This is a genomic window from Streptomyces sp. NBC_00057 (genome assembly GCF_045041165.1).
In the GTDB taxonomy this organism is placed as follows: Bacteria; Actinomycetota; Actinomycetes; order Streptomycetales; family Streptomycetaceae; genus Streptomyces.
This window is the reverse complement of the sequence record NZ_CP108256.1, coordinates 8,649,761-8,875,968: the sequence shown is the minus strand read 5'-3', so window position 1 is coordinate 8,875,968 and position 226,208 is coordinate 8,649,761. Positions and strand designations below refer to the sequence as shown.

At 68.4% G+C, this 226,208-nt stretch carries 207 protein-coding genes, 45 pseudogenes and 1 riboswitch (1 of these 253 cut by a window edge); of the genes and pseudogenes, 125 read left to right on the top strand and 127 right to left on the bottom strand.

What is annotated here, in order from left to right:
- Positions 1 to 18: 18 nt before the first annotated feature.
- Positions 19 to 147, bottom strand: coding sequence for a TIGR02391 family protein (locus tag OG953_RS41965; protein WP_405691248.1), 129 nt, complete (start codon positions 145 to 147; stop codon positions 19 to 21).
- A gap of 182 nt (positions 148 to 329) precedes the next feature.
- Here OG953_RS41965 and OG953_RS41960 point away from each other — a divergent pair, with 182 nt between their 5' ends.
- Positions 330 to 770, top strand: coding sequence for a DUF6083 domain-containing protein (locus OG953_RS41960; protein ID WP_405691246.1), 441 nt, complete (start codon positions 330 to 332; stop codon positions 768 to 770).
- A 36-nt stretch (positions 771 to 806) separates the two neighbouring features.
- Here the strand turns inward: OG953_RS41960 and OG953_RS41955 are convergent, their stop codons facing one another.
- Positions 807 to 1,379, bottom strand: coding sequence for a GNAT family N-acetyltransferase (locus OG953_RS41955; protein WP_405692399.1), 573 nt, complete (start codon positions 1,377 to 1,379; stop codon positions 807 to 809).
- A 118-nt stretch (positions 1,380 to 1,497) separates the two neighbouring features.
- Between OG953_RS41955 and OG953_RS41950 the strand changes: the two genes are divergently transcribed.
- From OG953_RS41950 to OG953_RS41940, 3 genes and pseudogenes are all read left to right on the top strand, one after another.
- On the top strand, positions 1,498 to 1,650 hold the full coding sequence (locus tag OG953_RS41950) for a hypothetical protein (protein WP_399338308.1): 153 nt from the start codon (positions 1,498 to 1,500) through the stop codon (positions 1,648 to 1,650).
- Positions 1,651 to 1,896: 246 nt separating this feature from the next.
- A pseudogene (locus OG953_RS41945) lies at positions 1,897 to 2,727 on the top strand (IS5 family transposase).
- 367 nt (positions 2,728 to 3,094) lie between these two features.
- The gene (locus OG953_RS41940) at positions 3,095 to 3,385 is read left to right on the top strand and encodes a hypothetical protein (protein WP_405691244.1); all 291 of its coding nucleotides are present in this window, start codon (positions 3,095 to 3,097) and stop codon (positions 3,383 to 3,385) included.
- Between the two features lie 141 nt (positions 3,386 to 3,526).
- Here the strand turns inward: OG953_RS41940 and OG953_RS41935 are convergent, their stop codons facing one another.
- A complete protein-coding gene (locus tag OG953_RS41935; protein ID WP_405691242.1) occupies positions 3,527 to 3,997 on the bottom strand; it encodes a GNAT family N-acetyltransferase in 471 nt (156 codons plus the stop codon).
- Between the two features lie 310 nt (positions 3,998 to 4,307).
- Between OG953_RS41935 and OG953_RS41930 the strand changes: the two are divergent.
- The 9 genes and pseudogenes from OG953_RS41930 to OG953_RS41890 all read left to right on the top strand — a co-directional run.
- Positions 4,308 to 4,481 (top strand): annotated as a pseudogene (locus OG953_RS41930) (helix-turn-helix domain-containing protein); the annotation flags it as partial.
- 261 nt (positions 4,482 to 4,742) lie between these two features.
- A complete protein-coding gene (locus OG953_RS41925) occupies positions 4,743 to 4,907 on the top strand; it encodes a hypothetical protein (RefSeq protein ID WP_405691240.1) in 165 nt (54 codons plus the stop codon).
- Between the two features lie 190 nt (positions 4,908 to 5,097).
- Positions 5,098 to 5,805 (top strand): hypothetical protein, encoded by a 708-nt coding sequence (locus tag OG953_RS41920; protein WP_405692516.1) that lies wholly within the window; start codon positions 5,098 to 5,100, stop codon positions 5,803 to 5,805.
- A complete protein-coding gene (locus OG953_RS41915) occupies positions 5,703 to 6,212 on the top strand; it encodes a helix-turn-helix domain-containing protein (RefSeq protein WP_405692397.1) in 510 nt (169 codons plus the stop codon). The genes OG953_RS41920 and OG953_RS41915 overlap by 103 nt, the downstream gene beginning before the upstream one ends.
- Before the next feature lie 44 nt (positions 6,213 to 6,256).
- On the top strand, positions 6,257 to 6,679 hold the full coding sequence (locus tag OG953_RS41910; RefSeq protein WP_405691239.1) for a hypothetical protein: 423 nt from the start codon (positions 6,257 to 6,259) through the stop codon (positions 6,677 to 6,679).
- Positions 6,658 to 7,038, top strand: a pseudogene (locus OG953_RS41905) (DDE-type integrase/transposase/recombinase); the annotation flags it as partial. The gene OG953_RS41910 and the pseudogene OG953_RS41905, both read left to right, overlap by 22 nt.
- Before the next feature lie 16 nt (positions 7,039 to 7,054).
- A pseudogene (locus tag OG953_RS41900) lies at positions 7,055 to 7,303 on the top strand (ISAzo13 family transposase); the annotation flags it as partial.
- Positions 7,304 to 7,654: 351 nt separating this feature from the next.
- Positions 7,655 to 8,671, top strand: a complete 1,017-nt coding sequence (locus OG953_RS41895; RefSeq protein WP_405691237.1) for a proline racemase family protein — start codon at positions 7,655 to 7,657, stop codon at positions 8,669 to 8,671.
- Between the two features lie 494 nt (positions 8,672 to 9,165).
- The gene (locus OG953_RS41890) at positions 9,166 to 9,636 is read left to right on the top strand and encodes a hypothetical protein (protein ID WP_405691235.1); all 471 of its coding nucleotides are present in this window, start codon (positions 9,166 to 9,168) and stop codon (positions 9,634 to 9,636) included.
- 207 nt (positions 9,637 to 9,843) lie between these two features.
- On the opposite strand, the pseudogene OG953_RS41885 reads toward OG953_RS41890, so the two are convergent.
- Positions 9,844 to 9,963: pseudogene (locus OG953_RS41885) on the bottom strand (IS3 family transposase); the annotation flags it as partial.
- Between the two features lie 236 nt (positions 9,964 to 10,199).
- On the opposite strand from OG953_RS41885, the gene OG953_RS41880 reads away from it, so the two are divergent.
- Together OG953_RS41880 and OG953_RS41875 are read left to right on the top strand one after the other, a co-directional pair.
- Positions 10,200 to 11,078: an alkylmercury lyase family protein gene (locus tag OG953_RS41880; protein WP_405691233.1), complete on the top strand. Its 879-nt coding sequence runs from the start codon at positions 10,200 to 10,202 to the stop codon at positions 11,076 to 11,078.
- 206 nt (positions 11,079 to 11,284) lie between these two features.
- Complete coding sequence (locus OG953_RS41875) at positions 11,285 to 12,886, top strand: ISL3 family transposase (RefSeq protein ID WP_405691231.1); 1,602 nt, start codon at positions 11,285 to 11,287, stop codon at positions 12,884 to 12,886.
- A 42-nt stretch (positions 12,887 to 12,928) separates the two neighbouring features.
- On the opposite strand, the gene OG953_RS41870 is transcribed toward OG953_RS41875, so the two are convergent.
- Positions 12,929 to 13,342, bottom strand: a complete 414-nt coding sequence (locus OG953_RS41870) for a DUF6086 family protein (RefSeq protein WP_405691229.1) — start codon at positions 13,340 to 13,342, stop codon at positions 12,929 to 12,931.
- Positions 13,343 to 13,494: 152 nt separating this feature from the next.
- On the opposite strand from OG953_RS41870, the gene OG953_RS41865 reads away from it, so the two are divergent.
- Positions 13,495 to 13,755 (top strand): helix-turn-helix domain-containing protein, encoded by a 261-nt coding sequence (locus tag OG953_RS41865; RefSeq protein WP_405691227.1) that lies wholly within the window; start codon positions 13,495 to 13,497, stop codon positions 13,753 to 13,755.
- Between the two features lie 25 nt (positions 13,756 to 13,780).
- Here the strand turns inward: OG953_RS41865 and OG953_RS41860 are convergent, their stop codons facing one another.
- The gene (locus OG953_RS41860) at positions 13,781 to 14,323 is read right to left on the bottom strand and encodes an alpha-ketoglutarate-dependent dioxygenase AlkB family protein (protein WP_405691225.1); all 543 of its coding nucleotides are present in this window, start codon (positions 14,321 to 14,323) and stop codon (positions 13,781 to 13,783) included.
- Between the two features lie 541 nt (positions 14,324 to 14,864).
- On the opposite strand from OG953_RS41860, the gene OG953_RS41855 reads away from it, so the two are divergent.
- Entirely contained in the window at positions 14,865 to 15,257 is a 393-nt protein-coding gene (locus tag OG953_RS41855) for a hypothetical protein (protein WP_405691223.1), read from the top strand.
- Positions 15,258 to 15,552: 295 nt separating this feature from the next.
- Positions 15,553 to 16,050 (top strand): annotated as a pseudogene (locus tag OG953_RS41850) (transposase); the annotation flags it as partial.
- A gap of 593 nt (positions 16,051 to 16,643) precedes the next feature.
- On the opposite strand, the gene OG953_RS41845 reads toward OG953_RS41850, so the two are convergent.
- Positions 16,644 to 17,501: an SAM-dependent methyltransferase gene (locus tag OG953_RS41845; RefSeq protein WP_405691221.1), complete on the bottom strand. Its 858-nt coding sequence runs from the start codon at positions 17,499 to 17,501 to the stop codon at positions 16,644 to 16,646.
- A gap of 281 nt (positions 17,502 to 17,782) precedes the next feature.
- Here OG953_RS41845 and OG953_RS41840 point away from each other — a divergent pair, with 281 nt between their 5' ends.
- On the top strand, positions 17,783 to 18,568 hold the full coding sequence (locus tag OG953_RS41840; RefSeq protein WP_405691219.1) for a hypothetical protein: 786 nt from the start codon (positions 17,783 to 17,785) through the stop codon (positions 18,566 to 18,568).
- 413 nt (positions 18,569 to 18,981) lie between these two features.
- Here OG953_RS41840 and OG953_RS41835 read toward each other — a convergent pair whose 3' ends face one another.
- Positions 18,982 to 19,740, bottom strand: a complete 759-nt coding sequence (locus OG953_RS41835) for a PDZ domain-containing protein (RefSeq protein WP_405691217.1) — start codon at positions 19,738 to 19,740, stop codon at positions 18,982 to 18,984.
- Positions 19,741 to 19,952: 212 nt separating this feature from the next.
- Here OG953_RS41835 and OG953_RS41830 point away from each other — a divergent pair, with 212 nt between their 5' ends.
- Entirely contained in the window at positions 19,953 to 20,930 is a 978-nt protein-coding gene (locus OG953_RS41830; protein ID WP_405691215.1) for a transposase family protein, read from the top strand.
- A 126-nt stretch (positions 20,931 to 21,056) separates the two neighbouring features.
- Here OG953_RS41830 and OG953_RS41825 read toward each other — a convergent pair whose 3' ends face one another.
- From OG953_RS41825 to OG953_RS41815, 3 genes and pseudogenes are all read right to left on the bottom strand, one after another.
- The gene (locus OG953_RS41825; RefSeq protein ID WP_405691213.1) at positions 21,057 to 21,251 is read right to left on the bottom strand and encodes a hypothetical protein; all 195 of its coding nucleotides are present in this window, start codon (positions 21,249 to 21,251) and stop codon (positions 21,057 to 21,059) included.
- A gap of 142 nt (positions 21,252 to 21,393) precedes the next feature.
- Positions 21,394 to 21,549 (bottom strand): hypothetical protein, encoded by a 156-nt coding sequence (locus tag OG953_RS41820; protein WP_405691211.1) that lies wholly within the window; start codon positions 21,547 to 21,549, stop codon positions 21,394 to 21,396.
- Positions 21,550 to 21,777: 228 nt separating this feature from the next.
- Positions 21,778 to 21,933, bottom strand: a pseudogene (locus tag OG953_RS41815) (IS5/IS1182 family transposase); the annotation flags it as partial.
- Between the two features lie 942 nt (positions 21,934 to 22,875).
- On the opposite strand from OG953_RS41815, the gene OG953_RS41810 reads away from it, so the two are divergent.
- Positions 22,876 to 23,280, top strand: a complete 405-nt coding sequence (locus OG953_RS41810; protein ID WP_405691209.1) for a hypothetical protein — start codon at positions 22,876 to 22,878, stop codon at positions 23,278 to 23,280.
- A 60-nt stretch (positions 23,281 to 23,340) separates the two neighbouring features.
- Here the strand turns inward: OG953_RS41810 and OG953_RS41805 are convergent, their stop codons facing one another.
- A complete protein-coding gene (locus tag OG953_RS41805) occupies positions 23,341 to 23,526 on the bottom strand; it encodes a hypothetical protein (RefSeq protein WP_405692395.1) in 186 nt (61 codons plus the stop codon).
- Positions 23,527 to 23,717: 191 nt separating this feature from the next.
- On the bottom strand, positions 23,718 to 25,298 hold the full coding sequence (locus OG953_RS41800; protein ID WP_405691207.1) for an IS1182 family transposase: 1,581 nt from the start codon (positions 25,296 to 25,298) through the stop codon (positions 23,718 to 23,720).
- Positions 25,299 to 25,517: 219 nt separating this feature from the next.
- Here OG953_RS41800 and OG953_RS41795 point away from each other — a divergent pair, with 219 nt between their 5' ends.
- On the top strand, positions 25,518 to 27,116 hold the full coding sequence (locus OG953_RS41795) for an IS1634 family transposase (RefSeq protein WP_405691205.1): 1,599 nt from the start codon (positions 25,518 to 25,520) through the stop codon (positions 27,114 to 27,116).
- Positions 27,117 to 27,515: 399 nt separating this feature from the next.
- Here OG953_RS41795 and OG953_RS41790 read toward each other — a convergent pair whose 3' ends face one another.
- Positions 27,516 to 28,433 (bottom strand): transposase family protein, encoded by a 918-nt coding sequence (locus OG953_RS41790; protein WP_405691203.1) that lies wholly within the window; start codon positions 28,431 to 28,433, stop codon positions 27,516 to 27,518.
- Positions 28,434 to 28,699: 266 nt separating this feature from the next.
- On the opposite strand from OG953_RS41790, the gene OG953_RS41785 reads away from it, so the two are divergent.
- The 5 genes from OG953_RS41785 (at position 28,700) to OG953_RS41765 (ending at position 32,028) form a co-directional block, all read left to right on the top strand.
- Positions 28,700 to 29,608, top strand: a complete 909-nt coding sequence (locus tag OG953_RS41785; protein WP_405691201.1) for an aminoglycoside phosphotransferase family protein — start codon at positions 28,700 to 28,702, stop codon at positions 29,606 to 29,608.
- Between the two features lie 599 nt (positions 29,609 to 30,207).
- Positions 30,208 to 30,573 carry a DUF2089 domain-containing protein gene (locus OG953_RS41780; RefSeq protein ID WP_405691200.1) on the top strand — a complete coding sequence of 122 codons (366 nt, stop codon included), beginning with the start codon at positions 30,208 to 30,210 and terminating at the stop codon, positions 30,571 to 30,573.
- Complete coding sequence (locus OG953_RS41775; protein ID WP_405691198.1) at positions 30,570 to 30,830, top strand: hypothetical protein; 261 nt, start codon at positions 30,570 to 30,572, stop codon at positions 30,828 to 30,830. Before OG953_RS41780 ends, OG953_RS41775 begins: the two co-directional genes overlap by 4 nt.
- A 23-nt stretch (positions 30,831 to 30,853) precedes the next feature.
- Positions 30,854 to 31,285, top strand: a complete 432-nt coding sequence (locus tag OG953_RS41770) for an SHOCT-like domain-containing protein (RefSeq protein WP_405691196.1) — start codon at positions 30,854 to 30,856, stop codon at positions 31,283 to 31,285.
- A gap of 581 nt (positions 31,286 to 31,866) precedes the next feature.
- Entirely contained in the window at positions 31,867 to 32,028 is a 162-nt protein-coding gene (locus OG953_RS41765; protein WP_405691194.1) for a hypothetical protein, read from the top strand.
- Between the two features lie 53 nt (positions 32,029 to 32,081).
- Here OG953_RS41765 and OG953_RS41760 read toward each other — a convergent pair whose 3' ends face one another.
- Together OG953_RS41760 and OG953_RS41755 are read right to left on the bottom strand one after the other, a co-directional pair.
- Entirely contained in the window at positions 32,082 to 33,044 is a 963-nt protein-coding gene (locus OG953_RS41760; RefSeq protein ID WP_405691192.1) for a hypothetical protein, read from the bottom strand.
- A 492-nt stretch (positions 33,045 to 33,536) separates the two neighbouring features.
- Positions 33,537 to 33,689 (bottom strand): hypothetical protein, encoded by a 153-nt coding sequence (locus OG953_RS41755; RefSeq protein ID WP_399338308.1) that lies wholly within the window; start codon positions 33,687 to 33,689, stop codon positions 33,537 to 33,539.
- A gap of 93 nt (positions 33,690 to 33,782) precedes the next feature.
- Here OG953_RS41755 and OG953_RS41750 point away from each other — a divergent pair, with 93 nt between their 5' ends.
- On the top strand, positions 33,783 to 34,367 hold the full coding sequence (locus OG953_RS41750) for a GNAT family N-acetyltransferase (RefSeq protein WP_405692393.1): 585 nt from the start codon (positions 33,783 to 33,785) through the stop codon (positions 34,365 to 34,367).
- Here the strand turns inward: OG953_RS41750 and OG953_RS41745 are convergent.
- Both OG953_RS41745 and OG953_RS41740 read right to left on the bottom strand, forming a co-directional pair.
- On the bottom strand, positions 34,309 to 34,761 hold the full coding sequence (locus OG953_RS41745) for a type IV toxin-antitoxin system AbiEi family antitoxin domain-containing protein (RefSeq protein WP_405691190.1): 453 nt from the start codon (positions 34,759 to 34,761) through the stop codon (positions 34,309 to 34,311). The two genes, OG953_RS41750 and OG953_RS41745, sit on opposite strands and share 59 nt — an antisense overlap.
- On the bottom strand, positions 34,758 to 35,612 hold the full coding sequence (locus OG953_RS41740; protein ID WP_405691188.1) for an IS5 family transposase: 855 nt from the start codon (positions 35,610 to 35,612) through the stop codon (positions 34,758 to 34,760). The genes OG953_RS41745 and OG953_RS41740 overlap by 4 nt, the downstream gene beginning before the upstream one ends.
- 368 nt (positions 35,613 to 35,980) lie before the next feature.
- On the opposite strand from OG953_RS41740, the gene OG953_RS41735 reads away from it, so the two are divergent.
- The gene (locus tag OG953_RS41735) at positions 35,981 to 37,012 is read left to right on the top strand and encodes an endonuclease/exonuclease/phosphatase family protein (RefSeq protein WP_405691186.1); all 1,032 of its coding nucleotides are present in this window, start codon (positions 35,981 to 35,983) and stop codon (positions 37,010 to 37,012) included.
- A 665-nt stretch (positions 37,013 to 37,677) separates the two neighbouring features.
- A complete protein-coding gene (locus OG953_RS41730) occupies positions 37,678 to 37,899 on the top strand; it encodes a hypothetical protein (RefSeq protein WP_405691184.1) in 222 nt (73 codons plus the stop codon).
- Between the two features lie 280 nt (positions 37,900 to 38,179).
- On the opposite strand, the gene OG953_RS41725 is transcribed toward OG953_RS41730, so the two are convergent.
- Complete coding sequence (locus OG953_RS41725) at positions 38,180 to 38,632, bottom strand: hypothetical protein (RefSeq protein ID WP_405691182.1); 453 nt, start codon at positions 38,630 to 38,632, stop codon at positions 38,180 to 38,182.
- A gap of 232 nt (positions 38,633 to 38,864) precedes the next feature.
- On the opposite strand from OG953_RS41725, the gene OG953_RS41720 reads away from it, so the two are divergent.
- Positions 38,865 to 39,920 carry a carbon-nitrogen hydrolase family protein gene (locus OG953_RS41720; protein ID WP_405691181.1) on the top strand — a complete coding sequence of 352 codons (1,056 nt, stop codon included), beginning with the start codon at positions 38,865 to 38,867 and terminating at the stop codon, positions 39,918 to 39,920.
- Positions 39,921 to 40,039: 119 nt separating this feature from the next.
- Here OG953_RS41720 and OG953_RS41715 read toward each other — a convergent pair.
- Positions 40,040 to 40,212, bottom strand: a pseudogene (locus OG953_RS41715) (IS5/IS1182 family transposase); the annotation flags it as partial.
- On the opposite strand from OG953_RS41715, the pseudogene OG953_RS41710 reads away from it, so the two are divergent.
- Together OG953_RS41710 and OG953_RS41705 are read left to right on the top strand one after the other, a co-directional pair.
- Positions 40,193 to 40,747, top strand: a pseudogene (locus tag OG953_RS41710) (alpha/beta fold hydrolase); the annotation flags it as partial. The pseudogenes OG953_RS41715 and OG953_RS41710 sit on opposite strands and share 20 nt — an antisense overlap.
- A gap of 551 nt (positions 40,748 to 41,298) precedes the next feature.
- On the top strand, positions 41,299 to 41,601 hold the full coding sequence (locus OG953_RS41705; protein ID WP_405691179.1) for a hypothetical protein: 303 nt from the start codon (positions 41,299 to 41,301) through the stop codon (positions 41,599 to 41,601).
- A gap of 232 nt (positions 41,602 to 41,833) precedes the next feature.
- Here OG953_RS41705 and OG953_RS41700 read toward each other — a convergent pair.
- The 4 genes and pseudogenes from OG953_RS41700 to OG953_RS41685 form a co-directional block, all read right to left on the bottom strand.
- Positions 41,834 to 42,058: pseudogene (locus OG953_RS41700) on the bottom strand (transposase); the annotation flags it as partial.
- A 67-nt stretch (positions 42,059 to 42,125) separates the two neighbouring features.
- Positions 42,126 to 42,344: pseudogene (locus OG953_RS41695) on the bottom strand (group II intron reverse transcriptase/maturase); the annotation flags it as partial.
- A 147-nt stretch (positions 42,345 to 42,491) separates the two neighbouring features.
- Complete coding sequence (ltrA, locus tag OG953_RS41690) at positions 42,492 to 44,279, bottom strand: group II intron reverse transcriptase/maturase (RefSeq protein ID WP_405691177.1); 1,788 nt, start codon at positions 44,277 to 44,279, stop codon at positions 42,492 to 42,494.
- 632 nt (positions 44,280 to 44,911) lie between these two features.
- Positions 44,912 to 46,261, bottom strand: a complete 1,350-nt coding sequence (locus tag OG953_RS41685; protein WP_405691175.1) for an IS30 family transposase — start codon at positions 46,259 to 46,261, stop codon at positions 44,912 to 44,914.
- Positions 46,262 to 47,258: 997 nt separating this feature from the next.
- Here OG953_RS41685 and OG953_RS41680 point away from each other — a divergent pair.
- Positions 47,259 to 47,801: a DUF4232 domain-containing protein gene (locus OG953_RS41680; RefSeq protein WP_405691173.1), complete on the top strand. Its 543-nt coding sequence runs from the start codon at positions 47,259 to 47,261 to the stop codon at positions 47,799 to 47,801.
- Between the two features lie 176 nt (positions 47,802 to 47,977).
- On the opposite strand, the gene OG953_RS41675 is transcribed toward OG953_RS41680, so the two are convergent.
- Positions 47,978 to 48,718, bottom strand: a complete 741-nt coding sequence (locus OG953_RS41675) for a VOC family protein (RefSeq protein WP_405691171.1) — start codon at positions 48,716 to 48,718, stop codon at positions 47,978 to 47,980.
- Between the two features lie 183 nt (positions 48,719 to 48,901).
- Between OG953_RS41675 and OG953_RS41670 the strand changes: the two genes are divergently transcribed.
- Complete coding sequence (locus OG953_RS41670; RefSeq protein WP_405691169.1) at positions 48,902 to 49,114, top strand: CGNR zinc finger domain-containing protein; 213 nt, start codon at positions 48,902 to 48,904, stop codon at positions 49,112 to 49,114.
- 103 nt (positions 49,115 to 49,217) lie between these two features.
- Here the strand turns inward: OG953_RS41670 and OG953_RS41665 are convergent, their stop codons facing one another.
- Genes OG953_RS41665 through OG953_RS41650 form a run of 4 tightly spaced genes read right to left on the bottom strand, consistent with a single transcriptional unit; the run spans position 49,218 to position 52,741 of the window.
- Entirely contained in the window at positions 49,218 to 49,988 is a 771-nt protein-coding gene (locus OG953_RS41665) for a type 1 glutamine amidotransferase (RefSeq protein WP_405691167.1), read from the bottom strand.
- The gene (locus OG953_RS41660) at positions 49,985 to 50,728 is read right to left on the bottom strand and encodes an amino acid ABC transporter ATP-binding protein (protein ID WP_405691165.1); all 744 of its coding nucleotides are present in this window, start codon (positions 50,726 to 50,728) and stop codon (positions 49,985 to 49,987) included. The genes OG953_RS41665 and OG953_RS41660 overlap by 4 nt, the downstream gene beginning before the upstream one ends.
- Before the next feature lies 1 nt (position 50,729).
- Positions 50,730 to 51,842, bottom strand: a complete 1,113-nt coding sequence (locus OG953_RS41655; protein WP_405691163.1) for an amino acid ABC transporter permease — start codon at positions 51,840 to 51,842, stop codon at positions 50,730 to 50,732.
- Entirely contained in the window at positions 51,839 to 52,741 is a 903-nt protein-coding gene (locus OG953_RS41650) for an ABC transporter substrate-binding protein (RefSeq protein WP_405691161.1), read from the bottom strand. The genes OG953_RS41655 and OG953_RS41650 overlap by 4 nt, the downstream gene beginning before the upstream one ends.
- 191 nt (positions 52,742 to 52,932) lie before the next feature.
- Between OG953_RS41650 and OG953_RS41645 the strand changes: the two genes are divergently transcribed.
- Entirely contained in the window at positions 52,933 to 53,973 is a 1,041-nt protein-coding gene (locus OG953_RS41645) for a LacI family DNA-binding transcriptional regulator (RefSeq protein WP_405691159.1), read from the top strand.
- 284 nt (positions 53,974 to 54,257) lie between these two features.
- On the opposite strand, the pseudogene OG953_RS41640 reads toward OG953_RS41645, so the two are convergent.
- The 6 genes and pseudogenes from OG953_RS41640 to OG953_RS41615 all read right to left on the bottom strand — a co-directional run.
- Positions 54,258 to 55,055 (bottom strand): annotated as a pseudogene (locus OG953_RS41640) (integrase core domain-containing protein); the annotation flags it as partial.
- Between the two features lie 114 nt (positions 55,056 to 55,169).
- A complete protein-coding gene (locus OG953_RS41635; protein WP_405691156.1) occupies positions 55,170 to 55,613 on the bottom strand; it encodes a tail fiber domain-containing protein in 444 nt (147 codons plus the stop codon).
- The gene (locus tag OG953_RS41630; protein WP_405691154.1) at positions 55,601 to 55,849 is read right to left on the bottom strand and encodes a hypothetical protein; all 249 of its coding nucleotides are present in this window, start codon (positions 55,847 to 55,849) and stop codon (positions 55,601 to 55,603) included. Before OG953_RS41630 ends, OG953_RS41635 begins: the two co-directional genes overlap by 13 nt.
- 294 nt (positions 55,850 to 56,143) lie before the next feature.
- On the bottom strand, positions 56,144 to 56,416 hold the full coding sequence (locus OG953_RS41625) for a DUF6225 family protein (protein WP_405691153.1): 273 nt from the start codon (positions 56,414 to 56,416) through the stop codon (positions 56,144 to 56,146).
- Positions 56,417 to 56,573: 157 nt separating this feature from the next.
- Positions 56,574 to 57,005: a DUF6083 domain-containing protein gene (locus tag OG953_RS41620; RefSeq protein WP_405691151.1), complete on the bottom strand. Its 432-nt coding sequence runs from the start codon at positions 57,003 to 57,005 to the stop codon at positions 56,574 to 56,576.
- A 175-nt stretch (positions 57,006 to 57,180) separates the two neighbouring features.
- A pseudogene (locus OG953_RS41615) lies at positions 57,181 to 57,405 on the bottom strand (Uma2 family endonuclease); the annotation flags it as partial.
- 582 nt (positions 57,406 to 57,987) lie between these two features.
- Between OG953_RS41615 and OG953_RS41610 the strand changes: the two are divergent.
- Together OG953_RS41610 and OG953_RS41605 are read left to right on the top strand one after the other, a co-directional pair.
- Positions 57,988 to 58,911 (top strand): hypothetical protein, encoded by a 924-nt coding sequence (locus tag OG953_RS41610; RefSeq protein ID WP_405691149.1) that lies wholly within the window; start codon positions 57,988 to 57,990, stop codon positions 58,909 to 58,911.
- Positions 58,892 to 59,155: a hypothetical protein gene (locus OG953_RS41605; RefSeq protein WP_405691148.1), complete on the top strand. Its 264-nt coding sequence runs from the start codon at positions 58,892 to 58,894 to the stop codon at positions 59,153 to 59,155. Before OG953_RS41610 ends, OG953_RS41605 begins: the two co-directional genes overlap by 20 nt.
- An 824-nt stretch (positions 59,156 to 59,979) precedes the next feature.
- Here OG953_RS41605 and OG953_RS41600 read toward each other — a convergent pair.
- The 6 genes and pseudogenes from OG953_RS41600 to OG953_RS41575 all read right to left on the bottom strand — a co-directional run bounded on the left by OG953_RS41600 (position 59,980) and on the right by OG953_RS41575 (position 65,549).
- Complete coding sequence (locus tag OG953_RS41600; protein WP_405691147.1) at positions 59,980 to 60,138, bottom strand: hypothetical protein; 159 nt, start codon at positions 60,136 to 60,138, stop codon at positions 59,980 to 59,982.
- Positions 60,139 to 60,226: 88 nt separating this feature from the next.
- Positions 60,227 to 60,646: a hypothetical protein gene (locus tag OG953_RS41595; protein WP_405691145.1), complete on the bottom strand. Its 420-nt coding sequence runs from the start codon at positions 60,644 to 60,646 to the stop codon at positions 60,227 to 60,229.
- A 170-nt stretch (positions 60,647 to 60,816) separates the two neighbouring features.
- Positions 60,817 to 61,102, bottom strand: a pseudogene (locus tag OG953_RS41590) (phenylalanine--tRNA ligase beta subunit-related protein); the annotation flags it as partial.
- A gap of 20 nt (positions 61,103 to 61,122) precedes the next feature.
- Positions 61,123 to 61,911 carry a helix-turn-helix domain-containing protein gene (locus OG953_RS41585; RefSeq protein WP_405691143.1) on the bottom strand — a complete coding sequence of 263 codons (789 nt, stop codon included), beginning with the start codon at positions 61,909 to 61,911 and terminating at the stop codon, positions 61,123 to 61,125.
- 136 nt (positions 61,912 to 62,047) lie between these two features.
- On the bottom strand, positions 62,048 to 62,392 hold the full coding sequence (locus OG953_RS41580; protein ID WP_405691141.1) for a hypothetical protein: 345 nt from the start codon (positions 62,390 to 62,392) through the stop codon (positions 62,048 to 62,050).
- A gap of 370 nt (positions 62,393 to 62,762) precedes the next feature.
- Entirely contained in the window at positions 62,763 to 65,549 is a 2,787-nt protein-coding gene (locus tag OG953_RS41575; protein WP_405691140.1) for an alpha-L-fucosidase, read from the bottom strand.
- A 655-nt stretch (positions 65,550 to 66,204) separates the two neighbouring features.
- Here OG953_RS41575 and OG953_RS41570 point away from each other — a divergent pair.
- The 4 genes and pseudogenes from OG953_RS41570 (at position 66,205) to OG953_RS41555 (ending at position 69,813) form a co-directional block, all read left to right on the top strand.
- Positions 66,205 to 67,479: a sulfite oxidase gene (locus tag OG953_RS41570; RefSeq protein WP_405691138.1), complete on the top strand. Its 1,275-nt coding sequence runs from the start codon at positions 66,205 to 66,207 to the stop codon at positions 67,477 to 67,479.
- Between the two features lie 249 nt (positions 67,480 to 67,728).
- Positions 67,729 to 68,572, top strand: a pseudogene (locus OG953_RS41565) (IS5 family transposase).
- A gap of 128 nt (positions 68,573 to 68,700) precedes the next feature.
- Positions 68,701 to 69,132: a hypothetical protein gene (locus OG953_RS41560; RefSeq protein ID WP_405692514.1), complete on the top strand. Its 432-nt coding sequence runs from the start codon at positions 68,701 to 68,703 to the stop codon at positions 69,130 to 69,132.
- Positions 69,133 to 69,621: 489 nt separating this feature from the next.
- On the top strand, positions 69,622 to 69,813 hold the full coding sequence (locus tag OG953_RS41555; protein WP_405691136.1) for a hypothetical protein: 192 nt from the start codon (positions 69,622 to 69,624) through the stop codon (positions 69,811 to 69,813).
- Between the two features lie 90 nt (positions 69,814 to 69,903).
- On the opposite strand, the gene OG953_RS41550 is transcribed toward OG953_RS41555, so the two are convergent.
- Positions 69,904 to 71,253 carry a tetratricopeptide repeat protein gene (locus OG953_RS41550; RefSeq protein ID WP_405691135.1) on the bottom strand — a complete coding sequence of 450 codons (1,350 nt, stop codon included), beginning with the start codon at positions 71,251 to 71,253 and terminating at the stop codon, positions 69,904 to 69,906.
- 92 nt (positions 71,254 to 71,345) lie between these two features.
- On the opposite strand from OG953_RS41550, the pseudogene OG953_RS41545 reads away from it, so the two are divergent.
- Positions 71,346 to 71,630, top strand: a pseudogene (locus OG953_RS41545) (HNH endonuclease); the annotation flags it as partial.
- A gap of 38 nt (positions 71,631 to 71,668) precedes the next feature.
- Positions 71,669 to 71,930, top strand: a pseudogene (locus OG953_RS41540) (hypothetical protein).
- 9 nt (positions 71,931 to 71,939) lie between these two features.
- Here OG953_RS41540 and OG953_RS41535 read toward each other — a convergent pair.
- Entirely contained in the window at positions 71,940 to 72,818 is an 879-nt protein-coding gene (locus OG953_RS41535; protein WP_405691133.1) for a DNA ligase, read from the bottom strand.
- Positions 72,819 to 73,357: 539 nt separating this feature from the next.
- On the opposite strand from OG953_RS41535, the gene OG953_RS41530 reads away from it, so the two are divergent.
- Positions 73,358 to 73,912, top strand: coding sequence for a hypothetical protein (locus OG953_RS41530; RefSeq protein WP_405691131.1), 555 nt, complete (start codon positions 73,358 to 73,360; stop codon positions 73,910 to 73,912).
- 70 nt (positions 73,913 to 73,982) lie between these two features.
- On the opposite strand, the gene OG953_RS41525 is transcribed toward OG953_RS41530, so the two are convergent.
- From OG953_RS41525 to OG953_RS41500, 6 genes and pseudogenes are all read right to left on the bottom strand, one after another.
- On the bottom strand, positions 73,983 to 74,411 hold the full coding sequence (locus OG953_RS41525; protein WP_405692511.1) for a hypothetical protein: 429 nt from the start codon (positions 74,409 to 74,411) through the stop codon (positions 73,983 to 73,985).
- A 34-nt stretch (positions 74,412 to 74,445) separates the two neighbouring features.
- Positions 74,446 to 74,739, bottom strand: coding sequence for a hypothetical protein (locus OG953_RS41520; protein WP_405692509.1), 294 nt, complete (start codon positions 74,737 to 74,739; stop codon positions 74,446 to 74,448).
- A gap of 78 nt (positions 74,740 to 74,817) precedes the next feature.
- A pseudogene (locus tag OG953_RS41515) lies at positions 74,818 to 74,895 on the bottom strand (hypothetical protein); the annotation flags it as partial.
- Positions 74,896 to 75,154: 259 nt separating this feature from the next.
- Positions 75,155 to 76,021: a hypothetical protein gene (locus OG953_RS41510; protein ID WP_405691130.1), complete on the bottom strand. Its 867-nt coding sequence runs from the start codon at positions 76,019 to 76,021 to the stop codon at positions 75,155 to 75,157.
- Positions 76,022 to 76,126: 105 nt separating this feature from the next.
- The gene (locus OG953_RS41505) at positions 76,127 to 76,444 is read right to left on the bottom strand and encodes a hypothetical protein (protein ID WP_405691128.1); all 318 of its coding nucleotides are present in this window, start codon (positions 76,442 to 76,444) and stop codon (positions 76,127 to 76,129) included.
- Between the two features lie 156 nt (positions 76,445 to 76,600).
- On the bottom strand, positions 76,601 to 79,564 hold the full coding sequence (locus OG953_RS41500) for a glycoside hydrolase family 18 protein (protein WP_405691127.1): 2,964 nt from the start codon (positions 79,562 to 79,564) through the stop codon (positions 76,601 to 76,603).
- Between the two features lie 398 nt (positions 79,565 to 79,962).
- Between OG953_RS41500 and OG953_RS41495 the strand changes: the two are divergent.
- The 3 genes and pseudogenes from OG953_RS41495 to OG953_RS41485 form a co-directional block, all read left to right on the top strand.
- Positions 79,963 to 80,121, top strand: a pseudogene (locus tag OG953_RS41495) (IS5/IS1182 family transposase); the annotation flags it as partial.
- Between the two features lie 111 nt (positions 80,122 to 80,232).
- Positions 80,233 to 80,799, top strand: a complete 567-nt coding sequence (locus OG953_RS41490; RefSeq protein WP_405691125.1) for a hypothetical protein — start codon at positions 80,233 to 80,235, stop codon at positions 80,797 to 80,799.
- Positions 80,796 to 81,083: a hypothetical protein gene (locus OG953_RS41485; protein ID WP_405691123.1), complete on the top strand. Its 288-nt coding sequence runs from the start codon at positions 80,796 to 80,798 to the stop codon at positions 81,081 to 81,083. The genes OG953_RS41490 and OG953_RS41485 overlap by 4 nt, the downstream gene beginning before the upstream one ends.
- A gap of 42 nt (positions 81,084 to 81,125) precedes the next feature.
- Here the strand turns inward: OG953_RS41485 and OG953_RS41480 are convergent, their stop codons facing one another.
- A complete protein-coding gene (locus OG953_RS41480) occupies positions 81,126 to 81,938 on the bottom strand; it encodes a DUF1963 domain-containing protein (RefSeq protein ID WP_405691121.1) in 813 nt (270 codons plus the stop codon).
- A 210-nt stretch (positions 81,939 to 82,148) separates the two neighbouring features.
- Between OG953_RS41480 and OG953_RS41475 the strand changes: the two genes are divergently transcribed.
- From OG953_RS41475 to OG953_RS41460, 4 genes and pseudogenes are all read left to right on the top strand, one after another.
- Positions 82,149 to 82,319 (top strand): transposase, encoded by a 171-nt coding sequence (locus OG953_RS41475; RefSeq protein WP_405691119.1) that lies wholly within the window; start codon positions 82,149 to 82,151, stop codon positions 82,317 to 82,319.
- A 9-nt stretch (positions 82,320 to 82,328) separates the two neighbouring features.
- A pseudogene (locus tag OG953_RS41470) lies at positions 82,329 to 82,784 on the top strand (IS3 family transposase); the annotation flags it as partial.
- Between the two features lie 79 nt (positions 82,785 to 82,863).
- Positions 82,864 to 84,212, top strand: a pseudogene (locus OG953_RS41465) (IS30 family transposase).
- A gap of 43 nt (positions 84,213 to 84,255) precedes the next feature.
- Positions 84,256 to 84,573, top strand: coding sequence for an IS3 family transposase (locus OG953_RS41460; RefSeq protein ID WP_405691117.1), 318 nt, complete (start codon positions 84,256 to 84,258; stop codon positions 84,571 to 84,573).
- 28 nt (positions 84,574 to 84,601) lie between these two features.
- Here OG953_RS41460 and OG953_RS41455 read toward each other — a convergent pair whose 3' ends face one another.
- Both OG953_RS41455 and OG953_RS41450 read right to left on the bottom strand, forming a co-directional pair.
- Positions 84,602 to 85,324: a transposase domain-containing protein gene (locus OG953_RS41455; protein WP_405691116.1), complete on the bottom strand. Its 723-nt coding sequence runs from the start codon at positions 85,322 to 85,324 to the stop codon at positions 84,602 to 84,604.
- A 79-nt stretch (positions 85,325 to 85,403) separates the two neighbouring features.
- Positions 85,404 to 85,565: pseudogene (locus OG953_RS41450) on the bottom strand (transposase); the annotation flags it as partial.
- 374 nt (positions 85,566 to 85,939) lie between these two features.
- On the opposite strand from OG953_RS41450, the gene OG953_RS41445 reads away from it, so the two are divergent.
- Entirely contained in the window at positions 85,940 to 86,434 is a 495-nt protein-coding gene (locus OG953_RS41445) for a DUF4265 domain-containing protein (RefSeq protein WP_405692391.1), read from the top strand.
- Between the two features lie 459 nt (positions 86,435 to 86,893).
- Here OG953_RS41445 and OG953_RS41440 read toward each other — a convergent pair whose 3' ends face one another.
- Positions 86,894 to 87,121 (bottom strand): hypothetical protein, encoded by a 228-nt coding sequence (locus OG953_RS41440; RefSeq protein WP_405691114.1) that lies wholly within the window; start codon positions 87,119 to 87,121, stop codon positions 86,894 to 86,896.
- Positions 87,122 to 87,157: 36 nt separating this feature from the next.
- On the bottom strand, positions 87,158 to 87,376 hold the full coding sequence (locus OG953_RS41435; RefSeq protein WP_405691113.1) for a hypothetical protein: 219 nt from the start codon (positions 87,374 to 87,376) through the stop codon (positions 87,158 to 87,160).
- A 92-nt stretch (positions 87,377 to 87,468) separates the two neighbouring features.
- Between OG953_RS41435 and OG953_RS41430 the strand changes: the two genes are divergently transcribed.
- The 4 genes and pseudogenes from OG953_RS41430 to OG953_RS41415 all read left to right on the top strand — a co-directional run bounded on the left by OG953_RS41430 (position 87,469) and on the right by OG953_RS41415 (position 90,076).
- A complete protein-coding gene (locus OG953_RS41430) occupies positions 87,469 to 88,053 on the top strand; it encodes a hypothetical protein (RefSeq protein ID WP_405691111.1) in 585 nt (194 codons plus the stop codon).
- Between the two features lie 158 nt (positions 88,054 to 88,211).
- A pseudogene (locus tag OG953_RS41425) lies at positions 88,212 to 88,821 on the top strand (amidase family protein); the annotation flags it as partial.
- Positions 88,822 to 89,111: 290 nt separating this feature from the next.
- A complete protein-coding gene (locus OG953_RS41420; protein WP_405691109.1) occupies positions 89,112 to 89,594 on the top strand; it encodes a hypothetical protein in 483 nt (160 codons plus the stop codon).
- Entirely contained in the window at positions 89,591 to 90,076 is a 486-nt protein-coding gene (locus tag OG953_RS41415) for a hypothetical protein (RefSeq protein ID WP_405691107.1), read from the top strand. Before OG953_RS41420 ends, OG953_RS41415 begins: the two co-directional genes overlap by 4 nt.
- Before the next feature lie 149 nt (positions 90,077 to 90,225).
- Here OG953_RS41415 and OG953_RS41410 read toward each other — a convergent pair whose 3' ends face one another.
- The gene (locus OG953_RS41410; protein WP_405691105.1) at positions 90,226 to 90,522 is read right to left on the bottom strand and encodes a hypothetical protein; all 297 of its coding nucleotides are present in this window, start codon (positions 90,520 to 90,522) and stop codon (positions 90,226 to 90,228) included.
- 472 nt (positions 90,523 to 90,994) lie between these two features.
- Positions 90,995 to 92,062, bottom strand: a complete 1,068-nt coding sequence (locus tag OG953_RS41405; RefSeq protein WP_405691103.1) for a TetR family transcriptional regulator — start codon at positions 92,060 to 92,062, stop codon at positions 90,995 to 90,997.
- 76 nt (positions 92,063 to 92,138) lie between these two features.
- On the opposite strand from OG953_RS41405, the gene OG953_RS41400 reads away from it, so the two are divergent.
- The 5 genes from OG953_RS41400 to OG953_RS41380 all read left to right on the top strand — a co-directional run bounded on the left by OG953_RS41400 (position 92,139) and on the right by OG953_RS41380 (position 95,828).
- Positions 92,139 to 92,831: an NAD(P)-dependent oxidoreductase gene (locus OG953_RS41400; RefSeq protein ID WP_405691102.1), complete on the top strand. Its 693-nt coding sequence runs from the start codon at positions 92,139 to 92,141 to the stop codon at positions 92,829 to 92,831.
- On the top strand, positions 92,828 to 93,232 hold the full coding sequence (locus OG953_RS41395; protein ID WP_405691101.1) for a pyridoxamine 5'-phosphate oxidase family protein: 405 nt from the start codon (positions 92,828 to 92,830) through the stop codon (positions 93,230 to 93,232). The genes OG953_RS41400 and OG953_RS41395 overlap by 4 nt, the downstream gene beginning before the upstream one ends.
- Positions 93,229 to 94,137, top strand: coding sequence for a haloalkane dehalogenase (locus OG953_RS41390; RefSeq protein WP_405692390.1), 909 nt, complete (start codon positions 93,229 to 93,231; stop codon positions 94,135 to 94,137). The genes OG953_RS41395 and OG953_RS41390 overlap by 4 nt, the downstream gene beginning before the upstream one ends.
- A 325-nt stretch (positions 94,138 to 94,462) precedes the next feature.
- Positions 94,463 to 94,828 carry a hypothetical protein gene (locus OG953_RS41385; protein WP_405691100.1) on the top strand — a complete coding sequence of 122 codons (366 nt, stop codon included), beginning with the start codon at positions 94,463 to 94,465 and terminating at the stop codon, positions 94,826 to 94,828.
- A 646-nt stretch (positions 94,829 to 95,474) separates the two neighbouring features.
- Positions 95,475 to 95,828 (top strand): beta/gamma crystallin domain-containing protein, encoded by a 354-nt coding sequence (locus OG953_RS41380; RefSeq protein ID WP_405691098.1) that lies wholly within the window; start codon positions 95,475 to 95,477, stop codon positions 95,826 to 95,828.
- Positions 95,829 to 95,940: 112 nt separating this feature from the next.
- On the opposite strand, the gene OG953_RS41375 is transcribed toward OG953_RS41380, so the two are convergent.
- From OG953_RS41375 to OG953_RS41350, 6 genes are all read right to left on the bottom strand, one after another.
- Complete coding sequence (locus OG953_RS41375) at positions 95,941 to 96,483, bottom strand: HEAT repeat domain-containing protein (protein WP_405691097.1); 543 nt, start codon at positions 96,481 to 96,483, stop codon at positions 95,941 to 95,943.
- A 63-nt stretch (positions 96,484 to 96,546) separates the two neighbouring features.
- A complete protein-coding gene (locus OG953_RS41370) occupies positions 96,547 to 96,834 on the bottom strand; it encodes a hypothetical protein (protein ID WP_405691096.1) in 288 nt (95 codons plus the stop codon).
- 697 nt (positions 96,835 to 97,531) lie between these two features.
- Positions 97,532 to 98,032 (bottom strand): hypothetical protein, encoded by a 501-nt coding sequence (locus tag OG953_RS41365; RefSeq protein WP_405691094.1) that lies wholly within the window; start codon positions 98,030 to 98,032, stop codon positions 97,532 to 97,534.
- A 119-nt stretch (positions 98,033 to 98,151) separates the two neighbouring features.
- Positions 98,152 to 98,928, bottom strand: coding sequence for an ABC transporter permease (locus OG953_RS41360; RefSeq protein WP_405691092.1), 777 nt, complete (start codon positions 98,926 to 98,928; stop codon positions 98,152 to 98,154).
- The gene (locus OG953_RS41355; protein ID WP_405691090.1) at positions 98,925 to 99,878 is read right to left on the bottom strand and encodes an ATP-binding cassette domain-containing protein; all 954 of its coding nucleotides are present in this window, start codon (positions 99,876 to 99,878) and stop codon (positions 98,925 to 98,927) included. The genes OG953_RS41360 and OG953_RS41355 overlap by 4 nt, the downstream gene beginning before the upstream one ends.
- Before the next feature lie 29 nt (positions 99,879 to 99,907).
- On the bottom strand, positions 99,908 to 100,576 hold the full coding sequence (locus OG953_RS41350; RefSeq protein WP_405692388.1) for a DUF4097 family beta strand repeat-containing protein: 669 nt from the start codon (positions 100,574 to 100,576) through the stop codon (positions 99,908 to 99,910).
- Between the two features lie 263 nt (positions 100,577 to 100,839).
- Here OG953_RS41350 and OG953_RS41345 point away from each other — a divergent pair, with 263 nt between their 5' ends.
- On the top strand, positions 100,840 to 101,574 hold the full coding sequence (locus OG953_RS41345; RefSeq protein WP_405691088.1) for a helix-turn-helix domain-containing protein: 735 nt from the start codon (positions 100,840 to 100,842) through the stop codon (positions 101,572 to 101,574).
- A 63-nt stretch (positions 101,575 to 101,637) separates the two neighbouring features.
- A pseudogene (locus tag OG953_RS41340) lies at positions 101,638 to 102,117 on the top strand (ABC transporter permease); the annotation flags it as partial.
- Here the strand turns inward: OG953_RS41340 and OG953_RS41335 are convergent.
- Positions 102,098 to 102,547 (bottom strand): hypothetical protein, encoded by a 450-nt coding sequence (locus OG953_RS41335; protein ID WP_405691086.1) that lies wholly within the window; start codon positions 102,545 to 102,547, stop codon positions 102,098 to 102,100. The pseudogene OG953_RS41340 and the gene OG953_RS41335 overlap by 20 nt on opposite strands.
- Before the next feature lie 269 nt (positions 102,548 to 102,816).
- On the opposite strand from OG953_RS41335, the gene OG953_RS41330 reads away from it, so the two are divergent.
- Positions 102,817 to 103,272 (top strand): nuclear transport factor 2 family protein, encoded by a 456-nt coding sequence (locus OG953_RS41330; RefSeq protein WP_405691084.1) that lies wholly within the window; start codon positions 102,817 to 102,819, stop codon positions 103,270 to 103,272.
- A gap of 28 nt (positions 103,273 to 103,300) precedes the next feature.
- On the opposite strand, the pseudogene OG953_RS41325 reads toward OG953_RS41330, so the two are convergent.
- Positions 103,301 to 103,736: pseudogene (locus OG953_RS41325) on the bottom strand (transposase); the annotation flags it as partial.
- Positions 103,737 to 104,049: 313 nt separating this feature from the next.
- On the opposite strand from OG953_RS41325, the gene OG953_RS41320 reads away from it, so the two are divergent.
- The 4 genes from OG953_RS41320 (at position 104,050) to OG953_RS41305 (ending at position 105,680) form a co-directional block, all read left to right on the top strand.
- Entirely contained in the window at positions 104,050 to 104,472 is a 423-nt protein-coding gene (locus tag OG953_RS41320) for a hypothetical protein (RefSeq protein WP_405691083.1), read from the top strand.
- 4 nt (positions 104,473 to 104,476) lie between these two features.
- Positions 104,477 to 104,629 carry a hypothetical protein gene (locus tag OG953_RS41315; protein WP_405691081.1) on the top strand — a complete coding sequence of 51 codons (153 nt, stop codon included), beginning with the start codon at positions 104,477 to 104,479 and terminating at the stop codon, positions 104,627 to 104,629.
- A gap of 74 nt (positions 104,630 to 104,703) precedes the next feature.
- A complete protein-coding gene (locus OG953_RS41310; RefSeq protein WP_405691080.1) occupies positions 104,704 to 105,279 on the top strand; it encodes a hypothetical protein in 576 nt (191 codons plus the stop codon).
- Between the two features lie 35 nt (positions 105,280 to 105,314).
- Positions 105,315 to 105,680: a hypothetical protein gene (locus tag OG953_RS41305; protein WP_405691078.1), complete on the top strand. Its 366-nt coding sequence runs from the start codon at positions 105,315 to 105,317 to the stop codon at positions 105,678 to 105,680.
- A 351-nt stretch (positions 105,681 to 106,031) separates the two neighbouring features.
- Here the strand turns inward: OG953_RS41305 and OG953_RS41300 are convergent, their stop codons facing one another.
- Both OG953_RS41300 and OG953_RS41295 read right to left on the bottom strand, forming a co-directional pair.
- Positions 106,032 to 106,169 (bottom strand): hypothetical protein, encoded by a 138-nt coding sequence (locus OG953_RS41300; protein ID WP_405691077.1) that lies wholly within the window; start codon positions 106,167 to 106,169, stop codon positions 106,032 to 106,034.
- A 106-nt stretch (positions 106,170 to 106,275) separates the two neighbouring features.
- Positions 106,276 to 107,109 carry a ParB/RepB/Spo0J family partition protein gene (locus OG953_RS41295; RefSeq protein WP_405691075.1) on the bottom strand — a complete coding sequence of 278 codons (834 nt, stop codon included), beginning with the start codon at positions 107,107 to 107,109 and terminating at the stop codon, positions 106,276 to 106,278.
- 588 nt (positions 107,110 to 107,697) lie between these two features.
- On the opposite strand from OG953_RS41295, the gene OG953_RS41290 reads away from it, so the two are divergent.
- From OG953_RS41290 to OG953_RS41280, 3 genes are all read left to right on the top strand, one after another.
- Positions 107,698 to 108,123, top strand: a complete 426-nt coding sequence (locus OG953_RS41290; protein ID WP_405691074.1) for a hypothetical protein — start codon at positions 107,698 to 107,700, stop codon at positions 108,121 to 108,123.
- Positions 108,124 to 108,165: 42 nt separating this feature from the next.
- A complete protein-coding gene (locus tag OG953_RS41285) occupies positions 108,166 to 108,723 on the top strand; it encodes a YcxB family protein (protein ID WP_405691072.1) in 558 nt (185 codons plus the stop codon).
- Positions 108,724 to 109,372: 649 nt separating this feature from the next.
- The gene (locus tag OG953_RS41280) at positions 109,373 to 110,704 is read left to right on the top strand and encodes a hypothetical protein (RefSeq protein ID WP_405691070.1); all 1,332 of its coding nucleotides are present in this window, start codon (positions 109,373 to 109,375) and stop codon (positions 110,702 to 110,704) included.
- A 98-nt stretch (positions 110,705 to 110,802) separates the two neighbouring features.
- Here OG953_RS41280 and OG953_RS41275 read toward each other — a convergent pair.
- Positions 110,803 to 111,218, bottom strand: a pseudogene (locus OG953_RS41275) (site-specific integrase); the annotation flags it as partial.
- Positions 111,170 to 111,625 carry a hypothetical protein gene (locus tag OG953_RS41270; protein ID WP_405691069.1) on the bottom strand — a complete coding sequence of 152 codons (456 nt, stop codon included), beginning with the start codon at positions 111,623 to 111,625 and terminating at the stop codon, positions 111,170 to 111,172. The pseudogene OG953_RS41275 and the gene OG953_RS41270, both read right to left, overlap by 49 nt.
- A gap of 26 nt (positions 111,626 to 111,651) precedes the next feature.
- Between OG953_RS41270 and OG953_RS41265 the strand changes: the two genes are divergently transcribed.
- Positions 111,652 to 112,017 carry an integrase core domain-containing protein gene (locus tag OG953_RS41265; RefSeq protein WP_405692387.1) on the top strand — a complete coding sequence of 122 codons (366 nt, stop codon included), beginning with the start codon at positions 111,652 to 111,654 and terminating at the stop codon, positions 112,015 to 112,017.
- A 465-nt stretch (positions 112,018 to 112,482) separates the two neighbouring features.
- Here the strand turns inward: OG953_RS41265 and tpg are convergent, their stop codons facing one another.
- Complete coding sequence (gene tpg, locus OG953_RS41260) at positions 112,483 to 113,040, bottom strand: telomere-protecting terminal protein Tpg (RefSeq protein ID WP_405691067.1); 558 nt, start codon at positions 113,038 to 113,040, stop codon at positions 112,483 to 112,485.
- Positions 113,041 to 113,050: 10 nt separating this feature from the next.
- The gene (tap, locus tag OG953_RS41255) at positions 113,051 to 115,291 is read right to left on the bottom strand and encodes a telomere-associated protein Tap (RefSeq protein ID WP_405691065.1); all 2,241 of its coding nucleotides are present in this window, start codon (positions 115,289 to 115,291) and stop codon (positions 113,051 to 113,053) included.
- Positions 115,292 to 115,919: 628 nt separating this feature from the next.
- On the opposite strand from tap, the pseudogene OG953_RS41250 reads away from it, so the two are divergent.
- The 6 genes and pseudogenes from OG953_RS41250 to OG953_RS41225 form a co-directional block, all read left to right on the top strand.
- Positions 115,920 to 116,099 (top strand): annotated as a pseudogene (locus OG953_RS41250) (hypothetical protein); the annotation flags it as partial.
- Between the two features lie 70 nt (positions 116,100 to 116,169).
- Positions 116,170 to 117,468 carry a hypothetical protein gene (locus tag OG953_RS41245; protein ID WP_405691063.1) on the top strand — a complete coding sequence of 433 codons (1,299 nt, stop codon included), beginning with the start codon at positions 116,170 to 116,172 and terminating at the stop codon, positions 117,466 to 117,468.
- A 56-nt stretch (positions 117,469 to 117,524) separates the two neighbouring features.
- Positions 117,525 to 117,866 carry an SDR family oxidoreductase gene (locus OG953_RS41240; protein ID WP_405691061.1) on the top strand — a complete coding sequence of 114 codons (342 nt, stop codon included), beginning with the start codon at positions 117,525 to 117,527 and terminating at the stop codon, positions 117,864 to 117,866.
- Between the two features lie 30 nt (positions 117,867 to 117,896).
- The gene (locus OG953_RS41235) at positions 117,897 to 118,838 is read left to right on the top strand and encodes a GNAT family N-acetyltransferase (RefSeq protein ID WP_405691059.1); all 942 of its coding nucleotides are present in this window, start codon (positions 117,897 to 117,899) and stop codon (positions 118,836 to 118,838) included.
- Between the two features lie 128 nt (positions 118,839 to 118,966).
- Entirely contained in the window at positions 118,967 to 119,260 is a 294-nt protein-coding gene (locus tag OG953_RS41230; protein ID WP_405691057.1) for a sigma-70 family RNA polymerase sigma factor, read from the top strand.
- 59 nt (positions 119,261 to 119,319) lie between these two features.
- Positions 119,320 to 120,087 carry a hypothetical protein gene (locus OG953_RS41225; RefSeq protein ID WP_405691055.1) on the top strand — a complete coding sequence of 256 codons (768 nt, stop codon included), beginning with the start codon at positions 119,320 to 119,322 and terminating at the stop codon, positions 120,085 to 120,087.
- A 365-nt stretch (positions 120,088 to 120,452) separates the two neighbouring features.
- On the opposite strand, the gene OG953_RS41220 is transcribed toward OG953_RS41225, so the two are convergent.
- Positions 120,453 to 121,121, bottom strand: a complete 669-nt coding sequence (locus OG953_RS41220) for a DUF4232 domain-containing protein (protein WP_405691053.1) — start codon at positions 121,119 to 121,121, stop codon at positions 120,453 to 120,455.
- A 226-nt stretch (positions 121,122 to 121,347) separates the two neighbouring features.
- Between OG953_RS41220 and OG953_RS41215 the strand changes: the two genes are divergently transcribed.
- Positions 121,348 to 121,536 (top strand): DUF6225 family protein, encoded by a 189-nt coding sequence (locus OG953_RS41215; protein ID WP_405691051.1) that lies wholly within the window; start codon positions 121,348 to 121,350, stop codon positions 121,534 to 121,536.
- Between the two features lie 101 nt (positions 121,537 to 121,637).
- Here OG953_RS41215 and OG953_RS41210 read toward each other — a convergent pair whose 3' ends face one another.
- Positions 121,638 to 122,237 (bottom strand): GPP34 family phosphoprotein, encoded by a 600-nt coding sequence (locus tag OG953_RS41210; RefSeq protein WP_405691049.1) that lies wholly within the window; start codon positions 122,235 to 122,237, stop codon positions 121,638 to 121,640.
- 246 nt (positions 122,238 to 122,483) lie between these two features.
- Here OG953_RS41210 and OG953_RS41205 point away from each other — a divergent pair.
- Positions 122,484 to 122,800, top strand: a pseudogene (locus tag OG953_RS41205) (HNH endonuclease family protein); the annotation flags it as partial.
- Positions 122,801 to 123,316: 516 nt separating this feature from the next.
- On the opposite strand, the gene OG953_RS41200 reads toward OG953_RS41205, so the two are convergent.
- Both OG953_RS41200 and OG953_RS41195 read right to left on the bottom strand, forming a co-directional pair.
- Positions 123,317 to 124,075: a hypothetical protein gene (locus OG953_RS41200; protein WP_405691048.1), complete on the bottom strand. Its 759-nt coding sequence runs from the start codon at positions 124,073 to 124,075 to the stop codon at positions 123,317 to 123,319.
- Between the two features lie 267 nt (positions 124,076 to 124,342).
- Positions 124,343 to 124,702, bottom strand: a complete 360-nt coding sequence (locus tag OG953_RS41195) for a transposase (protein WP_405692385.1) — start codon at positions 124,700 to 124,702, stop codon at positions 124,343 to 124,345.
- Positions 124,703 to 125,220: 518 nt separating this feature from the next.
- Between OG953_RS41195 and OG953_RS41190 the strand changes: the two genes are divergently transcribed.
- Positions 125,221 to 125,748: a hypothetical protein gene (locus OG953_RS41190; protein ID WP_405691046.1), complete on the top strand. Its 528-nt coding sequence runs from the start codon at positions 125,221 to 125,223 to the stop codon at positions 125,746 to 125,748.
- 30 nt (positions 125,749 to 125,778) lie between these two features.
- Here the strand turns inward: OG953_RS41190 and OG953_RS41185 are convergent, their stop codons facing one another.
- Both OG953_RS41185 and OG953_RS41180 read right to left on the bottom strand, forming a co-directional pair.
- Complete coding sequence (locus tag OG953_RS41185) at positions 125,779 to 129,666, bottom strand: hypothetical protein (RefSeq protein ID WP_405691044.1); 3,888 nt, start codon at positions 129,664 to 129,666, stop codon at positions 125,779 to 125,781.
- A 106-nt stretch (positions 129,667 to 129,772) separates the two neighbouring features.
- The gene (locus tag OG953_RS41180; RefSeq protein WP_405692383.1) at positions 129,773 to 130,342 is read right to left on the bottom strand and encodes an Imm49 family immunity protein; all 570 of its coding nucleotides are present in this window, start codon (positions 130,340 to 130,342) and stop codon (positions 129,773 to 129,775) included.
- 86 nt (positions 130,343 to 130,428) lie between these two features.
- Between OG953_RS41180 and OG953_RS41175 the strand changes: the two genes are divergently transcribed.
- Positions 130,429 to 132,138 (top strand): ISAzo13 family transposase, encoded by a 1,710-nt coding sequence (locus OG953_RS41175; protein WP_405682394.1) that lies wholly within the window; start codon positions 130,429 to 130,431, stop codon positions 132,136 to 132,138.
- Between the two features lie 44 nt (positions 132,139 to 132,182).
- Here the strand turns inward: OG953_RS41175 and OG953_RS41170 are convergent, their stop codons facing one another.
- Both OG953_RS41170 and OG953_RS41165 read right to left on the bottom strand, forming a co-directional pair.
- Positions 132,183 to 132,938 (bottom strand): hypothetical protein, encoded by a 756-nt coding sequence (locus tag OG953_RS41170; protein WP_405691042.1) that lies wholly within the window; start codon positions 132,936 to 132,938, stop codon positions 132,183 to 132,185.
- 223 nt (positions 132,939 to 133,161) lie between these two features.
- Positions 133,162 to 133,653: a hypothetical protein gene (locus tag OG953_RS41165; RefSeq protein WP_405691040.1), complete on the bottom strand. Its 492-nt coding sequence runs from the start codon at positions 133,651 to 133,653 to the stop codon at positions 133,162 to 133,164.
- A gap of 10 nt (positions 133,654 to 133,663) precedes the next feature.
- Here OG953_RS41165 and OG953_RS41160 point away from each other — a divergent pair, with 10 nt between their 5' ends.
- From OG953_RS41160 to OG953_RS41130, 7 genes and pseudogenes are all read left to right on the top strand, one after another.
- Positions 133,664 to 133,924, top strand: coding sequence for a hypothetical protein (locus OG953_RS41160; RefSeq protein ID WP_405691038.1), 261 nt, complete (start codon positions 133,664 to 133,666; stop codon positions 133,922 to 133,924).
- 150 nt (positions 133,925 to 134,074) lie between these two features.
- Positions 134,075 to 135,301, top strand: coding sequence for a serine hydrolase domain-containing protein (locus tag OG953_RS41155; RefSeq protein ID WP_405691036.1), 1,227 nt, complete (start codon positions 134,075 to 134,077; stop codon positions 135,299 to 135,301).
- A 205-nt stretch (positions 135,302 to 135,506) separates the two neighbouring features.
- Positions 135,507 to 135,626, top strand: a pseudogene (locus OG953_RS41150) (IS3 family transposase); the annotation flags it as partial.
- Positions 135,627 to 135,630: 4 nt separating this feature from the next.
- Positions 135,631 to 136,395, top strand: a pseudogene (locus OG953_RS41145) (transposase); the annotation flags it as partial.
- A 143-nt stretch (positions 136,396 to 136,538) separates the two neighbouring features.
- A pseudogene (locus OG953_RS41140) lies at positions 136,539 to 137,213 on the top strand (IS256 family transposase); the annotation flags it as partial.
- 134 nt (positions 137,214 to 137,347) lie between these two features.
- Positions 137,348 to 137,944: pseudogene (locus tag OG953_RS41135) on the top strand (transposase domain-containing protein); the annotation flags it as partial.
- A gap of 117 nt (positions 137,945 to 138,061) precedes the next feature.
- A pseudogene (locus tag OG953_RS41130) lies at positions 138,062 to 138,916 on the top strand (replication-relaxation family protein); the annotation flags it as partial.
- A gap of 151 nt (positions 138,917 to 139,067) precedes the next feature.
- On the opposite strand, the gene OG953_RS41125 reads toward OG953_RS41130, so the two are convergent.
- The 4 genes from OG953_RS41125 to OG953_RS41110 form a co-directional block, all read right to left on the bottom strand.
- Positions 139,068 to 139,565 (bottom strand): DUF6207 family protein, encoded by a 498-nt coding sequence (locus OG953_RS41125; protein WP_405691035.1) that lies wholly within the window; start codon positions 139,563 to 139,565, stop codon positions 139,068 to 139,070.
- Positions 139,566 to 139,738: 173 nt separating this feature from the next.
- Positions 139,739 to 140,020 carry a hypothetical protein gene (locus OG953_RS41120; RefSeq protein WP_405691033.1) on the bottom strand — a complete coding sequence of 94 codons (282 nt, stop codon included), beginning with the start codon at positions 140,018 to 140,020 and terminating at the stop codon, positions 139,739 to 139,741.
- 15 nt (positions 140,021 to 140,035) lie between these two features.
- Positions 140,036 to 141,028, bottom strand: a complete 993-nt coding sequence (locus tag OG953_RS41115) for a hypothetical protein (protein ID WP_405691031.1) — start codon at positions 141,026 to 141,028, stop codon at positions 140,036 to 140,038.
- A gap of 176 nt (positions 141,029 to 141,204) precedes the next feature.
- Positions 141,205 to 141,405, bottom strand: a complete 201-nt coding sequence (locus OG953_RS41110; RefSeq protein ID WP_405691029.1) for a hypothetical protein — start codon at positions 141,403 to 141,405, stop codon at positions 141,205 to 141,207.
- A 260-nt stretch (positions 141,406 to 141,665) separates the two neighbouring features.
- Between OG953_RS41110 and OG953_RS41105 the strand changes: the two genes are divergently transcribed.
- Positions 141,666 to 143,075, top strand: a complete 1,410-nt coding sequence (locus tag OG953_RS41105; RefSeq protein ID WP_405691027.1) for a JmjC domain-containing protein — start codon at positions 141,666 to 141,668, stop codon at positions 143,073 to 143,075.
- 81 nt (positions 143,076 to 143,156) lie between these two features.
- Here OG953_RS41105 and OG953_RS41100 read toward each other — a convergent pair whose 3' ends face one another.
- Positions 143,157 to 145,643, bottom strand: a complete 2,487-nt coding sequence (locus OG953_RS41100) for a prenyltransferase/squalene oxidase repeat-containing protein (protein WP_405691025.1) — start codon at positions 145,641 to 145,643, stop codon at positions 143,157 to 143,159.
- A 1,307-nt stretch (positions 145,644 to 146,950) separates the two neighbouring features.
- On the opposite strand from OG953_RS41100, the gene OG953_RS41095 reads away from it, so the two are divergent.
- Entirely contained in the window at positions 146,951 to 149,002 is a 2,052-nt protein-coding gene (locus tag OG953_RS41095; protein ID WP_405691023.1) for an alkaline phosphatase family protein, read from the top strand.
- 636 nt (positions 149,003 to 149,638) lie between these two features.
- Here OG953_RS41095 and OG953_RS41090 read toward each other — a convergent pair.
- Complete coding sequence (locus tag OG953_RS41090) at positions 149,639 to 150,817, bottom strand: IS701 family transposase (RefSeq protein ID WP_405691021.1); 1,179 nt, start codon at positions 150,815 to 150,817, stop codon at positions 149,639 to 149,641.
- A gap of 141 nt (positions 150,818 to 150,958) precedes the next feature.
- Between OG953_RS41090 and OG953_RS41085 the strand changes: the two are divergent.
- Positions 150,959 to 151,974, top strand: a pseudogene (locus tag OG953_RS41085) (IS5 family transposase).
- A gap of 84 nt (positions 151,975 to 152,058) precedes the next feature.
- Here the strand turns inward: OG953_RS41085 and OG953_RS41080 are convergent.
- On the bottom strand, positions 152,059 to 152,892 hold the full coding sequence (locus tag OG953_RS41080; RefSeq protein ID WP_405691019.1) for an endonuclease/exonuclease/phosphatase family protein: 834 nt from the start codon (positions 152,890 to 152,892) through the stop codon (positions 152,059 to 152,061).
- Positions 152,893 to 153,270: 378 nt separating this feature from the next.
- Here OG953_RS41080 and OG953_RS41075 point away from each other — a divergent pair, with 378 nt between their 5' ends.
- A complete protein-coding gene (locus OG953_RS41075; RefSeq protein WP_405691018.1) occupies positions 153,271 to 154,335 on the top strand; it encodes an IS110 family transposase in 1,065 nt (354 codons plus the stop codon).
- Positions 154,336 to 154,339: 4 nt separating this feature from the next.
- Here the strand turns inward: OG953_RS41075 and OG953_RS41070 are convergent, their stop codons facing one another.
- From OG953_RS41070 to OG953_RS41060, 3 genes are all read right to left on the bottom strand, one after another.
- Positions 154,340 to 154,612, bottom strand: a complete 273-nt coding sequence (locus tag OG953_RS41070) for a hypothetical protein (RefSeq protein ID WP_405691016.1) — start codon at positions 154,610 to 154,612, stop codon at positions 154,340 to 154,342.
- A 67-nt stretch (positions 154,613 to 154,679) separates the two neighbouring features.
- Positions 154,680 to 155,126: a hypothetical protein gene (locus OG953_RS41065; RefSeq protein WP_405691014.1), complete on the bottom strand. Its 447-nt coding sequence runs from the start codon at positions 155,124 to 155,126 to the stop codon at positions 154,680 to 154,682.
- Between the two features lie 674 nt (positions 155,127 to 155,800).
- Positions 155,801 to 156,001, bottom strand: coding sequence for a hypothetical protein (locus tag OG953_RS41060; protein WP_405691012.1), 201 nt, complete (start codon positions 155,999 to 156,001; stop codon positions 155,801 to 155,803).
- Between the two features lie 340 nt (positions 156,002 to 156,341).
- On the opposite strand from OG953_RS41060, the gene OG953_RS41055 reads away from it, so the two are divergent.
- Positions 156,342 to 156,704 carry a peptidase inhibitor family I36 protein gene (locus tag OG953_RS41055; RefSeq protein WP_405691010.1) on the top strand — a complete coding sequence of 121 codons (363 nt, stop codon included), beginning with the start codon at positions 156,342 to 156,344 and terminating at the stop codon, positions 156,702 to 156,704.
- 231 nt (positions 156,705 to 156,935) lie between these two features.
- On the opposite strand, the gene ltrA (OG953_RS41050) is transcribed toward OG953_RS41055, so the two are convergent.
- Positions 156,936 to 158,300 (bottom strand): group II intron reverse transcriptase/maturase, encoded by a 1,365-nt coding sequence (gene ltrA / locus OG953_RS41050; protein WP_405691008.1) that lies wholly within the window; start codon positions 158,298 to 158,300, stop codon positions 156,936 to 156,938.
- 703 nt (positions 158,301 to 159,003) lie between these two features.
- Between ltrA (OG953_RS41050) and OG953_RS41045 the strand changes: the two are divergent.
- The 8 genes and pseudogenes from OG953_RS41045 (at position 159,004) to OG953_RS41010 (ending at position 169,059) form a co-directional block, all read left to right on the top strand.
- Positions 159,004 to 160,448: pseudogene (locus OG953_RS41045) on the top strand (NF041680 family putative transposase).
- A gap of 423 nt (positions 160,449 to 160,871) precedes the next feature.
- On the top strand, positions 160,872 to 161,597 hold the full coding sequence (locus OG953_RS41040; RefSeq protein WP_405691006.1) for an IS4 family transposase: 726 nt from the start codon (positions 160,872 to 160,874) through the stop codon (positions 161,595 to 161,597).
- A 92-nt stretch (positions 161,598 to 161,689) separates the two neighbouring features.
- The gene (istA, locus tag OG953_RS41035) at positions 161,690 to 163,105 is read left to right on the top strand and encodes an IS21 family transposase (protein WP_405691004.1); all 1,416 of its coding nucleotides are present in this window, start codon (positions 161,690 to 161,692) and stop codon (positions 163,103 to 163,105) included.
- A complete protein-coding gene (gene istB / locus OG953_RS41030) occupies positions 163,102 to 163,875 on the top strand; it encodes an IS21-like element helper ATPase IstB (RefSeq protein WP_405681793.1) in 774 nt (257 codons plus the stop codon). Before istA ends, istB begins: the two co-directional genes overlap by 4 nt.
- A complete protein-coding gene (locus tag OG953_RS41025) occupies positions 163,788 to 164,432 on the top strand; it encodes a transposase (RefSeq protein WP_405692381.1) in 645 nt (214 codons plus the stop codon). The genes istB and OG953_RS41025 overlap by 88 nt, the downstream gene beginning before the upstream one ends.
- A gap of 337 nt (positions 164,433 to 164,769) precedes the next feature.
- A complete protein-coding gene (locus OG953_RS41020) occupies positions 164,770 to 165,279 on the top strand; it encodes a DinB family protein (RefSeq protein WP_093531971.1) in 510 nt (169 codons plus the stop codon).
- 86 nt (positions 165,280 to 165,365) lie between these two features.
- Positions 165,366 to 166,280: an IS982 family transposase gene (locus OG953_RS41015; protein ID WP_405691002.1), complete on the top strand. Its 915-nt coding sequence runs from the start codon at positions 165,366 to 165,368 to the stop codon at positions 166,278 to 166,280.
- Positions 166,281 to 167,571: 1,291 nt separating this feature from the next.
- Complete coding sequence (locus OG953_RS41010) at positions 167,572 to 169,059, top strand: lipase family protein (protein WP_405691001.1); 1,488 nt, start codon at positions 167,572 to 167,574, stop codon at positions 169,057 to 169,059.
- Positions 169,060 to 169,151: 92 nt separating this feature from the next.
- Here OG953_RS41010 and OG953_RS41005 read toward each other — a convergent pair.
- The 5 genes and pseudogenes from OG953_RS41005 to OG953_RS40985 form a co-directional block, all read right to left on the bottom strand.
- Positions 169,152 to 169,271: pseudogene (locus tag OG953_RS41005) on the bottom strand (IS3 family transposase); the annotation flags it as partial.
- 28 nt (positions 169,272 to 169,299) lie between these two features.
- Positions 169,300 to 169,599, bottom strand: a pseudogene (locus OG953_RS41000) (integrase core domain-containing protein); the annotation flags it as partial.
- 31 nt (positions 169,600 to 169,630) lie between these two features.
- On the bottom strand, positions 169,631 to 170,794 hold the full coding sequence (locus tag OG953_RS40995; protein ID WP_405691598.1) for an IS30 family transposase: 1,164 nt from the start codon (positions 170,792 to 170,794) through the stop codon (positions 169,631 to 169,633).
- Entirely contained in the window at positions 170,679 to 171,587 is a 909-nt protein-coding gene (locus OG953_RS40990) for an IS3 family transposase (protein WP_405690999.1), read from the bottom strand. Before OG953_RS40990 ends, OG953_RS40995 begins: the two co-directional genes overlap by 116 nt.
- 94 nt (positions 171,588 to 171,681) lie before the next feature.
- On the bottom strand, positions 171,682 to 172,014 hold the full coding sequence (locus OG953_RS40985) for a transposase (protein ID WP_405692378.1): 333 nt from the start codon (positions 172,012 to 172,014) through the stop codon (positions 171,682 to 171,684).
- Positions 172,015 to 172,049: 35 nt separating this feature from the next.
- Between OG953_RS40985 and OG953_RS40980 the strand changes: the two are divergent.
- A pseudogene (locus tag OG953_RS40980) lies at positions 172,050 to 172,229 on the top strand (peptide deformylase); the annotation flags it as partial.
- A 13-nt stretch (positions 172,230 to 172,242) separates the two neighbouring features.
- Here OG953_RS40980 and OG953_RS40975 read toward each other — a convergent pair.
- From OG953_RS40975 to OG953_RS40965, 3 genes are all read right to left on the bottom strand, one after another.
- On the bottom strand, positions 172,243 to 172,746 hold the full coding sequence (locus OG953_RS40975; RefSeq protein ID WP_405690997.1) for a LysR family transcriptional regulator: 504 nt from the start codon (positions 172,744 to 172,746) through the stop codon (positions 172,243 to 172,245).
- Between the two features lie 81 nt (positions 172,747 to 172,827).
- The gene (locus OG953_RS40970) at positions 172,828 to 174,171 is read right to left on the bottom strand and encodes an endonuclease domain-containing protein (protein ID WP_405690995.1); all 1,344 of its coding nucleotides are present in this window, start codon (positions 174,169 to 174,171) and stop codon (positions 172,828 to 172,830) included.
- Positions 174,172 to 174,687: 516 nt separating this feature from the next.
- A complete protein-coding gene (locus OG953_RS40965; protein WP_405690993.1) occupies positions 174,688 to 174,984 on the bottom strand; it encodes a hypothetical protein in 297 nt (98 codons plus the stop codon).
- 342 nt (positions 174,985 to 175,326) lie between these two features.
- Between OG953_RS40965 and OG953_RS40960 the strand changes: the two genes are divergently transcribed.
- The 5 genes and pseudogenes from OG953_RS40960 to OG953_RS40940 all read left to right on the top strand — a co-directional run.
- The gene (locus tag OG953_RS40960) at positions 175,327 to 176,688 is read left to right on the top strand and encodes a HEAT repeat domain-containing protein (RefSeq protein WP_405690991.1); all 1,362 of its coding nucleotides are present in this window, start codon (positions 175,327 to 175,329) and stop codon (positions 176,686 to 176,688) included.
- 1,066 nt (positions 176,689 to 177,754) lie between these two features.
- Positions 177,755 to 179,386, top strand: a complete 1,632-nt coding sequence (locus OG953_RS40955) for an MFS transporter (RefSeq protein WP_405690989.1) — start codon at positions 177,755 to 177,757, stop codon at positions 179,384 to 179,386.
- A gap of 4 nt (positions 179,387 to 179,390) precedes the next feature.
- On the top strand, positions 179,391 to 181,190 hold the full coding sequence (locus OG953_RS40950; protein WP_405690987.1) for a DEAD/DEAH box helicase: 1,800 nt from the start codon (positions 179,391 to 179,393) through the stop codon (positions 181,188 to 181,190).
- Between the two features lie 2 nt (positions 181,191 to 181,192).
- Entirely contained in the window at positions 181,193 to 181,753 is a 561-nt protein-coding gene (locus tag OG953_RS40945; RefSeq protein ID WP_405690985.1) for a hypothetical protein, read from the top strand.
- A 256-nt stretch (positions 181,754 to 182,009) separates the two neighbouring features.
- Positions 182,010 to 182,336, top strand: a pseudogene (locus OG953_RS40940) (transposase family protein); the annotation flags it as partial.
- 175 nt (positions 182,337 to 182,511) lie between these two features.
- On the opposite strand, the pseudogene OG953_RS40935 reads toward OG953_RS40940, so the two are convergent.
- Both OG953_RS40935 and OG953_RS40930 read right to left on the bottom strand, forming a co-directional pair.
- Positions 182,512 to 182,599, bottom strand: a pseudogene (locus OG953_RS40935) (XRE family transcriptional regulator); the annotation flags it as partial.
- 10 nt (positions 182,600 to 182,609) lie between these two features.
- A pseudogene (locus tag OG953_RS40930) lies at positions 182,610 to 182,837 on the bottom strand (transcriptional regulator); the annotation flags it as partial.
- Between the two features lie 385 nt (positions 182,838 to 183,222).
- On the opposite strand from OG953_RS40930, the gene OG953_RS40925 reads away from it, so the two are divergent.
- Both OG953_RS40925 and OG953_RS40920 read left to right on the top strand, forming a co-directional pair.
- The gene (locus tag OG953_RS40925; protein WP_405690983.1) at positions 183,223 to 183,735 is read left to right on the top strand and encodes a hypothetical protein; all 513 of its coding nucleotides are present in this window, start codon (positions 183,223 to 183,225) and stop codon (positions 183,733 to 183,735) included.
- Between the two features lie 2 nt (positions 183,736 to 183,737).
- The gene (locus OG953_RS40920) at positions 183,738 to 188,237 is read left to right on the top strand and encodes a caspase family protein (RefSeq protein ID WP_405690981.1); all 4,500 of its coding nucleotides are present in this window, start codon (positions 183,738 to 183,740) and stop codon (positions 188,235 to 188,237) included.
- Positions 188,238 to 188,263: 26 nt separating this feature from the next.
- Here OG953_RS40920 and OG953_RS40915 read toward each other — a convergent pair whose 3' ends face one another.
- A complete protein-coding gene (locus OG953_RS40915; protein WP_405692376.1) occupies positions 188,264 to 188,719 on the bottom strand; it encodes a transposase in 456 nt (151 codons plus the stop codon).
- A 70-nt stretch (positions 188,720 to 188,789) separates the two neighbouring features.
- On the opposite strand from OG953_RS40915, the pseudogene OG953_RS40910 reads away from it, so the two are divergent.
- The 3 genes and pseudogenes from OG953_RS40910 to OG953_RS40900 all read left to right on the top strand — a co-directional run.
- Positions 188,790 to 189,158, top strand: a pseudogene (locus OG953_RS40910) (transposase); the annotation flags it as partial.
- A gap of 105 nt (positions 189,159 to 189,263) precedes the next feature.
- The gene (locus OG953_RS40905; protein ID WP_405690979.1) at positions 189,264 to 189,692 is read left to right on the top strand and encodes a hypothetical protein; all 429 of its coding nucleotides are present in this window, start codon (positions 189,264 to 189,266) and stop codon (positions 189,690 to 189,692) included.
- 203 nt (positions 189,693 to 189,895) lie between these two features.
- Positions 189,896 to 190,576, top strand: a complete 681-nt coding sequence (locus tag OG953_RS40900) for a class I SAM-dependent methyltransferase (protein ID WP_405690977.1) — start codon at positions 189,896 to 189,898, stop codon at positions 190,574 to 190,576.
- 162 nt (positions 190,577 to 190,738) lie between these two features.
- On the opposite strand, the gene OG953_RS40895 is transcribed toward OG953_RS40900, so the two are convergent.
- The 12 genes from OG953_RS40895 to OG953_RS40840 all read right to left on the bottom strand — a co-directional run bounded on the left by OG953_RS40895 (position 190,739) and on the right by OG953_RS40840 (position 203,045).
- A complete protein-coding gene (locus tag OG953_RS40895) occupies positions 190,739 to 191,491 on the bottom strand; it encodes a hypothetical protein (RefSeq protein WP_405690975.1) in 753 nt (250 codons plus the stop codon).
- 232 nt (positions 191,492 to 191,723) lie between these two features.
- Positions 191,724 to 193,010: a glucarate dehydratase family protein gene (locus tag OG953_RS40890; RefSeq protein ID WP_405690974.1), complete on the bottom strand. Its 1,287-nt coding sequence runs from the start codon at positions 193,008 to 193,010 to the stop codon at positions 191,724 to 191,726.
- A 29-nt stretch (positions 193,011 to 193,039) separates the two neighbouring features.
- Positions 193,040 to 193,357 (bottom strand): dihydrodipicolinate synthase family protein, encoded by a 318-nt coding sequence (locus tag OG953_RS40885; protein ID WP_405690972.1) that lies wholly within the window; start codon positions 193,355 to 193,357, stop codon positions 193,040 to 193,042.
- A gap of 263 nt (positions 193,358 to 193,620) precedes the next feature.
- Positions 193,621 to 194,652 (bottom strand): NAD-dependent epimerase/dehydratase family protein, encoded by a 1,032-nt coding sequence (locus OG953_RS40880; protein ID WP_405690970.1) that lies wholly within the window; start codon positions 194,650 to 194,652, stop codon positions 193,621 to 193,623.
- A 104-nt stretch (positions 194,653 to 194,756) separates the two neighbouring features.
- Complete coding sequence (locus OG953_RS40875; RefSeq protein ID WP_405690968.1) at positions 194,757 to 195,437, bottom strand: GntR family transcriptional regulator; 681 nt, start codon at positions 195,435 to 195,437, stop codon at positions 194,757 to 194,759.
- On the bottom strand, positions 195,437 to 196,318 hold the full coding sequence (locus OG953_RS40870) for an amidohydrolase family protein (RefSeq protein ID WP_405690966.1): 882 nt from the start codon (positions 196,316 to 196,318) through the stop codon (positions 195,437 to 195,439). The genes OG953_RS40875 and OG953_RS40870 overlap by 1 nt, the downstream gene beginning before the upstream one ends.
- Positions 196,315 to 197,253: an aldo/keto reductase gene (locus OG953_RS40865; protein WP_405690964.1), complete on the bottom strand. Its 939-nt coding sequence runs from the start codon at positions 197,251 to 197,253 to the stop codon at positions 196,315 to 196,317. Before OG953_RS40865 ends, OG953_RS40870 begins: the two co-directional genes overlap by 4 nt.
- Positions 197,250 to 198,038, bottom strand: a complete 789-nt coding sequence (locus OG953_RS40860) for a ribonuclease activity regulator RraA (RefSeq protein WP_405690962.1) — start codon at positions 198,036 to 198,038, stop codon at positions 197,250 to 197,252. Before OG953_RS40860 ends, OG953_RS40865 begins: the two co-directional genes overlap by 4 nt.
- On the bottom strand, positions 198,025 to 199,983 hold the full coding sequence (locus OG953_RS40855; protein ID WP_405690960.1) for a hypothetical protein: 1,959 nt from the start codon (positions 199,981 to 199,983) through the stop codon (positions 198,025 to 198,027). Before OG953_RS40855 ends, OG953_RS40860 begins: the two co-directional genes overlap by 14 nt.
- Positions 199,984 to 199,985: 2 nt before the next feature.
- On the bottom strand, positions 199,986 to 200,822 hold the full coding sequence (locus tag OG953_RS40850; RefSeq protein WP_405690957.1) for a carbohydrate ABC transporter permease: 837 nt from the start codon (positions 200,820 to 200,822) through the stop codon (positions 199,986 to 199,988).
- Positions 200,819 to 201,799 (bottom strand): carbohydrate ABC transporter permease, encoded by a 981-nt coding sequence (locus tag OG953_RS40845; RefSeq protein WP_405690954.1) that lies wholly within the window; start codon positions 201,797 to 201,799, stop codon positions 200,819 to 200,821. Before OG953_RS40845 ends, OG953_RS40850 begins: the two co-directional genes overlap by 4 nt.
- Positions 201,786 to 203,045: an ABC transporter substrate-binding protein gene (locus OG953_RS40840; RefSeq protein ID WP_405690951.1), complete on the bottom strand. Its 1,260-nt coding sequence runs from the start codon at positions 203,043 to 203,045 to the stop codon at positions 201,786 to 201,788. Before OG953_RS40840 ends, OG953_RS40845 begins: the two co-directional genes overlap by 14 nt.
- Before the next feature lie 307 nt (positions 203,046 to 203,352).
- On the opposite strand from OG953_RS40840, the gene OG953_RS40835 reads away from it, so the two are divergent.
- A complete protein-coding gene (locus OG953_RS40835; RefSeq protein WP_405690948.1) occupies positions 203,353 to 205,509 on the top strand; it encodes a right-handed parallel beta-helix repeat-containing protein in 2,157 nt (718 codons plus the stop codon).
- Between the two features lie 494 nt (positions 205,510 to 206,003).
- Here the strand turns inward: OG953_RS40835 and OG953_RS40830 are convergent, their stop codons facing one another.
- Positions 206,004 to 206,636 (bottom strand): TOPRIM nucleotidyl transferase/hydrolase domain-containing protein, encoded by a 633-nt coding sequence (locus tag OG953_RS40830; RefSeq protein ID WP_405690945.1) that lies wholly within the window; start codon positions 206,634 to 206,636, stop codon positions 206,004 to 206,006.
- A 265-nt stretch (positions 206,637 to 206,901) separates the two neighbouring features.
- Positions 206,902 to 207,183 (bottom strand): annotated as a pseudogene (locus OG953_RS40825) (DUF885 family protein); the annotation flags it as partial.
- Between the two features lie 316 nt (positions 207,184 to 207,499).
- On the opposite strand from OG953_RS40825, the gene OG953_RS40820 reads away from it, so the two are divergent.
- Positions 207,500 to 207,949: a hypothetical protein gene (locus OG953_RS40820; protein WP_405690943.1), complete on the top strand. Its 450-nt coding sequence runs from the start codon at positions 207,500 to 207,502 to the stop codon at positions 207,947 to 207,949.
- A gap of 428 nt (positions 207,950 to 208,377) precedes the next feature.
- Here OG953_RS40820 and OG953_RS40815 read toward each other — a convergent pair whose 3' ends face one another.
- On the bottom strand, positions 208,378 to 208,740 hold the full coding sequence (locus OG953_RS40815) for a hypothetical protein (protein ID WP_405690941.1): 363 nt from the start codon (positions 208,738 to 208,740) through the stop codon (positions 208,378 to 208,380).
- Positions 208,741 to 209,148: 408 nt separating this feature from the next.
- Here OG953_RS40815 and OG953_RS40810 point away from each other — a divergent pair, with 408 nt between their 5' ends.
- Positions 209,149 to 209,316, top strand: coding sequence for a hypothetical protein (locus OG953_RS40810; protein WP_405690939.1), 168 nt, complete (start codon positions 209,149 to 209,151; stop codon positions 209,314 to 209,316).
- A 70-nt stretch (positions 209,317 to 209,386) separates the two neighbouring features.
- Here OG953_RS40810 and OG953_RS40805 read toward each other — a convergent pair whose 3' ends face one another.
- Positions 209,387 to 209,701, bottom strand: coding sequence for a MazG nucleotide pyrophosphohydrolase domain-containing protein (locus OG953_RS40805; protein WP_405690937.1), 315 nt, complete (start codon positions 209,699 to 209,701; stop codon positions 209,387 to 209,389).
- A gap of 101 nt (positions 209,702 to 209,802) precedes the next feature.
- Here OG953_RS40805 and OG953_RS40800 point away from each other — a divergent pair, with 101 nt between their 5' ends.
- Positions 209,803 to 210,057 carry a hypothetical protein gene (locus OG953_RS40800; RefSeq protein ID WP_405692507.1) on the top strand — a complete coding sequence of 85 codons (255 nt, stop codon included), beginning with the start codon at positions 209,803 to 209,805 and terminating at the stop codon, positions 210,055 to 210,057.
- Positions 210,058 to 210,225: 168 nt separating this feature from the next.
- On the opposite strand, the pseudogene OG953_RS40795 reads toward OG953_RS40800, so the two are convergent.
- A pseudogene (locus OG953_RS40795) lies at positions 210,226 to 210,513 on the bottom strand (zinc-binding dehydrogenase); the annotation flags it as partial.
- A gap of 136 nt (positions 210,514 to 210,649) precedes the next feature.
- On the opposite strand from OG953_RS40795, the gene OG953_RS40790 reads away from it, so the two are divergent.
- The 3 genes from OG953_RS40790 to OG953_RS40780 all read left to right on the top strand — a co-directional run bounded on the left by OG953_RS40790 (position 210,650) and on the right by OG953_RS40780 (position 216,167).
- A complete protein-coding gene (locus OG953_RS40790) occupies positions 210,650 to 214,384 on the top strand; it encodes a S8 family serine peptidase (RefSeq protein ID WP_405690935.1) in 3,735 nt (1,244 codons plus the stop codon).
- Positions 214,385 to 214,568: 184 nt separating this feature from the next.
- Positions 214,569 to 215,690, top strand: coding sequence for a PP2C family protein-serine/threonine phosphatase (locus OG953_RS40785; protein ID WP_405690933.1), 1,122 nt, complete (start codon positions 214,569 to 214,571; stop codon positions 215,688 to 215,690).
- Positions 215,691 to 215,837: 147 nt separating this feature from the next.
- Positions 215,838 to 216,167, top strand: a complete 330-nt coding sequence (locus OG953_RS40780; RefSeq protein WP_405690931.1) for an antibiotic biosynthesis monooxygenase family protein — start codon at positions 215,838 to 215,840, stop codon at positions 216,165 to 216,167.
- A gap of 112 nt (positions 216,168 to 216,279) precedes the next feature.
- Here OG953_RS40780 and OG953_RS40775 read toward each other — a convergent pair whose 3' ends face one another.
- The 3 genes from OG953_RS40775 to OG953_RS40765 form a co-directional block, all read right to left on the bottom strand.
- Positions 216,280 to 216,450, bottom strand: a complete 171-nt coding sequence (locus OG953_RS40775) for a hypothetical protein (RefSeq protein ID WP_405690928.1) — start codon at positions 216,448 to 216,450, stop codon at positions 216,280 to 216,282.
- Between the two features lie 119 nt (positions 216,451 to 216,569).
- Positions 216,570 to 216,920 (bottom strand): VOC family protein, encoded by a 351-nt coding sequence (locus tag OG953_RS40770; RefSeq protein WP_405690926.1) that lies wholly within the window; start codon positions 216,918 to 216,920, stop codon positions 216,570 to 216,572.
- A 120-nt stretch (positions 216,921 to 217,040) separates the two neighbouring features.
- On the bottom strand, positions 217,041 to 217,550 hold the full coding sequence (locus OG953_RS40765) for a hypothetical protein (RefSeq protein WP_405690924.1): 510 nt from the start codon (positions 217,548 to 217,550) through the stop codon (positions 217,041 to 217,043).
- Between the two features lie 1,099 nt (positions 217,551 to 218,649).
- Between OG953_RS40765 and OG953_RS40760 the strand changes: the two genes are divergently transcribed.
- The 3 genes from OG953_RS40760 to OG953_RS40750 all read left to right on the top strand — a co-directional run bounded on the left by OG953_RS40760 (position 218,650) and on the right by OG953_RS40750 (position 221,361).
- Positions 218,650 to 220,464, top strand: a complete 1,815-nt coding sequence (locus tag OG953_RS40760) for an ABC transporter ATP-binding protein (RefSeq protein ID WP_405690922.1) — start codon at positions 218,650 to 218,652, stop codon at positions 220,462 to 220,464.
- 11 nt (positions 220,465 to 220,475) lie between these two features.
- Complete coding sequence (locus OG953_RS40755; protein ID WP_405690920.1) at positions 220,476 to 220,922, top strand: glycosyltransferase; 447 nt, start codon at positions 220,476 to 220,478, stop codon at positions 220,920 to 220,922.
- Positions 220,923 to 221,037: 115 nt separating this feature from the next.
- Positions 221,038 to 221,361, top strand: coding sequence for an SDR family NAD(P)-dependent oxidoreductase (locus OG953_RS40750; protein WP_405692373.1), 324 nt, complete (start codon positions 221,038 to 221,040; stop codon positions 221,359 to 221,361).
- Here OG953_RS40750 and thiD read toward each other — a convergent pair.
- The 4 genes and pseudogenes from thiD to OG953_RS40730 all read right to left on the bottom strand — a co-directional run.
- Complete coding sequence (thiD, locus tag OG953_RS40745) at positions 221,276 to 222,073, bottom strand: bifunctional hydroxymethylpyrimidine kinase/phosphomethylpyrimidine kinase (protein ID WP_405690918.1); 798 nt, start codon at positions 222,071 to 222,073, stop codon at positions 221,276 to 221,278. The two genes, OG953_RS40750 and thiD, sit on opposite strands and share 86 nt — an antisense overlap.
- Positions 222,070 to 222,747 (bottom strand): thiamine phosphate synthase, encoded by a 678-nt coding sequence (gene thiE / locus OG953_RS40740; RefSeq protein WP_405690916.1) that lies wholly within the window; start codon positions 222,745 to 222,747, stop codon positions 222,070 to 222,072. Before thiE ends, thiD begins: the two co-directional genes overlap by 4 nt.
- Positions 222,744 to 223,553: a hydroxyethylthiazole kinase gene (gene thiM, locus OG953_RS40735; RefSeq protein WP_405690913.1), complete on the bottom strand. Its 810-nt coding sequence runs from the start codon at positions 223,551 to 223,553 to the stop codon at positions 222,744 to 222,746. The genes thiE and thiM overlap by 4 nt, the downstream gene beginning before the upstream one ends.
- A 72-nt stretch (positions 223,554 to 223,625) precedes the next feature.
- A pseudogene (locus OG953_RS40730) lies at positions 223,626 to 224,147 on the bottom strand (cytosine permease); the annotation flags it as partial.
- 42 nt (positions 224,148 to 224,189) lie between these two features.
- Positions 224,190 to 224,284, bottom strand: a riboswitch (TPP riboswitch).
- 182 nt (positions 224,285 to 224,466) lie between these two features.
- Here OG953_RS40730 and OG953_RS40725 point away from each other — a divergent pair.
- Positions 224,467 to 224,616, top strand: a complete 150-nt coding sequence (locus OG953_RS40725) for a hypothetical protein (RefSeq protein WP_405692505.1) — start codon at positions 224,467 to 224,469, stop codon at positions 224,614 to 224,616.
- Here the strand turns inward: OG953_RS40725 and OG953_RS40720 are convergent.
- From OG953_RS40720 to OG953_RS40710, 3 genes are all read right to left on the bottom strand, one after another.
- Positions 224,584 to 224,991 (bottom strand): SpoIIE family protein phosphatase, encoded by a 408-nt coding sequence (locus OG953_RS40720; RefSeq protein ID WP_405690911.1) that lies wholly within the window; start codon positions 224,989 to 224,991, stop codon positions 224,584 to 224,586. The genes OG953_RS40725 and OG953_RS40720 overlap by 33 nt on opposite strands.
- Positions 224,992 to 225,034: 43 nt before the next feature.
- Complete coding sequence (locus OG953_RS40715; protein ID WP_405690909.1) at positions 225,035 to 225,295, bottom strand: hypothetical protein; 261 nt, start codon at positions 225,293 to 225,295, stop codon at positions 225,035 to 225,037.
- Positions 225,296 to 225,510: 215 nt separating this feature from the next.
- Positions 225,511 to 226,208, bottom strand: partial view of an alpha/beta hydrolase gene (locus tag OG953_RS40710; protein WP_405690908.1) — the 3' portion only. The gene runs 331 nt beyond the window's last position; only the last 698 of its 1,029 coding nucleotides appear in the window; the start codon falls outside the window, past its right edge; it ends in the stop codon at positions 225,511 to 225,513.

The window sequence follows — 226,208 nt, the reverse complement described above, 5'->3', positions numbered from 1 at the left end:
GGGCTGGCTCCGCGCGCTCTACGTGTTGTCAACAGTTGCGTCGTCGATCCACTTCGCGAGGAGACTGAACGCGGCCAGCTGCTCCAGCGCCTCGTTCTCCTCCAGCTCGTCACCCTGCTCGTGAGCGATCGGGTTGCGGATCGCCACGCCGCATGTCCCGTTTGGTGGTCCGGGTTTGGGTACACCGGTTCGGCCTGCCCTTGCGAAACCGCCGCGCCACTACAAGCCCCGTGTGGCGCCTGGGAGCACACCGGGCGGGTTTCTCCCCCACCCGGCACGGCTTGATCGCGCTCTACCCGCCCTGACGGCCCGTCCGGACCCTGGTGAGCATGGGGGACACCGGAACACCACAGACCGCCCAAGAGTGGGCCGACCTTCAGCAAGCCATCGACGACGACCAAGGCCGAGACGACGGCGCCATCCCCGGACCCGAACCCGCACCCGCCTGCCCCGGCTGCGGACTCGCCGGCGACATCCACCCCACCCACTACCGCTGGTGGATCCGCCTCGACCCCGAAGATCCCGAACCCCTTGCCGCGCACACCATCCCTCCCCGCCAACGCTGGCACATCGACCCCGACGGCACCGCCTTGAACTCCCGGGACGACGAACCCCGACCGGGGCAGACCTGCCGGATCAGTCACCATCTTGTCTGCCCCCGCGCCGGCCGCCCCGACCTTGCCGAGTGGCTGACCGCCTGGACCGCGGCGAACGAGGAGCGCGCCACACTGCTTCCGTCCCAGCTCCGAGTACGGGGCGACGCCGCCTGACCAGCCCCGGTACCGTGTCCCCCGGCCGGGTTCGGTTCACCACCCGGTGATCAGTTCTTCACCCCGGCCCCCTGTACCGCGGATCAGCGCTCTGGCCCGGGGTACAGTCGCATTTCCCTGCGGACTGCCAGTGGCCGCTGCCGGATCTGTCAGCCCGCTACCTTGCGATCGCGGCCGTGCCGCGCGAACAAACGCCGCCCGCGCCCCCGTTCCCCGGACTCGGGTCCGGGGCTGAACTCGATTCAGGTCCAGTGCGTCGAATGCCCACTGCAGCACGGCGTGCGCGGTCTCCGTCGCGAAGCCGTGGCCCCACATCGCATCGTCGAGGCAGTAGCCCAACGACGCGCTGCGGTAGTCCGGGTTCCATCCGGTCAGACCGCACCAGCCGACGAAGGCCCCGTCAGAAGCACGGTCGATGGCCACCCGCGCCCCGGTGCCTTCGTCCGCCATCTTCCGGCACATCGCGATGAAGCGCTTGGCGCGGGCCTGTTCGTTCCACGGCGGGGAATCCCAATAGCGCATCACGTAGGTGCTGTTGTGCAGCGCGAAGAGGGAGTCCGCGTCGGCGTCGGTGAAGGGGCGCAGTCGCAGGCGAGCGGTGTGCAGTATGCAGTATGGGGGTGGCCAAAGTCATGCGCACCATCTTGTGTCCTCATGGGCAGGCAGAACACCGAATATCCGATCCCGGTCCGGCCCTCACGACCAAGGCACCGCCTACCAGCAGATCGTGCACGCCTTCAACCAGCACCCCGACCAGCCATTCAGGGTCCGCGAACGGCACGACTTCGGCCTGCTCACCGACGGCCCAGACATGAACGTCACCCGCAGCCGCCTCGGACGCCAAGACTTCCTCACCCAACCCGGACCAGGCCACTACTAGAAACGGACTTAACGCCCTCTGAGAGGGCGTTTAAGTACCTCTGTTCCGAAAAACGGCTTCTATCGCTGCCTCAGTTCATAATGATTACAGCCGTTATGCGGGCTTCATCTCCCCTTGATGGGTGAACCTCGTAGTCCGTTTTGCGAACTTCTGCTACTGGAAGTCCGTCTGGTTTGAAAATGCGACAGAACCGCCCGATGGCCAGCGGAACAATCCATTCCGCGCCATCCGCGAAGACGGTACAGCGTGAGCCAGCGCAAGCCGTACCCCAGCGACCTGTCCGACGCCCGATGGGCCTTGATCGAGCCGACTCTGACGGCCTGGCGGAAAGCCCGGCTCGACCGCCGCCCAACCGGTCAGCCGGCGAAGGTCGAACTCCGCGATGTGTTCGACGCAATTCTCTACCTGAACCGCACCGGAATCCCCTGGAAATACCTCCCGCATGACTTTCCTGGCCACGGCACCGTCTACTTCTACTACGCCGCCTGGCTCGACGAGGGAATCTTCGCCCAGCTCAATTACGACCTCACCGCCCTGGCCCGCGTGAAGGAAGGCCGCAAGCCCGATCCGACGGCCTCCGTCATCGACACCCAGAGCATCAGAACCTCCACCAACGTGCCCGTGACCAGCCAGGGAACCGATGCCGCGAAGAAGATCGTGGGCCGGAAGCGAGGCATCCTCACCGACACGATCGGCCTGATCCTCGCCGTGACCGTCACCGCCGCCAGCCTCTCTGAAAACGCCCTGGAGATACGCCTCCTCGACCAGGCGAAAAACACCTACCCAACCATCGCCAAGAGCTGGGTCGACACCGGCTTCAAGAAGGCCGTCGTCGAACACGGCGCGAAGCTAGGAATCGATGTCGAAGTCGTCGACAAGAACCCCGGAACTCGCGGCTTTCACGTCCTGAAAAGGCGCTGAGTGGTGGAGCGGAGCATCGGTTGGATCATGATGCACCGACGCCTTGTCCGTGACTGCGAGACCCTCTCCGTCAACTCCGAAGCCATGATCCACCTCGCTTCGATCGACAACCTCGCCAAGCGCATAACGGACGAGAGCACGCCAACCTGGCGATGAACCTACTAGGGCATAAGAGGCAAGTCGCCCACTCTAAACGCCCTCTGAGAGCAGTGAGATGACGAACCCGCTCGCATGTCCACCGTTGGAGGCGGCGTCGGGAGCGGGTTCGACAACGAGACAAGCAATAGGGCTCTGATGCTGATCTTGTGACGGCCGCAATTGCCGGGCATCGCGGCTGCCCGGTGGTCGAGGATGATGCGGGAATGACTGATCAGATTCCCGCCATGATTCCGGCGCTGGTTTTCGATGGGGAGCGCGTGCCCGTGCTCGTGGGCGACTCAATGACAGCCGGGCGCTTCACGGTAGGGGGTGCCAGCGTCGTCATAGGGCGCTCTTCGTCGCCGAGTTCGTCTCCTGCGTCGGCGTGATGCTCATCGACATCGCGGCCGGTTCGCTCCAGATGGCACTCATACCCGACGCGCTGCGCTCTCGCGTGACGGGCGCCTACCGAACCCTGAACCATGGCTTCCGGCCCCTCGGAGCCCTGGCGGGCGGGGCGCTGGGGGAGGCGGCCGGGCTGCGGACCGCGCTGTGGGTGGGCACGGCCGGGGCGGTGCTGAGCGTGGTGTGGGTCCTGTGCTCCCCGGTGGCCGGGATCCGAAAGCTACCAACTCGTAGTGCCACGTCAGGCAACGATTGCCCTGTTGTGATGTGACGCGCCGCATGGGTCCTACAGGGGGCCGGTGCGGGGCGGACCTCTTCGGGGCGGGTGGGAAGAGAGCCCGGAGCCGTCGCGCCAGCTTCTTCGTCATGTGACCACCGGAGGTCAAAACCGTCCGCGGCTTCCCGTATGAGCTCACCGAGCGGGGAAGGTGAGCCGCAAAACGATCTCGCCGTCGTCGATCTCCCCGGTGGGCTCGAATCCGAACTTCTGGTAGAAGGGCCACGGTTCGCCGTCGCCGGGCTCGTAGCTGGTCAGCAGCTCGGTGGCGCCGTCCGCGCGAACCAGGGCGGCGATCTGCGTGAGTGCCTCTCGGCCGATCCCTCGCCTCTGGTACCGCTTGTCGACGAGGAGGCGCCAGAGGAAGTGCCGCCCTTTGAAAGTACCAGCCGACGGTTTCCACGACAGCATCACGAAGCCGACTGGCTCGTCGCCACGGTACACGGCGCGGTACCAGGGACTGGCCTCCGGCGTCTTTGCCGCCTCCTTGAGCGACTTGGGCACGGAGGCGACGAACTGCTTCTGGTCACGTCGGACGCGGAGGGCACGAACGGCATCCCGGTTGTCGTCGGTGATCTCCCGTAGGTGCACGCCTGGGGACCTCATGCCACACCCCTTCCTGCATCGGCAGCTGCGCCATCCAGGCCGACGTGAAGAGTCGGGGCGGTATTTCCTTGTGCGTACGCGTTATCAAGGACGCCAGGCTGGACGTCTTCGCAGCGTATGCGACACAGGCGATCTGGAGCGGGACTGGCACGCCGGACTGTGATCGCGTCCGAGGCAGCTCCTAGTGAAGAGCGACTCGGCCTGACGTGTGTCGCCGGTCCTTGAACCGTGACCCCCTATCGGTTGATGAAAAGTGACCCCTTCCGTGATCAAGTGATCAGTCCGGCTCCATGGGAGTCAGGTGGAAGAGGTGATCGGTGTGGAGGACTGGGCTGAGATCCCGCGGCTGCACCGTGCGGAGGGCATGTCGATCAAGGGGATCGCGCGGCATCTGGGGATCGCCCGGAACACCGTGCGGCGGGCTGTGGCCAGTGATGATCCACCAAAGTACCGGCGGGCGCCGAAGGGCTGCGCCCCCGAAGCGCCTGCCGCAGCGTGATCACCACGATGAGTGCGACAAGATGCTGTACGAGGGCGGCACGTGCACCTGCGACCTCATCGAGCGGGTGGGGCCACCCTCCGAACGGGAGGACCCCTACTGGGACAACCACCCTCCGACCGCTCTCGCGACACCGACCGGACCTCGGGCCTCTTGAGGTCCGGGCGGGGGGAACTTCAGCCGACACATCACCCATCAACTCACATACCGCCCTCTCAGGGCCGAGGGCCGCAGCGGATCGATGACATGGCAATCACGGCACGCGGTAGCGCGTTCGTAGCCATCGCCGTCACCGCGCTCGTGCTCATCAACGGCGTATCAGCCGACTGGGCGGCCGGTCTGCTCCTCACATCCGCCGCGGCCGCCTCACGCGGTACGTACATCGCCTACCGGCGGCTTCGTATCAGCTGAGCCTGCCCACACCCGTCCCGCCGGCCGTACGGCGTTCCGTCCCAGACTTCGGAGACCGGAGCGCCGTTCGGCCCCGGGCACGCCGGGGCCCAGCCTCGGCCAGCGACGGGTTTGCGGCAAAAGGGCTGTGAACGACCAGCCTGGGCGCGCAAACCCCGTCTTCGTACGTCCCCTGAAAGAGGCACGCTGCATGACCCCGTCACCCGCGCGCAAGTCGACCTGCCCGAACTGCATGAGGGAGTTTGTCCGCGAGACGAAGCCGGGCCGCCCCAGGAACTACTGCAGTGACGTCTGCCGTAACCAGGCAAGCCGCCGCAAGAAGACGTCGGGGGAGGAAGCCGTGCACGATCCGGCCCGCCACGACGCCCTGCTGGCAGAAGTCGCCCTTGACCTCCAGCAGGCGGTCAAGGACCTCGTTAACGCCACACGGAACCAACTGCCTTCGGCTGACCTGCTGAGGCACCGTGCGGTGATTATCCGGCTCTGCGAAGACTTGGAAGCCGTCTCCGTACGCCGCGGCCGCGACCGCGGCGAGTCCTGGGACACCATGTCCGGTGCCCTGGGCCTCAGCCGCGACCGGCTCCGTAAGGGGTGGACCCTCGACGCCTTCGACCGCCGCATGGACCGCCGCCCCACGCCCTCACAACGACCCCCCGCAACCGCCGGCCTCACCATGCTCATCCCGCAGCAGCGCCCGCCCGACACCCAAAGCAGCGACACCGCGGCCGAGGCCGACCCGGATGCCGGCACCAGCCCCCACCAGCGCCACCCCGCCCCCCTTCTCCCACCCAGCTACTGGCGAGCGCTCTTTCCCACCTCCAGCGCCGCGGCGGCTACACCCTGCGCCGCCTCGCCTCCGACATCGGGGTCCACCCCTCCTACATCTCCCGCATCCTGAACGGGGAACGAGACCCCTCCTGGTGCATCACCGCGGGACTGGCCGTCGCCTGCGCCGCCGACCCCGCTGATCTGCTACCGCTGTGGAACACCGTCCACAACGTAGCCACGCCCCTGCCCGCCACGCCCGCAGAAGCCGCCGACCGCTACCGAGCCTTCCTCCGCGGCCTGCGCCTGTCCGCCGCCGCGCCCACCCCGCACGCCATCTGCGAAGCCAGTGACAACACCCTCACCCCCACGGATGTCACCCGCGCCCTCGAAGGCCCCGGCATCCCGGACTGGCCGACCACGTGCCACCTCGTTCTCGTCCTGCGCGGGCGACCCGCCGACCTCCACCCAATCTGGCGGACCGCGAGCACCCCGCCCGCCGCCCGGGTCACCACCATCTCGGCCGGCGCATTCGGATAACCCCACCCCACCAGCCCATCAGCCCTCCAAGGGGGGAAGGAACCATGCAGCAACTCGCACACTCCCCCATTCCCATCCAGCCTCAACCCAGCACCGCCCCCGCGCTCCCCGCCTTCTGCGCTCTCTACTCACTGCTCCTCCACGTCGGCCCCATCACCGCCCACAGCCTCATTGCTGACACCTTCGGCCACCTCGCCACCCACTGGCCCACCATCGTCGCCCGCCCCAACCCCACCGCCCACGCCTGGCAGCTGCTCACCGCACGACTGGCCGTCCTCACTGGCCAACGTCCCTGCCCCGAAGCCATCGCCCTCCAAGACGACAGCGTCCTCCTCCACGACATACTCCACTACCCCACCGACACCATCACCACCCTGACTGGACAGGAACCCGCCACCATCACCACCCTGCTCGCCGCCGCCCACCGCCGCAGCACGGCCGACGTGTGCGCGACATCCGAGGCGTGACCCGCCGTCGGCGCCGCCACCTGACGCAGCAGGACTCCAAGGCCGCCCCGGCTCCGGACCTGGTCGGCCGCGACTTCACCGAGCGGCCTGGCACGAAGCTCGTCGGCGACATCACGTATCTTCCGACGATCGAGGGCTGGTGGTACCTGGCGACGGTCATCGACCTGGCGACCCGCGAGGTGATCGGGTACGCGATGGCCGACCACCACCGCGCCGAGCTGGTCACCGACGCCCTGCGCATGGCCGCCGGACGCGGTGGCCTACAGCCCGGCTGCATCATGCACACCGACCGCGGAAGCGAGTACACAAGTAGCGAATTCCGCAAGGAGATACGGAAGTTGAACCTGAGGCAGAGCATGGGACGACCCGGCATATGTCCTGGCCACCACCCTCTACCAGCGGTTCAAGATCCCCCAGGTCGTCATCGCGCCGCTCTTCACCATCACCCCCGTGACCCTCAACCGGGCCATCAGCCAAACCCGCCGACTCCTCCATGACATCGGGCACGCCATCGAACCCGCCGAAACACAGCTGGCCACCCTCGACGATCTCACCGACCTCGCCGCCCACCTCGGCATCACCCCGACATCAGAGATCAAGACGGCGAGGTCCGGCAAGCCCTAACTACCCGGCCTTGAGGGAACTTCCGGGGAGACTTCACTCCTGCGATCAGGGCGAGGTCCGTTCTGAACCAGGCGAGGAAGTCCGTTGGCGTCGGCCGTCACCCATTTGGGCTCTTGTTGGGCTCTTGGTAGTGGCTGTCGGCGTTCGCTGGGTAGCTTTGCGGAGAATCCCGGATGTGCCATTGCACTGTGCCATGTCACATGGTTCACTCACGGGCAATGAGGCTGGCTCGGAGGTGCCGGGTGTCCACACGGTCGATCAAGGGGACCTTTGCCGCGTCGGCCGACTACCCCTCTGTGCCCATGGCCTGACGGCCCGTCCCGCTGTCCCGTATCAGGATCGGACCCCACCATGACCATCACCGACATCCGCACCGTCGATTATCATGCCGGCGGTGAGCCGTTCCGGATCGTCACCGACGTGCCCGGGATCGCAGGCGACACCGTGGCTGACAAGCGTGTGAGCGCGATCTCCGATCCCGGGATCGACGGGCTGCGTGCTCTGCTGTGCTCCGAGCCCCGCGGCCACGCTGACATGTACGGCGGGTTCATTGTTCCGCCCGACGACGCGGGGGCCCATTTCGGTGTGCTCTTCTGGCACAAGGACGGTTTTTCGACCGCCTGCGGTCACGGCACCATCGCTCTTGGCGCGTGGGCGGTGCGTAGCGGCCGGGTTCCGATCGATCCCAGCGGGGTCACGGAGGTAGTGATCGACGTGCCCTCGGGGCGGGTCCGCGCCCATGTGGCCACCGACGGCGATCGGGTCGTCAGCGTCGATTTCGTCAGTGTTGCCAGCTACGTCCTGTACGACGAGGTGCCGGTCCCGACCTCGCGCGGGGAGGTCCGGTGTGGGATCAGCTTCGGCGGCGCGATTTATGCTCACGTCCCGGTCGCAGCGGTCGGCCTCGACGTGAGTGTGGCCTCGCTTACGGCGCTGATCGAGCTGAGCCGCGAGATCAAGGGCTTCCTCAACCCCACCGCCTTCGCCGAGCACCCACTCGACGCCAGGCTGAGCGGCATCTACGGCGTCATCTATATCGACGACCAGGGGATCGGTCCGGACGGCAGCCTGCGGCAGCGCAATGTCACCGTGTTCGCCGACGGTGAGGTCGACCGTTCGCCCTGCGGGTCGGGCACCTGCTCGCGGATTGCCGCGCTGCATTCCACCGGCCAGCTCAAGCCCGACCAAGTTCTCGCGCACAGCTCGATCACCGAGGCGACCTGGCTTGCGCGGGTGCGAAGGACCACGCACGAGGCAGGCCGGGAGGCGGTGGTGCCGGTGGTCACCGGCCGGGCCTACCAGACCGGCGAGCACCGGTTCATCGTCGACCCCGACGACGACATGGTGCCGGGTTTCGTGCTTCGCTGAGGGGGAGTCATCATCTCCACTGCGGACCTGGAGCTGGCTCAGGCCGCCTGGTCGAAGCCCTCTGCGTCAACTTTCTCGTCGTGGAGCTGGGTGAAGTCGACGTCCAGCTTCGGGTTGTACGCCTAGTGGTCGCAGCCCGCCCAACGACAGGCGTTGCACGGTCAACCACCCGTACGGGTAGCCGGTTTCACCTGCAGAAACGTCCTTGGCCTGTTGCCACTGACGGCTGGGCCCGACACCACCATGCATGGAAGCCCGCGCGTCATTTGCCGCCTGTGTCGGGTACACGGGACCAGTTGTGGGGCTGTCAGCTGAGTTCGAGGTTGGAGCTGTGGCTTTCCAGACGTTGCGAGTGGTGTGGGGTGCGGGCGGTCGTGCTCCGCAGCTTGCCCGCATGCAGGCAGTCGCGATCCTGCGTGAGGCAGAGCCAGCAGCGTGGCCGTCGCCACCGGATAGAGTTCCTGCGCCGGTAGCGGGAGATACGGGAGTTCTCTGTGGCCGAGTTGGTGACGCGCGAGGAAGTTCGGGTGTCCGTGGAGTTCCATGCGTTCGCCCTTCAGGAAGAGAACGACATGGAGGTCCCCGCTCCCTTCCCCGAGGAGCGGGCAGAGGATCCAGGGGCAGATTTCCTGACCGCCTACGACATGCGTCTCGACTTCGAGAGCGCCGGGCACACCCACGAGGCAGCTCTGACAGCCGAGGTGTGGAGCAGCGAGCCGTCCGTGACCGGCGACGAACCTTGGGAAGCCCAGGGCGAAGCAGAGATTTTTTCGACTACCGGGAACCTGTCGGTTGAGACGATGTCCGGGGTCGGCGAAGGCCGGGTGGAGCTCGGGCGACCCGACACGCTGTGGAAGGTCCGCGCCTACTGTTCAGGCCGGGCCGAGGCCGCCCGGCTTGCGGCGGTGGACGTGCCCGTCGGGGTGGAGCGGTACCTGGTGCAGTTCTGGCCAGCCAGCACCTGAGAACCCGTGGGCAGAGCGCCGGGCTCTGCCCACAGGGCGCGTCAGGAGATCGAGACGATGTAGGCGTCGACGTCGTGCCCGCTGCTGAACCCGTCCAGAATGCGGTTCCGGTCCATGAATATCTTCAGGATGCTCCCGTCGGCTCCGTTGTCAGCCTTGGGCAGGGGCCTGGCGGAGAAGTTGTCCTTCGGCTTCGTCCGGTCGTACGCGCATCAGGCGCTCGACCCGCTTGCGGCCAGTCGCATCGCCCTCGCGCCGGAGTACGGCCTGTACGCGCGGGGAGCCGTAAATGCCGCCGGAGTCCGCGTGGATCTGCTTGATCTTCTCGGTCGGCTCCGCGGGCGGCGAGGTCGCCGATGCGCATGCCTTCAGGCTAGCCCCTTGACCTTCTAGTGCACTGGAAGGTCTAGCGTCGGGGGTGCAGCAGGCGAACAGCGGTGTGGGAGGACAGTGCGGATGCGGATCACGGTGTTGACGGTGGCGGGCTGCCCGAACGCGCAGCCCGCGCTGGAGCGGGTCACCGCCGCGCTGGACGGACGAGAAGCTCAGGTGGAGCTGGTTGAGTGGCTGATGAGGCCGAGGCTGCCCGGCTGGGCATGTGCGGATCGCCGACGATCCTGATCGACGGCACCGACCCGTTCGCGCAGCCCGGGGCAGCACCGAGCCTGTCGTGCCGCCTGTACCGGGACGCCGACGGCACCGTGTCCGGCGTGCCCGGCGAGGCCGCCCTGCACAGGGCCCTTGCCGGGTCGGCCACGCCCGGACAGGAAGCCGGGAGCTCGGACTGCTGCACCCCGAAGCCGCCGGAGGCGCTGGACGTGGTCGGCAGGGACGGCCGCGGGCGCCGCGCCCCTGCCGAGCGCGGCCTGCGCGCGGTGCACCAGCAGATCCTGCGCCACTTCGCCGCCACCGGAACCGCCCCCGACGCGCGGACGCTCCAGCCGGTGACGGCCGAGGCCAGGCGGAGCGCCACTGACGTGCTCGCCGAGCTCGCGGCGGAGGATTTCCTCACCCTGGACAAGGCCGGGAACATCCGTGCCGCGTACCCCCTCTCCGCCGTTCCCACCCGCCACCGGGTCCGCCTCGAAGACGGAATCGAGGTGTGGTCGATGTGCGCCATCGATGCCCTGGGCATCCCCGCGATGCTCAGTCAGGACGCGGTGATCTCCTCCACCGACCCGGTGACCGGCGACCCCATCACCGTCACCTCCACCGACGGCACCATGCGGTGGGAACCGACGAGCGCGGTGGTCTTCGTCGGACAGCGTCCCGGAGGCGGGCCCGCAGCCTCCGCCTGCTGCGACGCTCTGAACTTCTTCACCAACGCCGACAACGCTCGCACCTGGACGAGCCGGCACCCGGACGTTCCCGGCCGCGTAGTCAATCAGCCGGAAGCCGAACGCATCGGCCGGCAGACCTTCGGCCCCCTCCTCGCCCCTTGAACACCACAGGGAGCCCCTGAGGGAGGGCCCCGTGGGACAGATCCCTTGGCGTCACCCATCCCCGGTACGGGGTGCCTCCCATTCTCGGGTTCTGGCTCACTTTCCGTGGAGCTTGCACGCTGAGTGACGGCGTTGGGTGAGCGGGCCGCGGGGAAGTTGCCCGGAATTGACCCGTACCGGGTGGGGTGGGGCTGACAGTTCGGCTCGTGGAAGAAGTAGTGCTCCGGCTGGAGGAGTTGCTGTTCCCGTCGATCGCGGACGTGGCGGTGCTGTCGGTCGATGTGAACGACGAGGCGGTACGGATCGAGGCTCGAAGCACGGTGGCTGGGGCCGCCTGTCCCGGATGCGGGATCTGGTCACGGCGGGTTCACAGCTCCTACCTGCGCTTTCCCGCTGATGTGCCCAGTGGTGGCAGACGGGTTGCTCTCTGTTTGCGCGTCCGCAGGTTCCTCTGCCCGGTCACCTCGTGCGGGCAGAGGACCTTCGCCGAACAGCTGCCAGGCTTGACTCGTCGGTACGGTCGGCGGACCGAGCGCCTGCGGTCGACGCTGGCCGCGGTCGGGCTCGCGCTCGCCGGTCGGGCCGGTGCCCGACTGGCGAGCATGATCGGTGTTTCCGTGAGCCGCAGCACGGTGCTGCGGCTGGTCAAAGCGTTGCCCGACCCCGAAGTTCCGGCCCCGCGGGTGGTCGGTGTCGATGAGTACGCGACCCGCAAGGGGCGTCACTACGGGACTGTCCTGGTCGACGTCGAAAGCCGGCGTCCAGTCGATCTGCTGCCTGACCGGGAGGCGTCCAGCCTGACCGCTTGGCTCGTGAAACGGCCCGGGGTGGAGGTGGTCTGCCGCGATCGGGCACCGTTCTTCGCCGAAGGGGCCACGGCCGGGGCACCACAAGCAGTGCAGGTCGCGGACCGGTGGCATCTTTGGCACAACCTGAGCGAGGCTGCGGAACGGTGCGTCGCAGACCACCGCGGATGCCTGAAGGCCCTGGCGCCGGATCCGGCCCAGCGTGCCCCCGAGCCGGAGAAGTTCGAAGATCCCTCCGGATCGCCCTGGCCGAGGGGACACCGCTTCGCTGACCGTACCCGTGTGAACCACGCGACGGTCCACGAACTGCTGGCAGCGGGGCTCAGCCGGAGGGCGATCGGCCGCCAACTCCGGATGACCTCTCGCACCGTCAAGCTCTTCGCCGACGCAGCCAACCCGGAGGACCTGTTCCAGGGGCAGTGGCAGGGCCGGCCATCCAAACTCGACGCGTTCAAGCCCTACCTGGATGACCGCTGGAACCAAGGCTGCACGAATGCCTGGAGGGTGTGGGAGGAGATCGTGCCGCTCGGCTATCAGGGCAGCTACCAGCGGGTTCGCGCCTATTTCCGGGAGAAGCGGCTCTCGCCAGGTCCCGTCACGGCTCGGCCACCGTCACCCCAGGTCGTCGCCGGATGGATCCTCCGCCGGCCGGAGACCTTCACCGAGACGGAACGCCTTCGGCTCAAAGCCGTTCTGGTCCACTGCCCTGAACTGGACGCCCTCACCGGCCACGTCCGCTCCTTCGGCCAGATGCGCACCGAGCGCCAGGGCGAACGGTTGCCGCAGTGGCTCGATGCCGTCCGGCGAGACGACCTCCCCGGCCTCCACACACTCGCCGCAGGCATCGACCGCGACCGGGACGCCGTCATCGCCGGCCTCACCCTGCCCTGGAGCTCCGGCGTGGTTGAAGGACACGTCAACCGGATCAAGATGCTCAAACGCCAGATGTTCGGCCGAGCAGGATTCGATCTCCTCCGCAAGCGTGTCCTGCTCTACACCTAGGGCAACGCTTGCGAGCCTGCCGCGGGTGCTGGCAGACGAGCCTCAGGTCGCTATGTGTCTGATGAGCTCGCGTGACTTCTGCTGCAGTGCGGCTGTCCACTCCCTTGCATGGGGATCCGAAGCCGTCTTGAGATAGCGGCTCTCGGCGCGCTCGGCCGCCTGCCAGTTCACCTCGATGTTCGCCTTCTCAGCCAAGGCCAGCACCGTGGCAACGAACCCTTCGGACAGTGTGGCCATGATGGCGTGCCTGGTTTTGCTATGCCAGGCGAGCAGGGCGTCGACGAACGCCGCGAATGCGATGGGGTCAATCTGACACTCGTCAGCTTCCATTGGGCCGATGCCGGATGGCAAACCCACTTCAGCTTGATAGACGGTGACATGGCTCATGAACAGCCGGGACGCCCCGTTGGACGGGTTCCACAGGGTTTGGTCGCTCAATTTGTAGTACTGGCTCACGTCAACCTCTCACTGCTGGTCATAGGGGGTCGACGCTACGGTCAGTCAGCCCTCCACGGAAAGTGAGCCAGAACCCATTCTCGTGAATACCGACGAGGCGACCCGCCGGCTGCGGTCGGCGGGCGGCGTGCCGCCGAAGGGCCGACGAGGGCATGGGCCGCATCGCCTTCCTGCTACTGGCCCTGTTCGCCGAGATGGAGCGCACCTTCACTGCCGAACGCGCCGCCCACGCCCACGCCCACGCCCGCGCCGTCGCCGAAGCCGCTGGCCGTCGCATCGGCCGCCCCGTTGCCCACCCCGCCGACAAGATCGAGAACGCGCGCCTGCTCAAGGACCAGGGCGCCGGCTACGGCGAGATCAGCGCCAAGACCGGCATCCCGAAGACCTCCCTACACCGCTACCTCCAGGGATAGCCGTGCTGGAATCGATGATCCGTCGTCAGCTTACCTGGGCAGCTTTCGGATCAAAGTGGCGGAAGGTGAGACTGACGCGGCAGCCGGCCGAGCGATCCCGGGGAACGGCGTGGGTCCAGCCGCGCTGGGTCACGGCGGTCATGAGCAGCAGCGAGCCATGCTCGAGGGTAAGTTCCTCGCGGTGGGTCCGGTCGAGGCTGCGGAAGGCCAGGCGGCGCGTCGCGCCGAGGGAGACAACCGCGATCGCGCTGCCGGAGACGAGACCGTCGTAGGAGTCCTGGTGGAAGCCCATGGTGTTGTCGCCGTTCTCGTACAGATTCGCCAGGCAGTTGTTGAAGGGATGGCCGGCGTGTGCACTGGCGCGGGCGCCGATCGCAGCGATCCGCGGGGGCATAGGAGTGGCGTCATAGTGCTGGCCGGAATAGTTGTACGGCAGGCCGAAGCTGGCGGTCCGCCGTGCCCGCATGCGTTCGTCCCAGGTGACCTCGGCCAAGACGAAGGCCAGGTCGGCATCGGGATCGGCCAGTGCGCCCGCGTGGTAGTGGATATCGAGAGGTGGCGGTGTCATCAGTTCTCCAGGGGACCAACCACATCGAGCCGCGGTGTGGTCATCATCGGCGCCGTTATCCAACAAGTATCTCGCTATATCGGATCACGGGTGCATCGGGTCGCCGGTCGTGCGATGCCATGCAGGGAAGCCCTCGTTCGTCAACACTTCAGGGACATCGCCCCGCCACGCGTGCCCATCAGAACGCGGACCAGTGGGGCACCCCTACCTTGCGACCGCGGGTCATAGATAGGAGTCCGTGGCCGTTGAAGGAAGCTTCGCGTCGCTCCCAACAGACTCGCCGTTCCAGGTCAAGGGGCTCCGTCGGTGACCCACCATCGGCGCGTACAGCCGACTCCGGTTATCCGTGCAGGTGACTTCAGAAGCTGACAGCTGGTTGCAGTTCCACCCGTACGAGCACTCCAGAGGCAGGTGGGGCGCAACCGACCGTTTCCGCCCCCAGGTTAAACGGATCGCCCAAAGTCAACGCGACGGTTGGCGGACCCCGGGCGGGGCAGGGTGCACGAGCCGCCGGACGCTCCGGCGAGAGGGAGGGAACACCGTGGTGACCGATTACGAGTCCGAGGCACACATCGACGCGCGGGCAGCCGCAGGACGGCAGGGAGAGGTCCCGGGCGAGGTCTACGAGACGATCCGGCTCGCACTCCAATGGAACTTGCGGGAGTACCACCGGAAGCACCCAGCACAACTCCCCTCTTGTGACTTGTATGTCTACGTCGTCTCCGCCGTGAAATGGGCGCGCGAGACGAACCCGGGCGTGGCTCTCTACCTCACGCAGTCGGCACTCACGGCCGTCGCAGACGACGACGGACCGACCCTGGACGACGCTGCGGCATGCCTGCGGCACTCCCTGACCCAGGAGAGCCCCGGGCACAACGCCTGGTCGTACGACGAGGCGAGCCGATTCGTCACCGCCGCCCTCCTCGCCCGGTAGACGCACCTGGCAGGCGTGGCACCGCGCTCCGCGCGGGTGGTTGCCGAACCTGAGAGGCCGAATGCGCCGCAGCCGGTCATGCTGCGGCGCTCTACTGCTCTCGGAACGGCGGAGAACGACCCGAGAGGCAACCAGGCTGCCCGCCGCTCGTACGGCGAAGCCAGAACCATCCCCCATCCGCGTACGGCACGTCTCCGGCGCACTCCGACTAGTGCTGTGACCGCATAGGTTCGCCGGGTTGGTGGTCGTGGCGGTTGGATGTGCGGTGACATCCGATCCGACCGCTGGAGGCGCGGTGGCTGGGCCTGTCCGTGTACGCAGACTGACCGACCAGGAGGGGCAACGGCTGCAGCAGATCGTGCGTCGGGGCAGCACGAGTTCGGTGCGCTACCGGCGGGCGATGATGTTACTGGCCTCGGCTGGCGGGAACCGGGTACCGGTGATCACCCAGCTGGTGCAGGCCGACGAGGACACCGTCCGCGACGTGATCCACCGGTTCAACGAGATCGGCCTGGCCTGTCTGGACCCTCAGTGGGCGGGAGGCCGTCCCCGCCTGCTCAGCTCTGACGACGAGAACTTCGTCATCCAGACGGCCACCACCCGACCGGTCAAGCTCGGCCAGCCCTTCACCCGCTGGTCACTGCGCAAATTGGTCGCGTACCTGCGGAAAGTCCACGGTCGGATCGTCCGCATCGGCCGCGAGGCATTACGCTGCCTCCTCGTCCGCCGCGGCATCACCTTCCAGCGCACCAAGACGTGGAAGGAATCTCCGGACCCCGAGCGCGACGCCCGCGACCCGGCCGCCCGCGAGGCCGCCGCCGGCCTCCTGCCGCCACCGCTGCTCGCCCACGCCGCGCTGCTCGCCGCACTCGCCCTCCTGGTCCCGGGCGCCGGCGTCGGCCGGCTGGCGTTCGCGGCCCGGCTCGCCGCCACCGAACCGGAGGCCGCAGGCGACCTCGCCGACTTCCTCGCCCAGGCCGTCACTGCCGACACTGGAACGGGTCGCGCGTGAGCCTGGGTGGCTCACTCTGTGCAACCTCCCACGCTCCCAGATCACCTGGGAGGCACCTGGGGGCCTGGGGGATGGAATGCCCTAAATATCTGGGATGCCTGGGAGGTTGACCTCCTGTTCTGCCTGGTGGCGGCACTTCTGGGAGTCGAGCTGGGAGGTGGGGAGAGCTGGGAGGCTGAGCCCTTGCTGTCCTCTGGCAAGTGATCTTGACCGTTTGCCAGGCTAGTTTGACCGGCCCGTTCCACGCTGAACCGCGCCTCCCTACAGGCGATGGCCCGGCCAGTCCGGGGTGGCAGCTGGCGATGGGGTGCTGTGCCGGGTGGTTTTGGCCTGGCGGCGACGGAATCGGGAGTCGGGGGCGGGACTGGCCGCAGTCAGGGGGACTTTACGGCGTTGACCATGGTGTATCCCATCTTGTCCCGGCATAGGGCGAGGATGCGCGGGTAGACGGTGTCGAGCTGCGCCATCGCGTCGGTGCCCACCAGCTCCGCGATCTGGGCGCGCCTTGCGGCGAACAGGCGCGGGATGAGCTCGTAGGTGGGCTTGAACGCCCGGGACATGTCGCGCGTGTCCTGGATGGCGAAGCCGGCCTCGCCGAGCATGCGGGAGTAGTCCTCGGGTCCGGCGGGGAGGCGGGAGAGGGCGAACGCGGCCTGGAAGAGCTGGACTTCCTCGGGTGTGAAGGGCACGGCTTCGTAGCAGTCCGCGAGGACGAAGCGGCCCCCGCCCCGCAGCACCCGCCGAACCTCGCGGATCGCGGCGGGGCGGTCGGAGAAGTGAGCGAAGGACTCGATGGCCCACGCGGCGTCGAAGGTCTCGGACTCCTGGGGCAGGGCCATGGCGTCCGCCTGTTCGAAGGTGACGCGGTCGGACAGTCCCGCCTTCAAGGCACGGTCGCGGCCGGCCCGGACCTGCGCGGCGCTGACCGTCACGCCGAGCACGCTCGCGCCCGACTCGGTGCCGATCCGCACGGTGGGCCGGCCGGTGCCGCAGCCGACGTCCAGCATCCGCTGTCCCGGCAGCAGCCCGACCACGTCGATGAGGGTGCCGGTCCAGGAGTCCTGGGCCCGGGTGAGTTCCTCCCACATCTCGTCGGCCGTCAGCTCCCCCGTCTCCGTCCGCACGCCGTCGGTCCACATGCCCAGGTGCATGCTGTCGCCCATGGTCAGGCCGTACAGGCCCCCGAAGCGATCGTACCATTCGCCGACCTCCCGGGCCGATGGATTGCTCATGTCCAACTCCTCGCTTCCGGGCGGCCCACGGGGTGGGCCGGCGCCGCCGGGCCGACCCGGCCGATCGGCCCCGCTGCCTCCACCACTTCCCCGGGACGGGCACGCAGTGAGGCCACACGGCGGGGCGCACGGAAGCACGGATGCATCCATGCACTGAATCGCCTACATGCGGCAGGCATGCTTCGTTGGCCGTCAAGATCACTTGGCAAACGGTCGAGATCTCGTGTCAGAGGTCATCCGCACGCCCTGGTCCGGCCCCCGACGCGGCGCACGATGGAGGTATGGGCGAGCACGACGAGGACCAGGGCGACGTCGCTCGCCCGGTGCCAGCGCCGTTGGACGCCGTGCGGGCCCGGGAAATGACGGCGGGGATACGCGCGGCGATGGACGACGTCCGACGCTCCGTCGCGGTCCTCGCAGCCCGAGTCCGCGACGCGCACGCAGCCCGCGTCCGGACACCGCTCGGATACAGCTCGTGGGAGGCGTACTGCGCAGCGGAGTTCGGCATCAGCCGCGCCCAGGCGTACCGGCTGCTCGATGTCGCCCGCGCCCTGGGCGCGATCCACGCGGCCGTCGCCGCCGACACCGCCGTGTCTCGCACGCGAGATGCCGGCCCGGCCACCACGGCCGCGCTCGACTACGGCCTGCCCCAGCGCGCCCTACTCGCCATCTCCGCCCGTTCCGGCGACGTCGCGGAGCTGATCACCCGCCACCTTGCCGCACTTGCCCACAGCGGCCTCCAGGACCTCGATGTGGCGGCCGTACGCGCGGTGGTCCGCCAAGCCGTCCACGACGTTCGCACCGCCCCGTCCCCACCCTCGGACGATCCGCCGGCGGATCCCGCGCTCGCCGCGCTGCGCCGGACCGTCGACGACCTCGCCGCCAGTACCCACGCGATCGGCGAGCTGCTCCTCGAAGTCGCCCCGGCCTACCTCTCCGACATCGACGCCACCGACATCCTCACCCGGTTCTACAACGACATCGGCATCGACCTTGACCACGGCCTGGCGGCCCGCCGCTACGCCCTCTCCGGAGACCGCCACGCCCTGCACGGCACCGTCCTGTGACCGCTGCTGTGTGCCACACTGCCCGTTTTCCCAAGTGGGCGGGGTGCAGTGCAAGGTGTGAAACGAGGGCCTGCGTCGACGCGGTGCTGCTGCTCCTGAGGAGCAATGCTGCGGACGACCCGCCGCCCGCCAGACACCCTCAGCCTCTCCCACGCCTATCGCGTGGAAAGAGGTGTCGTCGTCCCGGACCGGCTTGCCCCCCCGGGTGCTGATCTGCGGAAACAAGCCGTGTCCGGCTTGGGTGGGAGTCCCACTGATCACGGTTTCGATCTGCAAGGGCCCGCACCCACAGCAGCCTCGCAGCACTTCGCCCCGCAGGACAGATCCAACGGGGCGAAGGAGCCTGGCCCGAAATTCGCCGACAGCATCCTCGACGGGAACGGCACGCCATGTGGGGTGTGTCGCCTGTGGGATTACGGTTCGGGGTCCAGGGGGATCTGCAGGGTGACGAGCGTGCCGCCCCGATCGACGGTCACGGGATAGGTGGCGCCGGACCGCTTGCCGCTCAGGACGTTGTCGAGGTCGTTGACGGTGGGCGTAAGGATTCCGGCGACCTCGACAATGCGGTCACCGGGCAGCAGGCCGGCCGCAGCGGTGTTGGTGCCCGGGTCGACGGAGAGTACGCGCACGCCACCGCCGGAGGGGCTGGTGTTGCGGAGGTTGGCCGCGATGATGCCCTGGATGCCGGGGGTGATGTGCACAGTGAGCGGCTGTGTCACGCCGTCCACGGTGAAGGTGCCACTGAAGGTTCCCCCGGCCAGGGGAGCGTCGGGGTCTGCGACAACGTGGACGGTCCACGGCCGGATGAAGTCATAGGTGCCGGCCGTGAGCTGAGCCGTGGCGGACTTGCCGTCAGGCGCGATACTCACCGGGCAGCCCATCCCGCTGCACCGCAGGTCCAGTCCGACGATGCGGGTGTAGGGCGGCGCCTGGATGGTGATGGTGCTGGGCCCGGGGTGCCGCTGCCCGTCCGGGGGATAGCTGGCGGTCCCGGCAGGCCCGCCGGCGTCCAGGGAGGGGACGTTCTGCTGCGGCGGTAGGGATTTGAGCTGGCTCGGCGTGGATACCGCGGCCGATGCGGTGAATGCGCTGGCAGGCGCAACCGCTGCGGCCGTGAGCATTGCGGTGCCCAGAGCAACAGCGCTGCATAACCGGGCGAATCTACGGATCATCAGGGGCCTTTCGTGATCGACGACGCCACAACCGTCCCAGCCACACCCCAGCCATAGGGATATGAACACGCTCAAACCACCCAATGGGTCCATCAGTCTCCCACGCAGCTCCTCGCCGCCGGTGCGCGCGGTGGCCATTACGACCTGGGGATGAATAGTCCCGGTGTTGGTGGGGCCGTGACGTGAGAAGGGCCGCACGGGTTGGGTGAGTTGTGACGCTCACCTGGGCCCGTGCGGCCTGCTCCCATCCTGCCCTGTCCGGGGTCTCTCGCGCACATCTCGGCGAGTTGCTCGAAGAGTTGTCGCCGCGTTGGTGGGCCCGGCGTGAGTCGGCGCTCGACCGGCAGCGGGGCTACGAACGGCGCCGGGCGGAGGGGGCCGGGCGCAAGCCGAAGCTGGAGTTCGTCGACCGGTTACTGGTCACCCTCGTCCACCTGCGGCTCGGCCTGCCGCACGCCGCTCTGGCCGAGCTGTACCGGGTGGACCGCTCCACGGTCTCCGCCGCGATCCGCCAGGTCAGGCCCCTGCTCGCTGCCCGCGGCTTCGCCGTGCCCGACCGCCCCGGCGTCAGGCTGCGGACCTTGGAAGATGTGTTCGCCTACGCCGATTTTGAAGGCGTGGACCTGCGGATCGACGGCACCGAGGTGCAGGTCCGACGCCCGCGCGCCGGACGGCCAGGGCGCAAGGCATTCGTGTCCGGCAAGAAGAAGCAGAACACGATCAAGACCACCACCTTCAGCGACCAGCAGGGTCGCACGCTGTTCTCCGGTGTCGTCCGCCCGGGCCGGATGCACGACCAGACCGCCCTGCGCACCGAGGGCATCGCGGACCAGCTCCGCCGGCACCCGGAGGTGAAGGCCGAGGCCGACTCGGGATACCAGGGCCTGGCCAAGGAGTTCCCCGGCCAGGTCAGCGCCCCTCCGAAGAAGCCGGCCGAGGACGCCTGCGACGGGGACAAGCGGGCCTGGCGCGAGATGCGCCGCCGCCAGTCCTCGGCGCGGATCTGCGTGGAGCACACCAACGCCGAGTACAAGCAGTGGCGGCCCCTCCAGCGGTACACCGGCCGACGCGAGACCTACGCCGAGACCCACCTCGCGATCGCCTCGCTGGTCTCCGACCGCTCCGCACGACGCCCGACCCGCCGCCGGACGAACACCGAACTCGTCCTCGCCCGCAACACCGTCAGCTGATCAACCACCAGCCGAACCACCAGGCCAACACGCCCCGACCCCAATTTCACCCAAGGTCGTTACACGAAGCACAGAGAAGCCCCGGGCGTCCTCGCCCCGGGGCTTCGTGCCGGCGGCTGTAGGTGGCTACCACTCCCGGCAGATGTCCCCTTGGGGTGTCAGTAGGTAGGGCCGGTGGGCTCCCATATCGGCCAGCAGGTCGGAGACGAGCGTGTGGGCCGGGATGACAGCCTCGCGCCTGTCGGTGGTGGTTGCGGCGAGGTCTGCCGTCGCCTGCGCTGGAGTCGCGGTGGCTTTATCGAGCAGCTGCGGTTCTGGCACACATTTCGTGAAAGATCTTGCTGGCTCTCGCCAGCAGGAGGCGCGCGTCATGTGAGCTGCGCGGACCACGCATCACCGCGGTCCGGTGAAGCCGGACTCTAGATCGCTCACGGAATGTGTGTCCAGAACCGCAGCTGCGAAGTCACTTCTCGACGGGTTCGGGAGGCGCCTGCTCTGCACTCTGCATCGACCACAGTGTCGACGAGTACGGGAGGAGATCCCCACCGAGGACCGGCGGACGGCAGGCATCGACGACGACCAGCACTGGGACACCCTCCAGCAATGCCTTCACGACCACGAACTTCCCCTCGATGTCCGCGTCGCCGGCTCACTCGTACTTTTCTACGGACAGCAGGCCAGCCGCATCGCGGCGCTCAACAGCAGCCATCTGCAGACCTCCGGCGACCGCACGTACCTGGTCCTCGACCACGTGCCCGTCCTGCTCATGCGGCCTCTCGCCAAGCTGATCAAGGACCTGGAAGCTCAGCGACCTCCCCGTCCGATCCGCAGCAGTGCCGAGGCCCCTCACGATCCGGTGCAGCGCTTGCGAGATCCCCATCTGAGCCCACAGCTTGACGCGGCGTCGGATCGTGCGGTCGGAGCATCCGGGCGAGAAAATGCGCTCGTATCCGGAGCCGTGGACCAGCGCCTGGACGTCGTGTTCGAACACGACGCGCGCGGGCCTGTGCCCGTTCTGCTGCCACCCCTCATCGCGACCCTGCTCCGCCACCTACTGCCGGTCGGTCTAAATAGACGGAGTAGCACGTCAGCAGCGGGCTTGCTGGAGTCCCTCCCACAGTCCGACTCGGAGGCATGTCAGTGGCAGGGGCGATCCTTGCCGTGTGACGAACCAGGATGACTACCAGAGTGCCGATCAGGCACTCCATGGGCAATTGCCTGATCCACGTTCCGTGATCGAGCGCACGGACTGGACCGGGCTGGAGCATGCCTACGGAGTGGCGCAGGACACCCCACTTCGCCTGCAGCAGCCCTTGGACGAGGATCCGGAGGTTCAAGCGGGGGCCCTGGGGCTACTGGATATGTCCGTCCTGCACCAAGAGTCCTTGTACAGCGCGACAGCGCCAGCCGCACTGTACGTAGCCACGGTGTTGAACAACCCCCGCACTCTGGCCCGCCATGAGAACTACTCCACCTGGGATGAGCGGCCTCGGCCACTGCGTGCCGCCTTGCTGGAATGGCTGGGTCAGATCGCGGAGTCGGCGGCCTACGGTGAGACGACCGACGAGGAGGACGGCAACGATCCGGGCGTCACCGATGCGGTCCGCGCCGTCCGCGGAACGATCCACGACGCCGTCTCCACCCACCTCTTGGCCCCTGACCCCACCGTCCGAGCAAGCGCCCTCAGCGCCACCGCAGCGCTCCTTCAATCTCCCGAGCTGGCGAGTCGAATCTCCGGAACCACCCAGATTCTCCGGCGGCTGCTCACCGAGAGCACCGACTGGCGTGAACGCGCCAACACCGTCTTGACCATCGGCGCCTGGGGCGAGGACACCGCGAGCTGGCTCGCGGTGTCCTCGCCATCCGTGCCTGCGCCGCCCTGTCACCGGGATGCGCCAGCAACACCAACGCGACGCGAACGATCCTCCGCGCTCTGCTCGAACCCGTGGTCATCGACTCCTGGTTCCTCGAACCCACTGCCGCCGACCCTTGGGCCGGGGAACCGCTTCCGCATATCGAAGGCCGTCTACGGCACGCCCTTCTGCCCGCGGGCATCGAACGCGCTGCCGACTTCGAGGAACTCCTGCCAGCCGCCATGGCCTCCGTGCCGTTCTGCAGCAACCTCACCATCGCCGAGGACTGGGGACCGCTGCTCGCCGCAGCTTTCCCTTCCGGCTATGACCAGGATGCCAAGCTCACTCCAGCTCAGCACCGTTACCTGAGCGCTCTCGCCGACCGCGACGTGTGCTGGCGATACACCCAGCTCATCACCTCATGGTTCGACGACATTGGCCTTCCCGCAGACCGGGGCGCCATCAGGGCACTCCTGACTGGGCCGCGGCCACACTAGTTGGCTATGTCCATGAGAACGGGGTTCTGGCACAGATCTTGGGGGTGCGGTCGCAATGCGTCACTGAAGCAGAATCATCTTGCGGAGTGGTTCGAAGCCAGCTCGTCCGTAGAGCTGTCTTTTGATCTTCTTGATGCGGTTCGCAGCGCCTTCGGTGCCACCGGAACTCCACTCCAGGGTGAGTCCGGCTGTCACGGCGTCGAGGTCTCGAAGCATGTGGGGCGCGAAGCCGGTGAGGCCGGGCAGTTGGCTTGCGTCGAGGGCGTCGATCCAGGTGGGGAGCGTGGCACCGAGGCGGCCAGTGAGTATCTGGCCGAAGTCGCGAATGTGCCTGGCGGCAGTATTCAGTTCGGGGCAGCGGGCCAGGACGTCCTTCTAGAAAGCTGCTGAAAATCTTGTGTGGGGGCTGTCCGGCCGCAGGCCGGGCGGCCCTTTCGCTATGCGGTGGGCGGGATGAGGTGCCAGGTGTCGCCGGTCCTGGTGAGTCCGAGGTGGATCAGTCGGCGGAGGTTGAGGGCTGCTGCGCGGTGGTGGAGCCAGGTGTCGTTCTTCAGAACGCCTCGGTAGGGCACTCTGCGGTTGCCACGGGCGACGAGCCAGGCAATGGCCCGTTCGACCGGTGGCCGCCAGCGGCGGTACTCGGCCTGCCAGCCGGGGCTGTTGGCGGCGTGATCGCGGGCGGCCTTGAGCAGGTCGTACTTGACGTGGACGGTGAAGACCCGGCCGGTCTTGGACTTCGTGCAGTGTTCCCGCAGTGGACAGCCGGTGCACAGTTTCTTGAACTGGGCCTGGCGTTCCCCGCCCTGGCGCCTCTGACCGAGGGGGACGGTGTGTCCGGCCGGACAGGTGACCTGGCCGTTCGTGGTGTCGACGTCGAAATCGTCGGCGGTGAAACCGCCGGGGACGGCCGGCCGCAGCGGTGGTGGCTTGAGAACCAGGTCGTGTCCCTGTTCTTGCAGGTGTTCGCGTAACTCGCCGGTGCCGTAAGCGGTGTCGCCCAGGACGGTGACCGGTGCTTCCTCATCGGCGAGGAGATCCCGGGCGACGGCCGCCTCGTGGTTATGGGCCCCGCTGCCGGCGGTCAGGGCGACCTCGGTGAACAGGCCTTCCTCGGGCTCGAAGGCCACGTGGGCACGGAAGCCCTCCTGGTGGCGGGAGCGGTTCTTGTGGATATGCCGGGCCTCGGGATCGACCGTGGACACGGTGCGGTCATAGACGGTGCGCCGGGCGATGCGCCACCGGCCGTCCCGCCCGTCGGAGCCGTCGGCGGGTTCCACGTCCTGCCCGGCAACCAGGGCGAGCAGGCCGACCGCGTGCGCCGCTGCCTCTCCCAGCTCCTGGTCGGGCAGCCGGCCGAGCAGGTTCAGTGCGTCGGTGACCAGGGCGTCGATCAAAGCGGCGCGGGCATGCTCGTCGTTCCAGGCGATCTTCGGTTTACCCGGGTCGGTGTAGTCGTGGGCGGTGCACCACTGGTCGGCGACCTGCTGGGCGCCGGGGACCACACGGATCACCCGGCGGATCGCGGCGACCAGCTGGGTAACGGTGTCCTGGGTGGCGACCGCGTCGTCCAGCACGGTGGAGTCCAGCGCCCTGCGCTGCCTGCCCTTGAGCACACCGGTGGCCGCGACGACCTCTCTGACCTTGGCGAACAACCGGTTCGGGTCACCGGAACGCTGCAGCCGACGGCGGAAATACGTCAACAGCGACGGATCGAAGGCAGTGTCGTACAACCCGAGTCCGCACGCGGCCTTCCACCGCAGGTCGCAGCGCAGTTCCTGCACCGTCTCGAAATCCGAGAGCCCGTGCAGGCTCTGCAGCACAACCGTGGCGGCCAGGACCTGCGGCGGCAGCGAGGGACGCCCGTTCGTCGAGGGATACATGTCCGCGAACATGGCACCGGGGAAGAGGGCCTCGCGATGCTCGGCCAGAAACGCGAACACGCTCCCGACCGGGATCAACTCCCGGCACGTCTCCCACACGTCCTCGCCGACGCTCTCCCCAGCCCATTCCCCCTGCATGGACACAAGACTGACCCCACTCCACCCGGAGCGAGGCCAGAACCCAACATTTTCAGCAATCTTCTAGGCCCGGACTTCGCGGGTCGTTGATTCGTATGGTGTGACCGGCTCGGGGGTGTCCCCGAGCCGGGGTGTGGCGTTGGGTGGGGTGTGTCGATGTCTTCCCGGTCCCCGCGGCCACGGTCCCAGCGTCAGCGCTTTGAAGTAGCGGTGACGTCCGTGGTGGAGAAGCGTCTGGGCGCTCTGCCTGTCGCTGCCGAGTTTCTGCGCCGGCTGGATGTCGCCGGGATTGTCGACGAGGTCTGTCCCGGTGGCGCGAGTGCGCTGGTGACGCACGGGCAGGTGATCGAGGCGCTGGTGGCCAACCGGCTGACCTCGCCCGCGCCGCTGGTGCGGGTGGAGGACTGGGCCAGGTGCTGGGCGGTGGAGGAGGTCTTCGGGATCGAGCCTGGGCTGCTGAACGACGACCGTCTGGCTCGTGCTCTGGACGCGATCGCTCCGGAGCTGGAGAAGATCGCGGGCACGGTCGGGGCGCGGGCGATCGGTGAGTTCGGGATCGATGTGTCCCGGATGCACTGGGACATGACCAGCATGTCCGTGCACGGGGCCTTCCCGGTCCAGGGCCAGGACGAGGACTTCCCCGTCATCAACTACGGGCATCCCAAGGACCGGCGGGTGGACTTGAAGCAGGTCCAGGCCGGACTCGCGATGTCGGCCGATGGTGGCATTCCGCTCCATGCCCGGGTCTTCGGCGGGGCGGCGGCCGAGGTCAGCCAGGTCGTCGGGGCGATGAAGGACCTGCGGGCCATGGCCGACGAGCAGGAGTTCCTGATGGTTGCCGACTCCAAACTGGTATCCTACACCAACATCTCCGCCCTGCTGGCGGCCGGGGTGCAGTTCATTGCCCCGGCCCCGGCCGCGCAGGTCAAGGACGACGTCTACGCCGCACTCGACTTCTCGCAGGCCACCGTCGTGGACTGGACACCGGACCGGGACGCGGACAAGCCGGCCGAACAGCGCGAGTTCTACCGTGTGCTGGAGGACACCCACACCCTGAACGGGCCCCGCAAGAGCGATCCGCCGCTCACCGTGCGGCGGATCCTGGTCCACTCCACCGCGAACGCCGCGGGCCAGCAGGCCGCCCGGGCCAAACGCCTGGCCAAGGCCGCCGAGGAACTCGGCAAGCTCACCGCCGCAGCCGGCGGACGGCACTACAAGACCGCCGAGAAGATCACCGCCCGCGTCGGGGTGATCGCCGCCAAGCGCCGTGTCACCTCCTGCCTGCGCTTCACCGTTACCGAGAACGAGCACGGCATCCCGGCCCTGGCCTGGTACTTCGACACCGGCGTCCTGGACACCGAAGCCGCCGTCGATGGCTGGTACGCCTTGCTGACATCCACCCCGGCCGAGCAGGCCGACCCGGACCAGGTCCTGATCCACTACAAGGGTCAGGGCGCGGTCGAACGCCGCTACCACGACTTCAAGGGCCCCCTCGCGGTCGCGCCCGTCTTCGTCCAGCACAACCGGCGTGTCGCCGCCCTGATCCAGGTCATCTGCCTGGCCCTGCTCGTCTTCTGTCTGATCGAGCGGCAGGTCAGACGCGCACTCGGCCCCGAACAGACCATGATCGGCCTCTACCCCGACAACCGCCGGGTCCGCCCCACCGGCCGCATGATCTTCTACCATCTCGGCGAACTCACCCTGCGGATCGGCCACATCACCGATCCGCCCACCGTCCAGATCACCCGTGGCGTCCAACTCCACCTCCTCGATCTCCTCGACACCGACATCGGACAAACCCGCTGGCCACAAACCTGAAACAGCGACCCGCGAAGTCCGGGTCTAGGAGGCGCGGTCCTCCTCGCTCGGTGCTGTGGGATGGCGGGTGAGCCAGCCAGTACCTGGCGCACCGTCGGCGGCGGGGGCGGCGCGTCCGGCGAGGTGTTGCGCAGGGTGGCGATGTAGGCGCGGACCATGCCGTAGGTGACGGGGGCCTGCTCGGCGAGCAGTTCTCGGTGGAGTTGGGTGACGCTCGTGCATCCTGCGGCGAACCGCCGCTCCAGGTAGGGCTTGTAAGGGTCCAGCCTGCTGGGCCGGGGCCGGTTTTCGCGGAGGGTGTCCTTCCAGTGCGCGGCGCGTGCATACCGCAACACGGTGTTGAGGCTCCAGCCCAGGTGCCGGGCTATCGCCCGAAGCGAGTGGCCCTGCGCGAGCAGTTCATGGACCAGGGCATGCGCGGCCCTCTTGCGCTGAGCCCGTCGGCCGGCAGGATCTGGGCCGGTAAACCGGAACCGTCTGGTGGCGGGTCGATGGCTGACGGTTTGGGCGGCGTCGGGGCGCGCAGGCACTCGCGGTGGGCGGCGACGCAGGTCTCAACGGCTCGGCCGAGGCCCTGCCACAGGTGGAACCAGGCGGCGACCTGGAGGGCGTCGGGGCGCCGAGTCGGGCCCCCTCGGCGTAGGCGCCCGCTCGGTCTCGGCAGATGATCTCCACGCCGGGGTGGGTGGTCAGCCACGCGGCCGGCGGCCCTGCTTCACGTGTCGGGAGCACGTCGACCACGCGATGGGTTTCTCCGCAGGTCAATACGGTGGAGTAGGTCTGGCCCCGGCGGATCGCGAAGTCGTCCACACCCAGCACGCGCGGCATGCTGGTCTGCGGATCCGGCAGCGCCATGACTCTGCGCAACAAGGTCATCCGTCCTGCGCGGAGACCCAGCTGATTTGCCGGACGAGCGCCGGCTCGTCCGGCAAGCGCGAGCCCGACGCGTTCCAGGACGTGGTTGAGCCGCGTGGTGAAGCGCGCGTACGGGGCAGTCAGCTGAGTGAACGGCTCGGCGAAGTTGCGGCGCGGGCAGTCCGCAGCACCGCAGATGAATCGCCGAACCGTCAGCCGGATCACGACGCTCTGCCCGCCGATCGGGAGATCCTTCAACCTCCGCTGGTAGGAGTCGTGCACCCGGCCCAAGAAGCGACGGCAGTCAGGACACGCCGCGCCTGTCGCCCGGCCTCTCGCGACCACATCGGCCGTGCCGAAGGCAGTGGTCACCGCCTCGACGTCCACGTCGTCGATCCCGGCAAACACGAGGGAATCCCAGAACGATACGTCGACCTTCTTAACAGCACTGTCACCGATCACAACCAAGAACGGCGGGAAGAGCCAAGAACTTGATGGAGCGTCACTCTCATCTGCGTGGCGTCGGGGCGTGCGCGGTCCCACGCGTGTGTCCCGTCGCCTGCTACCTGCTCCGATGCCGCTGAAGCTGCACGTCCCTGAACTGCAGTCTCACTGATTCCGTCCTGTGGCCTGCTCGGTCTCCCGGTCGGCGCGTCCTTGTCACAGCGAACCTGCCTCGTTCAGAAAGTCACTGGCTTCCCGTTCCCCCTTGCGGTGAGATTTCCGACGTGACGCTTCACGAGGATGAGATCCCAGTCGACGAGACGCTAGTCCGGTCACTGCTGAAGGAACAGCGCCCAGAGTGGGCTGACCTACCGTTGTCGCCCGCAGGCGCGGGCACGGACAACACCATGTACCGGCTGGGCGATGACCTGCTCGTGCGACTTCCACGAACTGCCGACAAGGGACAGTCCGTGCGGAAGGAGCAGGAATGGCTTCCTCGCCTGGCGCCCTTCCTTGCATGTCCGATTCCCGAGGCCGTCCACGCTGGGACGCCCACCAACGCCTTCCCACTGGTCTGGTCGGTCTACCGCTGGATTGACGGTGTCGAGGCCGGCCCGGACACCGTCCAGGACTGGGCCGCCTTCGGAGCCGATCTGGCGGCGGTCGTGAGGGAGCTCCACGGCATCGACCTCATGGGAGCGACTCGCGCAGATGGCCTCAGCTGGTACCGCGGAGGCAGCTTGGGGCCATGCGACCAGTGGATCGCCAGGTGTCTCGACGATTGCCGAACCACCGTGGGTTCTGAGCTCGACGTTGACTCTCTAGAACAGTTGTGGCGAGCCGCGCTTACACTGCCCGAGCCCTCCGGACCTCACGTGTGGCTCCACGGTGACCTCAAGCCGACCAACCTCTTGGTCCGGGAAGGCAAGCTCCACGCAGTCATCGACTTCGGAGGACTCTCGGTCGGCTTTCCCGACGCCGAGCACTCCACACTCTGGGACCTGCCGCCACAAGCACGACAGGCCTACTGGGACACATTGAGCCTCGACGATTTGACCTGGGCCCGCGCCCGCGCCTGGGCGATCGCGGTGGGTGTCAGTGGAATCTCCTATTACTGGCACACCTTCCCCGCCTTCGTCGCCGAGTGCCGAGCGCGACTTCGGACAATCCTCACCGATGCCGCTGCGCGTTGAGTGGCCTCCCCGGTCCGAGAGGAAGGGTCATACGGCGCAGGTCCAGCGAAGGGCGACGGAACCCGCGCGAAATGGAGCATTTCACCGACATGTCCTGAGTCCGACTCATCTCACCGAACCTGGACCGCCCTGGTTGTCCCAGGTCGCCCTGCCAGCCCACACCCATCAGAAGTACGGCAACGGGCTTCAGCTCCCGGTGCTCATGGAACCGGGAGGTGTGGAGGAGCCGAGCGGGCCGACCGAGGTGTGCGTGGCATGCGGCGTGGTGATCGACCCGGAGGTCATGAGACCGGCCGATACTGCCCGGGCCGCGTACTGGTGGCGTCTGACATGGGCCCCGGCAATGACCCGACGGGCGGACGCCGGGCCTCTAGCGAACGCGCAGCCCAAGGTCGCGGGCTCTGTCCGGCATGCTGCTTGCTCGGCGACATGCTGGCTGGGGCGACGGCACCACGGGGATACGGCACGCACGAACGGTGGCAGTCGATGACCAGCCCATCGAATGTCGTTGAGAAAATTAATGTTCGCGCGTTGTCATGTTAAAAAACTCAAGGTAAAAATGAATGGCAGGCTCGTCATCGAGAGCAAGGGAGCCGAGGGTGGACTGGCATGAACTGACGGACCTGACGCAAGGGCAACCGTTCGTGGTCGAGCGGGTCCGTCTCGCCGACAGCGGGATCGCGATCGAGGGGCAGTTCGAGCCGCCGCAGTTGGCTCAGCTCAGCATCGACGACCAGGTGTTCGTTGCCGCCTTCGTACGGTCGCACGGTTCGATCAAGGAGATGGAGCGGACCTTCGGGGTGAGCTACCCGACGATCAAGTCCCGGCTGAAACGGATCGCCGAGCACCTCGACTTCGTCGACACCGACCCCGCACCCACCGGCGCCGCCGACGTCGTTGACCGCCTGCAGCGGGGGGATATCAGCGCCCAGGAGGCACTGGCCGAGCTGGAGGGGCCCCGATGATCCCGCAGCTGGTGACGATGCGCTATCGCCGTCCCAGCGGCCGCTGGCGGCGGCTGTACGTCCCGGTCCTGCCGGTAGCGCTGGTGCTGTCACCGCTGCTGCTGCTCGCCGCGTTGGCCGGACTGGTCGCCTGCCTCGCCACCCGGATCAACCTGTTGGGCGCGCTGCGCGGCACCGGGCAACTGCTGTGGGCCCTGCCCGGCACCCGGTTCGAGATTGAGCAGGGCCGAACGGCCGTACTGGTAAGCGTCAGATGAGTCAGAAGAGCAAGGAGCTTCCAATGAGCGAGCAGCGCCGTCAGGTCCTGCAGATGCTGGCCGAGGGCAAGATCACCGCGGACGAGGCCGAGCGGCTGATCGACGCCCTCGAACGAGAACAGCCCGAGCCGCCGCCGGGAGCCGCATCCCGCCCGAAATCGCGGCCCAAGTACTTGCGCGTGGTGGTGAACGCAGCGGACGACTCCGGCGGCGACGGGGCGAGCCGGGTCAACATCCGGGTCCCGCTCCAGCTGCTGCGCGCCGGGGTCCGGCTCACCAGCCTTCTCCCTCCGCAGGCGCTCACCAAGGTCAACGCGGAGCTGAACAAGTCAGGGGTACCGATCGACCTCACTGAGCTCAAGCCGCAGCACCTCGAGGAGCTCATCGAGCACCTCGAGGACGTCATCGTCGACGTGGACGACCCCGACGCCAAGGTGCAGGTGTTCTGCGAGTGACACCGCCACGGCGCCGGCCGCCCGCCCGGACCACGGGGGCGGGCGGCCGCCCGGCCGGTTGGCGGCCGCGGGCGGTCAACCCGTCTTGCGTGTTGGTCGGTGCGGGCGATGTTCGCGCAGGACGGCTGACAACGGTGAAGGCTCGGGCTGTCGGCGGTATCCGCGCGGTGGCACAGCGCCCGGTCGCGGTTGTAGAGACACATCAGCAGGGAATTCGGGTTGTCGTAAACAGCCAGAGCGGGGTCGTCGAGGATGTCGCGGGCCTGCCGCGGTGTGCGGATGGAGCCGGCTCAGTGTACGCAAGTAGCTGGGCAGCGTTTCACGGGTGAAGACAGGCAGAGGCGTCGGCTCAGGGCAGCGTTGAGGTCCGTTTAGTACGGCTCCCCGAACAGATCCCATCCCAAAGGTTTCCGCTGCCGACGGCGCATAGGAGACACGGGCGGCCCTTCGTCGGTGGTCAGGATCACCGTACGGCGGTCTCATCGCTCTCCTCGGCGTCTTCGTCGTACTGATCGCCGCAATCGCACCAGGCCGGCTTGCCCCGCAGGGTCATCGCAGCCTGGAGCGTCACACAGTGCTACATGTCTGTTCGCGACCGGATCGGGGGCAGCGTCACCCTGTTCTCCGAACCCGGGCACCTGGGCTACACCCGCGTCGACGGACCGCACCCGTTCGGTGCGGTGCTGCGCATCCCGGACCCGTTCAACCTGGACCTGGACACGAGCGGCCTGTCTCCAGCCTGACCGCAAGCAACGCCCGGCTGGCCTCGGTGGGTTCGCCGAGGCCAGCCGGGACATTATCCGAGTTGTTCGTCAGTCGGGTCGGCTACTGACCAAGGGCCCGGCTCCGGCTCAGGATTGGACTTCGCAGGCGGCAGGGGTACACAGCCCGACGTGCAATACCGTGCCGGAACGTCCAGGTCGACGCCGTACCGGAACGCTTTCCCGCAGGCCATGCACACCTTGGCGGCCTCCTGGATGCGCCGGTACTCGACCTCCGCAATGCGCTCAAGCCGGAGTTGCTCGCGATCGATGGCCTGCCGCATCGCCATGGCGTCCATGGGATCCCAGAACATTTCATCGATCATGTCGTCCGGCTCGAAGCACGCATCGAGGAGCACGGACACCACTTTCTTGTAGGCCCCTTGCGCCACGGCAGCCCGGATGAGTACGGCGGCTTCCTTGGTTCCTTCACGGCCTGCTGGGTCGCTCCCGGCAAGCTCGCACTGGGCGTATCCCCACTCGCGGGCCGTTTCGGTCAAGGTATCGGGGGCGCATTCGGCAAGGTGGTCGGCGCACCACAGGATCAGGCTGTCTTCCGGGGACCTGCCACAGCTGGGTTTCCGGCAGAGCTCGGAGACGCCGTCCTGTGAAATCAGCAGCTGGAACCGGCGTGGGTTGCTGCTGACCACCGCGGCTTCCAAAGGGGACAGCAACTCGATTTGCAGCGAGGTATCGCGTCCTTCTCGGGCCAGCTCGCCCGCCAGTGCCAAAACTGTGCCGAAGGGAATGGCCGCTCCGAGAAGCCGGGATTGGAAGACGTCCGGCCCCTGGATGTCTTCGTACTCCGGGCCCCACCCCCAGTCGACCGTCGCGGGGGGAAGCGATGCGCACTCGCCGAGCAATTCCTGCAGAGTGAACGACTGCCCGATCCGCCCGCCTGTCGGGCCGGCGGTTACCCGGGCCGCTTTGGTGTAGCGCAGGCCGGTGGCCCTCTGCGTTTCGCGCACGGCAGCTTTGCGCTTCTTGCCTCTGGTCACGAGTGTCCTCCTACGGCATGCCCACGCCCATGCCGTAGCAAGGTCGTCACGATGAGATGCCGCGTGAGTCTGGGACCCTTGTCCGCGCGCCGGGGCGTGGGTGCTTGTCCGGCCGGGATCCTGGCAGACGCGTACTGCCGCAGGCAGAGGTTAGCAGTTCGGCGCCATGCCAGAGTTCGACAGCATTTACGTACACCGGTTCAGCCTGCCCCTGCGAAACTGCCGCGCCACTACAAGCCCCGTGTGGCGCCTGGGAGCACACCGGGCAGGTTCTCCCCCACCCGGCACGGCCGGATCGCGTCCTACCGCATCTGACGGCCCGTCCGGACCCTGAGAAGCATGGGGGACACCGAAAACACCACGCCAGGCCCGGACCACCCCGACAACGACGCTCTCCAAGCCGCCCTCGATCGAGGGTGCGACCGCCCCAAAACCGCCCGCGCCACCCGACTCCCCGCACTGAGCTGTACTGAGAGGGCGTTAAGTCCATTTCTAGTAGTGGCCTGGTCCGGGTTGGGTGAGGAAGTCTTGGCGTCCGAGGCGGCTGCGGGTGACGTTCATGTCTGGGCCGTCGGTGAGCAGGCCGAAGTCGTGCCGTTCGCGGACCCTGAATGGCTGGTCGGGGTGCTGGTTGAAGGCGTGCACGATCTGCTGGTAGGCGGTGCCTTGGTCGTGAGGGCCGGACCGGGATCGGATATTCGGTGTTCTGCCTGCCCATGAGGACACAAGATGGTGCGCATGACTTTGGCCACCCCCATTCTGCACACCGCTCGCCTGCGACTGCGCCCCTTCACCGACGCCGACGCGGACTCCCTCTTCGCGCTGCACAGCAGCACCTACGTGATGCGCTATTGGGATTCCCCGCCGTGGAACGAACAGGCCCGCGCCGAGCGCTTCATCGCGATGTGCCGGAAGATGGCGGACGAAGGCACCGGGGCGCGGGTGGCCATTGACCTTGCTTCTGACGGGGCCTTCGTCGGCTGGTGCGGTCTGACCGGATGGAACCCGGACTACCGCAGCGCGTCGTTGGGCTACTGCCTCGACGATGCGATGTGGGGCCACGGCTTCGCGACGGAGACCGCGCACGCCGTGCTGCAGTGGGCATTCGACGCACTGGACCTGAATCGAGTTCAGGCTGAGACCGATACGCGCAATGTGGCGTCTGCCCGGGTCCTGGAGAAGATCGGATTCGTGCGTGAAGGGACGTTGCGGGAAGACTGCGTGGTGAACGGCGAGGTATCCGACTCGTGGGTGTTCGGGTTGATCAGGCGAGAGTGGCGGCCGTCGGCTGTGCCGATTCCAGCCCACGAAGTGCGGCGTTAGTCCGTTTCTGGTACCGGCCGCGTCCGGGTTGGTCGAGGAGTCCCTGACGGACGAGTCGTCCCAGGCGGGAGCGGGTGACGTTGATCGAGGGCTCGTCGGTGGGCAGCCCGAGTAGTTCGTGCAGGTCACGAACCCGGAAGATCCGCCCGGGATGCTCGTTGAAGGCGGTCACGATGCGCTGGTAGACGGTGGCGGGCTCTGCGGGGGCTTGTGTGGGTTCGGGCAGGGCGAGGCCTTCGATGACCTTGCCGGTGGTGACGATCTCGGCGAGGCGGGCCTCGACCTCGGCCAGGGCACTGGTGAGTTGGTCGATCTGTTCGCGCAGGCTGTCGGCGCGTGCGGCGGTCTCGTCGTGTTCGGCCTGCAACAGCCGCAGGAGTTCGGTGACGTTCACGCAGCCAGCTCGATGTCGTCGCGCCAGGCGGGGCTGGGGGTGGTGAGGCGGCGGAGCATGCCCGCGGTGGAGGCCCAGTAGACGCGGGAGGCGGCGTTGTCGGGCCGGTGGTCGTAGTCGCGGGCGAGGCGCCGGTGGAGCATGAGGGTGCCGTTGACCTGCTCGACCACCCACCGCTTCGGTTGCGGAACGAAGCCCTTGCCCTGGTCGTCGGGGTTGCGCCGGACCACCTCGACGGTGATGTCCTTCACCGCCCCGTGGATGATCACGGCGTCCTTGAAGCCCTGGTCGACCAGGACCTTCTCCAGGCGCATCCCGCACCGTTCGGCCGCCTGGTCCAGCAGGGCGATGCCGGCCTCGTTGTCGTGCGCACTGGCGGCCAGGACCACCACACCGATGACCAGGCCCAGCACGTCGACGGCGAGTCCCCGCTTCCTGCCGGGCGTCTTCTTGTTCGCATCCAGTCCCGTCGTCTCCTTCGGCACCCCCGCCGCGACGCGGACGGACTGGGTGTCGATGATCACCAGGGACGGGTCCTCTAATCGCCGGGCCCGCTCCCGCACCTGGCAGCGCAGGATCTCCTGGATCCGCTGGTCAATACCGTCCTGACGCCACAGGGTGAAGTAGTAGAACACCGCCGACCATGCCGGGAAGTCGTGCGGCAGGAGCCGCCACTGACAGCCCGTCCGGTTCTGGTACAGCAGCGCGTTCACGACCTCGCGCAGATCACAGGAGCCCGGGTCTCCGGTCGCCGAGCGCGACACCCGCTCCTGCTTCCAGGCTGTGATCAGCGGCTCGATCAAGGCCCACTGCCCGTCGGACAGGTCCGTTGAGTACGGCATCCGTTCCATGCCCCGACCCCATCATGCACACGACATGCGAGTCAGCCTGAACGACTCCGCACCCACGAACGGGTGACACCAGATCATCCAGAAATGGACATAACGTCCTCTGAGATTTGTGGAGTCCCTGGTGCGGCGCCGCACCACGGCCGACCCTCGCTCACGAGGCCGACCGTCCCGTGGCAGCGGGACCCGACCCACCGGCGGCGCAGCGGTCAATGAGCGTGCCTTGATGCGCGATCATGACTTAAAAGCGACTGTATCAAACATGTTCACGCACGCTTTGCCTCATGGTCTCTCTTCCTGGACAAGCTCTGCGGGGCGCGCACGCGCCACCAGCCCTACGACCAGGGCTTTCCCACCCCAGCGGAGAAACCTTGAAAACGATCAGATCCCTCCTCGCGGCGATAGGCTGCGCTGTGCTCGCACTGACTGGTGTGTTGATCGCGCCGTCGTCCGCGAGCGCCGACACCGTGACACGGGTGACGGCGCCGCAGTTGCGGTTCACCAGCTACAACATCTGCGGCAACATGTGCGGCGACCCGAACTACTACGACAACCAGCGCCGCATCGACCAGGTGGTCGCCGAGGCGTCGGCGGATGTGTGGGGCGCGGACCAGATCTTCCTGTCGGAGGTGTGCCGCTCGCAGTACGACGCGATCCTGGCCAAGCTCGCCCCCAAGGGGTTCAACGGCCTGTACACCGCGACGCTGTCGGGCTATCCGACGATCTGCCACGGCAGCGACTACGGAATGGCGGTCTTCGTCAAGGGGCCGGCGCTGGAGACCACCGTCCTGGACCTGACCCAGGGCGGCGAGACGGAGCCGATCAAGAACCCCTGCATCAAGTCCCGGCTGCAGGGCCGGATCACCTGGTCCTGCTCGATCCACCTGTACTGGTCGGCCTCGCCGACGCTGCGCGACGCCGAGGCGCGTGAGCTCGCCGCGCAGGCCAAGGCATGGGAAGACGCGGGCATCCCGGTGGTGCTGGGCGGGGACTTCAACGCCCCGCCCACCAGCACCATGGCCTCGTATTTCTACGAGCCCGCCCTGGGTGGCGGCGCCAAGGGAACCATGATCGAGGTCGACGAGACCGACCGCGACTACTTCACCCCCGCCTGCGTCTCGGCGGAGGTGTCGCAGTGCCGCTCGGGTCAGGACAGCAAGGACGGCGGCAAGATCGACTACGTCTTCCTCAGCGCCAAGTACTTCGCCAACCCCGAGGCCGACGTGCTGCCGATGGACACCGAGGTCTCCGACCACAAGCTGCTGCGCGGTACTGCGACCTGGAAGCACTGCGGCCAGACCACCGGCAGCCTGTCCGGCCAGGCGGCCGGCGATGACCTGGATCGGGACGCGGGCAGCCCCACCGGCATCTCCGCCGCTCTTTGCAAGGGCGGCGGCTTCTAGCCGGCGAACCTGCCGGCCGCTGCGGGGGATTTCTCTGGTGACGGCCGGGCCGACCTGGTCGGCCGGGACACCGTCGGTGACCTGTAGCTCTACAAGGGCGACGGAGCGAGCTACTGCGCACCCCGCACTCACGCGGGCAGCGGATACGCCGCAGGCGAGCTGATCTTCCAGACACGGCGGTTACGACGAGATTGTCGCACCGCTCGAACCCCACGTCTGATCCGCTCCAAGAATGAATGGCCGGCCGCCGGCCACTACAGAAACGGGAGGCCGCCACCCTGGCGGGGTTGGCGGCCTCGCCGTCCTTGCGCCGCGCGAGCTGATGTTCGGGCCGGGTCACGGCCGAGCCCTTCACCCGGGTGGCGAACACCCCGCAGGCCGGGCAGGCCCCGGCCGTCTCGTCGGCCGTGGCCAGGTGGATCCGGCGCCGTCCGCCGGCCGGCTTCTTGACCCGAACGACGGACACCCCGTCGAGGTTGAGTAGCAACGTCGTATCGTTGAACAAGCCCGTGGCTCCTGGGCGATCGTTCTGCGTCGAGAACAGAAATGATCACTCAGAACCACGGGCATCCTGTATCCAGGCCGCCAGACAGCGACTCGATCATCGACAGTGACAGCACGTCAGCTCCCCGACGAGGCGCACCGCTCAACTTCGAATGCCCACTTTGACGCCTGAGGACGACCCGCAGAAGCTGTTCACCGAGGCCTGCCTGCGCGGGCTGCGCGCCAAGCTCTGCAACGACGACGACTCGCTGGCGGACTACCTCCCGCCGCAGGTGGCGGCGATGGCCCGCAAGGTGGCCGACGCCCTCGAAGTGCCCCAGCCAGCCACCGTGCGACAGGCGCTGCCTGTGGTCACGAGTGAGCGGCCGCGGAGTCTTCCGTGAAGCGATCCGGGCCTTCGTACAGGGCGCGCGCACCAGCCGGCCCTGGGCGCAGCGCCCGGTGCCATCCAGCGGTACGGACAGCCGTCGCTCGGCTTCCTCGAGTACGACTTCGGCGAGCGCGCGACGGGGTTGTCCGCCAGCAGCTGGGCAGTGTGCCGCCGGACGTCACCAGCCACCGCGCGGGCGTCCCGGTCAACTGCAGCGCGCGGCAAAGGCCGGCGCTCGCTGCCTCAGGCTGGAGTGGGCGGCGTATTTTCCTGGCTCTCCAACCCCTGCGTAGTTACCGCCCTTCAGCCCGGGCCTTCAGGCGGGCAAGGATGCCATTTGTGCTGGCCATGTCTTCAGCGGTGACGCTCTGCTGCGCTTCTTCGCGGCGGGTGTGTTGGCAGTCCGGGCACAGGCCGCCCTCCGTGGGACGGTAGCCGTCAAGACCCTCCGTGTCGGGCTCGACATCGGCCTGGCAGGACGGGCACTCCCAGACCGCCTTCAGCCCGCCCAGTTCCTCGCGCCGGTGCTGCTGCCCCAGGGCGCGAGCGGCCCCGCGCTCCTGGCGGCGCTGCTCCTCGCGTGCGTCGTACTCGTCTTCCGTTCCCGTGTCGGTGAGGGCGTCGGTGATCGGCTGCCACTGGCTGCGGCCGAAGCGCCACCACACCGGCCCGCGAGGGCCGTGGGGGCGTAGCCGGTCGAGTTGGGTGGCGATCTTTTGATACGCCGTCAGAGGGTCAGAATTCAAGCGACGCCGAGACGAACGGCAGTCGCACGGGTCCGGGCCGTGCGGGCCAGAGCATCGTGAGAGCGTGAGCCCCGTGATCACGTCGGCATCGATCCGGCACGGCGGCCATGGGCCCTTGCGCGGAGATGTCGTACGTGCTCGGATCTTGTTCATCCGCATCCGGACCATGCACCCCGGACACCTCTCGACGGCCGATCCCCGCCGGTGCACCCCGCCTCCGAGGAGGGCTCCGATGTCATCTCCCGCTTCCACAAAACGAACTGTCGCGGCGGTGCACGCCGCCCCGGTGTTCATGGATACCGAGGCGACCGTCGGGAAGGTGATCTCGTTCATCGAACAGGCAGGCCGGGAGGGCATCGATCTGCTGGTGTTCCCCGAGACCTTCGTGCCCGGTTACCCCTACTGGATCGAGGCGTACGCCCCGCTGGACCAGCAGGGCGCCAACGCCGCCTACGCCGAGGCGTCCGTCGAGGTGCCCGGCCCGCAGATCGCCCGGGTCCAGGCCGCCTGTGCCCGCACCGGGGTCGGCACGGTCCTCGGTGTCAGCGAACGGCTCGCGGGCACCCGCACGTGTTTCAACAGCCAGGTCTTCATCGACCCCGACGGGACTCTCCTCGGCGTGCACCGCAAGCTCCAGCCCACCTATGCCGAACGGATCGTGTGGGCTCAGGGCGGCGGCGCCACCCTCAGGGTCTTCGACAGCGCGCTGGGCCGGATCGGCGGCCTGGCCTGCTGGGAACACACCATGAACCTGGCCCGGCAGTCCCTGATCACCCAGGGCCAGCAGATCCACGCCGCCGCATGGCCCGGTCTGTCCACCATGACCGGCTTCGAGGCCGTCGCCGACATCCAGATCGACGCCATGATGAAGACCCACGCGCTCACGGCCCAGACATTCGTCATCTCCGCAGGAAACCCGGTGGACGAGACGTGCCTGCGGTGGATGGAGTCCACCATCGGACCGCAGAAACACATCACCGCGGGCGGCGGCTGGTCCGCCGTGATCCACCCCTTCAACCAGTACCTCGCCGGCCCGCACACCGGCCCCGAGGAAAAGCTCGTCACCGCCGAAATCGACCTCGCCGACATCAACGCCGTCAAGGTCTGGGTCGACTCCCGCGGCCACTACGCGCGACCGGAGATCCTCGGCCTACGGGTCGACCGACGCCCGCTCTGGCACGACGAGGGGCGCCGCGAGTGGCCTGCCGCCCCGAGCGACAGCACCACCGTCCCGGCGACGGAAACGGACTGCCAGGATTCTCAGAAAACCCTTGGCCAAAGTAGCTGACCGTCCCAGCGTTGGTCGTTACGTACGCGATCCGAGCGCGCGCTCCCGAGGAGTTCACTGCCGTCTGCGGCCGGGTGTGGGACGTTCTGTTCCCCGCCCGTTCCGGCTACCTGGCCGATCGTCTTGTCCGAGTCGTAGCCGGCGTCCAGGTGCACGGTAGTGTCGTCGGGCAGCGGTCCCAGGTCGTCCAGGCGGTCCAGGTCGGGGCAAACAGCGGGGAGTCGTGGCGGTTCGCCCCAGCCGGCACGCGACCCAGCGGGATCCCATAACCAGACGTCATCGTGCCGTCTCTGCCCGGCTTCGGTTTCCCCGGCCCGCTCACCGGCTTTTCGGACGTCAACTTCTGGAAGGTCTTCGACCTCTGGCACACCCTGATGACCGAGACCCTGGGATACGAGAAGTACGCCGCCGGGGGCTGCGACATCGGCGGGATCGTCTCCAGCCAGCTCGGCCTCAAGTACGCCGACGAGCTGTACGGCATCCACATCGGCTCCGGGCTGCCGCTCGACTTCTTCACCGGCCCCCGCGCCTGGGACTTCGCCCGGAATCGGCCCCTCACCGACGACCAGCCCGCCGACGTCCGCGCCCGCATCATCGAGCTGGACCACCGCTCGGCGTCCCACCTCGCCGTGCACATGCTCGACGGCGCCACCCTGGCCCACGGGCTGAGCGACTCACCCGCCGGACTGCTCGCCTGGCTGCTGGAGCGCTGGAACGCCTGGAGCGACAACGGCGGCGACGTCGAGTCCGTCTTCACCAAGGACGACCTGCTCACCCACGCCACGATCTACTGGGTGAACAACTCCATCGTCACGTCGATGCGTTACTGCTGGCAGCGCTGGGGCTGACTGTGCTCACCGGACTCGCGGCCGCCATCCTGCCGGCCCGACGGGTCGGGCGAATGACCGTCATCGCCGCGCTCCGCACGACGTAACACCTGCGAGGGCAACCCAGGACAGCGATCACCCCCGGGATGCGGTGGGTGCGCGCAGTGGCCACTGGCTGGGTACAGGGGCAAACCCGCCGCCACGACGGCTTTGGCCCACCCCGACTGTGGCGGCCGGCGACGCCGTCCGACGTCGGGTCAGCCACTACACCGAGAAGGCAGGCTCGTTGTCCGCTGTCAGCGCCCCCTCTCGCCATACTCCGAGCAGGTCATGACTCGTAAGGGGCCAGTCAGACCCAGGTTTGAGAAATGGCTTCGTTCACTTCAAGCAGCAGCGTTTGTCTGCCGGTTAGGGCAGCAGTTGGCGATCTCGAAGGTTGTGGTTGTTCACGAAATGACGTCGGTTCCTGGTCGCGATGGCTGACGGACCGCGGCTTGATCACCAGCCCTCGCCCGGGGAGGGCAGCGGATCGGCTGCCCTATTCTTCTGCCATGGCGAACTGGCAGCGACCTCTGGGCGATGCTCTCTGGACCCTGGATCGGGCCCTGGGTGGGCAGCGGCGTCCGACTCGGATCCAGAAGTGGGTGGCCCGCCACCCGATCGGCACCGGTCTCTGCGTGGCCGTTCCCTTCACGCTCTTCTTCTTGATGCTGTCGCGTGAGGAGGAACCCGACGACCTCATGTTCGCTGTGGTCTTCGGGCTGGCTCTGGGCCTCGTCTTCGCCCTCACAGCTGTCTCGGAGCGCCTCCGGCAGCGCCGACTCAAGCGTCTGGGGATATGGGACGGATCCTGAACAGGGCCAGGAGTGGCGCGGGCGGAGACTGGGAGAACAAGAGGAGGGTGGGGATGTCACGAAATCCGAGAGCCGAGTTCTTCGCTGGCCCGGGTGGGATGTGCTTGAGCATCGTGTTCTATGGGTGGACAGCAGCCAGTAGCGGCACTACCTCCTGGTTGAGGGTTGTCACGGCGCTCTTTCTGGTGGTCTGGGTGATGTTGCTCGCGAGGCACCTCTTGCGACGGGCCCGGCGGGCGGTCGTGGAATCCACGCTGACCAGCGGCAGGTCCGTCTTCCCCTGCCGGGCGGCCTCGGCGATCAGCCCTTCCAGCAGCGCGGTGAACACCCCCGCGTCCCGCCATACCCGGAAACGGCCGTAGACGGTGGGCCAGGGGCCGAACTCCTCGGGCATCTCCCGCCACTGAGCGCCGGACCGGAAGCGCCAGATCACTCCCTCGAACTGGTCACGCAGCTGACGTGCGGCCACCTCCATGACCTCGGGACCGATGCGCATCCCCGCGGCGTCGTGATGCGCGCCAGTTCGTCCCCGTCTTCCCGTCCACTCCGGCCGTGCGGGCACCCTTGTTTCCCCGGACACGGTCCCACGCCACCAACAGGAAGGCGGGATCGGCCACGAGGTTGAACAGATCGTCGAACCTGCGATGAGAATCATCATCAGCCCAACGGTGCAGCTTGGTCTGGATCTCAAGTACCCGGCGTTCGGCCTTCAGTAAGGCCCATTCCAGCTCGTCGGTATTCACCGACGACAACCTCCCGGCATTCCAGTGTCCTTACTGCTGACTTGCCGGCCCCCTTCCCCATGTGGCCGGCTCTGTCGGGTAGCTCCGGCGCGTTGCCGCGCCGGAGCCCCCTAAGAACCGGACGTGCCAGTCATCCCGGCATCCGGCTCAAGCAAGCCCTGAAGGCTCGCGGGCGAGCAGAGGTGCTCGGCCTGGTGCGATATCGGCAGGGCGCCGACGTCGGCAGGCTGTGTGCACGAAACGAAGGACCACGTTCGACGTGCCTTGGTCCGGAGCGAGAACGAGATATTGCTTCTTCACTGCCCTTCGGACCACCGCCATCCACTGTTCCCATTCAGCCGGGCTCTGCGGTTGGTGGTCGGCGTGCAGCAGAAAGCCCCGACACAATGGGCAGCGGCCGTCTTGCAGCGTCAGCAGCCGCAGTCCGAACGCGTCCAGCGGTAGGGGTTTCTCTTTGCGTCGCCGTTTGGCCCAGTACTCGGCCAGGGCTGGATCGTCCGGAGACGATGTGCCCGGGACCATCTGGTGTCGAACGATCTTCGTCCAGGAGAATTTCCGCAGGTGAGCGTCGGTCTCCCGGTCGCCGAATACCCAGCGGCTCTTACTGGACTTGCTGAACTGACCGAAGTACCGGTTAACGACCCAGTGCCTCGATTTGTTCTGGTGGCCGTGCTTGGCCCACTTGTAGGTGAGCTTCCACATGTAGTCATCCAGCGCGGTGAACGCCGCACTGGAGACCACCGTCCGGTAGTAGGCTGACCAGCCGCGCACGATCGGATCGATCTTGTGCAGCACCGCACTGACATTGGACCCTCGCAGGGCCCGCATCTCGGTGCGTAGCCGTTCCCGGATTCGTCTCAGAGCCGCCGGACTCGGTTTGATCAGCAACTTGCCGTCATAGCGGCGGACGTTGAATCCCAGAAAGTCGAAACCGGATTCAGCGTGGACGATTCGCGTCTTGCCCTCGTTGAACACCAGTCCTCTGGGCGCCAGCCACTCGGCGAGCTTCGCCTTGACCTGTTGGGCTTCGTCATGGCTGTGACACAGCGCAACAAGATCGTCGGCGTATCTGATCAAGGCCGGGGATCCTTCAACCGACTCGGCGGCGTTCGTGCCGATCTTGCGGTATCGAACTCCGGCGGCTTGTTCCATTCCGTGCAGGGCGATGTTCAGCAACAGAGGGCTGACGACGCCCCCTTGTGGGGTGCCTTCTTCTGTCGGGGCGAACCGGCCGCCGTCGACCACTCCGGCCTTCAGCCAGTGCTTGACCAGTTCCCTGGCGGGGAACGTGCCGAGCTGGGCGAGTAGGTGCTCGTGGTCGATACGGTCGAACGCCGCTTTCAGGTCCGCGTCCAGCACCCAAATTCGCTGGGAGTTCTTGCCCTTCAGCGTCAGATAGATGGCGGATATCGCGTCATGACAGCCGCGGCCGGGCCGGAAGCCGTACGACTTCGGCTCGAACCGCGCCTCCCACTCGGGTTCCAGCGCGTTGACTACCCGCGCTTGCAGTGCCCGGTCAGCGATGACCGGGATGCCGAGTGGGCGCTTCTTTCCGCCTGCTTTGGGATTGTGCACGCGCTTGACCGGCAGAGGAGTCCAGGTTTTCGAGCGATACTGCGCCCAGTCGACCAGTTTAGTTTTCGACTGAGGCAGCAACGCCGTTCGTCCGTCCACTCCGGCGGTTTTGCGCCCAGCGTTGATCCCTGTCACGCGCCGCACGCTCAGCAGCGTGTTGGCGCGGGAGCGGAGTATCAGTTTCTGCAAGTTGCGAACTCGTTTGAGGTCGCCTTCCCGCGATGCCGTGAAGATTCTCTGTCGCAGACGCCGTACTTCGTCCTCGACGGCACGCCAGTCAATATCGTGCCAGTCGGGGATATTGCCCTCCGGTCCGTTCGTCATCACGTCCGCGTCGGCTTTCACCTGCGTGTTCGTCATGACGTCCAACTTGTCCTTTGGTTCCGGTGTCATTCTCTTCGTCTCTCCACAGGCTCACCTGGCCTCCGTCAGCACCCTTTCGGGTCCGGGCATCAGCCCGTATCCGGCCGGTTATGCGAGACGACCAGCGGAGAGCCGGTCATGGTGTCTCGTTTTCCCGCTGCCTTTCGGCCGCCGGCATTGGCTTCTGAGGCCATCCTGCGCCCGCTGGAGAATCGGGCCTTCCTTGCGGTCGGCTTGCCGAAGACGCCAGGCGTCTTCGGACTCCAACGGGGTTGTCACGTTCCGCACGAGTGAGGTGCGGCCGGGTCGGGTGCCCCCTATACCCCGAGGACGGCGGTGTTCTCCCGACCGGCTTAGAGTCTTCCGGTCGGCGCCTGCCGCTTCTCAACGGCCAGTCCTTGACCCTGCTGCAACGACCCATCTGCGGGGCTTCCGATCACGAGGCATCACCAGGGGTTCACGTTGTTCACCCTGTCGGCCTTCCCCGTGGCCTGTAACTCCCGGATGGAACGGGAGCCCTTGGGCCTGGAAACCTGAGCTTCGCACCCCGCTGTTACCAGCAACGCACGTCAGGCTGGGGACAGATCCTCGAACACTGACCAGGTTCAACCAGTGGATGCAACACCGGCTTATTTCATCGATAGTAGATGGTCGTTGAGGGCCTCGGCGGGCGTCTTCCAACCGAGGCTCTTCCGGGGCCGGCTGTTGAGCGTGGCAGCGACCGCCTCGATATCCTCAGCCGCCCATCGAGAAAGGTCAGTTCCCTTCGGGAAGTATTGGCGCAACAGGCCGTTCGTGTTCTCGTTGGTGCCGCGCTGCCAGGGGCTGTGCGGGTCGGCGAAGTAGACCGGGATGCCGGTCTCGATCGTGAACTGGGCGTGTGCCGACAGCTCCTTGCCGCGGTCCCAGGTCAGCGACCGCCATAGTTGCCCGGGCAGGGTGCCGACCGTTGCTGCCAGCGCGTTCTTCATCGTCACCGCTCCGTAGCCGGCCAGCGGCGGCCCGTTCTTGGTGCGGGGAACCGTGCCGTAGCCGTCCTCGCGGGGAAGGTGGACGAGCACCGTGAACCGGGTGGTGCGCTCGACCAGCGTGCCGATCGCCGACCTCTCCAGTCCGATCAGAAGATCGCCCTCCCAGTGTCCCGGAACGGCCCGGTCGTCGGCTTCGGCCGACCGTTCACTGATCAACACCTCGGGCGTGACGTGGGCCCACGACGTCCGCTTGGACCGAGCTCGGGGCACCCGCAGGGCCCTGCCGGTGCGCAGGCAGGCGACGAGCTCGCGCTTGAGCGTTCCCCGGCCTTCGATGAACAGGGCCTGATAGATCGCCTCGTGGCTGATACGCATGGACTCATCATCGGGAAAGTCGACCTTCAGCCGGTTCGCGATCTGCTCCGGACTCCACGCCATGACCCACCGGCGGTCGCCGCGGTGCGGCTTGTTCCTTCCCTTCCACCGCGGCCCCTCTGGCCCCATCATCGTCCCGTCGGGGCGGCTGACCTGGCCGGAAAGCCTTTCCTGTACGTAGTCGCGCAACCGGTCGTTGGCCGCCAGTTTCGCGGTTTTCGGGCGCCGGGCCACCAGATCGGCCTTCCACTGGGCGACCGAAGCCCTGTAGTCCAGCCAGCCGCCACGAGTCGCGGCGTTGCGCCTCAGTTCCCGGGACACCGTCGAAGGATCACGGCCAAGACGTCGCGCGGTCTCCCGGACCCCGATGCCCTGCGCTTTCAGGATCGCGATCTCTTCCCGCTCGTGAAAGGACAGGTACCGGCCGGACTGCGGAGCAAGATCCATTGGTGGCATGCCGCCACCGTGGCGGAACCATCTTCCCCCCGCCGCTCGGGATACGCCGACCGAAGCTGCCGCCTCCTCCGGGAGCAGTCCCTTCGCGATCTCCCGCCAGAACTGACGTTCCGCTTCCCGCCGTAGCGCCGGCGCACCTGGTGACTTCATCGGCGAACGCCCGGTCAACGCTGCCATCCACCCTGCTGGCCTGCCCATCAACACCTCCGAGGACGAGGTGTTGCAACGACCGGTTGAATCCGCCCTGATCCGTAACTACACCTTCGGCATCAGCCGAACCTCCTTCGATGAAGCTCACTCAACTCGTGCGACTTTCGTGTCGCACCCCGGCCTCGGAGTACTACGGAGCCTCCGTCCTGCCCGACGGCCATCAGCCGGCGATGGGCCTGCCCTCCACCGGACTGGATGTCCGGCCTGGGACGACCGCGGGCAGTTCCCACGTTCACCACGAAATCGATCGACGGGTGAGGTGCCCAGCTCTACCCCGGCAGCATCGCCACGCTTACGCCGCAGGCTTTCGGGTAGATCCGGCTTCGGAGTCGATCGCCAACTGTCGGCGATCGTGCACTGCATCCGGCCCGCATCCGCCAGGTTCGAGCCGGTGTCGTAATTACGGGGCGTCAAGCACTGATTTCTCGCGTACACCTTCCCGTCTCGCTAGCCGGACCCGGGCTGTCTGGCAGTGCCAACCCGTCCCGACGTTGTCGGGGCTGCTTACCGCCCGGCTCGGCATCCCCCGGGCCGAACTGCCCCCAGCTTCAACCGGATTGCTGCGACAACCCGGCGGTGAAGGTCTCTCACCTCACTCGATTCCATGGCGCCTCGTGGCGCACCCACCCGCTACGACAAGAGCCCCGAGAGCTACGACGCGGGCCTTCACCTCCGGGCCTCCATGATCTGGATCAACCCTCGCATGGACGACCCGCTGATCACGACCTCACACACGCCCTGGCACCCGTGCCCACGCGCGCCGAGAACGAGAACGCGTGGTCACGGCACTCGGCGGCGGCGCCACACCGCATGAGTTCTTGTACGCGGCCACAGTTGGGAGCCTGGCTGTCGGAAAAAGGTTCTCCGGCACACCGAACCTCCCCCGGGCATTGCGCATCTTCAGGTGCGTAGGCGCGCACTGACTTCGCGCGCCGATTCGTATTCGAGGGGAACCCGAAACTTCATGAAGAGCAAGCTGACCGCCGTGGCCCTTGCGGCCGTCGTCGTCGCCGGCACTGCCGCTACCGCCATCCCGGCCTCGGCCGCCCCCGCCAAGGCCGAGCCGACCCGCTGCCACACCGCCGACCTGAAGGCCGGCTTCGCCATGGGGGATGATGCGAAGCCGGAGATGGAGCAGACCAAGAAGCAGACCCAGGCGTATATCTGGTTCACCAACCAGAGCAAGCGCACCTGCACCCTGTCCGGCTTCGCCGGTGTCGACATGATCGGCGCTCAGAAGACCGACGGCACCTGGTCGCTGGCGCGCTCCTCCAAGAAGCCCGAAAAGATGATCCTGAAGCAGGGGGACACGGTGGACTTCAGCATCAACCTGCTCCCGGTGGCCAAGTCCACGCCGCAGAAGGAGAAGTTCGTTCCGGCGAAGTTCCTGGTCACCCCGCCGAACGAGACGGAGTACTTCACCCTGAAGTGGCCGTTTGGCGGCCAGATCCTCAAGCAGGACGGCGCCACCCGCCCGGCCACCTACCTCAACCCGGTCGGGCTGTAGCCAACTGGACAGCCTCTGAGCTTCCCTTCAGCGTCGCTGGTGGCCACCGCAGGACTCCCGGAATGAGTTGAAGCCTCCGGGTGGTGCGGTGGCCACGTCTGACACGCAGCACGCCCGGCCTTCTCCCCGGGGCCTGGAGGTTGTGTTTCCGGCACCAGATCTCCTGAGGCTCCGCGTCAGGACGGGGCGAGGACGCAGAACTCGTGGCCCTCCGGGTCGGCCAGGCACGTCCACGGGACGTCGCCCTGGCCGAGGTCGATGTCGGTGGCGCCGAGGGCCCGCAGCCGGGCCACCTCCGCCTCTTTGTCGTCACCGGGGTACGGCAGCAGGTCAAGGTGGACGCGGTCTGGCACGGTCGTCGCGTCGGGCGTGCGGAGGAACTCGAGATACGGGCCGGCACCCTTGGCGGAGCGCAGCACCGCATGATCGTCGGTGACCTCGTGCAGGGTCCAGTCCATCGCCTCGCCCCAGAACCGGGCCATGGCCCGCGGATCCGCGCAGTCGACCACCACCGCGGCGATCGGCCCGGTGTCCCGGTAGATCTCCCGAGGCTCCAGCACGCAGAACTCGTTGCCCTCCGGGTCGGCGAGGACCGTCCACGGCACGTCGCCCTGGCCCACCTGGGCGGGCGTCGCACCGAGAGCCTGGAGGCGCGCGACCAACTCCGCCTGATGGGCCGCAGAGGTGGTGGCGAGATCGAGGTGCACACGGTTCTTTGTTGTCGTCTTGGGTTCCGGGACGGTAACGACGTCGACGCAGACGGCGACCGGGTCCGGCCAAACGAAGCCGCCGACGGGTCCAACGTAGGTGGTCACGCCGGGCCTGTAAGCACTCCAGCCGAGCGCCTCCGCCCAGAACCGGCCGACCGCCGAGACATCAAGAGCCTTTATGTTCACCTGAACAGGTCGCAGTGCCATGCCGGCGATCCTATGCGTCCGCTCTGCAACGACATCCGCACCGTCGCCAAACAGAGATCAACCCGCTCACCAGCCGCAATGCGCAGCTCGCCAACTGGAGCGCTCAGCCCCGCCAGGTGAACCGTCGCCCAGGACGCGGCCGGGTAGGCGGTGTTCACCCGGGGTGAGGATGGCCTGGGTCACTTGCGGCTCTCCCCAACGGTCGGCCTGCGACTACCCCTGTACGCCACCGCCCGCAGCGCGGCCGACTTGCTGGCTGACCCCAAGCGCTTCACCATCCGCAGCTGCCCCAGTTCGGACTGCGGCCGGATCTTCCTCGATGCCAGCGGCCGCTCCCGCTGGTGCGGCCTGGCCACCTGCGGCACGCGTCCCCGACCGACGGCCCAGCCGTACTGACCGCGAGAGCCCCCAGCCTCCCCGCGTTTGGGTGAGGTCGTCACGCGGGTCCATGACGAGCGTGACCGCGGGTGGGTTCGGGCAGGTCAGTGTCATCGGACCCTCATGGCCGCCGCTCCACTGGAATGCGCTGTCGGGCGGATGGGCCCGGACCGTCGGCGACAATGCACCCCCACTGCTCGGCGAAAGCACCCCAGAGCGTGCGCAGCCGCTTCTCTTCGCGCCCCACCTCGGCAACGACCCCGCCCGGCTCAAGGCCCAGGGCGTGCAGCGAACCGACGTCCGCCGCACCCCAGGTGCGTATGTCATCGGCCAGCACCTCGGGGTGGAACTGAACACCCCACACAGCCGTGCCGATCCGGTACGCCTGGTGGGTGCAGCGCTCGCTGGTGAGCAGCGGAACGGCGCCCTCGGGCAGGGTGGCCGTCTCCTCCCAGTGCCACTGCACTGCGCGCAACCAGCTGCCCTGGTCCACGAGTGGCGCGAACAGCGGGTCTACGGAAGCCGCTTGATGGGATATCAGGTCATTGAGTCCGACCTCGGGCAGGGCGGCGTGCCGGACCTCGCCCCCGCAGGCCACCGTCAGCAGTTCCATGCCCAGACAGATCCCCAGCGTGGGGAGGTCCCGGGTTACGGCCTGCCGCAGCAGTTTCCGCACCTTTGGCAGCCAAGGCGCCTGCTCCTCGTCGTACGGGCCCATGGATCCGCCGAGGACCAGCAGCCCGTCGTATGCGTCCAGGGTGCCGGGCAGCGTGTCGCCCGCCCAGGGGCGACAGAGATCGATCACCAGGCCCTGTTCGGCGAGGCGTTCACCGAACTGGGCCGGGCCCGTGCCGTCCTCGTGCTCCACGACGAGCACCCGCGCGCCGCTCACAGCCGCCCCGCCTCGACGATGCGGCGCAGGAAGGCGCGGGTACGCTCCTGCTGAGGGTCGCCGAAGATCTGCTCCGGTGGCCCCTCCTCCAGCAGTACGCCCTGATGAAGAAAGCACACCTTGTTCGAAACCTCCCGGGCGAAGCCCATCTCATGGGTGGCCAGCAGCATGGTCATGCCGCCCTCGGCCAGTTCGCGGACGATGGCCAGTACTTCGGCGACGAGTTCGGGGTCGAGGGCCGAGGTGATCTCGTCGAGCAGCAGTGCGCGGGGGCCTGTGGCCAGGGCACGTACGATGGCCACCCGCTGCTGCTGACCGCCGGAGAGCCGGTCGGGCATGCTGTCGGCCTTGTCGGCCAGGCCGACCCGCGCGAGCAGGGCGCGAGCCTGCTCCTCGGCCTCGGCGCGCGGTATCCCGCGTACCTGCATCGGCGCGAGGGCGACATTGCGCACCACGCTCATGTGCGGAAACAGATTGAAGTGCTGGAAGACCATCCCGACATCGCGTCGCAGCCGGTCCACATCGGTGCCGCGGCCGGAGGCGACATCACCGCCGACCCGGATCTCGCCTCCGCTGATCTCCTCCAGGCCGTTGATGCAGCGCAGCAGGGTGGACTTGCCGCTGCCGGAGGCGCCGATCAGGGTCACCACCTGGTGCTGGGCCACGGTCAGGTCGATGCCGCGGAGCACGGGGGTCTCCCCGTAGCTCTTGTGCACCCCGTCGATCTCGATGAAGGCCATGTCAGGCTCCCTTGCCGCGGCGCTGCTCACGTGCCACCAGCCGGTCCACCAACCGGGCCTGCGGGATCGTGATGAGGATGAAGAGCGCCGCGACCACGGTCACCGAGGACAGGTTGAAGTGGTTGGACGCGAAGATCTTCGACTGGTTGAAGGCGTCGATGGTGCCGATGACATTCACCAGCGCGGTGTCCTTCTGCAGGCTGATGAAGTCGTTGAGCAGCGGCGGTACGACGCGGCGGGTGGCCTGTGGCAGCACCACATGGCGCAGCGTGGCGCTGTGCGAGAGGCCGAGTGAACGGGCCGCCGCGCTCTGGCCGGGCGCGATGGACTCGATGCCGGCCCGGAACACTTCGGCGACGTACGCGCCGTAGGTGAGGGTGAGTGCGAGGATCGCGAACCACACCGGGCTGAGCGAGCTGAGCACCGGCACCTCGGCGAGCGGCAGTCCGAAGCCGATCAGATAGATGACGATGATCGCCGGTACGGCGCGGAAGCCGTCGATGTACGCCGTGGCGAGCAGTCGCAGCGGGCGGCCGGTACGCCCCGGCGCCATCCGGGCGAGAGCGAGGGCCAGTCCCCAGACGAGGATCAGGATCTGCGCGGCGACGGCGATGAAGAGGTTGGTGCCGAACGCGGAGGCAATCTCCCGCAGGCTGATTCCGATCACTTCGGCGTCGAGGAAAGTGCGCTGCACGGCACGGTCATTGGCGAACAGGAACCAGACCGCGCCGAGCAGGACGAGCGCGGCCAGACACCAGCCCAGTACGGTCCGGGCGTCCTCGCGGCCCTCGGACGCGGCCCGCCGGGCGTCGGCCCGCCGGTCCTCGGACCAGGCCGTGGCGGCCGCGCGGCCCGAGCGCACCGCCCGCAGCGCGGGCCTCAGCAGGGTGAGCACGGCGACGGCCACGAGGACCGCACCGCCGGCGACCGGCAGGCCGGAGCCGGGCAGGACCTTGCTCACGGACTGGGCAGTGGCGGCGGTCAGTGTCAGGGTGACCAGGACGGCCGCCACCGCGGCGGCCGCGAGCGGCAGCGTCGGCCGGGGCGGGGTGGCCTTCGGCGGCTCGGTCCGCTCGGTCTTCAGCACAGTCAACAGATCGGAGTGCACGCTCACTTGGCGCTCCATACCGGGATCGCCGCCGGGTCCCCGCCGAAGGCCTCGGCCAGGTAGGTGGAGGAGAGCTTGTCGAGCGTGCCGTCCTTCTTCATCGCGTCGATGGCCCCGTCGAGGGCGGCGGAGTTCTTGCCGCCCTTGGGGTACAGCGCTCCGTACGACTCGCCGGTGTCGTACTGCCCGATCACCTTGAGCTTGCCCTTGGACTCCTGGGCCTTGCCGAGCACGATGGCGACATCGGTGAGCGCGGCGTCGATCTGGCCCGCCTGGAGCGCGGCCTGCAGCTCGACGTCGCCCGCGAACACCTTCGGCCGGCTCTTCGGGTGGATGCGGTCGCGGACGAAGTCGGCGCCCGTAGTGCCCTGTTTCACGCCGAGCCGCTGGCCCCCGATGTTGTCCTTGGTCACCTTGGACCCGGACTTGACCAGCACGCCGATGTCGGAGGAGAAGTACGGCGATGAGAAGTCCACCACCTTGCGGCGGGCGTCGGTGATGGAGATCTCCGCGAGCGCCATGTCGAAGTCCTGGGTCTTGCCCGCGACGAGCGCGTCGAAAGACACATTGCGCACGGTGAGCTTGGACAGGCCGGCCCGGTAGGCGAGATTCGCGGCCATGCAGTACTCGTAGCCGCTGTCGATCTGACGCACGGTGTCGCCGTTCCACCAGCCGGGGCTGGGAAGGTCACCGACCACGGTGAGAGTGCCGTTCTCGACGGTCTTGAGGTGAATCGAGCCGCGGGCACCGGTCACCTTGCACGTGCCGTAGGTGCGGGACCCCTTGGCGTCGGTGGTGTGGGTGGTGGAGTCATCGCTGCCGACTGCGGAACCGCCGCAGGACGTGAGGGCGGCGAGCAACACGGCGGTGAGTGCGGGCAAGGCAAACGTACGGACGCTACGCATGGAGCTCCTAGAGGAGAGGTGCCGGGAAGCGGTGGCGCTACACTGCCCAAAACGTTTTTGTACGTCAAGACCTCGAGGTCAGCGAAAGAAAAACGTTTTGGGGTTCGAGGGTGCGGACAGGCCGTTCTCTGGCACTCTTGAGGCCGCCGCGCGTTGGAGCTCGGTGGATGACACGGAAGGGCGACCAAAGCATGACCAGCCGGAAATCGACACGGGCCGGGGAGGTCGGCCGGCGGATCGGCATCCGCGATGTGGCGCGGGCCACCGGCCTGTCCATCACCACCGTGTCCCACGCCCTCCACGGCAAGGGGCAGGTCGCCCCGGCCACCCGCGAGCGCGTCCGCCGCGCCGCCGAGGAACTCGGCTACCGCCCCGACCCCGTGGCCCGCGGACTCGTGTCCGGACGCACCGGCATCCTCGGACTGGCCGTGGGCCACATGTCGGACCGCCCGTGGGCCGGCACCTACCGCCCGTACTATGCGGCGTTCTCCGCCGGCGCCACCATGACCGCCGTCGAGCGGGACTACGCCCTCGTCGTCGTCCCGAGCGATCCGGCCTCCGGGCTGTGGGCCCGCGTCCCCATGGACGGCCTCATCATCGTCGACCCGGTACGGGAGGACCCGCTGCTCGCGGACTGCGCGCGCCGCCGCATGCCGGTGGTCACCGACGGCCGCCCCATCGATCCGGGATACGAGGATGTACCCACAGTGGAGAGCGACTTGGAGCATGGCATGGCCGAAGTCCTCGACCACCTGCGGGACTCCGGCGCCACCCGGGTCGGTCTCCTCTCGGGCCCGGAACCCGACGCGTACACCCAGGATTCCGAGCGCCTCTATCGCGAGTGGTGCGCCGCGGCCGGCCGGCCGATGCTCGTCGAGACACCGGCTGCCTCCGAGGATCCGGTGGAGGCGGCGCTACGACTTCTGTCCGGCCCCGACCGCCCGGACGCGGTCCACGGCCTCAACGAGACATACGGCCAGGCCCTGGTGATCGCGGCCCGGCGGCTGAACCTGCACATCCCCGACGACTTGATGGTCAGTGTGATGCGCGAGAGCGACCAGTCCTGTGGCACTGAGGACTGGGATGTACCGCTGACCGCCCTGAGCCTGGACGCGCGACGCCTGGGCGCCGAATCCGTGACGATGCTGATCGATGTCCTGGGCGGAAAGGCACCGCGTCATGTGATGGTGCCGTGCACCGTCGTGGTCCGGAGGTCCACACTCCGTGCGTGAACGGTGCCGGGCCCGCGCATGGCGCAGAGCAGGTTCCGTTGATGCGGGGTCAGAAGCGGCAGCCCCTGGTCCTTCGGCGTAACGCGATCCTCACCGCCATCGTCGATGCCGGTACTGGAGGCAAGACCGAAGCGGCACTGCACGCGGCCAGCGCCGACGGCCGCGGAGACGGCCGTCGAAGAGGAGATCCCCACGGCACGGCAGGCGCCCCCAGGGCGTTCACCGACCCCCGACTTTGCGCGGCCATCGTCGACCTGTGGGGCTCGAAAAGTCGTCGTTGCAGGTCACGCCGCGTATCGATACTCGTTGATGATGCCGCCGAGGACCCTGGTGCGGAGCAGGCTTCGGTCGTCGAGGTCGTGCACGATTGCGGCCTGCTCGGTCGCGCTGGGCGGTAGCTGTTGCCAAAATCGGTGCGGTCGGAGTCCGTTGTAGTGGTCCTGGTAGTCAGTCAGGACATTCCTGGCGTGGTTCTCGCCCAGGGTCAGGACGTGGTCGAGGGCCTCGCGGCGGATGGTTCCGATCACGCGTTCGCAATGCGCGTTCATGCGCGGTGCCCGGGGCACGCTGAGCAGCACCTCCGTGTCCTCGGCGGTGAAGACGGCATCGAAGGCGTCGGTGTACTTGCTGTCGCGGTCGCGTAGCAGGAACCGTGGCCCGGCGCCCCGCTCGCCGAGGTCGGCAGCGATGTTCCGGGCCTGTTGTACCGCCCACTGCGCGGTGGGGTGCGTGGTCACCCCGATGATGTGCAGTCTCCGGGTGCCGTGCTCGATGAACGCCATCGCGTACAGTCGCTTGCCCCGGGCCGTGTCGATAGGGAAGAAGTCCGCGGCGAGGATCCCCTGAGCCTGCGCCGTGAGGAAGTCGCGCCAGGTGGGGCCGGAGCGGCGCGGGGCCGGGTCGATGCCTGCTGCGTGCAGGATCTCCCAGACCGTGGAGGCCGCGATGGGGTGCCCGAGTCGGGCCAGTTCGCCCTGGATGCGGCGGTGGCCCCAGCGGGGATTTTCATGGGCCAGGCGCAGCACGAGACTCTTGAGTGCGGCCGCCGCCGTCGGCCATCCGGTGCGGGGGCCGCGGGCGGAGAGCAGGGCCCGGCCGGTCTCCGGGCACACGCGGGCGCGGCCGCAGGGCGTACCCGCGTCATTCCATCCGCAGCCGCTGCACCCAGCCGCAGCCAGGTGCAGCGGTTGAGATGGTCAGACCCGCGGTGTCTCCGCACCAGGTGCGTGTGCTGCCGGTTCGGCCTTCTGCGCCCGGAGTTCCCTGACCTCAGCCTGAAGGTCGGTGAGTTGCCGGTGAAGTGCCTGAATCGCCACGATCGCAACGCCGTTGGCATCGGTGCAGCAGATCGTCTTGTCGTCGGCTCCCAGGCCGAGGTGGGCTCGCCAGTCCTGTGCCATCGGCCCCAGGTGACGCACTTCGTCGCCCTCCCACCGGTAGCGCCATGTGCTCACTGGCAGGCGGACCACTCGGGCAAGGACGTCGAACCCGTTCACGCCGTCACCCGCCTCGGCGACTGTTTCCCCGGAGGCTGTGGACGTCATTCCGGCGGGATTGGGTGTGTCGGGGTGCAGGCGCGCCCGGTAGGCCCGAATGCCTGCGGTCCGGGCGCGGTGGAGGCGTTCGGTCAGCGATCCCATCGCACCGGGCTCACGCTGGTCTTTACGGCCCGGTCGGAGAACAGCAGACTGCCCAGCGGGACAAACTGAGCGGAGGCCCCGGGGTCGTCGCCGACGGGGGCGGCGCTCTGCTCCACCGCCCGCACCTGCGCGGGCTCCGCGGCCTCGGTAGCCGAGGCCGCGCCCAGGCACACCGACACAGCGGCGATCGCAGCGGAGGACACTGCGGCAAGTCGGGTAGCTGCGGTAAGAGACATGAAGCACGCTCCGGATTAGTCAGAGATCAGATCAAGCAGCCAACGACACCGCCCCCCGTCGGTCACGAGCTGCACGACCAGACGTTGACCAGACCCGGCCGACGAAGCGCCCCAGCACCAGGAAACCGCAGCGGCCAAGCCCTCGGAACCTACCGACGGGTTACTTGCCCCCGGTGTCCGAGCTGGGACTACCAGGCCGGTCCGAGGGAAAGCAGGCGGCACGAGAACAGGCCGCGACCCACGGGTCAATGGGCTGGATGCGGTGGGCGACAGCGGCCCGGTAGCGAGCCCGAGTCAGTCCAGGCGGTCGTACGCACCAGGCTGCCAGTCGGCGAACAGCGTCAGCGCTTCTTCGGTCTCGATGCGTTCCGGCGTGGTGGCGGTGGCTGGCCACCAGTTCTCAACCTGATGAGCATCCACGAGCACGCCTTCGCGGTACCCGTCGAAATCACCGGGGTCCTCCGCCACACCGATATGGATCGGTGCGTCATCGGGAAGGTCCTTCAGCGCGTCGCGAAGCTGCGCAGCGTTCCAGATCTTCGGGGCGTGCTCATAGATGTCGGTCATGGGCACAGGTTGCCGGACCGGGTTGCCTTGGTGGTGGAGACACGGCTGTACCCCGGGCCAGAGCGCTGATCCGGGGTACAGAGGGCCGGGGTGAAGAACTGATCACCGGCGGTGAACTGAACCCAGCCGGTGGGCACGGTACCGGGCGGCCGCGCGGTCAACCCGTGCTGGGGAGGTCCCAGTCGTCGGGGAGGTTGAACAGGCGCTGCGCCCGCCGTTCGTTCTCCTGCCGGAGCGCGGTCGTCCAGGGCCAGGGGTCTTCGGGTTGAAGGTAGGGGCAGACCATGCGGTGCGCGATCCGGCACCGGGTGCCTGGGAGGGGTTCGGCGTCCCACAGGTTCATGGCGGCCCCGTCCGAGGTGATGATCCAGCGCCGGCGCGGGGCGACGGTGTGGGCGGGGACGATGATGCGGGGTTCGAGGAGCACCCAGTGGCCTTCGTAGTGGGTGGCGTAGCGGTCTTGGCGGAGGTCGCAGAACGGGCAGTCGGGTAGGGCGGGCGGTCGTGGGGCGGTGGCGCCTTCGAGGAGGGCGTGGAACGCGTTATCGGTGTTGTCCTGGCCTGGTGTGGTGTTTCCGGTATCCCCCATGATGTTCAGGGTCCGGACGGGCCGTCAGGGCGGGTAGGGCGCGATCCAGCCGTGCCGGGTGGGGAAAAACCGTTCGGGTGCGCTCCCAGACGCCACACGGGGCAACAACGGCGTCATGTGCTTGCCGGGGCGGTGGCCTGAAGGGATGACCCTGTCTCGAGCGCACGCCTGCAGGTCAGGCGGGCGACAGGCCGCTGGTGTCCAGGTCCAGGTTGAACGGGTCCGGCAGACGCAGCACCACACCAAATGGGTGGGGGCCGTCGACGCGGGTGTAGCCCAGGTGGCCGGGCTCGGAGAACAGGGTGACGCTGCCTTCGATCCGGTCGACAAAGAGGTGGAGCGGGGCCCGGTACTCGGCGTACCGGCGCCGCGACAACTGTTCTGCTGATGATCTCGTCGTCCGGAATCGGTAGGCGCGTGTGCCCGGGCGAGTCGAAGAGGATTTCGAGGCTGACGACGAAGGTCGTCAACCCGCCGAAGTAGGGGGGTGCGTAGGCGCCGGGGGCGCCCCGTCCCGCTGAGGGTTCTGTCGAGGACCGCGAGCGTGTACCCGGCACGGATGCGCGACAACAGCCGCCGTCCCGGCCTGCTGGGCGGCACGCTCGGCCTGTCGCTCGACTGCCTTTGCGATACCCGGGTCCAGCCGCTGTGCGGGTGTAACGGCCTGGTGGGCGGCGAGCTTGTGGACAGGGTTCGCGGTTGCCCACTGCCCGCTGTCTGCCCGCCGCGATGAAGGGTGCTCTGGTGATTTCTGAGCCGGGCTAACGGACGGGCCGGACGGGTTCGGTGGGGGACGGGGCAGCCCGAGTGCTCGTCAGGTGGTGTCGGCGCCTCGTGGTCGACAGAGGCCTTCCGGCCAGCAAAGCTACGGGGGAAGCATGACGTCTGAGGAGCTTGTGTTCGATCACGACCAGGTACGCATACACGGATTCGAGCTGCACGAGGGGACTCCGCTCGACGTGCGCGCGGGGTGATCCTGGGGATGCCACAGGACGTCAAGGACGGGTTCCGTATCGCCGCGGTGCCCTTCAGCCGCTTCAAGCATGCCCATGACGGCTCAGGTGACGATGTTCCTGAGCTGCTGACTCGATTGCGTTCCACAGACGCCGACGTGTCCGGGCAGGCACTGGGAGAACTCTGGGACGGCCTGGTTCACCAGGGCACGGTCGGCTCCGTCGCCCCGCTGACCGTGCCGTTCCTTCTGCGCGTCGCTGCCGACCCGTCAGCGCATCACCGTTCGAGCATAATCCGTCTTGCCACCGCGGTGGCAAGACAGCAGCACTGGGGGTACGGCACTCGCGACACCTTCCTCCAAGTGGCCACGCAGCAGTGGACATGCGACTGCAGCGGCTACGCGATGAACTGGTCCATCGAGGCATCACGCAATGCCGTCACCGCCGACGCCGACCTGCTCCTCCCACATCTCCACGACCCGGACCCCGACGTCCGCACCTCCGCCTGCTACGCCCTGGCCACCGCCTCGGGCAAGGCCCGCCGCATCACAGAAGCCCTCCGTGCCCGCCTGGCCGCCGAACAGATCCCCGCGGTCCGCGCGAGCCTCGTCCTGGCCATCGCGGAACTCGCTTTCGAGAACGCCGACCTCCGCGCCGCCGCATGGGCTCGTACCCTCTGGCCTGATCCCGCACGGCCCGCAGATGTCCGCGTGCCCGCCGTGCTCGCCTGGCTCTGCCTTGTGGACGCCCCTGTCCCGGACGAGCTGCGCACGATGCTCGACGCCCTCGTCACCGATGACCTGGCCGACGTCCTCGACGGTGTCCCCTGGATCGCGCACGTCGACGAGAAGGGCCTCGTCCGCACTATCGACCAGATGCTGAACAACGCGAAACCGGGCGTCATCGACCCCTGGGACGACGACCCTGGGCCCGATGCCCGATGCGGTCATTGACCTTCTGTGCACGATCGAGCGCCTGGCGGAAGCCGTCCGCCGCCACGTCGCGGGTTTTCACCGGTGTCTCGGGCACGGCTGTGAACGTCGCCGGAGCGGTGTCCGCCGCGCGGTGCTCCGGGGCAGGCGTCGCGCCGACGGCCAGCACCCGGGCGGTGCGGACCGCCTGCGTGCCGACCTCGTCGTTTGCGGCGGCGACGATCCGCGCGCCGATCAGGCGCAGCTGCGTGGCGTACGCGAATGAGTCCGGGCGCAGACTCCGCAGCGGTGCCGGCTCGCGCCGCCAGGGGGCACCCTCGACGCCGACCAGTGGCGCCAGGCCGGCTGGATCGTCCGAGCCCCGGGATGGGTCTGAGTCCCTGGCTTTCCTCACGGGCCCGCCCAGGCAAAGCACCTGGTCACGGGCCCTTGAGCCCTTTCCGGCAGAAAGGGGCACATCTTCCCAACGGGTCAGCAGGAGCGGACGCGCCTCGCGAATGGCATCCGATCGGCGGAACGACGCACGGTGGCCGCAGGCTGACGACGGCACTGGGCGCGGATCGCCTTGATCGGGGACAACGCATCGTCCAGCACCGTCTCCGCATCGGGGAACGCCTTGGCACCGAGCGCGCGCATCGCGCGGGTCTGCCACTCAACCGCCTCCGCGATGGCCGGGGCCGACCGACGGCCGCATGCGCTATAGTCGATCTTGGAAGTTCGCCGCAACTCACGGCGACTGACGCTGCGTTGGTGGTCCAAGGAAAGACGCCCCGCTTCCTGTGGGGAAATGCAGGTGCAAGGCCTGCCCAGCGCTCACTCACGAAGCCCTTCCCCCGCCGGGGAAGGGCTTCTTCACGTTCCCCCCGTGCCCTGGAGAACTTCCGCGCGGCCTTCACCCACGAGGCCCCCACAACAGCGACCGCGAGGCGCGCGGCGCCGTGATCTACCAGGTCCGACAGGCCTGGGCCCACCTCGCCCTCGGCGACATCAACGCCGCTCTCGATCTGGGGCACCATGTCATCGACACGATCGGCGGTGTCGACTCCGCCTGCACCACCAGCGCACCCCTGCCGTGGCCGACTTCCTCGCCTACGCAGCCTGATCCCACCTGTCCGGTGCGCCGGGCCTGGGCTCGTACTCGGCGCGGTCGCCCGGACCGTCGGCGTCGATCTCCGTGATCAGCATCGCTCCCGTCTCACGTTCCTCGTCCGTCCAACCGGTCACGTCCAGGAGCAGCGCGTCTACCACGTCACCGACGATTCCGTCCGGTAGGCACCGGGGCAGGTGAGACCACCCCGGTGCCGACAGCCCACCTCTGCCGCGGTGGCAGCGCGTCTCAGCGGACCGTCACGTTGAAGACCGGCGAGGCCGTGGTGCCGCTGACGATGCGCAGGTCGTTCTTGCCCTTCAGCCCGAGCTTGACGCCGAGCGAGTAGGAGCCGTCCCGCGAGATGCTCGTGGACGCGGGCAGGCTGACCCACTTGCCGTGCTGCTTCTGTTGAAGGGTCACCTTGCTGCCCGCCTTGAGACCGGTGGTCTGGCCCGTGACCCGAAACAGCTGCCAGGCGCGGACGGAGGACACCGACGGCTTAGCCGTGATGCCGGCCTTGGCAGGCACGGCCTTCTGCGCAACGACGACCGGGGTTGCGGTGTGCGCGGCCGGGGGTGCCGCCACCGCGGTGCCCATAAGGGCGAGGGAGGCCGCGCCGAGGACACCGACGACGGCAATGCGCAGGGAGCGCCGCTTTGAGACCATCACAGATCTGCCCCTTTCTATGCTGAGAACAGCTTTTCGCGCCAAAGGGCACCTACGTGCCGATTGGCGTAGTCACTAGAAACGACGGCACAGCGGAGGCAGACGTTCATCGGGACTCTGTCGCTGTCTTGTAACAGCCGAGCGAGGCCGGGGCGATGGCGCTTGGAACAGCTCTCGACGGTGTCGGGTTCACCGAGCAACGTGAACTCCTCACTGCCGTCGGCGTAGCGGATGTCGGCGTTGCCGGTGACGTGGTCCAGGTCGAAGGCGCCGGCCGGCAGGCCGTGCCGGACGGATACCGTGTTGTAGGAGTCGACGGCCGGGTTGATACGCGGCAGGGTGCCCTTCTTCGTGAGGCGGCGGCCGAGTGCGTCGACGCTGGGGCGGATACGGCGGGGGGTCGGTGCCGAAGGACCGGTAGGCGGTGTGCCAGGCCTCGATGCGGGAGTCGGTCTCGATGGTTGTCTGGTGCCGCATCAGGCAACGTTCGCCCTGTCGACCACGGCACGTAGGCGTTCGTCGTTGGCATGGCGGTTTCGCCAGATGATGTAGCGGCGGATCACGCTGCCCTGCTCCTTGTGGCTGGCGTGGTCGGTACCGTCGAGGGTGAAGTAGCGCAGGGCGGTGAACTGGGCTTCGATGCGGTTGAGCCAGGAGCTATTGGTGGGGGTGCAGGCGATCTCGACGTTGTTCGCCGCCGCCCAGGTGCCGACCCGCTGGCACTTCTTCGTAGTCAGGTGCGGGAAGAAGTTGTCACAGACGATCGCGATACGGACCTCGGGCGGGTAGAGGCTGCGCAGGTAGCGGCAGAACGCCAGGAACTGGGTGCGCTTCTTGACCAGCTTGATGTGGCCGTAGAGCTTGTCCTTGGCCAGGTCCAGGGCGGCGAACAGATGCCGGACCCCGTGCGGGCAGGTGTAGGTCGCCCGCCGCCTGCGGCGTGGTTCGCGGTCGGGGTCCTTGTACCTGCCGCCGCGTTCGGCCCACTGCCGGCCCGGGTGGGGCATCAGCGGGCGGCCGCCCTTGTACTTGGGATACAGGGAGCCGAAGCCGTCGGTGTCGAAGTTGTGGATCACGTCCCGGACCCGGTCATTGCTGGTGAACGTCACTTCGGCGATCTTCGCCACCGGCATGCCCTGGGCGGACAGCAGCACCATCTGGGCCCGCCGCCAGGTCACCACCGACCCGGTGCCCCGGCGGATGATCCGCAGCAGCCGTCTGCCTTCGTCATCGTCGATCTCGCGTACGCGTACTCGTTCTGCCACCCGGACAGGGTGACGGTCACGCACCGCCTGGCAAGGCACCGAGACGGCACGTCACATCACAACAGGGCAAACGTTGCCTACAGCATTAGGAAGGCGGACGAGGCGCCGTGATCGCGGCCAAGCGCCCCCGAGGGAACTAGGGCTTGTGGTCCGGCACTGACTCGGGCAGTGCTGCGTACCAGCCCTGGACGGCCAGCCAGAATCCGGCCAGCACTATGGCGACGAGCGCGGCGCGGCCTGCGTACCCGGCAACGGACGGCCCGATCATCCATCGCCGGGGCAGCAACCACGTTGACAAAGCGGCTACCACTCCGACGAGAACGGTCAGCGGAAGCTCCGCGTACAGCACGCTCCAGTCCGGCCCTGCTTCGAATCCGGCGCGCGCCCGGAGTTCGGCATCCGCGGCCCATCCGAGCAGCCCTACGAATCCACCGGCCAAGGCCACCCCGGTACCGCTCAGTGCTTCAACGCGTTCCCTCATGATCACTGGAGACGCCGGCTACTCCGTGGGAGTTCCCGGAGAACCGCACAATTCTCCGTCGCGAGGCAGGAAGGCCCCCGGTCTGGTCAACCCCGAACATCCCCACTGCGCTGATGCTCCAGGCAAATGAAGCATGCAGTTCGGCGAAAAACGCTTCAATCCCGTGACGAGGCCGCCCCCGGTGAGCCAGACCGAGGCGTTCAAGGCCGTCGACCAATACAGCCGTTGTCGCCGAGATTGATCATGATCGGCTGGCGCGGTGATCGGCTGCCGCACTAACGCTTCGGCGCGCAGGGTCCGCCTCACGCAGCGCGACGACATCCCGGCGCGAGCCGGGATGTCAGAGGACGGGGCAACACCTCGACAGACGTTAGAACACCTGTACCTCGGCCAGTGAGAGCGCATTCGTGCCGGCGAGTTGCACGCGCACGTACCGACCGGACCGGCTCACGGGGATCGTCGTGGGAGTGCCTGCCTGGGCCGTCTGCTTCGAGGACCAGACACCCGGCGTGGCCAGGGCCTCGTCGAGGGAGTCCGGCAACGGTGTGTCCGACACGATCACGTAGTAGTCGGAGAGCCGCTGTCCGCAGCAGTCCGTGCGGTTCCAAATCGCGATCTTGTTGATTGACTTGCTGGAGCCGAGGTCGACCTGCCACCACGGCTGGGACTGGGGCTCGGAGGTGTGCGTGACCGAGCCGTTCCCCCACACGCCGTCGGTGTTGCCGTCGACGGTGCGGTCGGGTGTGCCGTCGTACGCGGTTGAGGACTGCTGGGCCGGCTTGCGGACGGCGAGGCCGGGGTCGCCGACCGCCGGGTCGACGAAGAGGCCGAGGCCGGCGACGCTCGGCGCGAGCCTGGATTCCAGGATGCGCAGCCGGAGCCTGCTGGTCGTCGTCGGAGCCACGGTGAGCAGCCGCTTGTAGCCCACGGTGGTCCCGGTGCCGATCTCGGTCCAGCGGCCGTCCACCCAGGCGTCGACGGCGAACTTCTCGATGCGCTGACCGACGTCCATGCTCTCCTGGAGCGAGAGGGTGGTGAACCTGCGCGGCTCCGGGAGGTCGAGCACGAGCTCGGCCGGGACGCGACCCGAGCGCGGGGTCCAGTACGTCGACGCGTCGCCGTCGACGACCGTGGCAGTGCTGTGCTCGCCGGTCCTCTCCTTCGGGTCGGCCGAGGTGACGATCGCGCCCGTGGCCAGGTCCTTGCCGAAGATCGTACGGATCGCCTCGCCGAACTCGTGCAGCCGCCGCACGTCGCCGTCAGTGAACTTCCCGCGCCGGTCCGGCGGTACGTTGAGCAGGAGTACGCCGTTGCGGCCGACGGACTTGTTGTAGATGCCGAGCAGCGCGGGGAGCGACTTGATCTGGCTGTCCTGGCTGGTGTGGTAGAACCAGCCGGGCCGGATCGAGACATCGGTCTCGGCGGGGAGCCAGCGCAGGTAGTCGTGGAAGGGGAGGTGCTCGCGTGCGCCGAGCACCTTGCGACAGCAGGGCGTGGTGCCGACCTCGTTGGCGTGGGTGTCGCCGTACATCGGCAGCACGCTCCACTCGGTCTCCCGGCCCACGCCGGTCTCGTTGCCGACCCAGCGGGCGTCGGGACCGGAGTACTCGACCTTGGACTGGGGGCCGGTCTGGATGACGGCCTGGGGCTGGAGTGCGCGGATCATGCGGTGCCAGGTTGCGTAGTCGTGCCGTTCGTGGACGGGAGCGCCGGGGTTCTCGATCTCGACCGGGTTCGCGCCGTCCATCCATACCTCGTCAACCGGTCCGTACTCGGTGAGCAGCTCGTAGAGCTGGTTCTCGTAGTAGCGGTTGTAGTCGTTGCTCACCACGTCGAAGGTGGGCAGCTCGCCGGAGGCCACCTTTTCGGCCCGGCTGTCGTCGCGGACCAGAGTCGGGATGGTGGTCTTCTTCCAGGCGCTGTTGTTGTTGTAGACGCCCTCCTTGTACTGGTGCACGTCCGCCGGCGAGAGATAGAGCGCGGCGCGCAGGCCCTCCGCGCGTGCGGCCTCCACGAACTCACGCACCACATCGCCCTTGCCGCCCTGGTACGGGCTGTTCTTCACCGAGTAGTCCGTGTAGCGCGACGGCCACATGGAAAAGCCCTCATGATGCTTCGCGGTGAAGATCACCAGTTTGAAACCGGCGTCCTTGAGGGCGCGCACCCACTGCCGCGCATCCAGGTCGGTCGGGGCGAACTGCGATGGTGGCACCTCGCCTGATCCCCACTCCACGCCGTCGGCTCCGGCGAAGGTGTTGATCCCGAAGTGGACGAACGCGGTGAGCTCGTCGTTCATCCACTTCTTCTGCCGCTCGCTCGGGACGACGTTGGCCGCCTTGGTTTCGATGTCCTTGGCCGTGTCGCACGGCGAAAGCGTCACGACCTGCCCAGGGCCCTTCGTCTGCCGCTGGGCTGGGCCTTCGAGTCGGAAGTCCGCGCTGGAGAACTCGCCGTCGAAGGTGGACAGCGCGATGCCGTCCAGACCGCCCGCGAAGCCCCGATCCGCGACCGACGGGTTGGCGTCGCGGCCGAAGCCCACCGCATCGGAGTGGCTCGGGGCGGGAGCCCCCAGCTCCACCGCCTTCCCCACCGCGCAGCCGTCGAGGAACAGCCGCAGCGTCGAACGCGTCGCGCTCACCGAGGTGTAGACGAGCGCGACGTGCCGGAACTGCGTCTTCGGAACCACCAGACCCTGGCCGCGCACCGGGGCTGCACCATCGGCGGACATGCCGAACTCGGTCTCGAAGTCGTTGGCGTCCTTGTAGCGGAAGTAAGGTGAGCCGAACAGACTCAGCAGCGTGCCGAGCCGCGGCACATCAGTGCTCCGCTTCACCACTGCCTCGGCGACGAGATTCCTGGTGATGCGTCCGTCGTCGCCGAGCAGCATATCGGGCGTGAAGCGCAGCCCCGACGCGCTGCCGGGCAGCGTCGCCTTTCCCCTGTCAACGCGAACACCGGACCCGTCCCGGGCCAGTGTGCCGCGAACGATCTCGCCTCCCGCGGGGACGTACGACTCCCCCTCGAACGATCCCTTGAAGTCCACCTTGAGCAGTGTCTGCGGGTGCAGGGCCGCCGACCCGGGGCCCGGAGGAGACCCGGCCGCGGCCGGGTCTGCGATAGCTGACGGGACGGACGCCCCGAGAATGAGTGCCGTCACGGCGGCTATCCACCCGGAAACCCTACGCGCCATGTGGCTTCCCCCCAAGGGAGCAACAGGTCTACACCTCGGTCGTTCGCGGGAAGTTAACGCTAACGGCCGGCACCTACTCAGACAAGAGATAGAGATGAGGAGCCGTCATCCCATGACCAGGGGGAGGGTGCTGGACTGCCTCGTGCACCGCCAGGGTGACGACACCGAGATCAGGGCAAGCTGACCGGTCGTGCGGCACCACGCGGCGGCTGGCGTCACCGTCCTGCACGGGGCGGTCCCGGCCCCGCGCACATCGGCAGGCAGGCGGAGCCCGGGCCTGGTGATGGTCGACGGGGCCGGTCCGACCAGGCAGGCCGATCTGCTGGGCGCTGCGGAAGAGTGCGCGAGGCACGGCATACCGGCACTGATCTACGACAAGCGCACCGCCTACACCAACGCCCCTCCGGCCGCGGTCTGCCGCAGAAGGGACCAACCGAGTGGCGAGATCGCCCCGTTGACGCCTTCTCGCGCCGCGTGCTTGCATCCCGCCATGCCGCCGCTGGAGCCTCTGACGCGCCGCCGCGCTGTGGACCTCGGCCGCCTTCCCGGCGCGCCGCCCAGTGCGCCGGCTCGCACTGTCCTCTCCCATGTCTGTCTGCTGTCTCAACGACGAGGAAATCTCATGCCTTCACCCGCCTCCGCCGCCCGCCACGACGAATCCGCCTACGACCGCCGCAGGCTGAGCCAGTGGCTCTCCGGGGACGCCAGAGCGGACGGGGTCACCCGCCGTCGGCTGCTGACCCTGCTCGCCGCGACCGCCGCCGGGGCCGCGCTCCCCCCGCCGTACCTCGCCCACGCCGCCGATCCCACGATTGTCAAGCCGCTGCCGCCCGAGTGGTTCATCCGGCGCGACACCAACGCCGAGACCCGCTGGGAGGCGCTGCGCGGAACCGGCCGCCACACCCCCAACGAACTGTTCTTCGTGCGCAACCACACCGCCACCCCTGTCCTGGACGCCGCCGACTGGCGGCTGAGGCTGTGGGGCAGCGGGCTGCGTGGCGCGCCCCGTGAGGACAGGCCGGTGGAGTTCGGGTACGACGATCTGCGCGCCCTGCCCGCCGTGACCCGTACAGCGTTCGTCGAGTGCGCCGGAAACGGCCGCAGCTACTTCCCGACGCAGCAGGGCGAGACGGTCACCGGCACCCCGTGGACGCTGGGGGCGATCGGCGTCGCGCGCTGGCGCGGGGTGCGCCTGGCCGACGTCCTGCGCAAGGCCGGGCTGTCCTCGTACGCCGTGGATGTGCAGCCGCGCGGTCTGGACGCCGAGTTCTTCAGCGGCGGCGAGAACCTCGGGCGGGTACGCCGTCCGCTGCCGCTGGCCAAGGCGCTGGACGATGTGCTGCTGGCGTACGAGATGAACGGCGAGCCGCTTCCGTACGACCACGGGTATCCGGTGCGGGTGCTGGTGCCGGGGTGGGTGGGGATCGCGTCGATCAAGTGGGTCGGCGACATCGAGGTGTCCACGCAGCCGCTCTACTCGCCCTGGAACACCATCTTCTACCGTCTGTTCGGCCCCGCATACCCGGAGGAGGGCAGCGCGCCGCTGACCCGGCAGGTGGTCAGGAGCGCTTTCGAGCTCGGGAGCGGGGCGAGGTTCACGGTGGGGGAGGGACAGGTGCTGCACGGCCGGTCTTGGTCGGGCGCGGGGGCCATCGCGCGGGTCGATGTCAGCACCGACGGCGGGGCGAGCTGGCGGCCCGCCCGCCTCCACGACCGGCCCCGTGCCGGCACCTGGACCCGCTGGTCCCTGACCTGGAAGCCCGACACAGTCGGCGACACTCACCTCCTGGCCCGCGCCACCGACACGGCCGGCCACACCCAGCCGGACACCGCCGTGGCCAACACGCAGGGCTTTCTGTTCGACGCAGTGGTGCGTCACCCGGTGACCGTGATCTGACCACCATCACCGCTGGCAGTTCACTCCCGGCCGGGCGTAGGCCTGCGGCCAGTACGCGACCGGCCGGTAGTGGTCCCGGGCGATGACCAGCACCCGCGAGGTCTGGTCCTCGGTCAGGCCCTCGGTGAGAACGGCCCTCTTCGAATTTAGAGCTTGCGCAGATAGGTACGATGGAGCATCCCGGGAGTACAACAGGCACAGGGCCTAGCGATCATGGATTTACGACGCTTTGTGATCACCGGGAGACCTGTGCCTGCACTGCCATCATGGCTGACCGAACCCCTCTGGGACCAATTCGCGGTGCTGCTGCCACAACGGCCGGTCTACGATCCGGCCCACCCGCTCGGCTGCCACCGCCCGCGGATCAGCGACTGGATCATTTTCGACAAGCTGCTGCAGCTCCTGCGGTTCGGCTGCTCCTACGAAGCCATAGCGGACACCACCTGCTCGGCCACCACGATCCGCAACCGCCGTGACGAGTGGATCCGACTGGGCGTCTTCGCCCGGTTCCGGCACATCGCCTTGGACGCGTACGACCGCATCGTCGGCCTCGTCCTGGACCAGATCGCCATCGATGGATCGATCACCAAAGCGCCCGGAGGCGGCGAGGTCGCCGGGCGCTCCCCGGTCGACCGGGGCAAACAGGGCCTGAAACGCTCAGGTATGACGGACGGTTGCGGTATCCCGCTGGGCCGTGTACTGGCCGGAGCGAACTGTCACGACTCCCCCGCTGCTCGCCTCGACCCTGGACCTGCTGGACGGCCTCGGATCGCTGCCCGACGACATCACCGTGCACCTGGACGCCGGCTACGACTCGGGCAAGACCCGCACCACCCTCGACGAACGCGGACTACGAGGCCGGATCGCGTGCAAGGGCGAGAAGGCCCCCATCCAGGCCACCCAGCGCTGGCACGTAGAGCGCACGCATGCCTGGCAGAACGCCTTCCACCGGCTCGCACGCTGCTACGAACGCCGCACCAGCGTCATCAACGCCTTCTTCGACTTGGCCGATGCCATCATCACCGTGCGTAGCCTCATCCGCCGCGCCTGGACCACCTACCGCTGGGACGACCGCCCCACCCGGCGGCCATGATCCCACGCCCATCTGCGCGAGCTCTAAGCTTCGAATATCCGCCCCTAAAGGGCAAGGCCGTGAAGTTACGGTCCGGGATCCGACGTCAAGATGTCGATGCTGATGAGCTGCTGAAACAGACCCCGACGATGCCGGCGACGGTGATCGCGGAGCGGATCGGCTGGGAGCGCGGGCTCGCGGTGTTCACAGCGACGTATCCGTGGGAGTGGACGCCTGAGGACGTCGAGGCGTACTTCTCGCACCAGTCGTCGGGCGACTCTCCGCTGGCGCACTCAACGGTGCGCGGTCAGCAGGGCGACCTCCAGATGTTCTGTGCGTTCATCGTCGACGGCCGGTACGGGTGGGCCGCCGCCTGCGAGGAGGCGTTCGGGCAGGTCCCGGCGCAGGTCTGCCATGACTGGAACACCGCCAATCACGTGGCGGAGTTCGAGGGCCGGCCCGGTCGGCGCGCGCTGACTCCGACGAGCTGCAGGCGCTCTTCGACGCCGACGACGACCTGGTCGAGCAGAAGCGCAAGCGTCGCCGCAAGGGTGTCCTGGCCGCGTGGCGGGACGCGGTGATGCTCAAGCAGGTCTACGCGTACGGCACCCGGCGGCGTGAGACGTCGATGCTGGACCTGCAGGACCTGCGGCACAACCCGCGGGCGAAGGGGTACGGCCGGTTCGGCGCGCTGGAGGTGCGGTTCGGCAAGGCCTCGCGCGGCAGCCCGCCCAAGCGACGCACGGTGCTCACGGTGCCGGAGGTCGACTGGATCGTCCCCGACACTGACCTGCCCCTGGATGTCCACGCCGCCGGATCCTTCCTCCTGCTGTTCGGCCAGCACCTCGCACGGGTCACGGCCCTGCCCACCGCTGCTCTGAGCGCGGTGGACGGCCACACGGTGCTCGTCCTGGACCGCACCCCGACCCGTCTGCCCGAACCCCTCGCCCGCCTCTTGGCTGAACTCGCGGACCAACCCCCGCCCTCTGGCTGGGCCGCGAACTCACCCCACCGGTGGCTCTTCCCTGGCACCCGGCCAGCACGTCTCCGGTGCCGTTCTCGCCCGGCGTTTGGCCGCCCACCACATCCCCATCCGGCCGGCCCGCACCACCGCGTTGGTCCAGCTCGCCCAGGACCTGCCGCCCGCTGTCCTCGCCCCCATGCTCGGCCTACACGTCATCACCGCCCAGCAGTGGCGCCGACGCGCCGCCACCGACTGGAGTGCTTACCTCGAAGCCCGCCGGACCGGAACACCCGGCTGATTAACGACGGCGCAGGTCAACCCCGGGCAACCGGCACACCGCTCTCCAGGTGACGGGACGCTACCCAGCGGGCCCGAACCGGGCAGGGCCTCAGAACGGGGGATCGTCGTGCCAGGTGCCGTCCGACTGCTCGGGCGGCCGGGGGGCGCGCCGTTGGAGGACGGCCAGGGCATCCTCGACGCGGCCGAGGTCGATGAGGTAGCCGGCCAGGTCATGGCTGTTCGCGGAGGCGTGCTGTTGGAGGACGGCGACGGCCTCCTTGGTGCGTCCGGCGCCGGCGAGCAGCTCGGCGATGTGCGGCGCCGCGTACGAGGTGGCGCCCTCGGGGTGGGAGCGGGCCTGTGCGATCGCTTCGTCGACGCCGTCGCGGGCGGCGATCAGCGGCAGCCGTATCCAGTACAGGTCCCACTCCTCCTCGCCCCCGCGGGCGGCGGCGAGGGCGTCGAGGTGCGCCAGGCCGTCCTCGGGGCGGCCCTGGTCGAGGTACAGGTCGGACAGGGTATGGAGGATCCAGTCGTCCCCGTTTCGGGCGTCGGCCTGGACGCGCATCACGTCGATCGCTTCGTTCCCCCGGCCGTGCCGGGCCAGGAACTGCGCAAGCTCGAAAGCCGAATTGGGGTCGTGGGCCACGGGTCCATCGGCCTGCCGGTATGCCGCGATCGCCCCCTCCACGTCGCCGCACTCCTCCAGCAACCTCGCGAGCCGTTGTACGGCGTACCCCGAGTCATCAGTCGCCGCAGCTGCCCGAAACTCGTCGAGCCGGCCGTGCCGTGCCAGCAGCGCGGCCAGTTGCTCACGGTTCTTGAGCAGCGTGGTACTGCCGGTGCGCAGCAGGGCGATCGCCTCGTCGGTGCGGCCCTGGCGCTCGCGGATCGTGGCGAGCAGCCCGATCGCCGTGTCGCGATCGAGGCCTCGGCAGCACCACGGGAAGTCGGAACACCAGTGCTCGGTCCGGGCGGCGAGCAGCGCGGCGGCTTCCTCGTCGCGGCCGGCGGCGGCCGCGACGTCGACCAGCGCCACGGCGAGGGATAGCTCGCCGATGTGCGGGCGCAGCAGGGTGAACGCCTCCTCGGCGCGGCCGTGCCGGGCGAGTAGGCGCGTGTAGGACTCCAGCGCCATCGGGTGTCCAGCCTCCATGCGGACCCGGGTGATCTCGATCGCCTCGTCGCCCCGGCCCCAGCCCTCCAGCAGCTCGGCCGCGGCTACAACGGCCGTCCACCAGCCAGTTGCCAGGTACGGGGCAAGCACCTCCAATGCGTCGGCCTGCCGGCCCTGCTCACCCAGCAACCGCGCCCACGCCAGCGCGCAGAACCACTCCCCGCGTCCGGCCTGCAGCTCCACCACGTCGACGTGGCCGCGTTCGAGCAGCCGTGAGACCAGCTCCGGCGGGATGCAGCCGGACCGCGTCCGGGCCCGGTAGTCGAGATCAGTAGCGTCCACGGCCACGCACCATAGCGCTCGCCGCTGACACCTTGCCGACACCCCCGGCAGTTTCGAATACAGCGCGGTTGGAATGACGCTCCCCGCCAGTCGGGGCATCGAAGTGGGATGCCGACCGGCGCGAGCAGTACGCGAATGACCTCGACGCCGAACGCCCCCTGGTCGCCGTCACCGCGAAGACCAACAGGAGCAAGGCTGACCGGGATCCGGCTGAGTGGCTCCCGTCGGCCGCGTCCGCCCAGTGCACGTACGGCGCCGACTGGGTTGGGACGAAGCTGCGCTGGAAGCTCACTGCGGACGACAAGGAGCGGGCCGCCCTGGAGAAGCTCGCCAAGGGCTGCGCGGACACCGTCGTGAAGTACGAAGTCGCCCTGTAGCCCGGACCGATGTCAGTGGTCGGTGCGATCCTGCCCGCATGGACGAGCTGATGCAGCGCAGGGTGCACGGCGCCGACCACGACGACCCCGACCCTGGCCCGCAGCCCGGCCACGAATACGTCGAACTGGTCGGCGGCGCACTGGACGGGCTTTGACGTCACCGGCTGGACGGCCGAGGAACGCGCGACCGGGGCCATGCTGATCACGGAGATCGGCGCCTACGGTCCCGGCGGCCGAGCCGAGTACGAGCCCAGGCCGGGCACCCCGGAAAAGTGGGACTGGCAGGGAGATGTGCCGTAGCACCCCGGCTCACCGCATTCGGATCACGGTGAGGGTCCCGTGTCGGTCCGACCCGGCCAGCACCTCGACAACCAGGTCGGTCTCCACCCGCGTGTACGTCTCCCCCTGTGCCCTGCGGTCTCCCACCACGGTCGAACTGGTCAGGGCAGACCCGATACGTGCCGCGAGAACGGGCTCCAGCCGGGCCGACAACCGGACCGGACCGCCCTCGTCCCCCACCGCGAGCGCCAGGTGGTGCGGCCGGAGCCGCGGCCCCGTGAACCCGAGCACCAGGGCGTCGACCGTGTCCGCGTGCCTGACCTTCACCCACCCGCCGCGGCGCCCTGACCGGTAGCTGGCACCGGCCCGTTTCGCGACGATCCCCTCAATCCCCTGCTCCTGGAGCGCCTCGTACCAGTGCAAGGCCACCTCTCGGTCGTCCGTGGCCGGTACGGGCTGGATCGGCGGCCCCACGTCGGCGAGCAGCTCCAGCAGGTAGGCGCGGCGCTCCATGTACGGGCGGCTGCGGAGGTCTCCGATCGCAGGGTCAGGGTGCTGGATCACGTCCCAGCAGGCGTATGAGGCTGGGTGCCGGGCCGCCAGGGCACGGGCCCGGGTGACGCAGGACGCGGCCCGGGACTGCGCGGCTGCGAAGTCCAGCCGGCCGTCCCGCCAGATCACCGCTTCCCCATCCAGCACCGTGCCCGGCCGCAGTTCCATGCCGGCGACGGCGAGGTCCATCCAGTGCTGGGTGACGATCCGACCGGACCGGGCGTACAAGAACACGGTCTCGTCGGTGCGGCGCAGCACAGTCCTGTGCCCGTCGAACTTCGGTTCATACCACCAGCCCGGCCCGTCAGGCAGGGTCGGCACCGCCTGGGCCAGCGCCACTTTGATCGGGAACTCCACACGCTCAGCCTGCGAGCCCTGGGTCCCGGTAGCTCGCCGGGCGGTCCGTACGGCCTACCCGTCCACCAGCCCCGCCTCCGGGGTGCAGATCTGGCAGGCCTCGATGTCCGGCTCACCCAACGCGATCAGAGCCTCCTGCGGTTGACCCCCGCAGCTGCCACCGAAGAGGCACCGGGCCCGCCTGTAGCGGGCGGGCGCCCCTGCTCTCGTAAATGACCTGGCTCTGTTCGCGAAGAATGGGTTCTGGCTCACTTTCCGTGGAGCAAGCACGCTGAGTGACGGCTGACGCTCGGATCGGCCTCCGGGAGGTTGCATTAACTGGAGGTGTTCGGTGCGCGGAAAGGGCGAGACGAGTTGGCGACGTGCGAGGCATGGGTCCTGGAAGTTCTGGGAGCGGTGAAGCGGCCGGGGTGGAGTAAGGTTTTCGCCGGGTCGACCGGGCCCTGGCGGTTCCCATGCAGGTGGGCCCAGGTGGTGCGCACCCCCGGTGGGGACGTTCCCCACATCACGCTGGACCGCACCGCATCGAGGATCAGCCTTTGACTCCGTACTCCCTGGCGTTCTACGTGGACGTCGTCACCACCGGCACCTTGCTCGGCGTGGGCCCCGCGGATTCTCCCGACCACGTCACCAAGGTCCTTGGGTCGGACTTCGGTGAGAACACCTTCGGCGACCGCAGCATGTTCCGTGACTACGGCCTCGCCGAGTTCTACTGGGACCGCGCTTCCGCCGACCACCCCTGGTCGGGCCACCACTTCACCCTGCAGGTGCACCGGCTCGCGTACCGGGACCGCACCCTCGTGAACGACACGCTTCGCGCCCGGTACGGGCGGTTCACTCCCAGGCTTCGGTTCGAAAAGCTGCAACGCCTACTGGAGCGGCGCGGTGTCCCCCTGTTGGAGATCCCGGAAATCCCGGCGAACGCCCCGTATTTCCGTACTTTCTGGCAGCCCGATTCCCATGTGGCCGTCTCCGTCATAGGCACCTACGGCGAGTACAGCACGCCGGACAATCTGCGGGTCGGCGACGTGTACAGCCTCGGGGCCCCGATGGCTGCCGAGGAAGTGGAGTGGCGGAGGGCGCGGGTCGGTTAGCACAGGGGTGGGCGGGGGCTTGCCAATTTCGCGCAGCTTCCTGGAGCCCTGTCCCATTGCACAGCTTGAGTCACGAGAGCAGGGCTCGCTTGCGGAGGAGTTGGAAGCCGGCCCGGCCGAACATTTGGCGCTTGAGCATCTTGATTCGGTTGACGTTTCCTTCGACGACGCCGGAGTTCCAGGGCAGGGTGAGGCCGGCTATGACGGCGTCGAGCCACTGCGGCAGCCGTTCGCCTTGGCGCTCGGTGAGCGTCTGGCCGAAGGACCGGACGTGACCGGTGAGGGCGTCGAGTTCGGGGCAGTGGACCAGGACGGCCTTGAGTCGAAGGTGGTCGGTCTCTGTGAGGGTCTCGGGTCGGCGGAGGATCCATCCGGCGACGACGCGGGGTGACGGTGGCCGAGCGGTGACGGGGCCGGGAGAGAGCCGCTTCTCCCGGAAGCAGGCGCGAACCCGCTGGTAGCTGCCCTGGTAGCCGAGCGGCACAATCTCCTCCCACACCGTCCATGCGTTCGTGCAGCCTTGGTTCCAGCGGTCATCCAGGTAGGGCTTGAAAGCGTCGAGCTTGGACGGCCGACCCTTGCCACTGCCCGCGGAAGAGTTCCTCCGGGGCGGCTGCGTCGGCGAAGAGCTTGACGGTGCGGTAGGTCATGCGGAGCTGGCGGCCGATCGCCCTCCGGCTGAGCCCGGCGGCCAGCAGTTCGTGGAGGGTCGCATGTTTGGCGCGGGTGCGGTCGGCGAAACGATGTCCCGTAGGCCAGGGCGAGCCGGACGGGTCTTCGAACTTCTCCGGCTCGGGGGCAGGCTGGGCTGGATCTGGAGCCGGCACCCGCAGGCATCCACGGTGGTCTGCGACACAACGCTCGGCGGCTTCGCTCAGGTTGTGCCAAAGGTGCCATCTGTCCGCCACCTGCACCGCCTGGGGCGCCCCTGCGGTGGCGCCCTCGGCGAAGAACGGTGCCCGATCGCGGCATACGACCTCCACCGTGGGCCGCTTCGCGAGCCAAGCGGCCAGGCTGGAGGCCTCCCGGTGAAGACTCTCGCCATGCGGGCACCAGCCCGACCGGCGAGCGCGAGGCCGACCGCGGCCAGCGTCGATCGCAGGCGCTCGGTCCGCCGGCCGTACCGACGGGTCAACCCCGGCATCTGCTCGGCGCAGGTCCGCCGCCCGCACGAGATGACCGGGCAGAGGAACCGGCGGACGCGTAAACAAAGGATGACCCGTCTGCCCCACTGGTCCGCAGTCAGGGCAGACGGACCCGGCCACCGTGCTCCGGGCCTCGATGCGTACCGCCTCGTCGTTCACGTCGACCGACAGCACCGCCACGTCCGCGATCGACGGGAACAGTAACTCTTCCAGCCGGAGCACTACTTCTTCCACAGGCCGAACTGTCAGCCACACCGCACTGGGGGCAGATCATTTTCAGGCAGCTTCCCCAGAGCCCGCTCGCCCGACGCCGCTTCTTCGCCTCGGCGGCGCGGCGGGTGGCCTCGCGCAGTGCTTCGGGCCGCATGACCACACCCTTGCCGTCGACCTGGATGACCAGCGGCATGTCGGCCGTGCACGGGGAGGCGATCTCGTGGTGGCAGAAGGCGTCGATGTCGCGGGCGGCCTCCACGACCAGGCTCTTCGCGCGGCGTTTGCCCAGCACCGGCCCGCACCACTCCCCGATCGCCTCGACGGCCTGGTCGAAGGAGGAACGGATCGCTTCGCGGACCGCGAGGCGTTTAATGCCGTGGCTGTGCCGCCCGCGCGGCAGTGACAGTGCCACGTCGGCCGGGTGCACGTTCGGCCGGCCTCGGCTCCGCCAGGCGCACCGCATCACGGTGACCTTGCCGAACAGGCAGGTCAGCTGCCGGACATGCTCGGTTTCGCGGTGCGGCCGCAGCTCTCCGTCCGCTCCCACGACTGTCTGGGGTGGCGGGTCGTGGTCCTCTCGCAGGGCACGCAGGTCGAGGTGGTCCTGGAAGAAGCGGCGCAGGATCTCCCGGCCCTCGGCCTCGATCAGGTGTTCCACCGCGGCATGGTCCAACTCCGCGGTCTCGGGTGCCGACAGCCGTACTGCCAGCGGCTTGGCCGCCTCCATCGAGCAGGCAAACGGGTCAGGCACGTTGCCTGTGTCGTAGCATTCCATCCGGGCTCTTCTTTCCGCACTTCGAATCGGTTGGCACCATCGAATGTAGGAAGAAGAGCCCCTTGAACACTGGAAGTTGGCCTATCCCGCCGACCCGGACACCGTCCGGCGGGCCGAGGAGGTAAACAGTCCCGGCCTCTCCTCGTCCAGCCAGTCCCGCTCGACCAGCCGTTTCGGTTTCGACCGCGTCCCCTCGATCTTCGACGTCTGCGCGGGGCCGATCCGAGGGACGATCTGCTTCGCCTGCACCGGCCCCGGCGCATCGTCGACCACGTCCACGATGTCACGGTAGACCGGCGGGAGATCCGCACTGGTCATCCCCTCCCGCCAGACGGTGACGGTCTGCACTCCGACCACCCGGCCCCCGCCCACAGGCTCGACCTCAGAAAGGAGCCGCACCCTATGCCGTTCCCGGATGCGTACGCGCACTCCGTACAGCCTCGCCCACCTCAGTCGTACCTCTGCCCGAAAGGCAGCACCGAGCGGGTCCGGGCAGGAGCGGTCCGCCCGCTAGCCCCGGCGTGAACACCGCGGACAGCGGGCGGAGTTGAACGACTACTCGTAGTCAAGCCGGGTGGCGAGTTCTCCCGCCTCCCACATCTCATGGACGCGCTTCAGGCATTCCTTGTCGGACTCCACTTCGTCCGCAAGGCGGAGGCCGATGATGTTGTTGGCCTCGTCCGCCTTGTTGTCCGCATCGGACCCGGGGAGGTCCTTCTCGTGTGCTTCGGCCATCTGCTTTGCGAAGGTTTCCCCGAGCCTCTTCTTGAGCAGGCACTGCCAGTACACATGGCGGATGGAGTTCTGCATCTCCGCGTCCGTCATCTGTCCGGTTTCCGTGTACACGTCTTTGTGCACTCCGAGCCATCGGACGATGTTGGCCGGGTACTTGAGGGCCACTCGGGCCTCTCCCCCGGAAATGTTCTTGCCGATCAGATACAAGTACTTCCTCAGCGCGGAAGGACCTTCCTTCATGAGATCCTTCGCGACCTTGTTGAGGATGCCCGCGGCGTCGGAGAGGTTTTCCGCGACGCCGGCCTTGCTGGTTCCCAAGTGCGCGATTACGGAGAGGCCTGCTCCGGCAGTGGCGACGGCCAGCCGGTAGGAGAGGGCGAGTTCGGGGGCAAGTACCCAGACGGCCGCGGTACCCACGAACGCCGCGACGCTGACCCAGCTGATGTCCCGAGATTCGAGGCCCTTCCATACGTGGAGTTTCCGGCGGGCCTCCACCATGGTGTCGAAGACGTCCGCACTCGGCACGGTGTTGCATTCGCAGCAAAACTCGGCGTCCCTGGTCACGCTCATCGACATGGTCCAGTCGCCGGCCTGCGGGTTCTCGACGATCAGGCACTGGATCGAGTCGCCGGACATCTTGACGAGTTTGCCGTCCTCGTCGATGTCCTCGTCACAGGCGTTCCCGTCGGGATCCGTGACGGTCATGACGACACCCTCGGGGAAATCAACCGAGTCGTCGTCCTTCGTGATCACCGAGTAGAGGAAGGGCGTGTCCTCACCGACGGTCATCGTGTTCGTCAGGTTGAACCGTTCCACGTTGTCCAGACCGTCCAGGGACGGAAGAGTGTCGACCTGGCAGTACATGCAGTCGTTGTCGCCCTTGACCTGCCCCGTGAACGCGGGGATGGGGTTCAGCTCGTCACTGACGTCGAAAATGCCCCAGAGTCCGCCGGCTCCCTTGTCCTCGATTTTTGTCGGCTCGTCGAAGTACTGGCCTGCGATGAGCGCCGGGGTCTGCTTTGCGGCCTCTTTCCAGTCGTCGCTGAGGGAGAGCCCCCAAAGGCGCGAGGCGTACCGCGTGTACCCGTCGGGCGCCCCGCCCTTCTTCTCCACGTGCCCCCAGAACCAGTCCGGCACGTCGTCATTGTCGAGGACGTCGAACTCGCCCCAGAGTCCGAGGGCGCCCTTGTCCACGATGCGGGTCGGCCGGTTGAAGTACTGCCTCTTGACCACGGCCGGGCAGTTCTGGGCGACGCTCTTCCAGTCCGCGTCGTCGGGAATGTTCCACAGCCGCGCCGAGAACTGCCGCTTGCCGTTGTCTTTGGTGCCGTCGTCCTGGAACTGCAGTTCGCCGGCCGCGTGTCCCAGGAAGCCGATGGAGTCCCACAGGTAGGAATTCGCCACCGGGACCGGCGGATCGGTGATGGGCGAGGGCTCGGTGACGGGGTTGCCAGAGGCATGGTAAAGGGCCTGGATGATGCCGTTGCCGTCTTCCCAGACATCATTGGAGAGTTCCCAGATGATGACGCCCTGCGCGCCCACGTCCTTGAGGAACTTCAGTTTGGTGACGGCGGTGTCCGGGGTCTCGAAATAGATGTTGTGGGCGTACGGGTACTCGCCCGGAGGTAGGGGTTCAGCGAGCTTGGGGCGGGGCGTTTTCCCGTCCACCTTGATGTTCGCGTCCTTGGCCTTGAGGGCGTCCGGGAACTCGTCCAGGATTTCCTTGTACCGCAGCACCTTGTAGCCCGGGGGCACTTCACCGGTGAGGTCGTCCGGCTCCTTGGCCGCGGCGAAGTCGTAGCCGTAGACGGGCACTCCGGCCGCGATCTTGCCGCGGTCCACGCCCTGTCCCGCTCCCTGCCAGTTCAGGAAGAGCGGATTCGTCCAGTACCAGAGGCAGTCCTCCACTGACAGGATCGGATTGTTCTCCAGGACGTCGCTGTCCGGGGCGTTCGGATCGGTGTTCGCCCCGGCTTCCGGCCAGCCGCCCTGCTGTTCGTCGAGGTACGACTCCAGATAGACGTCCGCCTCACGGATCTTCGCCGTCTTCTTCCCGCGAATCTTGTGCAGCGCGGAATGCGGGCCTACCGGGGACTTGTCCCACGACCCGGTGAGGTCGTAGGTCATCACGCCGATCCAGTCGAGGTGTTCGGCCATGTCCGGGTCGTAATTGTTCCCGTACCACGAGGTGCCGAAGACAGCTGCCGACACGACCTTGTCGGGCATGGCCTCCTTCAGCCTCTTGGCGAGCAACGTCAGACCCCGCCCCGCGGGATGCGGCCCGTCACTCTTCATCCGGCCGCCCTGGTCGTCCTGGCCGGGCCGGCCCCACCAGCACTCCAGGTCGAGGTCGACGCCGTCCAGGTCGTTGTGGGTGACGTAGTCCACGACGTTACGCACGGTCTGGTCGAGCTTCGGCGATACCGGGTCGTTCCCGATCGCCGTCATCAGGTCCAGGAAGGCGAAGTCGTTCGCACCGCCGAGGGCGACCATGATCTTGGTCCCGTACGGGTCCGCGGCCATGTGTACGTCCGGGAGAATGGCACTGATCTCCCGAACCGAGGCGGAGTCGAATTCCCCGGCGTTCTCTTCACTGAACGTCAAGAATGCGATGAGGCCGTGCGTAATGCATTTGTACATCGCCCCGTTACCGTAGTCGAAGCCTTCATCCTTCCGCCAGGTAGGGATGTAGGCAATGACTTTCGTCCGCTCGGTCTCCTTGTGCGGGGTCTGGTCATACAACTCGTCGAAGTGGCGCCAGCCGTTCTCGTTGGGGCTCCCCACCCCCGGTTCCGAGGCCCAGAATGCGGCACGGAAAATATTACCCTTGTGTTTGACTACGGCCCCTGTCTGGTAACCCTCTGGCTTCGACTTCCACTCGGGTACGTCGGGGTAATCCGAAGAAAGGCTCACTGAAACTCATGCTCCCTGGTGTGGTGTTCGTGCGGTCATGTCCACTCAACCGGAGACTCCCTCCCCATCCCAGACCAGATTCAGCCCCGCCGTCGGCTGTGAAGAGAGTCTCGGCTGGCGCGCCGAGTTGAATGGTCTGAGCGCGATGACTCACTGAGCGTTTTCGGAGTGGTCACCGATGGGGTGACGGCGGCAAGGGCGCAACGCACGAAGCACCCTGCCGTTGAGGGAGGTATTCGAAGCCTCAACTCATCAGCGCGGGTAACTCGTTGGCCTCTTATCCTGCCGCACTCGACCTGCCTCATGCGCTGGTCGAGTGGGTCACCATGCTCATCATCACCCGCGAGGGTGACCACCGCTGCAGGCTCCCGCCGCACCAACGCGCGCTCGTCGCTCTGGTGTACCTGCGCAAGCACGACACCCTGGCCCCGCCCGTCGAATACGAAGCCGTCCACTACCCCGGGCCTTCCCCGGGCCTGGCTCGTTGACCAGCACAGACGGCACCGTGAACGGGTGCCGGTGAGAGCAGGGAGAGGGAGATGACGGTGGCGGTCGCCCCGGAGGCCCGGGCCGCGCAGCGGCGGATCGTCAGCACGATCAACGCGTCCGGAAGGCTGAACGCCGACGGGCTGGCCCTGTGGCGGGAGGTCAACTGCGGCGAGTGGAAGGCCACCGCGGCCGACATCAGTCGGGACCTGGACCTGCTCCAGGTCCCGCACACCATCGTGACGGCCTTCCGCTTCCCGCTCGCCTCCTCCTCCTCCTACAGCAAGGCGATGCGCAAGGGCGAAGTCGCCAGCATCCCCGAGGAGGCCCCGCACTGGGACTTCACGGTGTTCCAGCCCCGGGCCGATGGCATGGTCATCGCCAAGCTGGCGCTGTCGGCGGAGTGGCCCGCCTGGTCGAAGAAGCAGGCCCGCGCCGCCCGGCTGGTTTGCGCGGAGTGCGACTACGACCTGCGCGAGTTCAAGGACGAGACCGGGATGCCGTTCGACGTTCGCCTGCCCGAGCGGCCCAAGGCGCGGCGGCTGATGTGCGGGCAGTGCTGCAACGACGGCGTGGGCGAGATGGAGCGCCTGGCCGCGCTCGCCGGAGAGCCGTCGTGAGCACCGTCGAGCCGGGGACGGACAGGCTGCTGGTCGCGGAACTGGTGGGGTTGCTCAACGACGCCGAGCACTACGACGGCCCCGGCTCCACCCCCGACAGCCGTCTGGCCTACCTCGACCGCCGGGCCTCATTGCTGTACCGGCTCGTCGACGCCCTCGGTGACGAGTCCTCCCGCTACCTTGCCCAGGACGCCGAGGACCGCGCCGAAGACGTACGGGCCAGGGCCGATGCCTTGGCGCGGGAGTGCGGCGACCCACCTCCCGCACCGCGCCAGTTGCAGTGATGCCGATACCACGAGCGGGTGGGGGCTGCCGAGGCGGAAAGATCATGCGACTTCGTAGGACCGGCGGACGTTACGGAGGTCCCCGGCCTGCAGGTCCTCATCACGGATCCAGAAGGAGACATTGACGATCTCGCCCCAGGCGGTCCCGGCCTCCGCCTCCAACTGCAGCAGCGGCCGATGCCCCTTCGGCTGCGGGGTGTCACTGCTGTCGCACCAGCCAAGCAAGCGGTGTCGCGGAACCGGCAAGAGGGTGGATAGGGCCTGGTCCAGGTTGATCAAGGCAATGACGTCTCCTCCGACTGCCTGATCCGCCTCCGCAGCTGTCCAGCCCGGAAATGAGGGCAACGCACTGGCCTCCAGCGGCAGGGCCGGCAGTGCGGGGCCCTTGCCGTCCTGGGCACGCCCGTTAGACCGAGCCGCGACATGCATGACACGGCAACCATCATCACCAAGATCGAAGTGCGACTCGGCAGCGAAGTCATCGTCATGGAAGAAGAGCAGGTAGCCGTGGCCGGGAAGCGTCCAGTCCTTGCCGAGCAGACGCGCCGCCTGGCTGCAGTCCACCTGAGCAAGCAGCACCATCGGCTGCCCTCCATAGTGGGGCCATTTGAACGGCTCAGTGGTTCGCGGCAGGCCCCCGATCTTGCTGCCCGCCCCTGCGGAGTCGGTTCGCACGGCAAACCCCACTGACGGCCTGACCAGGGAAAGGAACCGCTCGGCGGCATCCGTGCCCAACTCGGTACGGATGATCTCCTCGATCGCTGGTCGGTTGCCGGAATCGTGGCCTACAAAATCCATAGCAGCGAGTCTGTCACCACGCTCTGACGTGGTCTCCTTGGGCCGAAACCAGGCCACCGGAGCACCCACCTGCTCTGTGGCGGAAGGCCAGCATTGCGGGACTGTGGGCTGTGGAAGCCACAGCCTCGGAGCCTCGCCAGTGCACTGGCTGCTGAGCCCCGCGACGACACGGCCACTCATTGGGATGAGCGAACAAGGATCGCTTCGTAAGGACACGTCGGCGTGGTCGTCTGCAGGGCCATGAACCGATCGACAAGGGAGGCTCGGGTGCCCGAGCTCTGGGCGGGGACGGATGCCAGCAAGGCCGCGCACCACTGCACGGTGATCGACACGGACGGGACAAAGGTGCTCTCGCGCCGAGTACCCAACAACGAGGCTGAACTGCTGGAGCTGATAGGCGACGTCCTGGCACTGGCTGAGGACGACCCGGTGACCTGAGCGGTCGACCTGAACGCGGGTGGAGCCGCCCTGATCCGGCAGGTCCACGCCGAATCCGGCAGGACCTATGGCTCACCCCGCGTGCACGCCGTCCTCCAGCGTGAAGGCGTCCACGTCGGCCGCAAACGCGTTGAACGGCTCATGCGCCAGGCCGGCCTGGCCGGGATCAGTCCCCGGCGGGGCAAGGGCTTCACCCGACGTGACCCGGACGCGGAGCTGGCCCCCGACCTGGTGCAACGCGACTTCACCGCGAACGTGCCGAACCGGCTGTGGGTCACCGACCTGACCTTGATCGCGACCGAGGAGGGCCCGCTGTGGCTGTCCGCGATCCGCGACGCGTTCTCCCGCCGGGTGGTGGCCTGGGAAACCTCCACCCGCGCGGACGCCGACCTGGTCCTGACCACGCTGGAGTATGCCCTGGCCAGCCGCGAAGTCGCCCTCGGTGAGCTCATTCACCACGCCGACCACGGCTGTCAGGGCGGATTCAACCGGTCGTTGCAACACCTCGTCCTCGGAGGTGTTGATGGGCAGGCCAGCAGGGTGGATGGCAGCGTTGACCGGGCGTTCGCCGATGAAGTCACCAGGTGCGCCGGCGCTACGGCGGGAAGCGGAACGTCAGTTCTGGCGGGAGATCGCGAAGGGACTGCTCCCGGAGGAGGCGGCAGCTTCGGTCGGCGTATCCCAAGCGGCGGGGGAAGATGGTTCCGCCACGGTGGCGGCATGCCACCAATGGATCTTGCTCCGCAGTCCGGCCGGTACCTGTCCTTTCACGAGCGGGAAGAGATCGCGATCCTGAAAGCGCAGGGCATCGGGGTCCGGGAGACCGCGCGACGTCTTGGCCGTGATCCTTCGACGGTGTCCCGGGAACTGAGGCGCAACGCCGCGACTCGTGGCGGCTGGCTGGACTACAGGGCTTCGGTCGCCCAGTGGAAGGCCGATCTGGTGGCCCGGCGCCCGAAAACCGCGAAACTGGCGGCCAACGACCGGTTGCGCGACTACGTACAGGAAAGGCTTTCCGGCCAGGTCAGCCGCCCCGACGGGACGATGATGGGGCCAGAGGGGCCGCGGTGGAAGGGAAGGAACAAGCCGCACCGCGGCGACCGCCGGTGGGTCATGGCGTGGAGTCCGGAGCAGATCGCGAACCGGCTGAAGGTCGACTTTCCCGATGATGAGTCCATGCGTATCAGCCACGAGGCGATCTATCAGGCCCTGTTCATCGAAGGCCGGGGAACGCTCAAGCGCGAGCTCGTCGCCTGCCTGCGCACCGGCAGGGCCCTGCGGGTGCCCCGAGCTCGGTCCAAGCGGACGTCGTGGGCCCACGTCACGCCCGAGGTGTTGATCAGTGAACGGTCGGCCGAAGCCGACGACCGGGCCGTTCCGGGACACTGGGAGGGCGATCTTCTGATCGGACTGGAGAGGTCGGCGATCGGCACGCTGGTCGAGCGCACCACCCGGTTCACGGTGCTCGTCCACCTTCCCCGCGAGGACGGCTACGGCACGGTTCCCCGCACCAAGAACGGGCCGCCGCTGGCCGGCTACGGAGCGGTGACGATGAAGAACGCGCTGGCAGCAACGGTCGGCACCCTGCCCGGGCAACTATGGCGGTCGCTGACCTGGGACCGCGGCAAGGAGCTGTCGGCACACGCCCAGTTCACGATCGAGACCGGCATCCCGGTCTACTTCGCCGACCCGCACAGCCCCTGGCAGCGCGGCACCAACGAGAACACGAACGGCCTGTTGCGCCAATACTTCCCGAAGGGAACTGACCTTTCTCGATGGGCGGCTGAGGATATCGAGGCGGTCGCTGCCACGCTCAACAGCCGGCCCCGGAAGAGCCTCGGTTGGAAGACGCCCGCCGAGGCCCTCAACGACCATCTACTATCGATGAAATAAGCCGGTGTTGCATCCACTGGTTGAACCTGGTCAATACACATCCGTGAGGCTCACAACACGCCTGCTCAGGGCAGGTATCCAGGCGTCCATGGGCTCGGTCGGCGACTCGTTCGACAACGCCCTGGCGGAGAACCTGTGGATGGTCATCAAGACCGAGTGCATCCGCGGCCGCGTCTTCGCCACCAGAGCCGAAGCGAACCTCGCGCTCTTCGAGTACATCGACGGCTTCTACAACCCCCGCCGCATCCAGAAACGACTCGGCTACCTCAGCCCCATCGAGTACGAGGAGAAGCACTACGCCAACCAGGCAACGACCGAACAAGTGAACCTGAAACCACGTCAAACCGCCCTGACCAGCTAGTCAGCCACCCCCACACAGCGGGGGAACCTCAGACCTCCGTGGGCTTCGCGGCGACGAAGGTGCGGGCTCTGATCAGCAAGTGTGCTCCGGCCTGCGTGTAGGCCTTCCACAGTGCGACGCCGGGGAAGGCCCGGTCCATGATCACCAGCATGCCGGCGGCACTGCCGGCCATCTCTGTCGCCAGGGCGGGCTCGCCACCACCGCCCTTGAAACTGCCTATCCGCGCGTCGATCGTCGCGTGCGTACCGGTCTCGGTCAACGTCACCACTCTGGCCTGCGGGAACCCGATGGGCCGACCGGCACTGTCCACCTGCCCACCAAAAGCAGCACGTGTCATATCGTTTTCCGGCACATCCAGCAAGAACCCGTCGACGGCGGCAATTCTCATCCCGCGCCAGAACGCCGTCTCGAGTGGGGGCGGAGCGATCGCCCCCGCCACGCGGCGGAACACTCCTTCCAACGGTGCGGCCCCAAGGTGCTGCCGGGCCCTGGTGAACGACGACTTGTTCGGGACCGACTGGTCCATCTCGGCCAGGGCCCCGACCAGGTTCTCCGCGACATCGTCGTAGGAGTCCTGCTGGAACAGCGCCAGAGCAAGCACGAAGTAGACCATGAACCGGCTCGATAGGGGACGGGGCTTGGCGTTTCCCCGACCACACGCGGTCAGCACCTCGTCCACCAGCTCAGGAGCGATCCACTCGGTGAGCAACCCGAGCCGGACCTCATCAGATAACCCGATCCATGGATGCATCTCTGGTCAACGAATCAGCACCCCGGCGGTCACCGTGCCGGGGAGAGGGACTACGTGCACCTATCAAGCAACGGCATTGGCCGGTGTCCACAACGTAGCGGATCGCGTCCACGATCTCCCGGCGCGGGTGTTTCTCCGGCCGTCCTCCGCGGGGAGTCTCGCAGGCCGGAGTCGGCAGCAGGGGTTCGATCAGCGCCCATTCGGCGTCGGTGGTGTCCGAGGGATAGCGGCGGTGGCGCATGAAGCACCCCGCGCATCGGTGCGGTCAGGCGGTCGGCAGCGCTTCACCCGCCACTGCCTGGAACGACACCGCGTCCGGCCGGGCACCCCGCCTCAACGGGTCATCGCAACCCTCGCAGCCCCTCTCTCCGGCCTGCCCGGAGCCTGCCACCACCACCCCGCCCCAGGCCGCCCAACCCTGATCAAACCGGTTAGAAACAACTACTCAGCACGCGGGGAGGTGGACGTGGAGGTGCTCGATTTCGACGTCGCGGCCCCGTTCGCGCAGTGCTCGGGCAAGTAGTTCTGCAAGTCCGCTGGCCCTTTCCGGACTGGGCAGACGTACCGGTGTTCGATACGGAAGCTGGGTGCGCGATCATTTAGACCGTGACCTCTATGACTCCGTCCAAGCCCGTCGCTGCCGAGAGCGAACGGATCAAGGTGTGGTACCGGTTTGTGCAGCGTGACGGCTGGCTTCCCTATGACACTGAGGGGCTGTGGGCCACGCGGCTGAGCAGTGACACCGCCCGCGTAGAGAATGCTCCCTTCTTGCAGGACGGGGTGGCCGAGGGTGAAATCGTGCGGTTCGTGACGGACGCCGACGGCCTCCACTGGGCGAAGGAGCGAGTGGAGGCGTCGGGAAACTGCACCATCCGGGTCCTGCCCTTTCCCTCCGGTCCGTTGGGGCGAAGCGCTCTTGCTGTGCACGAGCGACTGTCCACATTTGGCCTGGGCGGTGAGGTCTTCAGCGAGGAGCTTCCCTTGGTCGCCTTCACCGTGCCGGCCGACGCAGACCTTGGTCGGATCAAGGCGTTGCTCGTCCGCGGCCAAGAGGACGGGTGGTGGCACTACGAGCTTGGCTGTGTCACCGACGCGTGGCGTGACGCGTAGAGGATGCTTGGTCGGTGAAGACGGGCATGCCGAGGTCGACCAATTGGTGTCGGCCGGGGCCCGATTGAGGCTGTTGAGCTTGGCGGTGGCGGCGTCGAAACTGACCTGGAGTCCTTCGACTTCACCGAGCCAGCCGTTGCCACGGGCTTCGCGGATGCGTTCGCGAAGGTTCTGGATGATCTCGATTAGGCGTGGCCGTTGGCGGGGATCGATCTGGAGGACAGGGCAGCGGATGCAGGCTTATCCGAACTAGCCCAGCTCGGCGCTGAGTTCGCCTGCGAGCGGTTCGCCACGGAAAGTAGTCGTGCCGAAGTGGGGCGAACGGGCTCTCTCGGGCGTGTCGTATGTTGCGCGATCTTGAACATGTGCATGAAGGTGCAGGCGGGCCCAATATTGACGAGGCGGCCCCGCCGGCCGCCAGGCCGCCGGGGTCGTCGTGAACACTGGTCGGCTTCACGCTCACGGTGTCGCGGGGCACTCATGCTGATGGGGCGGGGGTCCCACGACGTTGAGGATCGGGTGTTCTCCGTCCGGGATTTCGAAGACGAAGGTGACGCCGGAGGGCGTGGCCTCGATGGCGCACTGGTTGCCGAAGGTGAGGGGTGTGTATGGCTGCCAGGCGCAACCGACGCGGTCGAGAGAAGCGATCACATCGGCGTACTTGGGTTGGCCGGGGAACCTCTCCACGCCGACCAGGCCGGCAGGGAGGCCAATGACATCACGTCAGGTCTGGAGACAGATCAGAGTGATCTTCTGGCAGCGGCAGACACTGAGTTCAAGGTCGCCGTAAGCGAACAGGCGCAGCCATGACCGCCGCTTTCCGACGACCACTTCCCAGGGCTCACCGAGCGCCGCGGTGACCTGGTCCCAAGCCGCGCCGTTCTCAACCGGCCCAAGGTTTCCCGATCGGGCGAGTTCCGCAAGAACGTCGAGTAGCTCCATGTGGCGGAGCCTGTCATCTGCGGCGATGGGCTGTCCAACGGCTTCGGGCAGGCCTGTGACAAGGCACCTGGGGCCAGGCGACAATCCAGCACATGGATGACGCGTTCGCACTCCTTCGGCAGGCCGTCGACCTCCTGCCCGAGGATGCTGTGGCAGAGAACGGCCAGACGGTCGGAGATGTTCGTAAGGACATCGAGCTTCAGGAATGGGAGATGGTGCTCGACGTGCTCATCGAGATCGCGGATGTCCATCCGGTGTCCATCACCTTCTGGGAGATACTCGCCGAGGCCGCTCGGCAGATGATGCTGGACCGCAGCTGTCGTTGGTGCGAGTGGCGGGCCTGGGAAGTCAAGCACGGCACCATCCGCGTGACCCTGACTCTGCTGGGAGCCGACGAGGGCGGACGCCAGAGCGCCTTCGCAGGGGACGGTCGTCTCAGGCCTCTGTGGGACATCGGCAACCGCACCGCAGACGGACAACAAGATCTGAACATCGCGCGGCTCTGGGTGGAGTTCGCATCGCAGCTCGGCCCTGGGGAGACAGCCGACGGGCGTCTGGCTCCCCTGCAGCCCGAGCAGTGGCAGCATCTGAAGCCTGGTGACGTAATCACCATGCACGAGGCCCAACCTGCCGCTGGCATCGCCGAGGTCATCGAGGTCCTCCCGCCTCGCGTCTGAGGACACTGGGCCAGGCAGGTGCGAGGCATGCGGTCGGACGGCCGTCAGCCACTGTCAGCGCTCGCGGTGAGTCGGCCGGCGTCCCGGCGGAAGTCGGGCATGCCCAGGTGGACGGTGGACGGCTGGGCTGCACGCTCGCGCATGGCCTCCAGCTTCTGAGCGGCGTAAACCGGGTGGCCGACGCGCTTGTCGACGGCGGCGCCCGCGTCGAACGGCACAGTCCGCTGCTGCCCGATCTGACCGAAGCCGCGATGCTCTACACGCAGTTGCTGTTTTCGAGCTCCATTGCACGTTTCCCCGTCGATGCGTACGAACAGCTGCGGACCCGCGCCGCCGGACTGAGCGCAGACGACCAGAGTCTCGATGCGGCGCGGCTGCGCGGCATGGTGTTCAGCCACCGCGACTGGATCGAGGCGAACAAGCCGTCGCGAGCTCCACCGCCACGGCTGGCGGCAGCTCTTCGCCGAGTTCGACGCCGTGGTGTGTCCAATCACGCCCACTCCCGCGTTCCCGCACGACCACAACCCCGATCCGAGGGAACGCCGGATCGACATCGACGGCGTCGAGTACCCGTACTTCGACCAGCTCGTCTGGGCCGGTCTGGCCACCATTCCCGGCCTACCCGCCACCGCCATACCAGCGGGCCGGTCCCCCGAGGGTCTGCCGGTGGGAGTGCAGCTCATCGGTCCGATGTTCGAGGACCGCACCCCGCTGCGGCTGGCCGAACTGCTCGAGCAGAAGATCGGCGGCTTCCAGGCACCGAACTAGGGCGTACTACCGGGTGTCCGTCGAGGACGAGGTGCGGACCACGACGAGATCCTCCGAATGCGCGCAGTCGCTGCCCGGAACGCGAATGTCACCCGTCTCCCGCAACACGAACCCAACCGCACACGGCGACTGCGGAGACAAGCCGCACACTGGCCTGGCACATCGCCCACCAGCCCTTCGGAGTCGTCGCGGGCACCCGCCAGTACAAGCATGCTGCCTACGCCATCTTCGAGGGTTACGCGGGAACCTCCGCCTCTGGCTTCGCCGACGAGGTCACCGCCGATCAGGCGGTGGCCAAGCTCGACTACGTTGAGGACCTCTACCACGACTGGAACGACGGCGGGCGATCCGCCGGCGGTGCTGCCCAGCGAATTGAGGCCGAGTTCGACCACGTCCGAGCCGAACTCGGGGACCTTCCCGGCGTCGTCTCCAGCCCCACACGCCTGCGCTCCATGCTCCAGCACCTCACCTGCACTCTGTATCCCGGCATTCTCAATGACTGCTTCCACCAGGCCGAGACCGCCGTCTGCGGCAAGAAGGCAACGGCGCATCGCCGACTGCTGCCCATGCTCGACATGTGCCTGCGGTGCCCCAACTCTCGGAGATCAGCCATACATCCACCCCGGCTGGCACGAGCACGCGCCCAGGTTTACCGGGATTTCCCCGACCACGACACCCTGCCGCCGCTGCAGCAGATCGCCATCAGCGAGCATCTGGCGACCCTGACCCGCCTGATTGCCGAGATCCACGACGAGAGCAACGGCTTCGCATGACCACTGGCTCCAGCACCACCGAGACCGTCTTCGCCCGTCTCGTACAGGAGCACCCGAACCTGAGCGAGATCCACCGGCGGGTCATGCGTGCGTTCGAAGAACTTACGCATGGGCGCCCCCAAACCACCGACGGCAGTCTGACCGTTGTCAACATCGCGGCAGAAGCTGGGGTGGGCCGAGCCTCCTGCTACCGCTCCCCGGTAGCCGCTGCGATCAAGGAGATCCTTGCTGCCCCCGACAGCCGACGGCCCGAGGTGGACGAACTCAAGGCCGAGATCACACGCCTACGCAAGGCCGAGCAAGCCTTGCGCGGGCAAAAGGCGGCCGAGATCCGCGAACTTCAGGAGACGGTCGCCGCCTACGCCAACCAGATCCAGGTTCTCGCTCTTCGGGTCGCTGAACCAGAAGACGACAATGACCGGCTGAAGGCATCACTCCGACAGCCCAGAGGCACAGTGGCGGTCCTCCCCATGCCTCGCTGATCATCGTGGCCAGCGCAGCGCACCCGGAGCGCGCTCACGGTCGAGCTTTCCGGACTATGACGTACGCGTCGCGATACCGGTGGTAGAACGAGGCCCGTTCGCCAACCTCCCCGCCCGGTCGTGCGGTCAGGCGTTCGGGGTCGCAGTGGTCAGCGCAACTGGGCTCCCACCTCCGTGCCGGCCTGCCGGATCTGGTCAGCGCTCAGTCGCCGAAGCTCCGCAATGAGGACGGCCATGTCGGGCCCGGCCCCGTGCTGTCGCGGGACACGGTCGCCCAGCTGGGCATTGGTCTCGCCGACCGGACCGGCCATCGCAACTAGGTCGCCGACGGGGATGCCCAACACAACCGCGAAGTCGGCCAGCAGGTCGCGCGTCAGCTCCACCGTGCCGCGCCCGACTCCACCGATCGTGGACGGGCTCACGTACAGGCCCGACAGCAGGTACATGACCCTGGCGGAGCCGTCCAATACAAGTTCCGGTTGGCGAGCATCTGGAGGAGTGCGGCGCCGAAGCTCGGCGGGTACTGCTCATACAGTCGTAGAGCTCGAACTGGAACAGTGCGGTCCTCCTGCGGCAACGACCTGACGGAACGAAGCAAGTCGTGCCTGCGCCCCGAAGACAGTGAAACCGCATGTTCCACGAGTTGGGGGACCAATCGACCGGCTGTGGCATCCAGCGGTGCGAGTTCCTCCGGCACCGGTGTTCCGGCAACGACGAAGACGTCCGCGACATGAAATCCGAGCACGGGCGCGAGCCGCCGCAGCAGCGCCGGATCCGGAGGCGTGCCCCTCAGGACGGCGCGAACTCGGACTCCTCGGCCTCGGCCCGCCGAGCGAGTAGGCCGAGGTCGAGCTTCCTGTGATCCGTCAGCCGCCGCAAAAGCACGCCGAAGCCTGGACGTCTCATCATCACGGCAGCCTACGCACCTGCGGCCTGCTGCACGAGGTCGATCCCGGCCCGCCGGGCATGCAGTTCGGATCGGACGAGCTCGAGGAGACGGCCCGTCCAGTTGCGGCCTCGACCGGCGTTGTCGCCCCAGAAGGCCGAGTCCGCGTCGTCGTAGATCACGGTGGCGTCGTCCGTTTCCAGAAGGATCTCGGCCAAGTCGGGGTGCTGGTCGTACTTGGCACGCAGCAGGCTGGTCATGACGGCAGTACGGGCGTGCTCCCAGCCCTCGCGGCGCGGGGCTTCCGCCGCGAGCGTCCGACCCGCATACGCCGTGTCCGCCTTCAGAATCGTGTCCCGAACCTCGCGCTCAGCAACCGACAGCGCCCAGTAGGCATGAGCGACAGATGGATAGACGACCTCTCCGACGACGATTGGAGCAGGGTAATCGTTGCGCAGGCCCTGCGTGCCCGGAGCTGCCACTCGCTCTCTCGGGTACGAGTGGTACAGCTTCACCGCCGGGGCGTGCGAAGTCACCGGTCCATCCGCTGGAACCCGAGAGGGTCGTTCGACGATCCGCCGAGCCCGGTCCTCGAAGTATGCGACAGCCTCGTCGTATACCTCCTGTGTAACAGGCTCATCCGGCCAGATCTGTGTCCTACTGCCTGGCCCTGCCACCAGTACCTGGAGGGGCCCGTCCTTCCGGTCCATGTCGCCAAGTGCATAGCGGCGCTGCGATGTTGGGATGGCCAGGAACGCGGCGCGGGCCGCAGCCCGGTTCTCCTCTGTCCGGTCGGCAAGGAAGGAGTCGACAGCCGCGAGGCAGCGGCCCGGGTCGCCGCCGAGGACGTCTTCCACCGCCAGCGCGTTGGCGCACTGGAACTGCATCACCGCCGCGAACAGGCCCTTCTTCGAGCCGAAGTGGTACGCGATCAGCGCCGGGTCGACCCCGGCGGCCCCGGCCACCGCGCGCACGGTGGTGCCCCGGTAGCCGCGCTCCAGGAACAGCGCGCGGGCCGCGGAGACGATGAACTCGCGGGTCGGCGGGTTTCCCCGGGGGCGGCCTCGGGTGCGGGCGGGGGCAGGGGCGGCGTTATTCATCAGCGTTGAGCCTGCGTTTGGTGGTCGGCACAGTCAAGGGCGTTCCGCGAACCACACGAAGGGATGACCCGACACCATGCGTATCGCAGTCTTCGGCGCCAACGGACCGACCGGCCGCCACCTCACCGACCAGGCCCTCGCCGCCGGCCACGAGGTCGTCGCCGTAACCCGCCGCGCAGGCTCCCTCGCCGAGCGCCCCGGCCTCGCCGTGGCCGTCGCCGACGCCACCGACCCGGCGGCCGTCGATGCCGCGATCGGCGGGACCGACGCCGTCCTCTCCGCGCTGGGCGCGCGGTTCAGCAAGGAGGCCATCACGACGTACTCGGCGAGCGCCACTGCCATCACCGGGGCCATGGCCCGCCACGGCATCAAGCGGCTGCTCGCCGTCAGCTCCAGCATCGCCGACCCGGACTGGCGCCCCACCGGCGCCCACTTCTTCAACCATGTGCTCGACCCGCTGGTGAACCGACGCCTCGGCCGTACCCTCCACGAGGACATGCGCCGCATGGAGGCCGTGATCCGCCGGACGGACCTCGACTGGACCCTCGTCCGGCCCTCGGGTCTCTTCGAGCACCCCGTTGTCACGGACCACCACACCGCCGAGAACAGCGCCGACGGCGTCTTCACCGCCCGTGCCGACCTGGCCGCGAGCATGCTGCGCGAGCTGCAAGGGCGGCGGTACGTCCGTACAGCCATGGGCGTCATCACCACGGAGGTGAAACCGAACATCGCCAAGCTGATGTGGAACGAGGGCGTGAAGAAGAAGTGAGCCGGTCGGCCACCGAACTCCCGGCCAGCACACGGGCGTTCCTCACTCACCCCCGCACGGCCACCCTCACCACTCTCCGCCCCGACCGCACCCCGCACGTCACCCCCGTCCGCTTCACCTTCGACCCGGCCACCGGCCTGGCCCGGGTGACCACCCGGGCAGGAGCGCGCAAGGCCCGGAACGTGGCGGCGGGCGGCCCGGCGGCCCGTGTCGCGCTCTGCCAGGCGGACGGCCTCCGCTGGGTCACCCTCGAAGGCCGGGCCGCCGTCACCGACGAACCCGCACGCCTGGCCGAGGCCGTCCGCCGCTGCACCGCCCGCTACCGCGCGGCCCCGCCCGACCCGCCGGACCTGGTCGTCATCGAGATCGCCGTCGACCGCGTCCTGAGCCTCAACCTCTGAAATCCCCGTACGGAAAGCGAAGTGACACCGCGATGCCCACCCTCCCCGTCCTCGACTCCACCTTCCACTACCGCGAGTCCGGCGACCCCGGCGGGCTGCCGTTCGTCTTCCTGCACGGCAACCCCACCTCCTCCTACCTGTGGCGGAACGTCCTGCCGGAGGTGGCCTCGCCCGGCCGCCGCCTGCTGGCCCCCGACCTGATCGGCATGGGCGACTCCGGCAAGCCCGACCTCGCCTACTCCTTCGACGACCACGCCCGCTACCTCGACGCCTGGTTCGACGCCCTCGGCCTTGCCGAGGCCGTCCTCGTCGGCCACGACTGGGGCGGCGCGCTCGCCTTCGACCGCGCCGCCCGTCTCCCGGGCCGCGTCCGCGGCCTCGCCTTCACCGAGACGATCATCAAGCCGCTGGTCGGCGACGAGTTCCCGGCGGCGGGCCGGGAGTTGTGCACCCTGCTGCGCACCCCCGGGGTGGGTGAGGAGATGATCCTGGAGAAGTCGCTGTTCATCGAGGGGCTCCCGGACACGCTCGCCACCCCGCTCGACCCTGCCGACCTGGAGGTCTACCGCCGCCCTTTCCCGACCCCGCAGAGCCGCCGCCCGGTGCTGGCGTGGACACGCATGATGCCGCTGGACGGCGACCCCGCCGATGTCGTGGCCCGCATCGAGCACTACGACGCCTGGCTGGCCGTCAGCCCCGAAGTCCCCAAGCTGCTCGCCGCGTTCGAGCCGGGTTCGGGCGCGATGACCGGCCAAGGGGCCGTGGCCTGGTGCGAGGAGAACATCGCGGGCCTGGAGGTCTCCCACCACGGCCTCGCCGGCCACCACTCCCCGGAGGACCGCCCCGAGGAGCTGGCCGCGGCGATCAACGCCTGGGCGGACCGCCACGGGCTGGCGCGCCAGTAGGGGTCCTCGCTCCCGGCGGTGCCGAACGTCCCGGAGGCCGGCTGCGCTGCCGCGCCGACGGGCGTACGCGCCGCGATCGCCGCCACCATCGAACGCCTCGGCGAACGAGACTCCTCGGACGCCGCTTCCCGACCAGCTCCTGGAAGCCCTACGCACGGGACGGCAACGACGCCACGCTGAGCCCAAATGTGGGCGTGGGCAAGGACGAGCCGGTACGGGCGTAGTCGAACAGATCAGTGACTGTGCTGTTACAGTCCGCTTGCCCCGAGTGCGGGGACACGACGGAAAACAGAATGAGGGGCCCACAGTTGCGCGTCTGCGACGGATGATCGCGGCGATCGGGGTGGGGCTCGCGCTGGCCCTGGCGCCGATCACGGGGACCGCGGCGACGCAGGAGACGGGCACCATGGCCGTCACCGACATGGACTTCACACCGTCCGTAGTGGACGCGACGCCTGGCGGCAAGACCGTCACGCTCCGCTGGACGATGACGGATACCACCCCGGAGACCGACGGCATGAGCGCGCGGGTCCACCTGCGCCGCCAGGGCGCGACGGCCGGCACGTACCTGGGCGTGCCGCTGGTCGGGACCTATGACGTGGGCTCCTACGGCCAGGACATCACCCTGGTGCCCGGTTGTGGATCCCTGCCGTGTCCGGCGGTGCCTCACCGACCTTCAGCGGCCCGTTGACCCTCGGTCCGTTCATGGCCCGCAGTCGCGTCGACACGGACCTGATGCTCGCGGACCTGCTTGGTGTTCCGTGCGGTTACCACCTCGTTGAGGCTGAAGAACAGGCTGCGACGGACTTCGGCCCGCCCCTCCAGCCAGCGGTGAGCGTCCTCCAAGGCTGAGGCCATCTGCACCTGGTTCCCCTCGTCCAGCCCGGACCGCTCGGTGGGCCGCGCGAGCGCCCAGGTGCCGATGGCGAGCGACCCACCCCCGCGTCGGTTCCGTCACCGAGCTGGAGACCAGGCCGGCGGGACGGCTCGGCGGTACTGCCGGGAGCGCGGTGATCTGCTGCCGCAGGCCGTGACGATCGCCGGCGTGCTGGCCCGCTCCGACGGCGCGACACAGCCGCACGCCCCCGTGAGTGCCCACGATCGGGTGATGTCCCGGCCCGGCAGTTCGCGTTCGGAGTGTTACGGCTGGACGGGGGACGAAGATCGTTATGTTGGCCGTCCCGGTTCCTCCGGTTTTGTCCCTGATGGGTGCGCCGTGAGGGGCCGGCCTGGTGTGCAGCCGGTCGTTTGCCGGCTCGACGAAGCACCGTTCCGTCATGACGCAACGTCGCCGACAGGGTCGGGCCGTGCGTCGGCCTCAGCGTGAAGGAGAGTCTGTGATCTCGAAGAGCAAGAGGGTCGCGCGTTCCATTGCCGTGACGCTCGCCGCAGCTGCCACGCTCACCCTTGGCATGCCGGGCGGCAACGCCTTCGCCATCGACCATGTCCAATGTGTCGGCGGGGAGAACTTCTTGAAGATCTGGTCGCACCTCGATGGCCGTGACAGCGTCGACTGCTACGCGAATGGCGGAAAGACCGACTTCGGCGGGTGGTGGGTCGACCGGATCTCCACGGGCAACAACGACCTGATCTACTACGACGCCAACGGTGACTCGGTGAAGATCGAGCGCTGGCACGACATCACCTTCCCGAACCACCCGCCGAGGGTCGTCGCCATCCAGATCCTGTGACACGTTGACATCCGTCGTGGGGACCGGCTGTCCGGTCACGCGTCTTCGCCGGGCCGATCTGAAGAAGCTCGGCCCGGCGAAGAGGCGAGACGGAGGAGCCTCCGGTCCCGAATCACTGGTGCCCGCAGGAAGTCCATCCAGCACGGCCGAGAAGGTCTGCTGCAGCCATCCGCACGTTCGGGTTCTCGTCCTGCAGAAGCTCGCGAGCTGCCGCCCCGTAAGTGGTCTCGTCGTTGCTGACCTGGAGCAGGTGGACCAGGGCTCGACGTCGAACCCGGTGGTCCGGGTCCTTGAGCGCCGGTGCCAGCACCTGGGCAGCATCGCTGTAGAGCTCGGCCAGGGTCCGTGCCGCATCCATCCTCACTCCCCGGTCGGGGTCGTCGGCCAGCGCCTGGACCAGCGCGTCCCGGGCACGATCAGTAAGGGGCTGCCGCCCACCCAGGGTGTAGGCGGCAGCTTGTCGTTCGCAGGCGGAACCGGAGTTGGCCAGGATGTCGATGAGTTCCTCGTAGCCGCCGCGCCGTTGGTTGCGGAAGTCGGGGGCGAGCGCACCCTCCGGCAGTGTGTCGAGCCACTCCTCGTACCAGGTACGGGCGTTCAGCAGGGCGACGTGGGCCAGGTCGACGCCGCTCAACGTGTCGGTCGTGTGGGTCATGCGAGGGTTCCCAGAAACGCCGCCATATCGGCGGTCGCGTCGGCATCCGTGCAGTTGTCCAGGTCAGGGGCGGCTTGGTCGGTTCTGGTGTGTGTGAGGTCGTCGAGGCCGTGTGAGGTCGTCGAGGCCGTGTGCGGCCTGGTGGGCGGAGTAGGCGGCCATGCCCGCCCGGAGTCCGGCGAGGACGTCATGGACCAGTTCGGGCCGCGACGCGGTGAATTGGCCCGAAGCCTCGGTCTCGTCCCAGCCCCAGGCGGCATCGGCCTGCCCGGATTGGTGCAGGACAGCGGCCTGTTTGGCCAGGCGGGCGCGGATGTACTCGGCCGGGCGGGCCGGACGCCAGGTCAGCATCCAGGAGCGGAGCTCCGCCGCGATTCCGGGCCTCGTAGCCGGACCCGGCCAGGCGGTGGCCCATCGCGTCGTCAAACACCGGCGGGATCACCGCCCCGTAGATCGTCGCCGTCGCCGTGTAGGCCCGGCCCGGCAGCCGCAGGTTCCGCTTTGAACCGTGACACCACCAGGCCGGCGCCCCGAGCTCCCGCAGGATCTTCACGTGACGCTTCACCGTCGCCCGGGACAGACCCGTGCGTGCCACGGTGCCATCCAGGTCGTACATCACGAGCCCACGCCGGTAGTCCATCCGGTCTGCCAGATCCCGGGCCACCACCAGCGTCGTCGCCGCGGCCTTCGGATGCAACCCCGCAGCAACCAGCCAGACCATCGACCGCAGCCACGCCCGCGGCTCCGCACGCCGCGACCGCGTGTGCAGGATGTCCTGGCCTTCGCCGTGCACCAGTGAGGAACCCAGCTCCGCAGCGACAACGCTGTGTCGTAGCCCGCCAGCGCATCCGGCTCCTCACCCAAGACCGCGTGCCCATGGGCTTGATGCATGGTGGCGATGACCTCCAGCCGGGAACCAACCCTTGCCATCCGGAGAGCTGCAGCCGCAAGCCCGAGCGCATCGTGACCGTGACCAGTGTCCGCGGCCAGCTGTGCCTTCCTGCTCAGGATGTACGTGGTCAGGTCTGAGTCGCCCGCGATGTGCGAGTCATCCAGCGCCCGGGCCGTGTGGCCGTACGACACGCTCATCACCTATGTCCTGTGCCAGCCGACCCACCAGCTCTTCGTATCGCGTTTTGAGCTCCAGCAGCCGGACAGTGTCATGGCCCCGGGCGACCTTCCTGTGCGCATCCAGCAGGTGCAGGTTCTGCTGCACGGCGGACAGCACATGACGGGCGCCCATGAGGTTATCGCTCTGGATCAGCACTCGCCGAAGCTGGGCGAACCGCTCGACAGGTGAAGACCCGCCTGCCTCCGGCAGGATCGGCATCGCCATCGCCGGAGCAGTCGGCAGCGCAGCCGTGGCAAGACCTGCCAAACCGGACGCCAGCACAGTACGGCGGGGAACAGGCACGAAAACGATCCCTTCAGCAGTACGGCAAGGGGCGATCACGGTGTCCGTGTCGTCAAGGTCCGAGACTGCCCAACCGAACGGTGCTTCCGCCATCCCGGCTCGGCTGCCGGCCACATGGGCATCGTTGCTGGCCACATGGCCACGATCCACGTCGTTCGTGGACGCGAAAGGGGCGGCGCACGACCGACGCGGTGTCGGTGTACGCCGCCCTGGAGTGGTTCGGGTGGCGGGGGTGGCCCGCGCTGTCATGGCGGTTACTTGGGGTCGCGGTTGAACTGTGCCTTGGACCAGCGGTAGCCGAGGATGGTCAGGCCCAGGCACCAGGCGAGGGCGATCCACCAGTTGTTGCCGATCTCGGTCCCGAGGAGAAGTCCGCGCAGGGTCTCGATGGCGGGGGTGAAGGGCTGGTACTCGGCGATCGGCTGGAACCAGCCCGGCATGCTGTTCAGGGGGACGAAGGCACTGGAGATGAGGGGCAGGAGGATCAGCGGCATGGCGTTGTTGCTGGCCGCCTCCGCGTTGGGGCTGCCCAAGCCCATGCCGACCGCGATCCAGGTGAAGGCCAGGGCGAAGAAGGCGAGCAGGCCAAAGGCTGCCAGCCATTCCAGGACGGTGGCATCGGTGGAGCGGAAGCCCATGGCCACACCGATGGCGCCGACGAGGATCACGCTGATGATGGTCTGCAGGACGCTGCCGACGACGTGGCCGAAGAGGATGGAGCTGCGGTGGATGGCCATGGTGCGGAAGCGGGCGATGATGCCTTCGTTCATGTCGGTGGAGACCGACACGGCGGTGCCGATGGTGGTGGAGCCGATGGTCATCAGCAGGATGCCCGGGACGATGTAGGCGATGTAGGCGGAGCGGCCCGTGCCCCCGCTCATGGTGTCGCCGAAGATGTAGACGAACAGCAGTAGCAGCATGACCGGGGTCAGCAGCAGGTTCAGGGTGAGCGTGGGATAGCGGCGGGCGTGCAGGAGGTTGCGGCGCAGCATCGTGGACGAGTCGCGCACGGCGAGGGAGAGGGAGCTCATCGGACAGTCTCCTTGGGCTGGGTGGGCACGGTGGTGGCGGTGAGGGCGAAGAAGACGTCGTCGAGGTCCGGGGTGTGCACGGTCAGCTCGTCGGCCTCGATGCCGGCCGAGTCCAGCCGGTCGAGGATGGAGCGCAGTTCGCGCTGGCTGCCGTCGCTGGGGATCTGCAACGACAGCGCCTCGTCGTTGCGGGTCGCCTCGTTGAGGGTGCCGGCTGCGTTTTGGTAGGCGGCGGGGTCGGTGAAGCGCAGGCGGACGTGTCCGCCGGGGATGAGCCGCTTCAGTTCCTCGGCCGTGCCCTCCGCGGCGATCTTCCCGTCGTTCAACACAGCGATCCGGTCCGCGAGTTCATCGGCTTCTTCCAGGTACTGGGTGGTGAGGAAGACGGTGACGCCATCGGTGACCAGTTCGCGGATGATGCCCCACATGTTGTGCCGCGAGCGCGGGTCGAGGCCGGTGGTCGGCTCGTCCAGGAAGATGATCCGGGGGTTGCCGACGAGGGTCATCGCGATGTCGAGGCGGCGCTTCATGCCGCCGGAGTAGGTGGAGGCCGGCTTCTTCGCCGCCTCGACCAGGTCGAAGCGCTCCAGCAACTCGGCGGCCACTCGGCGGCCCTCGCGGCGGGAGAGGTGGTGCAGGTCGGCCATGAGGAGCATGTTCTCCTCGCCGGTGATCAGGCCGTCGACGGCGGAGAACTGCCCCGTGACACCGATCGCGGCACGTACGGCCTGCGGTTCGGCGGCCAAGCCGTGACCGCCGACGTGCAGGTCGCCGGCGTCGGCGGAGACGAGGGTGGACAGGATCTTCACGGCGGTGGTCTTGCCGGCGCCGTTCGGGCCGAGCAGAGAGAAGACCGTGCCTTCCGGGACGGTCAGGTCGATCCCGTCGAGGACGGTCTTGTCACCGTAGGACTTGCGCAACCCGTGCGCCGCGATGGCCAAGTTGGTCATGAGGAAAGCTCCTTCAAAGACTGCAGGATTCAGAGGCTTCGGGCGGCGATGTCACCCTGGGAGGTGGTCGCCTTGATGGTCAGACCGGGCGTGCCGTCGCTGTTCTTCAGCGCGTTGTCGATCCGGCCGTAGCCGGTGCCGGCGTCCAGGGAGGCGGAGACGCCGCGAGCCGCGCCGACGGTGATGTCGCCCTGCTGGGTGTTCAGCGTGAGCTGCCCGCGCACGGCCTCGGTGATGTTCACGTTGCCCCGCTGTGTGCTGATCTCGCCGGGACCGTTCAGGCGGCCGACCGTGATGTGGGCGTCGAGTCCGGTGAGGCGGGCGCTGGTGGCCTCATCCAGCTTGACCGAGCCGTAACCGCCATCGAAGGCGACATCGCCGAACCGTCCCACGCCGCGGAACTCGGCGGCGGCCGCCTTCGCCTCGACACGGGAGCCGGCGGGCAGCTGGACGGTGACCTCGACGGATCCGGAGTTGCCGAGGATCCGGTTCTTCGCTTGCGGGGCCTGGATCCGCAGGACGCCGTCGGCGTAGGTGACTTCGGTCTGCTCGGCGGCCTTGACGTCGCGGCTCTTGGCGGCGTTGGCGGGCAGGACCTCGACCGTGGTGTCGGCCCGGTCGGCGGCGATGAACTGGATGCGTCCTGCGGGGATGTCGAGGACGGCCTGGACGGCGGCGGGGGTGTCGAACTTCTGCATCATGCTCTCCTTCTCCGGTAGCGCGCGCCCCTTCGGCCCGCTCTTTCCGATAGGGGAAAAGCTACGTTGCATTCATAGATCCGACAACATATTCGTTGCGTCAAAATCCCATCAGTGCAGGTGGATGCAGCAAAATTGATGCAATGACCTCGCGCATAATGCAACGCCTCCACGTGCGGAGTGTTGCAATGAATTGAGAGTGAACGCTATAGTCGGCACACCAGCCACCACAGGGCCACGCCCAGGCCACGAAGGAGACCGCGATGCCGGGAGGCAGGCTCACCCAGCAAGAACGCCAGCAGATCGCACTGGGACTGGCCGACGGCCTCGCCTACGCTGAGATCGCCCGACGTCTGGACCGCCCCACCTCGACGATCACGCGCGAGGTGATGCGCAACGGCGGCCCCACCGCCTACCGCGCCGAAGTGGCCCACCGCGCCACCGAACACCGCGCCCACCGCCGCAGGAAGGCCGCACCCCGCGAGGCGCAGACACCCCCGCAGCCCTACGGACGCGACGCCGAAGCCGTGCGCGAGTACGAGGAAGTGTTCACCACCGTCATCATGGCTTCCGGCGCACCCCTGATGATGTCCCGGGTGATGGCCTGCCTCACCCTCACCGACACCGGCAGCCTCACCGCAGCCGAACTCGCCCAGCGCCTCCAGGTCAGCCCGGCGTCCATCTCCAAAGCAATCACGTTCCTCGAGAGCCAGGGAATGGTCCGCAGAGAACGCGACGAACGCCGCCGCGAGCGCTACATCGTCGACGACGACGTCTGGTACCAGGCGATGATGGCCAGCGCCCGCTCCACCGCCCAACTCGTCGAAACCTCACGGCAGGGCATCAGCGTCCTCGGCCCCGACACCCCAGCCGGCGCCCGCCTCGAGAACATCGCCCGCTTCCTCGACTTCGTCTCCGAAAGCATCGCCCGCGCCGCAGAACAGGCCCGCGACATCCTCCACACGAAACCCGAAACAACCCCCGACACCACCACCTGAACCACGCTCGATCGCCGGCGGACAGCCACGTACACACCTCGCCGCACCACCCCGCCACCGGCCTACATCTTCGGAGATGTGATGAGCGCGGGCATCGGCGGCGGTGGCGCGGACCGCTCCGACTACATTGCCTACCTCGCCCCGGGCTTGCTGCTGATGACCACCGGCAGCACCGTGATCGGGGCCGCGGTGTCCTTCTCCATGGACATGACCGAGCGATTCATTGCCCGCTTCCGCACGACGGCGGTCTACCGAGGCTCTCTACTCATCGGACACGTCGTCGGCACCGTGCTGCAGGCACTCGCGAGCCTGGTCCTCGTCGGTGCCGTCGCCGCGGCTATCGGCTTCAGGTCCACCGACGCCACTGGCCTGGAGTGGCTGGCGGCGTTCGGGCTGCTCGCGCTGTTCGCCCTGGCGCTCACCTGGATCGCGGTCGGGATGGGCATGGCCAGCCCGAACCCCGAGGCGGCAAGCAACATGGCCATGCCGCTAATCCCCCTCCTCCCCCTCATCTCCAGCGCCTTCATCCCGGCCGACACGATGTGCTCTGGCCCCGCCGGCCCTCAGCAAGCAGGCTCATTCGCTCCTCGACCGTCGCCTCTGCCAACGCCGTCTGCCCCTCAATCCCGTCCTGGTCACGCCAGTGCATCAGCCGGCGCCGCCCTCCCGTCTGGTGGGTCACCAGCCGCCAAGCCGGCAGACGCTGATACCGGCCATGCATCTGCGCCCGCCGCACCACGCGCGCCCTGGACGACTCCACGTAGCCCTCGACCTCACCCACCACCGGCGCCGAGACATAGAACGTCCGAGCTCTCCTCGACTTCGTCACCTGCCGCGCGAGCCGAACCACGTAGTAACGGCCGCCCTCCAATGCCAGGGCCGGGACCTCGAACATGAGCAGCGAGGCCCCCTCGGTCAACCGCACACCGGATGAGAACAGCAGATCAGCGAAGGCTGCATTCCGGTCCTCCAACCGCCCCTTCCACCCCAACGAAGGACGTCCGTCAACACCATGACCCCGCAGCCCGACATCCACCCACCGGTGAAAGGCCCGAGGCGTCAGCCAGTGCACCTCACTGGCCCTCGCGTTCTTCGCCCGCCTGAGGAATTGTCAAGACCTGTGGATCGGTGTGTCATGCGACTTGTTGATCGCGTCCTCCATCAGCGACAAACTCGTCCCATCCGAGGAGTGGAAGGCGGTGCTAGCCTCGACCGGCGCGTGCCTACCGATGTGTCTGGAGTTTGACCGCCGACGACCGGCTGGCAATCCACGAGGTGATCGCACTCCATGGTCATCTGAGTGACGCCGGCACCTATGAACGATTCGACGAGGTGTTCACGCCCGATCTCGTGGTTGACGCCAGCGATCTTGGTCTCGCTCCCCTGCCGGCACATGCCCCATCCCGGCCGCGCATCGATATGTACATCGCGGCTGCGCATCGTCACGGGCCTGACGGCCCGCTTGCCCACCATGTCACCAACGTCATCGTCCGCGAGGACGGCGACGGCGCCCGGGCATGGTCGAAGGGCATCGCCTTGAACCAGGACGGTTCGGTTGCCGGCTTCACCTACGAGGATCAGCTCGTGCGAACGAGTCAGGGCTGGCGCATCAAGCACCGAAAGGTCTCAGCTCGTCGTGAGGCTGCGCGTGGGGTCGAACCACTCGTTCTGCCCGAGGAGGGGGGACTGAAGCAATAGCCAAGATCTGTGGATCAGTTGACCTGCGTCAGGCTGCGTGGGCTTCGGGGCGTTCTACGAGGTGTCCGCGTTCGAAGCGGGCTCCGGCGCGGACGAGGGCGACAAGGTGGTGTGCGTTCACGGCCCGCCAGCGGGCCTGGTCGGACTCGACAAGCTTCTCTTCTTGACGGCCTTGGGGAACTTCGCGCTGTAGGTCTTCTCGAACGCGGCGACGGCCTTGAGCGCGTGGTCGCGGTCCTCGGCGTTGTAGATCTCTTGTAGGGCCTTCTTCGCGCCGGGCTGGGCGGACTTAGGCAGGGCTTCGCCACATTGACGATCTTGTGAACCCAGCACCTCTGATGCCGGGCTTCGGGAAACACCGCCGAGAGCGCCTTCCTGAAACCGAGCGCGCCGTCGCCGACCGCGAGGACGGGAGCGCGCATGCCGCGTCGAGCGCAGTCACGCAGCAGGTCAGCCCACGCATCGCCGACGGCGCCGTCGCCGCGGCCCCCCTTCGAATCGTCGCCGTACACGGCGTGGGCAATAGCTTCGGCCCCGAGGTGTCCGGCACGCGCCTGGAAGAGTTGCGCACACTCGAGGCCCGCGCCTGGGCACGGCAACTGACCAGCAGTCTCGGCATCGCCCCGAACCGGTTCGATCTGGACTTCGCGTACTACGCGGACAAGCTGGTTACCGGTCCGGTAGCCCAAGTGGTCGGGGACCCCGACCTCCTGGACGACCCACTGGCACAGGAGATGCTCACGGCCTGGGCGCGGGAGCTGGGGGGCTCCCGAGGAGGTGTCGCAGGGCCACGCCACGGTGCCCCTGCGGGGACTGTCGTCCTGGGTGGCCCGGAGGTTCGACCTCGCCGAAGGACCGCTGCGCGTCTTCATCCGACTGCTGTTCCGCGAAGTAGCCGCCTACCTGCGGGCCGAGGACGCCCCGGACCGCGTAGCGGCGCGCGACGAAGTGGCCATGCGGATCGCCCGGCACGCTCCGCGCATCGTCATCGCGCACTCGCTGGGCTCCGTCGTCGGCTACGAAGCCCTGCACGCACACCCGGAACTCCAACCCGAACTGTTCCTCACCCTGGGCTCTCCCCCGGCACTGCCCCGCGCCGTCTTCGAGCGCCTTCCCCGACCCGCAGGGCACCGGCCCGGCACGGCGGGGAACCCGCCCACCCGGAATAACGCGATGGGTCAACATCGCCGACCCCGGTGACCCCGTGGCCATCCCGCCCAAACCAGGCCGATTTTTCGACGGGATCTCCCTGGACCACACCACTGTCATCAACCCCCTGTTCGGCTTCCACCACGCCGAGAACTACCTGCGCTCCGCGACCACCGCCGCCACCATCGCCCCCTACCTCGACCCATGATCCCCGGCACCTTCCCGGCGACCGGTCCGACCGATAGAGAGAATCCCCTGCCCCCGTTATGTTCCGACGTCGGCATGACGCCGGCGAACTACGGCGTCCACGTCGAAGCCCGCCGCTGCAACGGCACCGGCCACACCCTGCTGCGCCTCGGTCCCTACACCCAGGTCCGGCACGCCGACAGCGACGCCACCCGCCTCAACGCCCAGATGGAAGAGAAGGCGGACACGGTTGTGCCGGGGTTCACGGTGCGGGCGGTGAGCGCACCGTTCGAACCACCGGGCCTACCGCGACCCGTACATGGAAGACGTCGGCGTCCTCATGGCACAGGAACTACGGACCCGGACGACCACGTGCGAGAGGAAGGAGAGCAACCGATGAGGACCCTCACCGGACTGCACCGGACGCGATACCGGATGCTGTCGGTCGCCTACGGCAACACCGACCACCGATACCAGCTCTATGCCTCTTGGGCCGACCAGACGCTCGCCGCCCTGGCCCGGCACAGCGCCGACGAAGCCGAGCGGCTCGCCGCCCGCTGCTTCCAGCCGGACTACGTCGGCACGACCGAGGACCGGGCTCTCCAAGAAGCCGCAGCAGCCGGCATCACCACCGAAGGATCCGCTCCTACGCCCAGAAGGCATGCACCCTAGCCTCGGACGATGAGCCGGCCACCGAGGCGCAGCGGTTGTGGGCATCGCTCTACGACCACTACCCGGCCGTCGCCGCCGCCCTCGCGGAGCACCTGGCCGCGCTGCCGCCCACGTGGAGGCGAGACTTGTTCCAAACCGACGACATCACCGACGTCCCAGCCGCGGCCTCCCGCTCCGACGACGTCCCGGGCCCGGAGACCGCGCCCTACGGAACCCACGGGGAGGACTGCGACGCCTGCCTCGAAGCGCAGGACAACTGCCGCTACCACACCGGGTTCCACGCAGGCGAGCAATACATCCGCGAGCTGCTGACCACCCTCGCCGGCGACCCCATCGCCCTGGACCACCTACAAGAGCGCCACACCGAACTGGAGCAGGCCGGGCTCGCCACCACCCCCTGACCAACGCCCCGCCCGAAGTGGCGCGCCCGTGTGTGCCGCAGGTGACCCGCACCCGATTCGCTGGGCCTGCCCATCCCCGTCTCCTGGGGATGGGCAGGCCCATTTTGCGTTTCAGGCATCGAGAGCCAGGCCTTCTTTGAGTTCACCGGCCGGTCACCGCCGAACGCACCAACGTCGATCTGGTGCCGCCCGGCACCCTGATATGTGGGGCAGCCGTTACGAGTCCCGCGTGAATCACACCCCGATCGGCAGCAGCACGATCAGCAACTGTTGCCCGGCCTCACCCCACCGCACACGAAGCGGCCCTGTCCGAGGACATCCCCGGCCAGGGCCCTCTGCCTTGCGCGAAGGTCAGACCGCCGTTCCCTGGACGGAGCCGTCGCTGATGTCTCCTGCTTGGCCGTCCCGGACCTTGCCGCGTTGGTCGACCTCGGAGCTGTTGTACGTGATCAATAGAGTCGTCAGTTTCTTCCGAGCGTCCGGAGTCATCTGCGCGATGACCAACTCCGCCAGGTCGGCGGGATCCAGCGTCGGCAGGAGCGGCCCAGGTTGGTCACTATCCGAGAGCGTCGACCGCGGATCGGGGATCGGAGCCTTACTGAGCTTTACCGCGGTAAAGCCCTTCTTTGGATTCGAGGGGGGGTTGCGCAGCATCGAGCCCAGCAGACCGCTTCTTTCGTGGCGCCTTCGGCTGGGCTTTGTCCTCCTCTCGCTTGGCGGATCTCGCTTGCCACGCTGCCACCTGCTGATCAGCGGGCAGCTTCACCAGTGCTCGCGTCTCACGCACAGGCAGCTCACCGGAGCTGACAAGCTCCTGCAGGGGCGGCGTCAGATCGAGCAGATACATCTGCTGCGTTACCCACCCGCCTGACTTGCTGTAGTGCTCTGGGACCTTGGCCTTGCCGCCGAGCTCTTCGACCAAGGTCCTGATGCCGAGGGCACGCTCGACCGGATCGAGATCCTCCCGGTCGTTGTTTTCCGCGAGAACGGCATCCAGGAAGTCAGCCCGTGACTTGGCCACCTCGTCATCGACGACAACCTCAAGCGTCGGCAGACCAGCTGCCTTGGACGCGCGGTAGCGCCGCTCGCCGTTGGCGATGACATAGACGGCGCTGCCGACGCTGTCAGCCTCTCCCGGCCACAGGGCAAGGTACGCCTGCCTGGTGACAGCCACCGCTGGCTGCAGCTGTTTCTTTTTCAGCTTCAGCCCGAACTCGCGCAAGTCCTCTTCGGTGCCGAAGTTGCGGCGGGGGTTGAAGCGAGTTGGGACCAACTGGCTGAGTGGCAGTGTCCGCAGGCGGCTGTCGGGGGCGCCTGCGGTGGGAGCTCCGGTTGTCGCGGCGACGGCCTGACGACGCGCGCTGACACCGCCGCGGGCCCTGCTGAAGGACGTGCCTGTTCCCAACTGATCGGCTACACGGTTGCTCATGCCACCGCCCTGGCGAGAGCGCGCATGGTGACGGACTGCTCCCCACGCGGGGCGAACGAGAGCAACGGCGCAGTCGACGGGCTGCGGCACCCGGTACGAAGAGCTGACGGCCGACGGCCAGGTCCACGTCGACTACGCGCCCCCGCTCCGGGAGCCGTACTTCGTGAGCGACGACGACCCCGACTACAACCCGATCTGCTCGTGCTCGCGCGTCCCGAAGCAGTTCTGTATGGAGTGCGCCGGCTGCGCCGCCTGCGGGCAGTGCTCCGGACCGCACGTCTGGCCACCGATCCGGAACTGATCACCGACGGCAACCCCTCAGTCCCCCAGCACTCCTGTGAGGCAGCCGGGGGACTGGGGCCGGAAATGAGCCTGTTGCCCTGTATGCCTGGGAGGTAGGACCGGCGAATCCCCAGGTGGACGCGTTCCTGGGAGGCGACCTGTGAGCCTGGGAGGTAAGAGGCGCTGTCCTCTGACAACGAAGTTGGATCGTTTGTCACTGATTCGGTTCCCGCAGGGGTTGTTCCGGGCCCGAACCGGACCGCATCCGATTGATGGTGCGAATCGCGTTGTGACCCCGATCAATCAGTGTCCGGTGGCGCCCGATCGATCTTCACGTTCTTCGCGGTGGCGGTGTGGCTGCTCGCGGACGACTTCCTCGCCGCGGGCTTCGCCTTCGGGGGCAGCCTGTTCGGCCTCGCCGCCCGGACGGGCGTCCTGGCCGCGCGGCACGCCAGGATGAGTGCCCCGCTCCGGCCCTGGACCGTGACCGTCGCCGACTCCGACGAGGCAGTGCGCTTCACGGGCGCGCACACGGAGACCCGCCGGGGCTGGCAGACCTTCGGCGGGTACGTGGAGACCGCTGCCGGATTCGTCCTGCTTTCCCCGGCCCCGTACTCGGTCGTTGTCCAGTACTTGCCGAAGCGCGCCCTGGGCCGGGCCGACACCGACCGGCTGCGCGGCATACTCGACCGCCGCCTGCCCCGCCACGGCGGCCGTCCGCCCCGGCATTGAGGGGCCGGTAGGATCCGCGGGTCGTCTTACCGGGGAGGGACCATGGCCGAGGGCCGCGAAGTCACCAAAAACAGCGCGGAAGTCGCCGCCGATGTCGTGGACGAGGCGGCGGTGCAGCTGGTGTACCGCCCGCAGCCCGCCGACACACTGGTCGGTCTGCGGGTCCGGAAGCGGATCAAGCGGTGGGGGCTGCTGCTGCGGAGCGTGTTCCTCGCACTGTGGGTGGGGCAGTGGCTGGTGGGCACCATAAACCGGGGCAGTGCCGACGTGATCTCTACCGCTCTGTTCCTGTTCGTCGTCCTGGTGGTGGGCGGCTATCCGCGGCTGCAGGCCGCCCAAGTGCAGCGGATCGTCGGATGGCAGGGCGAGTACCGCACCACCGTGTCCCCGGCCGGAATCACCACCAGCAGCGACCACAGCACGCTCATCCAGAAGTGGTCGGTCCTCCAGGGCTACCGGGAGACGCGCGGCCACTTCGTCTTGCTCAGCCGGGACCCCAACATCATGTGCCTCGAGGTCCTGCCCAAGCACGGGCTGAGCACGGCCGACGACGTCGACCAGCTGCGGGCCCTCCTGGACCGGCACACCACCCGCGTCTGACGTACGCGCGTACATGGAAGAGGCCCGCACCGGCATCCGGGCCCGGCGGGCGCGCCGCTCGGCGACTGACTCCTGTACCGGGCCGCTGACGTGCTGCTCGCTGTGGTGTGGTGGGCGCACTGCGGCGGCTGTCCGGACTGCTCACCCGGGCCACCGTCCCGGCGATGGTGGCGGGCGCAGTCTGCGCGACCGTCCTCGGGCTGCTGGCGCTGTATGTCGCTGCACGGCGGGCGCACCTTCGAGGGCGTGCTCGGCGCCATGGAAGGCTAGTTCCGTACTTTGCGGGTGTGGCTTTATCGAGCAGCAGTGGTGACGTCACTTGTCGATGAGTTTGGGAGGCGCCCCGAACCACGGTCGGGTGATGTTGATGAGTTTGGGAGGCACGGGGGCTCTTGCCTGGGCAGCATCGGGATGCTCTTGGTAAAAGGTACTGGTCATGCCGCAGCCTGGGCGGCGAGGCCGCCCGCCTTTGCACGACACGCCGAGTGATGGCATTGTTACATTTGGTCACTGTGAGGGCAGGTGGCGGATCCCATCCTCTGCCCGGAGTTGTGACAAATCCCGTGCACTGCCCGCCCGCTCGCACGTGATCAGGGATGGGCTGTGGCGGGCCCGTGAACAACACCTACGCAGAGGCGGTAGCTGTCCCATGGCACAGGAAGCCAGGATCGACGTCGAACTGACGTGGAAGCAGGCCGAGGAGAAGTCCTCGGCGGACAAGGTGGCGGAGTTCGCCAAGAACCTGCCGCAAGGCCCTTGGTTCGGCACCCCGACGGGCGTGTCGCGCGACAGCGACCGGCAGCCGAAGCACACCTGGCCGCTTCGGTCCGCCCGACCGTACCGGCGGGAGGTGGCCCTCGGCGAGGCTGCGGTCTACCTCGCCGACGGCCACGACGAGCTGGAGCGGCCGTTCATCTTCGCGGACGGCTTCAACTACGGCCGCAGTGACCTGCCGGGGCTGTTCGCCCACTTCAACGCGCCCTACCCGGGCAGCAACGTGGGCTTCCTCGAGCAGCTGCTCACCGCGGGCATCGACGTTGTCCTGGTCGGCTTCGAGGAGCGCCACACCTACATCCAGGCCAACGCCGGGGTGGTGATCAGCGCCATCAACAAGGTCATCCAAGAGAGGCAGGGCGGTGAGCCATTGATCGTCGGCGGGGTCAGCATGGGCGGCGTCATCACCCGCTACGCCCTCGCCGAGATGGAGAACCAGCACCAAAACCACCAGACCGCGACCTACCTCTCCTGGGACTCCCCACACAACGGCGCCTGGATCCCGCTGGTCCTCCAGCAGATGGCCTACTTCTTCGAGTCGCTGCCGGCCGAGCCCGGCAAGGTCAAGGAGGCCGAGCTGATCAGGAGCCCCGCCGCGCAGCAGCTGCTGTACGCATGGATCCCGGACGCGAAGTACGAAGGCGCCGTCACCACCTCCAGCGAACTGCGCACGCAGTTCCTGGCCGAACTGCGCGACCTCGGCCAGTTCCCGCGACGGCCGCGCAAGCTGGGCGTGGCCAACGGCACCGGCAACGGCACCGGCCGCGACCTGCCGGCCGGCACGGAGGTGTTCAAGCGGCAGGTGCCGCTGGTCGTCTACGCCCAGGCAAACTTCCAGCCCGACGGCAAAACGCGCAAGCCGATCGGTGAGATGCGGGCAGCCGGCCAGGTCCGACGGGGCTTCACCTCGTACGTTCCCGGCCTTGACGGCACGCCCGGTGGCACCCTCGGCTCCTTCGGCAAGATCGCCGCGGCACTCGGGGCTGACATCCCGGAGAAGTACAAGTTCAGCTGCTTCGTCCCCTCCGTGAGTGCGGTCGCGCTGGACTACGACCCGGCCAAGTGGGACGTCGACCCGTACGAGAAGGTCGAGGCAGCCGACGAGAAGAGCGCGCTCGACGAGTTCAAGTGCGACAGCGAGAACACCGAGCACAGCCAGGTGACCAAGCCACTGGTCGACTGGATCATGGAGCGAATCGTCCACTGATACCAACGACTTGGACAGTGCGGGACTTCGGCGGGCTACCAGCCCGGGGTGGCCGCACTGCGGCATTCCGGACGGCGGACCGAAGCGCAGGGCTGGCCCAGGATCTCGCCCGCGTTCCGCTGCTCCAGGACCGCGAAGTACCCGTCGATCTTGCCGATCTTGTACCGCATCGTCGACTGAGCCCGCTTCCCCGGCCCGGCGAAGTACCGATCGACCTCACGGGACGAGAGCTGCCACAGCACCGCGCCGTAGAACTCGCAGACCTCGATCACCGGCTTGATCAGACCGTCCAGCGTCTCCTGCGCCAGCCCGGCCGCGTCCCTGGCCACTGATACTCCGACAGTGTGTCCAGGAAGGAGCTCTCCTCGTCGAACGCCGAGATCCGCGCCTGCCGGCGCCGTTGGAGCGTTACGACGTCCGCGAGCGCTGCGACCAGCAGGCCCGTAGCGTCGACGGGCGTCTCGATCAGGACGTCAGGGTGACCCACCGACCGGTGCCGCCTGTCTCGACGCATTCCTGATACGGATTCAGCGGACCCGGCTGTTCCCGACAGCTCCAGACGGATCCTGCGGCGTGGACGGTCGTGGCCCCTTCGCCGCCGCTGTTCCAGCTCCGCGTGTAGGCGCTCGCGACCTGGAGTGCTGTGGCGCAGTCCCTGGCGTGGGCCGCCCCCACCGTGAGCCCCGATCTGCCATCGGTGCCGCAGATGATGCCGGCTGCCTCGTCGGCCACGCCGAGGCCCACGAGCAGCTCGCGGGCCTTCGCGGCGTCAGGCGGCTCCAGGAGGTCGCGGGCGGCCGGGGCCCGGCCGACGGGGCTGTGGGAGGGGGCGGCCGTGGCGGGAGCGACGGTGACCGCGAGACCGGCAACCACCGCGGCGGCCGCGAAGAAGGTGGTGGTACGGCGCAGATGACGAATCATGCCCCTCATGCTCGGGCGCGCGGGCGCTGGAGAATCGTTCCTGTACAGATGGCGTCACCCGGGCGGGTGGGAAGTCGTACCGGGGGGACCCGGCGGCGGGACGTCAGCCGGGCCCGGCCCTGGCGGCTGCGCTCGCCGCTTCCATCGGCACCGTCGGCAACGCCCTCGACAACGCTCTGATGGAATCGGCCATCGGCCTGTACAAAACGGAACTCATCAAGCCCCAGCGGCCCTGGAAAGCCCTCGGCAACGTCGAGTTGGCCACAGCCGAGTGGGTCGACTGGTGCAACCACGGCCGACTCCACGGTGAGATAGGCCACGTCCCGCCCGTCGAATACGAAGCCGTCCACTACCAACAGCAGCAAAATCCGCAGGTCACAGCCACAATCTAGAGTCTCTACCGAACCCAGAACGGTTCACACGCCGCGCTGATGTCGCGCTCGCTGGAAGCGCGGTCCCGGATGTCATCGAACGTCAACCAGCCCGCATACAGACTCAGCCCGATCCCGCCACACGCCGTCCACTGCCACAGCCTGATCCACCCAGCGCGCATCGCACATCCCCCTCGGAACCCGTCCGGCGCGATCACTGCCGCCCGGGCATCGAGCGTAGATGTCCGGCCTCAGGCAAGTCGAGGCGGGGCGCTGACCTGCAATGCCGCAACTTGCACGGAATGACTTGCTGCACGTCATGCCCAGCGGCCGGGTGTGACCGAGCGCGTCCACACGCCAGGGGTACCCCGTCACCTGCCGGAAAGCCCGCGCGCCAACTGAACTGCTCACTGGTGCCAACTCAAGTACACAAGTGCCAACCGAGCTGCACAGTCACAGGCGCGCGGGCTGTTCGGGGCGTGGCCTCTACAGGTCGAACTCCAGGTGTTCGATGTCCGTGAAGCGGACTTCCTCCAGGGAGCCGGCGCGGCGGCCGCCGTCCTGGAAGTACACCTCCTTGAGCGCTTGGGCGGCGATCTCCCTCAGCTCCTGGTCGCTGGCGCCCTGCTCCTGGGCGTCGAAGAGGCGGGCGGCGTACTGCGGCGGCAGGGCGACGGTCAGGTGCCGGCTCCGGTCCTGGTCCGTCGACCCGATCGGGGCGGTGTAGCCGAGGCGGGCCCGGGTGTCGATGACGATGCCGCCGGTCGTGGCCGCCTGCTCGCGGGCCTTCGCCCGGATCTGCGGCTGCCACCGCTTCTTGACCTCGCGCTCTATGCGGGCGGCAAGGTCAGGGCGGGGCTTCTTGATCTGGTCCTTCACGTACCGCTCGACGGTCCGCTGAGAGACCCGTAGCATCTGGGCGACGGCCTTGGTGCCCTTGTACTGCTTGACCAGGTACCGCATCTGCGCGCCGGCCGACTTCGGGATCGGGCGGGTGAACGCCTTCTGCACCGCTTGGTCCAGGCCGTCCCCGAACATGCTCATCGCGGTCTACCTACTCTCCGTTGTCCTTGTCGGTGACGGTGCCGTCCTTGATGTACCGGGCGAGGTTGAGCTCCGGGGCGTTGAACTGCTCGCGGACGCCCTCGCCCCACAGCACGCTCTGCGTGCCCTCCCACTTGACCAGGCCCGGGTTGACCCCGAGCTTGAAGCCGCCCGGCAGCGGCTTGCCCTCCCGGTAGGGCAGGAAGTCCAGCGGCGACTCGCCGTCGACCGCGTACACGACGCAGTCGGAGAGGATCGCGACCGGGTACTGCCCGGTGAACGCCGCGTGCTTGACGATCTTCCGGTGCAGGTTCATCCGCGTGCGGGAGATGACCGCCGCGCGGATGTCCGGCCGCCACGTCGGCCGGGACAGCGCCCGCCACGGCTCGCCCGGCCGCCAGCCCTCGCCCCGGGGCCGCTCGCGCAGCTTCCCCAGGCCGCCCTTCACCGTCGCCTTGACGGCGGACACCACGATCGCCAGCTCCGGGTCACGGCCGCGGTAGCCGTCCATCGCCGCCAGGAAGTCCTGCGGCGACAGGTCCGCGTCGACGCCGAGGTCGGCCATCGTGGCGAGGTAGGCGTCGCGCAGCCGGTTGTACCAGCCGTCCAGGTAGCGGCCGTTCTCGTACCGGACCCATGCCTCGATCGGCGCGACGTCGTAGCCCAGCTCCTGGGCGTAGGCGACAGTGGGCGTCGCGTACCAGGCCGGTCCCTCCGGGCGCTCGCCCTTCGGCGTGAACGGGCTCGGCAGCAGGCTGGCGTCCAGCTCCGCCCACTTGTCCTTGCCGACCTTCACCCGGGACAGGTCGACGTGCGACAGGTCCACCAGCCAGCTTCCCGGGAGCTTCGGGTCGAACGCCGGGTTCTTGACGTGCGTCGGCGCGCCAAGGCCGACGATCAGCCCGTTCGCTCCGGCGGCGAAGGCCATGTTCACGTCGATGCCCACCAGGTTCCGGCGCAGGCATTCGTCGTCGGTGAGCGGGCGCGCCCAGTCGTACGCCTCCTCGAACAGCTTCTCCGCCGGGCCGCGGACGTGGAAGCGGGGCAGGTCCGCCAGCAGCGGGTGCCCGTCGGGGGCCTCGCACGGCGCGCAATCGACCGGGTCCTTCCCCAGCGAGCCGGGGTTGTGCTCGGAGTGCCGCTTGCCGTCGGCGTCCGGCTCGGAGGCCCGGGTCGCCGGGTGCAGCGCGGTCATCAGCTCCAGGCCGGTGACGGCGGTGGAGCCGCGAGGCGTCATCACCCGGGACGCGTACACGCCCAGGACCCGGGCGAGTTCCGCCGGCGGAAGCTGCCCGGCCTCGCCCCAGTGCCGGGTGTCCAGCGCCTGCCAGGACGGGATGCACAGCTGCACGCAGGCCCGCTCCGAGCCCCGCGCCGGGCGGTAGATCCGCGCCCACGGCCCGAACCCACGCTTCGTCAGCTTCCACTCCGCGCGCACCAGCTGCTTGATGACCTTGTGGCCCTCCGGCAGCCGCCCGGCGAGCCGCTCCTCCTCCGTGAGGGCGACCGGCAGGCCGTAGCGCTCCAGCGCGGCCTCCGTGAGCACGAGCAGCGGGTCGGCGGCCTTGCCCGGACCGGACAGCTTCGACTGCCCGAGCTTCGCCTCGCGCAGCGTCCAGTCCACCAGGGCCGGAATGGACTTGGCGGGCACGTCCAGGACCAGGCCGCCGGGGCAGTACGCCAGCACCTTCCCGTCCTCGACGTCGACGACCGCGAGCGGCCCGTTCTCGAACCGCGGGTCGGCGCCGTCCACCGGGGTGGCGGCCGGGGCCGCCTTCGTCGCGCCCGGGCGCCGCGACGTCGACGACGGCCTGGTGGTACGCGCCGGACGCGGCGCGGCCGCCGGAGCAGCGGCGCCGGGGGCCGGGCTGGTCTGGGTGTTCTCGGATGCAGTCATGGCCGCAGCCTCGGGCGCCGGGCCTGTGGACAGAGTCTGCTCCGCCGGGGCAGGCGTACCGGTGAACGTGACCGGCACCGCAGCGTCCTGGACGGGCGCGGACGTGTCGGCCGGGGCGGGGTAGAGCTCCGCGAGCTTGTCCAGCAGCCGGGCGTACGCGTCCCGCTCCGGCGGGCGGGGCTCGGTCTTGCCGGACTCCCAGCCGCTGACCGTGGCCCGGCGCACCTTCAGCGCGGTGGCCACCTCATCGATCGTCAGGCCGTGCGCGGCACGCAGCCGCTTGCGCTCCGCCGGTGGCGGCAGCGTGGCGCGGGACGCGAGCAGCGCGTCGACCGCGTCGAACAACTCGGACATGGAACACCTCCTGACCAACACTCTACCCCACGAACCGTACGGATAGCGTACGAACGCCGTACAGGTAGCGCTCCTTTCGCGTACGAGTGTTATGTTGACCTCGATCTGTCAACAGCTGGAGCCGTCCGGGGGGAACCGATGGAAGAGCGCAGCTGTCCTGTCTCTGTGTTGTCCGGGCAGTCTCGGAGATCTCCGGGCAAGTGAGCTGACGTCTCAGTCATCTCCGGGCATTTGGTGGGGTGTCTCGGTCTTCTCCGGGTACGCCGCCTCTTCGCTGTCTACGGTCGTCGTGGCTGGTCGGCGTCGTACCGGAGGCCCGGGTGAATGTGAACGAGGCGTCGGCAGAGGACGTCGAGCTGGAGTACGTCAGCGCGGCTGGGCTTCGTGAACGCGGGTCTTTGGGGCTCCTGTGGTCGGTCCCGTTTGAGTCGGTACGGCCCGAGCGGCGGCTCCCGGCTTTCCGGGGTCAGGGGAACTGGTGCGGCTGGTATTGGTCGGCGGGGTGGCAGGCATGTGGGATATGAGTCGTGGCTGGAGCACGATCGCCTGATGCTGCTCGACTTCGACCCGCTGGTGACGGGCATGTCCTCACAGCCGTTTCGGCTGTCCTGGGCCGGACGGGAAGCGGGTGCGGCACACGCCGGACTTCTTCGTCCGGCGCGCGGATGGCACGGCCCTGGTGGTGGACGTGCGCCCGGATGAGCGAATCGGGCCGGGGGACGCAGTGAAGTTCGCGGTGACCGCGGCGGCATGCCAGTCGGTGGGCTGGGACTTCGCGCGGGTCGGCACGCCGGAGGCCGCGCTGATGGCGAACGTGCGATGGCTGGCCGGCTACCGGCATCCGCGGGTGCACCGCCCTGGCGTCGCCGGCCGAGGGCATGGCGGGCCTGGGCGACACGATGTACTTCGGCATCTACCCCGGAGGCATCATCTCCTCGGCGAAGCTGGACGCGGCGACCCCGGCCGTCTCCGAGAAGTTCCGTCTCGGCTCCGAACAGGACCGGCCGTACGTGATGAAGGCCCACGACGGCAAGCTGCTCATCGGCTCCATCCCCGACTACGGCAAGCTCGGCGGCGCGCTGACCATCTACGACCCCGACGACGGGGAGAAGAAGACCTACCCCGACATCGTCCACAACCAGAGCGTCGCCGGGCTCGCCCAGCGCGGCGGACGGATCTACGGCTCCACCACCGTCTACGGCGGTCTGGGGACCGACGCCACCGAGTCCGAGGCCAAGATGTTCGTCTGGGATGTCGCCGGCGAACGCAAGGTCAAGGAGTTCACCCTCGACCTCCCCGGCCTCGACAGCCCGAAGATGATCAGCGGTCTCAGCTTCGGCCGCGACGGCCTGCTGTGGGGCGCGGCCGACGGATTCCTGTTCGCGATGGACCCGGACACCCTCCAGGTCGTCAAGTACAAGAAGGTCTACCCCGAGGTGAAGAACTACGGCATGTGGCGGCCGGTCTACCTCCGCTGGGGCGCCGACGGCCTGCTGTACACCACCCTGGCCAGCAAGCTCACCGTTGTGGACCCCAAGACCATGGACCACGTGACACTCGGCGACTACGACGAGGAGGTCGCCTTCATGACCCTGGCCCGGGACGCCGACGGCCACGAGAACATCTACTTCCTCGGCAAGACGGCGGAGTCCCGGCTGCGGATGATCCCGGTGCGCCACGGCCTGGCCGGCGCCGTGGCCGTCGACAACGCCGGCTTCGAGGTGGCGCCGCTGGACGACGGCGCCGTCCCAGGGTGGCAGGGCGGTGGCACTCTGTTCACCCTCTCCCAAGAGCGGGCGTACACCGGCAGACGCAGCATGAAGATCGTCGATGCGGCCCGGAGCGGCCCCGAGGCGTCGGCGGAGCTGACCAGTGAGCCGGTGCCGGCTGCCGCGGGGGCGTACTACCGGGCCCGTGCCAAGGTATACATCGAGGACGGAAGCACCGACGATTCGGTGCTGCTGCTGAGCTTCCTCGACGGGGCCGGCCAGCCGGTCGGCCGGATGGCGAGCGCACCGCTCCGCAGCGCGGACCAGCGGCGCTGGATCGACGCGCAGGCGAGTGGTACGGCTCCGCCTGGTACGGCGTCGGTCCGCGTCTCGCTGTACTCGTCCGCGTGGAACCTCATGACCGGATACGTCGACGCGGTGAGCCTTCAACAGACCAGGCGCGGGTGACACCCACGCGCGGACACCAGGCCACGGCGACCGTAGGCCGTGGCCCGGTGTCGTCGATGCGGCGCTCAGCCCTCGCCGTCGAACTCGCACCGCACGGCATCACCGCCAACGCCCTCGCACTCGCACTCGGCACGGTCCGGACCCCGATCGACGGCGCGTTCCCCTTCGACCGCGATGCGTTCGAGACGGCCTACCGGGAGCGTATTCCGCTTGGCTGCTACTCGGTGCCCGACGAGAACGTGGGCGCGCTGCTGCTCGCCTCGGACGCCGGGGCGTACACAACGGGGCCCGGATCGTCGTGGACGGCGGCGTGCTCGCCGAACAGATGCACCGGATGCGCTTCATCTGCCACGCCGCGTACGCGGCGTACGACGCTCAGCTCTGCCACCCTTTGGTGACCGGGTCAGCACAAAAGGAAACTTGACGCCATGACACACACCTTGCGCACCCTCGCCCCGGCCGACGAGGCAGCCGTGCACGCGCTATGGGCGATCTGCTTCGACGCCCCGCACCTCCCGGCGCTGCACGCCCTGGACCCCGACCGCCACCGGCGGACCTTCGTGGCCGCGCGCGGTGACACGGTCGACGCCGTCGTCTGCTACGTGCCGCGGCAGCTCCGCGACGCCCACGGCCGGGTCGAACGGGTGGGCGGTATCGGCAATGTCGCCACCCTCCCCGAGGCACGGGGCCAGGGCCTGGTTCGCCGACTGCTCACCATTGCCGCCGAGGCCATGACCGCCGAGTCCTGCGCATGGTCCCTGCTGTTCACGGCCACTCCCGGGGTCTACGAGCCCTCGGGCTGGACCGGCTTCCGCACCTCCTGGGCTGAGGGCCCGCTCACCACTGTTGGCCCACCCGAGCCCCGCTTCCGCATCCGTGCGGCCACCCCGACCGACGCCCCGCGGCTGGCAGAACTGCACGCCGGATTCAACGCCGCACGCCCACTCACCGCGGTGCGGACGGCCAACGACTGGATCCACCGCGTGCCCGCCTGGTACGGCCCCGGCGCCGAATGGCTGATCGCCGAGGACAACGGGGGGACGGCGGTCGGCTACACCGTGACCCAGCACATCGGCGAGGCCGTCGAGGTCCGCGAGTGCGCGGTGACGGAAGCCGCACCGGCGGCCCTCGGTGAGTTGCTCGCTGCGGTGGCCCGCCGGGCCCGTGCGGCGGGCGCCGCAGTCGGCCGGGCCCACCTCCCCGAGGACCCAGCCGTCCGCGCTGCCCTGCCCCGGCTCCTCGCCCAGGATCAGGCCCGGGAGCGGACGCAGACGGTGGGTATGGCCCGCCCGCTCCTTGCCCCGCCGGAGGCGATACGCGCCACGCTGCAGGCCACGGGAGCAACCCATTGGCACGGCGACTCGTTCTGAGCCAACAGTCCCAGGGCCCGATGCGTTTGCCTGCCGTCCACTCAGCAGGGCACGTCACCGGGTGAAGTCGGGCCCCGCACGTCGATGGCCGCCCGGATTTCGGGGCCGCCGCGTTCGACACCGTGGCGATGGAGCGAGCGGCGTCCGACGAGGAGCGGTTCGCCCAGTACGAGGAATCCAGTGCGTTGTTCAAGGTGCTGAGCCGCCTGCCCGATCAGCAGCTCGACGTGATGGTCCTGCGGCACCTGCGCGGCATGCCGCCTTCCACCGTTGCCAATGTCCTCGGTGTTCCGATTGCCTCCGTCCGATCCGATGAGCGGCACGCCAGGCATGTGGTGAAAGCCGTTCTCGGTACTGAAAGCGACCCTGAAAGGAATGCACTGCGACCGCTATCGACGAGCTCTTCTCGCGGGCCCGGCTGATCGACCATCCGAGCAGGCCGGAAGATCCGTACGACAGGATCTCCGGCGCGGGCGGGCTCGTGGCCGGTGAGTCCGGCGCCCGCTCCGCAGACCTGCTGAGTGAGGCGGCGAACCAGGATCTGCTGGCCTTGTGCGAGGCGCTGGTGTCACGCACCCCCACCTCCGCGCTGAGCGGGTTCGTGACCGAGCAACTGCTCGATCCGGACGGAGCCCGGGTGCTGGGCTGCATCCTCCAGCTCGCCGAGTCGGAGGACGGGGCCCGGTCGTGGTGGCAGTACGCCTCCGGAGCCGGAGACAAGGCCGCGTCCTACTGCCTTTATCTGCACCACCTGTCCCTCGGCGAGAACGACGCCGCAGCCTGGTGGTACGAGCAGACACAGACGGACAGTTGCCCGGCCCTCTCCACGCCGACGAAGAGATCCGCCCCTGGCCAGAAGGAATCGCAGGGATCCTGGACCATACCGGAGACGGTACGGAGCGTCGACACCAGCACGCCTACCGTGCTGCGGGTGCTCCGCCAGCCCCTCCACCGCAGTGGCCGCCGCCGCTCCGAGGTAGTCGACGCCCTGATGCAGTACCTCCCCACAGCCGTCGCGGTCGGGTACGTCCACGATGAGCCGGACGTCGATCTGCCTCTGCCCGGGCCCGACTTCGCTGAGCAGGTCGGAATTCTGGTCGCGGCCGCGTCCTCGATCAGCTTCGGGGACAAACCCCGCCGTCGTGAAGGAGGCGGGACCCACATCAGGCGCAGAAGCACCAACGACGACTCCGGCGAACATCAACGGACAGACGAAGGAGCAGAAAGCGCCGTACGAGGCGGCAGATGACGACCCAGCAGGAGCCCGGTTCAGCGCGCAAGGCGAGCCGATTCCCTGGACGGCGCGCCCGCCCGAGCGCAGACATCCGGCTGAGTGAGCGGATGCACTCCTGGAACCAGCTCGTCTGCGTCAGAACAGGGCGGGCCTGCCATCATCGTGACCGCGACCAGGGGCGGAGCGACGATCCGAGCCTGGCCCGGTCCCCCACGCCTCCGACGTCCGTGCCGCCGGGGCCGGCCCCCGGGAAGGATGCGGCCAGGAGGCGCTGAAGCGGGCGGCGGCCGCCGCGTACCGCGGCGCGGCACCTGCCGCGCAGTCCGGGCCGGTGATCCCTCGGCAGGCCCGCCGCCAGGAGCAGCCCGCGGGCACCACCCCTAGTTGGTCGTGTGTGTGGGGTAGACCTCAACGTCGGTGTAGGCGCCCTTGATGTCCCCCGCGCCTGCGGGCCACTTCAGGCTCACGGTGTGGGTCTCGTTCGGGGGCGTCACCAGGATGTTGGTCGGGGACGCGAGGCTGTCGCCGGTGTTGTCGATGTCGTAGGCGAGGTTGAAGACAGCGGCGTCACCGGGCTTCAGGATGGTGACACGCGGCTGGGCGTGGCCGCGCTCGATGGGGTTCGAGGTGTTGTCGGCGTCCTTGATGTCGACGCCCGCGAAGCCCGTCGCCGAGCAAGTGGTCGAACCCCGGTTGATCATGGTGATGTCGATCCTGCCGGAGACCTCGTCGGGCGCGGCGTCCGTGGCGTCGATGGCCAGGTCCTCCGTCTTGCAGAACGTGACCTTGCCGCCGGTCTTCGTCGCGCCGTTCGCGGCTGCCTCTGCCTCGGTGTCCTCACCGGCGCCCGACTTCGCGTTGCCGGCCTCCGAGCCGCCGGAGCCCGAGCCGCCCTCCGACTTCGAGCCACCGTCCGAGGACGAAGAAGACGAGGACGAGGAGCTCTTGGAGGACGAGTCCTTCCCGGAGCTGTCGCTGCCACAGGCGGTGAGCGAGAGGGTGGCCGCGACGCCGATGGCGGCGAGAGCTGTAATGCGGGTGTACTTCATGGTGTTCCCCCAGGAGTAGCGCGGTGCATGCGGTCGGAAGTATTTGTATCCCGCACCGAGTCACAGGCGGTCCTCCGCGACGTCTTCGTTCCGTCACAGGCGCATTGACCTCACGGTGCGCCAAGGCGTCGCCGTACGGTCACCAGCCTGGCCCGAGCTCGACCTCTGGCCCCGGTCGTAGCCGTGTCTCCACCGGCCACGCGGTCCGGTCCGGCACTCTGTGCCCATGACCGACGTCTTCGAGCACACCCCGCAGGTCTGGAATGCCGCGCAGCTTCGCGACGCGCTCAAAGACCTGCCCGATGACGCGCCCATCCACATCGGCGTGGCAGGCGACCCCGGCGACTTCGACGGATACCGGGACTTCGTCCTCGTGCCACACCCAGTTTCCAGGCGTAGGCCGCGCGGTCCCTGACCGGAACCGGTCCACGGACACGCCATAAGCGCCGCCCGGCGGCCGTGCGACCGCTCACCGTCGCCGTCGGACTCGACCGCGCCCCCGAAGGCGGGCTCGGCTCACGGTCCGCGCCAGAGGTTGGCGAAGGCCGCGTTCTCGATGGTCCGCCTCTGGCGTACGGCCTCCAGCTCCATCACCGCGTCGTGGACGGCGGCAACCACGGTCGTCACCGCCTCGTCATCGAGGCCGGTCTCATCGTCGGATCGTTCGTCGTCGATGCCCACGACCGAGGCGAGGGCGGCCAGGACGGGTTCCTTCCCTCTCCAGCGGTCGGCTGCACGGCGGCGCGCGGGCGTATCGGCCGGTTCCACGCGTTCCGAGCCGAAGGACAACCGGCCGCTTCGCTGCGGCTTCAGCACACCGTTCTCCTCCAGCGCGGCCTGGTACGCGGCCGAGAGGTCTCGGCCCCGGCGCCACAGCCAGTCCTCGATCCGCTCGTAGGGTGCCTGCCGAGTGAGCCCTGCCGCAGCCTCGCCCATGAGCCGATCGTCCAGTGTCGGCGGTGCACCCGGCACGATGCGGTCGCCGTCCACGGCGACCGCCCCCGCGCCGATGAGATCGATCAGCTCGGCTCCCGCGAGTGCGAGGGACAGGTCGCCCTGTCCCACGGAATGCTTCAGGTCCATGGCGATGATGAACAGGTCTTTCGCCGTGGTCATGAACGGCTCCCCTCGGAGACATCGACAAAGGTGCGTCCCCACCGACCGGGTCCGCGCCCGAGGCCGGCCCGGCGGCGGGGCGACTGTCACGATCAGTATCGCCCCGCCCGCGCGGCCGAAGCCCTTTCGCAAGGCGGCGGGAGTTTCTGCCGACGACGTCAGAACGGCGGGTCCTCGCTGCCCTGGATCCCCGAGCCGCTTCGTCCGCCTGTCCACCGAGCGGCTGCGAACGGTCGAAGGGAACAAGACCACATGGTGCCACTGGCCGAGGCCTGGACAGCGGGGCCTCGGCGTGGGACCCGGACCGGCGTATGCGATACGCGAACGACCTCGGGGCCGAACGGTCCCTCGTGGCAGTCACAGCGAAGACGAATCGCAGCAAGGCCGACAAGGACCCGTCGGAGTGGATGCCGCCGGCCGACTCCGCGAAGTGCACCTACCTCGCCGACTGGACCGCCACGAAGCTCCGCTGGAAGCTGTCCGCGGACGCCAAGGAAAGGGCCGCACTGGAGAAGCTCGCCACCGGCTGCTCCGACACCGTCGTGAAGTATGAAGTCGCCCCTGACCAGCAGTCAGGCACACCACCCTCACCGTATCCGGATCACGGTGAGGGCGCCGTGCCGGCCGGACCCGGCCAGCACCTCCACGGCCAGGTCCGTCTCCACCCGCATATGCGACTCGCCCCCTGCCCGCCGCTCCCCCACCACCGCCGCGCCGCTCAAGGCCTCACCGACACGACCCGCGGGGACAGGCTCCAGGCGCGCGGACACCCGGGCCGGCCCGCCCTCGTCCCCCACCGCCAGGACCAGATGGTGCGGTCTGAGCCGGGGGCCGGTGAAACCGAGCACCAAGCCGTCGACCGTGTCCGCATGCCGTACCTTCACCCACCCGCGCCGTCCTGACGGAATGCGAATGGCGCGCCGAAACTCTACAAATTGGGTGCGATTGTCCTGATCAGCAAAGATTCACTGATTGCCATCGAAGATTGACCACTGCAGGGTTCGTGCCATCGGACCCTGACTTTCCCGATCAGGCGGATGAGAGCCTGTCACGTGAGCGTCGCGCGATGGGGCCGGCGCTCACCCGAGGGTGTGGGTGTCGCGGTCGAAGGTGAGCCGGAACTCCGGAAAGCGTGCTCTTTTCGGATCCAGCAGGTCGATCAGCGTGACCAACTGGGTTTGCAGATCCTGCAGCCGAGTGATGGCCGGGGCGGTGTCCGCAGCGAGCCGGTCCATGTCCGCCAGCAGGACGGAGAACCAGTCGGCGAAGTCGCTGTCGTGGTCGAGTTTCGCGCAGAACTCCGCGTAGCCCAGGCAGCGACGCTGACCCGGCTCGCCATCGGGATGGACCATCAGTTCGCCAATGGCCCGCTGCTGGGCGCGGAACAGGCGTAGCTCGTTGCTCACCGTGTCGATTCTGGCCAGGCTCGCGCCGATCCGTGAGATCTGCCGCATGATCTGGGTGTTGACGCGGCTCCGGCCAAGGTCGAGGAACTGGATGTCACGGCGCAGGATCTCCACCCAGCCCAGGTATTCGGCGAGCACGAAGACCGTGCTGCGCCGCACGAAGTCGGCCTCGCGGTCGGTGCCCCGTGCGAGGAAGGATGTCAGGAACCCATCGCCGCGCGAGGACTCCAGGTCGACGACGTGGCCGTGCAGGATGTTGTAGAGCCTGGTCTGCAGATCGAACACGGCCCATGCCAGGGAGGCCCCGTACCGGTCCATGTAGTTGCGTTGCTCCCATGACCGCAGGCGGCGTTGCTGCCAATAGCTGAAGAGAGCGGCGGCTGCTGCACTGCAGACGGCGACGATCGCCGAGACCAAGGACAACGAGTCCATGCATCCCCCCCCAGGGCATACGGTGTCATCATGCGCCGCCAGGTTATGGGACAACCAGGTCCACCTTCGCTGGCGCGAACCGCGCTGTCCTCGAGCTTCAGTGGAAAACGGTCACGGTTGGCTGTCACAGGAGTGCGCCACGGGCGCCATGCAATCGAGTGGAGGTGAAAGGCCTTCTCTGCCAGGCCGTCGCAGCGGCCTGGTGAAGCTGGGGGCAGCCTGATCCGGGGAACGCCGGGGGCCTTGACCCCTGATCTTGAACACGGGTTATGCGGCTTCGGCCAGCGTAGTTGATGTTGTTCGGAGTGCTCGCTCGTAGGCGATGGGGCTGCGATGTCCGAGGCGGGAGTGGCGTCGGACGGTGTTGTAGCGGTGGAGCCAGCGGAAGAGGTCCAGGTGGGCCTCGTGCTCGGTGTCCCAGGCCCGGCGGCCTTGGAGGGTTTCCCGTGTGCAGGTCGCGTTGAACGACTCGGCGAGCGCGTTGTCCTCGCTGGAGCCGACCGCGCTCATGGACTGGGTGACGCCGGCTTCGCGGCAGGCATTGGCGAAAGCCCGGCTGCAGTACTGGGCCCCGTGATCGGACCTTGCCCCCGAGGAGTGGACACCTCTGGCAGGGTCTTGGCCAATCCCTTGAAGTCGGCAGTGGCCAGACGCCGTTGCTCGGGGTGGTCATCGCCATGCCACCGCCGACTCCCTCGGTATGGCACCCCGGCCAAGTGACGTGGCACGCCTGGCCAGCATCCGCTTCAGGCGCACTGCCACGATGGGTGATCACTCATCAGGCACTCTGCCGCTCAGCCGATTCCCCGAGGGCGGCTGGCGTGAGGCAATGGGAGGAACTATGTACCTGGCGGCCAGGGAGCGGCAGGCTCACCCTTGAACGCTTCAGGGTTGCCGCAACCGCTCGGCCCAGGAGGCGGTCCGGCAGCCGGCGAGGGGGTGACCTGTTTCGTTGCCTTCAATCTCCCGCCCCACGCGCCGATTCCAAGGCCGCCGAGTGCCGAGACCGCGCGGCACTGGAGCGGATCGTGGCTGACCTCGGGTTCGGGCGGCAATGGGGCGCTGTGGACACGGCCGGTGCCGGCCTGGTGCCCGGGTGCCCTGCCTCTTCAGAATGGGGCGACTCGATACGAGGAGACGACACCGTGGATCCGATCACGTTGGCAGGCATCACGGCCGTGGCACTGAACGAGGGGGTCAAGTTCCTGTACGAACAGGCGGGTGAGGTCCTGCGGAGCTTCCGCGAGCGCCGCGCGGCCACCACGGCCCTGCCCCCGGAGCTGTTCGAGGCATCGCCCGGGGGACTCGTCGCCGACCTGGACACGGTCGCCCAACTCGAACCCGAGCTGCGCATGCTCCGCCGTGACCTGGGCGAGTACGGGCAGGGCGTGGACCTCGTCGACCCACGGAACTCCGAGGTGCTCGCACTCATGGACGCCCTGCGCCGCACCCTTGAGGCGGTCTACGGCGCACCCATCGTGTTCCGCGGGGAGCCGCGGCCGGGCGGGGCCCGGATCCGCGGTGGGGTGGAGGTGCAGGAGGTCCGCGGCTATGTGGCGGGGGTCCGTGCCCGCACCGCCTCCGCCGGGGAGGTCACGGGCACGGTGCGTGCCGACAGCGTCGAGGAGGGGGGTCAGGCGGTCGGCGTCGACCTTCGGGGTGACCTGGCCTGATACGAAGAAGCCTGCTCCGGCCCTGTCCGTTCAGCGGCCCGCGCCGACGGAGGCGGCGAGCAGTTGCGCCTCCACCTCAGTTCCGGGGATGAGGACTGCGAGCGCCGCGATCACGTCTACGTGGTCGAGGTCGGCCAGACCCGGCGAGCCCAGGATCTCCTCCAGCGCCTGGCGTGCGTCTGCGGCGTTCGGGCCGCCGCGCAGCACGGTCACGACGAGGGTCTCGGCCACCTCGCCGAGGGAGGCGCCGTGCGTCCGGGCGGCCTCGGGCCACAGCAGCCTCAGATCCGCGTATCGGCCCAGGCGCGCCGCCGTCGCGGCCAGTTCGGTGAACGCCGCCGTCCGCTGTCTGGAGCCTTCGATTTCTCGGGCGTTGTGGGTGGCGCGGGCCAGCCCGGACGCGGCCTGCCCGTCGTCGCCGACCTCGTGGAAGGCCTCGGCCAGTTCGGCCGCGGTCTGGACCCTGCGTCGCAGCGTGACGTCGAAATCGTCACGGGTCTCCACGTCGCGCGGGTATCGGCCGGTGAAGAGGAAGGGGGCGCCGGGGCCCCCGTTGAACATTGCTCGGTCGAGGGCCTTCTGTAGTTCTCCTGACGCTGCTCGGACGGCCTCGGGCCATTCGAGCCTGGTGGCCTGGAGCAGGCACCAGACCGCCCCCTCCTCGGCCTTGCCGAGGTGGAGCCACATGTCCTCTGGCCACTGCGCGAGTCGCCCGAGGATCCCGTCTATGGTGCCGCGCAGAACTGCGCAGGCATCCTCGAACGCCCGGCGGTCTTTGCCGGCCCGCAGGACGCGCGTCGCCAGTGCCTGCTCGTACGGGGAGGTACTGCGCGTCGACCCACCGGAAGAGGGGGCCTGTGCCTGTGCCTCTTGCAGCAGCGCCAGCTCCGCGAACTCGCCGTGGGCTGCCAGCACGTGCCGTACGTCGCCCAGGTACATCAGGACGGCGGATTCGTGGCGCGTCGTCGGCGTTCGTGCCACCGTGGCGGCCTCGGCGGGCAGTCGGGCCCTCAGCAGGTTCTTCACGAGACGGTCGGCGTCCTGCTGCCGGCGCCGGTCCTGGGGCAGTCTCGTGAACCAGGCGGCGGCCTCGGCGCCGAGGGCCTCGGCGCGCTCCTGGTCGCCGCCTACGTGCGCCGCCCAGGCCAGCGCCGCCCGGGCCGGCCCGACCGCCTCGGTCCCGCGCCTGCCGCGGACCACCGTACAGGTCACCGCGTCCGCCAAGCGTTCGCGGTCCATGTCGGCGAGGACCAGGGCGGCCTGAGCACACAGGTCGTTCGGGACCTGGTCAGTGGTCTCGCGGGCGGCGGCAGCCAGGGCCTTGCGGTGGTCGGGCCGGGTCTCGGCGCGGGACGACCACGCCAGGGCCCGTACGTGTTCGGCGGGATGGTGCTCGCGCAGTCGGTCGGCTTCCTGCCGCGCCCGGTCGGTCTGCCCGGCCACGGCCAGGACGCGTACGACGGCCAGCCGCAGCCCGACGTTGCACAGACCGTGGAAGGCGTCGACATGCCCGGCGTACAGGTCGTCGTCTCCGGTGTGCGAGGCCTTCACGAGGGCATCGAGCAGTGCGGGGGCCGTCGGATCGCCGATGTGGGCCATGACGGCGGTGTGGTGCAGCAGGACCCGGAGGTCTTCGGGGTGCTCGGCCAAGGCCGCTTCTCCTGCCGCGCGTGCCAGGGCGATGCCGTCCGGGCCGAGCCGCGCGGCCTGGACGGTCCGGGCCAGCAGGACGGCGCCGTCGGTCAGTGTTCCCCCGCCGCGCCCCGATTGGTTGGCGAGTTGGGGCAGGTACGCTTCCAGTTCGCCCCGGGCGGCATGCACCAGCAGAACGGAGCCGGCGACGTCCGGCATGACCAGCAGTGATTTCCAGGCACTCTCATCACCCTGCGCCGGGAAGTGGCCGGCCGCCATCAATCTCCCCAGCCGGTCGAAGAGGTCCGAGCCCTTCTCTTCGGGCGCAGTGAATGCCGCCAGCGCCGTGTGGGTGAGGATCCCGGTGACCGCGCGGGCCCGCGCGATGGGTTCGCGGATGCGCAGTGCGGGTTCCGTTGCCGGCTCCGGTCCGGCCTCCTCCAGGAGGAACGCCGCGAGGTGGCCCAGCAGCACGTCGCCCGCGACGTCCAGGACGGGGGCGAACTCCTCCCTGGTGAACTGGGGGACGGTCGGGGCCAGCAGCGCGGCGACGGCCGGAGACCAGGCGTCGCCGGTCTCACCGAAACCACCGCAGCCGACCTCGTAAAGGGCGGCCGCGGCGTCGCCGGGTGCGCGGGCGCCCAGAGCGGCCACGATCATCAGCAGCCACAACAGGGCGATGTCCTGCGGGTAGGTGCGGGCTTTGGCGACCCCTGCCGCCGCCCCCCACATCAGGGCGGCCTGCACCGGGGTCACGGCGTCGGCCTCCCCGCGGGCCCGCACCAGTTCGAGGGCCAGGCCGGCTGCCCGGAGGTGGGCGTGGGTGGCCAGGGAGGCCTGCAGCGCGAGGCCGAGCGTGTCCAGGTGCGGCTCCTGGTCGGGCGCATCCGCACGCTGCGCGGCGAGGTAGCCCGGGGACGTCGCCAGAGCGTAGAGGCGGTCTTGGAGCGTTCGGCTCCGGGTCGGGCTGCCCGCTGAGGATTCGACGGCGGTCATCAGGTGGTCGGGGAGGTGACGCAGCAGGTACGGGTCGTCGCAGCTGCCCCAGGCGTCCGCCCATACGGCGAACGCGTGGTCGGCGATGCGCCGATGGCCCTCGCCCGCGTCGATGAAGGGCTCGTCCCCCGCGAGCAGGAACTCCGCGAACGACCGGTGAAAGAGCGTCCACGGGCCGCGTGGTCCGCTGCCCCGCAGGTATTGCCCGAGGACGCCGACCGCGTCGAGCACCTCCTGCTCCGTACGGTCGAGCAGGTCGGCCAGCCGGCCGACGGTAAACCCTTCCTCCCGGACGGCGACCAGCAGGGCGAGGACCGGACGGAAGACGGTACGCCAGCGTTCCTCGGCTTCCGCGCTGCCGACCGGACGAACCTCTCGGCGCAGGAACTGCCGGTAGACGCCGTGGAGCCCGCGCGGGAGCGTCCCTGCGTCGCCCGGCCCGGTACCCTGCCGGATGCCAGCGGCCAGCTCCTCGGTGAGGTGGCGCACGTAGAGATAGTTGCCCGCGCCGCCAGCGGCCAGAGCTCGGGCCAGCATCTCCTGCTCGGGTCCGGCGAGCCCCGTACCTCGCAGCCGTTCGCGAGCGTAGGCCAGGAGGTCGGCGGTGGGGTCCGGGGCGTCGTCCACGACGTCGAGCACGACGGCGTCCGGCAGGGTCCGCACGGCAGCTGTGACCCGGGCGTCGTGTCGCGAGGTGAGCACAAATCGCAGCGGGATCCGGTCAGTGCCGTCGAGGACGAGCTCGGCAATCGTACGGCGGCCCCGGTACGTGAGCGATTCGTCCAGGGCGTCGACGACGACCACCGGCCGCTCTGCCGGGGTGAGGAGTTCCAGCGGTCGGCACACCAGTTGTTCGAAGGCCTCGTCGGCGGTGGCGTGGGAGAAGGTCACCCGCACCCCGATCACGCTCGCGTCCGGATGAACCGTACCGGCGCTGGCGGTGCCTTCGATGCGTAGTTCCCCGGCTCGCCCCGACCGCTCCCGTGCCACCCGGGCCAGGGCTTCAGCGAACCCGGGTACGGTCGTGCTGAATTGCTCGGCGAGGGACTCGGCGAAGCGCACCGGGTCGCAGCTGCTTCGACTGGCTGCGCGGCACCAGTACACCGCCGTGCCCGCGACCGGTGCGTCGCCCCACAGGTGTTGCACGGCGGCGGACTTGCCGGTGCCGGGCCCTCCGGTGAGGAACAGGTAACCGGACTCGGTCGCGGCCCATCGCCATACGGCGTCGGCGAGCCAGCCGCGCCCGACGAACTCTGCGGCGGCATTGCACGACGGCGGATCGGCAGCCATGCCCGAAGGGTAGGCCCGGACAGCGCCGTTGAGAACCCGGCGGCGATCAGCGACCGTCGTGGCCCGAAGCCTGACCGTGACGGAACCGCCGGTCTGGGGGGTGGCGTTACTGCAGTGCCACCGGGCTGCCGAGCAGAGCGCTGGGAAGGTATCCGGAAAGGACGCCCAGCTCCCACTGGTGCACCTGAACCGCCAGGGCTGCCACGGCAGCCACGCCGACCGGGAGCAGCGTCCGGGGTGAGGTGTCGACCGCCCCCGCGCTGTCCCGGTGCTCGACGAGCCGGGTGACGAGTGCCTGCTCGAAGGTATGCTGGTCGTCGTTGAGGAGCACGCGGAGGAGATGCTGGTCCGGTGTCAGGTGGCCGGCTGCGTCCAGTTGGCGGGCTGCCTCGGCCCGTTCGACGGCGTCCGGCTTACGCAGGGGCACCGTGGGCCAGTCGCGCGGCAGGTGACCGCTCGCCTCGGTCAGGTACCCGTACAGCGCATCCATGGCGGCGAGGTCCGCCGGTTGCGAGGTCGAGGTCAGCGTCGAGTACGGCACCCCTTCGCGGATCGCGGGCGCGTAGTCGCTGCGCAGCAGTAGACCGATGACCCGCTGACGGTCCCATATGAGGCCGCTGATCAGGCACGTTGTGAACGTGACGAGCCACGTCGCCGCGCTGGGCGCCTGCTCGATGACGCCGCTGAAGGCGATGTTCTCGCTGCTAAGGGCTCGCAGAGAATCAAGGTGTTGCTTCCCGTGATTCGGCTCGTTGATGTGGTATGAGCGTATCCGAGTCGACTCGTGAGCAACTCGCCGCGAAGTTCGCGGTGTTGTTCCCGCATCTGGACGAGCGGCAGCGTCGGCTGCTGATGGGCGCCGAGGCCCGGATCCTCGGGCACGGTGGGATCCGGGCCGTCGCGCGGGCGGCCGGTGTCAGCGAGGCGACGGTACGCAAAGGTGTGGACGAGTTGGAGGCGGGCGAGGCGTCGCTGGGCCGGGTGCGCCGTCCTGGCGGCGGGCGGAAGAAGGCCGCTGACCTGGACGCGGGCCTGCGGACCGCGCTGCTTGAGCTGGTCGAGCCGGACATGCGCGGGGACCCGATGTCGCCGCTGCGCTGGACGACGAAGTCGACGCGTAACCTCGCTGCCGAGCTCACCCGCCAGGGGCACCGCGTCTGCGCGGACACGGTCGGTGACCTGCTGCGCGAGGAGGGCTTCAGTCTGCAGGCCAACGCCAAGACCGTCGAGGGTGCCCAGCATCCGGACCGCGACGCCCAGTTCCGCTACATCAACGAGCAGGCCCGCGCCCACCGGGACGCGGGAGACGCGGTGATCAGCGTGGATACCAAGAAGAAGGAACTGGTGGGGCAGTACAGGAACGCCGGACGCGAGTGGCAGCCCCAGGGTGAACCGGTCAAGGTCAAGACGCATGATTTCCTTGACCGGCAGGGGCCGGGCAAGGCGATCCCGTACGGGATCTACGACACCATCGCGAACACCGGCTGGGTCAGCGTCGGCACTGACCACGACACCGCCGCGTTCGCGGTCGCCTCCATCCACCGCTGGTGGCACGCCCAGGGGCGGGACAGTTACCCCACGGCCACCCGGCTGCTGATCACCGCCGACGCGGGCGGCTCCAACGGCTACCGCACCCGCGCCTGGAAGGCCGAACTCGCCGTCCTGGCCGCCGAGACCGGCCTGGAAATCACCGTCTGCCACCTTCCTCCGGGGACTTCGAAATGGAACAAGGTGGAACACCGACTGTTCTCCCACATCTCCATGAACTGGCGCGGCAGGCCCCTGACCAGCCACGAAGTCATCGTGAACAGCATCGCGGCGACCACCACCCGCACCGGACTGGCCGTTCGCGCCGAACTCGACACCAGCCTCTACCCCACCGGCGTGAAGGTCACCGACGCCGAGATTGACGCGCTGCCGATGAGCCGGCACCGCTTCCACGGCGACTGGAACTACACCCTTCACCCCGCACACCCCCACCCCGCCCGCACTGGAACCAAGACCACCGAAACACACGCCATGCACACGACCGACAAGCCAGGCCGGATCAACTCCGCCTCACTCCGCGACCCGGAACTGACCGGCATGACTCACCAACAACTGAACGCCTTGATCGGCGAGTTGACTCCAGCGCTGGCGGAACTTCGCGAGCATTCCCGGTGCGAACAACGCGGAGGCGAACGCCGCCGAGCCCCCGGCGCGGGCGCCAAGTGCAAGCTCACCTCGGCCGACCGGATCCTGGCCACCGTGCTTTACCTGCGCAGACTCGGTACTCAAGACCTTCTCGGCCAGCTTTTCGCTGTGAACCGGAGCACGATCACCGACGCCGTCGGCGAGGTCCGCCCGCTTCTGAAACAGCACGGCCACCGCATCCCCGCCTCGACAGCGCGGTTCCGCACCCCCACAGACGTGACCGCCTACCTCGAAAAATACGGGACCGAACCCCCGAAAGAGATCAAACCCGCATGTTGATTCTCTGCGAGCCCTTATTCCTGGCGTGCGGTATTCCCCGTAATTCAGGCTCTGCGACGCTGTGGCCAGGGGTAGCCAAGCTGCCTGGCAAATTCTGGTGAGCCGCCACAGACTCCGGCTGTCTGACGTGGGTCACCCGCCGTAAGTTGTTCAACGAGTCTCGCGGTTTGATCCGCAGGGTCGTCACTGGAGACGGCGAGCACCATGCCGAACTGCAGCCATGGACGGTCTTCCCTGATGACAGAGCGGCCCGGGTGGACCGGGTGGAAGAGAAAGAGGTTGATCTGGTCCGGTTCCGAGGGCCAGGCGGACACAGCGCCGAGTTCGCATTCCCACCGCGCGAGCCACTCTTTGCGCTCTCTGAGGTCCTGCTCCAGCAGCCGGGCAACGGTCCGCGCCGGCCACTCCCAGTTGTGGTCCTTGGTCGCCCGCTCAACCTCTGCTCCGTACTCCTGAGCGTCGAACCGGAACTCAGGCAGGTCCACCTCGTCCTCGTAGGGATTGCGCCATTCGTTCCAGATCACATGGTCGCCGTCGCGCCGGATGGTCACGTAGAGAGCACCGCAGCACCCTTCGGTGCAGTCTGCCTCGGCCAGCCGCACCTCGCGCGGTTCAGACGCAGCAATGAGAGGGCCGTCCGGTACCAAGAGGTACCTGGGATCTTCGCCCGGCCCTTCCGTGAACACGTCAGCCAGGACGTCCTCGCCGTCAACCAGCAGCCGAACCTCCACCTGCGCACCCCTCTGTAGGGGATCAGGAACGACAACGTGAAGGCTGAGGCGGTGCTTCTTGTGAGTCACCGGCAAATTGTCGGACGTCCGCGCCCCGACGTCACGTCATTTCCCTCTTTGGACCCGCCTCGATCACCGAGCATCCAGAAGGTCTGGGCGGACCAGGGTTCGTCGGCAGGCTTGTCGATTGGAGCGCTTCGATCCTCGGCCGCGAGCAAGAGTCAGCCGCCTGGCCCATGTTCACGAGAAATGAGAACACCCATCGGCCGCTCCGTGTTGGCCTGGCAGTGGATCACGTCGGTTCCGGCAGGACGGCCGGCAGAGTGCCGTTCACGATCGGGGCTTTCGGCAGCAAGAGCCCGAAGAAGTCCTCCACGACGCCCAGCGCGGTGCGGTACGCCTCCCTTCGGTTCAGCTCCAGGTCCGGCAGGCCAGCGGCGCTCAGCAGCTCCTGCAAGCGCGCGGCCGTCGCGGCGTCGCCCTCGACCCCCTGGTAGCCCCACGAGGCGTCCAGGTGCAAATTGCAGGCGCTCAGCAGGCGGCCGTCGTGGAAGTACGCGAACTGCGGCGGGACCGGCTTGCCGTTCTCCTCCTCGTACTCCAAAAGGCAGACGTCGGCGCCGCCGCGCGATACCGGTGCCAGCGGACCGAACTCTCCCCACCAGCCGCTGTACGCCACCGAGTACGTCCAGTCCCCCGCGCGGCCGAGCCGCAGCCCGATGCCGTCGGAGGAATCGCCGTACGTGTCGCTCTTCCCCGGCGCCCGCCAGGCCGTCCAGCTCAAGCGGCGTCGCGTGAACCGCAAGAACGGCAAGGTCAGTATCAAGACCGTCTACGCGGTCACCAGCCTGAGCGCCGAGCAGGCCACACCCGCTCAGCTCGCGAACATGGACGCCTCACAGCTTCGGACCGGCAGCGCGCCCCGCACCATGGCGACCTGGCGCAACCTCGCCATCGGCGCCTTACGCATCGCCCGCACCCACAACATCGCCGCTGCACTCCGCGCCAACTCCCGCGGCCCAAAACGCCCGCTCGCTCTCCTCGGCCTCACGTGATCACAAACCAGACATCACGCGACGATGCCGAAGCTCCGCGCCCAAGGGTCATACCTGAGATGGAGTCAGGGGCGGCTCAGGGGCGGCTCAGGGGCAGCTCGGGGTCGTCTCCTGATGGCAGGGCAGGCGCGTCCCACGAAGATCCTCCGTATGACTTCGAACGCATACCGCCCGGCTCGCCCTCGGCCCGGACACAGGCGGCTGCTCATTGTGGCGCCGGTCCTCACGGCTGTGATCGCCGCAACCATGGGCACGGCCTCTCCCGCCCAAGCCGTCCCCACATCACGACCGCCTGCGGCCGCGGCACCCCTTCCCTCGCTGGACCCGGCGGTGCTTCAGCAGGCGATCTCCAGTGAACCGAACCGGGTCACAGCGGTGCTGGCCCGGGTGAGCGGACCGGACGGCCACTGGTCGGGGGCATCAGGAGTGGCCGACACGGTGGCCGGCGAGCAGGTGCCGGTCGACGGACGGTTCCGGCTCGGCAGCGTCACGAAGACGTTCATCGCGACAGTGGTGCTGCAGCTTGCCGCCGAGCACCGGGTCGATCTGGACAGCCCGGTGCAGGACTATCTCCCGGGTGTCCTCCCCACCGAGTACCCGCCGATCTCGATCCGTCAGCTCCTGAACTTCACCAGCGGCCTGCCCGAGTTGACCCCTGAGGATCTTCCGACTGACCCTCAGGGGATCGTGGCCCACCGGTTCGACGACCACCCGCTCTCCCAGCTGGTCGGCATGGCGGTCCGGCACCCGCGGCTGTTCGACCGGCCCGGCAGCATGCAGGTGTACGGCGCCACCGGGTACTACGTCGCCGGAATGCTCATCGAGATGCTGACCAGACACAGTTACCAGCGGGAGATCACGGATCGCATCCTGCTCCCGCTGCACCTGCGGGACACCACGGCACCGGAGACGGATCCGACGATCCCCGGCCCGCACGCGCACGGTTACATCGCTGTTCCGCAGCCCGATGGCAGCAGCCGTCTGGTGGACATCACGGAGCAGAACCCCGGCGCCGGGGGAATGATCTCCACCACGGCCGACCTCGACCACTTCATGACCTCGCTGTTCCGCGGCCGACTTCTCCCGCCGGACCAGCTCGCCGCGCTGTTCACCGTCCCTGACGTCCCGTACCTGGGCGGTGGCGCCAACGACCCGGGCCACGGCCGGGCCTACTACAGTGCGGGCCTGATGCGCATCACCCTCCGCGACGGTGTGACCGTCTGGGGCAAGACTGGCAGCACCTTCGGCTACACCGACGGGATGTTCGCCACCCGCGACCTCCGCCGCCGACTCGCATACTCCTTCAACCCCGTCACCGGCGGCGGCAATGATCTCACCCTGGTCAACCGGATCGTCTCCGCCGCCTTCAACCCCTGAAGCGTTTCGGGTGCCGAGACCAACGACCTGGGCAGTTCAACCGCCGACCGTCATGCGCTCTCGCCAGCCCCTGACGTTCTCCCACTCGGATCACGGGGCGTCGAGAACTCCATGATCTTGGAAGCCCGCGCCTGCCTCGTGTCCGGACCAACCAACCCACTCGGACCCGGATCATTCGGACGATCCGCCACTTTGCCGAAGCCCTGTCGAGTTGGCCACAGCCGAGTGGGTCGACTGGTACAACCACAGCCGACTCCACGGTGAGATAGGCCACGTCCCGCCCGTCGAATACGAAACCGTCCACTACCAACAGCAGCAAAATCCGCAGGGCCGCCGTCAACCCGCCCCGGCCCGGCGGCGTCCGCGAGCAGACCACCCGCGAACGCCGGCACAAAGTCCACGCCCTCCTCGACTCCGGCGTCGGCCTGCTCGACTGCTCCCGCAGACTGAACCTCGCCCTGAACACCGTCAAGCGCTACGCCCGCATCCCCGAACCGCCCACGGATCGCATCGCCCCCCGCTACGGGTCCACCCTGGTCGACCCCTACCGCGACCACCTGCGCCGGCGCCGGTCCGACAACCCGGCTGTTCCCGTCACGCACCTCCTGCACGAGATCAGGGAACTGGGCTATACCGGCAGCGCCAACCTGCTGGTCCGCTACCTCAATCAGGGCCGCGCCGAAGGCGACCGTCCTGTGACGACCCCCCGCCGCCTCGCCCGGCTCCTGCTCACCCACCCCGAGCACCTGTGGACCAGAGACACCGACCTGCTCGGCCTCCTCACCGCAGCGTGCCCGGAGATGACCGCACTCGCCCGGCTCACCGGCGAGTTCGCCGCGCTCCTGGCCCCGGCCCAGGCCAACGACGACAAGCTCACCCAGTGGATCGCCACGGTCCGCACCGCCGGCCTGCCCCACCTGCACAGCTTCTGCAACGGCCTCGAACTCGACCGCGCCGCCGTGAACGCCGGCCTCACCCTGCCCCACCACAACGGCCGGACAGAAGGCGTCAATACCCGAACCAAGAAGATCACGCGGCAGATGCACGGCCGAGCAGGATTCGACCTCCTCCGTCACCGCATCCTCCTGCAATAAGGAGAACGCACCGTCACCACCGACTACGGAACAGAGCCAAACGATCGGTGTAACTCCTGCATCAAGGAAGATGCATCGATGACCAGTGAGAACGTGACGAGGCTGAGTCCGTCGAGCCGTCCGAGGCGGCTCCGTCGAAGTCTGTGGACGACCGGTTGATTGACGAGCTGGTGGGCCGGGCTCAGGCCGAGGGCTTGCAGCTGACCGGTGAGGGCGGGCTGCTGCAGCAGCTGACGAAGCGGCTGCTGGAGTCGGCTCTCGAGGGCGAGATCACCGACCATCTCGGCTATGACAAGCACGATCCAGCAGGAAAGAACGGCGGCAACTCGCGGGACGGCACCCGGGCCAAGACGGTGCTGACCGACGTCGGCCCGGTCGAGATAGTCGTGCCGCGCGACCGGGAAGGCAGTTTTGAGCCGCGGATTGTCAAGAAGCGGCAGAAGCGTCTGTCCGGCGTGGACGAGATGGTCATCTCGCTCGCGGCGAAGGGCCTGACGACCGGCGAGGTCCAGGCCCACCTCGCGAAGGTCTCGTGCGCCGACGTGTCCCGCCAGACGATCTCCACGATCACCGACAAGGTCCTCGAGGGCATGGCCGAGTGGCAGAACCGGCCCCTCGACCCTGTCTATCCCGTGGTCTTCATTGACGCCATCCACGTGAAGATCCGCGACGGCGCGGTAGCCAACAGGCCCATATATGTGGCCTTGGCGGTCACGACCGAGGGTCGGCGGGACATCCTCGGGCTGTGGGCCGGCGACGGCGGCGAGGGTGCCAAGCACTGGATGCACATCCTCACCGAGATCAAGAACCGCGGTGTCGACGCAATGCTGCGTCGTTAAGCCGACCCGACGGCCGTCAAAGCGGACGTGTCCGCGTGTTGCGCGGACATGGGAACGGGACCTCGGGTAGAGCAGGGGATCGACCAAGATCTACCTGCTGTGAAGAGGTCCCGTTGCCTGACCAGTGTGCCATCGCCATGCCCAAATCCCCCGGCGCCGGGCGCGCGTCCGTCTTCGATCCGGGACACTTGGATGAGCTGACCCGATACCTTCCCGTCGAGCTCGTTGACGAGGTCCTGGAGGAAACCCGTACGCTCCAGAGGCGCTTGCGACTGCTTCCCTCCCGGGTCGGGGTGTACTTCGTGCTCGCCCTGGCACTCTTCCCATCGGTGGGCTATCTACGGGTCTGGGGCAAACTGACGGCCGGATTCCGGGAGGACGGTCCGCTTCGGCCCAGCGAAAGGGCCCTTCGTGATCTGCGCCGCCGACTGGGTCCGGCGCCGCTGAAGGCCCTGTTCGAGATGGTTGCCGGCCCGATCGGGCAGCCCACGACAGTGGGGGTCTGCTACCGCTCCTGGCGGACCGTCGCCTTCGACGGGTGCAGCGCAGTGAAGGTCCCCGATCACGAGCGGAACCGGGCCTGGCTCGGGAAGGTCCGGACGCGCCTGGGGTGGGCTGGTTACCCCACGCTTCGGCTGATGGCACTGTGCGAGACCGGGACGCGTGGCCTGATCGGTGCGGTGTTCGGCCCGATCAGCCAGTATGAGACAAGGCGTCACCGTACGGTCACTTGCCTGGCCCGAGCGCCGCACCCGCCTGACGATCACGGCTGGGTAACGTCGCCCGGCGGAATGTCACACCGTCGACTTCCAGCACACCTCTAGCAAATGAGGGCGGGATTCTGTCCGGAGTCCCGCGCCATCTGCGTGAGGAGCCTCGTCATGACGTACACCAGCAGCGCCCGGCAGCCCGAACAAGAGCCGCGCTCCACCTGGTCATGGGGTACTGAGCGCTCCTCGGACGGCCCGGAAAGAAGTGCCGCGTCCAGTGCCGCGAACGATTCCAATGTCGTGCCCATCACCGCAGCTCACACCGCCCGCCAGGGGGCCTCTCGGGACGCCGACCCTCGGGACGCCGACACCTCTCTCCCTTTCCTTGTGGAGTCAGCGAAGGGGAAGAGGTCCACTCCCACGGCCGGGAAGGTGCGGGCTGACGCGCTGCGGATGCTGGGGTGCGTGCGGATAGCGACGGTGCGGCAGATGGCTCAGGTGATCACGGCGGAGGATGCGGACGGCCGGTCGTACGTGCGCAGGGCGATGAAGAAGCTGGCGGAGCTGGGGCTGGCGGAGACGAACGGCAAGGGCGGTCAGCACCCGATCTGGAACCTGACGGTGGCGGGGCAGAAGGCCCTGGCCGAAGGCAACGAGCTGCCGTCCCGCCCGAAGTCCGGCACCGGAGCGAAGGCGGTCAAGGCCGGGTTCGGTCCGCACGGCGTCGCGGTGACGGACACGATCCTCGCCTACGGCGGGCGTGAGCATCTGACCGACTGGCAGGTGGAGGTCAACCACGCCATCCGGGAGATCGGCCTGAGTTTCAACGCTGACGCGGTCTTGGCCCTGCCGACGAAAACCAGCGAGGTCCGCCTCTTCGAGCTCGACAACGGGACGATGACCCAGGCCCGCCTCGCCAAAGAGGTCTGGGACTACGAGCGCTACGCCGGGCACCGGGTCTGGGAGGGAGCACGCGGCACCAACGGCAGCACGTACCCGTTCTGGCAGCGCCACCGCTACACCCGCAGCGAGCGATTCCCGACGCTGCACGTCGTCCTGGCAGGCAAGGCGGAACATCTGCTCGACAACCGCCGCCAGGCACTCGCCGCCGATGTCCACGGCATCACCATCGCAGTCTGGGTGAACACCCTGCCCCGGCTCCAGCGCGGCGAGCCCTGGTACGAGATCGGCGTCGACGACCCGGACCGGCGCCGCGCACGCTACCCCGAACCGGTCGGCCGCTGACCGCCCAACGCAGCGGCGGCTCACCCAGGCTGTGGGGCGGCGTCGGCCTGGGTGTTGCCCGCGCTGGACACCGCGCCTGGGCCGATGGCGAAAGAGGAACGATGCGCTGAGACCGCGCGTAGCCGCCGCGACGATCGTGGCCCGTCCGGCATCGGCCGGCCGCATCTACTCCGTGGTGGCACGGCGTCGGATGTCCGCGTACACCCGCGCCCTCACCCCCGCCTCTCCTGGAGCCTGCCACACCGGAGTAGATGCCGGAGGTGGCCCACCACCGCTGCAGGCTGTCCATCACCGCACGGATGGTGTTCTCGTCAGCGGCGGTGACGTCCAGGACCACGAGGCCCGGCTCGGTGATGTGCTGCTCGTCGATACGCATGCCGCCGATGACGACGCGCGCGGCGGCCCGGTTCGCCGATGGCCGCGCGACCGCCCGGACGGGTGACAGCCGTAGTCACGCTGCTCTCCGCAGGTCGCCGGGGTGTCACCGGGCCCATAGACAGAGAAGGTGCAGTCGGCGGTCTGTGACAGGACGACCTGGGCTGCTGCCCCTCACGCCGGGGCCCGCGCCACCCCCGGAGGGTGCGGGCCCCAGCGACATCCGGCGGAGAGCCGACGGTAATGCCAGGCCCGAAGGGCGAAGACGAGTACGCCCACGTCCGGCGCCTGGGCATCGTCACCGACTCCGAGCATCAGGCGGTGGAGCTCGCCCGCGCCCGGGTCCTCGCGATGCTTGAGGAGCGGGGGCGGGCCGTTTGTGGACGCCGACTGGTGGGCGGCCTGGGACTGGGATGCCGCCTGGCCGCCGCCGAACCTTCCCCTGGGGCGGATCACGTCTGGGTGCCAGATTCAGTCGGCGAGGGCGTTGTGGAGGGCTCGCACGGCGGGCTCGCGGTGGTGTTGAGCGGGGATGGACTGGTACTGGTCCGTGGCGCGGGCATGGATGAGGCCGGTGCGGTAGCCGGCCGGGAGGACGGCCAGAGCGGCGGCGGCGCGGCGGCACGCCTGCTCGGTGTCGCCGTCGTGGTGGGCGCAGGCTGCGCCGTCGATCGTCAGCAGGGTGCGGGTCATGCTGCTGGTCGGGGCGGACAGTTCGAGCGCGTGGTCCTGACTTTCGCGGGCCCGCCCGGTGTCGCCCAGGGCGGTGAGCGCGTGGGAGAGGTGGACGTGGTGCTTCTGCTCGCAGTGCCCGAACCAGGTGTCGGCCCGCTGCTCGCCGCTGAGCCGTTCCGTCAGCCGGTCGGCGTCGGCCAGTGCATCGTGGGCCTGGTCGGGTTGGTGGGAGAGGGCGTAGGCGCGGGCGGCGACGGCGGCCGCCAGGGTCGCGGCGGCGGTCGGCGAGGTCCCGGCGACGCGGCGGGCCTGTTCGGCCAGGCCCGCCGCGGCCTTGGGTGAGCCGTAGTTCAGCCCCACCATCGCCTCGCGGGCCATCACCCAGGCGTGCAGCTGCCGGTCGCCGGATTCACCGGCGGCGTGGGCGGCGGTGGCGAACCAGGCGCGGGCCTCGCGTCGGCTGCCGAGGTCGTGGAGCACGATCGCGGTCATGCCCGCCATCTGCCCGGCGGTGCGGCACAGCCTCACCCGGGTGGCGACCGGCTGCGGGGCGTCCAGCAGTGGGCGGATGTCGGCGAAGTCGGTGACCAGGTCGGCCAGGACCCGGGCGGGGGCCTGGCCGTGGTAGCCGTAGCCGTAGCTTTCAGCGGCGGCTTCCAGGTCGGACAGGTCGGCCGGGTGGGCGGCGAGGGTCTGGTCGAAGGAGGTGCGGGTGTCGGTCAGGGCGGCGAGCGCCGCACCGGTCAGGCCGGCGGCCAGCGCGCCGCGCAGCAGTTCGCGGCGCTTCATGGGGTCGTCTCCATCAGGGGGCTCCGTGCTGGGGGCGATGGCGGTGTCTTCCCAGGGTCGCGCAGCAAGCCCCAGAAGGGCACCGGGAATCCGAAGACCGTCCGCGATCCGCTCCACCGTGTCGAAGCCGGTCACCGCAGCGTCACCTCGGGCCACTTTGCTGACCCGCTCGGCTTTCATTCCGCGATTCGGTTGAAACTGACCCGCGCCCCGTTGGCCATGGAGAAGATGACGGAGAAGTCCCGGATTTTCAGGGCCCGCAGGAACGCCGGGTCGGCCAGCAGCCGGCGGGGCAGCTGTGCCGGTGACGGCGGTAGGTCCACGGTGTCCCCCCGGCTGCCGTGCGGTGACGACTCGTCACCCATGACGGTACCCACCGTGGGGGCCCCTTGATGGGGTTATCGCCCGTCGTTCCGCTCGGTTCACTGACTGGTGTCCGGTCCATTCCCGGTCCGCGCCGGGTCTCCCCGGCGTGGCCCACCCCTCACAGAGGAGGACAGTGATGTCGACTCCTACCCCGCCCCCGGCCGGTGGCCTGCTGCGGTCCCGGCGCCTGATCACCACCGCTCGCGGTCGCAACACCCTGATGGGTGACTGCGGCGGCACCGGCAACGACTGATCCGGAGCCGAAGACGCGATGACGAACCTGTCGATCGCGGAGCGCCTGGGCGAGGACTTCCTCGCCCAGGCGCTGCACCGCGACTACCGCCATGTCTCCAAAGCTGTCGAGGTCGCCGGGCTGATGACCTGGGACGACCTGGACCGCATCCTGGCCCAGCACCGGCTGACCCCGCCCCGGCTGCGGCTGGCCCGCGGCGGGCAGACGCTGCCACTGTCCGACTACGCCACACCGGTTTCTACCCGCCGCCACACCGTGTGGCACCGCCTCCAGCCCGCCGGCCTGCACCCACTGCTGGCCGACGGCGCCTCCCTGGCTCCGGACTGCGCCGACCAGTTCCACCGGCCCCTGGCCCGGCTCGCCGAGGACCTGGAGCGCATGTTCCGGACCGACGTGAGGGCGAACGTGTACGCCTCCTGGACGCCCACCGAAGGGTTCGGCGTCCACTGGGACGATCACGCGGTCCTGGTCGTGCAACTGGACGGCGCCAAGCGCTGGCGGCTGTTCGGGCAGACCCGCCCGGCCCCGCTGTACCGGGACACCGAACTGCCGCCCGAACCACCGGCGGAACCGCTGGCCGACCTGGTGCTGCACCCGGGAGACCTGCTGTACGTGCCACGCGGCTGGTGGCACTCGGTCAGCGCCGACCAGGGCGGCCCCAGCCTGCACGCCACGTTCAGCTTCGAACCCCACACCCCCGTCAACCTGCCCGACTGGCTCGCCGAACAGCTCATCTCCCGAGAGGAATTCCGCACCGACCTGCCCCTGCTCGGCACCCCCGAAGCACAGGCCGCCACCCTGCGCGGGCTGCGCAAGCTGCTCCTGGCCGAGCTGGACGACCCGCAGCTGCTGGCCCGCTACACCACCGCGATGGACGGCCGGTCGGTGGGACGGCTGGCCCCGAGCCTGCCGTACGTGGGCGGCGTCCCGGCCGACCCGGGCCTGCGGGTCCGGATGACCACCGCCCGCGCCGTGCTCACCACGACCGGCGACACTGTGCTGCTGGCCGCCGCCGGCAGCGAGTACGAGTTCGCCCCGCGGCGGAACCGGTCCTCCGGCCGCTGGTCGACGGCCAGGTCCTCACACTGGCCGACCTCGCGGCCGCCGACCTGGACATCGCCGACATCGCCGCCCTGGTCGGCGAGCTGGTCGACGGCCAGGCCGCCGCCGTCAGCAACCTGCTTTAGACCGACCAGCTGCGCGACCGGTAGTTCCCTCACCGGACGTGGCGCCGGATTCCCGCCTGGCGGGACACGCACCACGTCGGCGACTCGCCGGGCGGAAGAGCCGGCGGAGGCCGGCCCGCACACCGCGGAGACGATCGGCTGCCCGGCACTCCTGGTCCGGGGCCCTCTGCAGCCCGCCCAGAAGCGGATGGCGCTGGTCCCTCCCGACTGCCTCGGACTGGTGCCAACGATGGCGCGGTAGGCGGCACTCCTGGCGCCACCTCAGCGACGGCGGGTTCGATGCTCGGCGGTACGCGGTTGATAAATTCGCGGTGGAGCACCACTACTCCAGCTCCTTCGCGGTGACGAAGCGATATGCATGGGCCTGTTCCTTCGGCGGTGGTGTCCCTCCCGCGCCGGATTCACTGCGGGCAGGCCGGGGCTGCTGGATCCGGGTGAGGGTGGCGAGGGCGTGGAGGTCGGCGACGACGGGGTAGTCGAAGGGCAGGGGGCGCGGGCCCGTCTGGTCGGGCGGGGCGGGGAAGCGGCCGGTGTCGTCCTGGCGGGAGATCAGGTGGGCAGTCGCGGCGGCGGTGACGTGGGGCGGGCCGTAGCGGGCGAGGACGGGGATGGCCTGGGCGGTGGACAGCGTGTCGCTGGCGTGGTCGGGTGTGCGGCCCCAGCTTCCGTCCGGTTTCTGAGTGGCCGTCAGCCGTGCCACGGCGCGAGCGACCGCGGCGGCGGCCCGCGTGGGGTTGAAGTCGGAGGTGTGGCTGGCGGCATCCAGGGCGTCGACGGCGCGCAGGATGACGCTGGACTCGCTCAGCGTCCAGCTCCGGTCCCAGGTGCCGTCGGGGCGCTGGGTGTCGAGGATGAAGCGAGTGGCGGCGGTGACATGCCGCACGTAGGCGGCGTGCGGGGCCAGAGCGAGGACGGCGCCCGCGGTCATGTCGAGGTCGGGGTCGTCGCCTTCCCGCCAGGTAGGCAATCCGCCCTCGGGGCCGGCTTTCGCGGCGAGATAGGCGGCGCCCCGGGTGAGGTGGGCGCGGTAGCGGTGCGGGTCGAGGGCGTGGAGGAACTCCATACAGCGGGCGGCGGTGTCGACGTCGGTCTGGCGGATACCACTGGCAAAGGGCCAGCCGCCGTCAGGAGCTTGCCAGGAGGCGACGAATGTGCCCATCCGTACCGCGTAGGGACGCAGGGCGGGCCGGCTGAGGAAGGCGAGGCCGCCCACGGCGGACAGCCATACGTCCTGGCTGTCGAGGAACGGCATCCCGCCGCCGCTGTCGCGGGCCAGCAGCAGGCCGGTCACGGCCCGGCCGACCACGGGGTGGCCTGGCCGGCAGGACTGCAGGGCGTTGAGTGCGAGAAGGTGGGTGGCGGCGCTGGCCTCCCACAGCAGTCGTCCACTCCCGTCCTCCAGTACATCGGCAAGCTGGAAACGTTCACTGCTTGAGACCGCGTGCGGATGGTCGGTCGCCTGGGCGTAGACGATGCGTACGGCCAGGAGGTTGGCCAGGGTGAAGGTGGACAGCGCGCCAGCAAAAGCCACGGGCGGGATGTCCTCGGCGTTCAGCCCCAGGCCTCCGAGCACGTGCAGTACGGCATGGAGCATGCTGCGCTTGAGCCGGCCCCGGCCGCCCGTTGAGGACACGAGGTGGTCGGCGAAGGGGGCTGCCGCGTCGGCGGCGTCGGCCGGCAGGACCTGGGGGCGCAGGACGGCGTCGATGAGCAGGGCATCGAGCGGGTCGGCGCCGGCGCGTCGCTCTCCGAGCCAGCACGTCAGTTCACGCTGCTCTTCCGGGTGGGTGCGGTGCGCGCGGAGCAGAGCGAGGAGCAGCGTCGTCTCAAGAACCCGGCCCGCGCACCGGTCAGGCAACGCCCCGTCCGGCGCCACCGCCAGTGCCAGTCGGCGTTCCAGCCGGACGGCGGCGCTCTCCACCGGGTCCTCCGCGAGTTCGCCCGGTGCACGTTGTACGGGGAGCGTGGCGCGGTAGCGCCGGCTCTCGTACTGCCAGGCCACCGCCCCGTACAGGAACGTACGCACACGGTCGATCCGCGAACGGACGTCCCCGGCATGCGGATTCGAATCAGCGAGCCGCCCCGCAGCCGGCTCGAAATCGTCCAGCCTCTCCTCGACCATCGCGCGGGTGATCGCCGCCGCCTCACCCCGCCCGACGCCCCGCTCCCGCACCAGCGCATCGACCAGACCTACCTCACCGGCCTGCTCCGCCCCGGCATCGAACAGGTCGTTCGTCCAGGCCACGACATCAGCACAGACATCGTGGAATGCCTCCGCCTGCGGCCACGCATCCAGGAGACGCTCGGACACCAGCAGCAGCGGGGCCACCGTGATCGTGCGCCGACGCACCCCGATGTACTCCTGCACCGAGGGCATGTACCGCTCCTCCCGCCACCGCGCCTCCTCGCAGGTCGCCTCCGCGAAGAACGCGTACGAGGCCGCGAACCGCGCACACCACCCCGGCGCCGTCCCCACGACGGTGCGCCGCCACAGGTCCTCAAGAGCAGCCACCGCGGGCGTCCTGACCGCCGCCCCGGTGCCCGTCCCCTTGAGTACCTCGACCAGAGGATCGAGCACGGCCCGCACCTCGGACACCGGGGCGTACTCGCCGCCGCGGTCGAAGCCGTCGTCGACCAGCGTGATGAACGCTCCCCAGCAGGCCAGCAGTTCCAGCTCCGCCGACGAGGCCGAAGGCGCCACGAAACCCGCCATCCGACCGTGCCCCATCCCTGCCAGACGCCGCGCCTGCGCCGCATCCCCGACCAGGCCCCACCGCTCCGCCCACGACCGCGCCCCGAGCTCGGCCACCTGCCACCGGGTACTGCACACCCCCGGCCCCGCTGGACCGCCGCCCCCGCGCACCACGGGCGAGACCCTTTCGTCCGCGCCGAGGAAGGGACGCGACCCGTTGCACAGATGCTCATTCATGGACTGCCCAACGCAGACCCGGCTCTTTGGTAATGCCAACACGCAGACCCACGCCCGTCGTCCGGACGAACTCGGCACCGACGCAGGAGCGAGAGCAGCCACGTGGGAGCCGAACGGCGCCTGGTCCGCACAACGGGTTGCGTAACGGTGGTGCTGACGAGTCGCGCAACGGGTTGCGCAACGAGGCGCCCAACAGGTTGCCGGGGCCCGGAGCGGGCAGCGGTATTCGGGCAGGTCACACCCCTGAGTCAGCACCGCCCCGGCGGCGACACCTCGCTCTGCAGGAGAGAGGTCCCTCCTCCGCCCCTCCCGGGCAGAGGCGTGATCGTGCCGCTGCGCCGCGTCGGTGGTCGCTGGTTCAGACCGGTGCCGCCTCCGGTGCCGGACGAAGGGAGGCGAGCGGTGAGCGCCGGCCTTTCTCGACCGCGCGCAGCTGCTTCCAGCCGACCTCGGTCCGTGCGACGGGCAGGGCGTCGATGTCGGCGGTGCGGCTTGTGCTGCTTGTGACGTCCCATCATGTGCCTCGCAGAAGTGGCCCCGGTACACGGGCCGGACGGTCCGTTGAACCCCTTCCGGCCGGACGGGCACGCCAATCGGTTGGTGTTCACCCACCCGGACGCGAGGCGGCGACGCTCGTGTGTCGCTCTTCCGGGGCCTGGTGTCTGCGAACGTTCCCGGCGGTGTCGTGGGCCTGAGGTCTGGAAGTGGGAGAAGGACCTACTGGTCGGCACGTTCGACCTGTGGCTGTGCAACGACCCGGACCGCCCCCACACCTGGCTCGTTGTCACCGTCGGCCTGTAGAGCGAATCTCAGCTTTTCGACGAAGAGCCCGCAGCGCGCCTCGGTCACTTCGGCTTCCCCCCGCACCACCCGCTGCTGTTCCTGCCCGCCGCACCTCCTCCTTCGTCCGGACGCCGTGGGGCGGCCGGACCAGCGCGGAGGCCACGTTGACGCGCAACACGAGCACCGGGCTGCCCGATCCCCCGGCGGGCCGACTGACCAGCCCTGCGTGGCTGTGTTGGAGAGAAGTTCACTGACCGTTACCGGGGCAGATGCAGCGTACATCTACGCTCCTGGTTGCCATGAATGGACGCGAAAGCACAACGCATGCACCACTGTTTGCGTTTCCGGTGGTCTTGGCCGCGATGTCGGCCCGTGTGCTGTCGCACTAACAAGGAAGCACCAGCATGCGCATACCGCGCCCAAGCATCCGTGGCCTGATGGCCTCGGCCCTGCTGGCATGCATCGCCCTTCCCGGTACCGTCTCTGCGGCCGCGGCGACCCCGGACGCCGGGTCTTCGGACGCCAAGTCTTCGGTTGTCGTGGGATCCACCGCGGTTCCCAAGCCGGACCACGTGGTCATGGTGATGATGGAGAACAAGGGCTACGACGACATCCTCCGGAACCCGTCCACCAGGCCTGAGGACCAAATGCCGTACATCAAGTCCCTGGAGGCCCAGGGTGCGTCGTTCACCAATTCGTACGGTGTCACGCACCCGAGCCTGCCCAACTACTACGCGCTGCTGTCCGCCTCGGACATCGTGAAGACCAGCGACTGGCCGGCCCCGCAGTCCGTCGACACCGACAACCTCCCCAACCAGCTGACCACCCACGGGTACAGCTTCGCAAACTACGCCAACCAGGGCCTCCCCACCCAGTGGCTCCGCTACAAGAACATCCCGGGCGTACCGGGCAACCTGAACCCGATGGACAAGCGGCAGGAGGAGTTCCCGACCACGCCGGACGGGTTCGCCAAGCTGCCCACCGTCTCCTTCTACGTGGGCAACGGCCAGCAGAGCATGCACGACGGCTCCCTCGCGCAGGGTGACGCCTTCGTCAAGAACACCTTCGACTCGTACATCCAGTGGGCCAAGACGCACAACAGCCTGTTCGTGCTGACCTGGGACGAGGACGACTTCACCCCCGCCAACCACATCCCGACGATCATGGTCGGGCCGATGGCCAGGGCCGGCGAGTACGACCAGAAGATCAACCACTACAACGTCCTGCGCACGCTGCTGGACATGTACGGCCTGGACCACATCAACCACACGGCCGACGCGGACATCTCCACGATCACCGACGTGTGGGACACGTCCAAGACCGCGCGCCTGCGCGGCATGGCCGGACGCTGCCTGGAGAACCACCAGACCAACCCGGCGGAGCCGGGCGCGCTCGGCCTGTGGCACTGCGAAGCCGCCGCCAACCAGCAGTGGATCAGGCACGCGGACGGCACGATCCGCCAGTCCGACAAGTGCCTGACCGCCACCTCCACCGCGAACGGGACCGGGACCGGACTCGCCGACTGCGACGGCACCCCCGCGCAGACCTGGCAGCCCAAGGCCGACGGTTCCCTGCTCAACCCGGCATCCGACCACTGCCTGACCGTCCCCGGCTCCGACATCGCCAACGGAACCCCCGCGGAACTCCGGAACTGCGACGGCAAGCTCCACCAAAGGTGGGAAGTGCCCGGCTTCATGGGGGTGCACCACTCGCTCACGGTCGACACGCCCCCGGTCTTCAGGCCCGGCTCCGCCGTCACCGTGACGACCACCTACACCAACGACAGCAGCCCGGCAGCGCTTTCGGACGCCTCCGTCAGCCTCACCGTGCCCAGCGGCTGGACGGCCGAGGCCACCTCGCCCACCACGTTCACCACGGTCAAGCCCGACCAGTCGGTGAAGACCACCTGGGCGGTCACCGCCCCCTCGGACGCAAAGCCCAGTGCCTACACACTGTCCGCACAGGCCACCTACAAGAACGCCAAGAGCACCGACAAGGGCACCGGCACCACGTTCCACCCGGCGATAGTCCCCCAAAAGCAGATGCGGGTGGTCGAGGTCGACAGCGAGGAGACCGTCGGGGAGGACGGCCGCGCAGCGAATGTCCTGGACGGTAACCCGGCCACCTTCTGGCACACCCGCTGGTCGGGAGGAGCCGACCCGCTGCCTCACCACATCGTGCTCGACCTCGGTGAAGAGCTCGAGGCCACCGGCCTGCGTTACCTGCCCCGCCATCAGAGCGCCAACGGCCGGATAGCCGGATACGAGGTCTGGGTGAGCACGGACCGCACCGCGTGGACCAAGGTAACCACCGGGACCTTCGCGAACACCACGGTCGAGCAGACCATCACTCTGAACGGCACGCCGGCCCGCTACCTCAAGCTCGTCGCCACGTCCTCTCACGCTGGACCGTATACTACGGCCGCCGAGCTGAACGTCACCCGAGCAGTGCGCTGACCACCTGGAGGGGCCGCCCCGCCGCACGCGGCGGGGCGGCCCCTCCGACGATCTCAGGTCATTCCTCGGCGGTTGGAGTCCGTACGGTCCCAACGGCTACTGACTCGGCCTCCCGACCAGAGCCGCGCTCGCTGATCTGCTTGTCGAACCAACGCGCGTGCATCCATGATCCCAGCCCCCAGCGTGATGGTTCCGGCGGCAGTACACGGCCCGTTGACGGGCAGCCCCGAGCGAGCCGCGGCAGGGGCATGCGCTCCATCCTCCACGCTGCCTTCGCGGTGTCACTCGCCCGCCGAAACGCAGCTCACGACCTGATCCACACGGGTTTCGTCGTACTCGAAACGCCTCACCTACCGTCGGCCCGAAGACCCGGACGAAGAACGACCCGAGCTGATGACCCGTGATGTCGTCGAGAACTTCTACCGGGACCTCCTCGACAACCCACCGGGCCAGGTCATCGTGATTGAAAACTCCACGCTGCCGGAGAGCATTAGTACTGCAACCGCATCTGGAGAATGTGGCCTCGGCGTTTGTAGTGGGAGCGGCGGGCTCGTGCCTGGCTGCGTCGTCGGAAGCGTGACCAGTGCAGATAGTGCTCGTTGCTGTGGCAGTGGCGCGTGACGACGACGTGGCCCATCAACCGGCGGATCTCCGGGACGCTGAGGGGTATGAGGTCCTGCTCGTCATCGAGAGTGCCCCTTTTGCGGCTTCTGCGGCGCGGACGGCAGTCAGGTAGGCGAGGGCGGCCATGGCCAGGGTGATATGGCGGTACCAGGCCCGGTAGAGCCGCACCTGGTAGTGGTCCAGACCGCACTCTCCCTTCGCGGTCTGGAAGCACTCCTCCACCGCCCACCTCGCAGCAGCCACTTTGACCAGGTCTTTCAGTCGGGAGGCGACCGGGCCGTAGCAGACGTAGTAGGCGATCTCGCTCGGGTCGCTGACGCTGCGTCGAGCCAGTACCCAGTGCCCGAAACCGTTCTCCCAGTACGGGCGGATCGCGACACGCGCCCAGTCGTAAATCCGCTCACCGTGCGCGCCGGCCCCGCCGGAGATCCGTTTCCACCGCTGGCGGGGCAGCGCGGCGACCAGCTGGTCCACCCGCGCGTCCGCCCCGCGCGCGGCGATCACGGTGTCGTTGACCTTCGTGGCCAGCACGTGCGCGACCCGACGTTCCTCCAGCCACACTCGCAGGTGCTTGACCTGCCCGTAATCCTCGTCAGCGGTGACCCACGCGAACGGGACACCCGCGTCGATGGCGCGTTGCAGCATCCACTTGAAGTGCTCGTTCTTGGTCGCGAAGGGAACTCCGTCATCGATCCCGGCCGCGCGGCAGCGCTCACGGTCATCCGTCCAGGAGACAGGGATGTAGAGCTCGCGGTCGATCAACGCCCGCCCCCTGGAGGAGGCGTAGGCCAGGAATGTTCCGATCTGGCTGTTCTCCGTGCGGCCGGCCGTGCCGGTGTACTGACGCTGGACGCCGGCGGACTTGGTGCCCTTCTTCAGGAAGCCGGTGTCGTCGCCGATCAGCACCGCATCCTTGGCACCGATGGTCTCCACGACGAAGTCCCGCACATCGTCGCGGACCGCGTTCTCGTCCCAGTCGGAGTGGTTGAGCAGCCGCTGGACGCCGTCGGGGCGCAACTGCCCGACCTGCTCCGACAGCGTCCACCCGTTCTTTTTCTCAAGCGGCGCGAGCAACCCGTTCAGGTAGTCCGACGCCCGCTCGCGGGGCTCCGACCTGCCGAAACGATGGGCGAACCGGGCATGGAACCCGGCTATCCCCTCGGACCACGACTCGACCTGCTCAACCGTCAACGATTCATCGCACAGTCGGAACAACGAGCCAATCCGGCACCTGTCACGGCAGATGCGGTTGCAGTACTAGGGCCTGTTCTCGGTTGTGATCAAAGTCGGGTTTTGGCCCCGTGCGGGTTGGCGGCCTGGTAGGACGTTCGTGTGACGCGTGCGCAACTGACTGACCAGGAATGGACGTTCATCGAGCCCTACCTGCCGATTGGCAGGTTCGGCCCGTACCCCGAGCGGCTGCGTGAGCAGTTCGAGGGGGTGATCTGGCGGTTCCGGACCGGCAGTCAGTGGCGTGAGATGCCCGAGCGGTTCGGTGCCTGGCAGACCGTCTACCAGCGGTTCGCCCGGTGGCGGGACGCGGGCGTCTTCCAGGCCCTGCTGGAAGGTGTGATCGCCGAGGCCGCGCGACGGGGTGAAGTCGACATGTCCCTGGTCAGCGTGGACTCCACCACCGCGCGGGCTCACCAGGACGCGGCCGGTGTGCACCTCGACGACGAGGTCATGGCCGCTCTGGAGGAAGCGGCCCTCGAACAGGAGGAGCCGGTCCGGCAAAAAGGGGAACACCCGAGGAACAGAACGGGCAGACCAGCGAAGGCGACCCCGCCCGGGCCGAGCGCCGGCGCGTCCGACGACAGCGCAAGGCCCGGCTGGGGGCCGCCCTGCTCGGCAGATCCCGCGGCGGGCTGACCAGCAAAATCCACCTCGCCGCGGACCGGCGCTGCCGCCCGATGGCACTTGTCCTGACCGCCGGACAGGCCGCCGACAGCCCTCAGTTCGTCCCTAACTTGAACAAGGTGCGGGTCCGACTCCCGGTCGGCCGTCCCCGTACCCGGCCCGACGCAGTCGCCGCCGACAAGGCCTACTCCTCCCGCGCCAACCGCGCCCACCTGCGCAAACGCCGCATCAAGGCAGTCATCCCGGAGAAGAAGGACCAGGCCGCGAACCGTAGGAACAAGGGCAGCCGGGGCGGTCGCCCCGTCACCCACGACACGGATCTCTACCGCGACCGCAATACCGTCGAGCGCGCCATCAACAAGCTGAAGACCTGGCGCGGCATCGCCACCCGGTACGACAAAACTCCTGAGAGCTACCTCGCCGGAGTCCACCTTCGCGCCACAACGATCTGGATCGCCAGCCTATTGATCACAACCAAGAACAGAACCTAGCCCGGCCGACGTGCCACGCACGCTCGAAGCGACCCCGCACTCCCGTGAAGCCCGGGGTCGGCTCGAACCCGACTGGAAGCCTCGTCAGGGCGCGACGACCACCCGGCTGATCACCGGGAGGTGGTCCGAAGCCGTGGGGTCCGTGTGCAGGACGCGGGTGACCACCGGCTTGACGTCGTCGGTGGTGTAGATGTCGTCGATCCGCTCGGTCGGGCCCTCAGCGGGAATGGTCATCCCGTCCCCGTGACCGGCCTTGGTCCACGCGTCGGTGTAACTGGTCTGCAACGGCTGGGACTCGGGCGCGGTCGGCACGGCGTTGAAGTCGCCAACCAGGATCGCCGGCTCGGTGTTGCCTATGCGGTCGACGATCTGCGGGGTCTGCTGCAGGCGGTCGGTCTGCGAACTGGCGGCCAGGTGGGTGCAGTAGAAGTGCACGGCCTTGCCGCGGACGTCGAGCGTGGCGTGCAGCAGCCCGCGCTGCTCCTGGCCGGGCGACTTGTACAGCCAGGTGTTGTCCGACTCGGTGATCGGGTAACGGGACAGGATCGCGGTGCCGTACTGGATCCGGTGGCCACCGGGCGCTGGCGGCTCGTTGTCGATGTTGGCGCCGAACACCACGTGATAGCCCAGCATCGCGGCCAGCTCGGCAGGCTGGTCGGCCCAATTGCTGCGGCCAGAATAATGGTTGTCGAGCTCCTGCAGCCCGACCACGTCGGCGCCGCTCCTGCGGACGACGTCAGCGATCCGCTGGAGGTCGAGCACGTCGTCGGTGCCCTGGGCGTGGTGGATGTTGAACGTCATCACGTCCAGCACCCGGGCGCCTCGGCCCTCGGACTCGGTGGCGGCCGAGGCGTGGCCGATCCCGGTGGCGGTGAGCGCGACGACAGCGGCGAGTACGGACAGTGTGCGACGCAGCACGACGGATCCTCCTGAAGGCGGTTCTGGAAACGATCAAGATCGTCGCCGCGTTCCCTGGCGGGCAGATGGCCTGCAGATGAAGACCGGCGCCCATCCTGATGTCGGGGCCGGACGCCCGGCAACCGGGACCCGGCGTGGCCAACTGGGCGGGCGAGAGGCCGGGGCGCCCGTCGCGCGGGTACCAGTCAGCGAATTCCTCGTCGCACCACAGCCCGTCCAGCCGGTCTCTCACCCACATCGCCGTCGTACCGCCCGGGTTGCTCGCGATCGTGACCTCATAGGAGCTTGACCGAAGCGGTCTCATCACAGTCGTGTCCGTCCGCCGGGCCGGTGCGCGCGAGCCCATTCCCTGCGCGCGGAAGGAACAACCCGGCCACCATGGCACAGCCCATCGAGGTGATCGGCGGGATCGACACCCACACTGACTTCCACCAGGCCGCCGTCATCGACACCATCGGCCGGCACCTGGCCACCGAGGCGTTCCCCACCACGCCCGCAGGCTACCGGCGCCTGCTGGAGTGGCTGCGCTCGCACGGCCAAGTACTGGTCGTAGGCATGGAGGGCACCGGCTCATTCGGAGCCGAACTCGCCCGTTACCTGCACGCCAACCAGGTCAGCGTCATCGAGGTGGACCGACCTGACCGGCGGGCTCGCCGCGCGGCAGGCAAATCCGATCCCGTTGATGCCTACGCCGCCGCCACCGCGGTGTTCTCCGGCCGTGCCAAGGGCACCCCGAAGCACCGCGACGGCTCGGTGGAGGCAATCCGCGGCCTGCGCGTGGTACGCGCCAGCGCCGTCAAGGCCCGTACCCAGACCATCAACCAGATCAAATCACTGATCATCACCGCACCCGCTGCGGTGCGTGAAGCGCTGCGCTCGCTGACCACCACCGAGTTGATCCGGCGGCTGGCCGCCAGCCGTCCCGGCGCCGATCTGACCGACCCGGCCGCAGCCGTCAAACTCGCGCTCAAGCGTTTGGCCAAGCGCTACCGGCACCTGAGCGAAGAGATAGCAGACGCGGACGCCGATCTGCACGTTCTGATCGCCCGCACTGCCCCCGGCCTGCTCGCGCTGCCAGGCGTTGGGACCGAGACCGCCGGGCAGTTGCTGGTCACCGCCGGGGACAACCCCGACAGGCTCGTCCCGGAGGCATCCTTCGCCCACCTGTGCGCTGCCGCACCTGTGCCAGCCTCTTCCGGGCGCACCGACCGCCATCGACTCAACCGTGGTGGTGACCGCCAGGCCAACCGAGCGCTGCACACAATCGTGCTGGTCCGCATGCGTCACGACCGACGCACACGTGACTACGTCGCACGACGCACTCTCAAAGGGCTCAAGACGAAGGACATCTTCAGATGCCTCAAGCGCTTCGTCGCGCGAGAGGTCTACCGCCACGTCACGAGCACGTTCAGCAGCGCACCATCGACGTCCCCAGCGACTTGACGATCTATAGGAGCTTCAGAGTCAAGCTGAGGCGACCCGGCCAGCATGCATTGAGGCGCCGGCGGGCAAACTCGACGCGGCGCTGGGCGCTGGATCGTGCGGGCGGATTGTCGGGGTCGATCAGGGCGGCGAGATCGCCCCAGCTCATCCCGCCGTCGCGGAGCTGGACGAGAAGGGCATCGGCGCGGGCAATGTCCTCACGGATGTGGGCGAGGAGTCGGGCGGCGGCCTCGGGGATCCGCCGGACCACCCCGGCCGCCGTCGCCGTGTACGTCATCGACGCCACCCGTACGTCACCGACATGACGTACGCGGCGACGACCAGGAGCACGGCGCCAAGTGCACTCACGACCCGACGGTGTATTCCGCGACGCCCAGCGCCTCAGTGATGAGTCTCCGCTCGTCGTTCGAGGGGGGCCGGGTCGAGTCCCACTCGTTGCGCGGGTCGAACCCGAACAGGACCACCGGGCCACGGGTCTCGGGTGCGGCCTCGACCGGGAACCCGGCGACGCGCGCAAGCACCGCCGCGGCGTAGGGATTCGGCGCGTACACGTCGCGGAGGACCAACGCGCAGTCGGACGTGGCGACCCTCAGACGCGCATCGTCGTTCAGGAACGCGCGCCCGATCCCGTGCGGCCCGAGCTCATCCTCAGCGATGCCGATCCTGTCGCCCCACCCGGCGCGACCGTCGGGATGGACCAGGACATAGACGGGCGGGCGGGTGTTCGTGCTCTGAGTCGTCACGGGCAGCCATGGCGCCCCGTACTCCGGGGTCGGTGCAGATGAGTTCATGCGCCCAGCGCAGCACACCCGGACACCCGGCCGCATGCGTGTCACCGACCCGTCACCAACACGGGCAACGCGAGACCGGTGCCGGTCGCGGCGAGCAGCTGCTCACGCGAAAAGGCCGGCGGAATCAGTGGGCCGCGAACGCGCGCCCGGCCGACCGCTACGAGGCGACCGTGCTGGTCTCAGTCCTCAACGAGTGGCTGTGACTGAAGAAGGTTGGTACGGGCGCACGCAACGGAAACTCCCGGTTGTCCGTTGCCCGATCGCCCGTCTTTGCAGCACCGGGATTGCAGCCGAGACGGACGATACCTGAGCCCGCCACCACACCTACCTCACCCCGCCGGAGGTGCCGGCCCCGCGCGCCGAGTAGCCGCCGCCCCTAGAGATCACCGAGCCTGCCGCCCCCGATGCCCCGGCCGCCGACTCCGATCCGGATCCCGATCCGGATCCCGATCCGGAGCTGGCTGAACCGCGGCCGAACCGCACGGCAGGCGGGGCGACATCAGCGGGCCAGGCCGAGACACGCGACCACAAGTGCCCCGCCGGCGATGGCGACCATGAGCGGGGTCGCGAGGGACGGATGCTGGTGTGCGACGTAGAGGAGACCGCCCCTCACCAGGAGGGCGCCCGGAATCCGGGGTGTGCGGCGGTTTATCGGATCGTTTGGAAGCCGCAGGTCAGCATCGGTTTTTGATCTGTTGCCGACGGGCCTTCTTGGGGGCGAGGGAGCCGGACTCGTAGTACGAGACGAGCGGCACCGCCACGTCCACGAGCAGCGGCTTCATGCTCTCCAGCCGGGCCTTGCACGGCGAGAACGGAACGGGGACGCCCCGAACTCCGGCAACGGAGGCGGCGACAGCGGCGGCCGGGCTGCTCATGACGGGTTCCTCCCGTATCGGCGGCTCCCGCTCTCGATACGTACAGACTCCCGGCCGGGCCCCGGTGCGCGGCAGAGCCGGTTGTGCTCACCTCCGTATGACGAATGTCAGTTTCCGCGGGTGACACGCGGTTAGGTGAGGTGTTCGAGAAAGAAAATTGCGCACGAATTTGGACCACGAACAGTGATTGAATCGCCAACGTATTCTTCGCACGCTCATCCTAATCGAGGAAGATCACTGATGACCCGACGGATGGGTAATATATCGCCATGCTGCCCCGTGCAAGAAGAATCCCTTGCGGTCGGGTGGTGCGGCGAATGGCGAAAGGAATCGGAATCCCGTGAGGAAAACCATGCTGGCCGGAATTATCGCCGGGGTGTGCGTAACAGCGACCACGGTCGTTGCTGGTGCGACGCAGGCGATGGCCAACCCCAACGACTGCCCTAAGAACTACGTATGCGTATGGGGCGACAGCAACTACGAGGGGCGCTTCGTCTTCGCGCCGGGAACCAGCCGGGAAAAAGTCGGTGATCGGATGAATGATCTGACAACTGCCCTGTGGAATCGCACGGGTTCCACGATCTGTTTCTACGACGACACGGGCTACGGCGGTTCTCTCCTCGCGAGGGTGGGGCCGGGCGAGTCACGCCCCAACGTCGGACGGACCGCGAACGACAGGATCAGCTCCTGGCGAGCCTGCTGACGCGTAACCCCTCACTCCCCTGAATCGGGAGTGGTTTGTATATCTTCCCTGCGCGAGAAACTGCCTCGCAGGCGCTGGAAAGGGCGCAAACCTCTCCCGACGCGGGGCTGTCCGTGCCTGCGGTTACTTGAGTAGGGTCGGGGACTGGCGCGGTGGCTAATGCTCCGTTTCCAGTCCCCGCCGCTTCAAACCGTGCATGCAGTTCTCCCGCACACGGCTTTCCGACATCGTTCACCGACTGGCATGCACAGTCGCCCTGCGTACGTTTCCGGTGAGGCGGTAGACCCCGAGCCGCGTGATCCACTCGTAGGTATAACGAGTGACCCAGTTCCGACCCGCTCGGCCGTGTTTCCGGCTGGTGAGGATCGCCAGCCGTTCGTGGACATAGCCGTCGACCGCGTTGAACTTCCGCCCAGAATTCCCGTTGCGAAAGTACGCGGCCCAGCCCCGCAGGACCGGGTTGAGGTCGGCAACCACAGCGGACACCGGCCGCTCGGTCTTTGAACGGCCCGTGGCTGCGCGGATCTTCTCCCGCAGCACGCGGATCGCTCTGCCCGAAGGCCAGCGCTGCAAGTAGAACCTGCCCCGCCACCTCCACGACTCAACTTTCCGGTGGTGGAATCCGAGGAAATCAAAGCCCTGCCCACCTCGGGTGAGGCAAGCGATGCCGGACTTCTCCGGGTGCAATCGCATCCCGAGTTGTCCGAGCACCCACGCCGCCAATTCCCGGGCCTGTTCTGCCCGTTGTCTGGTCGGCGACAGGACAACGAAGTCGTCGCAGTACCTCACCAGCACTCCCAGCCGGTGGCCTTCGACCCGCCACGCCTCGTCGAGGACATGCAGCGCGATGTTCGCCAGCAATGGGGAGATCGGTGAGCCCTGCGAGGTTCCCGCCCCCTTCGGGGAAGTCACCCCGCCCTCCAAGACTCCCATTCGCAGCCAGGCCCGGATCAGTTTCAGCATCGGCCGGTCCACCACATGCCGGGCCACCTGGACCATCAGCGCGTCGTGATCGATCGTGCCGAAACAGTCCCGGATGTCGGCCTCGAAGACCCACTCCCGCCGCTGGTTCGCGGCGACGCGCACGGATTCGCACGCGTCGATCGCGGACCGTTTGGGCCGGAATCCGTAGCTCGCCTCGGTGAACTGGGCCTCGAAGACTGGTTCCAGGACCAGTTTCGCGGCCGTCATCACCACCCGATCCGCCACGGTGGGAATCGAGAGCGGCCGGAACTCCCCCGGCCGCCCCGGCTTGGGAATCTGGACCCGCCGCAACACTGACGGACGATACGTATACGTCCGCAGCTTCTCCGCCAGGTCCTGGAGGAATGCATCCACCCCCGAGGCCGCCACCACGTCGACGGTCATGCCGTCCACGCCAGGGGCTCCTCGGTTCGTGCACACACCGGCCCACGCCCGCCGAAGAACGTCCATGCGGTGGACATGGCTATACAGGGCATGAAACCGGCGTTCGGGTTCTTGCTTGGCACAGCGGTAGAGCGTCCGCTGCAAGGCTCGGACCTTGTCCAAAGGACGGCCGCCCGGTCTTGCGGCGCCTTCCTCCCGGCGGATGGAACTAGCCGATACGGCACTCATCCGGGTCCCTCCTTGTTCGCGAATCGCACCGATGAAGCAGGGGCCCTTCGCTCCCAGCGGGTTGTGTTGTCCCGCCGATCATCACTACTACGACCCCCTCCGACTGCCTCTCGGCAGCCCGCCATTTCCCGGTTCTGCCGGTTATAGGCAGGCCACGCTTCCCGGGCCGCGAACCCGGGGCCGAGGAGGCTCTCTCCAGTTCCCAGAACAACCTTCCGACCATTCCACACCCCTTACGCCGGGAGGTTCTTCGGCGACCGCTCCAGGTCCGAGATCGCCTTCCGTGGCCTTCGCCAAACAAGCACAGGCTCGGCTCCTCCTTGGCCCGCCCGCGGGCGGGGGTTAAATGACGACGCTGCAGGCTTCACTTCATGTTGCGGACTGGTCGGTTGCACGCCCCCGAAGGGCGCTTGTCACTCCACTTCGACGCCACCATTTCGGGTGACGCCGGGAGTCAGCTACCGGGGACCCTGGCGTCTCCCCGGACCGGACTCACACCGGCTGGCTATCCTGAGCTTGACGTCCGGTGACATCCCCACATCCCTTCTGAGCTGCGATGACGCCCGGACTGCTGGACGTACGCTTTTTGTTTAACCTCGCCTGCGTTTCTGCTGGTTGAGGGCGTGGTCTTGATTGGACAGCAGGAACGACCGTCCTTCACGCTTCGAGATGTCGAGTAACGGAGCGTGAGAGGACGGTCGCTGTGACGAGTCTGCCCGCTGAGTCTGCGAAGGTCGATCCCTTCACGGTGCTGTCCCGCTTTCAGGTCGCTTTCTACGACTGTCTGTACACCCGTGCGGACGTGCTCTTCGAGCTGACCGATGCGGTGCTGTGCGCGGACGGGCCGGTCACCTCGCTGCCCGAGCTCACGCTCACGGCGGAGATGCAGCGCGGTCACGGTGCGATGTACAAGCGCTGAACACCGGATGGCTCGAGCCAGCCCGCTTCCGTAACCTGCTCGCCTCGATGCCGCTGCCCCGTGCGGCCGACGGGCGGATCGTGCTCGCTGTTGATGTCTCCCCGTGGCTGCGTCCCGACGCTGTCACCAGTCCGGAGCGGTTGTTCTGCCACGTCTACGGGCGGTCGGGCCGCAGCAGTGACCAGCTCGTGCCCGGTTGGCCCTATTCCTTCGTCGCCGCCCTGGAAACGGGCCGGACCTCCTGGACGGCCCTGCTGGACGCCGTTCGGCTCGGCCCCGCCGACGACGCCGCCGAAATCACCGCAACCCAGCTGCGCGAGGTCGTCACCCGGATCATCGACGCCGGACACTGGAAGGCCGGGGATCCCGACATCCTGATCGTGACCGACGCCGGCTACGACGCACCCCGACTCGCCTACCTCCTGGCCGGCCTGCCCGTCGAGCTGGTCGGCCGCCTGCGCTCCGACCGGGTCCTGGCCCGCGACGCCGGTCCGGCCCGCTCCACCCCGAAGGGCGGCCGCCCCCGCCTGCACGGCGCCCCGTTCACCCTGGCCAAGCCCGACACCTGGCACACCCCCGAGAGCACCACCGTCACTGACACCACCCGCTACGGCAAGGCGACCGCGCAGGCGTGGGACCGCCTCCACCCCCGCCTCACCCGTCGCAATGCCTGGATCGCTCAGCTCGACGAACTCCCCATCCTGCACGGCACCTTGATCCGTCTCACCGTCGAGTACCTGCCCGGCGACCGGGACCCGAAGCCGGTCTGGCTGTGGTCCTCGGCCACTGGCCTGAGCGGCGACGACGTCGATGTCCGCTGGCAGGCGTTCCTCCGCAGATTCGACCTTGAGCACACCTTCCGCATGCTCAAGCAGACTCTGGGCTGGACCCGCCCCAAGGTCCGCGACCCGCACTCAGCCGACTTGTGGACCTGGCTGATGATCGCCGCCCACACCCAACTCCGTCTCGCCCGCCCGCTGACCGAGGATCTCCGCCGCCCGTGGGAGAAGCCCCTGCCACCACACCGGTTGACCCCGGCCCGAGTCCGACGGGCGTTTCGCCACCTCCGAGCGAAGACGGCCCGTCCGGCCAGCGCGCCCAAACCCTCCCGACCCGGCCCCGGGCGTCCCAACGGCTCGAAGAACCGCACGACCGCACCCCGTCACGGGGTGGGCAAAACCGTCAAACGCGCCGAGTCACTCGAAGAGCACTACGGGCGTGCTGGTTAAACAAAAAAGTTGAGAAGCCGTTGTTCTATCGATCTTGAGTGCGGTGTGATCGAAAGTGGCTGCCGGGGTGGGTGAACTTGGTCGCGTTCGTGCATGAGGAAAGGGTCTCTGGTGCAGTTCGGAGTTGCTGAGACACCGAGCGTGCCAGGAGGCCCGCTCCTTGTACGGCCCGTCACCACGGCGCGCGCGGCGGACAGTCGAACCCCTGGAATCGCTGTACGCCACCCTGGGCCACGAACGCAAGTCGCCCCGGGCCCAGGGGAGACCCGGGGCGACTGACAGGCGCTCAGAACGCCGCACAGGGGTGCTCTAGATGCAATACCGGTGACTTTGCAGGTGCTGGCTCGTTGAGTTGGTGTGCCAAGGCCAGGACAGTTGAAGTCAGTTGAGAGTGATCGGTTTTCGGATCGCATCGCGCTGGGAGTGCTCACGCGTGCGTTTCCGCCGGAGCTGGTGGATGAGGTGGTGGCGGGGTGCGGACGCACGGAGGAACGTCGGCGCCTGCTTCCCGCACGGGTGGTGATGTATTTCGTGCTGGCGATGTGCCTGTTCTCGGGGCAGGGATATGAGGAGGTCGGACGGCTTCTCACCCAGGGCCTGGAACGGGAACGCCGCTGGTCGAAGACGTGGCGGGTGCCCACCAGCGGGGCGATCGGACGGGCCCGGCTCCGGCTGGGGGCGGAGCCGGTGAAGGCGTTGTTCGCCCGGGTCTGCCGACCCGTGGCGGTCCCGGCGACTATGGGAGCCTGGTTTCGGGGTCTGCGGTTGGTATCGGTGGACGGCACGACCTTCGACCTTCCCGATACGGAGGCGAACGCCGTCTTCTTCGGGCGGCCGGGAACGGGGCGTGGGCAGGGCAGGAGTGCCTATCCGCAGGCCAGGGCCGTGGCCCTGGTCGAGTGCGGTACCCATGCCGTGTTCGCCGCCGACGTCGCGCCGCTGGCGGTGCACGAGACGGTCCTGGCCCGCCGCCTGTTCCCCTCGCTGACCAGGGGAATGCTGCTCCTGGCAGATCGGGGCTTCCTCGGCTTCGACCTGTGGCAGGCCGCCGCGGCGACCGGCGCGGACCTGCTGTGGCGGGTCAGGAGCAACGCGGTCCTGCCCATGTGTCGGCGTACGGGCTCTGGTGCAGAGGTGCGTACGGGTTGATCTGCAGAGGTGCTCCGGCGTGTCTGGCCGGGGCCGGGGCGGTGAGTGGAGTCTGTCGCTGACGTTGTGCGGCGATGAGGGAGGCTCGGGGCATGCTGCTGGAACCGGAGCGGTGGCTGGAGTTGCGGCGCTTCCGGTCTCTGCATGAGGCTGGCGCGAGCATCTCGGAGATCGCCCGGGAGACCGGCCTGAACTGGCGCACGGTCAAGAAGTACCTGGAGAGCGACGGGCCGCCCGAGCCTCCGGCTCCGGCGCCGCGGTCGGATCTGGGCAACCAGGTGATCAAGCCATGGGCGCATGTGATCGATGCCTGGCTGCGGGCCGAGGTGCTGCTGAAAGCCGCGGTGATCCATGAGCGTCTCGTCGAGCAGTACGGCTTCCCGCACCACTACCAGCGCGTCAAGATGTATGTGCAGCAGGCCCGCCCCAGGATCGCGGAGGAGCTCGGATACACCCCGCGGGAGCTGGCCCGCCTCCACCGTCGTTTCGAGGTGGTGCCCGGCGCTCAGGCCCAGGTCGACTGGGGTGACGAGGGCGGCATTCTGGCCCATGTCGGGATCCCGAAGGTCTACTCCTTCCACATGGTCCTGTCCTACTCCCGGGATCCGTTCTGCTGTTTCACCACCAGCCAGAACCTGGCGGCGTTCTGGGAGTGCCACCGCCGGGCGTTCGCGCATTACGGCGGGGTGCCCGGCGTGATCGTCTACGACCGGACCAAGACCGTGGTCCGCCGTCATGTCGCACCCGGCGAGGCGGTCCCGCTGCATCCGGAGGCCGTCGCATTCGCCAGGCACTACGACTTCGACATCGATGTGCTGGCCGCCTACCGGCCCACCGGCAAGGGCCGGGTCGAACGCCAGGTGACCATCGTCCGTGATCACGTACTGGCCGGCCGGGCCTTCTCCGGGCTGGATGACCTGGACGGGGCGTTCATGGCCTGGGTCCCCCAGCGCCGGGCCCGCACCCACCGCACCCACGGCGAAGTGATCGGCGTGCGAGCCACACGAGATCACGCCGCGCTGCGGCCGCTGCCGGCCCGCCCCTACATCGTCGCCGACCGATTCTTGCGGCACGTCGGCAAGGACTGCCTGGTCGCTTTCGACGCCAACTTGTACTCGGTGCCCGCCATCAAGGTCCGCCACCGACAGTTGGTCGAGGTCAGGGCCTCGGCTGCCACGGTCGCACTGCATTCCACCGTGCCCGACGCCCAGGGCATCACGCTGCTGGCCGTCCATCCGCGCGCGGTCGGCCGCGGCGCCCGCATCGTGGACGAAGCGCACTGGCAGGGCCTGCCCGACGGACATACCCGCGCCACCACCACCGATCCCGGCACGCCTGCGGCCAGGCCGGCCCGCACGGACGCCGAGCCCGGCGGGCTTGTTTCCTTGCTGACCCGGGCCAGAGCCGCGCAAGTCCACGTCGGCACCCGGCCGCTGGCGCTCTACGACCAGATCACCGGCACCCACCCCTTCACCCCCGCCCCCATCGACCCCAGGGACATGCGTTGAGCGAGCTGGTCACCGCCCGGATCCGCGCCACCGCCACCAAGCTCGGCCTGCCCCATCTGACCCAGTCGCTGGCCGAGTACGTCGGGCGGGCCGATGCCGGTCAGATGGCCTACCTCGACTTCCTCGACCTCGTCCTGGAAGAAGAACTCGCCGTCCGTGAAGAGCGCCGCTTCCGCCATGCCCTGCGGGTCTCCCGGCTGCCGCACTACAAGACGATCGAGGAGTACGACTTCTCCTACCAGCCCGAACTCGACCCCAGGAAGGTCAAGGATCTGGCCACCCTCGCGTTCGTCGAGGCCAGGGCCAACGTTGCTCTGTTGGGCCCGCCGGGAGTAGGGAAAACACACCTCGCGGTCGCCCTGGCGGTCGCCGCCTGCCGGGCCGGCTACACGATCTACTTCACGACCCTCGACGACATGGTCCGCCAGCTCAAAGCCGCCGACTCCATCGGCCGCCTGGCCAGCAAACTCCGCACCTACCTACGGCCCAACGTCCTCGTGGTCGATGAGGTCGGATACCTCCCACTGGAACGTGACGAGGCGAACCTCGTCTTCCAGATGCTCTCCAAGCGCTACGAAAAGGGCTCCACCTTGCTGACCTCGAACAAAAGTTTCAGCGAGTGGGGCCAGGTCTTCGGCGACGACGTTCTGGCCACCGCCATCATCGACCGCCTCCTCCACCACTGCGAAATCCTCGCCATCAACGGCGCCAGCTACCGCCTGAAGAACCGCCTCACTGCCATCGAAGGCGGCATCGCCGCCGTCAGCTGACACAGTCTCAAGCTCTGTACATCAGCCCGTACATACCTCTGCACTACAGCCCGTACGCCGACACCATGGTGACCGCGCTGCCCGATGGTTCGTACCTGTCGGAGATCGTCGCCGCCCGGGACAAGAACCGGCGAGCTGACCCGGCACCGGTCCGCGTGATCGAATACACCCTGGGCCCACGTGGAGAAGGCACCGTCTACCGGCTGGTCACCACGCTCCTGGACCCGGCCACCGCACCGGCCAGGGAACTGGCCGCGCTCTATGCCGAGCGCTGGGAGATCGAGACCACCCTCGATGAGATCAAGACCCATCTGGGCGGACCCCGCTTCGTCCTGCGCTCCCAGCATCCGGCCGGGGTGGAGCAGGAAATCTTCGCGTTCCTCCTGGTGCATCACGCGCTGCGCGACCTCATGCACCAGGCGGCCCAGCTGGAGAGAGAGGACCCGGACCGGATGTCCTTCACCCGCACCTTGCGCGTCGTCCGCCGGCAGACCACCAGCCAGGCGGGGCTTTCCCCCCTCCCGGCTCACCAGGGCGCTGACGCAGACCCTGCATGAAATCACCGAACGTCTCCTGGAACCAAGACGGTTACGGTCCAACCCGCGAGTGATCAAACACAAAATGTCCAACTGGGCACTCAAACGCACCGAACACAACAACCCGCCTCGCCCGGACACCCCCGTCGTCACCCTCGTCGAGCCCACCCAAACAGCCCCAACCCCACGAGTGAAGCCCTAAAACACCGGTATTGTTGCTAGACGATCGATTCCAAGGGGTAGTTGCGGCTGCGGGGTCCAATGAGCCTTCAGGTCCGGTTGACGGCCACTCGTATGGGGACAGTCGACGGGATTAGATACTGGCCCTCAACGCAGGCACGGATGAGGAGCACGACCAATGACCAGCGACAATCGCATAGGACCGCCCAGTTTTGGCAGCGAACGCGACATGCTGCGGGCTTTCCTCGACTACCACCGCGCAACCCTCGCCATGAAGTGCGAAGGGCTCACCGACGAGGAGCTGCGGCAGCAGTCGATGCCGCCGTCCACGCTTTCGCTGCTCGGTCTGGTGCGGCACATGGCGGAGGTGGAGCGTGCTTGGTTCCGTCGAGTGTTCGAGGACAACGACGCGCCCATGGTCTGGTCCGACAAGATCGACTTTCAGGCAGCGTACGACGCGAGTGCGTCGACCAGGGACGAGGCGTTCGTGGCCTGGGATGCCGAGGTGGAGAACTCGCGCCGTATCGAGCGGGAGGCTGAGTCCCTGGACCAGGCCGGGTATCAGCCACGATGGGGCGAGGAGGTGTCGCTGCGGATGGTGATGGTGCACGTGCTTCTGGAGTACGGCCGCCACAACGGGCACGCGGACTTTCTGCGTGAAGGTGTCGACGGGACCGTGGGCGCCTGAGTCCGCGGGAGCCATCGATCTCCACATGCTGATCCGTTCCAGAGAATCGCCTGCGGGGTTGGAAGGAGGGAGTCCAACGTCAGTGTGTGAAGACAGAGTTGGACTCCCTCGCCACCGCACTCTATGTGAAGACCGACGACCTGCTGAAGGACTCACCGCACCTGGCGCCCTGGCGTCCGGCGGTCGGGATCGCCCCGCAACTGACCGATGCCGAGCTGGTCACGCTCGCGATGATGCAGGCCATGCTGGGCTTCACCTCCGAGGCCAAGTGGCTCCGCCACGCCCGCGCCCACCTGCGGCATCTCTTCCCCTGCCTGCCCAAGCAGCCCGGCTGCAACAAGCGCCTGCGCAAGGCCACCGAGCTGCTGCGGCGGGTGACCCGGGTGCTGGCAACCGACACCTCTGTATGGAGTGATGACGTGTGGATCGTGGACTCCACGCCGGTGGAGTGCGGACGCTCCCGCGAGACCGTCAAGCGCTCCGACCTGGCCGGATGGGCCGAGTACGGGTACTGCGCCAGCCACAGCCGCTTCTTCTGGGGCCTGCGCCTGCACCTGGTGTGCACCCTGCAGGGCCTGCCCATCGCCTTCGCCCTGACCGGGGCCAAGGCCGACGAACGCGAGACCCTGCTGGACCTGCTCGCCGCCGAACCGGAACTGGTCGCCGCCCGGGCCGGGCAGACGCTGATCGGCGACAAGAACTACTTCGGCCGCGCCTTCGAGCACCAGTTGGCCGAGCAGGACATCCGGCTGCTGAGGCCGGCCCGCAAGGGCGAGCCGGAGCGGGCCGGGGCACCCCTGTTCAAGCCGTTGCGGCAGGTCATCGATTCGGTCAACGAGACCTTCAAGGGCCGGCTTGACCTCGAACAGCACCGAGGCCGCACACCGGGCGGCGTGGTCGCCCGCGTCATGCAACGCATCCTCGCGCTGACGGCCGCGATCTGGCACAACGACCACACCAGCCAGCCCGTCCTACGCTCACTGACCGCCTACGACCACTGACCCCTTGGAATCGATCATCTAGGTAGACCGGCGGTCAGGTCCGGGACATGTCCACAAAACGGGAGTAGTGCATCTGGGAGGAGGTCGCGGTGGCGGTATGAAGAAGGTGCGGTCGACGCCCGCGCGGCGGGCGATCGCCGCGACGCTGGTATCGGAGCCTTCCTTCGCGGCCTCGGCCAGGGCGGCGAGGCCGCGCTGACGGCGCCGGCCGGTGTCGGCCCGGCGGCCTTCCAGCACTGGTCCTGGCAGGTCCGGCACAGACCACGGCCCTTCGACGGCAGGTCGCGCTCAGGCACCGGGCAGGCCCGCATGCCCAGCATGGGATGGTCGACCGGCGCGCTCAGAACACGTCGCTCACCGTCACAGCCAACTTCCGTGAAGAACCCCGGCTCGATCAGCGACCACAAGAACGCGGCCCGCATCTTTTCGGGAATCAGCACGGAACCCACTCAATCTCGCCCGATAAACGCGAAAGTCCCAGGCGCGCTGGACGTCCCATGACCGCCGGCCGCGCGGCCATTGCGCAGTGCCCGGCAGGCACCTGACGGCCCCGAAGGTGCCGTACGCCTTTCTGGGGTGCGAACGTGAACCGCCCCGCGCTTTGGGGAGACCCGGGGCGGCTGACAGGTGCTCAGGAAGGCGCACAGGGGCGCTCTACGCGGCAAAGCCGACGTTGGTGACGTACTCGTACTGACCACGCCACTCCCCTCAGAGCTTCCTGCCGCGTCGCCCTCAGTCGGTACCGGCCCCTGCTCCTGGTCCCGATCGATGCCGCCGCCCCGTCCGCCCCTGCTGTGGCCCGAGCCTCGCGCACGCCACCCGCAGGGACGGACGAACGGGGGCTTTGTTGCTCTCGGGCAGAGAGGCCTGGTGCTGTGCAGTACCCGCACACGCGCCGGGCGGAGCGGAAGCGACGGGCCTTCAGCCTGGATCCGCAGAGCTGCATTCGAGGGAGTGCGGCTCTGCGGATCCAGGCTGAGATCTCTACCGAACCCGGGGCGGTTCACGCCAACCTCGGATACCACTGAGCGTAGATTCCTGCGATGGACCATGCCTTCGCTGTTGAGAAATTGACCGAGTTCCTGGACGTTGCCGACGGGCATCTACAACCGCGACGACGAGGTTGTAGAGAAAACAGATCCTTGAATCCGTTCACTACGGTTCCGGTTTAGTCGGACCCCATTCCAGTGAACTAGAGAACACAAATGGCCTGACATCCGTCAGGGTACTGAGTATGCGAATACATTGAAATGGAGATGTGTGACGATGAGTGAAGACTTAAGGAGCAAGCATGGCGGCAGCACAACAGGCCACTCCGATCACGCCTCAGGTGGCCATGACCCTGGCCGCCATCGCGGCAACTGGAGCGACTCCGCGTCCGTCGGGGGAGACCCTGCAAGCCCAGACCGAACGGATCAAGCTCGGCATCTCCCGGCAGTTCTCGAACTCCCCCCTGACGAAAAACTGGACACCGACGTGGCTCGCGCTGAGCCCGGACAACGCGAACATGGCGTACATCGCCAAGAACAACGACGGCTCGAACCAGTTTGCCGTGGTCGTCCGCGGGACAATCGCCAGCGTGACCGACATTCTCGAAGACCTCGACGTCGGCACGGTGGTGCCGTTCACCGCCAGCGGGTCGACGTCCCCCATCTCCGTGTCGAAGGGGGCGATGGACGCCTTCACTCAGGTCGTCGACATGCGTTCGCTCAGCGCCAGCTCCAATCTCGTGCAGGCGCTCGCCGGCCTCTTGACGGGGATTCCGCAGCCGACGGTCTACGTAATCGGTCACAGCCTGGGTGGTTGCATCGCGAACATGGTCGCGCTGTACCTGAAGGCGCAGACCTGGCAGCAAAGCCAGCCTCAGCTCGGGGTGGTCACCTTCGCGGCACCCACCGCCGGTCTGCAGAGCTTCGCCGACTACCTCACCTCCCAGTTCGGGAGCATGAACCAGCGCTACGTCAACGCCTACGACGTGGTGCCGCTGGCTTGGGCCGATCTCCCCACCGCGGAGAGCTGGTACCCGGATCCCGGACCAGCGGCAACTCTCGAGGTGAAGGTGCTCCTCGGGTCGATCGCAGCTCTGCGCGGGAACAATGTCTACGTCCAGCCGGGCACTGCCGTCAGCAAGAACACCGACTACATGGTCCGCGACGACAATTTGGTCAAGGCCTCGGTTGAGGATTTCCTGGGCCAGGTCGCATTTCAGCATGCCAACTCCACCTACCTCAGACTGCTGGACGCGCCCGTCCTCTCCGGGCCGCCGGTGGTGACCGGTGTGATCCCCAGCTTCGGCGCATCGGGCACACACGTCACTATCAAGGGCCGCGACTTCAGCAAGGATAGCAACGTCGACTTCGGCCCCGTCCCGTGCCAGAAACCACCCACGTTCAACCCTGACGGCACCATCACTGCCGAGGTGCCCGACGGGACCGGCATCGTCAACGTGTATGTCACCAACCCCCTGGGCACCTCCCCGGCAGTCCCCCTCGGGCAGTTCGCCTACGGCGGGCCCGAACCCGTGGTGGTCACCGGCATCACACCGGACAGGGGCAAGGCCAACGGCTCGGTCACTATCTCCGGCGCGGGCTTCGCGAAAGGCGCCTCCGTGTATTTCGGGAAGAACGCCTCGCCATCCGTCCAGGTCGACTCGGACAAGATCGTCGCCAAAGCACCCCCGTCGGGCAAGGCTACGAGCACGACCGTGGACATCACCGTGACCGTGAACGGCTACTCGTCCCCCACCAGTCCAGCCGACGAGTTCACCTACACCGGGTGACACCGGAGTCGGTCAGCTCACTGGTCCCGGACAGCGGTGCCCCGCGGTCCGGGACCACATTGAGGTTGATCCCCAGGGGTGGACACCGGGTTTCACGCGACGAGTGACAGCGTACGTGACGTGATCAATCGCTGTTCGTACTCGGCTGGCGAGAGGTAGCCGAGGGCTGAGTGGCGGCGGCGCCGGTTGTAGTACGACAGCCACCTGAACAGGGGCCTTGACGCCGGATCTTGAACACGTCTATGCGGCTCGGGTCAGGGTAGTTGATGTTGAGTGGAAGGTGTTCTCGTAAGCGATCGGGGATCGCTGGCCGAGCCGGGAATGCCGGCGTCGGGTGTTGTAGCGGGACAGCCATCGGAAGGCGTCGAGTCGGGCCTCACGCTCGCTCGACCAGCCCTTTCGCCCCTTCAACGTCTCCCTTTTGAAGGTCGCGTTGAACGATTCCGCGGCGGCGTTGTCCGCGCTGCTGCCCACTGCGCTCATGCTCTGGCGGACGCCGGCCCGGCGGCAGGCGTCGGCGAAGGCCCGGCTCGTGTACTGACCAGGTTCAACCAGTGGATGCAACACCGGCTTATTTCATCGATAGTAGATGGTCGTTGAGGGCCTCGGCGGGCGTCTTCCAACCGAGGCTCTTCCGGGGCCGGCTGTTGAGCGTGGCAGCGACCGCCTCGATATCCTCAGCCGCCCATCGAGAAAGGTCAGTTCCCTTCGGGAAGTATTGGCGCAACAGGCCGTTCGTGTTCTCGTTGGTGCCGCGCTGCCAGGGGCTGTGCGGGTCGGCGAAGTAGACCGGGATGCCGGTCTCGATCGTGAACTGGGCGTGTGCCGACAGCTCCTTGCCGCGGTCCCAGGTCAGCGACCGCCATAGTTGCCCGGGCAGGGTGCCGACCGTTGCTGCCAGCGCGTTCTTCATCGTCACCGCTCCGTAGCCGGCCAGCGGCGGCCCGTTCTTGGTGCGGGGAACCGTGCCGTAGCCGTCCTCGCGGGGAAGGTGGACGAGCACCGTGAACCGGGTGGTGCGCTCGACCAGCGTGCCGATCGCCGACCTCTCCAGTCCGATCAGAAGATCGCCCTCCCAGTGTCCCGGAACGGCCCGGTCGTCGGCTTCGGCCGACCGTTCACTGATCAACACCTCGGGCGTGACGTGGGCCCACGACGTCCGCTTGGACCGAGCTCGGGGCACCCGCAGGGCCCTGCCGGTGCGCAGGCAGGCGACGAGCTCGCGCTTGAGCGTTCCCCGGCCTTCGATGAACAGGGCCTGATAGATCGCCTCGTGGCTGATACGCATGGACTCATCATCGGGAAAGTCGACCTTCAGCCGGTTCGCGATCTGCTCCGGACTCCACGCCATGACCCACCGGCGGTCGCCGCGGTGCGGCTTGTTCCTTCCCTTCCACCGCGGCCCCTCTGGCCCCATCATCGTCCCGTCGGGGCGGCTGACCTGGCCGGAAAGCCTTTCCTGTACGTAGTCGCGCAACCGGTCGTTGGCCGCCAGTTTCGCGGTTTTCGGGCGCCGGGCCACCAGATCGGCCTTCCACTGGGCGACCGAAGCCCTGTAGTCCAGCCAGCCGCCACGAGTCGCGGCGTTGCGCCTCAGTTCCCGGGACACCGTCGAAGGATCACGGCCAAGACGTCGCGCGGTCTCCCGGACCCCGATGCCCTGCGCTTTCAGGATCGCGATCTCTTCCCGCTCGTGAAAGGACAGGTACCGGCCGGACTGCGGAGCAAGATCCATTGGTGGCATGCCGCCACCGTGGCGGAACCATCTTCCCCCCGCCGCTCGGGATACGCCGACCGAAGCTGCCGCCTCCTCCGGGAGCAGTCCCTTCGCGATCTCCCGCCAGAACTGACGTTCCGCTTCCCGCCGTAGCGCCGGCGCACCTGGTGACTTCATCGGCGAACGCCCGGTCAACGCTGCCATCCACCCTGCTGGCCTGCCCATCAACACCTCCGAGGACGAGGTGTTGCAACGACCGGTTGAATCCGCCCTGGGCCCCGTGATCGGTGTGCATCACTGCTCCGGCGAGGCTGCCGCGCGTCCGCTCGGCCGCCGCCAGGGCGTCGGTGACGAGCTCTGTGCGCATGTGGTCGGCGATCGCCCACCCGGCCAGACGTCGTGAACAGAGATCGATGACAGTCGCGAGGTAGCAGAACCTCCCGCTGCCGACGCTCAGGTAGGTGATGTCGCCGACGTACTTCGTGTTCGGGGCCTCGGCGGTGAAGTCCCGGCCGATCAGGTCCGGCGCCTTCGCCGCGGCCGGGTCCGGGACGGTGGTGCGGTGCCGACGCCGCAGGCGCACACCCTCAAGGCCGATGGCCCGCATGATCCGGGCGACACGCTTGTGATTGACCGTCTGACCGCCCTCGTCGCGGAGCTCGGCGGTGACTCTCGGGGCTCCGTAGGTGCCGTCGGAATTGCGGTGGACCTTGCGTATCCGGGCCGCGAGCCGCTCATCGGCGGCCTGCCGGGCCGCGCGGTCCGGGGCGGTGCGGCGCCAGTAATAGAAACTCGAGCGGGCGATGCCCAAGATGTCGCAGAGCCGCTTGACGCCGAACCGGCGCTGGTGATCCTCAACGAACTGGCAGCGGTTCAGGAGCTGTCAGTAAATTACTGACAGCTCCTCACCAGCGCGTCTCCCCGGCGAAATACCGGGCTGCCTTGCGGAGGATGTCCCGCTCCTCCTCGAGCTCGCGGATCCTCTTCCTCGCGGCGGTCAGCTCTGCCTGAACCCCGTCACCGTCAGGCCGCGGCGCCGCAGGTGTGGAGTGAGTACCGGACCGGCGTCCGTCAGCGGCCCGGATCCAGTTCCGCAGCGTCTCGGTGTTCACCCCGAGGTCGGTGGCGACCGACTTTATCGTCGCTCCTGGACGGGACTGGTACAACGCGACCGCGTCAGCCTTGAACTCGGCGGGGTAGTGCTTCATCCCCACAGGGACTCCGTTCTCCTGGACCATCAAGATCCAAGTCTCTCCGGTGTCCAAAATCCGGGGTCAGGGCCCCGGGTTACTTCGCCCGGTGTCTGCAACACGAGACCGATCACCTCTTCGGTCACACGTATCTCGACCGGCTCTCCAGGCGGGATCGCAAAGACGCGCTGCAGCAGATGGCAGACCGCCGTGAGGACGTGTTCGCCCAACGCGTCCTCAAGGCCGCCAGCCTGGGGCAGTGAAAGCTCCGTGAACTCACTGCCTTGGTTTCTCCTCCGCAAGGAGCTCTCTGGCCGCCGCGATCACACGCTTTCCAAAGGGTGTCGCCTTCATAGCTCGGCCGCGTTCAGCTCGTTCGAGTAAGGGCTGTCCAAGGTCACGTTCCAGGTGCGTGATCTGGATCGTCAGCGCGGGCTGGGTGGTGCCGAGTGCTTTGGCCGCCTCGCCGATCGTGGGATAGCGCAGAGCCGCCACGAAGCGTTCGAGTCGCTGCCACGCATGGGGGCTCGTGAGGGCCTCGCGCAGGACGACCGGGGCGGCAGTCGCCTGGTCTGCCGTGCGAAGAGCGGCGTTGTGGCTTCCTCCGCCGCGGGGCCGAAGAGGGATGTTGTTGAGAGCGGCCTGGTGCTCTTCGGGCACCTCGCGTACGTCCTGGACGACGACCACGGTGCCGTGCTGTGTGCCGATCATCCCAATGGTGTTGGCCTTCCACCCGAGCCGGCGGGCGGCTTTGCGCATCGCGGCAACTCTGCTGCGCATTTCGCTGGGCGTGCGGGGTGAGCGTGTCGGGGGCCAGCAACTGCGAGGTGACGTTGGGGTGTCGGGTCTCCCGGTGCTCGCTCAAAACAGTGCTAGGCCCTCGCCGCTGGTGTCCGCGATGACTGGCCGGAACTGGGCAGGGAGGCCGTCCAAGCGGTCAGGACCGGCCGCGGCGGCCACGGCAGGGGCCGTCTCGGCCAACCAGAGACGAAACCGCTCGGCGGCTTCGCGGTAGGGGACTCGCGCCAGGACACGGTGCTCGCCGGAGGGGCAGAAGTCGACGGCGACAGTGAGCAGGCAGGAACGGGGCGCCTTCTGACTGCCCGCCCAGGATACACGCAGGACACCGCAGGGCTTGCGCCCGCGGGGGGCGCGGTGGGTCGGGCGCAGCGATCGGCAGGCTATGTGGGCGGTCCATGCGGCGAGGTGCGGCAGGGGCAAGGTGGTGCGTGCGCGGCAGCCGGGGCAGCGGTGCCAGTGGCGGAGCCAGTCGTCGGTGTCGGTGTGGAAGAGGCGTGTGTAGCGGTTCGCCACGCGGATGTCGTTGCTGTACAGGTGGTCGGGGCGTTCCTGTGTGTTGCAGGACTGGCAGACGGGGGCGCGGATGTAGCCGTGTTCGTGGCAGTGGTCGAGGACTGTGGCGGGCGCAGTGCGGCAGACGGCGCACGCCCACCCAGCCACCCTGCGGGAGGTACCGGGCTTCCTGCTGAGCACCGAGTACAGCTGGCCTTCCAGCTCTTTGTTGTACGGGCGCAGTGAGGCGGTGGGGGCCTCGGGGCTCGTCGTCTGCCGGCCGTCGGCGTCTCGGTCCTGCCGGGGGTGGGAGGGCGGCTCGGTAACGGCTGCGCTTGCCTGGCGGGTCCGCGCGGCTTGCACCCATTGTGTTTCGGTGTGCTCGGCCGCGTCCAGCAGCCTGACCACAGCGCGCGGCAGCCACCACGTGAGCTGCGTCCCGTCGCGGGTCTGCTCCACGAGTATCTGTCGCCAGTCGATCCCCGCCAGATGGTACGGCCGGGCGTCTTCACGTCGTGCTGCCCGCTCGGGGCCGCCCAGCTCCTGCAGTTCCCCCGTGATGCGCCGACGCCAACGCAGCGGCGTTTCCTCGTTGCACTCCTGCCTCGGCGCCCCACGAAACGGACCGATGCGGACGAGGTCTTGCCGATCCATCCCAACCGCGTTCAGTTCCGCGGCCGCCCGGCGCACCTCAGCCTCCGGAACACTCAACTGACCGCCGCTCGCCCTCACCGTCGCCACCGCCTGGCCGCCGAGCAGGACGTACCCCACCCGGGCATGGGCAGGAGAGCAGGTGAATGCCCCAGAAGCCGTCGGCACAGCACTGTCGGCCGTCAAATCGACCCACAGAGCGTCCGCAGCACCCAGGGTGATCAGGCCGTCCGTGCGACCGGGCATGACACGCTCTGACATACCGACAGACTAACGGCCTGCAACGCGGCAACGGGTCCCAAGCGCCTCGGTCAGCCGGGCCGCCGCCCACGCCGCATCCACCGCCGCGCAACCCCTTGCGCCGGGTGTACTCGGCCCGGGGCACGCGGACCCACCAGGCGTGGTACGGGATGTCGTCCTCGGAAGAGTCGTCGTCGCAGCAGTCCTTGTACACGCAGCCCAGTGAGGCCGCGAGTTCCGTCATCGGCTGCCGGGTACGCTCAGCGAGATCCGGTGTCCGGCCGGACGGCTCGAAGGATGAGGCAACGCGCTGTTCGGGGTCGTCGACGTTGATCCGCCACACCACCCACGTGAAGTCCTCCCAGTCGCCCTGCGGCTCGACGCTGTAGCCCCGGCTGTACCCGGCCGTTGCGCTCCCCTGCTCTGTTCTCCGAAGGGCCAGTACATCAAGACCCGTGGGTCGCCGGGAACGTTCGCCGGTACCCGCCCCGGACGAGCGACGCATGGTTGGGGACCGGGATCTGTGCGCGGAGCCGGTCACGGCGTGTCGCCGGAGTAGTAGAAGCGGCAGCTCACACCAGGGCCCGTCTTGCGGGGTTCGCCGGGGCGCGGGTCGTACAGCGACCGCCCGCCGGGCCACCGGCCGAGCTCGGTGAACAGGGCAACGCCGTCGTCGATCTCCTCCGGCCGCCAGCCCGTGATGTCCAGCAGTAGCCCGTCCAGCGGCCCGCCGATGAGCGTGGCGTAGGTCTGGTGCGGGAGCGGGCCGGAGTTGGGGTCGTCGTGGTCGTGGCCGTACACGCGGCCGTTCAGCAGCTGCTCATCGCCGTTCATCGCTCCAGCCTTCCAGCCGCCACCGACAACGCGGGCTTGCCCAGGGCCACCTTGGGCTTGCCCGCGTGGTCGGTCCGCGGCATGCGCATCCGACCCCCTGCGGATACGCGAGCGAGCCCCGGACCACGTCGGTCCGGGTGTGACTGAGCGCTCCACTTGGCGGTTTTCGCCGAGTGGAGCGCTCATGAGGTGGTAGGCGTGGTTCCTCGTGATGGCCCGGACTTCGGGCCCTCGTTCGACGGCGACCTCATGGACGGGCCTCGGCGTAGCCCCGCCGACTACCGTCACCTGGGTCGGGCCCATCGGCCGACGATTCATTCCGAGACGGGGGCTCAGCGGAACATGGACGATACACAGCTCGTAGCGGCGGTCCGGCGAGGGGACGCGGATGCCGTGACCGCGTTGCTGGAGGGCGGAGCGGTCCCGGACACGGTCACGGACGACGGCCTGCCGGTGCTGTGCCTGGCGGTCGCCGCCTATGACGTTGCCGTCGCGGAGGCACTTGTCGAGGGTGGCGCGGATCCGGACCGGAAGCTGCCGGACGGAACGACTCCGCTGATACGGGCAATCAACGGCGGCTCTCCAGCGGTGGCGGAAGCCGTGCTGGGCAGGGAGCCCCGGCTGCGCCTCTCGGAGGTCGGAAGGGAACAGCTGCTCGCCCTGGCCCGGCACTGGTACGAGCGGAGCGCGGAGGACGAACTCCGCAGCAGGACGGGTGGGTCCGGCCCCGTGTGTCAGTCCCTGGTGATGGACGACGAGTACAACCATGTGGCGCAGCTGACGCTCGGTGGCCTAACGGTCCGCGGCGGGCACGGCGCGATCCTCACAAACCTGGAATGGGCCTTCCGCATTCTGACGCCCGTGGACGAGCTAGTGGTCAGGGCCGTGGCACGGCGCGACCCGGACCATGTCGACTGGTCGTCCGCCCGGTGGGTCCTCAGTGAACGCCGCAGCAAGGAGACGTGGTCGGCCGTCACGGCGTACCGCCACAACCCGGATCCGGAGCACCGCCGGTTCGTCCTCGACGTCCTCCACTGGTACCTCCTGTCGCCGTCGAGTTGGCGGAACTCCTACGAGAAGGAGACGGCGGAACTGCTCGTCGCCTGGGCGACAGATGGGGAGGACGACCCCGGCGTCCTCGCCGAGGTGCTCCGCGTCCTGAGCGAGACGGAGCACCGGAAATCGAAGGCCGCGGGACTGCGGCACGCCGGCCACCCGGACCCGCGTGTCCGTGCCCAGGTCCCCGACCTCCTGCTCAGCTGGAATACCCCGCCCCCTCCCCTCGACGCGGCGGCTCACGCTGCCCTGCTATCGCTCGCCGGGGACGAGGATTGGGGAGTGCGTGCCGGAGCCGGCCGGGCACTGATCGCGGCCCACGACGGCAGCCCCGACTTCACAGACGTCATCGTCGGGCTGCTCCGGGATCCGGTGGCCGATGTGCAAGCCTGTACCGCGGAGGCCGTCGCGGACAGCGTGGACCGTACCGCGGCGGTCACCGACGCTCTTGTGGCCCTGCTCGACGAGGACGACTTCGGGACGCGGCTCAACGCCGCCTACGGTCTCCTCCGGCGGGACCACCCGCGCACCGGGGAGGCGATCGAACGGGTAGGCCCGCTCTCCCGCCCCGGCTTCGAGTACGACCACCGTCTCTCCGCGTTCTGGAGGTGGAAGTGGGACCGCGAGGACCATTCCGCCGCCGAATGATGCCGACGCCCCGACGCTGAACGGTCAGCCGTACGACCTGTTCGCCGAAGTCCTTGACGTCCTGGCCGAGGGCGACATGCGGGTCACCCTGGCGTTGTCTCTGCGGTAGCGGGCCCCCGCCAGCGGGTGAACCATACAAAGGGCTCACTCCCTCCCGCTGAGCCGGGACACGATAGTTGGAACCGGTGCGGTGAGGTGACCTGGTGGTTTTGATCTGCTGGGACGCCCTTGTTGGAACCATCTGGTCACGGTTCTTGCGACGTTCGGCGAATTGCCATTCATGCTGGAACCAGTTCCGAACATCTCGGGCCTGCGGCGTCCGTGGCCGCTAACCAGTACGGCTACGACATCCCCTTTCCGTACGCCGTTGTCACGCAGCGTATGGAATATCTCGAGGACGGAACGGTTCAGTTCGGCACCTGATATCACCTGACCGCGCCAGCGAAGAACTGGACGGTCCGAATCCAATGAGCACACCGAGAGAATGTCCGAGACATAACTGTCGCTTTCGCTCCACCATTGGCCCTGTAGGGTCATCCCCTGCCTCTCCATGGAAACCCCGCCGACTTCCGTTCCGCTGACCCGGGTGAATTCCGACCCTCCCATTCGGAAGATATGCGGGGAAGGACGTTCGGCCCGCTGAATCGGCAGGCCGAAAGGGCCGCCCGCACGGGGTAGCCGTCTGGGTACTCTGCCGCTCCCGATGGCCCCAGGACGGGCTCCGGGAGCAGACGCACCGGCGGGGGCGCCCGCCCCCGTGTCCCGCCTCCGTGCCCGGAACGGAGCACGGGGCGGGACAGAGGCAGAACGCGAGGTGGGGCACGGAATTCCCGCGAGGTCAAACATCAGGTTCAGAAATTGACAGAGCACTTGGCGGCATGCCCCCGGGAGCGTACTAAATCGCCGGCCCGGTCACATCTTCAAGAATTGACAGAACGCTGGGCGGCATGCCCTCGGGTACGCCGGAAAATCGCCGACTGTTACCGGTCGCCAGGGAATTGACACCCGCCTGATGGTTGCTTACGGTCCGCTCGTCAGGTTTTCCAGACCGAATCCGAAGGTATTCATGACTACATCCACGTTGCCGAAGTCCAGGCAGCAGTTGATTCTTGCCGTTCTCATGGTGTGTTCACTGCTGATCTGGCTGGACAACACCGTCCTGAGTACCACCCTGGAGACCCTCGCGGACCCGGTCCGTGGGCTGAACGCCAGCCCGCCCGAGCTGCAGTGGGCCACCGGCTCGTACACGCTGGCCTTCGCCACCTTGATGTTCACCGCGGGCGCGCTGGGCGACCGCTTCGGTCACCGGACCGTGCTCGCAACAGGCCTGGTGGTCTTCGCCGCGTCCTCGGTGTGGGCGGCGTTCGCGGGCGACGCGGGGCAGCTGATCGCCGCCCGGGCCGCGATGGGCGTCGGCAGCGCGCTGATCATGCCCGGCAACCTGGCCATCCTCATGTGGACATTCACCGGCCCGGCGCGGTCGACCGCGATCGCCATCTCCTCGACCTCCGCCGGCGTCGGCATGGCCGTGGGCCCGGTGCTCGCCGGCGTGCTGCTCGACCACTTCTGGTGGGGCTCGGTCTTCCTGGTCAACGTCCCGGTCGTGGTCCTCGCGCTGATCGGCATCGCCCTGCTGGTCCCGAACTTCCGCAGCCCCGTCGTGCGACCGCTGGACCCGGCCGGAATGCTGCTGTCGATCAGCGGCCTCGCGGCGCTCGCCTACGGACTGATCCGCACGGGGCAGGTAGCGGCCTGGGGCCGTACGGACGTCTGGGCGCCGATCGTCGTCGGACTGATCCTGCTGGCCGTGTTCGTCCGCGTCGAACTGCGCAGCAAGATGCCGAGCTTCGACCCCCGGCTTCTCGCCCAGCGCGCGTTCGGTGGCGGCAACTTAGCCCTCGGACTGCTTCTGTTCGCCATTTCCGCCGTCACCTTCTACAACGCGTTCTACCTGCAGGGCGCCCGCGGCTACTCGCCGATCGAGGCGGGCCTGGCCAGCCTCCCGACCGCGCTCGGCGCGATCCTGGGGGCACCCGTGGGCGCGCGCCTGGTGCATCGCTGCTCGCTGCGGCTCGTCGCCGTGCCGGCCCTCACCGTCGCGGCGCTGACCATGGGCGCGTACGGGCTCTTCGGGCTGAGCACTCCCCTCGTCTGGATCGAGGTCCTGCTGCTGGTCCAGGGCCTGTCCATCGGCATGGTGATCGGCCCGGTGACCGCGGCGCTGATCAGCACCCTGCCGTTGGAACGCGCCGGCGCCGGATCGGCCGTCACCAACACCGTGCGCCAGACCGGCAGCGTGATCGGGATCGCCGTCGGCGGCACGATCATGTCGATCGTGTACCGGCGCGCGATCGAACCCTCGCTGCACGGTGTCCCCGGACCGGTGCGGGACCAGGCGCGGGTCTCCGCCGAACAGGCCCGGCACGTCGCCACCACGTCCCACCTGCCCGCGCTCGGGTACGCCGCCGATGACGCGTTCGTCCACGCCATGCACGTCGGTGCAATCTGGATCATGCTCATCGCGCTCTTCGGCGCGGCTGTACTACTGCTGGCCCTGCGCGCGGTCCGCAAGCCCGCGGCTGCCGGGGGCGAGCCGGAGCCCGCGCAGGAAGACGGCCCGACCACGGACGAGGCGGCCCCCCGGGCCGGGGCCGATGCCCGGCCCGTCCGCGAGGGCGACGACGTGGGCACCCGCTGACGCCATGGGAACCAGGCAGAAACTCCCCGAGGCGCGGTCGGACAGTCAGGCCACTTACCTGCCCGACCGGCACATATTCGCCCTGTGGACCTGGGCCGACGGCGCCGTGGGGGCGGCCCCGCCGGTCGGCGACGTCGAGACCGTTCCCCTGGTCGTGCCGACGCCGGACCTCGGCAGGCTCAAGGTGTCCGACGTCGACTGCGTGCTGATCGAGCCGGACCGGCTCGTGGCCGTGCCCCTCGACTCGCCCGGCCGGTCGGTGAAGGTCTGGCGGTCGTGGATCGCGGGCGGCGAGTCGGCTCTGCCGATCGCCGCGCACGCGGTCCCCGACGCCACAGGTGTCGCCGTGACGACGGCAGAGCACGCGGGCGGCGTCTTCCGCCGCACCACCTCGGTGGGGGCCGAGATGCGCACGGCGCTCACCGCCAAGCTGCGGCCTTACCAGGTGCGCGGGGTGAGCTGGCTGCGCGAGACCATCGAGACGCACGGCGGCGCGGTACTGGCCGACGAGATGGGACTCGGCAAGACCCTGCAGACCATCGGTTGTGTCGCCGGACGCGCCGAAAAGGCGCCGCAACTGGTGGTCTGCCCCACGTCGTTGGTGGGGAACTGGGCGCACGAGATCGCGCGGTTCGCACCCGGACTGCGGACCACGATCTGGCGCGGCGGGCCGCTGCCCGAGGTGGACAGCGGCACGGTGGTGATCACCGGCTACCCCACGCTGCGCATGCACAGCCCGGCCCTGGCGGGGATCCAGTGGAGCACCGCGGTCTTCGATGAGGCGCAGGTCCTGAAGAACCCCCGTACGCAGGTGTCGAAGGCCGCGCGCACCATCGCGGCCGACGCGCGGATCGCCCTGACCGGAACGCCCGTCGAGAATCACCTCGACGAGCTGTGGGCCCTGCTCAATCTGGTCGCACCGCACCTGTTCGCGAACCGGACGCAGTTCCGCCGTCGCTTCGTGCGGCCGATCGCGGACGGCTCCCCGGCCGCTTCCGCCCGGTTGCGCGGGGCCATCGAGCCGGTCGTGCTGATGCGGAAGAAGTCCCAGGTCGCAGGGTCACTCCCACCCAAGATCCACGCCGATCTCATCTGCGACCTCAGCGAGGAGCAGGAGCAGCTGTACGACCGGCTGCTGGACCAGGTCATCGACGACGGCTTTGGCAGCGGCGCCCAGCGGCAGACCAAGGTGCTCGCGGTCCTGACGTCGCTCAAGCAGGTCTGCAACCATCCGGGCCTGATCACGGACGACCTCGGTGAGCTGTCGGGCAGGTCGGGCAAGCTCGACCTGTGCGCCGACATCGTGGCCAACAACTTGGAGAACGACTCTCCGACCCTCGTCTTCACCCAGTACCGGCAGACCGGTGAGCTGCTGGTCCGGCACTTCGCCGAACAGTTCGGGGTGAGTACGCCGTTCTTCCACGGTGGCCTGAACCAGGAGCAGCGGGCCGACATCGTCCGCCGGTTCCAGTCCGACGACGGTCCGAAGGTGCTCGTCCTCAGTCTGAAAGCAGGGGGCACCGGGCTCACGCTCACGCGCGCGGCCGACGTCATCCACTTCGACCGGTGGTGGAACCCGGCCGTGGAGGCCCAGGCGTCCGACCGGGTCCACCGGATCGGTCAGACCCGCACGGTCACCGTCACCACCCTGACCACCGGTACCACTGTCGAGGAGCACATCGCGGCCATGCACAACCGCAAGTCCGCGCTGTCGGACATCGCCGACACGTCCAGCGTCGCCGAGCTGACCCGACTGGACGACGACCGTCTCATCGAGGTCCTGCGCCGGAAGCGAGTCAACTGACCATGGCCGACCACGACTACGGTTACACGAAGTGGGGCAAGGACTGGGTCCGGTTCGCCGAGTCGTTGCGCCAGACCCGTCCTGATCCCCAGCTGCCGAGCGCACGCCGCACGGCACGCGACGGGAAGGTCCAGATCACGTTCGACGACCGGACCGTGCGTGCCGTCGTGCGCCGAGGTCGCGGCACCTCGGTGGTCACGATCGAGGTCGCGCCGATGTCCCCGGGGGCGACTGCCGAGATCTCCCGTCAGCTGAGCGGCATCCAGCCCCTGCTCACCGACGACCTGTACCGCGCGATCGCCGACGCGGGCCATCCGCCCGCGCCGGCCCTCGACAGCGTCGACTGCTCCTGCCCGACCGCCACCCTGCGGTGCGTCCATGAGCTGTCCGTCTACTACGACATGGCGCGGCGCATCGACGACGATCCCCTCATCGCTCTTGACGTGCAGGGCTTCTTCCGCGCTTCGGCGGGCGGCGGCCAGGCGCCCGCCGAAGCGACGGCGCAGCGCTGGATCGCGCTCAACTCCCTTGATCCGGCCGCCTACTTCACGGCGGCCGATTGACCCGGCCGGCCTGAGGGGGAGCGGTGCGTGGCCGCCCGGCGGGCACGCACCCTCACCACCCGCTGAGCCCGCTGATGCCCCCGCATCCTCCGGCCGCGACGGCCCCGCTCGCCCAGGGAGATTTCAAAGTCGTGGTGCTCTCATGAGTGTGCAGGTCACGGCGGTGTGACGATGCCGGTCGGGTGCGCGACCGAACGCATCGAAGCTCCGTTGTGGAGGTGACCTTCCCAAGTCGCCGTCCCACAACGGAGCTTCGATGTGCCGTCAGTCTGCCACCGTCTGCCTGGTCAAGTCGCCCACCCGTCAGCACCGTGCAACAGGCCCGCTGGCCGAGCGGTTGGCCACGCTGGCCGATCCGCGGTGCCGGCGCGGAAGGCGTCACCCCTTCGTGGCGGTGCTGCTGATCGCCTGCTCCGCCGTGGCGAGTGGGGCGAGGAGCTTCGCAGCGATCAAGGAGTGGGCGGCCTACGCCCCGCAGGATGTTCTGGCCCGCCTCGGTGCCCGCACCGCAACCGCTCTGGCCGTACGGGTGGCGCCCAGCGGTGCGACGATCCGCCGGATCATCAAGGACACCTGTCCCGGCGGCCTGGCCGACCTCCTGGGTCACGACCCGGCCGGCACCGACACCCTCGCCCTCGACGGCAAGAGCGCCCGCGGCTCGCGCCACGACACCACCCCGGCCGCCCCTCTGCTGGCCGCGATGACCGGCACCGGCATGACCGTCACCCAGCTGAGAGTCCCGGCCAAGACGAACGAAATCCGCATCTGCGCGCCGGCCGACTTCGAGATCGGGCGGGTGAACGCCTTCTGCACCGCCTGGTCCAGGCCGTCCCCGAACATGCTCATCGCGGTCTACCTACTCTCCGTTGTCCTTGTCGGTGACGGTGCCGTCCTTGATGTACCGGGCGAGGTTGAGCTCCGGGGCGTTGAACTGCTCGCGGACGCCCTCGCCCCACAGCACGCTCTGCGTGCCCTCCCACTTGACCAGGCCGGGGTTGACCCCGAGCTTGAAACCGCCCGGCAGCGGCTTGCCCTCCCGGTAGGGCAGGAAGTCCAGCGGCGACTCGCCGTCGGCCACCCGGACGCGGCGCAGCCGCCGGAGCAGCGGCGACGGGGGCGGGGGCGACGGGGGCGGGGCTGGCCTGGGTGCATGAAACGCACGCATCACGTACGTTTGCCGTACGAATCGCGTACGACACGCGTTCGAGGGCAGGAAATGCGGTCCTGGCCAGGGAAGGGCTGGAAACCGTCGCGTCATGCGGAGGGTTATGGGGAGATACGAGCGGCTGCATGATCGATGACGGCAGGGACCGCATCCTCCTAACGACACCCGTCACGGGGGCGTGCGAGCAGGCCACCGCAGGGTGTCGCGATCACGACGTCGAACGGCCGGGGAACACCTGGTGGGCCTCGCCGGGTGTCGCTAATCTTGCCGAATCTGCATGCAACACCCCTACCGCGGAGGGGATTTGAGAATCACCTTGGAGGCCGGTGGGCCCGCCGAGACAGAGGATCTGCGCCGGTGGCTGAGGCGCGACCCAGCGCTTCGCAGCGCTGTCGGCCAGGCACCGCCCGGGGCGCCCGCCCCCGACAGCATGAGCGGAGGTGCGGCCGAGCTCGTCCCCGTTCTGCTGGCGCCCGGCGGGCTCACCGCAGCCGTGGCTGCGGCCGTCGTCGCCTGGCTGCAGAGCAGACGCGGGAGCCAGACCGTCACGATTACCCGGCCGGATGGGACACAGGTCACGGTCACGTCCGAGGGGGTGGCGGGGCTGACGCCTCAGGGGACCGCCGATGTGGCGCAGCGGGTGGCCGAGATGCTCCAGCAGCCGCACCCGGCCACGGCTGACGGGCCTGAGGGCCGCCAGCCGGGCCCTGTCCCGCAGGCGCACGAAGCGGACGGGCGTGAGGGGCGGCAGCCGCCATCCGCCCCGCGGACGGATGGCTCTGACGACCAGCAGCCGCCTGTGGCGAATCGCACCTAGGCATGGCCGTCGGACGGGGGGACCTGAGCGGCGTCAACTGCCACGCGATCGTGGTCGGCACAGGGTGTTACGGCGGTAGTGGCCAAGGAGCGCTGTCGGACCTGCCGAGCGCAGCGCGCTCGGCGCGGGCGGTCGCCGCAGCACTGGAAGAGAAGTGCGGTCTCAACGGTCGGGTCACCGCGATCATCGACCCGCGGGGGCCGACCGAGGTGCTCGCGGCCGTCCAGGCCGCCATCGACGCCTCGGAGGGCGGCGTCGTCCTCTTCTGCTTCGTAGGCCACGGTCTGGTCGGACCTGGACAGCAGTTGTACCTTGCCACGTCGGATACCTCCTCGGCCGTCGACACTGTGCACGCCGTCCCCTTCGACCAGGTGAGCAAGCGACTCGCCGACGCCGCGGCGAGTACCGTCGTCGTCCTCGACTGCTGCTTCTCCGGTCTCGCACAGGTCGCGCCGCGGGAGTCGTATCGCGAGGTCTTGGCCTCAGCCCGTCCGGAGGGCAGCTTTCTGCTGGCCTCGGCCACGCACTACGCCGCTTCGTTTGCGCCACCGAATGCGGAACACACGCTCTTCAGTGGGGAGTTGCTCCGACTGCTGACGGAGGGCGATCCGGGCGGTCCAAACTGGTTCACCCTCCTCGATGTCTACCGCATCCTCGACCACCGCTTCCAGGGCAGCGCCGCACGCCCGCACTCCGACGGTGTCGGACGGGCCTCCGATCTCGTCCTCGCCCGCAATCCCGGCAGGCGCGTCCACGACGCCACCGCTGCGCCGGAGACAGAGCAGGGCGGCGGCCCGTGCCCTTACCCAGGAATGCGCCCATTCCTGCCGGAGCAGCACCATCTCTTCTTCGGACGGGAGGAGCTGACGCGCAGCCTGGTACGCAGGGTGACCGCCAGCCCCCACCCGAGCCCGGTCGTCCTGGTGGGTGCGTCGGGAGCCGGAAAGTCCTCTCTGCTCCGAGCCGGACTCATAGCCGGTCTGGAGACCGAGCGGGTCCTCCTGCTGCTGGGACCCGGCGCGCGGCCGTTCCGTTCGCTCGTGGAAAGCTGGGCGACGGCAATCGGGCGGCCGTTTGCCGAGGTGGAGAAGGACCTGGCCACCGGACGGTTCAGCCCCCTCGGGCCGGACGTCCTGGTGATCGACCAGCTTGAGGAGATCTTCACCGAGTGCCAGGACCCGGAGGAGCGGGAGCTCTTCGTCCGCGCACTCGCCGCAGCGGGAACCGACGGTCCCCGCATCGTGCTCGGCCTTCGCGCCGACTTCTACGACCAGGTCCTGAACGACACACGGCTCGACGCGATCGTCAGGTCCGGACAGTTCACCGTCTCCGCCATGTCCGACACTGAACTGCGAGCGGCCATCGAACGCCCCGCAGAACAAGCCGGGCTGCGTCTGGAGGACGGCCTGTCGGACCACATCCTGCGCGAACTGCGGCAGGAGCGCGCCGTCGAAGGGGACGCCGTCCCGCTGCCGTTCCTCGCCCACGCCTTGCGCCAGACCTGGGCCGGGCGCCGCGGCACCACGCTGACCTTCACCGCCTTTCAGACCGCCGGCGGGATCCGCACAGCCGTGGCCCGGACAGCCGACGAGGTCCATGACGGGCTCGGCGCCGACGACCGGAGCCGACTGCGGGAACTACTGCTGCGCATGATTTTGGTGGTCGACGACAGAGGCCGTGCCGTGCGCCGCCGCGTCCCCGTGGCCGAGCTCGACCAGGACGCCGATCTGCTCGGACTGCTGACCGCGGCGCGGCTCGTCGTCGTGGACCAGGACGAAGCGCAACTCTGCCACGACTCCCTGCTCCATGCCTGGCCACGGCTTCAGGACTGGATCGTTGAGAACCGGGCCGGACTACTCGTCCGCCGGAGACTCGGTGACGCCGCCGACGGCTGGCACGAGGCGGGACGCCCGGAGAGCGGCCTGTACGGGGGCGACCAATTGGCGTCCGTGCGCGCGCAACTCGCCGGTAACGTCGGTGCGCTCCACATGCGACGCGTCGAGCACGACTTCCTCGACGCGAGCCACCGCGCCGAACACCGCAGGACGAAGCTGCGCCGGATCGTCGTCTCCGTCGTCACCGTACTGGCCCTGCTCGCGACCACCCTCGCCGTACTGGCCCGCGGCGCTCAGCAGGATGCGGAGGGCCGCGAGACGATCCTGATCGCCAACGAGATCGCGGCCCAGGCGGACGCCATGCGCGCACGCGATCCGCAGACCGCGCTACGGCTCAGCCTCGCGGCGTACCGCACAGCAGATACCCCCGACACCCGGTCGAGCCTCTACGCCGCCTATCTGACAGAAGCACCGGTCGATGTCCCCGGCGGACATCGCGCGGCAGTGCTCAACCTCGCGTTCAGCCAGGACGGGGATGTGCTGGCAACCAGCCAGGCCGGCGGGCAGATACAGCTCTGGGACCTTTCCCACCGGAACATACCGGTCAAGGCGGGGGCCTTGAAGCTACATGGCAGCGCCGCCATCGCCTTCCACCCGCGCTCCCGTCTGCTGGCGGCACAGACGGCCACGGACCTCACCCTCTGGGACGTCAGCGAACCCGAGCGGCCCGAGCGGCTGTCCGAACGGGAGATCCCGAAAGGCATGACGTACGCCCTCGGGTTCGCGCCGGACGGCCGCACGCTGGCGGCGGGGGGTGACCAGGGGCGGCTTCGATTGTGGGATGTGTCGAATCCGACGGCTCCTGCACTCAGGACGGACCGGTCGGTAGCTGCCGAAGCACTGATGTCACTGGCGTTCCGCCGCGACGGCCTGATGGTCACGGGCAACGGCATCAGCGGGACGGGCAAGGCCGAGCGGCCCGCGGAGGTGAGATTGTGGGACGTACGGGATCCTGCGGATGCCCGGCTGCTGGACACCGCCGAGGCCCCCTCCGTGATGGCGGTGGCCGCTCACCCGACGCGGAATCTGCTGGTCGCGACCGGCGCGAAGGGTGTGATGGCCTGGTGGAGGGTGGAGAGTGGCCATCGGCTCGTACGCGCCGAGTACGAGGACGCACGGGACAACATCTGGGGTTACTCTTCCGACCTGCCTTCGCTGAGTTTCCGTCCCGACGGGGAGCGCCTGGCCGCCGCGAGCAATTCGGCCCAGCAAGGCGCCTTGGTCCGTGCGACGGTCGCGACCGATTTCGAGCTTTTCAGCAGCTACGCCGAACGGGGGACGGCCCCCTCGGGCGAGCCGGCCCAGTCGGTGGCCTACAGCCCCGACGGAGACCAGCTCGCGGTGGGTGACTTGGCGGGCAACGTACGCGTCTGGCCGCAGCGCACCCCCGCGCCCCGGATCCGCGGGACCATGACCACACCGGACCCAGGCGCCAGCCCAATCAACGGCGACGGAACACTCATGGTGGTCGCCACGCCGGCAAAGACCTTCCAGGTCTGGGACCTCCGCCCCGCGAACACGGCCAAGGGAAGGGATCCGCGCGTGCGATTCACCCTGCCCAAGGGGTGGGAGGCCCGGTATTTCCTCCCAGGGGCCGAACGCTCCGTGCTACTGGCCCACCGCTGGACTGAAGGCACGAACGACCACACGTTCCGATTGTGGGACTTCACCGGCGACGAGAATAAGCCTCCGGTGCCGGGTGAGGAATTCCATCTCGAGGCGGAGGACGTACGGACGGCAGTCTCCGCGGACGGTGGCCTCTTGGTCCTCGGGGACCTGTTCACTGCAACGGTGCGTGTGTGGGACATACGGGATCCCCTCCGACCGGTGCGCGGCGGAACGATAACCGCCGCGCAGACCCCGGAACGGCAGAGCATGTTCTTCATGGGCAACCGGGGATTCGCCATCGTCGACCGGGGCAAGCCGGGGCACGACAAACCGACCGATCTGCGCATCTGGGACCTCACCGCCCCCGCCCGACCGTTCAAGATCCGTCTCCTCCCGGACGCTGCCACAGGACAAGCGGTCTACGTACCCTCGTCGCGTCTGCTGATGCACGACGTGCTTGCCGAGCGCACCCAACTATGGGACATGCGCGACATCCGCAAGCCCCGGAAAGCCGACCTGCTGCCCGCCGCATCCGGCGGCTACCTACCGGTCGGCAAAGACGTCCTGGCGACCATCCTCACCGACGGAACCGTGCAGTTCTGGGATGTGAGAAACCCCTACCAGGCCCGTAAGACCGGGGTGATGCGCTTCGACACCCGCCTTGAGGACATCACAATGTCGCCCGACAGGAAGCGGGTCCTCACCAGTTCCCCCTACCGCGTCTGGGATTCCCGGGCAGGCGGCCCTTGGCACACCCCCGCCATCGCCACCCTGGCAGACATGCAGGACGTGAGGCTGCTGCCTGGGAACAACCCGTTCGCAGCCGTGGTCCCGGACAGTTTTCGGGAAGGACGAGTCGCGTCGGGACTCACCTATCTGATCGACCTCGACACCGACCGGATCTACGAGCGGCTGTGCACCACCCACCCTCTCAACGTCGACAAGGACCTGTGGAAAGCCCTGATCCCGCACCTGGACCACCGGCGGTCCTGCGATTGACGGATGATTGTGGAAGGTTGGCCCGATTACTCAGCCGCTGATCCGACAGCGGCGCAGGAGCGGCACGACTCCTGCAGGGCCAATAAGCCACAAGAGCTCGTAACACGGTCATGACTGGGCTTTTTGAGGCGTCGCCAGCAGATGAGGCTGCAGGCGAGGGAGATGAAGGCGTCGTGGAGTTCGGTACGGCCTTCCCAGCGGACGGCGAGGCGTTTGAAGTGGAGGAGCAGGGCGAAGGTCTGCTCGACGACGTAGCGGAGCTTGCCCATGCCCTTGATGTTGGGCGATCCCCTGCGGGAGATAACGGGCAGGATCCGTCGGCGACGCAGCTCGTCGCGGTAGGTGTTGGAGTCGTATCCCTTGTCGCCGAGGAGGGCTTCGGGCCGTCGGCGGAGCCGGCCTGGGCGACCGGCGACGGGCGGGATGCCGTCGACCAGGGCGAGGGTCTGGGTGACGTCGTTGACGTTCGCCGCAGTGGTGATGACTTTGAGTGGGGTGCCGCGTCCGTCGCAGATCAGGTGGTGTTTACTGCCCGTCTTCCGTCAGTCGACCGGTGTCATCCTCGGCGCTGAGTTCCTGGCTGCCACCGGCGGCGACATGAGTGCCTTCGGCACCCCTGACCGCCTCGTCGGCTTCGGCGGCGTCGCACCGGTTCCCCGCGACTCCGGCAAGATCAGCGGGAATCTGCGGCGCCCCCAGCGATACAGCCGCAGACTCCAGCGCGTCTTCTACACCTCGGCACTGTTCAGCATCCGAAGGTGCGAGGAGTCCCGACGGTTTTACGACCGCAAGCAAGCCGAGGGCAAGCGCCATACCCAGGCCGTCCTCGCCCTCGCCCGCCGTCGCATCAACGTCCTCTGGGCCCTTCTACGCGAGGGACGGACCTATGAGCCCTTGCCGCCGGCGGCGCTTGCAGCGTGACGCCTCTGTCCTGCAGCCGATCTGCCAGGTCAGCGGTAACACGGTCGACTTTCGGGCAGGCTTGCAGGAGTATCCGCTTGCTGGCATCCGACGGTGAGGAGCCCGTTGATCACTCAAGGAGTAAAGGTCACGGCGCAGTGCGACTGCGGTGGCGTGCTGATACTCGACGTTGGCCAGTGCATCGACCATGGGCAGTTGTGGTGGGGCACCGAAGGTGCATGCACTGCCTGCCTCAACGGGTGGTGCGAGCAGGACACAGGCGGAGCAACTCCTGAAGAGATCAGGAATGCCCTGCTGGCAGAGCATGGGCCCGCACGGCTTCGCCTCGCGGACGACGAGTCGAGCCTCGTCCCCGTCTTGCGAGTCCTGCGCGAGATGCTCCACCTGTCCCTGGGCCAGGCACGGGTGATGGCCAGCGCGCTCCAAGAAACTGGCCTGGTCGGCACGCTGGTCGAGATGGAGTTCATTGCCGACGGGCTGCAACGCCGATCAGTCGCTACAAAGATCGAGAGGTGCGAGACATCGGCCGACTGAACCCCCACACACCCAACCAGAACGGCTTGACAAACGGCATTAGGAATCAGTGAGAATCGCTCAATCTTCACTGCGAGAGGTCAGTCTGCCTCGATGACGTCCAGTGCGACTACGCCCGGCTGTTCCTCGCCCCTTGGACGCCGTTTTGCCGGACCGGCAACAGGAGTGGCGTCACCGGGACATGATGGGCGACGGTGGGGTCCGTGACCGACAACATCACAGCAGGATCGCCCGCGTCCGACGCCCCCTCGCCTGCCGACGGATACGTCGGAGACCCCGCGGTGCGGGCGGAGTGGGACAACCGGTACGCCGACCGACAACAGCTGTGGAGCGGCCAGCCCAACGGTGCGCTCGTGGCCGAGGTCGCCGGGCTCACACCCGGGCGGGTGCTCGACGTCGGCTGTGGCGAGGGCGCGGACGCCGTCTGGCTCGCGCGCGGCGGCTGGGACGTGACCGCGCTCGAGGTCTCGGGCGTGGCGCTGGAGCGGGCGGCCGGGCACGCGCGGGACGCTGGCCTCGCCGTTCGCTGGGTACACGCCGCGCTGACGAAGGCGGTGCTCCCGCCGGCTTTCTTCGACCTGGTCTCCGCGCAGTACCCGGCACTGCTGCGCACCCCCAACGCCGCAGCCGAGCGAGCGCTGCTCGCAGCCGTCGCGCCCGGCGGCGTGCTGCTGCTCGTACACCACGCGGGGATGGACACCCAGCAGGCGCACGACAGCGGCTTTGACCCGGCTGACTACGTCTGGCCCTCGATGGTCGCCGCTCTGCTCAACGACGACTGGGAGGTGGAGGTGGACGAGCAGCGGCCACGCGTGGCACCCGACGGCGGCGCCGGCGCGCACCATACCGACGACCTGGTGCTGCGCGCGCGCCGGCTGCGCTGAGACCCCTCCGCGCTTTCTCGCCCCGGGAGGGCCGACAGGTAGCTTGCCGTTTGCAGGTTGACCCTTCAGCGGAACACCCGCCGCTCCGCCACCTCCGCATGAATCCAGCAGCCCCATATCGGGGATCGGGGCGGCCCGGCACCCGGGCCGACATCTCCGGGGTCAGCGGCGGAGGCCGTAGTGGGTCAGGTGGGAGCGGGCGGCCTGCTCGCTGACCCCGAGCGCCTGGGCGATGGTGTCCCGCTGCGGCCCATCCGCGGTGTCGACGCTGAACGCGGCGTCGGTCGCCACCCGTTCGGTGAGGCGTTCCAGGGCGGTGACGGCTCGGAGTGCGGCCAGCGGTTCGTCGGCGACCAGAGCGGTGAGGCGTGTCTCGACCTGGTCGAGGAGGGCGGTAAGGTCTGCGGGCACGGGCACCGTGCGGGCCTGTACTTCGGTGATGTGGGTGTCCCAGTCGCCTTCCGGTCCGCTGGTGTCGGCCAGGTACGGGCGCCGGCGGTCGACGGCTTCCCAGTCGAGCGGGTAGCGGGTGCTGCCGCGCCAGCCGCACGAGCACGTACCGCGCAGTTCGGTGGCGAGCGGGGCGCCGATGGTGCCGTCGTAGACCCACCAGTCAACGCTCTGGTGCACCGTTGGCCCGCTTCCGGTATCGAAATACACCGGGCCCGGCTCCGTGCCATCGGCCAGCAGAACCCCGGGCCGGCCCTCGTGCTCGCTGCCGAACTCCTCGGTCTCCCACATCTTTCGCCCCTCCCCCACCGGAACGCCGGTGAGTCTCGAAGGCCAGCCCCGGCGGAGGCGGAGGCGCCGCTTTGCTTGTAGGCCCGGTCGGCCCATCCACGACCTTGTGGCCAGCCCGATACCGAAGGCACCGCCGGTGACCAGGGCCTTCAGCCCGGCCAGATCGACGCTCACGCTGTTCTGCCTTTCATCAGTGCACGGCTGTCGGGAAGCCGCGCTCGGGAGGATGCGCGGGTTCGGATGCCGCCTCGCTGTGTCCGCATCGGGGACGTGAGGGCCAGACGCGGCCCCTCGCGTCCCCGAGCCTCCGTGTGTCGACACGAGCTGTCACGGCCCCTGCGTGGTCACCGACTCCGAGCGAGTCATAGCGAGTAGGCGTGCCCCGAGAGGCTGACCGGATCCCCGGTCACCACCGCGGCTTCGTCGGGTTGAAGTCCGGATGGAACCGGCGCATGTAACCCGTGTCGTCGCGTCCGGTGATGCCCTGCCGGAGGTAGTTCTCATGCAGCCGGGCGAGCGCGTCCCGGTCCAGCCGCACGCCGAGCCCTGGCGACATCGGCACTGGCACGGCGCCGTCGACGAAGGTCAGCGGGCGCTCTACTACGTCGACACCCAGCTGCCACGGCGTGTGGGTGTCGGCGGCGTAGGACAGCTGCGGCAGTGCCGCGCCGAGGTGGGTCATCGCGGCAAGGCTGACGCCGAGATGACTGTTGGAGTGCATCGACAGGCCAAGGCCCCAGGTCTCGCAGATGCCCGCCAGGCGCACAGACTGCCGCAGTCCGCCCCAGTAGTGGTGATCGGACAGGATGACCTGAACGGAGCCGCGATCGACGGCCTCGGGAATGTGGTCGAAGGAGACCACGCACATGTTGGTGGCCAGCGGCATCCCGGCGGTCTCGGCGACGGCGGCCATGCCGGCCAGGCCCTCGGTCGGATCTTCGAGATACTCCAGCAGGCCCTGTGTCTCCGCGGCGACCCGGCGGGAGGTCTTGACGCTCCAGGCGGCGTTCGGATCGATTCGCAGCGGCAGCGCGGGGAACTCCTCGCGCAGCGCGCGAATGGCGTCGAGTTCCTCGTCTGGAGGGAAAACACCGCCCTTCAACTTGATCGACTGGAAGCCGTACGTCTGCACCATCGTCCGGGCCTGCGCCACGATCCCGTCAGGGTCGAGCGCAGCGCCGTAGGGGTCCGGGGCATCGCCCGGATGCTGCGCCCACTTGTAGAACAGGTACGCCGAGAAAGGCACGGCGTCGCGTACCCGGCCGCCGAGGAGGTCGTGGACCGGACGGCCGATCGCCTGGCCCTGCACGTCGAGGCAGGCGATCTCGAATGCGGAGAAGACCCGCAGCGCCGCCTTCTCCGGGCCCATGCCGCCGGCCGAACCGAGTTTCTCCGCCGGCGCGTCAGCGGTGCCGAGCAGTGCATCCACCACGGACTTGATGTATTCGGTCCGGAACGGGTCCAGCCCGATCAGCAACGGTGCCACCGTACGCAGCACTGCCAGGTGCGTGGCGTCGCCGTAGGTCTCGCCGAGCCCGACGAGTCCGTCCCCGCAGTCGACTTCGATGATCGCGCGCAAGGCCCACGGCTCGTGGCAGCCCACGGTGTTGAGCAACGGAGGATCAGGGAATGCGATGGGAGTGATGCGGACGTCGATGATCGTGGCGCGCCCTGACGGGCTCTGTAGCTCCATGTGGTCCTTCCTCGTATGAAAACCGGTCGTCATGCCCGGGACTCCTCCAGTCGATGCAGTGCCGCGCGTCCGCGGTCCACGATGGCCGCGAGTTGGGCGACGTGTTCTGGTGTGGCCTCCACCAGCGGCGAGCGGATGGGGCCGACGGCCAGTCCGGCCAGCTGCGCACCGGCCTTGACCAGCGAAACCGCGTAGCCCGGCACGAGGTCGCGCAGCGCAGCGAACGGCAGGTAGAACTCAGTCAGCAGTGTTCGCTGCGCCTCCTCGTCGCCGGCGCGCACAGCCCGGTGGAACGCGGTGGCGATGTCGGGGGCGAAGCAGTGCACCGCCGAGGAGTAGCTCTCCACGCCGATCGCTCCGTAAGCTGTGCGCTGAGCTCTGCGGTCGGCAGGCCGTTGAGGAACCCGAACTCGGTGGCGCGGGGGTGTCCGCTGGTGCGTACGGCCGCGACCAGGCGCGGCATCGCGTCGACGTCGCCGCAGCCGTCCAAGCAGTCCCGAGAGCCGCATCGTTCGTTCACCGCATTTCACGGTATTCATGGATGAATCTCCACTTCAAGGGTTGCCTCGGCCGAGGCGATGCTCGGCCGACTGCCACGAACGGATGGCTGTCACCAGGTCTGTCCCATGGGGATGGCGCACCAGGCGCCCCCGAGCCGGGCTGCGATCGGGTCGGTGGGGTCCGGCGCGCCGCACCGGCCGATCACCTCGGGCGCGAACTGCTCGGCGTCGTCGAGCGGGTGGTAGCCGATCGCCTCGCCTTCGGCCAGGCTCACCCAGCCGCGGGTGTTGCGGCTGACTCCCCAGACGATCCGATAGCCGGGTTCGCGGCAGCTCAGGCAGGCTTCGACGAGGCGGTGCCCGTCGGCTGGTGACAGCCAGGTGGACAGGCCGCGAATTCCGGACGGTGCCGGAAACCAGCTTCCGATGCGCAGGCAGATGATGTCCATGCCGAAGCGGTCGTGGTACAGACGTCCGGCGGACTCGATCGCGGCCTTGCTCCAGCCGTAGAGGGTGTCCGGGCGGGCCGGTGCGTCTGCGGCGACCGGAGTGCCGTCGTACTGGTGGAAGCCGACGGCATGTGCCGAGGAGGCGAGGACGACCCGGGGCACACCGGCCAGCCGGGCCGCCTCCAGGAGATTCAGTGTCCCGCGCACGTTGCGGTCCAGTACGTCGTCCAGTGTGGACTCGACGCTCTGGCCGCCGAGATGGACGATCGCGCTGACGCCCCGGCATGCCTCCAGCAGCGCCTCGGCGTCGGTGAGAGAGGCGATCACGGTCTCCTCCGCTCCGCCCCCTTCGATGACGGGCGGCGTGGTGATGTCGAGAAGCCGCAGCGTGCGGCCCTCCCGCGCCGCCAGCGGCCGCAGTTGCGTGCCGACCCTGCCCGCGGCGCCCGTGAGCAGGATCCGGGTGGTGTCGACGGAGCCGGTGGCGTGCGCGCCTTGCCGGGTCATGCAGAACCTCCGATGTCGTTCGATGCGTGGCTGAGCGGCGTCCACGGCCGGCAGTGGCCCGACTTCCCGGTCACGCCCCAGCGCCGTGGCGGCGACCAGGTGACCGAGCCGTAGCCGGGCCACCTCAGTCAGCCCCAGGAGGGGGCCGTACGGGGAGCCACCGGCGAACGCGTCGCCCGCGCCCACCGGTTCGACGTACGCCGATAGCGACCCGTACCGTCCACCGCGAACATGGGTGAACACGGCCGCGGTACGGATCGCGCCCGCTTACCGCGTGCGGCCGGATGGTCTCATTCGTCGTGCTGCGACGGCTTGGCCGCGCCGGTCGCGTGGCGACGGAAGGCCTCTGCGGCGTCGTCTTCCCGGCCGTTGACGAGTATGTCGAGCAGGCGCGCGTGTTCGTCGACCAGCTTGTCGCGGCTGCCGGTGTAGAACGGGTTGGAGACCACGCGCAGCGTCCAGAGACTGGGCTCCATCACCTCCCACAACCGCGGCAGCAGGTGGTTGCCGCTGGCCTGGCAGACGAGGCGGTGGAAAGCCATGTCGCTGTCGCGGAAGCTGCTCGGGTCGTCGTGCAGGGCCGCCCGTCGCATGTCGTCGATCACGGAGTTCAGCTGGTCGACGTAGCCCTCGGCGCGGCGCTGGGCGGCGGCTCGGGCGGCGAACTCCTCCAGCAGACCGCGCAGTTCCCGTGCCTGCTCAGCCTGCTCGATCGAGATGCTGGCGACCCGGCTGCCCAGCCGGGGCACATGAGTGACCAGGCTCTCGTGCACCAGCCGTTTGACGGCCTCGCGCACGGGAGCCTGGCTGATGCCCAGGCGTTTGGCGATATCGGATTCGACGATCCGCTGATCCGGCGCCATCTCGCCGCTCAGGATGGCCGAACGCAGCAGCCGGTACACGCGGTCGGACAGCAGCCCGCCGGACGTCATGCCTCTGTTCTGTTCGAGCAGATCGTTCAGACCAGTCATCAGTGCTCCCTCTGCCGGATCATTGTCGTCCTGTCCATGGCGGACGTGCCCGCCGGATCGAGTCCGTAGGCCCCGATGGCCGTTCCGCCCCATACTGCGGCGGCTTCGTCCGTGGTCAGCCCGCCCAGCACACGGGCCGCGGCCCCGGCCACGTCCTCGTACGCCGACCACTGTGTGCTGACCGGCCAGTCGGACCCGAACATCAGCCGACGTGGCCCGAACACGTCGAGCAGCACCCGGGCCACGGCGTCCATGGGCACTCCGCCCGGCTCGGCGGTGGCCTTGCCGAGTCCGGACAACTTGCATACCACGTTGGGCAGTCGGCCCAGTGGCGCCAGCTGCGCGGCCCATTCGCCGAGGCCTTCGCGCCGTACGTCGACGGCGGAGATGGCGGCGTGGTCGACGACGAACCGCACCTGCGGCAGGTCCCCGGCCGCAGCGTGTGCCTCGCGCAGGGTCCCGTGGCCCAGCAGCAGGTCCATGGTCAGGCCCCGGTCACCGAGAGCCGCGAGTGAGCGCCGCACCTGGGGCAGTGCGAGGCGGGCGCCGTCGCCTGCCCCGACCGGGTCACGGACCCCGACCAGCGCCGAACTCCCGTCCTCCGCACGGAGCGCGTCGATCGTGTCCACAGCGGCCGGATCGGCGAGATCCGCGTGGACGACGACGCCGGCGAGCTGTGCGGACCGCGCGGCCAGGTCCAGCAGCCAACGGGCCTCGTCCACGGTCCGCCCGGCCTGCACGACAACAGCCGTCACCGTTCCGGCGGCCGCGGTGAGGTCGTCGAGGAGGAAGGGGCGGTGCAGTTCGCCCGCGGACCGCAGCCACGCGTGGTCGTGCAGGCCGGGGTCCCACAGGTGGACGTGCGCGTCGATGGCGGTCACGGCGTAGGCACCTCCTGCGGGAGCAGCCCCGCCGCGCGCAGCTCTGCCCACAGGTCGGCGGGGACGGTGGTCTGCGCCATGGCGAGGTTCTCCCGCACTTCATCGGCCGTCCTGGCTCCGACGACCAGAGTGGACACGGCAGGATGCCCCCACCCGAACTGCAGGGCCGCCGCCTTCATCGGCACCCCGTGGCGGGCACAGATCTCCGCGATGGCCAGTGCGGCGGCAACTTGGTGCGGCTCGGCTGTCCGGTAGTCGTACCTAGCGCCGGGTCGCGGATCGGCCAGCAGGCCGGAGTTGTACACCCCGCCCAGGACGACCCCGACACCGCGAGCCTCGCATTCGGGCAGCAGGCCCGTCAGAGCTTCCTGGTCGAGGAGAGTGTACCGGCCGGCCAGCAGCACGCAGTCCACGTCGACCCGCGTGACGATCCGCTCCAGCATGGCGCTCTGGTTCATGCCCGCGCCCACCGCCGACACCACGCCCTGCTCCCGCAGGTCGACCAGGGCGCGGAAGGCCCCCGCGAGGGCCTCCTGCTCATGGTGGTCGGGGTCGTGGACATGCGCGATGTCCACCCGGTCCAGGCCGAGCCGGGTCAGGCTCTCCTCCAGGCACCGCATGGTGCCGTCATAGGAGAAGTCCGGCTCGGCCCCGTCGTCGGTGAGGAGGTATCCGACCTTGGTCGCGACGACGACCTCGGACCTGGGCGCCCCGGCCAGGACCTGGCCGAGGCGCTGTTCGGACACGCCGTTGCCGTACCGGGGCGCGGTGTCGAACAGGCGCGTCCCGGCCGCCAGCGCGGCACGCACCGTGCCGGTGGCGTCCTGCTCCGGAACCGCCTCGTACAGGTTGCCCAGGGGCGCGCAGCCCAGGCCGAGCCTGCCGACCGTGAGACCGGTGCGGCCCAGCACACCCGGGCCCGAGACATGGTTCATCGCTGGGACGACCGCTGCTGGTCGCGCCACTGCTCGTACTCCGCGCGCGACTCCGATGTCAGCGGGTAGTAGTTGCCGAGCCGGGCGCCCTGGTCGAGCCGCATCCGGCTGAACACCTCCCACTCCTGGTGGTCCTGGGCCGTGGCGACCACCTCCGGCGCGGTCGCCTGGGGAACGACGACGGCGCCGTCGTCGTCGGCGACCACGATGTCGCCGGGCAGGCACAGCACTCCGCCGGCGGCAACCGGCACGTCGTACGCCCAGGGGAACAGCTCCGACTGGGAGGCGTAGTGCGGGGTGGTGCCGGTGCACCAGATCGGCACGCCGAGCTCGCGGACCCGCGGCGCGTCCCGGATCCGGCCGTCGACGACGATGCCGGCGCCGCCCTTGCGCTTGAAGTAGCGGACGAGCATGTCGCCGACGCAGCCGCTGAACGCCGACCCGTACGCCTGGATGACGAGGACGTCACCGGGCTGTACCGCCTCCAGCACCGCCCACAGGGCGGTTTGGCGTTCGACGGCCTCCTGGGCCAGGCCGCTGGCTATGTCCTCGCGCTGCGGCATGAACTGGAGCGTCAACGCCGAACCGGCGATCTTCTGCCCGGTCGTGAGGGGCTGCGGCCCCTCCATCCACGTGCGCCTGATGCCCATGCCGTGGAGCTTCGCGCACGCGGTGGCGCTGCTCACCTGGCCCATCTGGCCCACCAGCTCCGCATCGGCCCGCCGGTATGCGTCGCCGCGCACCGGGAGGGGAAACACCGGCTGGGTCTGCTCATCGGTCGTCATTCTGCTTCTCCTTGTATCGGTCGAACGTGGGGTGGCTCGGGGTGAATTGGTGGCGCCGGACCTGCATGGACAGGCCGAGCCGGGTCCCCGGCGGCAGGATCACCAGCAGGTGGTTGTCGTGCACGTCGATGCGCCGGGTACTGGTCGTGAACTCGTCGGCCCGGTAGGCGCGGTTCGGGCCGGGATAGCCGTCGTCGAGCTGGTCCACCACGACATGGTCGATGCCGTCCTCGGCGAACGCGCCGGCCTGTACGACCACACGCCGCTCGCGCGTATTGCTCAGGTTGACCAACTGGACGCCGACCCGGGTCTCGTCGAGCTCCTCGACGAGGGCGGCGACGTCGGCCGGCAGGCCGGGACGGCCGCGGCCGGCGTCCCAGTAGCGCACCCGCGTCTGCTGGAGCCCCCCGTTGTAGGGGGCGGCGGGAGCGCCGGTGGTCAGCTGCACCAGGATCTCGGTCACCACGGGATTGAGCCGCTGCCACCAGTGGATGTCATCGGTGCGGACCGATGACGCATCCTGGTGGACGAGTGCCATCCTGCGGGCGACCTGCCCCAGCGCCATGCCGAGGGCGCCGGCCGGGTAGTCGGGGTTGCGGCCGTCGAGGTAGGCGAGCCACGGCGCCTCGTGTCCGGCCTCCTCCTTGTCGCGGAAGGCGTGCACGGTCGTCCAGTCGTAGCCGCATTCACGCTCCACATGGTCGAGCCGCTGCCGGTCCTGCGGGTCGCCGGAGCACCACCAGATCCAGGCCGGGAAGGCGATCTGCAGGGGCTGGTGGTCGAACCAGCCGTGCACGCCCTTCCGGTAGGGCACCAGTTGCAGGTCGCCGTCGGCATCAGGCCCGAGGCGCTGGCGCCAGGTCGAGGCCATGCTGGATTCACCGTCACGAACCGGCCCGCGCGTCGCCTCTTCCAGCACCCGGTCCAGTGGGGCGCGGGCCAGGTCGAACCACGCGTCGTCGCCGGTGACCAGCGCGGCGTTCATGGCCGCGACGACCGCGACCGCGCCGACGCTGTGCAGACCGTGCGGCCAGGTCCAGCCGTACGAGCCGCCGTACCAGCGGCCGTCGTGCAGCTCACCGACCTCCCCTGAGGGTCCCACGTTGTCGGGGACGACGCCGTCCGCGGCGGCGGCCCGGTCCTGCCAGGCCTGCACGTAGTCGACGAGCCAGTCGCGGTACCGGTCCTCGCCCGTGTACAGCCAAGCGTTGGCGATCAGCGAGGTGGAAGCGAGGTTCACCGCGACGTCGCCGTCGCCGAGCCGCCGGTTCATCGCCTCGCCCATACGCCGCGCGTTGGCGGGGTCGGCCAGGTCGTCCCAGGTGTCGATGCCGGGCAGGTCCTCCAGGGGCAGGCCGTACGGCTTCATGTTGGTCAGTTCCGCGCCGTACTCCTGCGCCCATGCCTCGTCCACGCCCCGGCGCGGCCCGCCGGCCCCGGTGTGCGGAGCCCGGATGATCCGCCGCGGGCCGTCGACGTTACCGACGGGCGAGGTGGGCAGGTAGAGCTCGGCGAAGCGCAGCGCCCGCCGGCGGAACGTGTCGTCGGACGGGTCGGCCGCGCAGATCCCGTAGAACATCAGCAGCGACTCGCCCTGGTGGAACCAGTCGTACCCGCGCTCGTACTCGTCGACCAGGAACCCGGCTTCGGAAAGCTGCCGGGTGATGCCGTTCCAGTGCTTCTTGCTGGCGTCGAGCAGGTCGTCCGACCCGCCGAGCATGTACAGCATCGGCCAGTTGAAGAACGGTTCGTAGAAGTCGTCCGCCCCGTCACGGCCTTCCAGTACCCCGTCGAAGCGCAGCCCGCCCTCGGGGTGGCAGTACCGGTCCTCGAAGACCCGCCATGCCTCGTCCAGTACGGAGAACAACTGCCGTTGCAGTACGGCCCAGGCGGGCGGTTCGCAGGCCGGCACGGACGCCGTCACGCTCACCATGTGCTTGCCCACGGTCACCCCTTCGTCGCGCCGGCGGTGAGGCCGCCGACGATCTTGCGCTGCATGATCACGAAGAAGATCAGCACCGGTGCGATCGCCAGCAGCAGCGTCGGATAGACCACGGACAGGTCGGTGGTGTGCAGACCGATCGCGGAGTACACGCCGGTCATCACGGTGTACAGGCCCGACGTCGGGCCCAGCACGATCTGCGGGTTCACGAAGTCCGTCCAGACCCCGATGGTATGCAGGACGACCGCGGTGACCACGACCGGCTGCATGAGCGGGAAGATCACTTGCCAGAAGGTGCGCAACCGGCCTGCGCCGTCGATCTGCGCCGCCTCGTCGAGCTCCCGGGGGATGGACTTGATGTAGCCCACGAACAGGAACATCGACAGGGGCAGGGTCAGCGTCGCCTCGTACAGGACGAATCCGGGGATCGTGCCCATCAGGCCCGTGAAGCGCAGCACGTAGATCACCGGGATGACCAGGACCTGCCCGGGGATGAACAGCCCGGCCAGGAACACCAGCAGCATCCCCTTGTGCCACCGGCGGGTACCCCGGGCGATGACATAGGCGGCCGGACCGGCCAGCGCCAGGGACAGCACGTTGACCAGGACCACGAACATCACCGTCACACCGAACGACTTGATGATGTTGTAGTCCGGTGACGACAGTGCCGCTCGGAGATAGTCCGTGGACAGCACTCCCGGGGCGGCGGAGAACGGCCGTTGACGGATCGCCGACTCCGGTTTGAACGCGTTGACGATCACAAGGTACAGCGGCGCCAGCATAACCAGTGCGAAGAGACCGAGCATGACCGAGCCGACGCGGCTGCCTGCATTGCGTTTCACTGTTCCACCGCCTTCTCGCTGCGCTGGCGCAGCGCCACGATCACGACGGCGAGCACCGTGATGACGATCATGAGGACGATGCTCTGGGCCGAGGCGTAGCCGATCTTCCCGTTCAGGAACGACTCCGACAGGACCAGGTACGCGTACGTCTGCGTATGGCCGGCCGGACCACCGTCGGTCATCGCCAGTACCAGGTCGTAGACCCGCAGCAGTTGGACGAGTACGAGGACCACGTTGATCGTCACGGTGGGTGCCAGCATCGGCAGCACGACCTGGCGGAACGTCTGCCAGCGTGAGGCGCCGTCGATGCGCGCCGCCTCCAGGAGCGACTCCGGGATCGTCTGCAGCCCGGCGAGGTAGAGGACCACGTTCACGCCGAACGTCGACCAGACCACCACGAAGACGACGGCTGCGAGCGCCCACTGCGGATCGGACAGGAACGGGATCTTGGAGCGGTGCGCCGCGGTCAGGAGCGTGTTGACCGCTCCTTCGCTGCTCAGTATCGCCGACCACAGGAAACCGATGATGACCGCGCCGAGCACGTGCGGGTAGAAGAACAGACCCCGCAGCATCGCCTTGACGCGCCCCTCGCCGTTGAGCATGACCGCGAGGCCCAGGCCGAGGACGTTGCAGGCCACGGTGCCGACCACCGCGATCACGAGCGTGACGTACGCCGCGTTCGCCACGCCCGGGTCGTGGAACAGCTGGACGTAGTTGTCCAGGCCGAGGAATTTGTAGCTGTCGGAGAAACCGTCCCAGTCGGTGAGGCTGAGCCGTCCGGCGACCACGACGGGGATGAGGACGAAGGCCACGACCGCCGCCAGTGCGGGGCCGACCATGAAGATGCTGGACAGGCTGCGGGCGGCGCGTACGCGCAGCGGGCGCGGGGGAGTGTGGTGAGTGCGACGGGGGCGCTCATGGACCGGCGGGTTGTCCGACGGTCCAGGAGCGGTGAGCGTCGCGTTACTTGGGCGCATTCGCGGCCCACCACTTGTCCATGGCCCCCGCCACCTGATCGGCCTTTGTTCCGAGATACATGCTCTGGACCTGGGTGTTGAACTCGTCGGGGAAGCCCGCCGGGGACGAGTTGTCGCCCAGTCCCGGGCCGATCGCGACGGTCTTGCCGCCGGCCTTGTCGAGGAGCTTCGCGATGTCGTTGGTCAGCGGGGTGGCCTTGTAGCTGTACCCGGTACGGAAGTTGCCCTCCGCGCTCAGCGCCTTCGTGATCGCCTTCTTGTCGCTGACCAGGTACTTCACCAGGTCGATTGCCGCGTCCGCGTGCTTGGAGCTCTTGAGCACCGAGTACGGCATGGCCGGGTTGGCCGCCTGCGGCGGCGTGGAGCCGTCGAACGTGGGGACGGGGAACACGCCCGCGTCGAAGCCCGGCTTCGCATCGGCGACCGAGGCCGCCAGCCAGTTGCCCATGACCATCGTCGCCGACTTGCCGGCTGTGAAGTTGTTGATCATGTCCTGGTACTTGATGCCGTTGGCGTCCTTGGGAACCAGGCCGTCCTTGATCCAGGACTGGTAGACGTCCAGGAACTTGGCGTAGTTGCTGCCGGCGAAGGTCACGGAGCCCTTGTTCCGCTTCGCGTACCACTGCGGCTCGGTATTCATGACGTTCGGGTTGGCCATCATCAGGGCCTGCGCGCCGGTGGTCCACTCACCACCGGTCTGCATCGGCGTGTAACCAGCGCCCTTCAGCTTGCGCAGCGCGGCGGTGAACTCGTCGAACGTCTTGGGCGTCCCGGTGACACCGGCCTTGGCGAAGGCGTCCTTGTTGTAGAACACCAGCGACTGGAGCTGGACGCCGGTCCCGGCCATCCACACCTTGCCGTCCAGCTTGGACGCCTCCGCGAACGGTGCGTCCTTCACCCACTGCGCGTCGGGCAGCGGCGCCATCTGTCCGGCGAGAGCCGTGTTCTGCCCGCCGGCGAGGACGTCGGGCGGGCTGCCCGCGGCCAGTTGCTGCTTCAGCGTGTCCTCGATGCCCCTGCCGGTGGGCGCCTCGATCGTGATCTTCACTCCGGGGTGACTGGCGACGTACCCCGCCACCAGGTCCTTGTAGAACTGCTTGGTCAGCACCGGAGTGATGTTGACCAGCATGCGGATGTTCTTGTCGCCGCCTGCTGAGTCGGTGCCGGTCGAGCAGCCCGTGAGCAATGCGGCGGATATGGCGAGAGCACCCAGTTTGACCAGATGCCGGCGAGAACCCGAACCCATCGAACCCTCCATCGAACGCTTATCGCTTATCGCTTATCGATAGCGCGCTCACCATCGAGGACCTGCCGGGCCGCGGTCAAGAGCTGGCAACGACAGCGTTACCTGTTCGCAACCTACACAGCGGGTGAACTCGGCTTCTTGCGTCGGGTTTTGAAAGATCCCTTGACACTCGCCACCGCCGACCCACTACTTATCGCTCAGCGATTATCGATTAGCCGGAGCATCCCGCAACGAGGGCTCGGCCGGAGGCGCTGTTCGCCCCGGACCGAGGGCCCGGTTCCAGTAGGTACCTACGAAAGGGCACTACATGTCCAGATTCTCGCGACGTGATCTCTTCAAGGCCGCCGGGGCCGTCGGGGCCGGTGCGTCGGCAGCCCTCATCGCCGGGCCGGCCTACGCCGGTACCGGTGACCGGCGGGGCCGGGTCGAGGACCAGAAGTCTTTCTTCGTGGCAACGGACGGGAAGGACTCGAACCGGGGTACGAAGGCCGCGCCGTTCGCCACGTTGGAGAAGGCGCGCGACGTGATCCGGACCTGGCGGCGGGCGGCGCCGGGCCGTGCCACGGAACCGGTGACCGTCTTCCTCCGGGGCGGCACGTACCGGCGGACGCGAAGCTTCACCCTCGAAGCGCAGGACTCCGGTGCGCCCGGCCGGCCGGTCACCTACGCCGCCTACAACGGCGAACAGGTCCGGCTCGTCGGCGGCGTGGACCTGCCCGCTACCGGGTTCGAGGCGGTCAGCGACGAGGCGATACGCAACCGTCTCCCAGCCGGGTCACGTGACATCGTCCGCGAGTTCGACCTGAAGGCGCTCGGGATCACCGACTACGGCCAGATCGTCCAGACCGGATACGGCCTGCCGCGCACGGTCACCCCGCCCGAACTGTTCTTCAACAGCAAGGCGATGACCCTCGCCCGTTACCCGAGCACCGGGTTCCTCGCCGTCGGCCAGGTCATCGACCCGGGCGGGAACCCCCGCAGCGTCCTCGGTGACCCCGACAAGATGGCCGCCGAATTCGCCAAGGGGGCCACCTTCAAGTACACCGACCCCCGGCCGTCGACCTGGACCGACACCAGTGACGTGTGGATGCAGGGCTACTGGTTCTACGAGTGGGCCGACGGCAACCTTCAGATCAAGGCGATCGACCCGGCGGCGCAGACGGTCTCCACCAAGACCGCCAGCATGTACAGCGTCAAGGCGGGCCAGCGCTACTACTACTACAACGTGCTTGAGGAACTCGACTCGCCGGGTGAGTGGTACCTCGACCGGGCCACCGGGAAGCTGTACCTGTACCCGCCGAGTGACCTGACCGGCGCGTCGGTGCAACTGTCGCTGCTCGCCGACCCGATGGCCGTCCTCAACGGCTGCTCGAACGTCACGTTCTCGAGCCTCATGTTCGAGGGGTCGCGCGGCGACGGCATCGTCATCACCGACGGCACGTCCAACACGGTCGCGGACTGCACCCTGCGGCTCCTGGGCGGTCGCGCGGTCACGATCGGCGACTCAAGTGTCTCGGCCGGCCCGCACGGCGGATCGCGGAACGAGGTCCGCGGCTGCCACATCCAGGCCACCGGCCAGGGTGGCATCGCCCTCGCCGGCGGTGACCGGGCCACCCTCACCCCGGCACGCAACCGGGCGGTCGGCAACGAGATCCACGACTACAGCCGCCTCCAGTTGACGTACAGCCCCGCGGTCGAACTCGCCGGTGTCGGAAACCATGTCGCCAACAACCACATCTACGACGCGCCGCACGTCGCCATCCTCTTCCGCGGCAACGACCACGTGATCGAGTACAACGAGATCAACGATGTGGTGAAGGAGACCAACGACGCCGGCGCCATCTACGCGGGACGGGAGTGGACCGGACGCGGCACGGTCATCCGCTACAACTTCCTGCACGACATCGTGGGCAGCGCCGGATCCCACTTCGCCTCGGGCGTCTACCTCGACGACTGCTTCTGCGGAACGACGATGTTCGGCAACATCTTCTACAAGGTCGACACCGCCTTCCAGATCGGCGGCGGCCGGGACAACATCATCACCAACAACATCATGCTGTCGTGCACTCGTTCGGTGCAGCTCGACGAACGAGGACTCAACTGGGCGGCGTCGAACGTAGCGCCCGGTGGCGCGTGGGGGATGTACGACCTGCTGGCCGCCGTTCCCTACCAGGAAGAGCCGTGGCGCTCGCGCTATCCGAACCTCGTGAACATCGCCGACGACCAGCCTGCGTACCCGAAGTACAACGTCGTCGAGTACAACGCGCTCCACACCGTCGCCGCGCTGAGCATCGCCCCGTCCGCGCGCACGTACGGAACGGTTGACCGCAACCTGACACTCACTGCCGATCCTGGCGTCGTGACAGTCGTGAACGGGAACCCGACCCTGGGCAACGACGACCAGATCGCCGCTCAGCTCCCCGGCTACCAGCGGATACCCATGAACCGGATCGGGCTCTCCTGACCTGCTGAACACGCAGAGGGCCCGCCCGCCCCGTGCGGAGGATGTACTGGGCGGGCGGGCCGCTTGCCGTCTGGCTCTACCGGCCGTCGGCCACGGCCCGGGACTCCTACCCGTGAACCAGGGCGTGTCCGAGATAGGGTGCGGCACGAAGTCGCACATGACAAGCGGGGGTAAATAGCCAGAAAGAGGAGAAAAGAGACGCCTCCCCGGCCTGCGTCCAGGCCGCGTCTCCGCGCTCGCATGCGTCGCTGGTAACGGCGGGGTGTGAAGCCGAGCGTTCAAGCCCAAGAGCGCTTTGGCCATCAAGGCGTAACAGGCGAGGGGAAGACTGGGCGGGTGAATGTAAATGAACCCCTGTAGATGCCTCGTAACCGACACTCCGTCGGTGGCGTGCGCGAAGATGGAGAGAGGGTTCGGCGCTGAAAGGCGTCAGGCGAGCCTGTGGGACCTAGCCTCGGGCTTTCATGGGGCTGGGTTGTGGCGTCGCCCGGCGCTCAGAGGATAGCGAACAGGCCGGAAAGTGGCGGAGGTACGCGGTCGGGAGTGAGGGCCTCGACGAGGACACGGCCGTAGTGGATCTTGCGCCCCTTCTTCGTGCCGAAAAAGCGCCGCAGCTGCTGCTGTGCGGTGCGGTTCCGCTGTGCGGGCTGGCGCAGGAAGGTCTCCAGGGGGCGCAGGTCGCCCTCCACCCGGATGAGCTCCTTCACCAGATCCACACCGAGGGCGCGGATGAGCTCGTCCTCCAGGTCCGCCGCGCAGACGAAGAAGTCCTGCTGATCAGCACCGGCCCGCTCCCAGCCGCGGACGTAGTAGTCACGCTCCCGCTCATCGCACAGTCCCGTCAGACGCAGGCCCAAGCCGGGTGGTCCGAAGAACTGGGCGAAACGGCCGACGCTCATCGCACCGCCCATAGCCAGGACGCAGACTCCCTCGGCCGCCAGGTCCCGGCCGTGGCTCGCGGCCAGCGCGTTGACCGCATTGACGTCGCTCGGCCCTTCGAGCAGGACGGCTGTCCGGACGGGCAACTGTTCGGCCAGCTCGGACGCCAGCTCGCGCGCCAGGTCGCCGCCGGGGCCACCGGCCACCCACGCCGTGACCGCCTCACGGAACGACGTCATGTCAGCCATGAAACTCCTTCGCTGTGGAAAGCGACGATTCGACGTTCTGCGCGGTCGCCACATAGGCGGGCTCACTCAACGAGCCACGGTGACCCGCCGATTCCGCGTGATCATACGCCCCGTGGACAGCCAAGGTCGTGAAACGGGAACCTGTCACCACAGCACCCTTTCTTCCGCCTCGGTCGCCTCCGTGCGCACGAATGGTTCCCTCCTGTCCCGGCAACGCCGTGGATTGATGATCTGCGTGGCACGGGCCGACCACGACCAAACACCTTCATAGACTGGCCAGTTCGTCCTGAAGATCGTCGAGTCCGAGTGGGCCGAGCGACAACGCGGCCGTGTGCCAGGACTTCATGTCCCACTGCTCGCCGCGAGCCGCGTGCGCCGCCCTGGCCGCGGCCCGGCCGTCCAACCAGGCCCGCTCACCGAGGTTGTAGGAGATCGCCTGCCCAGGCAGTCCGAGGTAACGCCCGATCTCGCTGTCCACGAACTCGGCCGTCTGTCCACTGTGGACGGCGAGGAACTCCTTTGCCAGCTCGGGAGTCCATGCCTGGCCCACGCCGATACCTCCGCCTCCTGCAGAAGAAGGACGTCGGGCCGTACCTCATTGATGTCGGCAGCGAGCTGCGGCCAGCGGTCCTCGGGCAGCCCACCGTTCTGCGACCTCCAGCCTCCCCTGCTGAGGTTCTGCGACATGACGACGATCTCCATCGGCATCCCTCCCCCGTAGTCGTCCCGCCTGTAGCATCCAGAGAATCGGGTCCCTGCAGCCGTGGTTCTCACCGTAGTCATCGGCGCTCCGCCCAGGACTCGAACACCTCAGGTCCACGAGCGTGTACGCAACGGGGGGCCGGAGCTGACAAGGTGGCGGAATGACGAATCCGGAGAGAGCGCCGCGCAGCCGATGGGAGTTCGCCATCTCGGCTGCGGAACAGCTGTTGCTGTGGCACGGGCGGACCGATCCGCAGGTTCTGCAGGAGCCTCTCCGAACCCGGTCGGTGGTGCTGCTGGGTGCCTGTATCGCCACCCCGGCAGTTACCGCGGGGCTGGACGGGTCGGACGTTTCCAAGGTGCCACTCGCCGACGCAGCGACCGTGCTGGAGCGGTACGTGGCATCTGCTCTGGAATCCTGCAGGGACGTTCCGGACAGCGTCGGCGGGCGGGTCGTCGACGAGATTCTGAGCGTTTACGGGCAGCCGCAGTTCGAAGAGATCCGGCACGTGGTACGCGAGACTCTGGCACACCACATGGCCGACAGCGGTCCGCACGTCCGTATCATCGACCGGCGCCAGGCCCTGCTCGACACCGGGCTCCAACGCTGACTTGCTGACGTCCTCACGTGCCCGGCCGCAGGCAAGCCGGGGTGGCCGTCAATTGCAGCTGGTACGAGCCGTCGTCGCCGCATGCGCCGAACGCGACAGCGGCGCCGCCGACTCCACGTTGTCCCTGCTGTCCATGGCGGAAGCCGGACCGGTCGACGACCTCCAGCGTGCCACGGTGGCCACGCTGCGCGCACGAAGGTGGCGGGGTGCAGCAAACGGGATGCGCACCAGCTGTCGCATGCAGCAGCCGTGCATGGATCTCGCGCGGAACATACCGCTCCCGGCAAGATATGCACCGGCCGGTAGGACGGTGCTGCGAGCACGGGAGCACTGCCTTCTGCATCCAGCACGGCTCCGTACAGCGGGCGACCTCAGGCTCGGCCGGTACCCCGGCCCGGCCGGGTGGGCTGAGGTACCAGCAGGGTGTGTCAGGTCCCGAGATATTCGAGGAGCCAGCTGACCGGCACGTCGTCCGCCGAGTCCCCACCGTCCTTCTTCATACAGCCGATGACGACCTTCTGGGTTCCGGCGGGGAGCCGCTCGCCGAGGCGGTTGCCGTTGTCCGGGACGGTTCGGGGCGTCACGCCGCCCCAGCTGCTGCCGGTGTAGATACTCACGCCGGGCTTGGTGTCCACCCAGGCGCAGCCGAAGCTGAGCCACGAGTCTCCCCACGGACCGGCGTTGGGCGGCGGCACGGTCAGGATGACGGTGTGCTTGTAGTGGATGAGACCGCCGGTCTCGGTGAATGCGAAGTCGTGCGGGATCTCACCGAGTTGAAAGCTGTTGGCCACAGGTACTCCTTGCTCGGCAGGGGCACGACACATCACATCACACGGTGTTAACGCGAAAGCCCTCTTTGTCACTTGCCAGGATCAGACGCCCGGTTTGAGCGGACCCGAAGTGCACGCGATGGCCCCCCGCTGCGCCCGCACACTCCCGCGCTCGCCCCGGCAGGCGAACGGCACCTCATCCGGTCCGCGCTTCCAATTGCGGCTCTGATCTGCTGCTTTCCTTCGGATACAGCAGGGCCAGGAGCCGTAGCCGCAGGCGTCGGGTGCTACTGCACTCACACTTGACAGCCTCGCGGTGCGACGGGTCTACCTGCGGGAATGGGGCACGAGGCTCGCAGATCTTACAGGTCTCACAGGGCGTGGATGGGCAGAGGACGGTTCCGTGCAGGGCGCGGAGTCCGGACGCAGATGCGCGAGGTCCTGGACTCGACACCGATCCTGCCGCCGTTCGCAGAGTTCGAAGCCGCTGACCGGGCATTGCAGGACCGCAACCGCCACATCTTCGCCGTGTGGGAGTCACTCGGTGTCCGGGGGCACCTGACGGAGGACAACCGGCTCCACATCACCGTCAGCTGACTCTGCCATTCCGACATCGGCGTGACATCGCCGACGGCGTCGGGAGTCGCTTGGTGCGCCATTGCCTTGATCAATGTCGATGAGACCGGTCGAGCTCGTCCATCGTGCGCAGGAACGCGGCGTTCAGATCGACGTTGTACCGGTGCGCGAGGATCAGCACGGACCACAGGCAGTCCGCGAGTTCATGCTCCAGAGCGGGACGGCCGCCCGGGATGTCACGGGCGCCTTCCTGTGCCATGACGAGCTTTGCCAGATCGCCGACGTCCCCGACGAAGCCGAGCATGAACTCCTCACGTGTCCACACCCGGCCACGTTCCCTCAGGTTCAGCTCGTCGTAGAGGTCATGGATGCGCAGGGCGCGGCGCTGAAGTTCGTTGAGGTCCATGTCTCAGCCTTTCCGTATGCGCTCTGCGTAACCTCTGGGCTGCGATCGTGCTGTCACGTAGCAGTAGGCAGGGTCGATGGAGTGCGGGTCGGGAGCCATCCGTGATTGGCAGGGTCGGGACGCGCACGGTGCACGATCGTGAGCAGTATTCGCGGGGGCGCTGGGGGGAATCGGGCAGGGGCTGCGCGCACCAGGCAGTGGCCGGGCGGGATGATGGGAGCAGTCTGCGCACCGAGCGACTGCCGCGGTTCGTCGAGCAGTACGCCGACATGCACGGCGTACTGCTCGACGCCACCCAGGACTTCGCGGCCGATGTAGCGGCGGGAACGTCCCCGGAGCCGGAGCACGCCTTCTGACCGGAGGTCCGGGCGCGAGCGGCCGTGAGGCTGCTCGCCGTCCACTCTGCCGCGGGTCAGCGCGGCTCCGAGGCCGGCCAGGCGCGCGGGTACGGCACGCGCAGCGACTCGACTGCGACCGGCGTGTGGTCCGCCGCCGCGTGCAGGCGCCCGTCGCGTAGGACCAGGGCGATCTTGGAGGTGGAGGTCGATGAGCATCGGGAAGTCGCGGGAGGGGAGAAAGTTGCCGTACCAGGACGACTTCAGGGCTCTGCCCCGCCCGAAGACGTCGGGGAGCGGCAGTTCGAGCTTCATCCCCGGGGTCGGGACGCCGACCAGGACGACCGTGCCGGCCAGGCCGCGGGCGTAGAACGCCTGTTGGTAGCTCTCCGGGCGGCCCACGGCCTCGATGACCACGTCCGCACCGAAGCCGTCGGTCAGTTCCCGTACCGCCTCGACCGGGTCCTTGTCCTTGGAACGGCGGTCGCTGACGGATACCTGCCAAGCCGGATATCCGCCAGGGCAGAACGGTCGACACGCACGTTGCCGCCGCGAAAACTCTTCGCAGCACCCGGAACCACCCATTCACCGGGTGCGCGGAGGAGAGACATCCATGACCAGATTGTCCGCGAGGCGGAGATCCCGGCTGCTCGCAGCGGGGCTGTCACTCGTACTGCTGCCGGCCGGGCAGGCCGTCGCAGCCGGGGCATTGGGGACGGCGGAGGCGGGCACCGACCGTGCCACATCACCCGTGCACGCACCCAGCACCACGCGAACCGTCACCCTGATCACCGGTGACCAGGTGACCGTGACCGACCTCGGCGCGGGCCGGAAGTCGGTCGCCGTGGAGCGTCCCAAGGGCGCGACCGGAGCGGTTCGCAGCGAGATATCCGACGGCCGGATCACCGTCGTACCCGACGAGGCCCGGCCCTACCTCCAGGCAGGCGTCCTCGACGCCGAACTCTTCGACGTCACCGCTCTGATCGAGCAGGGGCTCGGTGACCCGTCGTCCGACGGCCTCCCGCTCATCGTGACGTACACGAAGAACGCCCGCAGCGCGACGCCCCACGGAGCCCGCCAGGTCCGTGGGCTGCCGAGCGTGGGCGGTGCGGCCCTGGAGGCGTCGAAGTCCGGGGAGTTCTGGCGCACGGTCGCACCGGACGTCACCTCCGGGGCGCGCAGCGCGACTTCGGGCCGTGTGCGTCTGTCGGGCGGCGTCGAAAAGATCTGGCTGGACGCCCGCGTCGACACCGCGATGGAGACCAGCAACGCCCAGATCGGCACCCCCGCGGCCTGGGAGGCCGGGCTGACCGGCAAGGGTGTCAAGGTCGCCGTCCTCGACACGGGCGTGGACCTGACCCACCCCGATCTCAAGGACCGGGTGAGCGAGACCAGGAGCTTCATCGAGGGGCAGGAGGTCGCCGACCGGAACGGGCACGGCACGCATGTCTCCTCCACTGTCGGTGGCAGCGGTGCCGCGTCCGACGGCAAGGAGAAGGGCGTCGCGCCCGGCGCCACGCTCGCCGTCGGCAAGGTTCTCAGCGACCAGGGTTTCGGATCCCAGTCGCAGATCATCGCCGGTATGGAGTGGGCGGCCAAGGACGTCCAGGCCAAGATCGTCTCCATGAGCCTCGGATCGTCGCAGGGCAGTGACGGCACCGACCCGATGGCCGAGGCGGTGAACACCCTCTCCAAGGACACGGGCGCCCTGTTCGTGATCGCGGCCGGCAACGCGGGCAACCCCGGCACCATCGGCTCCCCCGGCGCAGCCGACTCCGCGCTGACGATCGGCGCGGTCGACTCCGCCGACCGGCGTGCCCCCTTCTCCAGCCAGGGCCCGCGCCTCGGCGACAACGCGCTGAAGCCCGACCTGTCCGCGCCGGGCGTGGACATCCTCGCGGCGCGCTCGCAACTCGTGAGCGGCAGCGGCCCGTACACATCGAAGAGCGGTACGTCCATGGCCACCCCGCACGTCGCGGGCGTGGCGGCGCTGCTCGCCGAGAAGCACCCCGACTGGAGCGGACAGCAGCTCAAGGACGGGCTGATGAGCACGTCCAAGCAGATCAGCGGCACGTCGTACGAGGTGGGTGCGGGCCGCGTGAACGTCCCGTCCGCGATCGCCGCGCAGATCACCGCGACCGGCAGCGCCGACCTCGGCTTCACCAGCTGGCCCTACGAGGCGAACAAGCCGGTCACCAAGACGCTGACCTACACCAACGCCTCCGACCGGCCGGTCACCCTGGCGTTGACCGCCGAGGGCGCTCCCACCGGCGTGGTCACCCTTGCCGACTCCACCCTCACCGTGCCCGCGCACGGCACCGCGCAGACCACGGTCACCGGTGACGGCACCGCCGCGCCCGTCGGCGCCACCTCCGGCCGGATCGTCGCCAAGGACGGCGACACCGTGGTGGCGCACACGGCCTTCGGCCTGACCAAGGAGAACGAGCGCTACACCCTTACCGTCCACGTCAAGGACCGCGACGGCGCGGCGTCCGCCGCATACCTGACCGTAAAGCAGCTGGCCAAGGACGTAGATCCCATCCCTGCCGCGGTCGACGAATCCGGCACGCTCAAGCTGCGCCTGCAGCCCGGCATGTACACCCTGTCCAGCTTCCTCGACGTGCGTGGCAGCAAGGGCAAGGACTCGCTCGGCCTCGGTCTTCTCACCGAGCCCGAGGTCACCATGGACCGTGACCGCGAAGTCACCCTCGACGGGACGAAGTTGCGGGAGATCCGGGCCGAGGTGGACCAGCGGACCCAGACCCGTCAGCTGCTGATGAGGTTCAACCGGTCCGCGAACGGCACGTCCTTCGCGCCGGCCGCGCAGGTCCCGCCGAAGTACGACAGCATCTTCGCCGCGCCGACCCGCAAGCCCGCCACGGGCACCTTCGAGTACCGGACCGTCTGGCGGCTCGGCAAGCCGCAACTCGATGTCGAAGCAGGCGGCAAGCGGCTCGGCGAGACCACAGTGCAGTACGGATCGGACATGTTCACCGGGCAGAAGCGGATGGCCCTGGTGGACGCGGGCACCGGATCCACCGCCGACTACACCGGCAAGGACGTGGCGGGCAAAGCGGTCGTCGTGCGTCGCACCGACGCGATCACGACCACCGAGCTGGCCCAGAACGCACGGGATGCGGGCGCCAAGGCTCTGTTCGTCACCGACGAGGCTCCCGGACGGCTGATGGCCAACTTCAGCGCGGCCGACGGGGAGACTCGTCCCCTGTACAGCGCGACGGTGAACGCGCAGGACGGGGCGCGCCTGATCGAGGCCGCTCGGCTCGGCCAGGGCGTGGACCTGACCGGCACCGAGTTCACGCCGTTTGTCTACGACCTCAGCAAGGGATACCCGGGGGCGATCCCCGCTGGTCTGACGTACCGGCCGGGCAAGAGCGAACTGGCCGTGGTCAACAACAAGTTCCACGCGCCGAAGCCCGCCGACGGCGGCGAGTTCCGCTACTCGATCACCGACAGCTTCCCCTACGGCATGGGATTCCAGGAGAAGATCAAGTTCCCCGCCGAGCGCACCGACTACATCAGCGCCGGCCCCGACCAGGGCTGGCACGAGTCCATGTCCAGCGGCCCGGGTGCCCTGGAGGAGCGCAGCGGCATCGTGCACTACCGCGGCGGCGCCCGCTCCGGGACCGACTGGTTCAAGCCGGTCTGGCACCCCTGGCTGGGCACCGGCCTCGGCTGGGGCCAGCAGCGCGCGGGCAACTACCTGCAGTTCAACACGCCGGGCTGGGGCGACTCGGGACCGGACCACACCGGCTTCGGCGAAGTGTACAACCAGAAGTCGCTGACCCAGTTCACCGAGGTGTACGTGGACGGGGTGCAGGTCGACCGGAAGAAGAGCTCGGGGGCGTACGCCCGGAACGTCAAGCCGACCGAGCAGGACTTCAAGGTGGTCACCGACACCACGATGGACCCGGACGTCTGGCGGCTCTCCACGAAGGGCCACTCCGAATGGACCTTCAAGTCGTCCGCCACGCCGGCCGACCGGTGGACGTATCTGCCGATGCTCAACCTCGGGTTCGACATCGACACCGACCTGCACGGTGATGTGCGGGCCGGAAAGCGTCTCGATCTCGGGATCTTCTCCGAGTACGTCAAGGGCGCGCCGGACACCGGGAGGATCACCGGCTCCACGCTGGAGGTCTCCTTCGACGACGGTGCGACGTGGACATCCGTCGGACTCGACGGCGTACGCGGCAAGTCCGCCGCCTGGGCCGGCTCGGTGCGGGTGCCGGACGACGCGCAGTACATCTCGGTGCGGGCCTCGGCCGCCGACGACAAGGGCGGCTCGGTCAAGCAGGAGATCATCCGCGCGGTCGGCGTGCGGAAGTAACCGACCGGGTGGGAGCCGCGCAGTCGGCGGCGCGGCTCCCACCTGCCGCGTGCGCGGTGGAAGGGCCGCACCCTGCACGTAGTGCTGCTCACCGCACAGAGGACATCGTCCGGCGGGGCGCCGCTCGCCCGCGGCGGGGGCCTGTCTAACGTACGGGGAGTACACCACCTGCCCGGGAGGCCCCGTGACCCGCACTCACCCGAAGAAATTCGCGCATCCTTTCGAGGCCGTCGAATCACCGCGCAATGCCGACGTCGTGATCGGCGTGGTGTCAGTGACGGCCCTCGTGATGGCCCTCGGTGCCCTGTCCGGGTCCCTGGTGTGGCTTCTGGGGCTCCTTGTTTTCCTGCCGGGGACGGCGTCTGCGCTGTGCACCGTACGCCAGACGAAGTTTGTGTCTGCATGGACCACGATTGTGGTGGCCGTCACCGTGGTGGTCCGGCACGGTGACGGACGGTCGTGGCTCGACAGGATCCTGATGATGCTGCTCACCCTCGCCCTGGGCGCGGCCTCCGTCTACGCCTGCCACCGTCGTATCCACCGCGAGCACGAGACGCTGCGGCTTCGCTCCACCGCCGCAGCGATGCAGCGCCACATCCTGCGCCCTCTGCCTCTGCTCACCGACGACGTCCTGGTCGACGGCGTGTACGAGCCCGTGCAGGAGGACCGGCTCGTCGGCGGCGACATCTACGACGTCGTCGTCTCCCCATGGGGAACCCGGGTTCTGATCGGCGATGTCCAGGGCAAGGGCCTGCCCGCAGTCGGCGCCGCGTTCGCCGTCATCGGTGCCTTCCGTGAGGCGGCCCACCGGGAGCCCACCCTGACCGCGCTCGCCGATGCCCTCGATGCCTCTGTCGTACGGCACAACTCCTATGCTGCACAGACCGGCGACGACGAAAGGTTCGTCACAGCGCTCATCGTCAACGTCGACGCGCACGACGAGGTACAGGTCATCAACTGCGGGCACATTCCGCCGCAGCTGGTGTACAACGCCACCGTCATCACACCGGCCCTCGACTCCGGCGTCCCCCTCGGTCTCGCAGAACTCGCCGCCGAACCCGCGACCGTCGACTGGTTCGCCTTCCCGCCCGGCGCGACGCTGCTGCTGACCACCGATGGGCTCACCGAGACCCGCGCCGCCGACGGCACGTTCTACCCCGTCACCGAACGCCTCACCGAGCGCGCGTCGCTCTCTCCCACCGAACTGCCGCACGCCCTCTACGACGACGCGCGTGCGTTCGCCGGAAAGGGCAGCCAGCACGACGACGTCGCGGTCCTGTCCGTCCGACGGTCACCGCACCGCTGAGCGCAATGCCGAACCACCACCGAAAAAAAATCCCGCAGATCATCAACGTGCCTCGGCCCCGGTCCCGGTCCGGGCGGCGCCCCCGGAACCGCGTCATGAACGAGCCGCTCCTCTTCCTGGCAACCGCCGTAAGGCAGGATGGGGACCATGAGCGTAGTCAAGATCAACGTACTGACCGTCCCCGCCGAGCAGCGCGAGACACTGGAGAAGCGCTTCGCCTCCCGTGCCCATGCCGTGGAGAACTCCGACGGGTTCGAGTGGTTCGAACTCCTCCGCCCCGTCGACGGCACCGACAACTACCTCGTCTACACACGGTGGCGTGACGAAGAGTCCTTCCAAGCCTGGATGGAGGGACCCATGAAGACAGCCCACCGGAGCGGTGACGCGGAGAGCAGCGGGCGCCCCAAGCCGGCGGCAAGCGGGTCCACGCTGTGGTCCTTCGAGGTCGTGCAGCAAGCGGCGCCGACAAGCGCGTAGACAAGGCGTCGTGCGAACAGCTTCGGCAGCACCAGTGAGCGCTTTGCCGCCCAGCACGGCCAGATGCGTGAAGAAGCCCGCCTGCCGGGTGGTGTGGGCGTCACCAGGCCGTTCACAGGTGCAGGGTGAGCCGGTCGCCGGTGAGGGTCGCGTCGAAGTCGATGCCGCTGTCGATGATGGTGAGGACGTCGAGGTAGGCGTCGGCCGGGATGACCGCGACGGGGTCCTGGTCGGCTTTATTCGGCGGTAGTGGGTTCTGGCACCATTTGTGTGGAGCGCACACGGAGTGTGACGACTGCTGGCGAGTAGCTGAGCTAGTGGCTCTGCTCAGGTGGTCGACCCGGTGACTGATCCGCTGTCGGTGACCCGGCCAGTCGGGAACCCCCGGATGGCCGGGATGCCTCACAGGTCGGTAGCCCGCTCATGTCGGGGCTCGTACAAGCCCACCTCGCCGCCACCCGGCAGACGGAACCTGGTGAGCCGTCCCCAGCGCGCATCGGTCACTGGCTGCGTGAACTCGACTCCCTTGGCGGTCAGGTTCTTCACCGTTGCTTCGACGTCGTCGCACATCAGATAGAGCTCCTGCGTCTCCGGACCATCCGTGGGATGTACGGCGACCTCGGTCGGCGGAAGCTTGAAAATCAGCCAGCCTCCTCCCACGTCGACATGTGGATACTCGAGCACATCCCTGAAGAAGGCCCGGTCCGCTTCCGCATCACGGCTGTAGATGATGACGTGGCCACCGTTGATCACGCGGCCAGGATAAGTGCTTACAGGACAACGCGGTGCTGTGACGTCATACAGAGTGTTGCGGATCAATTACCGGTCGACCATTCGAGCAGAGCCACTGGCCAACGGCGAATGGACTGACAGTCAGTCCTTGCGCTCTCCTGGCGGCTGCTTGCTCAGGAGCTGTTCAGCTGCCTCAATCGCTTCTTCCTTCAGTGCCTCGACGGGGACACCCCTGTTCTCGTCCCAGTCGTCCAGTTTGAGCGCGCACGAGACGAGTGGCTGCAGGTCTTCGGGATAGCCGAGGTCGTAAGCGACATCGGCCCACACCAGATAGGCGCCGGCAGCGGGATCGAGAGATCCGTCCACGATCTGACCGGCGATCCAGTAGGCCATGGCCCACTTCGTGGCCCGGGGGTCGGCCGGCGGCCGGAAAGTGAGTCCGAGTTCCTCCAGCACCTGGTCGAAGAGGGCTGGGGCTTCCGGTTCTTCGCTCCGCAAAAGGCCGGCCAGCACGGGGAGGGAAGGACTCTCAACCCCGGCTATCAGCGCGTCCAACCCCACCTGGATGAGACGGTCGGACCCAACGTGTCGGCCGAACGCCCTCTCACGCGCAATGTGGCTGAGCTGCTGGAGAGCGTCGTCGTGAGTCATCTCGGTCTTCTTCATCGGTGGCTGTGAGAGCACCTTTCCACAGCCACCAAAGCTGTCGCCACCGAGATCCCGACTCGCGCGGTCTCAGCGCGACGTCCTCAGCCGGCCGCGGACCACCGAGCACATGGCCCCGCCCACCTGGCCCGAGGAGAACTGATCGTGCGGCTTCCGGACCGTACGAACCGATCCGACCGAGGAGTGGACGCCGGCTGGTCGTACGTCCGTGCCTACCCGGACACCCCGACCTGATGGACGAGGCCGCCCGTTTGCTGATCCCCTGGCTCGTCTCACGGGCGGCCGAAGAAGACGCTCCGGCATGGCTCTTCACCCGCTACTGGGACATGAGTGGCCATCATCTGCGCACGCGCCGTCGCGGTCGCGGAATCGTCCGGCGCCCCGATCGCAGTTGAGCACGTCTCGATCCGACCGGAAGTGATCGCGCCTTGAGCGCGAGCACGGACCGTCGCTGCGGCCTGCCTCGGCCGGCCAGTCCGTGCTGCGCCGCGGCCCAGTCCCACCAGGTCGGTCCCTCGCCGTTGGCAATGTTGAACGTTACCCCCGCTGCTTCATCCCAGGTCGCCGCCCGGAGAACAGCGGCCACCAGATCCGGCTCGTACAGCGAAGAGATCCACCCGCCGCGTCCCAGGACGGGTATGCGTCCATGATTCGGCGCTCGGAAGTAACGGTGCGTCCATTAAGCCGAGTTGGGACCGTAGATGGCACCAGGCCTGAGGATGGCGACGACCGTACTGCCGGCTGTTCGGCGCAGCTCGCGCACCGCCTGTTCCCCCAGCGCCTTCGATTCCGCGCAGGCATGTCCGGCCTCGCTGACGCCTGCGCAGCGCTGCCGGTCGCCGTCGGCTGAAAAAACGCTTGGACACCGCGGGCGCCCCTGCGGGACACTGCGATTCCTGGCCTCCCCGTACTCGCACGGATGCGTCGCCACAAGCAGCGCGGGGGCTCCGCCGTCGTGCCCCGCCTCCGTAAGACGACCCGGGCGAAGGCACTCACTCGAACCGAAGCTCCGCACGGACATGGGGCAACGGCTTCTCCCCGGGGAAGCGCGTGACGAGCTGCCGCACGACAACACAGGGGTGGGATGGGATTGCCTGACTCGCGCGAGGTTCCGCCCGGCGGGGGCTCGGTGCTCCTCGCCCTTCGTTACTACGGGCGGGAGTTGGCCCGGCTCCGGTGGCTGACGGTGCCCGCGATGCTGCTGCCGGCGCTGGGCAATATCGGCATCAACTACATCGCGCCGCTGCTCGTCGCGAAGCTCGTCGGCCGGATCGCCGGCGACGCCGGAGTCACCATCGGCTCGGCGCTGCCCTACATCCTCGGCTTCGCCGGCGTCCTGCTGCTCGCGGAGGCGCTGTGGCGCGTCGGCCTGCACTGCCTGAACCGCCTTGACGCCCTCGGCATCGAGCACCTGTACGTGATCGGCATGGACGAGCTGTTCGCCAAGGACGCCACGTTCTTCCACAGCAACTTCGCCGGGTCGCTGACCAAGCGGGTCCTGAGCTTCGCGTCCCGCTTCGAGGAGTTCGTCGACACGCTGACGTTCTCGGTCGTGGGCAGCTTCGTGCCCCTGGTGTTCGGGTCGGTGGTGCTCTGGCGCTACGAACCGCTGCTCGTTGTCGGGCTCTTGGCGATGATCGCACTGACGGCGCTGTGCGTGACGCCCCTCATCCGCCGCCGCCAGGCGCTCGTCGACCAGCGTGAGGAGGCGATCGCCCGGGTGTCGGGCCACGTCGCCGACAGTCTGATGAACATGGACACGGTCCGGGCGTTCGCCGCCGAGGAGCGCGAGGCCGCCGAGCACCGCTCCCGCGTCGCGGTGTCGCGGCGGCTCACGTTGCGGTCGTGGGACTACGGCAACCTGCGCATCGACACGCTGGTCGCACCGATGTCCGTGCTGACCAACGCGCTGGGCCTGCTGCTCGCGGTCGCGATCGGCGGGGGCGGGCACGGCGTGGAGGCGATCGTGGTCGCCTTCACGTACTACACCAACGCAACGCGGATCATGTTCGAGTTCAACCAGATCTACCGCCGCCTGGAGAGCTCGATGACGGAGGCCGCGCAGTTCACCGAACTGCTGCTGAGGCCGCCGACCGTTCTCGACCCGGCGTCGCCGGAGCCGCTGCTGTCCCGGGCCGCCGACGTCCGCTTCGAGCACGTGACCTTTGCCCACGCAGGCGCCGAGCCGCTCTTCGAGGGCCTCGACCTGGCTGTGCCCAGCGGGGCGAAAATCGGCCTCGTCGGCCGGTCCGGTGGGGGCAAGACCACGCTCAGCCGGCTGCTGCTGCGTATGACGGACATCGACGCCGGCCAGATCCTGATCGGGGGCCAGGACATCAGCATGCTGCGCCAGGCCGACCTGCGCAGCCTGATCGCGTACGTGCCGCAGGACCCGGCGATGTTCCACCGCACGCTGCGGGACAACATCGCGTTCGCCCGGCCGGACGCCACCGACGCCGAGATCCGCCGCGCGGCCGAGGCGGCGCACGTCACGGAGTTCGCCGACGCGCTGCCGGACGGCTTCGACACCATGGTGGGCGAGCGCGGTGTCAAGCTGTCCGGTGGACAGCGCCAGCGGGTCGCCCTCGCCAGGGCGATCCTGCGCGACGCGCCGATCCTGCTGCTCGACGAGGCGACCAGCGCCCTGGACTCCGAGAGCGAGATCCTCGTCCAGGAGGCACTGTGGCGGCTCATGGAGGGGCGGACGGCGCTCGTGGTGGCGCACCGGCTGAGCACGGTCGCCACCATGGACCGGCTCGTCGTCCTCGACCGCGGACGGATCGTCGAGCAGGGCACGCACCAGGAGTTGCTCGCGTCGGACGGCGCCTACGCGAAGCTGTGGCAGCACCAGTCGGGCGGCTTCCTCGACGACACCCCCACGCGGGCCGACCTGCACTGAACGCGAGCCCGGTGCTCGCGCCGAACATGTGGGGCGCCGAGTTCCTGCCGCAGACGTCGATCCTGCCGCTCGTCGATCTCGTCATCACGCACGGCCGCAACAACACGACGACCGAGGCCCTCCACTTCGGCAAGCCGATGGTGCTGCTGCCACTGTTCTGGGACCGGTACGACAACGCCCGGCGGATGGACGAGCTGGGCTTCGGCTTCCGGCTGGACACCTACCGCTTCACGGACGGGGAACGGACAGGGACGGCGGAACGGCTGCTCGCGGACAACGCGCTGCGGGAGCGGCCGGCCGACGTGGGCGAGGAGATCCGCCGCCGGGACGGCCTGCGCAAAGCGGCGGATCTCATCGAAGGAGCTGCGAGGCAGGCGCGGTCGGCCCGGCGCTTGACCGCGGCGTGGTCCACCATCGGGTTCGTGTTGATGCCGTCGCAGAAAGCGACGGCCGCGTAGTGCCGGTCGCGGTACCGGCTCTGGTTGTGCGATGCCACGGCTTGTCCGACAAGCTGCCGGAACGTTTGACGCGACCTAAGCAACCGCTTAGCCTCTCGGGGTCCGTGTCTGTCCGATCACCGCACCCTGGAGTCACCGTGACCTCACCCTGGTCACCGGCAGGTCCCGCGGCATCGGCCTGATGATCACCAGAGCCCTGGCCGAAGCCGGTGCCCGGGTCTACGTCAGCTCCCGCAACGCCGTGGCATGCGAGGAGGCCGTACGGGAGCTTTCCGCCCGGGAACCTCTCCACACAGGCACCGCCCGGCGGGGCCTGTGTGGCGGCCCGGCGGTGCGGGACTCATCCACTGGCGTCAGGTGCGCCCGTGGATCCGCCAGCCGTGGTCCACCGGCCCGATGCCGGCCCCCAGAGCGAACCCCGCCTCGATCGCCGCGGTGACGTAGCCCTTGGCCCGGCGTACCGCATCCGGTACCGGGTGGCCCTGCGCCAGGCCCACCGCGACGGCCGAGGCGAGCGTGCAGCCCGTGCCGTGGGTATGGCGATTGTCGTGCCGCGGGGCGCGCAGCCAGTGTTCCTCCGCGCCGTCCGTCAGCAAGTCCGCCGCCTCGCCCGGCAGGTGGCCGCCCTTCACCACCACCCAGCGGGACCCGTACGTGAGCAGCCGCGCGGCGGCGCGGCGCATACCTGCTTCGTCCGTCACCGTGATGCCGGTGAGCTGCGCGACCTCATCGAGATTCGGCGTGGCCACTGTCGCGACCGGCAGCAGCGCGGTCCGTACGGCATCCAGCGCGTCCTCGGCCAGCAGCTTGTCGCCGTGCTTGGACACGCTCACCGGGTCCACGACGACCGGGGCCGCCACGTCCGACAACAGCTCGGCGACCACCGTGACCAGCTCGGGAGAGGAGAGCATCCCCGTCTTGACCGCCTGGACACCGATGTCGTCCACGACACTGCGGTACTGCGCGCGCACCGCCTCGACGGGGAGTTCCCATGCGCCCTGCACGCCCAGGGAGTTCTGTGCCGTGACAGCCGTGAGCACGCTCATTCCGTGGGCGCCGAGCGCCAGCATGGTCTTCAGGTCGGCTTGGATTCCGGCTCCTCCGCCGGAGTCGGATCCAGCGATCGTCAGCACGCGGGGCGGCGCGGTCATGCGTGGTTCTCCTCTCGGTTGCGGGTCCACGCCCGGGCGTATGCGTGGGCCGCTGCTCGGGGGTCCTCGGCGGCGCAGATGCCGGAGACGGCGGCGGCACCCACCGCCCCGGCATCCCGCAGGCGTGGCAGGTCGGCCGGGGTGACGCCGCCGATGGCCACGGCCGGCAGGTCGCTGAGCCGGACGAGGCGGGCGAACCCGGCGTGGCCGAGTGCGGCCGGGGCATCCGCCTTGGTCCGGGTCGCGTGCAGCGCGCCGATGCCGATGTGGTGGACGCGTGCCGGATCCTCGGCGGCGGCGCGCAGTTCGTCGGGGGTGGCGGCGCTCAGGCCCAGGACCGCGTGCTCACCGATCAGTTCGCGTACCGTGGCCGGCGGCAGATCCGACTGGCCGACGTGGACCCCGGTGACGCGCGCCCCGGCTGCCCGGGCCGCCAGGAACACGTCCACCCGGTCGTTGATGATCAGCGCCACCCGTTCGGGGACGACGGCAGCCACCTCCAGGACCGTCCGCAGGAACGCCCTCCCGGCGGCGTACTTCTCCCGGATCTGCACGGCAGTGACGCCTCCGGCCACGGCCCGGGCGACTGTCTCGGCCACGCTCCGGCCGCGGGCCGCGCACTGGGCTGCGTCCGTGACCAGGTAGACCGACAGATCCACCGGTGCCGCGGTCACGAGAGCACCGCCCGCTCGGCGAGGTCGGATACCTCCAGCGCGGCGAGCGCGTCCAGGAACGAGACGGCGAAGCTGCCGGGCCCGGAGGCCTCCTTCGCGGCGAACTCGGCGGCGACCGTGTACGCGGTCACGGCGGCCACCGTCGCGGCGAACCGGTCCTCGTCGACCGCCGCGAAGGCCGCCATCACCGCACCCAGCGCACAGCCGCCACCTGTCACCCGGGTCAACAGGGCATCCCCATGGGCGTTCCGGGCACTTCGCACCCCGTCGGTGACGAAGTCGACAGGCCCCGACACGGCGACCACGCAGTCGGTTGTACGGGCCAGCGCGCGTGCTGATTCCTCGGCGGCCTCGACGCCGTGGGAGGAATCCACGCCGCGCCCGCCACCGCCCGCGCCCGCGAGCGCGATGATCTCGGACGCGTTGCCCCGGATCACAGTCGGCCGCAGCTCCAGGAGCTCTCGTGCCAGCGAGGTGCGTACCGGCAGGGCGCCGACCGCCACCGGGTCGAGCACCCACGGCGTACCGGCCGAAGCCGCCGCCCGCGCGGCCTCGACCATGGCGGAGCGCTGTTCCGCGTGCGGGGTGCCGAGATTGACCAGGACGCCTGAGGCGATCCGGGCGAACGGGCCGGCCTCTTCCGGAATGTCGACCATGGCCGGTGAAGCGCCCAGTGCCAGCAGGACGTTGGCGGTGAACCCCGTGACCACCGAGTTGGTCAGGCACTGCACCAGCGGGGAGTCCGCCCGCACGCGTGCGAGGACCTGCGGGACGAGGACGGTGTGATCGGCGGATGTCGAGGGCATTCGAAGTCGCTCCGTGCGGGAGGGAATGGTGTCGGGACGCCGCGGAACTCGGGATCCGTCGGCCGACGGCGGTCAGTCCTGCGGCCGGTGACGCAGCCGCAGCGGGGCGTATACCGCCAGGGCCACGAGGAACGCCACGTAGTACGAGAGGTCGGCGCCGTGCAGGGCAGCCGCCACCGGGCCCACGTACAGACTGGTGTCCATGAACGGTACGGCGGCGGCGAAGGCGACGACGAACGCCGGCAACGGGGGCCATCCGGGCTGTGCCCGGGCGGTCTCGGCGGCGAGGTCGATCGCGGCGCCGCCCCTGGCCCGGGCCCGGGCGAGCCAGTCGACGACGACGATCGCCACGAATCCGGGAATCCAGTAGCCGACGAACAGCAGCACGTTCTGGAAGCGGGCCGTGGTGTCAGCAGCGTGCATCCACAGCACCAGAGGGAAGCCGAGCACGGCGGCGAGGGCGGCAGCCGCCGGGCGCGGAAGACGCACTCCCACGGTCTGCAGCGCCAAGGAACCGCTGTAGTCGTTCATGGCCTTGCTACTGAGGGCCGCCAGCGCCACGGCGAGCAGCCCGAACGCGCCCAGCGCCCCGCCGGTCTGTCGGCCGTCGGCGGGCAGACCGCCGGATACATGCGCCAAAGGCATGGAAGACATCCCTCCGCCAGTACGAACTGGTTCAGGTTCGACGGGTGTGATCTCAGCCCTCGGACGGGGCACCCCGTGTCCGGTACGACGGACAGACTAACCCGATCGCTCCGGCCCTCACATCGCCGGGACCGGTACTCCGAAGGGATCTCGGACAGGAGCGAGGGGTTGCTCGGCCCGGATGGTCTTGCCGTCGAGGTCGTAGTGGGCGCCCCAACGGGAGGTAAGCCGGGTCACCCCCGCGGCCGCACTCGTCGCTGGTGCGCGCGTGGCGCAGGTGCAAGGCGCTGAGACTGCCGTGGGAGACCTCGCCGGTGAGGACTTCGACGCGGATGAGGCGCGGGGAGAGTGGGCCGCGCGCGTGCCGGTGGCGTCGACGACCAGCTCACTGACCATCAGTTCGGTGGTGAACGGGTGATTCCAGGCCCCCGGTCGGCAAGCTGACGGGTGGTGAGGGTACGGGCGCGGGCGACCTGCGCGGGGTCGACCAGCAGCTCCCAGCGGACGGCCCGTCCTGCCCGCAGAAGGCGGGGCGGGCAAGGAGCAGGGGCGCGTCACCGGATCGGGGCCCGGTCAGCAGGGTGGTCGCCACGGCATCGCAGAGCTGCTCGAGTGGTCGTGCGGGGCCGACCATGGTACGCGGCAGTTGGTCGGGCCCGGCGTCGACATCCCGGTCCGGTGCCTGGAGGATTCCGTCGGTGCACAGCGCGAGGACGGAGCCTTCCGCGAGTCGGCGTTCAGCGCTTTCGACGGGCAGCCCGCCGCGCGGCCTGCCCCAGCGCCTCACCGTCATCGCAGCACGTGACCACCGCAATACCCTCGTTCCGCGTACTCGCTCACTTCTGGCTGAGCTTGATGTGCTCGGTCAGGTTGCCGAGCTCGCTGCCGAGTTTCTGCACGGGGTCGGCGAAGGAGGTCAGGGCGGACTCGATGTCGACCGCTGCGGCCGTGTGATGCTCCATGACGGCTGCGTGCTCCAGCCGTGCCCACACGGCGGCTTCGGCCACCAGCGCGTCGCGCTGAGGACTGGCAACCGGGTGCTGGGATGCCTGGGTGAGCAGCTCGCGGGCCTTCTGGCCGGGGGTGCTGTCGTTCATGGACCGAATCTTTCCAGCGGAGGCGGGGCGACGGGCGATTTCGGGGGCGGGACACACGGACCGAGCCGGTGGTGGAACTGGCACAGCATGCAGACGAGATCGCCTAACCGGTGACGGTCCCACGGTCCCCCTTGCCCGGCCGGGGGCTCGTCCCATACACGGCTTGCCATGGCGCGGCAGGGATGCCCGGGCGGATGCTCTCGGCACATGGCAGTTCAGCCGTCGACCCGCAAGGCCTGCAGCAGCATCGGCAGCGAGGAGTGCAACTCACGCTGCCAGTACGCCCAGCCGTGGGTCCCGGGTCCGTAGAAGTTGGTCTTCACGTGCTTCGCACCCCTGCGTTCGAGCTCGCTCGCAAGGGCCTGGTTCTGCCTGTTGAAGTCCGTTTCGAGCGCGCTCGTGCTGCCCGGCGGGTCCAAGGGGCCGGTGGTGCCGTCACCGCACGACAGGTAGACGGGGATCGACCTGAGGCGCTCGGCCAGGTGGAACGGGTCGTGGGCCGCCCAGATGTCACGTTGCGCAACCGGGTCGCCCCAGACCCTCAGCGGGTCGTTGCCCTGACCGGCGAAGAACCCCATGATGCGGTTCACCGACTCGTCGTTGAGCAGCGGGTGCACAGAGCCGGAGTACGCCGCGGCCGCCTTGAACATCCCGGGGTGCCGGGCGGCATACAGCAGGGCGCCCTGGCCGCCCATCGAAAGCCCCGCCACTACGCGGTTCCTGCTCGCCCCCCAATCGTGCTCGAGGAGGAGGCGCAGCTCCTTGGTGTGGAAGGTCTCCCACGCCGGGTCACCGCCCTGGCCGTAGTTCCACCAGTCGCTGTACCAGCCGTTCCAGCCGGCCTCCGGCATGACCACGAGGACGTCGCGCAGGCTGTCGGTCCGCGCGACGTCGGTCCGACTGGTCCACGACG

Bases quoted from the DNA above. Each gene is read 5' to 3' on its own strand.
- OG953_RS40995 (WP_405691598.1), bottom strand. From the start codon at position 170,794: ATGGATCTTGCTCCGCAGTCCGGCCGGTACCTGTCCTTTCACGAGCGG.
- OG953_RS41245 (WP_405691063.1), top strand. From the start codon at position 116,170: ATGGCGGGCCTGGGCGACACGATGTACTTCGGCATCTACCCCGGAGGC.
- OG953_RS41185 (WP_405691044.1), bottom strand. From the start codon at position 129,666: ATGGCTGCCGATCCGCCGTCGTGCAATGCCGCCGCAGAGTTCGTCGGG.
- OG953_RS41230 (WP_405691057.1), top strand. From the start codon at position 118,967: ATGGAGCGAGCGGCGTCCGACGAGGAGCGGTTCGCCCAGTACGAGGAA.
- OG953_RS40720 (WP_405690911.1), bottom strand. From the start codon at position 224,991: ATGACGGTGAGGCGCTGGGGCAGGCCGCGCGGCGGGCTGCCCGTCGAA.
- OG953_RS41385 (WP_405691100.1), top strand. From the start codon at position 94,463: ATGATCGCGGCGATCGGGGTGGGGCTCGCGCTGGCCCTGGCGCCGATC.
- OG953_RS41635 (WP_405691156.1), bottom strand. From the start codon at position 55,613: ATGGGATCGCTGACCGAACGCCTCCACCGCGCCCGGACCGCAGGCATT.
- ltrA (WP_405691177.1), bottom strand. From the start codon at position 44,279: ATGACGAACACGCAGGTGAAAGCCGACGCGGACGTGATGACGAACGGA.
- OG953_RS41765 (WP_405691194.1), top strand. From the start codon at position 31,867: ATGTCTGTTCGCGACCGGATCGGGGGCAGCGTCACCCTGTTCTCCGAA.
- OG953_RS41490 (WP_405691125.1), top strand. From the start codon at position 80,233: ATGACGGTGGCGGTCGCCCCGGAGGCCCGGGCCGCGCAGCGGCGGATC.
- OG953_RS40790 (WP_405690935.1), top strand. From the start codon at position 210,650: ATGACCAGATTGTCCGCGAGGCGGAGATCCCGGCTGCTCGCAGCGGGG.
- OG953_RS41675 (WP_405691171.1), bottom strand. From the start codon at position 48,718: ATGGCACTGCGACCTGTTCAGGTGAACATAAAGGCTCTTGATGTCTCG.
- OG953_RS41175 (WP_405682394.1), top strand. From the start codon at position 130,429: ATGAGCGTATCCGAGTCGACTCGTGAGCAACTCGCCGCGAAGTTCGCG.
- OG953_RS41620 (WP_405691151.1), bottom strand. From the start codon at position 57,005: ATGGGGGATACCGGAAACACCACACCAGGCCAGGACAACACCGATAAC.
- OG953_RS41840 (WP_405691219.1), top strand. From the start codon at position 17,783: ATGGGCGAGCACGACGAGGACCAGGGCGACGTCGCTCGCCCGGTGCCA.
- OG953_RS41920 (WP_405692516.1), top strand. From the start codon at position 5,098: ATGACCCCGTCACCCGCGCGCAAGTCGACCTGCCCGAACTGCATGAGG.
- OG953_RS41595 (WP_405691145.1), bottom strand. From the start codon at position 60,646: ATGGTCTCAAAGCGGCGCTCCCTGCGCATTGCCGTCGTCGGTGTCCTC.
- OG953_RS40985 (WP_405692378.1), bottom strand. From the start codon at position 172,014: ATGGTCCAGGAGAACGGAGTCCCTGTGGGGATGAAGCACTACCCCGCC.
- OG953_RS41720 (WP_405691181.1), top strand. From the start codon at position 38,865: ATGTCATCTCCCGCTTCCACAAAACGAACTGTCGCGGCGGTGCACGCC.
- OG953_RS40780 (WP_405690931.1), top strand. From the start codon at position 215,838: ATGAGCGTAGTCAAGATCAACGTACTGACCGTCCCCGCCGAGCAGCGC.
- istA (WP_405691004.1), top strand. From the start codon at position 161,690: ATGCTGCTGGAACCGGAGCGGTGGCTGGAGTTGCGGCGCTTCCGGTCT.
- OG953_RS41345 (WP_405691088.1), top strand. From the start codon at position 100,840: ATGCCGGGAGGCAGGCTCACCCAGCAAGAACGCCAGCAGATCGCACTG.
- OG953_RS41075 (WP_405691018.1), top strand. From the start codon at position 153,271: ATGGCACAGCCCATCGAGGTGATCGGCGGGATCGACACCCACACTGAC.
- OG953_RS41580 (WP_405691141.1), bottom strand. From the start codon at position 62,392: ATGAGGGAACGCGTTGAAGCACTGAGCGGTACCGGGGTGGCCTTGGCC.
- OG953_RS40715 (WP_405690909.1), bottom strand. From the start codon at position 225,295: ATGAACGACAGCACCCCCGGCCAGAAGGCCCGCGAGCTGCTCACCCAG.
- OG953_RS40965 (WP_405690993.1), bottom strand. From the start codon at position 174,984: ATGAACGGCGATGAGCAGCTGCTGAACGGCCGCGTGTACGGCCACGAC.
- OG953_RS41430 (WP_405691111.1), top strand. From the start codon at position 87,469: ATGGATGACGCGTTCGCACTCCTTCGGCAGGCCGTCGACCTCCTGCCC.
- OG953_RS41060 (WP_405691012.1), bottom strand. From the start codon at position 156,001: ATGAGCAGCCCGGCCGCCGCTGTCGCCGCCTCCGTTGCCGGAGTTCGG.
- OG953_RS41270 (WP_405691069.1), bottom strand. From the start codon at position 111,625: ATGATTCGTCATCTGCGCCGTACCACCACCTTCTTCGCGGCCGCCGCG.
- OG953_RS41445 (WP_405692391.1), top strand. From the start codon at position 85,940: ATGACTCCGTCCAAGCCCGTCGCTGCCGAGAGCGAACGGATCAAGGTG.
- OG953_RS41310 (WP_405691080.1), top strand. From the start codon at position 104,704: ATGACGCCGGCGAACTACGGCGTCCACGTCGAAGCCCGCCGCTGCAAC.
- OG953_RS41235 (WP_405691059.1), top strand. From the start codon at position 117,897: ATGACACACACCTTGCGCACCCTCGCCCCGGCCGACGAGGCAGCCGTG.
- OG953_RS40835 (WP_405690948.1), top strand. From the start codon at position 203,353: ATGTCCAGATTCTCGCGACGTGATCTCTTCAAGGCCGCCGGGGCCGTC.
- OG953_RS41835 (WP_405691217.1), bottom strand. From the start codon at position 19,740: ATGATCCGTAGATTCGCCCGGTTATGCAGCGCTGTTGCTCTGGGCACC.
- OG953_RS41210 (WP_405691049.1), bottom strand. From the start codon at position 122,237: ATGACCACGGCGAAAGACCTGTTCATCATCGCCATGGACCTGAAGCAT.
- OG953_RS41295 (WP_405691075.1), bottom strand. From the start codon at position 107,109: ATGAGCAACCGTGTAGCCGATCAGTTGGGAACAGGCACGTCCTTCAGC.
- OG953_RS41415 (WP_405691107.1), top strand. From the start codon at position 89,591: ATGACCACTGGCTCCAGCACCACCGAGACCGTCTTCGCCCGTCTCGTA.
- OG953_RS41285 (WP_405691072.1), top strand. From the start codon at position 108,166: ATGGCCGAGGGCCGCGAAGTCACCAAAAACAGCGCGGAAGTCGCCGCC.
- OG953_RS41865 (WP_405691227.1), top strand. From the start codon at position 13,495: ATGGGCCGCATCGCCTTCCTGCTACTGGCCCTGTTCGCCGAGATGGAG.
- OG953_RS41660 (WP_405691165.1), bottom strand. From the start codon at position 50,728: ATGGCCTTCATCGAGATCGACGGGGTGCACAAGAGCTACGGGGAGACC.
- OG953_RS41860 (WP_405691225.1), bottom strand. From the start codon at position 14,323: ATGACACCGCCACCTCTCGATATCCACTACCACGCGGGCGCACTGGCC.
- OG953_RS41925 (WP_405691240.1), top strand. From the start codon at position 4,743: ATGGCAATCACGGCACGCGGTAGCGCGTTCGTAGCCATCGCCGTCACC.
- OG953_RS41610 (WP_405691149.1), top strand. From the start codon at position 57,988: ATGCCACAGGACGTCAAGGACGGGTTCCGTATCGCCGCGGTGCCCTTC.
- OG953_RS41125 (WP_405691035.1), bottom strand. From the start codon at position 139,565: ATGCGTATCGACGAGCAGCACATCACCGAGCCGGGCCTCGTGGTCCTG.
- OG953_RS41910 (WP_405691239.1), top strand. From the start codon at position 6,257: ATGCAGCAACTCGCACACTCCCCCATTCCCATCCAGCCTCAACCCAGC.
- OG953_RS41240 (WP_405691061.1), top strand. From the start codon at position 117,525: ATGCGGCGCTCAGCCCTCGCCGTCGAACTCGCACCGCACGGCATCACC.
- OG953_RS41960 (WP_405691246.1), top strand. From the start codon at position 330: ATGGGGGACACCGGAACACCACAGACCGCCCAAGAGTGGGCCGACCTT.
- OG953_RS41625 (WP_405691153.1), bottom strand. From the start codon at position 56,416: ATGACCGACATCTATGAGCACGCCCCGAAGATCTGGAACGCTGCGCAG.
- OG953_RS41215 (WP_405691051.1), top strand. From the start codon at position 121,348: ATGACCGACGTCTTCGAGCACACCCCGCAGGTCTGGAATGCCGCGCAG.
- OG953_RS41220 (WP_405691053.1), bottom strand. From the start codon at position 121,121: ATGAAGTACACCCGCATTACAGCTCTCGCCGCCATCGGCGTCGCGGCC.
- OG953_RS41010 (WP_405691001.1), top strand. From the start codon at position 167,572: ATGGCGGCAGCACAACAGGCCACTCCGATCACGCCTCAGGTGGCCATG.
- OG953_RS41375 (WP_405691097.1), bottom strand. From the start codon at position 96,483: ATGACCCACACGACCGACACGTTGAGCGGCGTCGACCTGGCCCACGTC.
- OG953_RS40890 (WP_405690974.1), bottom strand. From the start codon at position 193,010: ATGGAGCTACAGAGCCCGTCAGGGCGCGCCACGATCATCGACGTCCGC.
- OG953_RS41935 (WP_405691242.1), bottom strand. From the start codon at position 3,997: ATGAGGTCCCCAGGCGTGCACCTACGGGAGATCACCGACGACAACCGG.
- OG953_RS41070 (WP_405691016.1), bottom strand. From the start codon at position 154,612: ATGACGTACACGGCGACGGCGGCCGGGGTGGTCCGGCGGATCCCCGAG.
- OG953_RS41680 (WP_405691173.1), top strand. From the start codon at position 47,259: ATGAAGAGCAAGCTGACCGCCGTGGCCCTTGCGGCCGTCGTCGTCGCC.
- tap (WP_405691065.1), bottom strand. From the start codon at position 115,291: ATGTCCGAGTTGTTCGACGCGGTCGACGCGCTGCTCGCGTCCCGCGCC.
- OG953_RS40920 (WP_405690981.1), top strand. From the start codon at position 183,738: ATGGCCGTCGGACGGGGGGACCTGAGCGGCGTCAACTGCCACGCGATC.
- OG953_RS41775 (WP_405691198.1), top strand. From the start codon at position 30,570: ATGATCCCGCAGCTGGTGACGATGCGCTATCGCCGTCCCAGCGGCCGC.
- OG953_RS41570 (WP_405691138.1), top strand. From the start codon at position 66,205: ATGCCTTCACCCGCCTCCGCCGCCCGCCACGACGAATCCGCCTACGAC.
- OG953_RS40805 (WP_405690937.1), bottom strand. From the start codon at position 209,701: ATGGACCTCAACGAACTTCAGCGCCGCGCCCTGCGCATCCATGACCTC.
- OG953_RS41350 (WP_405692388.1), bottom strand. From the start codon at position 100,576: ATGCAGAAGTTCGACACCCCCGCCGCCGTCCAGGCCGTCCTCGACATC.
- OG953_RS41630 (WP_405691154.1), bottom strand. From the start codon at position 55,849: ATGTCTCTTACCGCAGCTACCCGACTTGCCGCAGTGTCCTCCGCTGCG.
- OG953_RS40765 (WP_405690924.1), bottom strand. From the start codon at position 217,550: ATGACTCACGACGACGCTCTCCAGCAGCTCAGCCACATTGCGCGTGAG.
- ltrA (WP_405691008.1), bottom strand. From the start codon at position 158,300: ATGAGTGCCGTATCGGCTAGTTCCATCCGCCGGGAGGAAGGCGCCGCA.
- OG953_RS41410 (WP_405691105.1), bottom strand. From the start codon at position 90,522: ATGTACCTGCTGTCGGGCCTGTACGTGAGCCCGTCCACGATCGGTGGA.
- OG953_RS41605 (WP_405691148.1), top strand. From the start codon at position 58,892: ATGCCCGATGCGGTCATTGACCTTCTGTGCACGATCGAGCGCCTGGCG.
- OG953_RS41370 (WP_405691096.1), bottom strand. From the start codon at position 96,834: ATGCTGACCTGGCGTCCGGCCCGCCCGGCCGAGTACATCCGCGCCCGC.
- OG953_RS40970 (WP_405690995.1), bottom strand. From the start codon at position 174,171: ATGTCAGAGCGTGTCATGCCCGGTCGCACGGACGGCCTGATCACCCTG.
- OG953_RS41895 (WP_405691237.1), top strand. From the start codon at position 7,655: ATGACCATCACCGACATCCGCACCGTCGATTATCATGCCGGCGGTGAG.
- OG953_RS41705 (WP_405691179.1), top strand. From the start codon at position 41,299: ATGGCGAACTGGCAGCGACCTCTGGGCGATGCTCTCTGGACCCTGGAT.
- OG953_RS41105 (WP_405691027.1), top strand. From the start codon at position 141,666: ATGACGAACCTGTCGATCGCGGAGCGCCTGGGCGAGGACTTCCTCGCC.
- OG953_RS41560 (WP_405692514.1), top strand. From the start codon at position 68,701: ATGCCGGCGACGGTGATCGCGGAGCGGATCGGCTGGGAGCGCGGGCTC.
- OG953_RS41770 (WP_405691196.1), top strand. From the start codon at position 30,854: ATGAGCGAGCAGCGCCGTCAGGTCCTGCAGATGCTGGCCGAGGGCAAG.
- OG953_RS41115 (WP_405691031.1), bottom strand. From the start codon at position 141,028: ATGAAGCGCCGCGAACTGCTGCGCGGCGCGCTGGCCGCCGGCCTGACC.
- OG953_RS41200 (WP_405691048.1), bottom strand. From the start codon at position 124,075: ATGGACTCGTTGTCCTTGGTCTCGGCGATCGTCGCCGTCTGCAGTGCA.
- OG953_RS41095 (WP_405691023.1), top strand. From the start codon at position 146,951: ATGCGCATACCGCGCCCAAGCATCCGTGGCCTGATGGCCTCGGCCCTG.
- OG953_RS41065 (WP_405691014.1), bottom strand. From the start codon at position 155,126: ATGAACTCATCTGCACCGACCCCGGAGTACGGGGCGCCATGGCTGCCC.
- OG953_RS40860 (WP_405690962.1), bottom strand. From the start codon at position 198,038: ATGACGACCGATGAGCAGACCCAGCCGGTGTTTCCCCTCCCGGTGCGC.
- thiD (WP_405690918.1), bottom strand. From the start codon at position 222,073: ATGACCGCGCCGCCCCGCGTGCTGACGATCGCTGGATCCGACTCCGGC.
- OG953_RS41400 (WP_405691102.1), top strand. From the start codon at position 92,139: ATGCGTATCGCAGTCTTCGGCGCCAACGGACCGACCGGCCGCCACCTC.
- OG953_RS40845 (WP_405690954.1), bottom strand. From the start codon at position 201,799: ATGCGCCCAAGTAACGCGACGCTCACCGCTCCTGGACCGTCGGACAAC.
- OG953_RS41435 (WP_405691113.1), bottom strand. From the start codon at position 87,376: ATGGAGCTACTCGACGTTCTTGCGGAACTCGCCCGATCGGGAAACCTT.
- OG953_RS40875 (WP_405690968.1), bottom strand. From the start codon at position 195,437: ATGACTGGTCTGAACGATCTGCTCGAACAGAACAGAGGCATGACGTCC.
- OG953_RS41685 (WP_405691175.1), bottom strand. From the start codon at position 46,261: ATGGCAGCGTTGACCGGGCGTTCGCCGATGAAGTCACCAGGTGCGCCG.
- OG953_RS40955 (WP_405690989.1), top strand. From the start codon at position 177,755: ATGACTACATCCACGTTGCCGAAGTCCAGGCAGCAGTTGATTCTTGCC.
- tpg (WP_405691067.1), bottom strand. From the start codon at position 113,040: ATGAGCATGTTCGGGGACGGCCTGGACCAAGCGGTGCAGAAGGCGTTC.
- OG953_RS41405 (WP_405691103.1), bottom strand. From the start codon at position 92,062: ATGAATAACGCCGCCCCTGCCCCCGCCCGCACCCGAGGCCGCCCCCGG.
- OG953_RS41360 (WP_405691092.1), bottom strand. From the start codon at position 98,928: ATGAGCTCCCTCTCCCTCGCCGTGCGCGACTCGTCCACGATGCTGCGC.
- OG953_RS41155 (WP_405691036.1), top strand. From the start codon at position 134,075: ATGACTTCGAACGCATACCGCCCGGCTCGCCCTCGGCCCGGACACAGG.
- OG953_RS41300 (WP_405691077.1), bottom strand. From the start codon at position 106,169: ATGACTCCGGACGCTCGGAAGAAACTGACGACTCTATTGATCACGTAC.
- thiM (WP_405690913.1), bottom strand. From the start codon at position 223,553: ATGCCCTCGACATCCGCCGATCACACCGTCCTCGTCCCGCAGGTCCTC.
- OG953_RS40820 (WP_405690943.1), top strand. From the start codon at position 207,500: ATGACGAATCCGGAGAGAGCGCCGCGCAGCCGATGGGAGTTCGCCATC.
- OG953_RS41280 (WP_405691070.1), top strand. From the start codon at position 109,373: ATGGCACAGGAAGCCAGGATCGACGTCGAACTGACGTGGAAGCAGGCC.
- OG953_RS40950 (WP_405690987.1), top strand. From the start codon at position 179,391: ATGGGAACCAGGCAGAAACTCCCCGAGGCGCGGTCGGACAGTCAGGCC.
- OG953_RS41800 (WP_405691207.1), bottom strand. From the start codon at position 25,298: ATGCAGGGGGAATGGGCTGGGGAGAGCGTCGGCGAGGACGTGTGGGAG.
- OG953_RS41650 (WP_405691161.1), bottom strand. From the start codon at position 52,741: ATGCGTAGCGTCCGTACGTTTGCCTTGCCCGCACTCACCGCCGTGTTG.
- OG953_RS41645 (WP_405691159.1), top strand. From the start codon at position 52,933: ATGACCAGCCGGAAATCGACACGGGCCGGGGAGGTCGGCCGGCGGATC.
- OG953_RS40830 (WP_405690945.1), bottom strand. From the start codon at position 206,636: ATGGCTGACATGACGTCGTTCCGTGAGGCGGTCACGGCGTGGGTGGCC.
- OG953_RS41455 (WP_405691116.1), bottom strand. From the start codon at position 85,324: ATGCATCCATGGATCGGGTTATCTGATGAGGTCCGGCTCGGGTTGCTC.
- OG953_RS40810 (WP_405690939.1), top strand. From the start codon at position 209,149: ATGCGCGAGGTCCTGGACTCGACACCGATCCTGCCGCCGTTCGCAGAG.
- OG953_RS40975 (WP_405690997.1), bottom strand. From the start codon at position 172,746: ATGCGCAGCAGAGTTGCCGCGATGCGCAAAGCCGCCCGCCGGCTCGGG.
- OG953_RS41750 (WP_405692393.1), top strand. From the start codon at position 33,783: ATGACTTTGGCCACCCCCATTCTGCACACCGCTCGCCTGCGACTGCGC.
- OG953_RS41020 (WP_093531971.1), top strand. From the start codon at position 164,770: ATGACCAGCGACAATCGCATAGGACCGCCCAGTTTTGGCAGCGAACGC.
- OG953_RS41740 (WP_405691188.1), bottom strand. From the start codon at position 35,612: ATGGAACGGATGCCGTACTCAACGGACCTGTCCGACGGGCAGTGGGCC.
- OG953_RS40840 (WP_405690951.1), bottom strand. From the start codon at position 203,045: ATGGGTTCGGGTTCTCGCCGGCATCTGGTCAAACTGGGTGCTCTCGCC.
- OG953_RS40960 (WP_405690991.1), top strand. From the start codon at position 175,327: ATGGACGATACACAGCTCGTAGCGGCGGTCCGGCGAGGGGACGCGGAT.
- OG953_RS40945 (WP_405690985.1), top strand. From the start codon at position 181,193: ATGGCCGACCACGACTACGGTTACACGAAGTGGGGCAAGGACTGGGTC.
- OG953_RS40760 (WP_405690922.1), top strand. From the start codon at position 218,650: ATGGGATTGCCTGACTCGCGCGAGGTTCCGCCCGGCGGGGGCTCGGTG.
- OG953_RS41845 (WP_405691221.1), bottom strand. From the start codon at position 17,501: ATGAGCAATCCATCGGCCCGGGAGGTCGGCGAATGGTACGATCGCTTC.
- OG953_RS40865 (WP_405690964.1), bottom strand. From the start codon at position 197,253: ATGAACCATGTCTCGGGCCCGGGTGTGCTGGGCCGCACCGGTCTCACG.
- OG953_RS41355 (WP_405691090.1), bottom strand. From the start codon at position 99,878: ATGACCAACTTGGCCATCGCGGCGCACGGGTTGCGCAAGTCCTACGGT.